Consider the following 227,840-nt stretch of genomic DNA (forward strand, 5'->3'; position numbering starts at 1 on the left):
ACAATGACGACCCCGTTCTTCATAACAGCCCGATTCCTCATCCAAATCTAGGACGTCTCGCCAGGTGGCGATTGTCCGGCGCCGCCGCAAGAGCGCCGATCCGGGTCGCACCCGGAACGGCCGCCTGTCAACTGCGTCATGCGCCGGCATTCCTCATACGTCGGTGTTAAAGTTGACAGTTCTGGTTTAGAATAATTCTAAACTGTTGTTTCAATTGAATTTTTTCTATGCCACCAGTTGACATCCGGCGTCTTCGCCGTTTTATGGAAGCTCGCGCGTCAGCGCATCCCTTTGATGTCTGGGCCTTGAACCCTTTCGATTGGAGGCATTTCGGTGTCTTTCTTCCGCGAACCGCGCGATGGCGCGACCCTTCTTTGCCCGCTGGCAACTGCCCGCCGCGGCGCCGGCATTTCATAGATTCCCGAGGAGAGACAATCATGAGAACGATGATCACGGCGCGGTATGGCGGCAGGCTTGCGGCGATCGGCGCCACCGCGATGCTGACGGCGGCCGTGTTCGTGCTGCCGGCCAAGGCGCAAACCGATGCCAAGGCGGTCATCAAGACCTATTCCGACATTGCGCTCGCCAAATACGAGGATTCGCTGATCACGGCCGAGGCGCTCGACAAGGCTGTCGATGCGCTGCTCGCCAAGCCATCTGCCGAAACGCTGAACGCCGCCCGCGAGGCCTGGAAGGCATCGCGCGTTCCCTATCAGCAGACCGAGGTCTATCGCTTCGGTAATGCCATCGTCGACGACTGGGAAGGCAAGGTGAACTCCTGGCCGCTCGACGAAGGCTTGATCGACTATGTCGCCAAGAGCTACGGCACCGAGTCGGACGCCAACGCGCTCTACACCGCCAATGTGATCGCCAACAAGTCGATCGAGATCAACGGCAAGAAGGTCGACGCCACCGACCTGACGCCGGAGTTCCTCTCCGGCACCCTGCAGGAGGCCGGCGGTATCGAGGCCAATGTGGCGACCGGCTATCACGCCATCGAATTCCTGCTTTGGGGTCAGGACCTGCACGGCACCGGTATGGGCGTCGGCGAACGGCCCTACACCGACTACGACCTCGCCAATTGCACCGGCGGCAATTGCGACCGTCGCGGACAGTATCTGAAATCGGCGAGCGACCTTCTGGTTTCCGATCTAAAGGATATGGTCGACGACTGGAAGGAAGGCGGCGCCGCCCGCAAGAACCTTGTCGATGGCGAGCTGAACGCCGCCATTTCGACCATCTTCACCGGTATGGGCTCGCTGTCCTATGGCGAGCTCGCCGGAGAGCGGATGAAGCTCGGCCTCTTGTTGCACGACCCGGAAGAGGAGCACGATTGCTTCTCCGACAATACCTACAACTCCCATCTTTACGATGCGATCGGCATCCGTGCCGCCTATCACGGCAGCTACAAGCGGCTCGACGGCACTGTCGTCGAGGGGCCGTCGGTGGCCGACATGGTCAAGGCGGCCGACCCGGCGGTTGACAAGGAATTGTCGGACAAACTGGACGTCACCGTCGCCAAGATGGAGGCCATCAAGGCGCGGGCGCTTGCCGGCGAGGCCTATGACCAGCAGATCGGAGAAGGCAACACGGAAGGCAATGCCACTGTGCAGGCGGCGATCGACGCGCTGGTCGATCAGACCAAGTCGATCGAACGCGCCGTCGGTACCCTGAAGCTCAATGCGATAGCCTTCGAGGGCTCGGACAGCCTCGATTCACCGGACAAGGTGTTCCAATAGACTATCGAAACCACCAGCCACGCGACGCAACGAAGCGCCGTTAGCCAGAGCGACAAATGCTGATCTGCCATTGCAACATCATCACCGAAAAGGAGATAGAGCAGACGATCGTCGGACTGCTGGATGAGGACCCCTGGCAGCTGATCGTGCCGGCGAAGGTCTATCACGCCATGCACAAGCGCGGTCGCTGTTGCGGCTGCTTCCCAAATGTGGTCGAAACGATCATTCGGGTCACCGAAAATTACCATGCCCGCTCGGCGGCGAGTGGCGTGGACATCGTTTCACACCTGGATCGCGTCAGAGGCCTACGCGTTCAATACGGGAGCAGAACCCATGAAAGGCGAACAGCAGATCATAGAGCGGCTTAACGAGGCTCTGTTTCTGGAACTTGGGGCGGTCAATCAATACTGGGTGCATTTCCGGCTGCTGGAAGACTGGGGATACGCCAAGCTAGCGAAGAAGGAACGCGCTGAATCGATCGAGGAAATGCACCATGCCGACCGGCTCGTGGCGCGCATCATCTTCCTCGAGGGCCATCCGAACCTGCAGTCCGTGGCGCCGCTGCGCATCGGGCAGAATGTCAAGGAAGTGCTCGAATCCGATCTTGCCGGCGAATATGACGCGCGCACCGCCTACAAGCGTTCGCGCGAGGTTTGTAACGAAGCAGGCGACTACGTGACGATGAAGCTGTTCGAGGAATTGCTGGCTGACGAGGAAGGTCACATCGACTTCCTCGAGACGCAACTCGACCTGCTCGCCTCGATCGGCGAAGAAAAGTACGGCCAACTCAACGCAGCGTCGGCCGACGAGGCGGAATAAGGACATGCCGGAATGCGGCGCCCCCTAGATTTCATGCGCCGCTTGCGGCCGGCCGAGCATTGTGGCCTGCCGCCTCAGAAGAAGCCGCGATACGCTATCCTTCGCGGCGCCTTTCTTGCCGTGGTGGCGACGCTCACAGCCTCGGCGCTGGCCGGGGCGCCGCAACCGGCGGGGCTTGCCACCAGCCGCACGGATCTGACGCCGAAGGATCTGGCGCGCGTCATCGCCATCACCAGGCCGACCAGCGATTTCTCCAAGCCCGAGCAATTCGAGCTGATGCAGGGCGGCGCCGGCACCTCGAAGAAGGACGTCAACAAGGACGCCTTCTCGCAATCCTCTGCCAACATCAGCTTCGAGGAAGAGGGCACCTTCAAGCTCGGCAACGCCATTTTCCGCAAGAACTGGGTGTCCTCGCCATCCTCGACACAAGCCTCGGATGGGCTCGGTCCGTTGTTCAACGAGCGCGCCTGCCAGAACTGTCATCTGAAGGACGGTCGCGGCCATCCGCCCGAAGGCGACAGCGGCACCACCTCGATGTTTCTGCGCCTGGCAAGGGAAGCCAGTACCGAGGAGGAGAAAGCCGCGCTCGCCGATCACAAGGTGCTCAACTTTCCCGACCCGGTCTATGGCACGCAGCTGCAGGAATTGGCCGTTCCCGGCCTGCAGGGCGAAGGCAGGATGCATGTCGACTATCAGGACGAGAAGGTGAAATTGGCGGACGGCAGCACGGTGTCGCTGCGCAAGCCGAGCTATTCGGTCGACGGTCTCGCCTACGGGGCGCTCGATCCACACACCACGCTGTCGCCGCGCATGACGCCGCCGATGATCGGCCTTGGCCTGGTCGAGCAGATCGCTCCTGCCGACATCCTTACGCGTGCCGATGCGGCCGACCGCGATGGTGACGGGATTTCCGGCAGGCCAAACATAATACGCGACGCCAGCAGCGGTGAACTGACGCTCGGCCGTTTCGGCTGGAAGGCGCAGGCGGCATCGATCCGCCAGCAATCGGCGGACGCTTTTGCCGGCGATATCGGCATTTCGACGCCTGAGGTGCCGAAGCACTGGGGCGATTGCAGCGCCGCGGAAAAGACCTGCCTTGCCCTACCTAACGGTGTACAGGAGCGCCTCGGTCCGGTCGAAGCGCCGCCGCCGGTCATGGACCTCGTGACCTTCTATTCGCAAAACCTTGCCGTGCCGGCCCGGCGCGATCTCGACAGACCGGACGTGCTCGCCGGCAAAAAACTGTTCTACGATATGGGCTGCGTCTCCTGCCATACGCCGAAATTCGTCACCCGTCGCGGCACCCCGAACAAGGCGCAGGCCTTCCAGCTGATCTGGCCTTATTCCGATTTCCTGCTGCATGACATGGGACCCAGCCTTGCCGACGGACAGGCGGTGGGCGAGGCCACGGGAAGCGAATGGCGCACGCCGCCACTGTGGGGCATCGGGCTCACCCAGACCGTCAGCGGCAACACCTTCTTCCTGCATGACGGGCGCGCACGAAGCCTGGCCGAGGCGATTCTGTGGCATGGCGGCGAGGGCCAGAAGGCGCGTGACCGCTTTGCCGCTGCCGATGCGGCCGACCGCGCCGCGCTGATCAAGTTTCTGGAGTCGCTCTGATGCGGAAGCGTCTTGCATTCGCTCTGATGCTGGTCCTCGCCGGTGCGCTGCCGGCATCCGCGGCGGTGAAGGCTTCGGATGTGATCCAGCGGGCGATCGACGGCTTCGTCCGCCCGGCCTATGCCAGACTGCATGACCATGCGGACAGCTTGGCCAAGACCATGCACGCGCTTTGCCAAGCGCCCTCGCGAGACAATCTCGATGCGGCACGCGCCGAATTCTCGGGTGTCGTGGATGCCTGGTCGGTGGTGGAAATCATCCGTTTCGGGCCGATCGCGGAAAACAACCGGCTTGAGCGCATGCTGTTTTGGCCGGACCGCAAGAGCATCGGCCTGAAGCAGGTGCAGGCAGCACTTGCCGGCAAGGATCCGACAGCCGCCGATCCGGCCCAGCTGGCTACAAAGAGCGTCGCCATGCAAGGGCTCGGCGCACTGGAATTCGTCCTCTACGGCGACGGAGCCGGTCAATTGGTCGGCAGGGACGACGCCTATCGCTGCGCCTACGGTGCGGCCATTGCCGGCAATGTCGAGACGATTGCCGGCGAGGTTGGCGATGCCTGGAACGAGCCCAACGGCTTTGCCGCGCTCTGGGCCAATCCGGGTCCGCAGAACGCGCTCTACCACGACGGAACTGAAGCGGTGACCGAACTGGTCGGCGTCTTCATCAACGAGCTGGAAATGGTCCGCGACGTACGCCTGAAAGGCTTCCTGGGCGCCAAGCCGGAGGCCGACAAACCGAAACAGGCGATCTATTGGCGCTCGCAAAACACCGCCCGCTCGCTGACCGGGAATCTGGCGGGCATGGACACGCTGTTCCAGGCCTCGCAGCTTGGCGACGCGCTGCCGCCCGATGCGCGCTGGATGGCAGAATCGGTCCACATCCAGCTCACCAACGGGATCGAGGCGGCCAAGGCGATCAGGGGACCGATCGACAAGGCACTTGCCGATCCGGCGCTGCGCCAGAAGCTCGACTATTTCTCGCTGGTGACATCCAGCCTGACGACCCTGATCGGCACCAGGCTGACCGCCGAATTCGGCCTGACCGCCGGGTTCTCGTCATTGGATGGCGACTGATCATGAGGACGCCGCTGATCGATCGGCGCGAATTCCTGAGGGCCGCAGGCGCTGGTTTCGCAGCGGCGATGGCGCCGTCGGCCTGGGCAAAGACACTCGACACCGACGCGGTCTTCGCCACCGCTTTCGTCAAGCGCGACGGCAGCAATGGCGCGGCCGTCCTGTCCGAGGCCGGCAAGTTGTTGCACACGATCGATCTGCCCGATCGGGGCCACGACGTTACCTTCGACCCGGTGTCGAAGCGTTCGGTGGTGTTTGCCAGGCAGCCGGGCACTTTTGCTGTCGTCTTCGACCACACCGGCCGCGATGAACCGCAGACCGTTGCCAGCGTTGCCGGCCGGCATTTCTTCGGCCACGGCGTGTTCTCGGCCGACGGTACGCTGCTCTACGCCACCGAGAACGATTTCGACAATGCCGCCGGCGTCGTCGGCGTCTATGACGCGCATGCGAAATTCAAGCGCATCGGCGAGTTTCCGACCTACGGCACAGGCCCGCACGAGCTTTTGCTGCTTTCCGACGGCAGGACGATCGCTGTGGCTAATGGCGGCATCGAGACGCATCCGGATTATGGCCGCGCCGAGATCAACATCGCAACGATGAAGCCTTCCTATGTTCTGGTCGACCGCCTTACCGGCGATCTCACCGAAAAGCACGAATTGCCGCCGGCGCTGCACCAATTGTCGATCCGCCATATGGATGCCGACCGGTCCGGCACCGTCTGGTTCGGCTGTCAATACAGGGGGCCGGGTACCGATCGTCCCCCGCTGGTTGGCCGCGCGCCGCGCGGCAAGGACTTGCAATTGCTCGATATGTCGCAGGATGTGCTCTCCGGCTTCAGGAACTATATCGGCTCGGTCGCCGCCAATCCTGCCGCCGGCACCATCGCCGTGTCTTCGCCTGAGGGGAATTCGCTTGCCGTGATCGATGCGGCCAGCAGCCGCGTCGTCGCTACCAAGGCTCTGGTCGAGGTCTGTGGCGTGGCGCCCGATGGGAAAGGCTTCATGGCGACGACGGGTGCCGGCGAAATCATCGAAGCCGGTGGCGCGACCCGTTCCGAGCCGGACTATGTCTGGGATAATCACGTGCTGCGTATCGAGCAGGTCGGCTAGTCCCGATACCTATTGTGGCGATTGCGTGCGTTGGAACTTACATTCTTGGACCCGCCCGAAGCCAAGTCGCCTGACGATTTATCCATTATGCCCTTGCGGGGATCAGCCCTGGCGGGCAGAGGGAAGCTGTTTTCGAAACTGTCTCAACCGGCCGCTTCATGAAATTGCTTGCCATCGACTGTGCCGCCAATCTCTGCGCCGCCTGCGTCTACGACGCGGCGGCCGGGAAAGAACTCGGCCGTTCGGTGCTCGATCTCGGTAAGGGTCATGCCGAGCATCTGATGGGTGTCATCGAAAAGGCGTTGGGGACCAGCAGAACCGACTATTCCGGCCTCGGCGCCATTGCCGTTTCGACGGGTCCGGGCTCCTTCACCGGTCTGCGCGTCGGCGTCTCGGCGGCGCGCGGCCTTGCGCTGGCGCTGAAAATACCGGCGATCGGCGTGACGACTCTTGAAGCATTGGCGGCGCAAGCAAGAGCGACGTTTCCCGGCCGCGCCGCGCTCGCCGCGCTCGATGCAGGGCGCGAGGAAATCCATGCGGCACTCTACGATGAAGCATCCGTTTTGATTTACGGTCCCTCGGTGACCACGCTCTCGCAAGCCGCCGCCATCGCGGTTGACAGCTCCGCGGTTCTGGCCGGTACGGCGGCAACGCAAATTGCCGCCTCGGCCGGGCGCGCCTTCGACGTCGGCGCGACAGCGGCCACCGCCGACATCGCCGTCTATGCCCGGCTGGCCGCCGCCCAACGTGCCGGTAAACATGGCGAGAGCGAAAAACCGAAACCGCTCTATCTGCGCGGCGCCGACGCAAAGCCGCAGGCCGGCTTTATTCTATCTAGGCAAGACCACGATCCCAAAAAGTGGAAACCGGTTTTGGGAAAAGATCATGGTCCAAACGGAAACAAGTCCTGATGCGCATTCCCTTCCTCCAGCCGCGCCGCAGGGACTATGCGCTCGAGCCGCTGACGGTTGCCGACAGCGCGGCCATGTCGGTGCTGCATCGCGAGGATTTCGCGCGGCCGTGGACCGACGACGAATTCGCCGCGCTGCTCGAGCAGGACACGGTGTTCGGCTATGCCGCGCGCGAGACCGGACAGGGTGCCAAGCCGCCGGTCGGCTTCGTGCTGGCGCGGCTGGCGGCCGGCGAGGGGGAGATCCTGACGGTCGCGGTGGCACGCTCGCATCGGCGCCGGGGGCTCGGCTGGCAATTGATGGATGCGGTGCTGCGTGAACTGCACGCACAGCGCGCCGAGGCGCTTTTCCTCGAGGTCGACGAGACCAATGTCGCCGCGACCGCGCTCTACCGGCGGTTCGGCTTCCGCGAGGTCGGCAAGCGCGCCAACTATTACAAGTCGCCGGAGCACGGCCCGACCGGCGCGCTTGTCATGCGCCGCGATCTTCGCTAGCCAAACGCCGGGGTGGTGCGGATGATAGGAAAAATCAGGATTTTCCTGGCCCTTGGGCTGGTTGTCGTCGGCTCATTGGTGCTTGTTCCTTTGCAGATACTGTCGATGAGGACCGGACTCTGGCGCGAAACCTTCATCCTGAAGATCTGGCACAGGATGATCGTCAGGGCGCTGGGGCTGCGCATCCATGTCAAGGGAGCGCTGTCCGGCCAGCGCCCATTGCTGGTTGCGTCCAACCACATCTCCTGGACCGACATCATGGTGCTGGGGTCGATGGTCGACGTGACGTTCATCGCCAGGGCCGATATGGCCGGCTGGCCGTTGATCGGCATGCTATCGAAGCTGCAACGCACGGTCTTCATCGAACGTGAGCGCAAGCGTTCGTCGGGCGACCAGGCGAGCGAGATCGCCGGCCGCATGGCCAAGGGCGACGCCATGGTGCTGTTCGCCGAAGGCTCGACCGGCGACGGCAACATGATCCTGCCGTTCAAGAGCACGCTGTTCGGCGCCGCCACAGTAGCAATTGCGGAAGGGGCGGCCGAACAGGTCTTCATTCAGCCGGTGGCGATCGTCTATACGCGCCTGCATGGCGTGCCGCTCGGCCGCCGGCATCGGCCGGTTGCCGCCTGGATCGGCGACGAGGAGCTGATGCCGCACCTCAAGGTGCTGATGGCCGAGGGCGCCCTCGACGTCGAGGTGCATTTTGGCGAGGCGATCGCCTTTTCCAAGGGCTCCAGCCGCAAGGAGACGGCAAAGCAGATGGAACGCCAGGTGCGCGAGATGGTACAAGCGGCGCTCGCCGAACCGCGTCCGAGCCGGTAGGCTGCGCAGGTTCCGGCCAGATTCGTCTGTTTTTTGTCGGGGAAAGGCGCTAGAAGCCGCGAAATGGAATTGAACACGATAGAACGCGACGACATCGGCGCTGCCGCCGAAAACCTGGTCGTTCCGGCTGCCGCGACCAGAAAGGTCTTCGTCAAGACCTATGGCTGCCAGATGAACGTTTACGATTCGCAGCGCATGACCGATGCGCTGGCGGCCGACGGCTATGCCGCGACAGACGCTATCGGCGAGGCCGATCTGGTGCTGCTCAACACCTGCCACATCCGCGAGAAAGCGGCGGAAAAAGTCTATTCCGAACTTGGGCGCATCCGTGAGTTGAAGGCGGAACGTGCGAAGACCGGGCGCGAAATGCTGGTCGGCGTCGCCGGCTGCGTGGCGCAGGCCGAGGGTGCCGAGATCATCCGCCGCTCGCCGGCCGTCGACCTGGTCATCGGCCCGCAGACCTACCACCGGCTGCCCGGTGTGCTGGCGAGGGCGCGGAGCGGCGAAAAGATCGTCGAGACCGACTATGCCGTCGAGGACAAGTTCGAGTATCTGCCGCAGCCGAAGCGCGCCGAACTGATCAGGCGCGGCGTGACGGCGTTCTTGACCGTTCAGGAAGGCTGCGACAAGTTCTGCACCTTCTGTGTCGTGCCCTATACGCGCGGCTCGGAAGTCTCGCGGCCGGTCGCACAGATCGTCGCCGAGGCCGAGCGCCTGGCGGATGCCGGCGTGCGTGAGCTGACGCTGCTCGGCCAGAACGTCAATGCCTGGCATGGAAGAGGCGAAAACGGCGAGGAATGGGGCCTTGGCCGGCTGCTGTTCAGGCTGGCCGAGATTCCGGGCCTGGCGCGGCTGCGCTACACAACCAGTCATCCGCGCGACATGGAGGATGAATTGATCGCCGCCCATCGTGATTTGCCGACGCTGATGCCCTATCTACATTTACCGGTGCAGTCCGGCTCCGACCGCATACTCAAGGCGATGAACCGCAGGCATATGGCCAAGGACTATCTGACGTTGATCGACCGCATCCGTGCCGCACGGAACGACATCGCACTGTCCGGCGATTTTATTGTCGGCTTTCCCGGTGAGACGGAAGCCGATTTCGAGGCGACGATGCAGTTGGTCGAAGACGTCAACTATGCCTCGGCCTTCTCGTTCAAATATTCTCCGCGCCCCGGCACGCCGGGCGCCGAGATGAGCGATCACGTGCCGGAGGCCGTCAAGGACGAGCGCCTGCAGCGGCTGCAGGCGCTGCTGCTGAAACAGCAGCAGGATTTCGGCACCAGCCTGATCGGCAGGACCATCGACACGCTGATCGAAAAGCCGGGCCGCCAGGCCGGCCAGAAGGTTGGCCGCTCGCCCTGGCTGCAGCCGGTTATTGTTGATGAAAAGGCCGGCGAAATCGGTGACATTATCCAGGTACGAATCACGAAGACGGGCTACAACAGCCTGTTCGCCGAATTGGCCTGAAGGCCTCGGCAGATGAGGAGAGACGGTTGAGCGCTGCTGAAGTCAAGAACCTGCCCCAGAATCTACCCTCGGGGGCCTCGGATATGGCGCACATCGTACTGACTTTCGACAATAACAAGCTTGCCAGCGCCCTTTACGGCCAGTTCGACGAGAATCTGGCCAGGCTCGAGCAGAAGCTCGGCGTCGACATCCGCTCGCGCGGCAACCAATTGACGATCAAGGGCTCTTCCTCGGCCGCCGAGCAGGCGCGCCGCGCCTTGGACAATCTTTATGGCATTCTGCAGAAAGGCACCGACATCGGCCAGTCCGATGTCGACGGCGCCGTGCGCATGGCGATCGCCAGCGACGACCAGCTGACGCTGCCGACGCTGGAGCGCAAGGGCAAGGTGTCCGCCGCCCAGATATCGACGCGCAAGAAGACGATCTATGCCCGCTCGCTGAACCAAGACGCCTACATGCGCGCGCTGGAGCGGTCGGAACTCGTCTTCGGCATCGGCCCGGCCGGCACCGGAAAGACCTATCTGGCGGTGGCGCATGCGGCAATGCTGCTCGAACGCGGCATGGTCGAACGCATCGTGCTGTCGCGCCCCGCGGTCGAGGCCGGCGAACGGCTTGGCTTTCTGCCGGGTGACATGAAGGAGAAGGTCGATCCCTATCTGCGGCCGCTCTATGACGCGCTCTACGACATGATGCCGGCCGACAAGGTCGAGCGGGCGATTGCTGCTGAGGTCATCGAGATCGCGCCGCTGGCGTTCATGCGCGGCCGTACGCTGGCGCACGCTGCCGTCATCCTCGACGAGGCGCAGAACACCACGCCGATGCAGATGAAGATGTTCCTGACCCGGCTCGGCGAGAACTCGCGCATGATCGTCACCGGCGATCCGACCCAGATCGATCTGCCGCCAAACACCAAATCCGGCCTGGTCGAGGCGCTGAGAATCCTCGACGGCGTCACCGGCATGGTGACCGTACGCTTCAATGAAGGCGACGTCGTCAGGCATCCGCTGGTCGCCGAGATCGTCAAGGCCTACGACCGTGACGGCAAGCTGGCCAGGGGCCTGGGTGTCGAAAGCTGATATGATTATGCGGCCGCATGGCTGAGGAGCAAAAGGCGGGGGGACCGCTTCCCGTCGAAATCGATATCGCGATCGAGGCGGGCGACTGGCCCGACGAGGCAGCGCTGATGCGGCTTGTCGACCGTGCCGTCTCGGCCGCCTTTGCCGAAACCGGTGCGGACGGCCGTTCCGAGCTCAGCATAATCTTTTCCGACGATGCCCATATCCGTACGCTCAATGCCGGCTGGCGCGGCAAGGACAAGCCGACCAACGTCCTGTCTTTTCCAGCTTTTCCGTTCGCCAGGGGCGGGGCTCTGCCGCCGATGCTCGGCGACATCGTGTTGGCCGCCGAGACGGTCGCGCGCGAGGCGGCACTGGAAGACAAGCCGGTCGAGGACCATATCTCTCATCTCGTTATCCATGGCCTGCTGCATTTGCTGGGCTACGATCACGAAACCGACGCCGAAGCGGAACTGATGGAAGCGACAGAGCGCGCAGCACTTGCGAGGCTTGCCATTCCCGATCCCTACACGTAATTACAAAAGACCAATTGACCGGACGATGATGAACGACAAACCAGAGACTGCCGCCCGCTCCGACGCCGGCAGTGTGATCAAGCCTTCCGAAACGACGGAAGAGGGGCCGAGTACCACGACCGGCAGCTTCGCCAGCGAGGCATCGCCTGCCGGTCCTTCCCTGTTCGATCGCGTGCTCGGGCTTTTCAGGCACCGCAACGGCACCAGCCTGCGCGAGGAGATTGCCGGTGCGCTTGCCGAAACGGCGAGCGATGCAGAATCCTTCTCGCCCGGCGAACGCGCCATGCTCAACAACATCCTGCGCCTGCGCGAAGTGCGGGTCGAGGACGTCATGGTGCCGCGCGCCGACATCGAGGCGGTCGAGATCACCACGAAGCTCGGCGACCTTCTGGGGTTGTTCGAGCAGTCCGGCCATTCCCGCATGCCGGTCTATTCGGAGACGCTCGACGACCCGCGCGGCATGGTCCATATCCGCGACGTGCTGGCGCACATCACCAAGGTCGCCCGCGTCAGAAAGGGCAGGACGACCAGGAAAACCCCGGTCGCGACTGTTCTCGATCTCGCCCAGGTCGATCTGGCGCGCACCATCGGCGATCTCAACCTGATCCGACCGGTGCTGTTCGTGCCGCCGTCGATGCTCGCCTCCGACCTGATGGGGCGGATGCAGACGACGCGGACCCAGATGGCTTTGGTCATCGACGAATATGGCGGTACTGACGGTCTCGTCTCGCTCGAGGACATCGTCGAGATGGTGGTCGGCGACATCGAGGACGAGCATGACGAAGACGAGCCGATGATCACCCAGGCCGGTGAAGGCGTCTTCATCGTCGACGGCAAGGCCGAGATCGACGATGTCGCCAAGATGATCGGCGAGGATTTCGCCGCCGGCGAGCACGGTGAATATGTCGACACGATCGGCGGCATGATCTTCAACACGCTTGGCCGGGTGCCGGCGCGCGGCGAAGTGGTGCAGGCCATACCCGGCTTCGAGTTCCATGTGCTCGACGCCGATCCGCGCCGCGTCAAGCGCGTGCGCATCGTCGAGACCCTGAAGGGCGAGCGCCGCCGCCGCGCCGTCCGCACCGAGCAGGCTTGAAGGACGCGGCTTGCCCGATGCCGGTTGAGGACCCGTTCAAGCACTCAACCTTGGGCTCGGGTGTCTTCTACCAGAATCCGCGGGCCGCATTGACATGGCTTGAAAAGGCTTTCGGCTTCGAGCCGAGCATGGTGGTCAGCGATGCTAATGGCAGGCTCGTCCATTCCGAGATGCGGTTCGGCGACGGCTATATCATCGTCGATTCCGAATGGGCCGACCCTATAGCCAGCCCGGCTTCAGTTGCAGGCAAGAACACGCAGTCGGTCTATGTACGTCTCAAGGACGGGATAGATGCCCACTGCGATCGTGCAAGGGCGGCGGGAGCCGAGATCGTCGAGGGGCCTGCCGACCAGCTCTACGGTGAACGGCAGTACAGGGCGCGCGATCCTGAAGGCCATATCTGGACCTTTTCCCAGACTGTCCGCTCCGTCCCACGCGAAGAGGCTGAGCGGCTGGGCGGACTGAAGATCGAAGGCTGGCATCGATAGCTATGAGCGGACTTGTTCGCTCTTATCCGGTTTGGAGCCAAGCCCGCGGCCTGATAAATCTTGCTTCCTGATTCGCACGACTCGGAAGCATAGATGGAGCGCCAGGCCGGCCGGATAATTCTGCTTTGGGGCTGGCGGCGCGCGCTGGTTGCGTTTCTTGCCGGGGCGCTGGCGGTTCTTGCCCAGGCGCCGTACGATTTCTTCGCCGTCTGTTTCGTTTCGTTTCCCCTGCTGGTGTGGCTACTCGACGGCGCGACCGGCGAAGCCTCGGACGGTTTTCTGCGGCGCTTGCTGCCGGCTTTCGCCATCGGCTGGTGGTTCGGTTTCGGCTACTTTCTTGCCGGTCTCTGGTGGGTCGGCTCGGCGCTGCTGGTCGAGGCCGACAGCTTTGCCTGGGCCTTGCCGTTCGCGGTGGTCGGCATCCCCCTCGCGCTCGCCTTCTTCTATGGCTTCGCCGCTGTGGTCGCCCGGCTGTTGTGGAGCAATGACATCGGCCGCATCGCGGCACTTGCCTTCGGCTTTGCCTTGGCGGAATGGCTGCGCGGCTTCCTGTTCACCGGCTTTCCGTGGAATGCCGTCGGCTATGCGGCGATGCCGGTACCTTTGCTGATGCAGAGCGTCTCGGTGACCGGCATGGTCGGCATGGACGCGCTTGCGGTCTTCGTCTTTGCGCTGCCGGCGCTGCTTGCGGCGCGCCGGCATCTCCGCCTCGGCGCGGCATTGCTTGTCGTTCTCGTCGCCGCCCATGCCGGCTTCGGCTATATCCGGCTCGCCGCCCCCGAAAAGCCGGCCGCCCGCAGCCTTGACGTCCGTATCGTGCAGCCTGCCGTCGACCTTACGGAAAAATGGGATACCTCGGTGCGTGACCGTATCTTCGCCACCATGATGGGGCTTTCGGCCAAGGCGCCGGAACCCGGCCATGACAGGCCGCAATTGATCCTGTGGCCGGAGACGTCCGTGCCGTTTCTGTTCACCGAACGTCCGGATGCCCTGCCTGCGATCGGAGAGATGCTTGGCGATGGCCAGATGCTGGTCGCCGGCGTCGTTCGCGAGGAAGGCGGCTCGGCGGCCGGCAGCCGTTACTACAACTCTGTGGTGGCGATCGACGAAAGGGGCGAAATCGTCGATGCCGTCGACAAGGTCCACCTGGTACCCTTCGGCGAATACCTGCCTTTCGCCGATCTGCTCGGCCGCTTCGGGCTTGAGCAGCTTGTTGCCGGTCCAATGACCTTCGCGGCGGGCAATGAGCGGCATCCGATCGCGCTGCCCGGCGGTATCCGGGCGCTGCCGTTTATTTGCTATGAGGTCATCTTTCCCGATCTGGTCGCAGTTGACGCAACGTCAGCCGAGCTTATTGTGAACGTCACCAATGACGCCTGGTTCGGCGACACGCCGGGGCCGTACCAGCACTTCAGGCAGGCGCAGATCCGGGCGGTGGAGAATGGGGTGCCCCTGTTGCGCGCGGCTAATAACGGCATTTCGGCCGTTGTCGACCCGCGCGGTCGCATCGTCGACGCGCTGGCAATCGATGCACGCGGCGCGATCGATGTGCGGGTGCCGATCTCCAACCAAGCCATCGTTTCCTCCGGCCAGCGACGCATTAACGGAATGCTGATCATGTTTTTGCTTGCCGTTGCGGCATGCATTTTGAACGTAAGGCAAAGGCTACGGGCGAATTGACAGCCGACACATTAGAAACTCATACTGTAAGCGCCTGAAAATTTTCGAAGTCGATAAGGTCGTTCTGTTGGGGCACGGGCCGCGGCGTCGTTTGGGCAGCAAAATAGAAAAAGCCGGAAAAATTCGGCGAGGAAAAAATGACAGAAGAAAACAAGAAAAAGCCGAATCCGATCGACATCCACGTCGGAAGCCGCATCCGGCTTCGCCGCAATATGCTGGGAATGAGCCAGGAAAAACTGGGTGAAAACCTCGGCATAACGTTCCAGCAGATCCAAAAGTACGAAAAGGGCACCAATCGCGTCGGCGCCAGCCGTTTGCAGGCAATCGCCTCCATACTCGGCGTCCCCGTCGCCTTCTTTTTCGAGGATGCGCCCGGTCAGGAGCCCGTGGGCAACCGTGGATTTGCCGAGGATGCTTCGATGACCTCCGCCGTCGAATTCTGCGGCAGCCCGGAAGGCCTCCAGCTGAATCGCGCCTTCGTCAAGATCGCCGACGTGAAAGTGCGCCGCAAGATCATCGAGCTGGTGAAGTCGCTTTCCACCGACGAAGTCGATTGACTGGCCCGTGAAGAGTTCAACAAGGAAGGGGTCGCCGTAGCTGGGCATGCAATTTCTCGCGGCTGCGCGCATTGAGGGATGTTCATTCCGCAGATGCGCTGAAGCGCAGGTCGATTTCGCTCGACACGCTTCCTCGAAGCCGTTTTCCTCAGTCTGTTGGTGCAAGGGCTGATCGCAGTGCGCCCTGCCGCCGTCTCGGGATGCAAAGATAATAACGTCAAAATTCATGCCAGAACGGCTGCATGGCTTGACGAGCGACGCCCGGCACCGTTAACAACTGGCGCGCCAAAATCGGCGGCCTGCCGATATTTTTTTCAAGAGGGGACACCCGTGACGCGGCACAATTACTTCTTCACCTCGGAATCCGTTGCCGAGGGCCATCCCGACAAGGTCTGCGACCGCATCTCCGACGAGATTGTCGATCTCGTCTATCGCGAAGCCAGAAAGACCGGCATGGACCCGTGGAAGGTCCGCGTTGCCTGCGAGACGCTTGCGACGACCAATCGCGTTGTCATCGCCGGCGAGGTGCGCGTCCCCGAGACGCTGCTCAAGAAGGACAAGGAGGGCAACGTCCTGAAGGATGCGGCCGGCCATCCGATTGTCAACCCGGCCAAGTTCAAGTCGGTCGCTCGCAAGGCGATCCGCGAAATCGGCTACGAGCAGGCCGGTTTCCACTGGAAGACAGCCAAGATCGAGGTCCTGCTGCACGGCCAGTCGCCGGATATCGGCCAAGGCGTCGATAACGCCTCCGACCGGCAAGGCGAGGAGGGAGCCGGCGACCAGGGCATCATGTTTGGCTATGCCTGCCGCGAAACCCCGGACCTGATGCCGGCGCCGATCTATTACAGCCACAAGATCCTCGAATTGCTGGCGGCTGCGCGCCATGAAGGCAGCGGTGATGCCGGCAGGCTCGGGCCGGATGCCAAGAGCCAGGTCACCGTCCGCTATGTCGACGGCAAAGCGGCGGAAGTGACGCAGATCGTGCTGTCGACCCAGCATCTCGATGAGACGTGGGATTCGAAGAAGGTGCGCAACGTCGTCGAGCCCTATATTCGCGAAGCACTGGGCGACCTGAAGATTGCCGACAATTGCAACTGGTATATCAATCCGACCGGCAAGTTCGTCATCGGCGGGCCTGATGGCGACGCCGGCCTGACCGGCCGCAAGATCATCGTCGACACTTATGGTGGGGCTGCGCCTCATGGCGGCGGCGCTTTTTCTGGCAAGGACACCACCAAGGTCGACCGCTCGGCGGCCTATGCGGCGCGTTATCTCGCCAAGAACGTGGTTGCCGCAAAGCTCGCCGATCGCTGCACCATCCAGCTTTCCTATGCGATCGGTGTCGCCCAGCCGCTGTCGATCTACGTCGACCTGCACGGCACCGGCAAGGTCGACGAGGCAAAACTCGAGCGTGCACTGCGCGCCGTGATGGACCTGTCGCCGTCCGGCATCCGCCGCCACCTCGATCTCAACAAGCCGATCTATGCCAAGACGTCGTCCTACGGCCATTTTGGCCGCAAGGCCGGCCGCGACGGATCCTTCTCCTGGGAGAAGACCGATCTCGCCAAGGCGCTCAAGGACGCTCTCGCCGAACCGGTCGCCGAAGCAGTCGCCGCCTAACCGCGGCGCCTATGGATCCGAAGGACCGGCCAAGCCGTGCGACCGAGGCCTTTTTCGGTCGCCGGCGCGGCAAGACCATTCGACCACAACAGGCAGCGGCGCTGGAGAGCGGCTTCGCCGCCTACAGGCTCGATCTGACGGTTGAACCGCCGGCCGACTTGCGCAGCCTTTTCGAAGCCGAAGTTTCGGCTGTCCAGCTCGAAATCGGTTTTGGCGGCGGCGAACATCTTCTGCACCGTGCTACGGCCAGCCAGGCGACCGGCTTTATCGGCGTCGAGCCTTTCGTCAACGGCATGGCCAAGATGATGATGGCGGTCCGGGAGCGGCCGCTTGCCAATCTGCGCGTCTATGACGACGACGCCACACGTCTGCTGGACTGGCTGCCGCAGGCTTCGCTTGACGGCATTGACCTTCTCTATCCGGATCCGTGGCCGAAGAAGAAGCACTGGAAGCGGCGCTTCGTCAGCCCGGTCAATCTCGACCGCTTCGCGCGCGTCCTGAAGCACGGCGGAAAGTTCCACTTTGCGTCCGATATCGATAGCTATGTGAACTGGACGCTCCTGCATTGTCGGGCGCACGACGCCTTCACGTGGCAGGCAAGCGAAGCAGCCGACTGGCACCGGCCCTATGATGGCTGGCCGGGGACGCGCTATGAGGCCAAGGCCATTCGCGAAGGCCGACGGCCCGCCTATCTCACCTTCGTGCGGAAATAAGCGGGAAAGTAGAGCTGAGCACAAGGCGAGCGGGCCGAAGGCTCTCGGCGCTCACTTGGCTCAGAAGCGACGGATCTTGTCGAAGGCTGCCGGCTCCATGCCGAGATTGCGCAGATCATGCGCACGCGGCTTGCGACCGCTTTCCACAGCCCGGGACGCGGCTACGGCGCTGCCGAACACGCTAAAGACATCGCCTATGGCTGAAAAAAATCCACGATTGTTCATGATGGTACCCTTTTGAGCGCCGTGAGCGCTCCAATTGTGCAATGCAACATAGATAGTCGTGCGTGGCCGGTGCTCAAAGGGGGATCACTGCACGGGCGCCATGCATTTGGCGCAGCGCTGCGGACTCGGAGCCTTGCCGTCATGCAGGACGGGCTTGAAACGAGGACCACGATCGTCTATATCAGCTTCAAATTCTTGGTCGCTGTGACGAAGAGTGGGTCCACCCGGTCCCGCTCTTTTTTATTACCTGCCGACCAACAGAAATCGAGTGACAGGACCGAATGACAGTGACGGCAAGCGAAGGCGACGACCGCATCATCCGCGAAAGCGGCATCGATGCGCGCATCGCGCTGATCGTTCAGCCGGTACTGCGCGCCATTGGTTTCCGCTTGGTACGTGTGCACCTGTCGGGCCAGAACGGGCTGACGCTGCAGATCATGGCCGAGCGCGAAGACGGCACCATGACGGTCGAGGATTGTGAAGAGGTCAGCCGGGCGGTGTCGCCGGCGCTCGATGTCGATGATCCGATCGAGAAGGCTTATCATCTCGAAGTGTCGTCGCCGGGCATCGACCGGCCGCTGGTCCGCAAATCGGACTTTGCAGCCTGGACCGGCCATCTGGTGAAGATGGAAACATCGGTTCTCGTCGCCGACCGTAAGCGCTTCAAGGGCAAGATCGCCGAAAGCGACGCGGACGGTGTGCTGATCGAGCGTGACAAGGCCGCTTACGGCGAGGAGCCGACGGTACGTGTTCCCTACGATGCGATTGCCGAAGCGCGGCTGATTCTGACCGACGACCTTATCCGCGATGCGCTCTCGAAGGACAATCGGGCGCGCAAGGAAGCCAGGAAACGCCGCGGCGAACCCGAAGACGCACCAGAGGGTGCGGAAGACGAAACCGAACAGGAAATGTGATTGGGCTGCCGGCCGTAAGGGTCGGCAACAAGCTCGGGAGAAAGAAGATGGTTGTAAGCGCCAACAGGCTTGAACTGCTGCAGATCGCCGATGCGGTCGCGCGTGAAAAGTCGATCGACAAGTCGATCGTCATCGCCGCCATGGCCGATGCGATCCAGAAGGCCGCGCGCTCGCGCTACGGCCAGGAAACCAATATCCGCGCCGACATCAATGCCAACACCGGCGAGATGAAGCTGCAGCGGCTGATGGAAGTGGTCGAGAAGGTCGATGACTACGCGACGCAGATTGCCATTTCCTCGGCGCGCGAGCGCAATCCGGACGCCCAGCTCGGCGATTTCATTGCCGAACAGCTACCGCCGATGGATTTTGGCCGCATCGCCGCCCAGTCCGCCAAGCAGGTCATCGTGCAGAAGGTGCGCGAGGCCGAGCGCGACCGGCAATATGATGAATACAAGGACCGTATCGGCGAGATCGTCAACGGTACCGTCAAGCGCGTCGAATACGGCAACGTCATCGTCGATCTCGGCCGCGGCGAAGCGATCATCCGCCGCGACGAGCTGATTCCGCGCGAAAACTACAAGTATGGCGATCGCGTCCGTGCCTATGTCTATGACGTACGCCGCGAACAGCGCGGCCCGCAGATATTCCTGTCGCGCACCCATCCGCAGTTCATGGCGAAGCTGTTCACCATGGAAGTGCCGGAAATCTACGACGGCATCATCGAGATCAAGTCGGTCGCCCGCGATCCGGGTTCGCGCGCCAAGATCGCTGTCATCTCGCGCGACAGCTCCATCGATCCGGTCGGTGCCTGCGTCGGTATGCGCGGCAGCCGCGTCCAGGCGGTCGTCGGTGAATTGCAGGGCGAGAAGATCGACATCATTCCGTGGTCGCCATCGGCGGCGTCCTTCATTGTCAATGCATTGCAGCCGGCGGAAGTCGCCAAGGTCGTGCTCGACGAGGATGCCGAGCGCATCGAGGTCGTCGTTCCCGACGATCAGCTGTCGCTGGCCATCGGCCGCCGCGGCCAGAACGTCCGTCTTGCCTCGCAGCTCACCGGCTGGGATATCGACATCCTGACCGAGCAGGAAGAGAGCGAACGCCGCCAGAAGGAATTCGTCGAACGGTCGTCGCTGTTCATGGAAGCCCTCGACGTCGACGAGATGGTCGGCCAGGTGCTCGCTTCCGAAGGCTTCACCAGCGTCGAGGAGGTCGCGTATGTCGACTCCGGCGAAATCGCGTCGATCGACGGCTTCGACGAGGACACGGCTTCGGAAATCCAGACCCGCGCCCGCGAATATCTGGAGAAGATCGAAGCCGAGCATGACGAGAAGCGCAAGGCGCTCGGCGTCAAGGACGAGCTGCGCGAGATTCCCGGCATCACCACCGCCATGATGGTGACGCTCGGCGAGGACGGCGTGAAGACGATCGAGGATTTCGCCGGCTACGCCGCCGACGACCTGACCGGTTGGAAGGAACGCAAGGACGGCGAGACGAAGGTATTCCCGGGTGTGCTCGCCAACCACGGCGTATCACGCGCCGATGCCGAGCAGATGGTCCTGGCCGCTCGCCTGAAGGCTGGCTGGATCACCGAAGACGAGCTTGCCGCCGAGGGCGTGCCGGCTGACGAAACCGTCGGTGCGTGAGGTGAAACCGCATCGCACCGAACCCGCCCTTGGACGAGATGAACGATCGCACCTGCATCGTCACCCGCAGGCAAGCCGAACCGGATGAACTGATCCGTTTCGTCGTCGGCCCGGATTCGGCCGTCGTTCCGGACATCAAGAGAAACCTGCCCGGCCGCGGTTGCTGGGTGACAGCCGACCGCCTACATATAGAAAAGGCAGCGGCCAAAAACCTGTTTGCCCGTGCTTTTAAGGCGCAGGTGAGCGTGCCGGCCGATCTTGGCGGCATGGTCGACGCGCTGCTTTCCAGGTCCGCTCTGGGCATGCTTGGCCTGGCCCGCAAGGCGGGCGCCATAGCGCTCGGAGCGACCAAGGTCGAGAGCGCCGTGCGCGGCGGACTTGCACTTTTCGTGCTCCACGCGACCGAGGCTTCCGACGATGGCGTCCGCAAGATAAGCCAGGCGCGACGGGCAACCGTCCACCTCGGCGGGCCTGCGATCCGCGCTTACAAACTTTTCTCCGAGGCCGAGTTGAGCTTGGCATTGGGGGGTACAAATGTGATACATGCTGCCGTTCTCGCGGGAGACGCGGGCAGGGCGGTGCAGAAGCGCATGGTTGCGCTCGACCGATATCGGGGCGGTTCCCCGGACGATCTGGCAATGCTTGCGGCCGTTGCTGACGAAGATGATGCCGCAGAGGATATGGAATGAGCGATACGAAATCGGGCGACGACAAGACGCTGAGTGTTACGCCGAAGAAGACCTTGACGCTGAAGCGCCCCGGTATGGAACAGGGCACGGTGCGCCAGAACTTCTCGCACGGCCGCACCAAGTCGGTGGTCGTCGAGACCAAGAAGCGCAAGTTCTCGCTGCCCGGCGACAAGCCGGAGCCGGCGGCAGCGCCTGTGTCCGTCTTCACGCCGAAGCCGGTCGCGGCAGCGCCTGCCGTGCAGGAAGCTCCCAAGGCGCCTCCCCCGCCGCCGCCGGTCGAACGCGGCGGCATGGTGCTGAACGAGTTGTCGCGCCAGGAAATGGAAGCACGCCGCCGGGCTCTCGAGGGCTCGAAGGTCCGCGATGTCGAGGATCGCCAGCGCGCCATCGAGGAAGCCAAGCGCCGCAGCGAGGACGAAGAGCGCCGCCGCCGCGAGCGCGAGGAATCGGCTCGCCGTCAGGCCGAGGAAGAGGCACGGCTGCAAGCCGAGGCCGAATCCCGCCGCCGTGCCGAGGAAGAGGCGCGCCGCCGTGCGCCGCTCGCCGCCGAACTGGCAACAGTCGATGACGAGGAAGAGGTCAAACCGAAGCGGACCGGTGCCGGCGCACCAGTGCGCCGTCTGGTCACGCCGGAAGTGGCGCGTCCGGCCAAACCGACCAAGGGCGAGGAGGACCGCCGCCGCGGCAAGCTGACGCTGAATTCGGCGCTTTCCGACGAGGATGCGCGCGCCCGCTCGCTCTCGTCGATGCGCCGCCGTCAGGAGAAATTCAAGCGCGCGTTGCATAACGAGCCACGCGAGAAAGTCATGCGTGAAGTGATCCTGCCCGAAACCATCACCATCCAGGAGCTGGCGCAGCGCATGTCCGAGCGCGCTGTCGACGTGGTCAAGTTCTTCATGAAGCAGGGCCAGATCCTGAAGCCTGGTGACGTCATCGACGCCGACACGGCCGAACTCGTCGCCACCGAATTTGGCCATACGGTCCGCCGCGTCGCCGAGTCCGACATCGAAGAGGGCTTGTTCAACATCGCCGATCGTCCCGAGGACCTGCAGCCGCGTCCGCCGGTGGTAACGATCATGGGTCATGTCGATCACGGCAAGACCTCGTTGCTCGATGCCATCCGCAATGCCAACGTCGTCTCCGGCGAGGCCGGCGGCATTACCCAGCATATCGGCGCCTATCAGGTCGAGAAGAACGGTCACAAGGTTACCTTCATCGACACGCCCGGCCACGCCGCCTTCACGGCGATGCGTGCCCGCGGTGCCCAGGCGACCGATATCGCCATCCTCGTGGTGGCAGCTGACGACAGCGTCATGCCGCAGACGATCGAATCGATCAATCACGCCAAGGCGGCCGGCGTTCCGATCATTGTGGCGATCAACAAGATCGACAAGCATGACGCCGACCCGCAGAAGGTGCGTTCGGAACTGCTGCGCCACGAGGTGTTCGTCGAATCCATGGGCGGTGAGGTGCTGGATGTCGAGGTGTCGGCGACCAAGGGCATCAATCTCGACAAGTTGCTCGAAGCGATCCTGCTGCAGGCCGAAATCCTCGACCTGAAGGCCAATCCGGACCGCACCGCCGAAGGCGTGGTCATCGAAGCCCAGCTCGACAAGGGCCGCGGCCCAGTCGCCACCGTGCTGGTGCAGACCGGCACGTTGATGCCGGGCGACATTCTCGTCGCCGGCAACGAATGGGGCCGGGTACGCGCGCTCGTCAATGATCGCGGCGAGCAGGTCAAGGAAGCGCCGCCGGCAATGCCGGTGGAGGTGCTCGGCCTGCAAGGCACGCCGCAGGCCGGCGACCGCTTCGCCGTGGTCAACAACGAGGCCCGCGCCCGCGAGATCACCGAATACCGCCAGCGTCTGGCACGCGAGAAGGCGGTTGCCAGGCATGCCGGCCAGCGCGGTTCGCTGGAGCAGATGATGTCGCAGTTGCAGACCAGCGGACTGAAAGAATTCCCGCTGGTTATCAAGGGCGACGTGCAGGGCTCGATCGAGGCGATCAACGCCGCGCTCGACAATCTCGGCACCGACGAGGTGCGCGCCCGCATCGTCCATGCGGGGGCTGGCGGCATTACTGAAAGCGACGTGTCGCTGGCGGAAACTTCGGGGGCTGCGATCATCGGCTTCAACGTTCGCGCCAATGCGCAGGCCCGCGCAGCCGCGGCTGCGGCAGGCATCGAGATCCGCTACTATTCGATCATCTACAATCTGGTCGATGATGTGAAAGCGGCTCTTTCCGGCCTGCTCTCGCCGGAGCGGCGCGAGACCTTCATCGGCAATGCCGAGATCCTCGAGATCTTCGACATCACCAAGGTCGGCAAGATCGCCGGCTGCCGTGTCACCGAAGGCAAGGTCGAGCGTGGTGCGGGCGTGCGCCTGATCCGCGACAACGTCGTCATCCACGAAGGCACGCTGAAGACCCTGAAGCGCTTCAAGGACGAGGTTTCGGAAGTTCCGGGCGGCCAGGAATGCGGCATGGCCTTCCAGAACTACGAGGACATGCGCGTCGGTGACGTCATCGAGTGCTTCCGCGTCGAGATGGTGACCAGGACGCTCTGAGCTCGAACGTTCGAGTTCGGGCATCCATCGAGACCGGGCGGTGGTCGAAAGACCGCCGCCCAAACCATATGAGACATGTGGTGCGGTCCTATCCCGCGCCCCACGATTTCAGGATAGAGAAAAATGCCCCGTTCAATCACATCAGGCCCATCCCAGCGCATGCTTCGCGTAGGCGAGCAGGTGCGCCATGCTCTGTCGGAAACCTTGCAGCGCGGCGAGATCCTCGATCCGCTGATCGAGAACACGGTGGTTTCGGTCTCGGAAGTGCGCATGTCGCCCGATCTCAAGATCGCCACCGCCTTCGTTTCGCCGCTCGGCGCCAAGGATGCCGGGGCGGTGATCGAGGCGCTCAACAAGCATGCGAAGTTCGTGCGCGGCCGCGTCTCCGGCGCGCTGCGCCAGATGAAGTACATGCCGGAATTCCGCTTCCGGCTCGACACCAGCTACGACAATTTCCAGAAGATAAACGAGTTGCTGCACTCGCCCGAAGTGGCGCGCGATCTCAGCGCCGACGACAAAGACAAAGACGACCGGAAGGACAGCGAATAGTGGCGCGTCGCGGCAAGAAGAAGGGCCGGCCGATCTCGGGCTGGCTGGTACTGGACAAGCCGGTCGGCATGGGCTCGACTGAAGCCGTCTCCAAGATCAAATGGCTGTTCCAGGCGGAAAAGGCCGGCCATGCCGGCACGCTCGACCCGCTGGCGTCCGGCATGCTGCCGATCGCGCTCGGCGAAGCGACCAAGACCGTGCCATACGTCCAGGACGGCGCCAAGGTCTACCGCTTCACGGTTGCCTGGGGCGAGGAGCGTTCGACCGACGACCTCGAAGGCCTGGCGACCAAAAGCTCGGACCGCCGTCCGGCGGAAGCCGACGTACGGGCGCTGCTTTCGAAATATACCGGCGTCATCATGCAGACGCCGCCGCAATTTTCGGCGATCAAGATCGCCGGCGAGCGCGCCTACGACCTTGCCCGCGATGGCGAGACGATCGACATTCCGGCACGCGAGGTCGAGATCGGCCGGCTCGATCTGGTCGAGCACATGGCCGATCGCACCATCTTCGAGGTCGAATGCGGCAAGGGCACCTATGTCCGCTCGCTGGCGCGCGACATGGGCCGCGACCTTGGCTGCTTCGGTCACATCGCCGAGCTGCGGCGGGTCGAGGTCGAGCCGTTCACGCAGGAAGATTTCGTTACCCTGGCCGAGCTGGAAGCCGCCCGCTTCGGCGAGCAGGGCGAGCCGCAAGAAGCAGACGCCCCGATCGACTTCGGTGCCATCGATGCACTTCTGGTCGACACCGCCGCCGCGCTCGAATGCCTGCCGCAGGTCGCGATCAGCGACGATGCGGCAACCAAAATCCGCCTCGGCAATCCGGTCATCATTCGCGGCCGTGACGCGCCGGTAGAAGCGGAGGAGGCCTGCGCCACCGCGCGCGGCAAGCTGGTCGCCATCGGCGCCATCGAGCAAGGCATGTTCAAGCCAAAGCGGGTCTTTATCGGGTAACAGCTGTCTCTCGGCGCATGATCTCCAACCGGATTCTATTTTGGGAAAGGATCATGCGCTAAATCAACAGGGCGACGGCGTCGTTTGCCGTCCGAAGGGATGCGCGGCACCGACGCTGCATTCGAGGGGGCACATGGCAAAGGCTGAGACGGGCAGGAAGCGGGCGGTGCTCAACACACGGCGGCCGCCCGTCGGGGCTTCGCCCGGCACGCTGATCGCCGACCCGGCGGCACGCCGTTCCGAGCTCAGGCTGACATTGATCTCGCCCGAAAAGTTCAAGACCATCGACAATGCCAGCATCGACGACGTCAACACCCATTGCCACAATTGGCCGGTTATCTGGCTCGATTGCACAGGCCTCGCCAACATCCAGCTGATCGAGGAGATCGGCCGGATCTTCAACCTGCATCCGTTGGCGCTGGAAGATGTCGTCAACACCGGCCAGCGGCCGAAGGTGGATTTCTTCGAGGACCATGCCTTTGTCGTCGTCAGGATGATCGACGATGTCACCGCGCATCGCTACGAACAGATCGCCGTCTTCTTCGGCAGGAACTTCGTCGTCACCTTCCAGGAACGCGAAGGCGACCCGTTCGATCCCGTGCGCAAGCGGATCGCAAGCTCGGTGCCCAACCGCTTGCGCTCGCGCGGCGCCGACTATCTCGCCTATGCTTTGATCGACGCCATCGTCGACAGCTATTTCCCGCCGATCGAGGCTGCCGGCGAATTGGTCGACAGCATTGAGGACCAGATGCTGAACCAGGCGCACAAGCATCAGATGCGGCAGCTTCACGAATTGCGGCGCGATGCCAATGTGCTGAAGGGCGTGCTTTGGCCGATGCGCGACGCGGTGGCGACCATGATCCGCAACGACGTCTCTTATGTGAAGGCCGAAACCAAGATATTTCTGAACGACACGCTCGATCATTCGCTGCGATTGATCGAACTGGTCGAAACCCAGCGCGACATGCTGACCGGCCTGATCGAGATGCACTTGTCGCTCAGCCAGGCGCGCACCAACGACGTCATCAGCTATCTGACGATCGTCTCGGTGATCTTCATGCCGCTTACCTTTCTCGTCGGCGTATGGGGCATGAATTTCGACCCCGACACCTCGCCCTGGAACATGCCGGAGCTGAAAGCCTATTACGGCTATCCCCTGTCGCTCGTCTTCATGGCGCTTGTTGCGGTCGGGCTCTTTGCGTACTTCAAATGGAAGAAATGGCTCTGACTAGGCGGAAGTGCCCGTTTATGCAGCAAAAAGCCGGCTTGTGAATTAGGCTGGCCTTTTTGTCGGAATTGCACTATATGCGCCGCAGCCTCGCGCTTTGACGCGTTGCTTGCACCGGCCCCTGCTGGACGACATCCCGGCTGAGGGCGTCCCGTTTCCTCAAACAGACAAGGAAAAACACGATGTCGATTACTGCCGAACGCAAGAAGGAATTGATGGGCGAATTCGCAACCGCCAAGGGCGATACCGGGTCTCCGGAAGTCCAGGTGGCCATCCTTTCGGAGCGCATCAAGAACCTGACCGATCATTTCAAGGACCACAAGAAGGATAACCATTCCCGCCGTGGTCTGCTCGCTCTCGTTTCCCAGCGCCGCAGCCTGCTTGATTATCTCAAGCGCAAGGACGACGCGCGCTATCAGACGCTGATCGAGAAGCTCGGTCTGCGCCGTTGACGAATTGACCGGCGGGTTCTTTCGAGAGCCCGCCGGTCGCGCATTGGAGCATCGGATCATCCAAGGCTCCAATGAAGAAAGCAGAGCGCCGCGCACCGGTTTGGACGCGCAAAGGACGCTCTGAAGTTTAGATTTGCGCAGGATACTTTCCGAAAACCTGGTTTTCGGGTTCACGCGCAAGGCCAGTCGGATCGATTGGCCAACCCGGTTTCGAAACAGCAGAGGGCCACTCGAAACCGCCCATGGACGGTCATGGGGCAGGATTGCAGGACGCTCGTGCGGCACCGCGCCGAATAGCCGAGCTTCCCGTTGTCTTGCCCGTGGCTGCCCGAGAAAGGAAGCCAAGGGAAAGGGCATCCGCGCACGCTGAAACGGCGCGGCCCTTTCCGCATACGAAGGACAAGACATGTTCAATTACCACAAAGTGGAAATCGAATGGGGCGGCCGTCCGCTCATTCTCGAAACCGGCAAGATCGCGCGTCAGGCTGATGGCGCGGTGCTGGCCACCTACGGCGAAACCAAGGTTCTCGCCACCGTCGTCTCGATGAAAGAGCCGAAACCCGGCCTCGATTTCTTCCCGCTGACGGTCAACTACCAGGAGAAGACTTACGCCGCCGGCAAGATCCCGGGTGGCTATTTCAAGCGTGAAGGCCGTCCGAGCGAGAAGGAAACGCTGGTTTCCCGCCTGATCGACCGCCCGATCCGCCCGCTCTTCGCCGAAGGCTACAAGAACGACACCCAGATCGTCGTCACCGTCGTCCAGCACGATCTCGAAAATGACCCGGACATCCTGTCGATCGTCGCCACCTCCGCCGCCCTGACCTTGTCCGGCGTGCCGTTCATGGGCCCGGTTGGCGGCGCCCGCGTCGGCTACATCAACGGCGAATATGTGCTCAACCCGCATGTCGACGAGATGCAGGAATCGAAGCTCGACCTGGTCGTCGCCGGCACCGCCGACGCCGTGCTGATGGTCGAGTCCGAAGCCAAGGAACTCGGCGAGGACCTTATGCTTGGCGCCGTCATGTTCGGCCACAGGGGCTTCCAGCCGGTGATCGACGCGATCATCAAGCTGGCTGAAGTCGCGGCCAAGGACCCGCGCGACTTCACCGCGCCGGACTATTCCGCACTTGAAGCCGAGATGCTCAAGATCGTCGAAGGCGAGCTTCGCGACGCCTACAAGATCACCGACAAGCAGAAGCGCTATGCCGCCGTCGACGCCGTCAAGGCGAAGGTCAAGGCCGCGTTCGCGCCGGCAGAAGGCGAAGAGGCCAAATACACGTCCGAACAGATCGGCACCGTGTTCAAGGAGCTCCAGGCCAAGGTCGTGCGCTGGAACATTCTCGACACCGGCTCGCGCATCGACGGCCGCGACCTGAAGACGGTCCGCAAGATCGTCTCGGAAGTCGGCGTCCTGCCGCGCACGCACGGCTCGGCGCTGTTCACTCGCGGCGAGACCCAGGCACTGGTTGTCGCCACGCTCGGCACCGGCGAGGACGAGCAGTATGTCGATTCGTTGACCGGCATGTACAAGGAGAAGTTCCTCCTGCACTACAACTTCCCTCCCTATTCGGTCGGTGAAACCGGCCGCATGGGTTCGCCGGGCCGCCGCGAAATCGGCCATGGCAAGCTCGCCTGGCGCGCCATCCGGCCGATGCTTCCGACCGCCGACCAGTTCCCCTATACGTTGCGCGTCGTTTCGGAGATCACCGAGTCCAACGGCTCGTCGTCAATGGCTACCGTCTGCGGCACCTCGCTGGCTCTGATGGATGCCGGCGTGCCGCTTGCCAAGCCGGTCGCCGGCATTGCGATGGGCCTGATCAAGGAAGGCGTGCGCTTCGCCGTGCTCTCCGACATCCTTGGCGACGAGGACCACCTCGGCGACATGGACTTCAAGGTTGCCGGCACCGCCTACGGCATCACCTCGCTGCAGATGGACATCAAGATCGAGGGCATCACCGAGGAGATCATGAAGATCGCCCTCGACCAGGCCAAGGATGGCCGTCAGCACATTCTCGGCGAAATGGCCCACGCGCTGTCCGGCGCACGTGCCGAGCTCGGCGAGTTCGCGCCGCGCATCGAGGTCATGCACATCCCGACCGACAAGATCCGCGACGTGATCGGCTCGGGCGGCAAGGTCATCCGCGAGATCGTCGAAAAGACCGGCGCCAAGATCAACATCGAGGACGACGGCACCGTCAAGATCGCCTCGGCCAATGCCAAGGAGATCGAGGCGGCGAAGAAGTGGATACACACCATCGTCGCCGAGCCGGAAGTCGGTGAAATCTACGAAGGCACGGTCGTCAAGACCGCCGACTTCGGCGCTTTCGTCAATTTCTTCGGTCCGCGTGACGGCCTCGTCCACATCTCGCAACTCGCCAATGACCGCGTTGCCAAGACCTCCGATGTGGTCAAGGAAGGCGACAAGGTCTGGGTCAAGCTGATGGGCTTCGACGAGCGCGGCAAGGTCCGCCTGTCGATGAAGGTCGTCGACCAGGCCACCGGCAAGGAAATCCTGCGCGACAAGAAGAGCGAAGGCGAAGAAAACGCCGCCTAAGCTGATCTAACTATGCAATCGAAGCGGGCGCGCCGGAAGGTCGCGCCCGTTTGCGTTTCAACAACAGCCTTGCAGTTCAAGAGTGGTGAATGTCCGCCGAGCCGCTGAAAACGCTTTTCCATCAGTTCGAGGCCGGTGCTGTTTCCCTGCCACGAAAGGATGAACGCATACTCTTTCTCGGTGCCGAGCCCGGCTTTCGCTTGCCGGAAGGGTTTGATGCCAAGCTTCATCTTGTCCAAGGCTTCAGGCCGCACTTTCGCGCCTTGCAGGCGTCCGGCTTCGCGGTCACGCCGCAGGTCGAAGGCGAGGCTTTCGACGCGGCATTTGTGCTCGCTGGCCGCCATCGCGGCCAAAACGAGTTGCGCGTTGCCGAAGCGGTCGAACGCGCAGCACCAGGCGGGTTGATCGTCGTCGCCGGCAGCAAGGACGATGGAATCGCCAGCCTGCGCAAGCATGTCGGCGCCCTTGTGCCGCTCGAAGGCCACCTGCCGAAGCATCACGGCATTGCCTTCTGGTTTCGCCGGCCGGCCGATACCGTTGCCGCGGCAACGCTTCGCGCCGCCAATCCGGACTTGGTGGTCGAGGACCGCTTCCGCACGGCCCCAGGCATGTTTTCCTTCGACAAGATCGATGCCGGATCGAAGCTGCTGGTCGAAAATCTGCCCAACGATCTGCGTGGCAGCGTTGCGGATTTCTGTGCCGGTTGGGGCTATGTCGCCGCCGAAGTCGCCGCCCGCTCACCCGGCATATCGGCGCTTGACCTTTACGAAGCGGATTTCGAGGCGCTGGAGGCGGCCAAGGCCAATGTCGGCAACACAGGCGTGGAGCCACGTTTCTTCTGGATAGATCTTTTGAGAGAACCGGTCGAGCGCCGCTACGACGTGGTCGTCATGAACCCGCCCTTTCACCGCAGCCGGGCGACTGAGCCGGAAATCGGTGCCGGCATGATCCGCGCGGCAGGCAAGGCGCTGAAGCCCGGCGGCCGGCTGTTCATGGTGGCAAACCGTCAGCTTCCCTACGAACCGGTGCTGGCGGCCGCCTTCTCCAGCCATGCGGAGCTCGCCCGCGACGGCATGTTCAAGGTCTTATCGGCGCGACGCTGAAATCCTGCGGGGCAAGCCGGCGATACGTCGCTCGCGCTATTCCCGCCCGCCGTCGGTCTGCTTCAATTCGTCAAGCGTCGGCATGGAAACGATGTGATAGCCGGAATCGACATAGTGGATTTCGCCGGTGACGCCGGAGGACAGGTCGGACAGCAAATAGAGCGCGGAGCCGCCGACTTCGTCGATCGTCACTGTACGGCGTAGCGGCGCGTTGCGCTGCTGGTAGGAGAACATGTGGCGTGCGTCGGAAATCCCGGCGCCCGCAAGCGTCCGTACCGGTCCCGCCGATATGCCGTTCACCCTGATGCCGCGCGGGCCGTAGTCGTTGGCGAGATAGCGGACGCTGGCCTCCAGCCCCGCCTTGGCGACACCCATAACGTTGTAGTTCGGCATGACACGGACCGAACCGGCATAGGTCAGCGTGATCATCGAACCGCTATCCTTCATCAATGTGGCGGCGTGACGGGCGATCTCGGTGAAGGAGTAGCAGGAGATCACCATGGTGCGGATGAAGTTGTCGCGGCTCGTGTCGGCGTAGAGGCCTTTCAGCTCGTTCTTGTCGGAAAAGCCGATGGCATGGACGACGAAATCCAGCCCGCCCCACGCCTTCCCCAAAGTCTCGAAAGTCGCGGCGACCGACACGCTGTCCTCGACGTCGCAAGGCACCACCAGGGATGCGCCCAATTTCTCGGCGAGCGGCTTGACCCGGCGCCCGAAGGCCTCGCCCTGATAGGTGAAGGCGAGGTCCGCGCCATGTTCGGACAGTTTGCGGGCGATACCCCAGGCGATCGAATGATCGTTGGCAACACCCATGACAAGCCCGCGCTTGCCCTTCATCAATCCGTCCATGGTCGGCAAATCCTTATGCGGAATAGCGCTGGAAAATCAGCGTTGCGTTGGTGCCACCGAAACCGAACGAATTGGACAAAACGGTGTCGATCCTTGCATCGTCGATGCGCTTGCGCACGATCGGCATGCCCTCGAATTCCGGATCGAGGTTCTCAATGTGGGCACTCTCGCCGATGAAGCCGCCTTGCATCATCAGGATCGAGTAGATCGATTCCTGCACGCCGGCGGCGCCCAGAGAATGGCCGGTTAGCGATTTGGTCGACGTGATGAAAGGCATCTTCTCGCCGAACACCTCGCGGATGGCGCCCATTTCCTTGGAGTCGCCGACAGGCGTCGAGGTGCCGTGCGTATTGATGTAGTCGACCGGCGAGGACACCGTTGCGAGCGCCTGCTTCATGCAGCGCGCCGCGCCTTCGCCCGACGGCGCCACCATGTCGTAGCCGTCCGATGTCGCGCCATAGCCGACGATCTCGGCATAGATCTTGGCGCCGCGTGCCTTGGCATGCTCGAGCTCTTCAAGAATCAGCACGCCGGCGCCGCCGGCAATGACGAAACCGTCGCGATCGACGTCGTAGGCGCGTGAGGCGACCGATGCCCTGTCGTTGAACTTGGACGACATGGCGCCCATGGCATCGAAGAGATCCGACATCGTCCAGTCGAGATCCTCATGGCCGCCGGCGAAGACGATGTCCTGCTTGCCCCACTGGATCAGCTCGTAGCCATTGCCGATGCAATGCGCAGACGTCGAGCAGGCTGATGAGATCGAATAGTTGACGCCGTGGATCTTGAACCAGGTGGCAAGCGTCGCCGACGCGGTCGACGACATCGCTTTTGGCACCGCGAACGGTCCGATCCGCTTGGGGCTGCCGTTTTTGATCGTGGTCTCGGCCGCCTCGACGATTGCACGGGTCGACGGTCCGCCGGAGCCCATCACGATGCCGGTGCGCTCGTTGGTGATGTCGGCCTCGTCGAGGCCGGCGTCTGCGATCGCCTGGTCCATTGCGACATGGTTCCAGGCAGCACCCTGCGACAGGAAGCGCATGGCGCGACGGTCGATCATGCCCGATGGGTCCAGCGTCGGCGCACCCCACACCCGGCAACGGAAGCCATGCTCGGCGAAAGAGTCGGAGAAGCTGATGCCGGACCTGGCATCGTGCAGCGAGGTCTGCACCTCGTTGGCATTGTTGCCTATCGACGACACGATGCCGAGACCTGTGACTACGACCCGTCTCATTCGCAACTCCTTCCAGCGCGGACCCCGAACCTGAAATCAATTTCCGGAATGGAACCATGCGCAAAATTAAAAGTGCTACAGCGTTCATCAGACGTCCAAGACGTCGTACTGTAGGGTCTTCGTTCAGACGGCGGCCGATTGCTTGGACAGACCGACCTTCAGATCCGTTGCCGCGTATATGGGCTCGCCATCTGCCTTCAGCCAGCCATCGGCGATGCCAAGCACAAGCCGACCGCGCATCACTCGCTTGAAGTCGACGCCATACTCCACCTTCTTGACCGAAGGCGTGACCATGCCTTTGAACCTCACCTCACCGGTCGACAGCGCCATCCCCTTGCCGGGTTCACCGAGCCATCCGAGATAGAACCCCGTCAACTGCCACATGGCGTCCAGGCCTAGGCATCCTGGCATGATCGGATTACCGATGAAATGGCAGGCGAAAAACCACAAATCCGGCTTGATATCGAATTCCGCGCGGATGAAACCCTTGTCGAATGCACCGCCGGTCTCGCTGATCTCGGTGATGCGGTCGAACATCAGCATCGGCGGATAGGGCAGCTGCGCATTTCCCGGTCCGAACAGCTCGCCGCGGGCGCAGGCAAGCAATTCCTCGTAACCGTAGCTGGATTTCGAACCCGCCATCAATCTCGTCCCCGTGATCGTCCCGGGCGATAGGCGCCCTTGTCGGTGGTTTCCTAACACAATCTGTTTCAGGCCGGAAACCGGCGCTTGCGCTTAACCTGCCCGTCTGCCCGGGTCAATGCGCGCTATTGATCGCATTCGGTCGACAGAATATATGTCAGGACACGTCCGGTTTCGGCAGATGCTCAATTTCTGCCATTTTGGACCTGTCTGAGGCGGAATTGTGAGCGCGACGGATACATGGATCTGGGTTGCCGGAAGGATAATGTCGCTGTGGACAAGCGGGTTCGCGAGGCCGGTCTGAGGCCGACACGCCAGCGCATCGCGCTGGCAGATCTGCTTTTCGCCAAGGGCGACCGCCATCTTTCGGCCGAGGAACTGCACGAGGAGGCGCTTGCCGCCGGCGTGCCGGTGTCTCTGGCCACCGTCTACAATGCTCTGCACCAGTTTACCCAGGCCGGTCTTCTCCGCATCCTTGCCGTCGAGGGATCGAAGACTTATTTCGACACCAACACCTCCGATCACCATCATTTCTATATCGAGGGCGAAAACAGGATCTTCGATATCGACAGCGGCCCGGTGACGGTTTCCAACCTGCCGGAACCGCCGGAGGGCATGGAGATCGCCAATGTCGATATCGTGGTGAGACTGCGTCCGAAACGCTGCGACTGACCGGCGCCTTATGAAATTCCTGGATTTGACGCTCCGGCTCGAATGGGTCGCCGTCGCGGTGGCGGCTCTTGTCTTCTATGCAATCGCCGGTGTTTCCTGGTGGCTGTTTGCCGTGCTCATTCTGGCGCCCGACCTGTCGATGCTGGGTTACATGGCCGGGCCGCGCGTCGGGGCTGTCGCCTACAACGCCTTGCACATACTGATCTTGCCCGTTCTGCTGGCGCTTGTCGGCAGCGTCTTTGACAACGCAATGGCGATAGCTGTCGCGCTGATCTGGATCGCCCACATCGCCATCGACCGCGCTCTGGGCTATGGTTTGAAGCTGTCAAGCAGTTTCCAGGATACCCATCTCGGCCGCATCGGCCGCTAAACCATCCCCGAACCGAAGATCAGCGAAACAAATGCCGGATCCGGTGCTTGCAGCGCTGGCCCGACCTCCGGTTCGGAAAAGTCAGTTCTTGACCTTTTCGCCGGGATAGGCACCCCAGACCAGCGACTGCGCGAGCCAGCCGGTATGGCCGTCGAAGGTCATTTCGCACCACTGGCCATCGCAGGACTTGATCGTGCCCATCACCCCCGGTTCGAGGATCGCGATGACGCCTGCATCTTTTGCCGGGTCGTCAAGGAGGTTGACGCGAGCGTCCTTGCCGCGCTGCCAGGGGGCGACGATCGCCGTGCGACGGCCCGAAAGCAGCGACTGATTGATCCAGCCTTCCGAGCCGTCGGCATCACGCACACGGCGCCACGTATCGAACTCCTGGATGATCTCCATCGGCAGGCCTGGCTTCATATACATCCAGTCGACGGAATAATTGACGCCCGGCCCAACGCGCGAGTTGACGCGGCCGGATTTCAGGCTGACGAAGCGCGGCAGCGGCAAGCCGCTTGGTCCGAGCGTGACGCTCTGGGCGGGTGCGGCGGCACTTTGCGCCATCACCAGTGGGCTATGGATGAGAGCGCCGAGGAATGCTGCACTGAGGGTCAGGCGGAGCGACGCGAAACCAGACACTTTCGTTCCTTTCGGCGCCCGCCCATCGGCCTTCGCGCCCATTTTTCTTTGTCTTCGGCGGAACCGCTTGTTACATGGATGACCGGTACCGCGATCGGCTCTCAGTTTCGCCGTTCTTGGTTAAAGAGGTCTCAACGAGATCGGGTTCGAGGAAACAATGGCAGGCAAAAAGAAGCCCCTCGTCGTCATCACGCGCAAGTTGCCCGACCTAGTCGAGACCCGCATGCGCGAGTTGTTCGACGCCCGCTTGAATGTGGAGGACAGGCCGATGACGCAGCCGGAACTGGTGGCGGCGGTCAAGGAGGCCGACGTGCTGGTGCCGACTGTGACCGACAATATCGACGCGGCGCTGATTGCCCAGGCCGGCGACAACCTCAAGCTGATCGCCAACTTCGGCAATGGCGTCGACAAGATCGACGTTGCGGCAGCGGCCAAGAAAGGCATCACCGTCACCAACACGCCGAACGTGCTGACCGAAGATACGGCCGACATGACCATGGCGCTGCTGCTGGCCGTACCGCGACGGCTGGCCGAAGGCGCCAACGTGCTGACCGGCGACAAGAAATGGGCGGGATGGTCGCCGACCTGGATGCTCGGCCGTCGCATCTGGGGCAAACGGCTCGGCATTGTCGGCATGGGTCGGATCGGCACTGCCGTCGCCAGGCGCGCCAAGGCGTTTGGCCTCTCGATCCACTACCACAACCGCCACCGCGTGCTGCCGGCAATCGAGGACGAGTTGGAAGCCACGTATTGGGAAAGCCTCGACCAGATGCTTGCCCGTATGGACATTATCTCGGTCAATTGCCCATCGACACCGGCAACTTTCCATCTGCTTTCGGCACGGCGGCTGGCGCTTCTGCAACCGTCCGCTTACATAGTCAACACCGCGCGCGGAGATATCATCGATGAGGAATCGCTGATCAAGCTCATCCATGACGGCAAGATCGCCGGCGCCGGCCTCGACGTCTACGAGCACGAGCCGGCGCTGAACAGCAAGCTGCTGAAGCTTGCCCACAAAGGCAAGGTCGTGCTGTTGCCGCATATGGGTTCGGCGACGCTCGAAGGCCGTATCGACATGGGCGAGAAGGTGATCATCAATATCCGCGCCTTCTTCGATGGTCATCGCCCGCCCGACCGCGTGCTGCCGTTGAGGGCGTGACCTGCCGTCACGCCGGCACGGTCTTGCCGCGGCAACCGCGCGTTCGTCGTTGGATAGCTTTGGCTTACGAAAACGCCTTGCGCATGGTGATTGAGGTCGGCCGGTCGTAGCCCTTGTGCGCTGTCCGTTCGGTTTCACGAAAACCGAGGCGGGCAAAGGCTGCGTGATTTCCGGTCAGCTCGATCCGGGTCTGGAGCTCGATGGCGGTCCTGTTGTGGCTGCGGGCAAGATCTTCGACGGCCTGCATCAGCTGTTTTCCAATGCCTTGTCCCTGAAGAACCGGCTCGACCGCGAGCTTTCCAACATAGAGCTCGTCTGCGCGCTTCAGGATGAAGACGCAACCGACGATCTCGTTTTCCTTCAGCGCCAGGAATGCTGTCTCCTCCAGCGCTCTAGCCCTGAGATTTTCAACGGTGAGCCGATGCGCCGAGGACGGCGGGTCAATAACCCCGTCCATAAAGGCGAAGGCCCGCATGACCAGCGCCAGCACCTCGTCCCAACAGTCGAAATCGGCGGCAAGCTGCACGATGGAAACGTCGGCAGGCAGGCTCACGGGCTGGTTCGCTTGTAGCGGATCGTGTCGAAGCGTGCCGCCAGCGCATCGTAGAGCAGCAGTCGTCCGACCAGCGGCTCGCCAATCCCGGTGATCAGCTTGATCGCTTCCATGGCTTGCAGCGTGCCGATGACCCCGGTCAGCGCGCCGACAATGCCGGCCACCGCGCAGGATGGCACCAGTCCCGGCGGCGGCGCCTCGGGAAAGAGATCGCGGTAGCTTGGGTTCAACTTGCCGTCCGGGCCGGTTTCGAATGGCTTCAGTACGGTGACCGAGCCGTCGAAGCGGCCAACGGCGGCATGCACGAGCGGCCGGCTTTCCGCGGCGCAGGCGTCGGCCACCGCGTAGCGTGTCTCGAAATTGTCGGAGCCGTCAACGACGATGTCATAACGGGCAATGAGGGTAGGGGCGTTGTCCAGGGTCAGCCTGAAATTGTGCTCTTCCACGACGACGTTTGGATTGATGCGGATGATCGCCGCTCTGGCGCTGTCGGTTTTCGCCACCCCGACATCGCCCGTGGCGTGGATCACTTGTCGTTGCAGGTTGGAAAGCGAAACGATGTCGTCGTCGACGATACCGAGAGTGCCAATCCCTGCGGCGGCGAGATATTCGAGCACCGGCGCTCCCAATCCGCCGGCGCCAATGACGAGCACCCGCGCCCGCTTCAGCCGCTGCTGGCCCGCGCCGCCGATCTCGGGCAGCACGATGTGGCGGGCGTAGCGTTCGAGCTCTTCATCGGTGAGGGCGGCTGTGATCATCGCCGGACCATATAACGGAGGAAAAAACTTGTCAGGCGTCAATGCATGCAGCTCAGAAATGCGCCATGGACGAAATTCAAATGGTCGGCCTGACCGTGCCGTGATCGACGGTCAGGAATTGCGCGCGTCCCTTGAGGCTGTCAAACAACGCGGCATCGGTCCCGGTCATGAAGGCCTGGCAGTTTAGTTCCTCCAGGATCGAGAACAAGGCCGCCCGTCGACCGCCGTCGAGATGGGCGGCGATCTCGTCGAGCAGCAGGATCGGTGTCATGCCCGACATCTCGCCGGTTAGCCGCGCATGCGACAAGACAATGCCGACCAGCAGCGCCTTCTGCTCGCCGGTCGAACAGAGCTCGGCCGGCATCGCCTTGGGCCGGTGGCGCACCACGAGGTCGGAACGGTGCGGGCCGTCGAGCGTGCGTCCGGCGGTGCGGTCGCGGTCGCGCCCCTGGGCAAGCGCACGACGGAACCGTTCCTCTACGTCGACGGCCGGCAAAATACCGAGTTCGCCTTCCAGTTCGCCAGAGATGCCGATGTCGGCTTGCGGAAACGGTCCGTCGCCGGGCAGCCGGTCGATCATGGCGGCGAGCAGGCGCACCAGTTCGGCACGCGCCGCGGCAATTGCCACGCCGGTCTCGGCCATTTGCATCTCGATCGCATCGAACCAGGCACCGTCGCGTGAACCGTCGGCGAGCAGTCTGTTGCGGCCGCGCATTGCCTTTTCGTAGTCAAGCGCGCGCTGGCCGTGGCCAGGATCGATCGCCAGCACCAGCCGGTCTAGGAAGCGCCGGCGGTCGGCAGCCGGCCCGGGGAACAGGCCGTCCATGGCCGGTGTCAGCCAGACCACGCGCAGCCATTCCAGCATGTCTTCGGCTGAGCGTGCCGTCGCGCCGTTGATCCGCACCCGCCGGCCGGCTTCGCCGTCGCTGCCCGATATTCCGGTACCGATCTCGACCTGGCCTTCCGGCCCGTCAAGCCGGGCATGCAGCGCAAAGCCACCGTCGCCGCCTTCGCGCGCCACCTCGGAATAGGGTGCGCGGCGCAGGCCGCGGCCCGGCGTGAGCAGCGAGATCGCTTCAAGCAGATTGGTCTTGCCGGCGCCATTGTCGCCGGAGAAAACCACAGCACCGGGATCAAGGTCGATTGCCAACGCCGCATAGTTGCGGAAATTCGTAAGTGTGAGCTTACTTATGTACGTCTGCTGCGGTTTTGCAGATCTGGTCACGACAGCAAGATGGCCCCGTTCGGGCCCTACACCCGCATCGGCATCAGCACGTAGAGCGCGGTCTCGTCGGCCATGTCGTGGATCAGCGTCGGGGAACCGGCATCCGCCAGCATGAACTTCGCCTCCGTGCCGGTCAGTTGCGCGGCAACGTCGAGCAGGTATTTGGCGTTGAAGCCGATTTCGATCGGATCGGACGAATAGTCGGCCGCCAGTTCCTCGGTGGCACTGCCCGAATCCGGGTTGTTGACCGCAAGCGTGACCTGCCCTTCGGCGATCGAAAGCTTCACCGCCCGGCCGCGTTCGGACGAAATGGTCGAAACGCGATCGACGGCAGCGGCGAAACTCTGGCGATCGATAATCAGCTTCTTGTCGTTGCCGGTCGGAATGACGCGCTGGTAGTCCGGGAAAGTGCCGTCGATCAGCTTGGAGGTCAAGATAACGCTGCCGATGGTGAAACGGATCTTGGTGTCGGACAACTCGGTGGTGACTGCAACATCGGGATCGTCGACCAGCTTTTGCAGCTCGCTGACCGTCTTTCGCGGGATTATGACGCCAGGCATGCCCTCAGAGCCTGCCGGCGCATCGATCTCGGCGCGCGCCAGCCGGTGGCCGTCGGTCGCGACAGAGCGCAGCTTCAGCTTGCCGCCGGCCTCGTGCGTGTGCAGATAAATGCCGTTCAGATAATAGCGCGTCTCCTCGGTCGAGATGGCGAACTGGGTCTTTTCAATGAGGCCCTTTAGTCCGACGGAATCGAGCCGGAAAATATGCGAGAACGACCCGGCTGAAAGCTCGGGAAAGTCGGACTGCGGCAGGCATTGCAGGCGGAAGCTCGAGCGCCCCGACGTCACCGTCATGGCGTTGCCGTCTTCGTCGGTCTTCAGCGCCACCTCCGCGCCGTCGGCAAGCTTGCGCACGATGTCGTAGAGCAGATGTGCCGGGACCGTCGTCGCCCCGCCACGTTCGACCTTTGCCGGCGTTGCTTCGGTCACCTCCAGGTCGAGGTCGGTCGCCTTCATTTCAAGGCTGGCCCCCTCGGCGCTGAGCAGCACGTTCGACAGGATCGGAATGGTATTGCGCCGCTCGACCACGCGGTGAACATGGTTGAGCGACTTCAGGAGATTTGACCGTTCCAGGATAACACGCATGACGAAACAGGCTCGCTTGAATGAATGAACGGGTCTCCGGCAAGCGGCGCCCCGCGAAAGGTCTGAACAGGCTCAGAATCTGCGTAAACTGACAGGAAAAACCCGGCAAACGCAAGCCCGCGCCACCGGTTCGGACCGGCTGCACGGGCTTTCTGGGGATAAAAAGGCCGGAGTCCGCGAGCCGGCGTTTTTCGGGCCGTCAGGCCTGGTCGTTGATCAGCCTTCTCAGCAATTCGAGTTCCTGCGCCAGTGTGTTGTCGGCACCGGAAAGATCCTCGATCTTGCGCACCGCATGCAGCACGGTCGTATGGTCACGACCGCCGAACCGCCGCCCGATCTCCGGCAGCGAGCGCGGCGTCATCACCTTCGACAGATACATGGCGACCTGCCGTGGCTTGACGATGGTGCGTGTGCGCCGGTTGGACAGAAGTTCGGTCTTCGACACGTTGTAGTGGCGCGCGACGATGCGCTGGATGTCCTCGATACGCACCCGCTTGGGTTCGCCCGAACGATAGATGTGGCCAAGGATCTCGTCGATGCGGTCGATGGTGATCTGCGGTTCGAAGGATTGACGAAACAAAAGCTGGTTGAAGGCACCTTCGAGCTCGCGTCCGCTGCCGGTCACCGTGCGGGCGACGTGGTTGAGGATCTCTTCGGAAATATCGAGCGACGCATCGTCGAGCTTGGCGGTGGCAAGCCTGAGCTTGAGCATACCGATACGCATGGCGAAATCCGGGGCTGACATTTCCAGCGCGACGCCGCCGTTGAGGCGCGAGCGGACGCGTGGCTCCAGCGACTCCAATTCCGACGGCGGCCGGTCGGCAGCGACCACCACTTGCTTGGCGCTGTCGAGCAGCATGTTGATCAAATGGCAGAATTCGTGCTGGATCGACTTGCCCTGCAGGAACTGCATGTCGTCGATGATGAGGAGGTCGATGTCGCGCAGCTGTTCTTTCAGCGTCAGTGCGTTGTTGTCGCGGATCGCGGTGGCGAACCGCCACATGAAATACTCAGCCGTCAGATAGACGACCCGCGATTTCGGATTCTGCTTCAGCGATTCTGCGGCGATCGCCTGCAACAGGTGCGTTTTGCCCAGCCCGACCGTCGCGTGAAGAAAGAGCGGATTGAAACGCACCGCGCTCGACTGCGATTCCGCGACCGCCTTGGCGGCGGCAAAAGCCACTCGGTTCGATGGTCCTTCGATGAAGGAGGTGAAAGTATAGCGTGGATCGAGTGGCGAACCGAGAACATTGTGCCGGAACTCGGTTTCTGCCGGCATCCCCGGGCGGGGTACCGGGACCCGTTCGACCCTGCTGGGGCTCGCCGTGCCCGCAGAGAGCGCGGTTTGCGTCTGCCTGGTCATCTTGCGCGCCGGGGCCACTTCTGGCTCGACGTTGTTGCGGCCCTGCCGTGTGGCGGTGCGAACCACTATCTCGATCTTGAGGATCTCCGGATCCTCGTGCTTCCACAACTCGGTGATGAGATCGAGATAGTGGCCGTTGATCCATGAACGCAGGAATGCGGTTGGCACTGAGATGCGGACAATGCCCTTAGAGGATTCAGCGACCTTCATGCGCCCGAACCAGCTCGAATAGACCTCGGTTCCCAGACGCGCCTTCAACTGGGCCTTGACCCGATCGAACTTCTGTTCAGCTTCATTGGAAGCCGCCATGTCGTTCCTTCCGATTAACGTTCCAGGAAATGGGAGGTCGCCTGTAAGCTCCCTTTCGATGCCGCCGCTCTGCATGATCGAGTTCCTTGTCTCTTGTACCTGTTTTCCGCCGGGGATGCGCCTCCTGCATCCATGTTTCCGGCGACCGTGTCTTCGCTGCGACACCATCGCCGCCGCCGGCTGATGAATCGCCTCGTTGTCGGTCCGGCGCCGAAGAGCCGATCCGCTTTGGTCATGTCAGGGCAACAAAATGCCGTCCGGCGAAAAACCGCCGGCGCACCGTCGACCTGCCATGTACAATTACGCCAGTCCCCTACCGTATCGAAAAGACAAACCAACCCCGTCCGCGGAGTTGAATCCGCGGTGTAAACTCTGCCAATTTGAGCTGGCCGGTTTCAGGCTGGTCAAGGGCCAAGGGCCCGTCCCTTCGATGGACAGACATTACCGAAATCGCTGTGGATAGGGCAAGGCCACCCCTAACGGATTTTTAAGGAATCTGACTAGAAAGGGACGTTTCGAACGCCATGCTGCAACAGTTGATTTTGACAAAGCCATTGTGATTCAAACCCTTTTCCGGCGAATGTGAAAAAGGCCACACAATGCGAAATTTTCTGAAATAATTCACTTGACAGCCAATTGCCGCCTATCGGCCACAGCCGATGTGAACAAGCTGTGGATCACCATCGGTAAGCCTCTGAAAAAAAACAGTAATCTGTGACGCTCGGAAATTTTCGTATTGGCGGTTTCGAAGGCTGCGAATATCAGCGGGCATGTATATGCCGGCAAAGCATTTCGAACTTTGAAATGCACCCGGAGCGCCATTTTGCGGGCTTTCTTTTAAGTACTTGCCGGCAAACGAAAAAAAACCCGGCGCGATTGGCCGGGTTTGAAGAAGCGCAGTTCAGGAAAAGGTATATTAGGCCGACAGCACCTTGACCCGTTGGGCCAACCGCGACACCTTGCGCGATGCCGTGTTCTTGTGCACCACGCCCTTGGTCGCGGCGCGCATCAATTCCGGCTCGGCCACCTTGAAGGCAGCCTGTGCGGCCGCCTTATCGCCAGCCGCGAGCGCCTCTTCGACCTGGCGGATGTAGGTCCGGACGCGGGAGCGGCGGTTCTTGTTGATCGCTGCGCGACGGGCGATCTTGCGCGTTGCCTTTTTGGCCGAGGAGGTATTGGCCATGGTGCCTCTCTTCTGATCTGGTGGGCGCTTGCGGGATACCGCAGGGCGCAAAAAACAAACGGGCAGCCACAGGGCCGCCTCGGTTGGTGCGGCTTATAGTTCAGCTTTTCCGGCGCGTCAACGCTGCAGCGCTTTCTTTTTGACCGGCGCCTTCGTCATCTCATCGGTTCGTGAAATTCGGCTTCCGCTTGCCGCTGAAGGCCGCCATGCCTTCCTTCTGGTCATCCAGCGCAAACAGCGAATGAAACAGCCGGCGCTCGAACCGCAGACCCTCGGTGAGCGTCGTCTCATAGGCGCGGTTGACGGCCTCCTTTGCCATCATCACCGACGGCAAGGAAAAACCAGCGATCTTGGACGCTGCCTTAAGCGCTTCCTCGATCAACTCGCCGGCTGGCACCACGCGCGAGACAAGGCCGGAACGCTCGGCCTCGGCTGCGTCCATCATTCGACCCGTCAGGCACATATCCATCGCCTTCGACTTGCCGACAAAGCGGGTCAGGCGCTGCGATCCGCCCATGCCGGGCATGACGCCCAGCGTGATCTCGGGTTGGCCAAATTTGGCGGTGTCGGCGGCGATGATGAAGTCGCACATCATCGCCAGTTCGCAGCCGCCCCCCAGCGCATAGCCCGCCACCGCCGCGATGATCGGCTTTCGTGCCCGCGTAAATTCTTCCCAACCGACGAAGAAATCCTGCAGATAGGCATCCACATAGGAGATGGACTGCATTTCCTTGATATCGGCACCTGCCGCGAAAGCCTTTTCCGAACCAGTGATGACCATGGCGCCGATGTCGGCATTGGCGCCCATGCTATTCACCGACGCGACCAGTTCCGCGAGCACTTGTGAATTCAGCGCGTTGAGCGCCTGCGGCCGGTTCAGCGTAATCAGCCCGACCTTGCCGCGGGTTTCGACGATGATGGTTTCATAGCCCATGCTTTGCTCCTCCTCGCTTCTGGTTCAAGCCTGACAGGCCCGGCAGTGGAAAGTCGAACGACCGCTTTGCACGATACGCTCGATGTGGCCGCCACAACCAGGCTTGGAGCAGGCTTCCCCATCGCGATCGTAAACCGCGAAGGAATGCTGGAAGTAGCCCAGCGATCCATCGGTCTGCATATAATCGCGCAACGACGAGCCGCCGGCGGCGATCGCATCGGCGACGACCGAGCGGATTGCTTCGGCCAGGCGTTCGCTCTGCTCTTTGGCTTTCTTGCCGGCTCTCGCGAGGGTGCCCGCTTCGCGCAGCGGCGACAGGCCGGCCCGCCAAAGCGCTTCCGAGACGTAGATATTGCCTAGCCCGGCAATCAGCCTCTGGTCCAGAAGTGCCGCTTTCAGCGGTGACTTGCGACCTTTCAGCAACGAAGCGAGCAGCGCGCCGTCCAGTGCGTTGCCTGTAGGCTCGACGCCTAATCCCGCCAGCATCGGATGCATGTCGGGCTCGCCTTCCGAAAACAGCATGAACCCGAAGCGGCGCGGGTCGTTGAAGATCACGCGAGAGCGGACGCCGGCAGGGGATGCGATGTCGAAGACGACGTGATCGTGAGCAGTGTTTTTCGAACGTTCGTGGTGGAACGCGCCGGGCGTTGCGCTCTCGTCGGCCGTTTCGATGCGAAACGAACCCGACATGCCGAGATGGCAGATCAGAACCGGGCCGTTGTCCATGTGCATTGTCAGATATTTGGCACGGCGGCCGAGCGCCGCAATCGTCTTGCCGGTCAGCCGCTCCGAAAATCTCTCGGGGAACGGAAACCGCAAATCCGGCCGGCGTGCCTCGACACCGACAATGCGGGCACCTTCAAGGGCCGGCTGCAGACCGCGCCTGACTGTCTCTACCTCCGGCAGCTCAGGCATGGCCACCTATCGTGGCATGGAAGGAGGTGCCGTGACGGCCGCGCGCCAGCCCGAGATGTTCGGCCACGGTTTCGCCGATGTCGGCAAATGTTGTCCTCAGTCCGATCTCTGCGCCTTTGAAACCCGGCCGTGTCCCGATAATCGGAATACGCTCGCGCGTGTGGTCGGTGCCGCGCCACGTCGGATCGTTGCCGTGATCGGCGGTCAAAATGAGCAGATCGCCTGGCCTCAGCCGTGCGAATGCCTCGGGCAGGCGCCGGTCGAAAGCTTCGAGTGCGGCGGCATACCCCGCAACGTCGCGCCGATGCCCGAACTCGGTGTCGAAGTCGACAAAGTTCGCGAAGACGAGGTCGCCGTCGCGGGCGTCTTCCATGGCACCAAGCGTTTTGTCGAACATCGCCATGTTGCCGGCAGCCTTGCGGACTTCCGAGATCCCCCGATGGGCGAAAATGTCGCCGATCTTGCCGATCGCGATAACCCGGCTGCCGCGCGCCGTCAGCCGGTCGAGCAGCGTCGGTTCCGGCGGCGGTACGGCATAGTCGCGACGATTATGCGTTCGCTCGAACGTGGCGGCGGTTTCACCGATAAACGGCCGCGCGATGACGCGGCCGATATTCAGCGGATCGACGAGCCTGCGCACCACTTTGCAGAACTCGTAAAGCCGTTCCAGGCCGAAATGAACCTCATGCGCGGCGATCTGCAGGACGGAGTCGATCGAGGTGTAGCAGATCGGCTTGCCGGTGCGGATATGGTCTTCGCCGAACCGTTCGATAATCTCGGTGCCCGGAGCATGGCAATTGCCGAGGATGCCAGGCACCTTCCCTTCACGCACCATTGCTTCGGTCAACTCGGCCGGAAAGGCGGGAATCTTGTCTGGGAAGTAACCCCAGTCGAAACGGACCGGCAGGCCGGCTATTTCCCAATGGCCCGATGGCGTGTCCTTGCCGCTCGAAACCTCTTGGGCCGCGCCGTGAAAGGCGGCGGCAAGCCGCGCACTGCCGGCATTCTCGAACCTGAAACCCGTCGCCGTTGCCGCGGCCTGGCCGAGGCCGAGCGCGAACATGTTTGGTACAAGAAGGGGTCCGGCACGCAGGCCTTCGCGATCGGCGCGGCCTTCTGCGCAGGCCCGCGCGATGTGTGCGAACGTATTGGAGCCGGTGTCGCCATAACGTTCGGCATCGGCCGCGCCGCCGATGCCGAAGGAGTCGAGGACAAAAAGGAAGGCGCGTGCCATCGAAAGGTTCATCATTGCCTGTGTGTTGGCTCAGACATAGGGTTCCGCGCCGCCATTGGCAATTCGGAAACCCAAACAGCACGGCTTGGCGTGCTGGTCCCGGAGAGACGAATCGCGGCATGGTCGATCTGCGGATGGAAATGCGCGGCGCGGAGCTCGCATGAGGCTTGCCCTGACAGCATTCGCCGCCGTACTGGCTTTGCTGCCGGATGGGTCTTGCACAAATCTGGCGCGAGCCGATTGGCGCGATGTTATCGGAACGTTCCGTATCGGTATCGTCGCCGAACCGTTGCCGGTCCGAGGGACTATGTGCTGGCTGCAGCCATCGTGCGTCTAGTCTCGGCCCGCGGTCGCAAGCAATAGCAACAGACCGGTTAGCGGGCTTCAGGCGTCAGCAATCGCTGCACGGAATGGTCGGGCTCCTGCGCGGCCGCAGATAATAAGTTTCCGCCATCGATATCGAATTGAAGACCGAGCTCAACCCGAACCGGCTTTGGCCGTCCGCCGACCAGGTGATGATTGGCTTGTAGGCGAGATCGCTTTCGACCCGAATGAGGAACGTGCCTTTGATCTTGAGCGCGCTCGGGACCGTTGTGGTGGAATCCTTGACAGCGTCGACGCTAGAGACGCCATCGACCAGTTTGCGCGACCACACGACCAGGACTTTCGGCGTCGTCTCGTTGGTCACCTGTATCGCCGTGATAATGATCTTCGGTTTCGAGCGGTTGTAGGGCTGGAGCGTGGAACTGCCGATCGCCATGATGGCATCGACATCGGCCGCCTTGACGGTCTGCTGCTGCGTGACGAGGTCCGCTACCATGCTGCCGATGCGGCTGACCTTCTTGCTGGTCTCGATGGCTTGCGAGGCCTCCATTGTCATAAAGTACATGATCAACAGGACAGGCACGATGAGGGCAAACTCGACAGCCGCAATACCGCGGCGGTCCGAGCAAAGCCGGACTGCTCTTGTACAAATCCCTGCGATGCCCAGCTGTGCCCCCGCACGAATCATGGCTTTGCCCCTTTTCAAGCGACTACGTGGTTCAGTTGTCGAACGGCTCGTTCTGCCAAGTGATCGAAGCAAAATGCAGCGTTTTGCCGTCCTTCAGGTTGGCCATCGATTTGGCCATGAAGTCGGTCATCACCGGCCATTTGTAAAAAACACGCAGCATGTTTCTCGACTCCGCCAGGCCAGGTGCGACGGTGAAGGTCTGTGTGCTCGTGCCCTTGGTCAGCACGACGTCGCCATCCTGGATCTTGAAACCGGCCAGCGCCGCATCGGCGAAGGTCGGATATTCGCGCAAGTCCACCAGCAATCCGGGACAGGTCTTGGCGACCATGATCTCCAATTTGGTGCAGATCATATCCCGCAGCTTGGTCCCGGACACATCGGCCGGTCTTAGTTGGCCGGTACGCAGTTGGCGCGCGATGTCGTCGGTTGCGTTTGCCATCACTTCCTGTGCGGCAAAAGAAATGCAGCTCTCCAGGATGGCGAAGACAAGAAGCGCGAAAGGAATTGCAAGCATGGCGAATTCGATCGCCGTGCTTCCGCGGCGGTCGCCCAAAAACCGTCTTGGAGAACCTGCTCGTCCTGCCTTGCTCATGTCCTCTGCCCGCCGATGCCGCTTCTGTATCGGTCCCACCCTTAGTCGGAACCGATTGAAGTCCGGTTGGAATGACCGTTAAATTCAACGGGAAGGCCTTAACCCGGCGATAACCGAAGCACGTTCTCGCCAAAGACGGAGACGTCGGCTACTAATGCGCGGCGCTCATTTCGGCTTCGGAGGCCTTCTCGGCATCGCTCTTATACGAGCTTTCGCAATATGGCGCGCAGGACATGGTCTGTACTTCGGAACGCCGATAGATGCGCACCGACGACGCTGCCTGGCGCACGACGGTTATTTGCTCATCGACGATCGGGTTGCCCTCCTGGTCGAGGACGACGAGATTGGTGACGCCAAATCCCTTGCCGGTCAGTACGATCGTCGATGCATCCTGCACGGAGGCGTCGGCGATCGCCGGATTGCCGACGACAATCGTATCGGCGGCGCGCGACAATTTGATGATCTTTGCCTGGTTCATCGTCACCTCGATGCCGGCGCCGGCCCTGGCTGGAAAGGCGAAAGCCGCTGCGGCAAAAAGCACGGCAACTGGAAATGATGATCTCGGCCCGGCCATTGAGGCGCCCCCTGGCAAACTGTTCAACGGAACATGAACGAGATTGGTGAACCAACCGTTAAGCGGCTGGAGTTCAGGACCAAGCCGGAACCGGCATTGGGCCTAGCCGGCACGGCTGGAACGTCTTTGCCGAATTGCGCCTCTTGCGCCTTTTGTCAGCCCGGGGGCCTAGCGGCGGGTATTTTAGTTCTGGGTTAACCACGCAATGTCGTCGAAGCGGGAAAGGAATCGGTAAGCCTGTTTATTAAGCCGATTGAAACAGCTTCTCCTTAGATTCGCAGTATCCGATCAGCCACCAAGAGAAGTTGACGGAAGTGCTGTAACAATTGGAGTAGGAGCTCGAATGTCTAACCTCATCGCACGTTTTGTGAAGGACGAATCCGGCGCGACCGCTATCGAATACGGTCTGATCGCCGCTCTTATCGCACTCGCCATCATGGTCGGCGCCGGCCAGCTCGGCAACTCGCTGAACGCCAAGTTCACCGCCATCTCCACTAAGGTGAACGGTAGCTGACCGTAACGGGTTCGGTTGTTCTGAAATAAGGGCCGCCGCACTGGCGGCCCTTATTTAGTCCTCGCATGATTTGAAATTTAGGCCTCATCAGTCGTTAATCGAATAGGATTAGGCTGGGGCTAGATGCAATTGGGTCATAGGCGCGCCGATGCTTGAAGCCGTGATCTTCGTCGTGTTTCCGTTCTGCATGCTTTTTGCCGCGATCTCCGACATGCTTTCGATGACGATCGCCAATCGCGTGCCGGTGTTGCTTGTGGTTGTCTTCGCCTTGGTTGCGCCTTTGACCGGCATGGACTGGGCCACCTATGGCTGGCATTTCGCCGCCGCCGGCCTGGTTCTCGCGGTGACGTTCGGCCTGTTCGCGCTGGGCGGCATGGGCGGCGGCGACGCCAAGCTTCTGGCTGCCACTGCCATGTGGATGGGACTGAACATCCATCTCATCGAATACCTCGTCGCCTCGACATTCATCGGCGGACTGCTGACGCTAGCCATCCTCGCCTATCGAAAATCGCCGCTTGCCGCCGTCACAAGCCACAATCCGTTCCTGCGCCATTTCGCCGATGAGGCGACCGGCGTTCCGTACGGCATCGCGCTTGGCATTGGCGGTCTGCTCACCTATTCCGACTCGCCATTGATGGCCTGGGCACTTACCAGGCTGGCGGGCTGAATTTCGCTTTACGCGGTTGGCGCCGAGCAGGCGAGTTGGCCACGTTTTCCTTCGGGCCGGGCTTGTCGGTCCAATTTATGTAAACGTTAAATTAATCACGATCGTAAGTATAACATTAACCTTGTTTTGACGATTGCCGCTGCAAAGTCCCGCTTGGCTACGTGGTTTGCCAAGGCGAGGTTCGGACAGATGCCAGCATCCCGATTGATTATTCTGAGCGTGGCGATAGCCGCGGCCGGTGGTGCAGGCTATGTCGCGAAGAACATGGTCGTGGCTCCGCCGCCTCCGGTTGTCGATTCCGGTCCTCAGGCGCCGGCGATCGCGCTGCAGGATGTGCTTGTTCTTTCCGGCGACGTTCCGATGGGCAGTCCGCTTGAAAACAACATTTCCTGGGAGTCATGGCCGTCCGCCGGCATCAACGCAAATTTCATCACCCGCGCCGCCGAGCCTGAAGCGCTGGACAAGCTGAAGGGCGCCGTCGCTCGCGTGGCGCTCTACGCCGGCGAGCCGCTGCGGCGCTCGAAGCTGATCGGTGAAGGGCAAAGCTTCATGTCGTCGATCCTGCCCTCCGGCATGCGGGCCGTTGCCACAAGCATCTCGGCCGACACCTCGGCCGGTGGCTTTATTCTTCCCAACGATTTCGTCGACGTCATCATGACCCGCAGAGCCGATCCCGCCAATGGCGGTGGTCCGGGCTTCACGACCGAAACTATCCTGAAGAACATTCGCGTCCTGGCGATCGACCAGACCATTCAGGAGGACGAGGAAGGTAAGAAGACCAGGGTTGGCCAGACCGCCACCCTGGAACTGACGCCGCAGCAGTCCGAGATCATCACCGTCGCACAGCAGATGGCGGATCGCCTGACATTGGCGCTGCGCTCGATCAAGGACAGTCAGGACAAGAATGTGGGCGAAGCCGATTACCTGGTTTCCGGCAATGGCCGGCGCGGAACCGTGCGGTTGATCAAGTCGGGCGAAGTTTCCGAAGTGGGGGCGAGGAAATGAGGCTAAAAACCAAATTGCCGGTCACGCTGGCTGCGGCGATCGGCCTGCTTTTCCTTGGAACGAATGCATATGGCGTTCTCTGTGCCAGCGCAGCAGGCGACAACGCCAGGGTGACGGCTTCGACCGCCACCCAGCGGGTCAAGCTCGGACTGAACAAGTCGGTGGTCATCGACCTCCCGAGCGATGCCTACGACATTCTCGTCGCCAACCCCGCTGTAGCCGACGCGGTGACCCGCACCGCCAGGCGCATCTATCTGTTTGGAAAGGCGGTCGGCGAGACCAATATCTTCGTCTTTGGCCCGAATGGCGAGCAGATCGTCAGCCTTGACCTAGCGGTCGAACGTGACGTCGCCGGGCTGGAGGATTATATCAAGCGCTTCATCCCGTCATCGGAGGTCAAGGTCGAGTTGCTGAACGACAACGTCGTTCTGACCGGAACCGTGGACACTCCTCTGGACGCCAAGCGCGCGGCCGATCTGGCAACCATTTTCGTGTCCGGCGGCGAGGCGACCACGGGTCAATATTCGCAGACCGCTGCCGGCGGTTCGGCTGAAGCCGGCGTCGCGATCGATAACCCAGATGCCGAGCGCCGCGTCAGCAAGATCGTCAACCTGCTGCAGATCATCGGCGACGACCAGGTGACGCTGAAGGTAACGGTCGCGGAAGTCAGCCGCTCGGTGATGAAGCAGCTCGGCGTCAACATGGTGGGCAACGGCAGCAGCAACGGCATCAGCTGGGGCGCGGTAAGCGACAATTTCACTGGTTTGGGCAAGTCGCTGTCGAACTCGGGCCTCTCTATCGGGAGCTCGACGCTGCAGGCCTACATCAATGCCATGGAACAGTCCGGTGTCATGAAAACCCTCGCCGAACCAACATTGACGGCCGTATCCGGCGAGAAGGCGACCTTCAAGGTTGGCGGCGAATACAACATGGTGACCAGCGTTTCCCAAGCCGTATCAAACGATAACCAGACCGGTCTGAAGACGTATTCGGTCGAGAAGATCGAATACGGCATTGGCCTGGAATTCCAGCCGGTGGTGCTGTCTCCCGGCCGTATCAGCCTGAAAGTCAGAACCTCGGTTTCCGAGCCGACAACGGAGGGGTCTGTGTCTTTGTCCGAAGGCGTAACAAGCCCGGGCATGAATGCCCTGTCGCTCCGCAAGCGCTTGGCCGACACAACAGTGGAACTGCCTTCGGGCGGCTCGATGATGATTGCCGGCCTTGTCCGCGATGATCTCAGGCAAGCCGTCAACGGCTTACCTGGTCTGACAAAGATTCCAGTGCTTGGCGCGCTGTTCCGCAGCAGGGATTTCGTTCGCAACGAGACCGAGCTCGTCATCATCATTACGCCCTATCTGGTGAAGCCGGTGGCGCGCAACGATCTTGCCAAGCCGGATGACAATTTCAACGCCGCCAGCGATGGCGCCGGCATCTTCCTTGGCCGCGTCAACCGTGTCTACGGCACCATGCAGACCGACAAGCCCAACGGCCGTTACCACGGCGTTGTCGGCTTTATCTACAAGTAAGCGGGGAAGCGGTCATGTCTAAGGCAGCATCGAAGGCACGGGCGATCACCGCGACGCGGTCGGTCCATTCGCGAATCTGGCGGCCGGCCGTTCCCATTATGGCGATCGCGGTGGCGGCATTGCTGGCCGGCTGCGCCAATCGCGACAGCGTCACGGTGGGTGCCATACCGGACGATTATCGCACCACCCATCCGATCGTCATAGCCGAGAAGATACAGAAGATCGACCTTCCGGTCGGCGCCGGCGACCGTGGCATGACCAGATCCCAGCGTGACACGCTCCTGGGCTTCCTGGACGGATACGACAGGAGCGCGGCTCCGGTGCTGACGATCGAGATTCCGAGCGGCTCAGCCAACGAAATCGCAGCGGCCGTGGCCGGCCGCGATTTCGCCAGGCTGGCCATAGCCAGCGGCATCAGCCGGAAGCGGATCGCCATGCGGTCCTATCAGTCTGTTTCGGCCGAAGCGTCCGCACCGATCCGTGTTGCCTACGTCTCGGTGAAGGCTCAGACGGATAAATGCGGGCGCTGGCCCGAAGACCTGCTGCAGACTTCGGAAAACAAGCACTATGCCGATTTCGGCTGTTCGTATCAGAACAACCTGGCTGCCCAGATGGCCAATCCGTCCGATTTGATCGGGCCACGCAAGCCGACCCCGATCGACGCGGAAAATCGCGGCGCGGTGATCGACGTCTATCGTGACAGAGGTATTTCGGACGAATTCCTCGGCAATTCGGAAGTCGAATATTAACGAGTGTTGAGGCTCAACAAACCCTAAGCCGCGCAAGTCACGGAAAGTGATGACAATGAGCAATCTTGCCTATGACACAGAGGTACCGGGCGGCGAAACCTCGGAGCAGGATATTGCCGCGATGCAGGCGTTGCGGCCGATCCCGCGCATTTCGATCCAGGCATTTTGCGAGACCGAAGGCGTAGCCAATCCGGTCGAGCGCGCCGGCGAGGATCGCCGCATGGCCAAGGCCCATCTGAAGGTGCATATGGGGGGCATCCCTACCGCTATCGAATTCTATCAGTCGGCGCCGACACCGAACCTGATCCTGCTTGAATCGCGCAGCGAGCCGAAGCTATTGCTTGAACAACTCGCCCAGCTCTCCGAGCATTGTGACCCGACCTCCAAGGTGGTGGTTGTCGGCCACTACAACGATGTCGGCCTGTACCGCGAACTCATTCGTTCGGGCATTTCCGAGTATGTCATCGCGCCCGTATCGATGGCCGACATCGTCAGCGTGGTGTCTTCGATCTTCGTTGATCCGGAAGCGGAGCCGATCGGCCGCTCGATTGCCTTCATCGGCGCCAAAGGCGGCGTCGGCTCCTCGACCATAGCCCATAATGTGGCCTGGGCCATGTCGTCCCTTTTCAAATCCGAAGTGGTTGTCGCCGATCTCGACCTCGCCTTCGGAACGGCCAATATCAATTTCGACCAGGATCCGGCGCAAGGCATTGCCGAGGCAGTCTTCTCGCCGGAACGCGTCGACGAGGTCTATCTCGACCGGCTGCTCGCCCAATGCGCCGAGCACCTGTCGCTGCTTGCGGCCCCTTCGACCCTGGAGCGGGTCTACGATTTCGATCCCGACGCCTTCACCCAGCTTATCGACATAGCCCAGCGTAGCGCGCCGCTCCTCGTGCTCGATGTTCCCCACGTGTGGGCCGGCTGGACCAAGAACACGCTGGTCAAGGCCGACGAGATCGTCATCACGGCGACGCCCGAACTGGCCAATCTGCGCAACACGAAGAACCTGGTCGACATGCTGAAGCGGCTTCGTCCGAACGATCCCGCGCCAAAGCTTGTGATCAACCAGGCCGGTGTGCCGAAACGTCCTGAGATTACGCCGTCCGACTTCTCCGAATCGCTCGGCCTTTCGCCGATGTCGGTCATCCCGTTCGAGCCGCTTTTGTTCGGAAATGCTGCCAACAACGGACGTATGCTCGGTGAGATGGATGCCAAGAATCCGGTTGTCGCCACGATCAACGAGATCGCCCATGTGCTGACAGGGCGCAGCGAAATCAAGGTGAAGAAAAAGGCTGGCCTCGGCAATCTGATCGGCAAGCTTTCGCGCAACAAGAAGTGATGCCTCAGCGGTGGAATTGGTAAGCGATCATGTTTGGTAAAAGAGGCAGCGACGACGGCAACCGGACCATTCCGGAATTCCGTCAGCCAGCACCCGCACCTGCTGCGCCGGCGGCCGCAAACCCTGTGGAAGCGGCTGTAACTGCCAGGTCGGCGGCGCTGCCGCCATCCGGCGCGCCTGCCGCGCCGGCGGTTCGCCGTGCGGTCGAGCCGCCGCCATTGGCCCCGGAGCCGAAAAGTATCCAGCGCCAAAAGAGCGAAACCTACTACGACACCAAAAGCCAGGTCTTCGCCGCACTCATCGATACGATAGATCTGTCGCAGCTCGCCAAACTCGATCCCGAAAGCGCGCGCGAGGAAATCCGCGACATTGTCAACGACATCATCGCGATCAAGAATTTCGCGATGTCCATCGCCGAGCAGGAAGAGCTTCTCGAGGATATCTGCAACGACGTTTTAGGCTACGGGCCGCTGGAGCCACTGCTTGCCCGCGACGATATTGCCGACATCATGGTCAATGGCTCCAAGAACGTCTACATCGAAGTCAACGGCAAGGTCGAGCAGACCGGCATCCGTTTCCGCGACAACCAGCAGCTCCTCAACATCTGCCAGCGTATCGTCAGCCAGGTTGGCCGCCGCGTCGATGAATCAAGCCCGATCTGCGATGCGCGTCTTCCTGATGGCTCCCGTGTCAACGTCATCGCACCGCCCCTGGCTATCGACGGCACCGCACTTACCATCCGCAAGTTCAAGAAGGACAAGCTAACGCTCGACCAGCTGGTCAAGTTCGGCTCGATTTCTCCGCAAGGGGCCGAGATTCTCAAGATCATCGGGCGTGTCCGCTGCAATATTGTCATCTCGGGCGGTACCGGCTCAGGCAAGACGACGCTGCTCAATTGCCTGACCAACTATATCGACCGCGAAGAACGCGTCATCACCTGCGAGGACTCAGCTGAGCTGCAATTGCAGCAGCCGCATGTGGTGCGTCTCGAAACCCGTCCGCCCAACCTCGAAGGCGAGGGCGAAGTGACCATGCGCGACCTGGTCAAGAACTGTCTGCGCATGCGCCCCGAACGTATTATCGTCGGCGAAGTGCGCGGACCCGAAGTGTTCGACCTGCTGCAGGCGATGAACACCGGCCATGACGGCTCGATGGGAACGATCCATTCGAACAGCCCGCGCGAATGCCTCAACCGTATAGAGTCGATGATCGCCATGGGCGGCTACACGCTGCCGCAAAAAACCGTGCGCGAAATCGTCGTCGGCTCCGTCGACGTAATCATACAGGCTGCACGCCTGCGCGACGGATCGCGGCGTATCACCCACATCACCGAGGTGATCGGCATGGAAGGCGACGTCATCATCACCCAGGACATCGTTCTCTATAACATCAAGGGCGAGGACGCGAACGGCAGGCTGCTGGGCGAGCACGTGTCGACTGGCATCGGCCGTCCGCATTTCTGGGAGCGCGCCCGCTACTACGGTGAGGAGCAGCGCCTCGCGGTTGCGCTCGAGGCGATGGAGAAACGCGCTGATTGATCCGTCTGGAAGCGTGGGGGCCAGGGTCGATGTTCGGAATTGACGGCACCGTATTGGCATTCGTCGTGCTCGCCGGCTTCAGCGCCGGCGCTGTGGCCTATGCTTTCCTGTTCAACCGGATCAGCACCGAGAAGCAGGTCGGCAAGCGGCTTGAATCGATCAAGACCGCCGAGACGGATCGTTCCGTCGTCAAGGCGTCGCGCGATCGCGTGGCGGAAGCGGCCAAGCGTCGCAAGTCCGTCCAGGATTCGCTGAAGGATCTCGATCAAAAGCAAAAGTCCAATCAGAGCCTGGTCAAGAAACCACCGCTGAAGATCCAAATCCGTCAGGCCGGCATGAAGATCTCGCTTGAGCGCTTCTATGTCTACTCGGCGGTCTGCGGCGTCGTCTTGACGGCTCTTGTCTATTTCATCGGCGCACCGTTGCTGGTTTTGCCGGCTGCGCTGCTGGTCGGCGTCTTGGGTCTGCCCCGCTGGTTCGTCTCGTTTCGCCGCGCGCACCGCGTCAAGGCGTTCCTCAACGAATTTCCGAACGCGCTCGATATCATTGTGCGTGCGGTAAAATCCGGCCTGCCGCTGAACGATGCCGTGCGCCTGATCGCCAACGAATCCCCCGAGCCGGTCAAGACCGAGTTCCGCCGCATCGTCGATTCGCAGCAAATGGGTTTGTCGATCCCCGACGCGGCCATGCGCATGCCAGAAACGATGCCGTGCACCGAGGCGAGCTTCTTCGGCATCGTCATCCAGATCCAGTCTCAGGCCGGCGGCAATCTTTCCGAAGCGCTGGGCAATCTTTCGCGCGTGCTTCGCGACCGCAAGAAAATGAAAGCCAAGGTCCAGGCATTGTCCATGGAAGCCAAGGCATCCGCCGTGATCATCGGCGCGTTGCCTTTCGTCGTCGCCTTTCTCGTCTATTTGACGAGCCCGAACTACATCATGCCCCTCTTCATCACCAGCACCGGCCATCTGATCCTCGGTTGTTCCGGCATCTGGATGTCGATGGGCGTCCTGGTAATGCGCAAGATGATGAATTTCGAAGTCTAGGACTCGCGTATGACCGATCACGTCATCAGAACTCTCACCGACCCGTCCCTGCTGATCGCACTGCTGGTCGGTATCGCGGTGTTTGCGACCGTCTTCACGCTGCTGCCCGCTTTTGGCGGGAACCAGCTCAAGGCGCGCATGAAATCCGTAGCGCTGGAGCGCGATGAGCTGCGCGCCAAGCAGCGCGCGCGGCTGGCAGTCGAAGCCGACCGCCGCCGCAAGGGCCTGCGCGAAGAACAGTCGGTCGGCATGCGCAATATTGTCGATCGCCTGGATCTCAGGCGTGCGCTGGCGGATGAAGGTACCTTGCAGAAATTGAAAGTGGCGGGTTTTCGCGGGCAAAATCCGCTGACGCGCTTCCTTTTCTTCCGTCTCGTCCTGCCCTTCATCGGCTTTGCATTGGCGGCGGTGTATCTGTTCGTGCTCGGCGGATTGCCCGAGCAGCCGCTTTTCGTGAAGCTGTTCGTGTGCATCGTGGTAGCCTATGCGGGATTCTACGCGCCCGTGCTCTACGTCAACAACCGCGCTACCAAGCGCAAGCAATCGATTCAGATGGCGTGGCCGGACGCGCTCGACCTGTTGCTGATATGCGTCGAGTCCGGCATGTCGGTGGAAGCGGCGCTTCGCAAGGTCGCCGATGAGATCGGCGCGCAATCGGTGGCATTGGCGGAAGAATTCATCCTGACAAACGCCGAGCTTTCCTATCTGCAGGAGCGCAAGCAGGCCTACGAGAACCTTGCAAGCCGAACTGGCCTGGAATCCGTCAGGTCGGTGTCCCAGGCGTTGGTTCAGGCCGAGCGCTACGGCACGCCCGTGGCGCATGCGTTGCGGGTGCTTGCCAGTGAGAGCCGCGACATGCGCATGAATGCCGCCGAGAAGAAGGCGGCCGCGCTGCCGCCGAAGCTCACCGTGCCGATGATCCTGTTCTTCCTGCCGGTGCTGTTCGCCATTATTCTGGGTCCCGCCGGCATCCAGGTGAGCCAGCGCGGCATCTTTGGCGACCAGCCGAAATCCAGCAGCGAGTAGCGCCAGCGGCGTTGCCAGAAACGCTGATACGATTCAGAGCCACGCTGCCGGTGCAGCGCGGCTCTTTGCGTTAGACATGTTGCGGAATTCGCGCGCCGGTTCGGCGCTCGAAGCGGTCAGTTGGTGGCGGGCTTTGCCTTGTCCTGGTCCTTGAGCTGGCTCCAGGCATTCTGCTGCGCCAGCATCTGGCGAAGGTAAGCGACGTTAGCCTGCGCCTGATCCTGCGACAGCTCTTGCGAGGCGATCTTCTCGGCCTCGTCGAAACGGCCTTGCAGACCGACGACCAGCGCAAGGTTCTGGCGGACGCGGCTATCTGCATTCGGCTGCTGGGCGGCTGAGCGCATATAGGTTTCGGCCGTGCGCAAATCACCTTCCAGCACGTACGACATGCCGAGATTGGAAAGGATCGACGGTTCGTTTGGCCTGAGATCCAACGCCTTGCGATAGCCTTGGCGCGCCTCGTCCTTTTGGCCGAGCTGGTCGAGAATGGCAGCTTCCGCCGACACCAGTTTCCAATCAGGATATTCAGGGGTCTGCGCGCGGCGCACGGCATCGAGAGCCGGTTCGAACTGTCCGTTGGCGGCAAGCGCCTTGCCATAGGCGGCGAGCACGTCGCGGTCCTTCGGCAGGGCGATCGCCAGCTTGCGCATCACCGCAAGCGATTGGTCTGCGTCGCCGTCCATCTGCAGCGCCGCGGCATAATTTGTCGCGATCCGCTTGTCGCTGGGGTTTTTCGAATAGGACTGGCCAAGCGCCATCGTAGCGTTGTGCAGTTCGCCCGCCGACATTGTTTCCAGCGGCTTGCCGCTTGGACGAGAAATCGAGCCAGTCGTCAATTTGCTGGTTCCGCAGCCAGCGACGCCTGCGGCAAGCGCCATCATCAACGCCGTGCTGATCAGCCTATTTGCGCTGGCGTTCATCCTGCGGTTGGTCGGCATCGGCACCAGGGCTCCGTTCATGCGCGTGACCATTTGCGAGGTCATCTTTCCTCCCGCAGAAATATTCTGTTAACCCTAACGGAGAGTTAAGAAACGTCGACTCGGAAGCCGGAGGCCAGCGAATGCCTGTCGAACTCGTCGAGAAAGAATTGAGCAATGCGCTGCCGGTCCATCTGGTGGCGAAGGATGCTCTGGCGGCGTCGGGCCTTGCGCCATCCTCGGTCGCCTGGGCCAAGGCCAACGGCTTTTCCGGCGAGGCCGGCAGGACGCTCATCGTGCCTGGCGACAACGGCGCGATTGCCGGAGCCCTGTTCGGCACCGGTGATGGCGAGGGCGCACTGGCCATCGGCGCACTAGCGAGAGCCTTGCCCGAAGGCGAGTGGCATTTTGCGTCCGCACCGGCCAAGCCGGAGCTTACGGCACTCGCCGTGGCGCTCGGCGGCTATGTCTTCACCCGCTACGGCAAGAAGCCAGGCAAGACGCTTCGCCTCGCGCTGCCGGCAGGCACCGACGCCGCCCGCATCCGCCGCCTCGCCGATGGCATTTTCCTGGCGCGCGATCTGGTTAACACGCCGACCAGCGATATGGGCCCCGGGCAGTTGGAGAAGGCCGCCCGGACCTTGGCCGCGACGCACAAGGCCGAAATATCGGTGACCAAAGGCGACGATCTTCTTACCGCCAACTTTCCGATGATCCACGCCGTCGGTCGGGCTTCTGCCGACGCGCCACGCCTGATCGACATGATTTGGGGGCCGAACAATGCCCCCAAGATAACGCTGGTCGGCAAGGGCGTCTGCTTCGATACAGGCGGTCTCGACATCAAGCCGTCCTCGGGCATGCTTTTGATGAAGAAGGACATGGGTGGCGCTGCCAACGTGCTGGGTCTCGCTTCCATGATCATGGCCACCGGGTTGAAGGTTCGGCTGCGCGTGCTCATCCCGGCTGTCGAGAATTCGATAGCCGGCAATGCCTTCCGGCCAGGCGACGTGCTGGTGAGCCGCAAGGGCATCACCGTCGAAATCGGCAACACCGACGCCGAAGGGCGGCTGGTGCTCGCCGATGCCCTGGCCTTGGCCGATGACGAAGAGCCGCAGATGCTGGTCGATATGGCGACGCTGACAGGCGCTGCCCGTGTTGCGCTCGGTCCCGACCTGCCGCCGTTCTACACCGGTGACGAGGCGCTTGCATCCGAGCTGGCGGACGCCTCCGTTGCGGTCGAGGATCCGCTATGGCGCATGCCGTTGTGGAAGCCCTATGACGCCAAGCTGGCGTCGAAGGTGGCCAACATCAACAACGTCACGTCGGACGGTTTCGCCGGCTCGATCACCGCGGCGCTTTTCCTGAAGCGCTTCGTCGAAAAGACCGCCGGCTGGGCGCATGTCGACATCTTCGCCTGGAACCCGTTCGACCGCCCGCACGGCCTTGCGGGTGGCGAAGCGCAAGGCATCCGGGCGCTGGAGCAGGTCATTTCGAACCGCTACGGCTGATTCTAGGACATAGCCGACGAAGGTATTGACTGAAACGGAACCGAAACAATTTTCCGACATGCTGGACGGATGTCGATTATCATGCGTCCAAGCCAAGCGTTGCGACTATGGCAACAGGTGGTGCTGTCGGAGGTGCGCGACGACGCGCCCGATCTCACCATGCGCCAGACGGCGATCCTGTTCACCATCTATCTCGATCCGCCGCCACACACGGTGCGGGGGTTAGCCGCCCGCCTCAACGTCACCAAGCCGGTGATCACCCGTGCGCTCGATACGATGGGGGCGCTGAAACTGGTGTCGCGCCATCGCGACGAGCTCGACAAGCGCAACGTGCTGGTCAGGCGTACAGTCGAAGGCGCGCTCTTTGTCGAGCGCTTTGGCGATGTTATCATTGCCAGAGCCCAAGAGTTGCCCATTTGAACGAGTTGCCGATTTGACCGCCAGCGATGCCCGCCTCCATGCCTTCCGCTCCGATCTCGCCGACGCCAGGCTGAAAGGCGAGGTTTCCGCCGACCGTTTCGTCGCCGGCCGGCCGGCTCGCATATCAGCCTCCGTGGCCGATGTCCGCAAGGCTCCGCGCCCGGATGCCGGCGTCGATACCCAGCTTCTGTTCGGCGAAGACGTCCTCGTCTTCGAGGACGTTGAGGGCTGGGCCTGGATACAGGCCGAGCGCGACGGCTATGTCGGCTATGTCGCCGACACTGTGCTGGGCGGTCGGGACCATGCGCCCACGCATGTTGTCTCGGTGCCGCGCACTTTCCTCTATCCGGGACCGGATTTGCGGTTCCCGATCAGCGGGCAACTCTCGATGGGATCGGCGGTAACAGTGAAAGGCGCGGCTGAAACACGCCGCACGTACTATGCTCTGCTGCCATCCGGCGAGGCGGTCATATCTGACCATCTCAGGCCTGTCGCCGAGGTTGCCCCCGACTACGTCGCGGTCGCCGAGGCGTTTCTCGGCACGCCCTATCTGTGGGGCGGCGTTTCCGGCTTCGGCATCGATTGTTCCGGTCTCGTGCAACTTGCAATGCACATGGCTGGCAGGCAAGTGCTGCGCGACACCGACATGCAGGCGGCGACCGTCGGCGAGCCGCTCGAACCCGGGCCGGATTTTGCCGGGTTGCGGCGCGGCGACCTGGTCTTCTGGAAAGGCCACGTCGCGATCATGACGGATCCGGAGACCATGATCCACGCCAACGGCCACACCATGCTGGTGTCGCGTGAAGGACTGGGGGAGGCGGTCGCCCGTATCGGCTATCTCTATGGCGGACCGACCGGGTTTCGCCGGCCGTAACGCGAATCGATCACCTTTTGTTCTGATTCTGCTTGGCGATTGCGCGTCGCCGCGCTACCTCTGGCGCGTGACAGAGCAGCCGCGCCTTGCCCAACAGAATGCCGCCGTCGTCCTGCCCCAGCCATTCGTCAAATGGTTTGCGGAAAAGGGCTGGTCGCCGCGCGCCCACCAGATCGATTTGCTGGCCAAAGCCCAGGGTGGGCAGTCGGTATTGCTGATCGCCCCGACCGGCGCCGGCAAGACGCTGGCCGGGTTCTTGCCATCGCTGACCGAACTGGCCGGCCGACCGAGGAGAAGGCCGGGGCAGGCGCATCGAGGCATCCACACACTCTACATCTCGCCGCTGAAGGCGCTGGCCGTCGACATCGAGCGCAATCTCGGCAAACCCGTCGAAGAAATCGGGCTGCCGGTCACCGTCGAGACGCGCACCGGCGACACGCCCGCACACAAGCGCCAGCGGCAGAAGCTGGCGCCGCCCGACATTCTCCTGACCACGCCCGAGCAATTGGCGCTGCTGATTGCCGCGCCCGATGCCAGGCGCTTCTTCGAGGACCTGCGCTATGTCGTGCTCGACGAATTGCATTCGCTGGTGACCTCGAAGCGCGGGCATCTCCTGTCGCTCGGGCTGGCCCGGCTGCGCTCGTTTATGCCCGCCCTGCAGACGATAGGCCTGTCGGCGACGGTCGCCGAGCCTGACGAATTGCGGCGCTGGCTGGTCAGCCAGAATCCACCGGGGCCGATGGCCGAACTGATCGTCGTCACTGGCGGCGCCAAGCCCGACATCTCCATTCTCGATTCGGAGGAGCGCGTGCCGTGGGCGGGACATTCGGCCCGCTACGCAACGCCGGAAATCTACAACGAGATCAAGCGCCACAAGACAACCCTGCTGTTCGTCAACACGCGCAGCCAGGCGGAGTTGCTGTTCCAGGAGTTGTGGCGGGTCAACGAGGAGACCTTGCCGATCGCGCTGCATCACGGCTCGCTCGACGTCGCGCAGCGCCGGCGTGTCGAAAAGGCAATGGGCGAGAACGCCCTGCGCGCCATCGTCGCCACGTCGACGCTCGACCTCGGCATCGACTGGGGCGATGTCGACCTGGTCGTCCATGTCGGCGCGCCGAAAGGTGCCAGCCGGCTGGCGCAGCGCATCGGCCGTGCCAACCACCGTATGGACGAGCCGTCCAAGGCGATCCTGATACCGGCCAACCGCTTCGAGGTGCTGGAATGCAGGGCGGCGCTCGACGCCAATTATCTCGGTGCCCAGGATACGCCGCCGCTGGTCGATGGCGGGCTCGACGTCCTGGCGCAGCACGTGCTGGGCTGTGCCTGCGGTGCGCCGTTCCATGCCGATGCGCTGTTCGAGGAGGTGCGGACGGCAGCACCCTATGCCGATCTCGATCGCCCGACATTCGATCGCGTCATCGATTTCGTCGCCACTGGCGGCTATGCGCTAAAGAACTACGAGCGCTATGCCCGCATCCGGTTGAACAAGGACGGACTGTGGCGGGTCTCAAATCCTCGCGTCGCCCAGCAATACCGGCTCAACGTCGGCACCATCATCGAAGTGCCGGCGCTCAACGTCCGCTACGTCCAGGCCGGCAGCAGAGGCGCGGCTTCGCGTGGCGGCCGGGTTCTGGGCAAGATCGAGGAGGCGTTCCTCGAAACGCTGACGCATGGCGACACCTTCATGTTCGCCGGCAAGGTGCTGCGCTTCGAAGGTATCCGCGAGAATGAGTGCTTTGTCTCGAATGCACCCGGCAGCGACGCCAAGGTGCCGTATTACGGTGGTGGCAAATTCCCGCTTTCGACGTACCTGGCCGAACAGGTCCGCGCCATGCTGGACGATCCGCAGCGCTGGAAGAAGCTGCCGGAGCAGGTCGCCGACTGGCTACGCTTCCAGGCCGACAAGTCGGTGCTGCCGAAACGCGACGATCTGCTGATCGAGACCTTTTCGCGCGGCAACCGCCACTATCTGGTGGCCTATCCGTTCGAGGGCAGGCTGGCGCACCAGACGCTCGGCATGCTGCTCACCCGCCGCCTCGACAGGGGGGGAGCCAAGCCGCTCGGCTTCGTCGCCACCGACTATGCGCTTGCCATATGGTCGCTGGCCGATATGGGCCATATGTTCAGGGCGAAGAAACCGTCGCTGGCTGCGCTATTCGATCAGGACATGCTGGGCGACGACCTCGAAGCCTGGCTCGCCGGCAGTTGGTTGTTGAAGCGCACCTTTCGCAATTGCGCGCTGATCTCGGGATTGATCGAGAAACGCCACCCGGGGCAGGAGAAGAGCGGCCGCCAGGTAACCGTGTCGACGGATCTCATCTACGACGTGCTGCGCAGCCACGAGCCCGACCATATCCTTTTGCAGGCGACGCGTGCCGATGCCGCGACCGGTCTCTTGGATGTCAGCAGACTTGCCGAGATGCTCTCGCGCGTCCAAGGTCGAATCATGCATAAGAACCTCGAGCAGATATCGCCGCTCGCCGTGCCGATCATGCTCGAGATCGGCAAAATGCCGGTGCACGGCGAGGCCGATGACACGCTGCTGATGGATGCAGCCACGCTGGTCGAGGAGGCCATGGGGACGAAATGACTGTCGCGCTGGCCATGGCTGCGCCTCTGGCGGATGCGGGCGCTGTCCGTATCGCCGGCGAACGCGCGATCTGCGACCGTCGCGGCGTGCTCTATTTTCCCGAATTCCGGCTTCTGACCGTATCCGACCTGCATCTGGAAAAAGGCTCATCACTGGCCAGGCGCGGCACGCTGGTCCCACCTTACGACACCGGTGCGACGTTGCTCCGGCTACAGGCGGTGATCGCCGATTATCAGCCTGCGATCGTTATCAGCCTGGGCGACAGTTTTCACGATGGCGGCGGCGCCGCACGTATGCACGCGAGCTTTCGCCAAAGGCTGGAAGGGCTGATGGTCGGGCGCGACTGGTTCTGGGTCGCCGGCAATCATGATCCAGAAGCGCCGGCCGACTTGCCAGGCGAGACCGTGCGCGAGCTGGCCATAGGCTCGCTACTCTTCCGGCACGAGCCTTCGGCGGTGAGAGTGGAAGGCGAGATATCAGGCCACCTGCATCCTTGCGCCCGCATCGTGCAGCAAGGCCGTTCGGTGCGGCGTCGTTGCTTTGCCGGCGATGGCGGCCGCATGATCATGCCGGCTTTCGGCGCCTATACCGGCTCGCTCAACGTGCTCGATCGCGCCTATGCCGGGCTGTTCCGCCGCGAAACGCTGATGGCCTATATGCTTGGCACAGAGCGCATTTTCGCGATTTCCCACGCGATGCTCAGGCCGGGCTGAACCTACCTGCCGTAGTACAAAGTGACCGTGTGCTTGGCCTCGGCGAAGAACAGCCAGCGCTCGACCAGCATTCCGGCGAGTTGGGCGATTGCGGCGAGTATCGACAGTGCTGCCGCATAGGGCCACGGCAAGGCGAACGCCGCGACCAGCAGCAACGCGGGCAAAGCAAAGGCCAGCACCTGCGTGATCTGGCGGAGTTTAGCGCTGTGCTTGCGCGCAATGCGAAAGCCCATCTCCTTGAGCAGATAGTTTTCCTCGGTATGCGGCCATTCCAGCGACCGCACCGTGCCGCCGGAAAGCCCGGTTGCGGTGTTGGCATTGGTCGGGATCTCCAGCCTGTCATTGTATCGCCAGGTCGCCAGCTTCAAACCCCAGCCGAGCGCGGTCAGCAACAGGGCAGCCGCCAGAAGCATATTCGAGCCTGCGGCAAATCCCTGCAGCAGGGCGTTGAGCAGTACGCTGCCGGTCATCGCCGAAAAGACCAGGTAGGCGGGCAGGGTGAAGCGGCTGTGCCACTGGGCAATCGGCTTCAACGACGCGTAGATCATGCCGGTGGTGCAGACGGTTGCGACCGCGCCGATGGCAGCGAGCAGCCCGGCGACAGCCGCCCAGCCGCTCGTACGGCCGAGGACCACCCAGCCAATACCGAACAACCCCGCCGGCACGAAGGTGGCGACCGAGGCAACACCTTCGCGCGACAGCCATGAGCTACGCCATTGCGAGAAGGCACGCCAGGCGCGTTCGGGCCGGCCGAGATGGCCGGCCGACGACAGCAGGCCTGTCGAGATCAGGCCAAGCGCCAGCCCCATGCCGGTGAGGCCAAGCCAGAAATCGGGCGGGATAAAGCCCTGTCCGGCGAGCACGCCAAGCAGCGCGAGCAGGCCGTAACCGGCGCCCGTGGCCGTGGTGAAAAAGACGACGGAGAAGGCTGGATGCATGAAGGCACGGGTCAGTTCGAAAGCATGCGGTCGACCCAGCCGAGGAAGCCGCCTTCAGCCTGCACCGCTTCAAGCGCTGGCGCCGGCACCGATGCGGCGCGGGTGGTGTGGGCACGTGGCGGCAGATATTTGTTGGTCGGCTTATAGCCCATTTCCGGCATCAGATCGACACCGCCGCGCTCGGCCACCAGTTGCGAGATAGCGGATGCCGGATCGCCCAGATCACCAAAATGCCGCGCGCTGGTCGGGCAAGCAGCGACGCAGGCGGGCACGCGATCTTCTTCCGCCAGATTGTCGTTGTAGATGCGGTCGACGCACAACGTGCATTTCTTCATCACGCCGACATTGGTGTCGAATTCGCGCGCTCCGTAGGGACAGGCCCAGCTGCACAGTTTGCAGCCGATGCATTTGTCCTCGTCGACCAGCACGATGCCATCCGACGCCCGCTTGTAGGAGGCGCCGGTCGGGCAGACCGTGACGCACGCCGGCGTCTCGCAGTGCAGGCAGGAGCGTGGGAAATTGACCGTGCGCCCACCCATCTCGGTCATGTGCTCATAACTGTGCACGCGGTTGAACCAGACGCCGTCGACATTGCCGCCATAGGGGTCGATGTCGGTCAGCGGCGCCATGTGGCCGCCGGTGTTCCATTCCTTGCAGGCGGTAACGCAGGCCTGGCAGCCGACGCAGGTGTCGAGATCGATGACAAGGCCGAGCTTCTTGTCGGTGTGGGTGGGAAGGCAAGTCATTTGGCAGCTTCTCTTTCCCGACGGAATTCGGCGCCGAAACTAAGCTTATCGGGCGGGGGTTCAAAATGCGGCGGCTGTCGGAACCGCTCGAACTGCGGTTCGGTGAAGCCTGCTTCCTCGTCTGCGCATTTGACGATGCGCACGCGCAGGTCGAACCATGCCGCCTGGCCGGTGACAGGATCGGAATTCGAATAATGTTTGCCATTCGCATCGGCAGAGGTCTGGTCGCCGATGATGTGGTTGAGTAGAAAGCCGCGATTGGATTCGGCCGCCTCATCCTTCAGCCCCCAGCTGCCGCGACGCTTGCCGATCGCATTCCAGGTCCACACCGTATTGGCGTTGACGCCGTCGACCAGCTTGATCTGTCCTTTGACCTTGCCGTTGATGCTCTCGATCCACACCCAGTCATCATCGACAAGCCCGAGGCTGGCGGCGGTCCGATTGTGCACGAACAGCCGGTTCTGGCTGGTGATCTGCCTTAGCCACGCATTCTGCCCGCCCCAGGAATGGTACATGTGCATCGGCCGCTGCGTCAGCGCGTGGAGCGGATAGGCTTGGCTATCGACGGCAGCCTCTTCGAAGGGCGCGTACCAGAACGGCAGCGGATCCATATAGGTCTCGATACGGCCGCGCTCCGCCTCCGGCGGCAGCACCCCGCCATGGCCGCGCGCCGCAAGGCGAAAGCGCTGCATCGGCTCCGAATAGAGTTGGAAGACGATCGGCTCGGCCTTCGGCATGAAGCCCATGCTCTCAGCGAATTCGAGATACGAGCGGTTGGCCATCTTGTAGTAGCGCTGATCGGCGGCGAAGTCCTGGTGCCAGAAGCCGCCATTGTCGATGTAGCGCTGCAACTGGTCGGGATTGACCTCGCCCTTGCCGACCGAGGCCCCGTCCTTGCCGCGCCAGCCGGCGAGCGGACCGACATCTGGCGTGCGCTCGTGATTGACGATGTAGTCGGCATAATCGCGGTATTTGGCGGAACCATCGTCATCGACGAAGCCGGGCAGGCTTAGCCGCGCGCCGAGTTCGATCAGCACCGTCTGGAACGGCCTGACGTCGCGATCCGGCTCGACAACGGGATGGCGGATAGCGTCGCCCGGCCCGTCGGCGTGGCTGATCGGGCGGTCGAGCAGACTGATACAGTCATGCCGCTCGAGATAGGTGGTGTCCGGCAACACCAGATCGGCAAAAGGCACGGTCTCGGAATAATAAGCGTCGGAATAGATGATGAACGGGATCTTGTACTCACCTGACTCATCGATATCGGTCAGCATTGCCATCGTATCGACGGTGTTCATCGACGAGTTCCAAGCCATGTTGGACATGTACATGAACAGAGTGTCGATCGTGTAGGGATCGCCGGCCCAGGCGTTGCGGATAACCGTGTGCATGAGCCCGTGTGCGGCCAGCGGCGCATCCCAGGAGTAGGCCTTGTCGATACGAATGGGCTTGCCGGCTTCATCGATCAGCAGGTCCCCCGGTCCGCTGACGAAGCCGAGCGGCATGCCCTCGAGCGGCGTCATCGGCTTCACATTCTTGCCGGCTGGCTTGGGACCCGGCGGCGCGGACCGCGGATAAGGCGGCTTGAAGCGGAAGCCGCCCGGCACGTCCACCGTGCCGAGAAGCACCTGAAGCAGATGAATGGCCCGGCAAGAGTGAAAACCGTTCGAATGGGCCGAGATGCCGCGCATCGCATGCATCGACACCGGCCGACCCTTGATGGTCTCGTGCCGGCGGCCAGCCCAGTCCGTCCAGGCCACCGGCAGTTCGATTTGCTGTTCGAAGGCGACATGGGCGAGTTCTGCGGCAATGCGTCGGATGGTGTCGGCGGAGATGCCGCACCGGTCAGCGACGGCGTCCGGTGAATAGCTCTCGTCCAGATAACGGTCGGCGACGAGTTGGAAGACCGGCACGCAGCGGCGGCCGTCGACGAGAAAGCTGCCGGTCAATGCGGGCTTCGCGTCGGCATCGCCGGCGTCGACAGGCGTCTTCGCCACCCTGTCCCAAGCCTGCGGATTGCCGTCGCCATTGCGCATGAACAGCCCGTCATCGACAGCTCCAGGCTCCTGAACGACCAGGATGTGGGCATTGGTGTAGCGCAAGAGGTACTCGAGATCGATGCGGCCAGCCTTCAGCAATTCATGGATGAGGGCGAATACGAACAGGCCGTCGGTGCCGGGCCGGATGCCGATCCAGTCGTCGGCAATTGCATTATAGCCGGTGCGGCAGGGATTGATTGAAACCACCTTGGCGCCGCGCGCTTTGAGCTTGCCGAGGCCGATCTTGATCGGATTGGAATCATGGTCTTCGGCAACCCCGAACAGCATGAAATACTTGGTGTTGTCCCAGTCGGGCTCGCCGAACTCCCAGAACGAACCGCCAATCGTGTAGAGGCCGCCGGCTGCCATGTTCACCGAGCAGAAACCGCCATGGGCCGCGAAGTTCGGCGTGCCGAACTGGCTCGCCCACCAGCCGGTCAGCGATTGCGACTGGTCGCGCCCGGTGAAGAAGGCAAGTTTCTTCGGATCGGTTCGGCGGATGTTCGAAAGCCGTTCTGTCGCGATCGACAAGGCTTCCTCCCACTCGATTTCGCGGAACTCACCCGAGCCGCGCGGGCCGGTGCGCAGTAGCGGCTTCTTCAGCCGGGCCGGGCTGTAATGCTGCATGATGCCGGCGCTGCCCTTGCCGCACAGCACACCGCGGTTGACCGGGTGATCCTTGTTGCCGTTGATGTAGCGGACCTTGCCGTCCTTGATATGGACGTCGATGCCGCAGCGGCAGGCGCACATATAGCAGGTGGTCTTGGCGATGCTGTCGGAGACATCAGGCGAAGTATCGACGCCGTCGCCTTCAGCGGGGGCGCGCGTATCGGCAAGCGGCCGTTGTGATGGTGCCGAATTGGCTCCGCGCAGCAGGTTGTTGGTCATGATCCGGTGATGCTCTTGCGCTCCGCGAACTTGGCTCTCGTCTTCGGGCCGGGGCCGCGCATGTAATGCTCTTCCGGCCGATAGCGTTCACCCAAGAGCCGCCGCCGCAGGCTGCGGGTCCAGTGCGCAAACACCGATTTGAACCGCCCCACCAATTCTACCCTCGACTGCTCTGGCGCGACTTTTTTCCAATTTCGGGCCAAAATTTAGAACAAAGCAACCGATCCGTCTAACAACTTGCTCTTGTAATTCCAATCGGATTTGCTTCTTAGTGTCGGAATGACCCTGGACCAGTTGCGGATCTTCGTCGCCGTCGCCGAACGGGCGCACATGACCAAAGCGGCCGAGTTGCTGGGCATCTCACAGTCGGCCGCATCCGCCGCGATCCGCTCGCTCGAACAGCAGCATGGCGTCCAGTTGTTCAACCGCGTCGGCCGCAGCATCGAGCTTGCCGAAACCGGACGCCGATTCTTGCCCGAGGCCAAGGCGGTCCTCGAGCGGGCTGCGGCCGCCCACAATGTGCTGGAGAATGTCTCGCAAACAATATCAGGCAGTCTCTCGATCGCTGCCAGCCAGACCATCGCCAGCTATTGGCTGCCGCGCCGGCTCGCCTCTTTCCACGAAGCCTATCCTGCCGTCAGGCTGAGCGTGAGCATTGGCAACACCAGGCAGGTCGAGACCTATGTACTTGATGGCGCAGCCGATTTTGGCCTGGTCGAGGGGCGCACCGAATCCGACATTTTGCGGCGTGCCAAGGTCGATATCGATCGCATGATGCTGGTCGTGGCGCGCTCGCACCCTGAGATCGCGGAAGTTTCGCCTGGACATCCCGACCTTGGTGGGCTTCGCTGGATCATTCGCGAAGGCGGGTCGGGCACGCGCGAGGCGCTGGAGGACCTTGCCCGACGCGACGGGATTTCGTTCGCGGACCTGCAGATATTCCTGGTATTGCCGAGCAATGAGGCTATTCGCCAGGCGGTCGAGGCCGGCGCCGGCGCCAGCATCATCTCGGAACTCGTCGTCGCGCGCGCGGTCGCCGAAGGCAGCCTGCGTTCTGTGCCGGTCGATCTGCCGAAGCGCGAATTTGCCATGATCACGCATCGCGACCGGCAGCCAAGCCTGGCCCAGATGGCGCTCAAGGCGCATCTTGGCGGCAAAGCTGACAGATCCGCGCCGCTTTAAGCCGATCAGCCGAACTTCCGCTGCGCATCGAGCGCCAGCCCAAGCCCGACCGAGCCGAACACATCGCCTTCGATTACCGACGCCTGCGGCACCAGCGCCAGGATCTGCTGCCTGGCCAGCGGGATCGCGGTCGATCCGCCGGTCAAGAACACCGCGGTGATATCCGAGGCCTTCACCTGTGCGTCGCGGATGGTCTGCTCGACCGTAGCCGCAACACGCTCAATGTCCCTGGCTATGGTGGCTTCGAGACCCTTGCGCGTGATTTCTGCCGTGAACCTCACCTCCGGCAGCGCGACCTCGACATCGGCCGACGATCGGTCCGTCAGCTCGATCTTGGCCTTTTCGACCAGCGCCGCCAGCGCGTGGCCGTAACGATGCTCGACAATGTGGATGAAGCGGTCGACCAGGTCTGCGCGCTCCGCCTCATAGCGGATCTGGCGCAGATGCGTCATCGCCCTTGCGGTATAGACCAGGTTGATGCGCTGCCACGTCGCCAGGTCGATGAAGTAGCTCGCCGGCAGATTACGCTTGCCATCCTTGGTCGGTGAGAGATGGCCGAGCTGCGGCATCACATGGGCGATGCTCAACAGCCGGTCGAAGTCGGTACCGCCGATGTGGATGCCGCGGCTGGCCAGGATGTCGTCCTTGCGGTCAAGCGAGCGGGCGCGCTCGGGCGAAACCCGCACGATTGAGAAGTCGGACGTGCCGCCGCCCATGTCGACGATCAGCGCCAGTTCCTCGCGCGTCACCTTTTGTTCGTAGTCGAGTGCCGCGGCAATCGGTTCGAACTGGAAGGCGATGTGCTTGAAGCCGTGGGCACGAGCGGCATTTTCGAGTTCGTGCTCGGCCTTGGCGTCGGCCTCGGCATCGTCGTCGACGAACTGCACGGGCCGTCCCAGCACGACGCTGTCGACCGCGTCATGGGCTTCTTCTTCCAGCTTCTTTTTCAGATGGCCGACGAACAGGCCGACAATCTCCATGAAGCCGATCGAGCGCGCCTTGATGCGCGTCTTTTCGTGGGCGAGCGAGCTGCCGAGCACACTCTTCAACGAGCGCATCAGGCGGCCTTCGATACTGTCCGTATAGTTGGCAAGGGCGCGTCGCCCGAAATAGGTGCGGTTGTCCTCGAAATTGAAGAATACCGCACTGGGCAGCGTGACCTGGCCGTCTTCCAACGCCACCAGCCGCGGCTGCCCGTTCCTGACCACGCTTACGGTGGAATTCGAAGTGCCGAAGTCGATCCCGGCGAATGCTGGTCGCATCGTGCGTTCCTGTATTTCTGATTTGGGGAGCAGCAGCTCGTGTCCGGCCGGGCCGGGGGTCGCGGTCTAACCCATACCCTCGGAAAGGGAAACCACTTTTACGAGAGTTCAGTCTTTCCTGAACACCAGTCTTCCGAGCCAGCCGGTCAGCATGGCCAGCGATACGGCAAAGACACCGTAGAGGAAGGAATAGTCGTGCGCGACGCGGAAGATCGACTGTTCGAAACCGGACTTGCGGATTTCGAGCTGGGCGGAGCTTTCCTTGATGAACAGGCCGCTCTTGAACAGGAAGGCGCGGGCCTTATGGGTGCCGACCGGAACGTTTGGGGCGAGCCTGACGGTGGCGCGGAACAGGTTCTGCGACAGGAACTGCACACCGCCGACATTCTCGCTGTAGAGGCCGGTCGCCGCCTTGCGTTCGCGCAGCGCGGCGGTGAACTCCTCGATTGTCGCCGGGCTGTCCTCCGCGTCGGCCGGCTGCAAATAGAGGTTGGAGGCGCCAAGCGACAGCTGCTTGTAGCTGTTCGGATCGGTGACGTCCTGCAGCGGCCGCGTCGTCGCCACCGAATAGGAGACAGGTACGTTTTTGAAGGTCTCCGACTCCAGATTGACCCAGACGCCGAGCACCCGGTCCTTGCGGCGCACGACGACCGGCCGAGCCGGGCCTTCCAGCACGACGATCACGTCGTAGCGCCCTTGCCGTGCGACAAGCGGATCGGCATTTTCCAGTGAGCCGAAAATGGTCAGGTCGGCGCCGGAAAAGCCGGCGGTAATCGAGACATTGTCGGTGGAAAGGCCGATCTGGATGTTTTCGGTTAGTGGCACCTGCGCCTTCGCCGGTGGCGCAGCAGCCAGCAGCGACAGCAAGGCGGCGGCCGCGAGCGTCCTTAGGCCGGCCATCAGCTCAGGCCCACGCCGGACAGAGAATAGAGATTGGGCGGCGTGACGAAAAGATCGATGGCAAGCCGGATGGCTACCGCCAGCACGAGCAGCGCCAGCAGCGCCCTGAGTTGCTCGCCCCGCAGCCTCTGACCAGCCTTGGCGCCATATTGCGCGCCGGCGACGCCGCCTGCCATCAACAGGAAGGCGAGCATGACGTCGACCGTCTGGTTGGTGGTGGCGTGGACCAGCGTGGTGTAAGCCGAGGTGAAGATGATCTGGAACAGCGAGGTGCCTATGACGACGTTGGTCGGCACTTTCAAAAGGTAGATCAGGGCCGGCACCATGATGAAGCCGCCGCCGACGCCCATGATCGAGGACAGGAAGCCAATCGCCGCGCCCAGCCCAAGCACCGGAATGACGCTGACGAAGAGCTTCGAGGCCCTGAACCGCATCTTCAGCGGCAGGCGGTGGATCCAATTATGCTGGCCGGATTTCTTCAACACCGGTGCGGCGCCGCTGCGAGTGGCGCGCAGCGCATTGACGCTCTCGACCAGCATCAGTCCGCCGACGGTGCCGAGCAGCACGACGTAGAGCAGCGAGATGAACAGGTCGAGCTGGCCGAGCCGGCGCAGGAGCGCAAAGACATAGATGCCACCGGTCGAGCCGACGATGCCGCCGGCTAAAAGCACGCCGCCGAGCTTGAAGTCGAGCGTGCCGCGCTTCATGTGCGACAGGGCGCCGGAGAAGGAGGAAGCGATGACCTGGTTGGCGCCGGTGGCGACCGCAATTGCCGGCGGTATGTTGTAGAAGATCAGCAGCGGCGTAATGAGAAAGCCGCCGCCCACGCCGAACATGCCCGACAGGAAACCCACCGCCGCACCCATGGCCAGCAGCACGAAGATGTTGACGGAAATTTCCGCGATCGGGAGATAGATGCCCACCCGTCAGTCTCGATCAGTTTGCCTCCTGGCGAATGCAACCGTTGCGGGCATTTTGCGTCAGAAGGCTATCTCGTTCTTGCGCCGGCCGGGCCGTGAAGTCAAACTTCGCCGCACCGCCGAAACAAAAAACAACTCAATCAGTTAACAGGCAAATCTGTGGCAAGGGCGTCGCGGAAACGACGCATCCGCCGTTATTTACGCGCAAGCAGCGCCTTGACCAGCTTTTCGTCGATCGCGCCGGTTGCCTTCATATCGTTGTCGGCCTGGAAGGCCATGATCGCGTTCTTGGTTTTCTGGCCCATCATGCCGTCGGGATTGCCGGCCTCGTAGCCGTTCTTGTTGAGAATGCGCTGGATGTTCTGGACCGCTTTCTTCATGTCGATGCCGGCGGTGGTCTGCGGTGTGCCGTCCTGCCACGATTCAGGAACGTCGGCCGAATTGGCGGCTGGATCGAGCGGCTTGGTCTTCCACAGTTCAGCCGCGGCCCGCGCACGCTCCAGCTGCTCGGGCCTCAGCGCCTTGGCGATCTCGTCGCGCTTGGCCGCCGCATCCTTGTCGCCGGTCTTGGCGACGAGTGCGAACCATTTGTAGCTCTCCTCGAGGTTCTGCTTCATGCCGACGCCCTTCGCCGCGAGGATGCCGAGATTGAACTGGCTATCCTTGACACCGAGATCCGCCGCCGCCTGGAACCAGCGCGCTGCCGATTCATTGTCGGTCACGCCATCCGCCGCCATCGCAAACAGCACGGCAAGATTGTGCATCGCGCTGGCATTGCCCTGCGCTGCGGCAAGCTGGTACCAGGTTTTCGCTTTCTTGATGTCGCGTGCGACGCCGATGCCCTTCTCGTAGAAATTGCCGATGCGGTATTCTGCCGGTGCGAAACCGAGTTCGGCAGCTTTCTCATACCATTTGGCCGCCGCCGCCATGTCTTCTTTGACGCCGCGAGACTCGGCGTAGCGCGAGCCGATCTCGAACAGCGCCTTGGCGTCGCCGCCGGCCGCTGCATCGCGCAGGGCGGCCGGACCGGCATCGGCCGGAACGTCGATCTTGGCAACGCCTGCCGCGGCAGCATCCGCCGGCGGCACCGTGCCGGTCGTGTCCTGCGTCGCAGCGGTGGCTATAGCAGGCGCGGCAGCCATTGGCTCGGCGTCGCTGGCCGTCGCCGCTGCCGGCGCGGGCACCGCGGCCGCGGTGTCTTGCGCCGCCAGGTCAGCGGGCGCCGCAGAAGCCGAGGGCGCCGTCGATGTCTCGGCTGCCGGTGTAGCGGGGCCGGTTTGCGCCGCCGTGTCGTCCTTGGTCATCGATGCGGATGGCTCTGCCTGCCTGACCGTGGGCGACGGCGCGCTCTCCTGTGTTGTCGTCTGCGCGTCCGCCTTCGGCTCGCTGGCAATGCTGGCCAAAGCGGTTTCCACCGGCTGTACGGCCACGGCCGGTGCCGCCTCATTGTTGGTGACTTCGACCGGGTCGGAGAAGAAGGCTTTGCCCAGTTGCAGGCCGGCAAGCGCCAGCATGATGGCGATTGCCCCCATCAGGATCGGCTTGCGTCGCGCCTTGAGCAGGTCGCCGATCCTGAGTGCCTTGACCGGGCCTTTCATCGTCGACTGGCGCTTGAGGGCGTCCGCCTCGGCGGCCGCCGCTTGCGCAGCCCGTCTGGCTGCCGCGATGAAGTCCGATTTCGCCGCCTCAGCGCCGCCTTCCCGGGTCGGCTGCCCGCGCTCGTCGCGCACGCGCTTCATGATGGCGCTGAGGTCGGGTGCGCCGGAGCCGGGTTCCAGTGGCCGGTTGGCGAGCTTGGGGTCGAGGGGCTCGTCGAGATCGACGCTCGGTATCTCGGCGCTCTGCGCCGAGCCTGCAAGCGGCGGCATCTCGGCGTCCTTCTTGCCCTTCAAGGCGCGCGCCAGCCCGCCTAACATCGATTTCCTGCCGCCGCCTTGCTCGGTTTTTTCACGCGTCGTGTCTGAACCGAGAGCCGCCAGGGCTGCTGCGGCGGCGGCCTCGGCTGGCGTACGCGGACCTGGCTCGTCGCGCACGAGCGCCGCGGCGCGGCCGTCGAGATCGGCCATGCTGCCCGTCAACGGCAGCGGCTGGTCGAGGTCCATCGACGGTGCGTCCTGCACCGAGATCTTGGATGGCCGGCCGAAACGCTTGCTCAACTCCGCGCTTGCCGGTTCGCCCGTCTCCAATGAACCAAGCCTGTCAACGATCTTGAGCAGCGTATCGTGGATAGCCTCGAACGTTCTCGAATTGCGCTCGTCCGAACGGCGCGTCAGTGCCTCGAGCGTCTTCAGGTCCTGGGCGAGGCCGGTAACGGCCGCCGTGTTGGCGCTTGATCCGGCCAGTGAGCGGACGGCGCTCTCAGCCGCCTCGCGCGCCGCGCCGAGGATGGAATCGCGGGTTCCGGCCAGCGACTTCTCGATTTCGTTGAGACGCGGGCTGATGTCGTCGAATTCCGGCAGCGGCGTGCCGGGCTTGGAAAGATGCGCCGTCAGGCCGGCGACCTGCGCTTCAAGGCTGCGGATCAACGCCGGGTCGATGCTGGCGACCTGCGCCGCGGACGAATCCAGCCGGCTTGAGATGTCTTCGAGCCGGCTCTCCAGGCCACGGATCGCCGCCTCGTTGGCGGGATCTGGAACGCGCGTCTCAATCCGCTTGGCCAGTGCGGTGAAGCGGGCGTCGATGGCATCCATAATGCCGGCGCTATCGACCTGCGGCATGCGCTGGTCCAGCCTGTCGGCGACCTCGTCCAACCGGCGCTCAAGGTCGCGAAACAGCATGTTGCCTTGTTCGATTGCGTCGCCCTGACGACGTTCCATCATGCTGGACAGCACGTCGAAGCGCTGCTCGAGCCCCTGGAAGATGTAGTCGGCGTCGGGCATGGCAGGTGCGTGGTCGATCTTGTCGGCAATAAGCGCGACTTGCCTGGCAAGGCGCTCCATCGCCTGTTCCGGCAGATTGGCTCGGCCGGCCAGTTCATCCACGCGGCTCGACAATGTGTTGAGACGGTCAATGACCTCCCGACCCGGACGATCCTGCGACACTTCTTCGATTTGCTGGGCCAGTGAATCGATCCGCTTCTCGATGCGTTCGAAGGGCTCGGGGTCGAACGAATTGGCTTGCGCGGCAACCGTCGAGGCGACGATCGCGCGGGAAATCTCGTCGAGCCGCTCGTCGATCTGACTGAATGTGTCGCCGCCGCGATTGTCCTGCTGGCGGGCGAAATGGTCGACCGCTCCGGCAAGCGTGCGGACCTTTTCCTCGAGCGAGCGCAGCGACAGCGATTCCGGCAGATTGCTGACGGCATTGCTGATCTGTTCGAGCCGCTCCGTCAGCGCCGACAGGCCGGGTGCATCGGAACGCTTGCGCTGATCGGCCTCGACGCGATCCTCGAAAGCGTTCCAGCGGCGGTCGAAATCGTCCCAGCGGCGTCCGACCGCCTGCACGCTCTCCTCGCGCGCCAGCGTATCGAGCGCGGCTTTGACCTGCTCAAGCTCGAGCCGCAGCATATTGACGCTTCTGTCGTCGCTTTTTTCGGCCAGTGTCTGGATGGCGCCGGAAAGCCGCTCGAATTCGACGCTGAGTTCGGCGCTGCCTTTGCCGCCGCCATTTGACTGGAAGGCTCGCCCAATATTCTTGCGCAGTACCTCGAACTCGCGTTGCAGGCCGGAGGTCATCTGCTGGCGCAAGTCTTCGCGCAGGCCGCGCAATTCCCCGGCGATCTTGCCGGCTAGGGCGACGCTGTCCTCCTGGCCGCGCACCCGGTCGATATCGCGGGCGATCGCCTGGTAATTCTGGTCGAAAGCCGCTGCTGGACCTTTCGGCCGCTGCGCGCGTGGATCCTCATACCGGCGCTGCTGGCCATAGGGTTGGGCGCTGGGATAGCGTGGTTCTGCCGCTGGTCGGCGCGGATCGGGGTGGCTTGCCGTCTCCTCGCGCGTCCGCTCCAGCCGCTGCTCCAGAGTTTCCAGGGAGCGGTTGAGCTCTTCAAGCGTCGTGTGCGGCCGGCGTTGCCTGCCGGCGTTGAGTGTATCGAGGTAGGACCGCTTGCTGTTCATCAATGCGCCCGTTTCAGAATTGCTGGCTTTCACCAGGTTCCCAAAGTCCTGCCGGGACGAAGGCGACTGCTTGGCTTGTTGCAGTGGAAGACGAGCTTCCCGGGTCTCATCCGCGCTCCGAAAAACCGTGAAAAATTCAGTACAGGATAGACACGGGTAACCGACATGCGCACATTTCGCCCCAACGTGGTAAACAACGCGTTAACCAAGCTTAAGAAGTTGCAACTTTGTCGGCTGGCCGCCGACGGCGCCGGGTGTCTTTTTTGGACGCGCAAAAGACGTTGTAGAATTTTGATCAGCCGCATGATCGCTCCCGAAATCGGCAACGACCTTTTAGGTTGTCCGCTGGTGCTGCGGCATAAAGTTGCAAGACCAGAACGCTCTTGCGTGGTGAGGCGGCTATCGATATAGAATTGACGTAAACGTAAATGAGCGGATTACGCCGTTTGCGATTTGTTTGTTGAAACCACGAGTGGAAGCACGCCCCCGCTTTCACTCAGGCGACGCAAGGTCCGCGACCGCGACGCCACCAGACGGGGAAAGCCAGTGACCATGAAACTTATTTCGCCCGGCCAAGCCGCGGCCAACACCAACGATATGTCGAGCGAAGCCGGTGACGAGCTTGTCCGCATCGGCGAAATGGCCAAGAAATACGGAGTGACGCTGCGTACGCTGCGTTTCTATGAGGACAAGGGTCTGCTCAACCCGCAGCGCGACGGCTCGACCCGTCTCTATACACGCCGCGACAGGGCCCGGCTGAAGCTGATCCTGCTTGGCCGCAAGGTCGGGTTCTCGCTGCGCGACGTCAAGCAGATGATGGACCTCTATGATCCGAACGGCTCCAACACCAAGCAATTGCGGCTGGCGCTCGACAAGTCGGAGAAGCAGCTTGCCCGTCTGCAGAAGCAGCGGGCGCTGATCGACGACGCCATCAGCGAACTGAGTGCTTCGATGTCGACCGTCCGGCAAATGCTGATCGAGCGCTCGACGCCGCAGGCCAGCGTAGCGAGCTAAACTAAGCTTTCGATTTGTGACGAATAAGAGCCGCGTGGCTTTCGGTGCGCGGTTCTTCGTCGTTTGCCGTGCTTTGTCGTTTGTCGTCCTGGCGCGCGGGGGAAAATTTGACGCACCGCCGAATTGACGTTTACGCAAACGTCAATATTTGTTATCTCGACCACAACGTTGGTCCGTCTGCCATCCTCATATGCTGGGGCTGATTTCGGGGCCAAGACCGCATGGTGGAGGAAACGCATGCCGATCTACAGAGCGCCGGTCCGGGACACGCTGTTCGTGCTGAACGAAGTGCTGGGATATCGGCGTTATTCCAATCTTCCCGGATTTTCCGACGCGACGCCGGATGTGCTCGAGGCCATCCTTGCCGAGGGCGCGAAGCTCGCCGAAAACGTGATGCAGCCGCTGAACCGCGTTGGCGACGTGGAAGGCTGCATGCGCCATGACGACGGTTCGGTAACGACGCCGAAAGGCTTCAAGGAAGCTTTCGACCAGTATCGCGAAGGCGGCTGGATGGGGCTCGCGGCACCTGTCGAGTTTGGCGGGCAAGGCTTGCCCTACGCGGTGCACACTGCGGTTGCCGAATACATGGTGTCGGCCAATATGTCGCTGATGATGTATGCCGGCCTGACGCAAGGCGCGATCGCTGCGATCATCACCCATGGCACCAAAGAGCAGAAGGCAACATGGTTGCCGAAGCTGGTCGAGGGCGCCTGGACCGGCACCATGAACCTGACCGAGCCACACTGCGGAACCGATCTTGGCTTGCTGCGCACCAAGGCCGTCCCAAATGGCGACGGCACCTACAGGATCTCCGGTCAGAAGATCTTCATCTCGGCCGGCGAGCATGACATGTCGGACAATATCGTCCACCTGGTGCTGGCCCGTATCGAGGGCGCGCCGGATGGCGTGAAGGGCATCTCGCTGTTCATCGTGCCGAAGCTCAAGCTCGATGCCTCAGGCAATCCGGGCGAGAAGAACACCGTCTCCTGTGGCTCGATCGAGGAGAAGATGGGTATCCATGGCAACTCGACCTGCGTCATGAATTACGACGACGCTGAAGGCACGCTGCTCGGCGAGGCCAATGGCGGGCTGAAAGCAATGTTCACCATGATGAATGAGGCGCGGCTTGGCGTCGCCCTGCAGGGACTTTCGCTATCTGAGGTTGCCTACCAGAATGCGGTTTCCTACGCCAAGGATCGTCTGCAGGGCCGCTCGCTGTCAGGGCCGAAGGCGCCGGACAGGAAGGCCGATCCGATCATCGTCCATCCGGACATCCGCCGCAGCCTGATGACCATGAAGGCTTTCAACGAGGCCGGCCGCGCGCTGGCGCTGTGGACGGCGATCAAGTCCGACATCGCTCACCGCTCCGGTGACGACAAAGATCGCCAGGTCGCAGACGACTACACCGGCCTGATGACGCCGGTGGTCAAAGGCGTGCTCACCGACAAGGGGTTCGATCATGCGGTAATGGCGCAGCAGGTCTTCGGCGGCCACGGCTATATAGAAGAGCACGGCATGAGCCAGTTCGTCCGCGATGCGCGCATCGCCATGATCTATGAGGGTGCCAACGGCATCCAGGCGCTCGACCTCGTCGGCCGCAAGCTGGCCTTGAATGGCGGCCGCGCGGTCCAGGCTTTCTTTAAGGAAGTCGGAGAGTTCTGCGAGGAAAACCGCACCGACGAGACGATGGCGCCCTTCACCAAGGCGCTGAAGAAGGGCCTCAACGATCTGCAGACGGCGACGATGTGGCTGGTGCAGAACGGCATGGCCAAGCCCGATAACGCCGGTGCCGCCTCGACCGATTACATGCATCTCTTCGGCCTGGTGGCGCTGGGCTATATGTGGGCGCAGATGGCCAGGGTGGCCGCAGCGAAATTGGCGAATGGCGCCGACGGCGCTTCGTCTTTCTACGACAACAAGCTGGTGACGGCGCGCTTCTTCATAGAGCGGATCATGCCGGAGACGTCGGCGCATCTTGCCCGCATCTCCAGCGGTGCCGACACATTGATGGCACTGCCGGCGGAAGCGTTCTAGCTTCGGCGTTCCCCTCCCCTCGAGGGGAGGGTGGCCCGAAGGGCCGGGAGGGGTCCTGCGTGCAGTGCGCCGACCTCCATTCTGGTGCATGCCTTGGAGGAAAATGATCGCAATGCCGTGGCATATGGCGCAGGTTGTAAAAGACAAGGTCGAGCACGTCATCGGCGACCCCACCCGGCCGCTTCGCGGCTACCCTCCCCTCGAGGGGGAGGAGAACGTTGGCGCGAGGGAGAAACCATGACCCACCCCGCCGAAATCCTCGGCCTTCCCAAGCCCGCCTGGGCGGCGGACGAGGTCGGCATGCTTTACGACATGGCGCACCGCTTCATGTCGGAAGAGATCGCGCCGCGTTACGACGAATTCGAGAAGAACGAAATGGTCGACCGCGAGAGCTGGCTGAAGGCGGGTGCTGCCGGCCTGCTCTGCGCCTCGATGCCGGAGGAATATGGCGGATCGGGCGGCACCTTCGCGCATGAGAGCGCCATCATCGAGGCGATCGGCCATGTCGGCGTCGACGGGTTCGGCATTGGCCTGCACAATTCGATCGTTGCCCCCTACATCCTCCACTACGGCTCGGAGGAGCAGAAGAAGAAGTGGCTGCCGAGGCTGGCGACCGGCGAGCTGATCGGCGCCATCGCCATGACCGAGCCCGGTGCGGGCTCCGACCTTCAGAGCGTCAAGACGCGCGCCGAAAAGGACGGCAACCAGTACAAGCTCAACGGCTCGAAGACCTTTATCACCAACGGCCAGCTCGCCAATTTCATCATCGTCGTTGCCAAGACCGATCCTGAGAAGGGCGCCAAGGGCATCTCGCTGATCGTCGTCGAGACTGACGAGGTGGAAGGTTTCGAGCGCGGCCGCAACCTCGACAAGATCGGCCTCAAGGCCAACGACACGTCGGAACTGTTCTTCAACGACGTGCGTGTGCCGACCTCGAACCTGCTCGGCAACGAGGAAGGCCAGGGCTTCGTCCAGTTGATGCAGCAATTACCGCAGGAGCGGCTGCAGATCGGCACCACTGCTATCGCCATGGTCGAGCGGGCGCTGGCGCTTACCATCGACTACGTCAAGGAGCGCAAGGCCTTCGGCAAGGCCATCATCGAATTCCAGAACACCCAGTTCAAACTTGCCGAATTGAAGACCGAGGCGACCATCGGCCGCGTCTTCTATAATGACTGCGTTGCCCGCCACATTAACGGCGGCCTCGACCCGGTGACCGCGTCTATGGCCAAATACTGGCTGTCGGACCTGCAAGGAAAAGTAGTCGACGAATGCCTTCAATTGCATGGCGGCTATGGCTACATGAATGAATATCCGATTGCGCGCATGTTCCGCGACGCCCGCGTCCAGCGCATCTACGGCGGCACCAACGAGATCATGAAATTGCTGATCGGGCGCTCGCTCTGAGCGAGTTTCAGCAAACCCAAGGAGCAGGAAAATGGCCGAAGCTTATGTCTATGATGCCGTGCGCACGCCGCGCGGCAGGGGCAAGAAGGATGGCTCGCTGCACGAAGTGCCGGCGGTGCGGCTCGGCGCCAAGGTGCTCGAGGCCATCCGCGATCGCAACGGGCTGGACACCGGCACCGTCGACGACATCATCTTCGGTTGTGTCGATCCGGTTGGCGAGGCGGGTGCGGTCATTCCACGTGCCGCCGCTTTCGAGGCCGGCTACGACACCAAGGCGCCTGGCATGCAGATATCGCGCTTCTGCGCCTCGGGCCTCGACGCCATCAATTTCGGCGCCGCCAAGATCGCGCAGGGCGCCGACGAGATCGTCATTGCCGGTGGCGTCGAATCGATGTCGCGCGTCGGCATGGGCGCCTCCGGCGGCGCCTGGTTCATGGACCCATCGGTCGGCCTGCCCGGCTGGTTCGTGCCGCAAGGAATCTCGGCCGACCTGATCGCCACCAAATACGGCTTTTCGCGCGACGACGTCGATGCCTACGCAGTCGAAAGCCAGAAGCGTGCCGCCAAGGCGTGGGGCGAGGGCCGCTTCAAGAATTCGGTGATCTCGGTCAAGGACCAGAACGGCCTGACCATTCTCGACCATGACGAACATATGCGGCCCTCGACCGACATGCAGTCGCTGGCCGCGCTCAACCCGTCCTTCGTCATGCCCGGCGAAATGGGCGGCTTCGACGCCGTCGCCGTGCAGAAGCATCCCGAGGTGGAACAGGTCAACCACGTCCACCATGCCGGCAATTCCTCCGGCATCGTCGATGGCGCGGCGGCCGTGCTGCTCGGCTCGAAAAAGGCGGGAAAGACGCTCGGCCTCAAGCCGCGCGCACGCATCCGTGCGTTCGCCAATATCGGCTCCGAACCGGTGCTGATGCTGACCGGCCCCGTCGACGTCACCGAGAAGCTGTTGAAGCGGGCGAAGATGAGGCTGTCGGACATCGACCTGTTCGAGCTCAACGAGGCCTTCGCTTCGGTGGTGCTGCGCTACATGCAGGCTTTCGACATTCCGCATGACCGGATCAACGTCAATGGTGGGGCCATCGCCATGGGCCATCCGCTCGGCGCCACCGGTGCGATGATCTTCGGTACGGTGCTGGACGAATTGGAACGCCGCGACCTCAACACCGCGCTGGTGACGCTTTGCATCGGCGCCGGCATGGGCACTGCAACGATCATCGAACGCGTCTGACGGAGAGAGATGATGAGCTACACCAATTTCACCCTCGACATCGACGCCGACGGCATTGCGCTGGTCACCTGGGACATGCCGGACCGTTCGATGAACGTCTTCACCGAGGAGGTGATGCTCGAACTGAATACCATCGTCGACAAAGTGGCGAGCGATGCAGCGATAAAGGGCGCGGTGATCACCTCCGGCAAGGATACGTTCTCGGGCGGCGCCGACATCACCATGCTGCAGAAGATGCTGGCGACCTTCGCCGCCGACAAGGCGAAGGACCCGGAGAAGGAGACCAAGGCGCTGTTCGACAATGCGGGCACCATGAACGGCCTGTTCCGTAAGCTGGAAACTTCGGGAAAGCCATGGGTTTCGGCGATCAACGGCACATGCATGGGTGGCGCGTTCGAATTGTCGCTCGCCTGCCATGGCCGTGTCGCGGCCGATTCAGACAAAGTGAGGATGGCGCTTCCCGAAGTGAAGATCGGCATTTTTCCGGGGGCCGGCGGCACCCAGCGCGTGCCACGGCTGACCGACCAGCAGCAGGCGCTGCAAATGCTGACGTCCGGCCAGACGCTGTCGCCTCAGAAGGCCAAGTCGATGGGCCTGATCCATGAGATTGCCGAGCCGGACAAGCTGGTCGAAACCGCCAAGGCGATGATCAGGAACGGCTTGAAACCGGTGGCGCCATGGGATGAAAAGGGCTTCAAGCTGCCCGGCGCCCCGATCTATTCGGTGGCCGGTGCCAATCTGTGGCCGCCGGCCATCGCCATTCTGCGCCGAGAAACCTATGGCAATTATCCCGCCGCTGCCGCCATCCTGAAATGCGTCTATGAGGGCCTGTTGGTGCCGTTCGACACCGCCTTGCGGATCGAGCAACGCTATTTCACCGAGATCATGCAGACCAGGGAAGCGGCAGCGATGATCCGTTCGCTGTTCGTGTCGCTGCAGGAACTGAACAAGGGCGCGCGCCGCCCGGCCGGTGTGCCGGAAACGAAGTTCAAGAAGATCGGCGTACTCGGCGCCGGCTTCATGGGCGCCGGTATAGCCTATGTGACGGCCAAGGCCGGCATTCCGGTGGTGCTGCTCGACCGCGACATGGAGTCCGCCGCCAAGGGCAAGGCGCATTCCGACAACCTGATCTCGGATCAGGTAAAGAAGGGCCGTGCCAAGCCGCAGGACAAGTATCAGTTGCTGTCGCTAATCACGCCGACGGCCGACTATGCGGATCTCGCCGGCTGCGATCTTGTGGTCGAGGCGGTATTCGAGGATTCGGCCGTAAAGAAGGGTGCCACCGAACAGGCCGAGGCTGTGCTCAAGCCGTCGGCGATCTTCGCCTCGAATACGTCGACCATACCGATTACATCGCTGGCCAGGAATTCGGCGCGGCCGAAGAATTTCATCGGCATCCATTTCTTCTCGCCGGTCGACAAGATGATGCTGATCGAGATCATCCTCGGCAAGAAGACCGGCGACAAGGCGTTGGCAACCGCGATCGACTTTGTCCGTGCCATCAAGAAAACGCCGATTGTCGTCAACGATACGCGCGGCTTCTATGTTAATCGCTGCGTGCTGCGCTACATGTCGGAGGCCTACAAGATGCTGATCGAAGGTGTTCCGGCGCCAATGATCGAGAACGCGGCCAAGGCCGCCGGCATGCCGGTCGGTCCTTTGGCGTTGACCGACGAGACGGCGATCGACCTTGCCCAGAAGATCATGAAGCAGACCATGCGCGACCTCGGCGACAAGGCGGTCGATCCGAAGCAGATGGCGCTGATCAACACGATGGTCGACACGCATAGTCGCTTGGGCCGCAAGAACGGCAAGGGCTTCTATGACTATCCGGCAAAACCGGCCAAGAAGAAGCTGTGGCCAGGCCTCAGGGATCTCTACCCGCAGCTGGCGCCGGAGCAGGTCGATTATGAGGAACTGAAGCAGCGGCTGTTGGTCACCATCGCGCTTGAGGCGGTACGGGTGATGGAAGAGGGCATCGTTACCGACCCACGCGAGGCCGATGTCGGCTCGATCCTGGCCTTCGGCTTCGCGCCCTATACAGGCGGTGCACTGTCCTACATCGACGGCATCGGCGCGAAGAAATTCGTCAAACTCGCCAAGCGCCTGCAGAAGAAATACGGCACCGAGTTCAAGGCGCCGAAGCTGCTGCTTGATATGGCCGAGAAGGGCGAGACCTTCTACGAGCGCTTCGATCCCTATACCAGAGACGAGGCCAAGGAGGCAGCCTGACCCCGTCTTCGGCGGTGGACAAGATGGCGGCCAAGGGATAGAACAGGGAAGGTATTTTTTCCTGTTTCGAAGGAAGAGCAAGGTGCTCTCGCACGACCGCGTTTGGGCCGCCATCGACGCTCTTGCCGAGCGTTATTCGCTTTCGGCCTCTGGACTGGCCAGGCGCGCTGGCCTCGACTCGACCGCCTTCAACAAATCGAAGCGGCTGTCCTCAGATGGACGGCCGCGCTGGCCGTCGACCGAATCGCTGGCCAAGATCATCGAGGCAACCGGCGCCTCGCTGGATGAATTTGCGGGGCTGGTCGAGGGTCGGAGTCATTCCGGCGCACTACCCGTGCAGAGATCGTCGGTGCCGCTGCTCGGCTTCGCCCAGGCGGGCGCCGGTGGCTTCTTCGACGACGCCGGGTTTCCAGCGGGGCAGGGATGGGACCTGATCGAGCTTCCGGCACGGGCAACCGAAACCTCCTATGCCTTGAAGGTCCAGGGCGATTCCATGCTGCCGCTCTATCGCAATGGCGATGTCCTGATCGTCGAGCCAGGGGCTACCATACGAAAGGGTGATCGCGTCGTCGTCAAGACCAATGCCGGCGAGGTGATGGCCAAGGTGCTCGACGGCCAGACACCGAGGTCAATCGCGCTGGTCTCCCTCAATCCCGATCACCCGGACCGCGACATCCCCATGCGCGATGTCGAATGGGTGGCGCGGATTGTCTGGGCAAGCCAGTAGGCGCGGGGCCGGTGCGTCTGCCTCACCTTGCCTTGGCTGTTCTGGCGATCCCGGCGATGGCCACGGCAATTGTCGCCGCCGGCCGCGCCGTCCAGAGCGAAAGCGGCGGCCCCTGGGAGCAAATCCAGGTCGGCGTTGAACCGCAGCCCGCCGCGCCGGCTACGTCGGCCATCCCGAAGCCAGTGCCGGCCAAGCAGGCGGCGCATTCGAGGGCAATCGATCCAGAAATCGTGGTGCCGCCGCAGCTCGGTTCCAACGAGCTTGAACGGATAGAGCCGCGCGCCCCGTTGAGCGATCTGGCATTGGCCGGACCGCCCAAGCCGCCAAAAACGAAAATGCCCGACGACTGGAAAGGCACGAAACTATTCCAGCCAGTCGCGTCGGCCGCCGGGGTCATCGAAGTAAAGGGCTATTCGATTGCGGTTTCCGGTATCGACATCGTCAAGCAGGAGGAGACTTGCACCGACGGCGGCGAGTCCTGGAATTGCGGCATTCGGGCGCGAACGGCCTTCCGCGCCTTTCTCCGCAGTCGTGCGGTGGTCTGTGCCGTGCCGCCCGAAGGCGGTCGTGATCTGATCGCCGCCGAGTGCCGGATCGGCAATCAGGATATCGGCCAATGGCTGGTCGAAAATGGCTGGGCGCGCGCCGCCAAGGGCGGCCCTTACGCAGAAGCCGGCGAGAAGGCGCGTGCAGCAAAAAAAGGCGTCTTCGGGCCGCCGCCTAGCGTTTCAGGCCTGCCGCCGCTCCCGGCTGCTGCGTCGCGATCCGCGCCTGTAGCGCCTAGCTCGATCCTGGAGGAGCAAGACGGCGTCCTCATGCCGCCAGCTGACCAGCCAGCGCCCGCTGAATGAGCTCGCGCGTTTCGGCGATGCCGTAGAGCGCGGCGAAGGAGCCGAAGCGCGGCCCGCGTTCCTGACCTATCAGCACCTGATAGATCATCTGGAAGAAGGCGACGGAGACACCGGGTCCGCCCTCCGGGCTCTGCTTGGAATGATCCTGGTAGCGCTCGATCTTGCGCGCAACATTGAGGGCAGCGTTCTGGATTGCCTCGCTGTCGGCATCAGCCGGCAGCGCGGCGAGCGCTTCCGAAAGCTTGGTCAGCGCCTCGCGCTCGACCGCGTCGGCAGCACGGTACACTTTCGCCGGCTTCACGAAATCGTCGAAATAGCGGATGGCATATTCGGCCAGCCGGTCGAGCTCGGGATGGGTTGTCGGCGTCACACCCGGCGCGTGGCGCGAAATGAAACCCCACAGCACGTCCCTGTTCTGCGCATTCGAGGCGCTGACCAGGTTGAGCAGCAGCGAGAACGGAACCGGCAGGTCGACTGCCGGGGGATTGCCGTCATGCATGTGCCAGACCGGATTGCCCAGCCGCTCCTTCCAGTCCTGCCTCTGATAGGCAGAGAGGAACGTGTAATATTCGTCTACCGCCCTCGGGATGACGTCGAAATAAAGCTTCTTCGCGGTTCGCGGGCGCTGGAACATATAAAGGCTAAGGCTCTCGGTCGGCGCGTAAGTCAGCCACTCGTCGATGGTCAGCCCATTGCCCTTCGACTTCGAGATCTTCTGGCCGTTCTCATCGAGGAACAGCTCATAATTGAAGCCCTCCGGTGCCGGAGCATCGAGCGCGCGGCAAATCTGCCCGGCGAGCTTGACGGAATCGATCAGATCCTTGCCGGACATCTCGTAATCGACGCCGAGTGCTGCCCAGCGCATCGCCCAATCTGGCTTCCATTGCAGCTTGGCATGACCGCCGGTCACCGGCGTCTCGAAGCGCTCGCCGGTGTCCGGGTCGCGCCACACGATGGTGCCGGCGTCGAGCTTGCGCTCGTCGATCGCGACTTGCATGACGATGCCGGTCTTGGGATGGATCGGCAGGAAGGGCGAATAGCTCAGCGCCCGCTCCTCGCGCAGCGACGGCAGCATAATTGCCATCACCTTATCGAAGCGCTCGAGCATCTTGAGCAGCGTCGCGTCGAAGCGGCCGGAAGTATAATAGTCGGTCGAGGAAGCGAATTCGTAATCGAAGCCGAAACGGTCGAGGAAAGCGCGCAGCCGTGCGTTATTGGCGGCGCCGAAGGACGGATACTCATTGGAGAACGGGTCCGGTATCCTGGTCAGCGGCTTGCCGAGATAGGCGCGCAGCATGTCCTTGTTAGGCACATTGTCCGGCACCTTGCGCAATCCGTCCATGTCGTCGGAGAAGCACAGCAGCCGCGTCTTGACCTTGTCTTCAGTCAGCACGCGGAAGGCGTGGCGCACCATAGATGTGCGCGCCACCTCGCCGAACGTGCCGATGTGCGGCAGGCCGGACGGGCCGTAGCCGGTCTCGAACAGCACCGTTTCCGGGTAGCCGCTGCTCGCGTAGCGGGCGACGATCTTTTTCGCTTCCTCGAATGGCCACGCCTTGCTTTCGGCGGCGGCGGCGAGGACTTCCGGGCTGAGATCGATCGGCTGTTGTTCGGCCATGATGCTATTCCTGCAACTTTGCCAGCATCCATGCCGGCAGCCGCATGCTCTAGACCATGATCCCGAAAAGTGGAACCCGGTTTTCGGGCAGCATCGTGATCAGGCAAGAAGATTAAGAGCCCCGTCCCGATAGTCAGGATGGATCAAGTTCCAAGGCGTGATCGGAGCGCCAACGATCGCGGCTGTTTTTCCTTGCGGCGCCGGTCCCTCGTTCCTAACTTCGGGACCATCTCAAGGAGTTGTAAATGCCATTGTCGCCACACGAAGCCATGATCTACCTTATGGTCATCACCTCGGCGTCAGACCGCGACATGACCGACGTCGAACTGGCGCGGATCGGCGACGTCGTTCGATCCTGGCCGGTGTTTGAGGATTTCAACCAGGAGCGGCTGGTCGAGGTCGCCCAGGCCTGCCAGAAAATGCTGCATGAAAAGGATGGGCTGGAGGGCGTCCTGGCGCGCGTCGCCGAGGCGCTGCCCGAACGCCTGCGTGACACCGCCTATGCCGCCGCCTTCGAGGTCGCAGCTGTCGATCTCGAAATGCGCCTGGAGGAGGTGCGCGTCCTGCAGCTCGTCCGCCGGGAACTCGACCTCGATGCGCTGACGGTCGCCGCCATTGCGCGAGCCGCCAAGGCCCGCCTTCGCACGCTGACCTGAGCCGGCGGCCAAGCTCAGAAAAAACTGACGGGAAAATAGCGCAGATAGAACTCGGCGAACGTGCCTTTCACCGAAATTTCCTGCAGCGCGTAGTCGAAAGCGGCGGCCAGTGCCGGATCGTCGGCCCTGGTGGCGATTGCCATGCCTGAGCCGAGATATTCGGGCGCCAGATAGGGGCCGCCGGCAAAGCGGCAGCAGCCCGCTGCATCCGAACCGCCGAGCCAGAAGGCGAAACGCATGCCGTCGCCGAAGGCGGCGTCGATCTTGCCGGCTTTCAGCTCGCCATAAAGCTCCTCCGGCTTTGCGAACGGGACGATTTGGACGTCGCCGAAATAATCGCGCAGCATCCGCTCGTGCGCGGAGCCGGCGATCACGCCGACACGCTTGTTGCGCAGCTTGTCGAACATTGGTTCGGTCAGCGCCTGTGTCTTCAGCATGATGAAGCGTGCCGGAAATTGCAGGTAGGAGCGTGAAAATGCGTATTTCGACCGCGACTCCGGCGTCGCGGCGATGCCGGCAATGATCGCTTCGCCCTCGCCTTTCCCGAGCGCACCTTCGAGCTCGGCCCAGGGCAGCGCCTGGATCTGGCATTTTTCGGCAATGCCGAGCTCGGCGCAGATGGCGCGCGCCAGGTCGACATGGAAGCCCGACAGCCGGCCTGCCCCATCGAGGAAATTGAACGGCGGGAAATCCGTGCTGGTCAGGAATCGCAGCCGCGGCAGCATCGAAAGGTCCGGCTTTGGCAGTCGCTCCTTGGCGTCCCAGAACACCGGCACCTGCGGCTCCGCGGCGAGCGCAGCAGCCGCAAGCGATTGCGCTCCGATCAATATCGAGATCAATGAAATGGATATGCGCCGAAACGCCACGCGACGACTCCGTCCGGTCTTGCCCCGGCTTTCGTACGAAATAACAGGTTTTTGTACGAAAAAAACACAGGTACGACGGTTTTTGGTTTCATCATTGCAATTTAGGGATATTGTTTAGTGAGTTTGCAAGTGACTGCGTGATGCCGGCTGAAGAGGAGCAGTAGGACGCACAGGGGAGGCAGCTTTGCAGTCCGGGGTTGATGGCGTGGTGCGGGTTGATCACTGCCATTGGCGTCAAGAGCGGAAGGCAACATGGGGTAGATGTTGCGATGGGTCATTTCGATCGTACGCTGGAGTTGATAGATCAGTTGCAGCACGCCGGCACAGCCGCCGCCGTCTGCGAAAAGCTGCTGGGGGTAACAAGCGGGTTCGGGCTGACGGCGCTGATGGCCGGGACGGTTCCGCAACCTGGCACTCCGAGAAACCAGCAAAAGGACCATGTGCTGCTCTGCGACTGGCCGGCTGAATGGCTTGAGCGCTACGTCGCGCGCAACTACGTCGATCACGACCCCGTCGTCAGCCACATGAAGCAGCTTCAAGCGCCATTCCAGTGGCGGGAAGCATCTCAGGGCATCCGCATCGGCAAGAGCGGCGGCGAGGTGATGGGCGATGCCGGCGAATTCAAGCTGCGCGACGGGTTGGCCTTCCCGCTAATCACGCTCGATGGCCAGATCGTCATGGTGTCGCTAGGCGGCGAGGCTGTCGAATTGTCGAGTGCCGAGTTCGGGTTGGTGTCGCTGGTCTCGACTTATGCGATTGGCCGCGCAATGCAGCTCCACACTATGGCGGGCAAAACCATCGATCATGTCGAATTAACGCCGCGTGAGCGCGAATGCCTGCAATGGGCTGCTGTTGGCAAGTCCGAATGGGAGATTTCACAAATTCTCGGCATTTCGGAACACACGTCAGAGAAACACCTTCTTAACGCCAAAAGCAAACTCGGTGCCGTCAACCGGGTCCAGGCCGTCGCGGAAGCGATAAGGCGCGGCTATATTAACTAGGTCGGCCGCGCCGGCCTAGAAATTCTTGCTTGCGTGATCGCGTAATTTTTTTGGGAAAGCACGGCCGTATCTTCCTATTGAAACTAGGAGACGGCAAATGCTTTTTTCCCTCACGACCCAGGAATTGATGGAACGGCCCGACCTCTGGGAGGCAGTTCATCGTTTGCGTTACAGAGTTTTCGTCGAAGAGATGGGATGGACCGATCTGCAGCGCCCTGATGGCCTCGAGATCGATCAATTCGACCACGACGAGGCAGTGCACCAGATCGTCATCCGCAATGGCGAGCTCGCCGGTTATCAGCGGATGCTGCCGACGACCCGGGCACATCTTCTAACCGATGTGCTGGCGGACCTTTATGAGGGAACCCCACCGTCGGGCCCGAATGTCTATGAACTGACCCGCTATGCGGTTGCGCCGGGATTCCGCGACGGTCGGCGCGGCGTGTCGACGGTCGGCACCGAGCTGATCGCCGGCTTCGTCGAGTGGGGCCTGAAGCGCAACGTCAACCAGGTGATCATCGAATTCGAGCCGATGTGGGTGCTTCGCGCGCTGCAGCTGCATTTCCTGGCAACGCCGCTCGGTTACCAGCGTACCTATGGCAACCAGCAGGTGGTTGCCACACTGCTCACCTTCAACGAGCACACGCTCGACGTGGTGCGTTCGCGCCGCAACCATTTTGCGCCGGTGCTGGCCAGAGGGTACCCGGACATGCTCGGACAGAGACGCGCCTCGTGAGATTGGAGAGAGGCCATGAACGTTCACTCAAAAGCAGAATTCCGCAATCACACGCTGATCGTCACGGTATCGTCGGGTGACGGCCGCCCGGTGCTGGACAGGCGGGCCTATGAAAGCCTGGCCAGGACATTCCATGAAGCCGCTGTCGACGACGACGTCCGCGTCGTGGTCCTGCGCGGCTTGGCCGGGTGCTTCTGCCTCGGAGCCGATTTCTCCGAATTTCTCGATGCCACCAAACATCGGCGACTGATCGCCGCCGTCACCGATATGTTCCGCACGCTGGCGACGTTCCCGAAACCGGTCCTTGCCTGTGTCGACGGCGACGCCGTCGGCGTCGGTTGCACCATCCTGTTCCACTGCGACATGGTGATCGCCTCGAGCAAGAGCACGTTTCGGGTGCCGTTCGTCGATTTCGGCCTGGTGCCGGACGCGGCGACCAGCATTCTGGCGCCGCAGAAGCTCGGCTATGCCGGGGCGTTCCGCTTCTTCTGCCTGGGCGACACGCTCGCCGCCGAAGATGCCAGGGCACTGGGCCTTGTCGGCGAGATCGTGACGGACGGCAGCGTCGAGGAAGCCACGTTGGCAAGAGCCAGGCAACTCGCCAAGAAGCCTGTCGCGGCGCTGCTACAGACGCGCGACCTGCTTAGGGGCGACACCGGCGCGCTCTGCGACCGCATCGACCAGGAGATCTCGCTTTTCCAGCAGGCGCTGCAGGACGACACCACGCTGAAGCGACTGCAGCGGATTGCCCGGCTGGCGGCATGAGAGCCGCGTATCGATGAGGTGAGCTTATTTTTCGAGGAAAGTCGGCCCTTCGCCGATGATCTTCTTGTCCTCCTTGCCGATGACGTCGAGGTCGCGGCCGTCATAGGGAAGCGAAAGGAGAATGCGCTGCATGACGGCCAGCCGCGCGCGCCGTTTGTCGTTCGCCCGCACAATGATCCAGGGCGCGAACTCCTTGTGCGTGCGCTCGACCATCAGGTCGCGCGCTTTGGTGTATTCGTCCCATTTGGTGATGCCGGCGATGTCGATTGGCGAAAACTTCCAGCTCTTCAGCGGGCTCCAGCGGCGGTCGTGGAATCGCTCGAGCTGCGTTTCCCGGCCGATGTTCAGCCAGAATTTGAAGAAATGTATGCCCTCGTTGCGGATCATCCGCTCGAAATGCGGAACCTCGTCCAGAAATTGCTCGTGCTGCTCGGGCGTGCAGAATCCCATCACCGGTTCAACGCCGGCGCGGTTATACCAGGAGCGGTCGAAGGTGACGAATTCGCCCGACGTCGGGAAGTGGTCGACGTAGCGCTGGAAGTACCATTGTCCAAGCTCGGTGGGCGTTGGCTTGGTCAGCGCCACGTTGCGCGCCGTGCGAGGGTTCAGATACTGGCGCAAAACGAAGATCGTGCCGCCCTTACCGGCAGCGTCGCGCCCCTCGAACAGCGACATTACCCGCTTGCCCGTCGACTGCAGCCACGCCTGCGCCTTGACCAGCTCGATCTGCAGCTTCTCTAGCCTCTCGTCATACTCCTCGCTCTTCATCTTCTTGTCGTAAGGGTAACCGCCGGCGGTGAGCTTGCGGTCCTCGACCCAGTCGGGAAGCGCGGGGGCCTCGATGTCGAACGCCCTCTCCTTGCCGTCGATCATGATCTTCAGCGGCCCCGATGAGGGTGCGGCGGGGCTTTCCTTAGCGTTTTTCATCGAGGCGAACCTTTCCAGCTTCCGGACTCGTGCTATTGGGAGCCTTACTGCATCGGCCCGAAAATCGGAATCGATTTTCGGAAAGAACGATGCAGCAGATAAAGTGGTAGAGCGTCCTTTGTGCGTCCAATTGGACGCACTGCGCTCTAGCGCCGGTCCAGCAAGAAGTTCTTGAAGTGGCCGCAGACGGAGCGCAAATGGCCGACATCGGCACAGAGCGGAGAGGCAGGGCGCAAGCCGTCGCCATGCGGCTGTGGAACAGCCGCTGGCTGCTGGCGGCCGGCCTCGTTGCGGTTCTGATGGTCTATGGTTTTGCCGGCATGTCTGGCTATGTGGTGCTGCTGGCTGGCGCCGTGCTGGTTGCCGCTGCGATGCTGCCGGCCGGCATCGCCCGCCAATCGACCGAAAATGCCGCGGCCATCGAGTCGAGCGTGCAACAACTTTCCGGCGAATATCTCGCGGCGGCGGTTGCCGATCCGCTGATCATTTTCGATCGCTCCGCCGCCATCGTCCACGCCAACGCCGCTGCCTTTGCCGCCTTCGGCGGGATTGCCCCCGGCATGTCGCTGTCGCTGAAATTCCGCGCGCCGGAAATGCAGGGCTTGCTGGATAGTATCTTGGCGGGCAACGTCGCTTCGGACAGCGTCGACTACATAGAAAAGCTGCCGGTCGAACGAGCCTATCGGGTGAGCGCGTCTTCAGTCGGCCATGCCACGGATCTCTACGTACTGGTGTTCAAGGACCAGAGTGAGGCGCGCCGGATCGACAGAATGCGTGCCGACTTCATTGCCAATGCCAGCCACGAGCTGCGCACGCCTCTCGCCTCGATCGCCGGCTTCATCGAGACGCTGCGCGGGCCGGCCCGCAACGACCCCGCGGCGCGCGAGCAGTTCCTGCAGATCATGCAGAACCAGACCAGCCGCATGGCGCGCCTCATCGACGACCTTCTGTCGCTGTCGCGCCTGGAGATGAAGCCCTATCTCAAGCCGGGAACCGAGGTCGACCTGCGCCAGGCCATCGACAGCGTCATCGATTCGCTTGGGCCGCTCGCAAAGGAAAACGGCGTCGTCATCGAGCGTGATTTCGCGGAAGGGCCGCTCGACGTGCCCGGCGATCGGGACGAGCTTTTCCAGGTCTTCGAAAACCTGCTGGAAAACGCCTGCAAATATGGTCAGTCGGGCGGACGCGTCGTGGTGTCGATCATACGCAGCGACAGCGATCCCGAACCGGGCATCGACGTCACCATCAGGGACTTCGGCCCCGGCATCCCCGAAGAGCACATCCCGCGCATCACCGAGCGCTTCTACCGCGTCGACGTCGAGAACAGCCGAACCCAGAAGGGCACCGGCCTTGGCCTGTCCATCGTCAAGCATATCCTGACCCGCCACAACGCCAGACTCTCCATCAGGTCGGAGGTCGGCAAGGGTGCGGCGTTCACGGTCCATTTGCCGGCTCGCTAACGTAGTACTATCTCTAGCACATAATGGGCCGTTTCTTTTTTCTGTCATCCGGCTAGCGTATCAGCGGGGATTCGAGGGAACGACTCAACCACGAGATCCCGGGAAGGCATTTCGTCCATGCAGTCCGTGCATATCGTCAGCGCCTATGACGAGGAGCTGAAATATCTGTCGAAGCGCATCGCGGCGATGGGCGGGCATGCCGAGCGCATGGTCGAGCAGGCGGTCGCGGCGCTGGTCAATGCGGATCCGGGGCTTGCCCAGAAAGTCATTCGGGACGACCTGGTTCTAGATGAGGGACAGCGCGAGATCGACGACAAGGCGATCATCATCATCGCTAAACGCCAGCCGATGGCGACGGATCTGCGCGAGATCGTCGGCGCGATCCGCATCTCGGCTGACCTCGAACGGATAGGCGACCTCGGCAAGAACGTCGCCAAGCGGGTGGTTGCCGTCGCAGACGGGCGCCAGCCGAACAGCCTGTTCCGCGGCCTCGAGGCTTTGGCCAATCTGGCACTGACCCAGCTCAAGGAAGTACTCGACGTCTATGCGTCGCGGTCGGTGGAGAAAATCGGTTTCGTGCGCGACCGCGACGACCAGATCGACGCCATGTACACCTCTCTGTTTCGCGAATTGCTGACCTACATGATGGAAGACCCACGCAACATCACGCCCTGCACACATCTCCTGTTTTGCGCCAAGAACATCGAGCGCATCGGCGACCACGCTACCAACATCGCCGAGACGATCTACTATATCGTCACCGGCGATCAGATGCCGGCCGATCGTCCGAAGGGCGACAAGACGGACAAGATTATTCTTCCCGCAACCCAACCAGCGAAGTGAGTTCTCTCAGCACTGATGCGAATTTCGGATTCGCCACCTGACAGAAAATTGCGCTAAGCTTTCGACGCGCCGACTTCTCAGTTCCGCGATGAAGGCCCCGCCTTCAGGAGGCTGCGATGGAATACGTCCGCGAGTTTGCTCCTGCGCCGCCGATGTCGGGTATAATCGCTTGCGGCGTCTATACGGCTGGGCGGCGCATCGCCGACATTCCGATCGAGGAAGCCGGCGAATGGGCCGGGAAGCCGGGTCACGTGGTCTGGATCGGACTGCTGGAGCCCGACCGCAATTTGCTGCTGCGCGTCCAGGCGCAATTCCATCTGCATGAGCTGGCGATCGAGGACGCCGAGCATCCGCACCAGCGACCGAAGATCGAGCAATATGGTGATGCCCTGTTCATAGTTGCCCGCACGGCGCAGCTGATCGAGAGCCGCGTCACCTTCGGCGAGACGCATCTGTTCGTCGGCGCGGGCTACATTGTCAGCGTCAGGCATGGCCCGTCGACCTCCTACGCCGCCGTTCGGCAGCATTGGGAAAGCTGCCCGCATTCCCTTGCCAAGGGCGAGGATTTCGTCCTCTACGCCATTCTCGATTTCATCGTCGACAACTATATGCCGGTGCTTGAGCAGATCGAAAACGAGGTCGAGGCGATCGAGGACAAGGTTCTGCTGAAACCGATGACCGGCTCCGATATCGAACGGCTTTATATGCTGCGCCGCGATCTCTTGCGCCTGCGTAATGCGGCCCTGCCGCTGGTGGAGGTCTGCCGGCGGCTCACCAGCGCCGATCTGCCGCAAATCCACACAGCCATGCACCCGCTGTTTCGCGACGTCACCGACCACATCCGCACTGTCCAGGAAAAGATCGACAGCCTGCGTGAGGTTCTCGCCTTCGCCTTCGAGGCGAGCCTTCTGGTCGGTCAAAGCCAGGAGACGGCGATCTCCAAGAAGCTTGCCTCATGGGCCGCAATCTTGGCCGTGCCGACGGCATTCGCCGGCATTTACGGCATGAATTTCAGCGACATGCCGGAACTGAGGATGGAATATGGTTACCCGGCCGTCCTGGCGGCAATTGCCCTGATCTGCACGTTTCTTTACTGGCGGTTTCGCAAGAATGGGTGGCTATGAAGTGGGTGAATGGTGAATAGGGCTAGACAAGAGCCTTGCTTTCTTACTCCAAGCTCAGCCCGCCACCATTCACCATTCACCATTCACCATTCACCATTCACCATTCACCATTCACCTGCTCCGCCGCCGCTCCGATGCCGGCTGGAACGCCACGCGGGCGTGGTACTTGCAGTAGGGGCCGGTTTCGGCTGCGTCGTTGCCGCAGAAATGGAAGTCTTCCGAAAGCGGATCGCCGTTCGGCCATTTGCAAGTGCGCTCGTTGAGTTCGACAAGTTGCAGATGCCGCGAGATCGGCACGACGACGTTCTCGACCGGGCGGATATAGTGGCGCGCCACCGGTTCGGCATCGAACTGCGCCTTGAGCGCGGTCGCACCGATCGACATCGAGGTGGTGGCATGGCGCGTGGCGCTTGCTGCCCGGGACACCGATTTCTGGATCGTCGATCCCTGCACCGTCTTCTTCTGGCGTGCCGGTGAGGCGGTCGTGCGTCCGCGACCGGACAGTTTCAGCCGGTGCACTTTGCCGATGACCGCATTGCGGCTGACCCCGCCAAGCTGTGCGGCGATCTGGCTGGCGCTGAGGCCCTCCGACCACAATTTTCTGAGAAGTTCGACTCGCTCGTCAGTCCAGTTCATGAGACCGCGCTCCTGCTGAAACGTGCGGCAATCGGAATCCATTCCCGACCCGGCTTCTGCCGGGCAGACACCACATATATCGGGTGATTAGGTCCGCCGCACGAAATCTAGTTATTTCTCTACTACAATTACCTTATGCGCTGACTCGGTGACAAGAGTCCCAAGGCCAACACGAATCGGTTTTTTCGGTTTTCCCCAACTTGCCCGGTCGCTTATGAGCCGGCGTTATGCTGGGGGGCTTGCCGCGCGACCTTGCGCGACCTTTTCGTTGACTTCACGGCCGAAAAACACGATAAGCCACAAGGGCCGCCGCTTTGGCGGCTTTTTGATTTTTCCGGTTCCGGAGACGCATATAATGAGCGGTTCGGCGCTTTTCGAGACCTTTGTTCGCGCACCCCTGGCTTTCGACCACGGTGAAGGCACCTGGCTGGTCACCGACAAGGGCGAGCGATATCTCGATTTCGCCGGCGGCATCGCCGTGAATTCGTTGGGCTACAGCCATCCGCATCTGGTCGCGGCCCTCACCGAGCAGGCCGCCAAGCTCTGGCACGTCTCCAATCTGTACGAGATTCCTGGACAGAGCCGGCTCGGCGAGCGGCTGGCCGACGCAAGCTTCGCCGACAAGGTGTTCTTCACCAATTCCGGCGCAGAGGCGCTCGAATGCGCCATCAAGACGGCGCGGCGCTACCACTTCGTCAAGGGCCATCCCGAGCGCTACCGCACAATCACCTTCGAAGGCGCCTTCCACGGCCGCACCCTGGCGACCATCGCCGCCGGCGGCCAGTACAAGTATCTGGAAGGTTTCGGCCCCAAGGTCGACGGCTTCGACCAGGTCGGCTTCGACGATGTGGATGCCGCCGAGAAGGCGATCACGCCTGAAACCGCGGCGATCCTGATCGAGCCGGTGCAAGGGGAGGGCGGCATCAGGCAAGTGCCGACGCAATCGCTGAAGCGGCTCAGGCAGCTCTGCGATCAGCACGGACTGCTCCTGATTTTCGACGAGGTCCAATGCGGCGTCGGCCGCACCGGAAAGCTGTTCGCGCATGAGTGGGCGGGTGTCACACCCGACCTCATGGCGGTGGCCAAAGGCATCGGCGGCGGCTTTCCGATGGGTGCCTGCCTCGCCACCGACGAGGCAGCGGTCGGCATGACCGCCGGCGTGCACGGCACCACCTTCGGCGGCAATCCGCTGGCAATGGCGGTCGGCAACGCCGTGCTCGACGTGGTGCTGGAAGACGGCTTTCTCGAAGACGTCCGGCGCAAGGCACTGCTGTTGAAGCAGGGGCTCGCTGGCGTCGCCGACGAATTTCCGGATGTTATCGAAAGCATCAGGGGCACCGGCCTGATGCTCGGGCTTAAATGCGCGATGCCCAACACCAAGGTCACGGTGGCACTGCGTGACCAGCATCTCTTGACGGTTCCGGCCGGCGACAACGTTATCCGCCTGCTACCGCCTCTCACCGTCACCGACGCCGAGATCCACGAAGCGCTCGAGCGCATTCGTGCCGGCGCCAAGAGCCTGGCAGATGCCATCGTCGCTGCCGCTGCGAAGTAATCCTGGAATTTCTGATGTCCCTTCGCCATTTCACCGATCTTTCCGCCGTTTCCGAAGGCGATCTGCGCTTCATGCTCGACGACGCAGCGGTGCGAAAGGCAAGGCTCAAGGCCGGCGAACGCAGCAAGCCGCTCGAAGGCAAGGTGCTGGCGATGATCTTCGACAAGCCGTCGACGCGCACGCGCGTGTCGTTCGACGTCGGTATGCGGCAGTTGGGTGGCGAGACGATCATGCTGACCGGCACCGAGATGCAGCTTGGCCGCTCGGAGACCATTGCCGACACGGCCAAGGTGCTGTCGCGCTATGTCGATGCCATCATGATCCGCACCACCTCGCATGACCGGCTGCTGGAACTGACGGAAAACGCTACGGTCCCCGTCATCAACGGGCTGACCGACGAGACCCATCCCTGCCAGCTGATGGCCGACATCATGACCTTCGAAGAGCACCGCGGTCCGGTGGCCGGTAAAACGATCGCCTGGACCGGCGACGGCAACAACGTGCTGCATTCGCTGCTGGAGGCATCCGCGCGGTTCCATTTCAAGCTGAACGTCGCCGTGCCCGAGGGCAGCGAACCGGCCCAGAAGCATGTCGACTGGTCGAAAGCCAATGGCGGCAAGCTGAAATTCAGCCGTTCGCCCGAGGAGGCCGTTCACGAGGCCGACTGCATCGTCACCGACTGCTGGGTGTCGATGGGCCAGGAGCACCGTGCCCGCGGCCACAATGTCTTCCTGCCCTATCAGGTCAATGCGGCACTGATGGCGAAAGCCAAGCCGGACGCGCTGTTCATGCACTGTCTACCGGCGCATCGCGGTGAGGAGGTTACCGACGAGGTCATCGACGGACCGCATTCGGTGGTGTTCGATGAGGCCGAGAACCGGCTCCATGCCCAGAAGGCGGTCTTGGCCTGGTGCCTGGGCGCTTGATACGAGCCGCGGTGATCCGGGCCGGCCTGATCTGCGCCGCCTTGATCTGGGCCGCCTTGATCCGGGAGTTGGTGGTGCCTATCTCAGGCGCATCACGCAAATCGAGCGCGTCTCGTCGCATGCGCCCCGGAGGGCGGCATCGCCGCGCCCCGGAGCTTTGTCATGTTGGAAACTCATCAATTGGCTGAACATAAACCCAAGCTCGGCGAATTCGGCTACGCCGGCGACGACCATGTCGTGCCGTTCGAGGTCGGCCCGCTCGACGTGCGCGGTCGCACCGTCCAGCTCGGGCCGATGCTCGATGCTATTCTCAGCCGCCACGACTATCCCGAGCCGGTCGCCCGGCTCCTGGCTGAAGCCTGTGTGTTGACGGTATTGCTCGGAACTTCGCTGAAGTTCGAGGGCAAGTTCATTCTGCAGACCCGCACCGACGGGCCGGTCGACATGCTGGTCGCGGATTTCTCCACGCCGCACGCGCTGCGCGCTTATGCCCGCTTCGATGCCGACCGGCTGCAGGCTTTGACTTCTGCCGGCGAGACGTCACCGCAGACGCTGCTCGGCAGCGGCGTCCTGGCGCTGACCATCGACCAGGGCGCTCACACACAACGCTACCAGGGCATCGTCCAGCTCGACGGCGTCACACTGGAAGATGCCGCACGCACTTATTTCCGCCAGTCGGAGCAGATTCCGACCGACCTCCGGCTTTCGGTTGCCAAGCTTCTGACGCCCGGCGTCGGCGGTGCCCGCGAGCAATGGCGGGCCGGTGGCCTGCTGGCACAATTCCTGCCGCAGTCGGCGGAGCGCATGCGCGTACCCGACCTTCCCGGTGGCGACGGCGATCCGCGTGAGGAAATCCACGACCCGACCGACAATTCCTGGCAGGAGCTGCTGGCGCTGGTTGGTACTATTGAACCGACCGAGCTGATCGATCCGACGATCGGCGCCGAACGGCTGCTTTACCGGCTTTTCCACGAGCATGGCGTCCGCGTGTTCGGCGGGGTGCCGGTCGCCGACCAGTGCTCATGCTCGAGGGAGAAGATCCACGGCATCCTCGAAGGCTTTTCCGCCGAGGAGATCAGGGACAGCACCGAGGATGGCAGCATTCACGTCGCCTGCGAATTCTGCTCGAAGCAATATGACTTCGACCCGGCGGAGTTTGCAGCGGCCGGATGACGGCCGTCAATTGACGGTGCGCCGCATTCCCGGCAAGTCGAGCGAGAAGGCGGGGATGGCGACGTCGAACGTCTCGCCCCGCTTGTTGCGCATGGTGTAGTGCCCGACCATGATGCCGGACGGCGTCGAGAGCGGGCATCCAGACGTATACTGATAGCTGTCGCCGGGGTTGAGTCCGGGTTGCTCGCCGACGACCCCGGGGCCGCGCACTTCCTCGACCTTGCCGGTGCCGTCGGTAATGTGCCAGTAGCGCGACAGAAGCTGCACGAACTCATCCGACTGATTGTCGATGGTCACCTGATATCCCCAGACATAGCGGTTTTGCGGCGGGTCGGAGTGATCCTCCAGATAGAACGGCCTGACCTGCACTTCGATGTTGCGGGTGACGGCGCTGTACATAAACTGCTCCAAAGCAATGTAGATGGAACTTCGACGCTCAGCGCAGTTTGATCAACGATGCGCGTCATCTCCTTGCCCGACTCGAGCGCAGGTGCCGAAAAACAATGTCATTTAAGTGACACATGACAATGATGGTGTGCAGGCTTGTGCCGGGCGACTCAGCGTTCTGTCGAATTGTTGAAAACGGCCGTCATGCGGCCGGCACTTCTGGAGTGACCAGATCTCGATGGAACCGACATTCGCAGCCGCCCTCCTTTCCATAGCCCTCCTTCTTTCAAATCTCGCCAGCATCCTGTTAGCTTCGCTGAAGCTGAAGCGACCAGGCAGGATCGCACCGCCCGCGGCCAACGCGCCGCCGGTATCGATCGTCATCCCGGCGCGCGGCGTCGAGCCGTTTGCCGAAGAGACGCTGGAGCGCGCCTTCTCACTCGACTGGCCGCGCTACGAACTCATCTTCTGCGTTGCCCATGCCGACGACCCGGTGGTCAAGCCGATCACCGCCGCAATGGCGCGCTTTCCAGCTATTCGCGCCCGTCTTCTAGTCGGTGACGACCGCATCAGCGGCAATCCAAAACTCAACAATTGCGTGAAGGGTTGGGAAGCGGCGCATTATAGCTGGGTCATCCTTGCCGATTCCAACGTGCTTATGCCGAGCGACTACGTCCAGCACCTGATGGCGGCGTGGCGGCACGACACCGGCCTCGTCTGCTCGACGCCGATCGGCTCGCGGCCGGACGGCTTCTGGGGGGAGGTCGAATGCGCCTTTCTCAACACGCTGCAGGCACGCTGGCAGTACGCCGGAGAGGCGCTCGGCCTCGGCTTCGCGCAGGGCAAGAGCATGTTGTGGAATAAGCCGATGCTCGACGCCAATGGCGGCATCTGCGCGCTTGCTGCCGAGATCGCCGAAGACGCCGCCGCGACCAAGCTGGTCAACGGGTTCGGACTGCGGGTCAATCTTGTCGCCTCGCCCTTCGAACAGCCGCTCGGCCGGCGCACGTTTGGCGAGATCTGGTCGCGGCAGGCGCGCTGGGCGCGGCTGCGCCGCGTCACCTTCGCGCTGTTCTTCGCCCCCGAGATCCTGATCGGCGCAGCGCCGCCGCTGGTGCTTGCGCTGATCGCGGCGGCTGACGCCGGCGTCAGCCTGCCGGCAACCGCCATCGCCGTGCTGGTCGCGGCCTACCTGCCGGAATGCGCCTTGGCCTCGGCCAAGGGATGGCACCTGTCGCTGCGCACCATCCTGGCGATGATGGCGCGAGACCTGATGCTTCCCGCCATTTGGGCGCGCGGATGGCTGAGCGGCGCCGTCGACTGGCGCGGCAATGTGATGACTATCCAGACCAAGGCCGTCGCGGAGCTGGAAGAGACCCCGTCCGGCGCCTGATCGGCGCGTCCCCGCTCGCCTCTGTTCGGCCAGCCCTTATCCGGCAACTCTCAGTGCCTGCTCGATGTCTTCGAGCAGGTCGTCGGCGTCCTCAAGGCCAACTGACAGCCTGAGCGTTCCCGGTCCGATGCCGAGCTCGGCGCGGGCCTCATCGGTCAAGTTCTTGTGCGTCGTCGTCGCCGGATGGGTGATCAGGCTCTTGGCGTCGCCGAGATTGTTGGAAATCAGCACGACGTCGAGTGCGTTCTGGAAGGCAAAGGCCGCCTGCTTGCCGCCCTTCACATCGAGGCAAATCAGCGTCGAGCCGCCCGACATCTGCTTCTGGACCACGGCCGCTTGCGGGTGGTCGGCGCGGCCGGGATAGATGACGCGGGCGATTTGCGGGCGCTCGGCCAGGAAATCCGCGATGCGGCCGGCACTTTCCGTCTGCTGGCGTACGCGTAGCGGCAGCGTCTCCAGGCCTTTCAGCAGCGTCCAGGCATTGAAGGGCGAGAGGCTTGGGCCGGTGTGGCGGAAATAGTCATGCAGGTTCTCGTCGATCCATTTCTTGTCCGACAGAACGATGCCGCCAAGACAGCGCCCCTGGCCGTCAATATGCTTCGTGGCCGAATAGACGACGATGTGGGCGCCGAGCTGCAGGGGTTTCTGCTGCAAGGGCGTAGCGAAGACATTGTCGACGATCAGCCTGGCGCCGATCGAATTGGCAAGTCCCGCGACGGCGGCAATGTCGACTACCTCCAGCGTTGGATTGGTAGGGCTTTCCAGGAAAAACAGTTTGGTGTTGGGCTTGACCGCCTTTTCCCAATTGGCGATGTCGGTGCCGTCGACCAGCGTTGCCTCAATGCCGTATTTCGGCGCCAGCGTCTCGACCACCCAGCGGCAGGAGCCGAACAGCGCGCGCGCCGCCACGATATGGTCGCCCGCCTTGGCGCTGCACAGCAGTGCTGCCGTCACCGCCGCCATGCCGGATGCCGTGGCGCGCGCGTCCTCGGCTCCTTCCAGCGCGCACATGCGTTTCTCAAACATGTCGACCGTCGGATTGGCATAGCGCGAATAGATGAAGCCCGGCTCCTCGCCCTTGAAGCGCGCCTCCGCCGCTTGCGCCGTCTCGTAGACATAGCCTTGGGTGAGATACATCGCCTCGGAGGTCTCGCCGAAGCCGGAACGCAGCGTTCCGGCATGCACGAGTGCGGTCTGAGGCTTCCAGTCGCGCTTCTTGGTCATCATTCTATCCAAACACCAAAATTGGTCCAAACAACAAAAAACCGGTCGCGAAAGTCGCAACCGGTCCATATGGCCTTGCGGCCCGACGGTCCTTTAGCGACTTGTTTAACGTGGCTGCAAGCCGACCGGCCAAATCACCACGGGATAACGAGCTTTAGACCCGCGCCACGCTTGCGTCAATTGCCGGCATGATTAAGAGGGTTGTACCAAGCAGGTGCCAAAGGCGTCCATGGTCGGACCTGCGACAGAACAAGACCTCGCCCGGCGTTCGAACGGAGCCAGACCCTTGCGGCAGACAGGCATTCTTCCCGATCAGGATATTTCCACGCTGTTCCAGACGGGCGCGCTGAAATCGCCGCGCACGCTCGATGCCGATCAGATCCAGCCGGCCAGCCTTGACCTCAGGCTCGGCGACAAGGCCTGGCGAGTGCGTGCTTCCTTCTTGCCCGGCCCGGACCACAGGGTTGTCGACAAGCTCGACCGGCTGAAGCTGCACGAGATCAACCTCGCCGAAGGTGCCGTGCTGGAAACCGGCTGCGTCTACATCGTGCCGCTGCTCGAGAGCCTGGCGCTGCCCGCGCATATTTCCGCCTCCGCCAACCCGAAAAGCTCGACCGGACGGCTCGATATCTTCACTCGGGTGATGACCGACCGCGGCCACGAGTTCGACAAGATCGCCGCAGGCTATGAAGGTCCGCTCTATCTGGAGGTCAGCCCGCGCACTTTCCCGATCGTCGTGCGGACCGGCTCGCGGCTGTCGCAGGTCAGGTTCCGCACCGGCAATGCGCTCTTGTCGGAAAACGAGCTGCACGAGTTGCACCACGCCGAAATGTTGGTCGCCACCGAACCACCCAACATCTCAGGCGGGGGCATCGCGCTGTCGATCGACCTCGACGGCGACAAGGATGGGCTTGTCGGCTATCGCGGCAAGCACCACACCGGCCTGGTCGACGTCGACAAGCGCGCCGCGCAGGATGTCGTCGATTTCTGGGAGCCGCTCTACAAGAGCGGTGCCGGCGAGCTGGTGCTCGATCCGGACGAATTCTATATTCTGGTGTCGCGCGAGGCGGTGCATGTGCCGCCGCTCTACGCGGCCGAAATGACGCCCTTCGATCCGCTGGTCGGCGAGTTCCGCGTCCATTATGCCGGTTTCTTCGACCCGGGTTTCGGCCATTCGGCGTCGGGCGGCACCGGCAGCCGGGCGGTGCTCGAGGTACGCAGCCACGAAGTGCCGTTCATCCTCGACCACGGCCAGATCGTCGGACGGCTGGTCTACGAGCACATGCTGAAACGGCCGCAGGCGCTCTACGGCACAGATCTAGGCTCGAACTATCAGGCGCAGGGCCTGAAACTGTCCAAGCATTTCCGCACCGCGCGCTGAGCTTTTTCGCAAGCCGTCAGCTGCGAAACAGATATTCTTTCGCGGCGCCAAGGCAGCCATGAAACTGACCGACAAAGAGCAGTTCTCGCACTGCCAATCGCCTCTTCCCCCAAAATCCTCTGGTTTGCTTCTCGTCGTCAAGTGAGGCGCTTGAGCTGGACTGCAAGGGGAACAACTGCTTGCCGAGACATCCCAGCACATGGGCTCTGGCGGAGTCGATACCGCAGGCTCTGCCATTGTCGTTCAGTCTGTCAGCGCGGAGTGCGGACGTCATGCGATCCGCGTTGCGCATCAGAAAGCTCACTTGCGATTTCGAATAACCGGTGGCCAGAAGCCGGTTAGTCGTCGACATCCGGGCCTCGCGATAGGATTTTGCGCTGCATTGTCCGGCGCTGTAAGCCGCTGGCGAGAAATAGGCGAGGAACAGCACTAAACTTACGAACACAGTGCCAATCCGCAGGCCGTTCATTTCTCGCCCCTGAATTATGTCACCAGTTTACAACGCCTTCACCGCCACCTTCACCGGCTGCTCGATTTCAAGCGGGTTGCGCAGCGGCAGGCCGAAATCCTGCGCCTCGATTTCGAATACGTCGCCGGCCTCGGTCCTGATGCCGTCGGCGAAGGACAGCGTCGCCGTGCCGAACATGTGCACATGCACGTCGCCCGGCTGGCGGAAGGCCGAGTATTTGAAGTGGTGATGCTCGAGATTGCCAATGGTGTGCGACATGTTCGCCTCGCCCGACAGGAACGGCTTTTCCCAAAGCAGCTTGCCGTCGCGCAGGATGCGTGAAGCGCCGCGGATGTCGGGCGGCAGGTCGCCGATCAGGATCTCCGGCCCGAACGAGGCGTTGCGCAGCTTGGAATGGGCGAGGAAGAGGTAGTTCACGCGCTCGGTGACGTGGTCGGAAAACTCGTTCGACAGGGTGAAGCCGACACGGAACGGGGCGCCGTCGTCACCGATCACATAGATGCCGGCAATTTCCGGCTCCTCGCCGGCATCCTGAGCGAAGGCCGGCGACATAAGCGCCGCACCGGGCGCCACCGCCATGGTGCCGTTGCCCTTGTAGAACCATTCCGGCTGCACGCCGATCTGGCCCTTCGCCGGCTTGCCGCCCTCAAGCCCCATGCGGAACATCTTCATGGAATCGGTCAGCTGTTCCTCGCCGTCCGTGCTGAGCTTCTTGTGCATGGAATCGCGGGTCGCGGCGGAGCCGAGATGCGTCAGCCCGGTGCCGGTGAGATGGAGATGCGCCGGATCGGGATGGTTGATCGGCGACAGCAGCCGTCCCTTCTTGTAGGCTGCGTCCAGATCGATGGTTTCGCCGAAGCCCTTGCGCTCGATCAGGGCGACAAGCCCGCTGCCGGTACGCGCGGCTTCCATCGCCAGCGAATAGACGCTGCGGGCGCCGTTGATGACGCGGGTCTTGCCGCCGTTGCGCGCAACGACGCGGATCGTCTCGGCGTCGTCGAGGATCTGTGAGATCAGCATGGTAACCCTCTCTGAATTGCGGGCTTGGCGTGCCTTTCTCGGCAAACCCTGCCCAGCGCGGTTCGGACCCTTGTCCGCGCCTCGGTTGAAATTCTTCGTCCGGATTGCGCTCGCGGATCAGGTCCCTCGGGGGACTTCTTTGCGCCGCCCGGCAGCGCCGCGATGTGACCCGTATGCCTCCTGGTTGCCTCTCAAGCCTTGTTCTTGTTGTAGACGTCGAAGACGACGGCGCCGAGCAGCACCAGGCCTTTGACCACCTGCTGCCAATCGACATTGACGCCCATGATCGACATGCCGTTGTTCATGACGCCCATGATGAAGCCGCCGACCACCGCGCCGATCACCTGGCCGACGCCGCCCATCGCCGAAGCGCCACCGATGAACACCGCGGCGATGACGTCGAGCTCGCTGCCGAGGCCGGCCGCCGGCACAGCCTGCCCCAGGCGCGCTGCGATAATCAGGCCGCCGAGTGCCGACAGCACGCCCATATTGATGAACACCATCAACGTCAGCCGTTCGGTCTTGATGCCCGATAGCTGGGCTGCCTTGACATTGCCGCCCATCGCATAGATGCGACGGCCGATCGTCATGCGTTTGGTAACGAAGACGAACAACGCGATCAGCACGCCCATCACCATGAGAACGATGGGGAGGCCCCTATAGGTGGCGAATTGGTAGACGAGAAACAGCGCCAGCGCGCTGATCACCAGGGTCTTGACGACGAACAGCGAGAAGGGCTCGGCTTCGTAGCCATGTTTCTCGCGGGTGCGCCGTGCCCTGAGCCCGAAATAGGCATAGGCGAGCACGGCGACGAGGCCGATCACGATCGTCGTCAGGTGCAGCGTCAGGCCGCTGCCGACAATGGTTTTGCCGGCGGCGTTCACGGTTGGCGGTATCAGCGTCAATGGGCCGATCAGGTCCGGAATGAAGCCGGAACTGAGCGCCTTGAAGCCGACGGGAAGCGGCCCTACGGAAGACCCGCCACCCAGCAGCGCCTGGCAGATGCCGCGGAAGATCAGCATGCCCGCCAGCGTGACGATAAAGCTCGGTATTCGGTGATAGGCAATCCAGTAGCCTTGTGCCGCGCCGATCGCACCACCGACGATCAGGCAGATGATCGACACCACCAGCGGATTGCTCAATGGGCCAAGCGGCCAGATGACCATCATCATCGCCGCCAGTGCGCCGATGAAGCCGGCGACGGAGCCGACGCTGAGATCGATGTGACCCGAAACGATCACCAGAAGCATGCCCAGCGCCATCACGATGATGAAGCTGTTCTGCTGCACGAGATTGCTGAGGTTCACCGGCTTGAACAGCGTTCCGGACGTGGTGAACTGGAAGAACACCATGATTGCGATCAACGCCAGCACCAACCCGTATTCGCGCAGGTTGGTGACCAGCGCCGAGACGGCAATGCGAGGTCCCTGTTGTAGATCCTGGGCAACGCCGGTCTGCGGCCCGGGAGCGCTTTCGGTGCTCATGATGCTTTTCCTTCTCCGCGGACGATGGCGCGCATTATCTTTTCCTGGCTGGCGTCGCTTGCCGCCATTTCGCCGACGATGCGTCCTTCGTTCATGACGTAGATGCGGTCGGTGATGCCGAGCAGTTCGGGCATTTCCGACGAGATGACGATGATTGCCTTACCCTCGGAGGCGAGACGCGCGATGATCGTATAGATTTCATACTTGGCGCCGACGTCGATACCGCGTGTCGGCTCGTCGAGGATCAGCACTTCCGGATTGGCGAACAGCCATTTCGACAGCACCACCTTCTGCTGATTGCCGCCAGAAAGGTTGCCGGTCATCTGGTAGACGCTCGAGGCGCGGATATTGGTCCTGCCGCGATAATCGTTGGCGACCGAAAGCTCGCGCAAATCGTCGATCACGCCGTGGCGCGACACGCCGGGCAGGTTGGCCAGCGTGATGTTGTGCTTGATGTGGTCGATCAAGTTGAGACCGTAGGTCTTGCGGTCCTCGGTAACGTAGGCGATGCCGTGTTCCACCGCCTTGCTCACCGAAGAGACGTCGATCGGCTTGCCGTTGAGGAACACCTCGCCGGTGATGCGACGGCCATAGGACCGGCCGAACAGGCTCATGGCAAACTCGGTCCGGCCGGCGCCCATGAGCCCGGCAATGCCGACCACTTCGCCCTTGCGGGCGTTGAGGTTGATACCCTTGATGACCTGCCGCTCGGCATGGATGGGGTGATAGACCGACCAGTTTTTCACTTCGAGAACGGTCTCGCCAATCTTCGGCTCGCGCGGCGGATAGCGGTCGTCGAGCGAACGGCCGACCATCGAGGTAATGATGCGGTCCTCCGAGATGTCCTTCTTGGCCAGCGTCTCGATGGTCCGCCCGTCACGGATGATGGTGACCTTGTCGGCGACCCGGTTCACCTCGTTGAGCTTGTGCGAGATCAGGATCGAAGTGATGCCTTGCCGCTTGAATTCGAGCAGCAGATCGAGCAGCGCCTGGCTGTCCTTTTCGGACAGGCTCGCGGTCGGCTCGTCGAGAATGAGCAACTTCACTTCCTTGCTGAGCGCCTTGGCGATCTCGACCAGCTGCTGCTTGCCGACGCCGATATTGGTGATCAGCGTGTTGGGGTCTTCCTTGAGGCCGACCTTCTTGAGCAGGGCGCTGGTGCGCGCCTCATTGGCATTCCAGTCGATGACGCCGTATCTGGCGTGCTCGTTGCCGAGAAAGATGTTTTCGGCGATCGACAGCATCGGCACCAGCGCAAGCTCCTGGTGGATGATGACGATGCCCTTGCGCTCGCTGTCATGGATGCCTTTGAAATGGCACTCATCGCCGCGATAGATGATCTGGCCGTCATAGGTGCCGGACGGATACACACCCGACAGCACCTTCATCAGCGTCGACTTGCCGGCGCCGTTCTCGCCGACCACGGCATGGATCTCGCCTTCCTCGACCATGAGCTTGACGTTCGACAGCGCCTTGACGCCGGGAAACGTCTTGGTGATGTCGCGCATCTCCAAAATCGTCGATGCCATTGAGAATACCACTCCTGCGAGGTCCGCAAACAATACCGGGCTGGCTCGCCAACGAAAAGGGGCCCTGCCTGCGCAGGACCCCAGGCTTTGTAACCGCGATTACTTCAGCTCTTCGGCCTTGATGTAGCCGGAGTCGACCACCAGGGCCTGATAGTTCGACTTGTCGACGTCGTGCGGTGTCAACAGGATCGAGGGAACGACCTTGACGTCGTTGTTGTAGGTCGTGGTGTCGAGGCCTTCCGGCTTGCCGCCCGAGAGCACCTTGTCGACGAGTTCGACCGTCGCCTTGGCGAGTTCGCGGGTGTCCTTGAACACGGTCGAATACTGTTCGCCGGCGATGATCGCCTTGACCGAAGCGGTCTCGGCGTCCTGTCCGGTGACGATCGGCCATGGCTGATCGGCGGTGCCGTAGCCTACGGCGCGCAGCGAAGCGATGATGCCGCGCGACAGGCCGTCATAGGGCGAGAGCACGCCATCGACGCGGCTGCCGTCCGAGTAGTTGGCGGAGAGCAGATTGTCCATGCGGGCCTGGGCGGTTGCCGCCAACCAGCGCAGCGTGCCGACCTTGTCCATGCCCATCTGGCCGGACTTCACGACGAGGGTCTTGTCGTCGATCAGCGGCTGAAGAACCGACATGGCGCCGTTATAGAAGAAGAACGCATTGTTGTCGTCCGGCGAACCGCCGAACAGCTCGATGTTGAACGGGCCCTTCTTCTCGGAATAACCGAGACCCTTGAGCAGCGATTTGGCCTGGATGACGCCGACGCCGAAATTGTCGAAGGTGGTGTAGTAGTCGACATTTGGCGTCTTCTTGATCAGGCGGTCGTAAGCGACGACGACAACGCCGGCGTCATTCGCCTTCTGCAGCGCATCGCCCATCGTGGTGCCGTCGATCGAAGCGATGATCAGCGCCTTCGGGCCCTTGGTGATCTCGTTTTCCAGCTGGCTGAGCTGGTTCGGAATGTCGTCCTGCGCGTACTGCAGGTCGACAGTGTAGCCCAGAGCCTCGAGCTGGGACTTGACGGCGTCGCCGTCGTTGATCCAGCGCTGCGAGGTCTTGGTGGGCATCAGCACGCCGATCAGGCCTTCGCCCGCCTGCGCCGGCAGCGTCATGGCCGCGATGCCTAGGGCCGCGACGGCGGCCAGTGTCTTGACAATCTTCACATTAACTCTCCCTGGTTGATGGACGCGTACCCTTGGGTTTCGTGGGCCGCGCAATCGTGCAGGAGCGCCAAACGCGCCGCTGCCGTCAATCGATCTCCGGTATCCTCCCAATCGGCCCCGAGACTCTGGTTTCATCGATACGAGTTTTCCCTCGTCACCGACCGTCAAGCCTCAGGACGCGCGAAGGGTGTGTCGCTTTGCCATAACTGTCAAATGCGATCTTTGATGGTTGCTATATCGAGACTGATATGGCTTAGGCTAGTGACGACGCTGCCGGATCCAGCCAGGGCGCCGGGCGTAAGAGTAGGGAAGAATCATGGCGGCGCTGCGAAATCCTGATGGAATATCAGCCAGTTACGATGAAATTCCGGGTGATGGCGGAACCTTGCTGCGCAGCGGCTTGAGCCTGCGTCACATGCGCATGATCGCAGCCCTCGACGAGCACGGCCGGGTGAGCGCCGCGGCCCAGGTCATGAACATCTCGCAGCCGGCGGCCTCGCGCATGATCGCCGAGATGGAGGCCGTGCTCGACGTCAAGCTCTGCGAAAGGCTGCCGCGCGGCATCACGCTGACACCCTATGGCAAGGCGTTGGCACGGCGCGCTCGATCGATCCTGCTCGAGATGCGCGAGGTCGACCGCGAGATTTTCGAGCTCAAGGCGGGCAAAGGCGGCTCGGTGTTCCTGGGCGCGGTGACAGCACCGGCGATCGAGCTGGCGGTGCCGGCGATCCGCGAAATCCGGCGCCTTTATCCGCGCATCGAAATCACCATGCAGGTCGAGACCTCGAACGTCCTGGCGCGCGAGCTGATCGCCTCGCGCCACGATTTCATCATCGCCCGCATCCCCGACGACCTCAATCCGCGGCTGTTCGAAGCGCGCGTCATCGGCGTCGAGAAAGCCTGCCTGATCGTGCGCCGCGGCCACCCGCTGACCAAGGGCAAGGCGGTGCGGCTGGAAGACACCGCCGCCTATGACTGGGTTTTCCAGTCGGGCGGCTCGCCGCTGCGCCAGGCGATGGAGAGTAACTTCCTGAACCGAAACATCGCGCTGCCGGACCGCATCCTCAACACCAGCTCGCTGCTATTGACTCTGGTCATGGTCGCGCAATCCGACGCCATCGCGCCGGTGTCGATCCAGGTCGCGAAGTTCATCCAGAACCCCGAAGGCCTGGCCGGCGCTATCGATGTCGTCCAGACTGAATTCGACATCGAGGTTAGGCCCTACAGCCTGATCACGGTGAAGAACCGCGCGCTGTCACCGGCAGCCAAGATGCTGCACGATTTTATTTTGCGAGAGGTGGGCTGAGGGTTGGAGCGGGTAGCGGGCGCATCCCGTGGCCGGCCAGACGACCGGACAGGCCCGCCAGCAGCGGCGCCGATGCACGTCGGCCACTACTGCCTGATGCTCAAAAAAGCCCGCCAGCAGAAGCCAGCGGGCAAAGGGTAGACTTTCCGGTTGGGGTCATTCGAGGCCCCGCCGACCCTCAATGTGAGATATTCCACAAACTGGCACATCGGCCAAACAGATGAAAGACGGCCAGCCGGGCTGTAAAACTGCCTATAAATCCGCTGGTTTTCAGCTTGGCCAGAACAAGTGCAATGCACCGGGGGCAAAAGCTGGAGCGGGTAGCGGGAATCGAACCCGCGCGTTCAGCTTGGGAAGCTGACAAGCTACCATTACATCATACCCGCGCTGGTTCCTCCGATATCATGGCCCGGCGCCGATGCGCAATCCGGTTTGAGGGCTCGGCTTGATGCAGGGCTATCAACTGCGTATTTCTAGGCATGTGCCCGAATCGCGGCACCCGACTGTGGAGACAGGCTTGTCCGCACTGAACCGCTTTCTCGGCGATACGCCGCTCCGGGTGATCCTGAAGCTGCTTGTGGTGTCGTTCCTCGTCGGGCTGGTCATGAATGCCTTCGGCTGGTCGCCGATGGATGTGCTTTATGGCATTCGCAAATTCTTCATCGACCTGTGGAATTTGGGCTTCCACGCCATCGACCGCTTTCTCGGCTACATCCTGCTCGGTGCCGCGATCGTCGTGCCGGCCTTCATCCTGCTCAGGATCGCTAACTACCGGAAGTGAATTTTCAGGCGTAGCCCGCCGCCACCTCGAACAGGATGGCGTGCCGTGCAGCAAGTGCTGCGACATCCGTCGAATAGCCTCCGCCGATAACGCCGCAAACCGGTATGCCAAGCGTGCGGAAATGGCGGATCACCATATCGTCGCGGGCGCGCAGCCCGTCATCCGTGAGCGACAACCTGCCGAGCCGGTCCTCGACATGGACATCGACGCCGGCATTGTAGAAGACGAGGTCCCAGCGCCTTCGCGCCGACAGCTCCGGCAGGATGGCGTCCAGCCGCTCCAGATAGGCTGCATCGCCGGCGCCGTCGGGCAGGGCGACATCGAGATCGGAGGCGATCTTGCGCGCGGGGTAGTTGCGGTCGCCATGCATGGAGAAGGTAAACACGCGCGGCTCGTCGTTCAGGATATCCGCCGTGCCGTCGCCCTGATGCACGTCGAGGTCGACGACCAGGATGTTTTGGACAGCAGCTTCGGCGAGCAGCACCAGCGCGGCAACGGCTACGTCGTTGAAGGTGCAGAAGCCGGCGCCTTGCGCGCGCCGTGCATGATGGCTGCCGCCGGCGGTGTTGCAGGCGATGCCGTTCAGCAACGCCAGCCGCGCTGCCAGCACCGTGCCGGCCGTTGCGAGCTGCGCCCTCAGCGAAACCCGCGGTCCCACGGGAAAGCCGATCTCGCGCTCGATCGCCACCGGCACTTCGCAGGCAAGCACCTGGTCGACATAGTCGACCGCGTGGGCAAGCTTCAGCCATGATGGCCGCGCCGCCTCCGGCATGTTGAGCGCTTCGGGCTGCGCCAGGCCGCGTGCCCGCAAGGCATCCATCAGCAGCGGATATTTGCTCATCGGGAAGCGGTGGTTGACGGCGAAGCCGGCGTCGTAGTCGGGATGATGAACGATCTGCAAGGGCATGGGACGGACGGTGCGCCAGAGGCGGGTTTCGGTTGACCATAGCGGGGTGGATGGTTGCGCGAGGTCCGCAAACTGGGGCACATCGGCTAGCCGATCAAGCCGCAACAGGAAGCAACACGCGTTTGGAGCAGGCTTTACCCACCGAAGTCCACGCCACCGAAGCCAGGGCCTTCGTCGTCACCAACCGCTCGGTGCTCGCCATCGCCGTGCCGATGACGCTTGCCTATCTGACGACGCCGTTGCTCGGAATTGTCGACACGGCTGTGGTTGGGCAGTTCGGCGACGCCGCCCTTCTCGGCGGCCTGGCGGCCGGCGCCCTGATCTTCGACGTCGTTTTCACCACCTTCAACTTCCTGCGCTCCGGCACCACCGGCCTCGTCGCCCAGGCCTTCGGGCGCGGCGATGCGCTGGAGGAGCAGGCGGTGTTCTGGCGCGCCGTGCTGATCGCGGTCGTCGCCGGCGTCGTGCTTGCCGCGCTTGCGCCGCTGGTCTCCACCGCCGGGCAATGGTTCATAGGCGCCGAACCGCGCGTCAGCGCGGCGATGGACGTCTATATCCGCATCAGGATGCTCGCAGCACCGTTCTCGCTGATCAATTACGCCATCCTCGGTTACGTGCTTGGGCGCGGCGAGGGCGGGCTCGGGCTGATGCTGCAGTTGATACTGAACGGCATCAACATCGCCCTCTGCTTCCTGCTTGGCCTGGAGCTCGGCTGGGGCGTTGCCGGCGTTGCCTGGGCAACGGTCACCGGCGAATTCGTCGCCATGCTGCTTGGTCTCGCCATTGTCGGCCGGCGCTTTTGGGCGGCGCCCAGGCTGCCGCGCCACCGCGTCCTCGATTTGCCGGCATTCCTGCGCATGATGTCGCTCAATCGCGATATCATGATCCGCTCCTTTTCGCTGCTCGCCGCCTTTGCGCTGTTCACGCGCCAAGGCGCGCAGTTCGGCACGCTGACGCTGGCCGCCAACGCCGTGCTGATGAACCTCTTCCTGGTTGCCGGCTATTTCCTCGATGGTTTCGCCACAGCCGCCGAGCAGCTCGCCGGCCGCGCCATCGGAGCGCGCGCCGCCACCGCCTTTAACCAGGCGGTGCGGCTAACGCTGCTTTGGGGGCTCGGGCTGGCGGGCGCGGCGACGCTCTTCTTCCTGCTGGAGGGCACCGATCTCGTCGCCCTGATCACAACCTCGACGGACGTCCGCGCCATTGCCGACATCTACCTGCCCTGGGCGGCGTTCACCGCGCTCAGCGGCGTGCTGGCTTTCCAGATGGACGGTGTCTTCATCGGCGCAACATGGTCGCGCGACATGCGCAACATGATGCTGTTGTCATTCCTGGCGTTCAGCGCCGCGCTGCTGATCCTGGCGCCGGCCTTCGGCAATCACGGCCTGTGGGCGTTGCATGTCTTCCTGCTGGTGCGCGGCTTCAGCCTGCTCGCCATGTTGCGGCTGCGGGTGCGCACCGCCTTTGGCTGATCGCTAAAGCGGTTTCACCGCCCATTGATCGAGGCGGCTGTCGCGAAGCTCGCGCAGCGACTTCAGCCGTTGACTGTCCATGAAACGGACCATGCCGGAAAGAATACGCCCCGGCAGCGCAGGCCCAGCATAGATCATGCCGGTATAGAGCTGGACGAGATCGGCGCCGGCGCGGATCTTTTCCAGCGCCGTCTCGGCGGAATCAACGCCGCCGACGCCGATGATCGCGCGGTCCGGGCCAAGCAGTTTTCGCATCCTTGCCAGCACGATAGTCGAGCGCTCGAACAAGGGTTTCCCCGAAAGCCCGCCGGTCTCGCCGGCAAGGCCGGCGCTGCTCAGGCCGGCTCGCGCGATCGTTGTGTTGGAGACGATGACGCCGTCCACTTGCTTGTCGCTGATCTCGGCGGCGATGTCCTCAAGCTCGACCTCGACCAGATCCGGCGCGATCTTGAGGAACACGGGCGGTTTTGCCGGTGCCGCCGCACGCGCGGCCATGACCCGCGACAGGAGCTCGCCAAGCTGTTCGCGCGCCTGCATGTTGCGCAGGCCCGGCGTGTTCGGCGAGGAGATATTGATTGTCAGATAGCCGGCGTATCGCGCGAACCGGATCACGCCGCGCTCATAATCACTGACGCGGTCGGCGCTGTCCTTGTTGGCGCCGATGTTGATGCCGACGATGCCGGGGCGGCCTTTTCGGGCGGCAAGACGCTTCTCTGCGGCGGCGTGGCCTTCATTGTTGAAGCCCAGCCGGTTGATCACTGCCCCGTCCGAAGGCAGCCGGAAGATGCGCGGCTTCGGATTGCCCGTCTGCGGCAGCGGCGTGATCGTGCCGACCTCGGCGAAGCCGAAGCCGAGGCCGAGCAGCGCGTCCGGCACTTCGGCATTCTTGTCGTAACCCGCGGCCATGCCGAGCGGGTTCGGGAAATCGAGCCCGCAACGGCTAACCTTTAACCTGTTGTCCTGCGGCGGACGACCGGCGACCGGCAGCCCGCATCTCAGCGCGGCAATCGACAGCCCATGCGCGGTTTCCGGATCGAGCGTGAACAGCAGTTTCTGGCCGATCCGGTCGAACGCGCTCATTCGGCCTCCAGCGCCGGGAATTCATGCCGGCCGTCAGCGCCGAGCGGCAATGCCTGCACCGAAACGACCGCATCGAGGCCGAGCCCGCCATAGAGATGCGGGAACAGGGCGCCGCCGCGCGAGACCTCATATTTCAGCGCATCGCCGAGGCGCGCGCTATCGACGGCGACCAGCAGCAACCGGCTTTGGCCGGCGAAATGTTTGGCCGCCGTTTCCCGAACCTGCCCGGCGGTGGAAAAATGGATGAAGCCGTCGGCGGCGTCGATAGGCGCGCCGGTGAAGCGGCCTTCTCTTTCAGCCTCGCGCCACAGCACCTCGGGAACTATCTTGTAGATGATCTCGGACATGGTTGCGCTATAGTCCGAACCGACCACGCGGGGAAGGGCAGGCCCGTGTTCTTCCCCATTTCAGGTTCGTCCCCATTTCAGGCGCAAACTGTGATAGATTGCGCTGACTGGCTCATGGAGGAAAACATGCGTCTGAAACACGTCTTGATCCCCGCAGCACTGGTGTCGCTTGTCGCGGCGTCGGCCTTTTCCGAGGAAGCCGATCGCTACCGGTTGGAGAAATCGGCCAATGGCTATGTCCGCATGGATACGCAAACCGGCGCCATGTCGCTCTGCGAGGAACGCTCCGGCCAGCTCGTCTGCAAGACGGCGGCCGACGAACGTGCCGCCCTACAAGATGAGGTCGACCGGCTGCAAAATTCGGTGAAGGCGCTCGACGAACGCGTCGCCAAGCTCGAAAATTCGCTTGCCGCGCGTTTCGAATCGACTTTGCCCAGCGAGGAGGATTTCAACAAGACGATGGGCTACATGGAGCGCTTCCTGCGCAGCTTCATGGATATCGTCAAGGACATGGACAAGGACGAAGACAGCGCCAAGCCCAATTCGCAAAAGACCTAGGCAATTCGCAAAAAGACCTGGGGCGGGAATAGCAAGCCGCCCACCCGAACAGCAGGCGTAGTGTTATGATCGTTCAGATCCTGCAAGGCGGAAAATCGCCAACGGGATTCGGGGAGGGATATCACCGTTGGGCTACACATTCGTCATTGCCGATGATCACCCGCTTTTTCGCGGTGCATTGAGGGAGGCACTCGCGGGCATCGGAGATGTTGCCGCCATTCACGAGGCTGGCGATTTCGAAAGCGCCAAGGCGCTGGTCCTGGCCAACGAGGATGTCGATCTGGTGCTGCTCGATCTCTCGATGCCGGGGGCAAGCGGTCTTTCCGGCCTGATTTCGTTGCGCGGCATCCATCCGGCGGTGCCGATGATGGTGGTCTCGGCGCATGACGATCCGGTGACGATCCGGCGCGCGCTCGATCTCGGCGCCTCCGGCTTCATCTCCAAATCGGCCAGCATGGAGGAGATCCGCAATGCGGTGCAGTCGGTGCTCGCAGGTGATATCGCGGCACCCGCCGGGGTCGATCTCGGCGTCGAGCGCGATCCCGAGATTTCCGACCTGATCAAGCGGCTGCAGGCGCTGACCCCACAGCAGACGCGCGTGCTCGGCATGCTGGCTGAGGGACTGCTCAACAAGCAGATCGCCTATGAGCTCGGGGTCTCCGAAGCGACGATCAAAGCGCATGTCTCGGCTATCCTGCAGAAGCTCGGCGTCGACAGCCGCACGCAGGCGGTGATCCTTTTGTCCAAAATCGGCAGCGACCCGCTGCAGACGGCCGGCTGATTCCTATTCGGCCGCCGGCGCCAGCGGCCTGACCCTGGCCATCATCGAGCGCAGCATCGCCGGTTTCAGTGGTTTGCTGATCACCGGCACGTCGAGCCTGCCGGCAGCGGCGCGAACCTCGCTGGAGCGGTCGGCGGTGACCAGCACGGCCGGCAGGTCCTCGCCATGGATCGCACGCAACTGGGCGATCAATTCGAGGCCGGTCTTGTCGTCGAGATGATAGTCGGCAAGCACGATGTCCGGCCGATGCATGCCGGATCTGTCGAGATCCTCCGCGCCGGAAAGCGTGTCGACGCTGCAGCCCCAGCCCTCGAGCAGCAGCCGCATGCCGTCGAGGATGCGGGCGTCGTTGTCGATGCAGAGCACATGGAGCCCGGCAAGCGAGGCCGCGGCACGGGCAGGCGGCTTCGCCTCGGCCTCGCGCCGCGGTGCCTGCACGGCCACCACCGGCAGCAACACGGAAAAGCGTGTGCCCTTGCCTGGGTTGGAGAAGATCCGGATTTCGAGGCGCAGGACGCGGGCGATGCGGTCGACAATGGAGAGCCCAAGGCCGAGGCCTTCCGCCTCGCGTGCGCCCTCGTCCAGCCGGGTGAATTCGCGAAACACGGTGTTCAGCTGGTCGCCGGCAATGCCGATGCCGGTGTCGATAACCTGGATCTCGGCCAGTTCGCCGCGCCGCCGCGCGCCGACCAGGATGCGGCCACGGCGCGTATACTTGATGGCGTTGGAAACCAGGTTCTGGATCAGCCGGCGCAGCAGATTGCGGTCCGTCATGACGCTGAGCGACGACGGCATGATCGAGAGTTCGAGCTTCTTTTCGGCGGCAAGCGGCCGGAAGTCGTTGCCGATCTGGCGCAGCAGCCCGTCGAGGCCGAAGCTCGTATCGTCCGGCTTCATCGCGCCGGCATCGAGGCGCGAAATGTCGAGCACCGCGCCGAGGATGGTCTCGACCGATTCCAGCGACGATTCGATGTTCATCGCCGCCTTGCCGGCAGGTCCCTTGCCGGTCTTCTCGATCAGCGACGAGCAATAGAGGCGGGCGGCGTTCAGCGGCTGCAGGATGTCGTGGCCGGCGGCAGCGAGGAAGCGGGTCTTGCCGAGATTGGCCTCCTCGGCCAGCATCTGCGCCTGCGCCAGCTCCTCATTGACGCGGGTGAGCTCGGCGGTGCGGCTCTTCACTCGCTGTTCCAGGGATTCGTTCGCGCGCTTCAGCGCCAGATCCTGCTCGACACGTCCGGAAATGTCGGCGTAGGTGGCGACGATGCCGCCGTCCGGCATCGGATTGGAGCGCAATTCCAGGATGCGCCCGCTTGTCTTCAGTTCCATCTGCCACGGGCTGACGAAGCTGGTCAGGCGGTTGAGCATGGTGACGCGTTGGTCGGCCGGTATGTCGCCGCGCTCGGCGAGATGGCGCAGGATACGATCGAGCGAGACGCCGACCTGGCCCATCTCGTCGGGCAGGTCGAACAGCGCCCGGTACTGGCGGTTCCAGCAAATCAACCGGAAATCCCGGTCGAAGACAGTGATGCCCTGTTCCATCTGGTCGAGTGCGATCTGCAGCAGATCGCGATTGTGCTGCAGCGCCTCGGTGGCGTCGTCGAGCAGGCGGAAGGCGTCCTTGGATTCGCGGTCGTTGCGGCGCAGCAGCAGCGACAGGATCAGCCGCGCCGAGGATGAGCCGACGGCACTGGCCAGAAGCTGCTCGGAGAAGCGGATGACATCCATGCTGGCCTGTTCGTTGCCGAGCAGTGAAGTGCCGCTGCTCTTTTCGAACGACTGAAAGGACCGCTCGGTCCGTTCGACACCGAGATAGCGCGCGATCGTGTCCTTGAGGTCGTTGACGGTAATGGTGGTGCGGAAGCGGCGCAGGCTGGGCAGAGGACCCGCTTCGCGCGGCACGAAGATCGACGCCTGGATGCGTTCCAGCGGCACAGAGGCGCGCGACAGCGAGCCGAACATAAAAAAGAGCGTGTTGATCGACAGGCTCCACAGCACGCCATGGTTCAGCGGCTCGGCGACGGTGCCGAAAAGAGCCTGCGGCCGCAATGCATCGAAGCCGAACAGGCCGTGGACGAGGATGCCGGTATCAGGCGCGACGAGCGAGGGAAGCAGCAGCGTATAGCTCCAGACGACGATGCCGGCGACCATGCCAAGTGCGGCACCCCTTCCGTTGGCGCCGCGCCAGACCAGGCCGCCGATCATTGCCGGCGCGAACTGCGCGATCGCGGCGAACGACATCAGGCCGATCGAGGACAGCCGCGCGCTGTTGGTGCTCTCGCGGTAGTAGAGAAAGGCGATGAACAGCATGATGAAGATCGCCGCCCGCCGTACATTGAGGATGAGCGTCGACCAGTCCTCGTTCTCGGATGTCGTGGTCCGCAGCAGCCGGCGCACGAACAGCGGAATGACCAGGTCGTTGGAGATCATGATCGACAGCGCGACGCTTTCGACGATCACCATTGCGGTCGCCGCCGACAGCCCGCCGATGAAGGCGGCCATGGCCAGCACGTCGTGGCCGCTGAACAGCGGCAGCGACAGCACGTAAAGGTCGCTGCTGGTCCTGGGGCCGACCAGTTCCAGGCCGGCCAATGCGATCGGCAGCACGAACAGGTTGATTGCCACCAGATAGAGCGGAAACACCCATGTCGCGGTGCGCAGCTCGGCCTCGCTGCGGTTTTCGACGATGGTGACGTAGAACTGGCGCGGCAGCATGAGGATGGCAAAGCCGCTCAGGCATGTCAGCACCAGCCAGGTAGCGAGCGAGGTGTTGTAGCCCATCGCCTGGCGCACCTGCGTGTTTTCGGCGAGCTGGTCGAACATATCGCCTGGCCCGCCGAAGATCAGGAACGTGACCATCAGGCCGATCGCCAGGAAGGCGGCGAGCTTGACCACGGTCTCGACCGCCACAGCCAGCACCAGCCCGTCCTGGTGCTCGGTGGCATCGGCATGGCGCGTGCCGAACAGCACCGCAAACAGCGCCAGCAGCATGGCAACGACCAGCGAGATGTCGCTGACGAACGGATCGAACGACGGCGGCGAGCCGGTATAGTGCTCGACCATCAGGCTGACCGAGCCGGAGATCGCCTTCAATTGCAGCGCGATGTAGGGCACGGCGCCGATGGTCGCGATCAGCGTAGCGATCGCCGCAACAGCGAAGCTCTTGCCGTAGCGGGCACCGAGAAAGTCGGCGATCGAGGTGATCTTCTCGGTCTTGGCCAGCCTGACGATGCGCTGCAGCAGCGGAAAGCCGAACACGAACACCAGAACAGGCCCGATATAGATGCCGAGGAACTCCAGGCCGCGCTCGGAGGACAGCCCGACCGAGCCGAAGAAAGTCCAGGAGGTGCAGTAGATGGCGAGGCTGAGCGCATAGATGAAGGGCCGGGCGCGGCCAGGCCCCGATGACGTCGAGCGCCGGTCGCCCAGGCTGGCGATAGCAAACAGCAACGTCACATAGGCGATCGCGATGATGACGATGAACCAGCCCTGCACGCCTCGAACTTCCTCCCTGCGCCGGTTTTTTCATCCGGCCTTCCAGACGCAATCACAGCTTGGCGATCAAGTCCATCGCGGCTTTCGGCGTATTATATCGGCTGCGTCGGGCAATCGTGACCGGCTGAAACCAGCTTTTGATCCTGTTGCAACCGCAGGTTTTTGCTATTCTGCCCGCCGGTCGATGCCGAAGGGTGGACGGCAGCACGGCCGGTCAGGACAAGGAGGCGTCGAATGCTGAAAGAATTTCAGGAATTCATTTCCAGGGGCAATGTGATGGACCTGGCCGTCGCCGTCATCATTGGCGCTGCCTTCGGCAAGATCGTCACCTCGCTGGTCGACGACATCATCATGCCGGTCATCGGGGCGATTTTGGGCGGATTGGACTTCAACAACTACTTTCTGCCCTTGTCCTCGGCCGTTAACGCCACATCGCTGGCTGAGGCAAAGAAACAGGGCGCGGTCTTCGCCTACGGCAGCTTCATCACCGTGGCACTGAATTTTCTCATTCTCGCCTTCATCATCTTCCTGATGGTCAAGGCGGTGAACAATCTGCGCAAACGGCTAGAGCGTGAGAAGCCAGCTGCGCCGGCCGCTCCGCCACCGGCCGACGTCGCCCTCCTCACCGAAATTCGCGATCTCCTCGCCAGGAAATAGTTCGAAGACAGATTCCCTGGACCAAAACCCCGGCCGCAAGCGACCGGGGTTTTCTGTTTTCGTCCGCCCTGAAACACGCTAGCAGTCGAGCAAACGAAAACGGACCCATCCATGACCCTGATCGATACTCTGCGCGCCGAAGCGCGGGCGGCGCCTGAAAGCGGCATTGTCGCCGTCATGAACCGCGGCCGCGGCCGCGCCGGCATGATCCCGCTCTGGGCCGGCGAGGGCGACCTGCCGACGCCTGCCTTCATCACCGATGCAGCCGCCAAGGCACTCGCCGGCGGCGAGACCTTCTACACCTGGCAGCGGGGCATTCCCGAACTCAGGCAGGCGCTCGCCCGCTACTACACCAGGCATTTCGGCAAGACTTTCGCCAACGAGGAATTCATCGTCACCGGCTCCGGCATGCACGCCATCCAGATGGCCATCGATGCGGTGGCCGGCAAGGGCGACGAACTCGTCTACCTATCGCCGGCATGGCCGAACTTCGCCGCCGCCGCCGGCGTCGCGGGCGCCGTGCCGGTCGCCGTCACGCTCGACCAGTCGGGCAATGGCTGGTCTTGCGATGTCGACAAGATCGCAGCGGCGATCACTCCGCGGACCAAGGCGCTGTTCGTCAACACGCCGTCCAACCCGACCGGCTGGACCGCCGACAAGGAGACGCTGCAGGCGATCCTCGACCTTGCCCGTGAAAGGGGCCTGTGGATCATCGCCGACGAGATCTATTCGCTGTTTCATTACGGCCATGGCCGCGCGCCGTCCTTCATCGACATCATGGCCGATGAGGATCGCATCCTGTTCGTCAATTCCTTTTCCAAGAACTGGGCGATGACCGGCTGGCGCATCGGCTGGATCAAGATCCATCCCGCCTTGCAGCAGGTGTTCGAGAACCTGGTCCAGTATTCGACTTCCGGCGTTGCGCAGTTCATGCAGCGCGGCGCCGTCGTCGCCCTCGACGAAGGCGACGCCTTCATCGTCGAGCAGGTGGAGCGGGCGAGGGCGGCGCGCGACCTGGTGTGCGGCATTCTCGCCGAAACCGGCAGGGCGCGGTTCACCGTGCCGCAGGGCGCATTCTATCTGTTCTTCGCGGTCGACGGCATCTCCGATTCCCGCGCTGCCGCCTTCGACATGGTCGACCGCGCCAATGTCGGCCTGGCTCCCGGCACCGCCTTCGGCCCCGGCGGCGAAGCCTTCCTCAGGCTGTGCTTCCACCGCCGCCTCGACCAGCTCGAGGAAGCGGCAAATAGGCTGGCGAAATGGATGAAGACTGTCTGAGCGACTTCGCTCTGACGACCAAATGGTTCTCGGCGTAGAGTTTTAAACGACCTTCAGCCGCCCGACTTCGGCACCAGCAGCGGAATGACGCGGTCGCTCTTGGCGACCGACGGTCGGCCCGCCGAACCGTAGGGAATCCCCAACGCATCCCATGTCTCGACCAGCGCGTCCTGCAGGGACGCAATCAACGCGTCCGAATGGAACGGTGTAGGCGTGATGCGCAGCCGCTCGGTGCCGCGCGGCACTGTCGGGTAGTTGATCGGCTGGATGTAGATGCCGTGCACACCGAGCAGGCGGTCGCTGGCCATCTTGCAGAGCTCGGGATCGCCGACCAGAAGGGGCACGATGTGGGTAGGCGACTCCATCACCGGCAGGCCGGCCGCGGCCAGCACTTGCTTGGTCCGTGTCGCCTGACGCAGCTGCGCGTCGCGCTCGGCCTGCGAGCGCTTGAGATGGCGGATCGAGGTGGTTGCCGCGGCAGCGATCGCCGGCGGCAACGCCGTGGTGAAGATGAAGCCCGGCGCATAGGAGCGCACCGCGTCGATCACCGCAGTGTTGCCGGCGATGTAGCCGCCAAGCGTGCCGAACGCCTTGGCCAGTGTGCCCTCGATGATGTCGATGCGGTCGGCCAGCCCTTCGCGCTCGGTGATGCCGCCGCCGCGCGGCCCGTACATGCCGACGGCGTGGACCTCGTCGATGTAGGTCATGGCGTTGTAGCGCTCGGCGAGGTCGACGATCTGCTTGATCGGCGCGATGTCGCCGTCCATCGAATAGACGCTCTCGAAGACAATCAGCTTGGCGCGCTCGCGGCCGGCCGTCTGCAGCAGGCTTTCGAGATGCGCGACGTCGTTATGGCGGAAGATCTTCTTCTCGGCGCCCGAGCGCCGCACGCCCTCGATCATCGAAGCGTGGTTGAGCTCGTCCGAGATGATCAGGCAATTGGGAAGCAGCTTTGCAATGGTCGAGATCGACGCCTCGTTGGAAACGAAGCCGGAGGTGAAAACCAGTGCGGCTTCCTTGTCGTGCAGGTCGGCCAGCTCCAGTTCGAGCTCGACCAGCGGGTTGCTGGTGCCGGAGATGTTGCGGGTGCCGCCGGCCCCCGACCCCATCTTGCCTGCCGCCTTCTGGAACGCGGCAATGACGTCGGGATGCTGGCCCATGCCGAGATAGTCGTTGGAGCACCAGACGGTGATTTCCTCGGCGCGGCCATTGGCGCGCCAGATGGCGCGCGGGAATTTCCCGACAATACGCTCAAGGTCGGCGAAGACGCGGTAGCGACGCTCCGCATGGAGCTGGTCGATCGCTTCCTCGAAAAACCGCTGATAGTTCATGTCGCCTTCCCAGTTTTGCGCGGGATCATAGTCATTGGCCCATTCATCGTCCACCTGGCCTTTTTGGTCAAAATGCCACGCCCCGAGCCTGTTCCTAACGACCACGGAACGTGGCCTATTCCCTTGATGTGGATCAATCTTGTTTCACGACAATGCCACACGCCGATGAGACCGGTTACCGCAGGTTCTAATGGCTTGGCGGCAGGTTTTCCAGTAAGGCGACGATTGAGACAGTTCCGACAAATCATGAATAGCGAGGATGCGGATGACGGTTTTGGTGACAGGCGGTGCCGGCTATATCGGTAGCCATATGGTCTGGGAATTGCTGGACACGGGCGACAACGTCGTCGTCCTCGACCGGCTTTCCACCGGCTTTGAATGGGCGGTCGCCCCGGAAGCAAAGCTCGTCGTCGGCGACGTCGCCGACAGGGAACTGGTCGCCTCGATCATTCGCGACAATAAGGTCGACGCGATCATCCATTTCGCCGGCTCGATCGTGGTCCCCGAATCGGTCGCCGACCCGCTTGCCTATTACGAGAACAACACCTGCAAGACGCGCACCTTGATCGAGACCGCGGTGCGCGAAGGCGTGCCCAATTTCATCTTTTCCTCGACCGCCGCCGTCTATGGCGGCGCCGGCCTGGAGCCGGTGCGCGAGGATGCCCGGCTTGCGCCGGAATCGCCCTATGGCCTGTCCAAGCTGATGAGCGAATGGATGCTGCGCGACGCGGCGATTGCCCATGGGTTGCGCTATACGGCGCTGCGCTATTTCAACGTCGCCGGCGCCGATCCGAAGGGCCGCACCGGCCAGTCGACGCCCGGTGCCACGCATCTGATCAAGGTCGCCTGCGAGACGGCGCTCGGCAAGCGCCCCTTCATGCAGGTGTTCGGCATCGACTATCCGACGCCGGACGGTACCTGCATGCGCGACTATATTCACGTCAGCGACCTGGCGGCGGCGCATCGGCTGGCGCTTCAGCGGCTGCGTGCCGGCGGATCGAGCCTGGTCGCCAATTGTGGTTACAGCCACGGCTATTCGGTGCTCGAGGTCATCGACAGCGTCCGCCGGGTCTTCGGCCATGATTTCGAGGTGCGGATGGGCGATCGCCGCGCCGGCGACGCCGCCGCGGTCGTCGCCAATTCGGAGCTGGCGCGCGGCGAGCTCGGCTGGACCCCGCAGCGCGACAACCTCGACCAGATCGTTGCCGATGCGCTTGCCTGGGAGCGCATCCTGACCAGCAAGAATTCGGCTCTGGGGTGAAGTGGGCTCTCCGCAAAGGTTGGTTCAGCGCGCTGGGGGCGGAATGAAAATCCTGGTGCTTGGGGCCGGCGCCGTCGGTACGGCGGCGGCCTATTATCTGGCCAGCGACGGCCATGAGGTGACGGTGATCGAGCGCCATCCGGCGGCAGCACGCGGCACCAGCCGGTCGAATGCCGGCCTGGTGTCGCCCGGAGACGCCACCGCCTGGGCCTCGCCAGCCGCGCTGAAGACGTTCCTGCGTGGCCTCTACAACCACGATCTCGGCATCAAGGTGCGCCTGCGCTTCGATCCGTATTTTTTCGCCTGGAGCCTGCGCTTCCTGCGCCAGTGCACGCATAAGCGCATGCGCGCCAACACCGACGTCAAGCTTCGTCTGGCGCTCTATTCGCGCGACTGCATCAACGCCGTCTCGGCCGAAACCGGCATCCACTATGACGAGCGCAAGAAAGGCATTCTGTATTTCTTCCGCTCGCAGCAGAGCTTTGATACCGGCACCGACAATTATCGCTATCTCGGCGAACACGGCCTGCCGATCGAGATCGTCGGCCGCGACCGGCTGGTCGAGCTCGAGCCCGGCCTTGCCGGCGCCAAGAACAAGATAGCCGGCGGCGTCTATTCGCCGATCGACCAGACCGGCGACTCCAGCCAATTCACGCAGAACCTCGCTGCCTATGCCGCCGAGAAACTCGGCGTCCAATTCCTCTACGGCACCACGGTCGAAGGCCTCGACATCGACGGCGACCGGGTGCGCGCCGTGATGACCTCGACCGGCCCGGTGGCCGGTGACGCGGTGGTCATTTCCATGGGGCCGGAGAGCGGTCTGCTCGGCCGCCGCTACGGCATCGACCTGCCCGTCTATCCCGTGAAGGGCTATACCGTGACTGTTCCGCTGGAAGATGAAAGCAAGGGGCCGATCATGGGTGGCGCCGACGAGGACCGGCTGATCGGCTATTCCAGGCTGGGAAATCGGCTGCGGATGTCCTCGACGGCGGAGTTCACCGGGTTCGACCGCACGTTCAAGCCACGCGATTTCAACTCGATCCTGAACACCGGCAAGGACCTGTTCCCCGGCGCTTTCGACGAGAGCAAGGCTGAGCTCTGGGCTGGACTTCGCCCGATGATGCCTAACTCCGTGCCGGTCATCGGACGGGCGCGGTACGACAATCTCTACCTCGACACCGGCCACGGCCATCTCGGCTGGACCATGGCCTGCGGTTCGGGAAAATTCCTTGCTGACGTGGTCGCCGGCCGCAAGCCGGAGATCGATCCGCAAGGATTGCTCTACAGGAACTAGGCATCTCCAGACATCAGGGCGCCATGAGCTCGGCGGTCAGGTTCGTTCGTCGACCGCCGAACGCCAGGAGCGCACGTAACTTGTCCAGAGTGGATCGGCCGACGGTTCGGTCCTTTCGCCTCTGCCTTGCGGTGTCCCCTGGTCCGACGCCAGCAAGGCGGCGCCGATGCTGGTGCCTGTCGCAGCCTCGGAGGCAATGACGGCGCGCGCCGCCGCCGCAGCCAGCATGCGGGTGAACAGCCGGTTGCGGGCGAAGGGTCCTTCGACGATGGTGGGACCGTCCGCGCCGATCAGGTCGAGGCAGGTCGCGGTCATCAGCGCCAGGTAGAACGAGATGGCGACAAAGCGCTGGCCGACGGTGATACCTTCGGCACTGAGCCATGCGGCGGCGTGGTGCGGAAACGGCCCCGAACCCTGTTGGGTCGAGGGCAATAGGGACGTCTTGCGCGCTAGCACCGTGGCAACATCGTCTTCCGTCCAGTTCTCCGATTGGCCCTCGGTCAGCACGGAAAACTCGCGGCCACCCATGAAGCGCGCCGACGGCACGGGATCGCCGAGCGCGTTGACATTGACCAGCGTATCGCGGGCCGGGTCGAGCGCGATCTTGTTGCCGCCAACCGCCATCGACACCACCCAGGTGCCGGTCGAGACCACGGAGAAAGGCGGTCGGTCGGACAGGAGATGCGGCAGCAGCGAGGCGTTGGAATCGTGCAGGCCGCAAAACACCGGCGTTTGCGGGTCGAGGCCGGTTTGCCGCCCAAGAGCGGGCAGGATCGGGCCCAAGCGGTCCTTGGCCTGCCGCACCGGCGCCATTAGCCGGCGCCATTCCAGCCGGTCGACCAGCGACGAAAAATCCGCTTTCCACGGGTTCCACAGATCGGTGTGGCAGCCGAGCGAAGTCGCCTCGCTGGCGGCGACGCCGGTCAGGCGCAAGGCCCAGTATTGCGGATACATCAGGATCGCGGCGGTTCTGGCGAAATCCGCCGGAAAGCGCTTCTGCTGCCAGAACAGCTGCGCGCCGAGATTGAGGCCGGCCGGCAGGCGCGGCGTGCCGGTCTCGGAGAACGCCGGACGGATCGTGTCATAGTCCCCGGCAAGGGCATCCGGCCCGTCGAATTCGTAGTCGAGCACCGGCAGCGCCAGTTCGCCTGATGCGTCGACCAGCACGCCCGTTGCGCCATGGGTGGTGATCGATATCGCACCGATGCGCTGCTCGCGATCGATCTCGGCCAGGCTGCCAAGGATAAACGCCCATAACCGCTCGACGTCATGGTGCGGGTATGGGCCTTGCCGAACCGGCTCGTTCACCATCCTGCGCAGCGCGACTTCGCTTGCTGCGGCAAGATCGACCAGCGCCACCTTGGCGTTGGTCTTGCCGATATCGATGACGGCGACGTGGCGGGTCATTCCATATGGAACATTGTTTCCAGCGGCACCGCCACCGGCTCGTTGTTCGGCTTGGTCTCCATGATGTCCGCCATCTCGGCCCACCAACGCTGCATCACCGGATGCTTCGGCAATTCGTCCATGCCATGGTCGTCACGGCGCCACAGCACGCCGAACAAGGTGTTGGTCTCTTCGTCGAGATGGATCGAGTAATCGGAGATACCGGCCTGCTTGAGCAGCGCGACCAGCGACGGCCAGATCTCGTCGTGGCGCCTCTTGTATTCGGCCTTCATGCCCGGATTGAGCTTCATCTTGAACGCGTATTTCTCCGGCATCAGGCAAAGCGCTCCCGCCGCACGCGCCGCCACAGGATCGGCAGCGCGATGACGATGATCAGCAGCAGGCCGATGAAGATCGACATAACGATCCCCGGCACGTTGAGCAGGCCGAGGCCGAAGGTCACCAGTCCCATGATGAAGGCGGCCAGCACCACACCCAGAATGCTGCCGGCGCCGCCCAGGATGCTGACGCCGCCGAGCACCACCATGGTGATGACTTCCAGCTCGTAGCCCTGTGCGATGGACGGCCGGGTCGAGCCGAGCCGCGATGTGATCAGCACCGAGGCGATGCCCGCCATCAGGCCGGTCAGGCAAAACAGGATGAATTTGATACGGCCGACGCGTACGCCGGAAAACTGCGCCGCGACCGGGTTGTTACCGATGGCAAAGACCCGGCGGCCGAAGCTCGTCCGGTGCAGAAGGAACCAGTAGACGACTGCCGCGATCAGGAAAAGCGTCAGTTCGAACGACACCACCCACCAGACATAGCCCTGGCCGAAGAAGGCGAAGCTCGCGGGATAGCCCTTGTAGGCCTGGTCGCCGAGGATGATGAAGGCAATGCCGCGAAACAGGCTCATCGTGCCGATGGTGACGACGATCGACGGCAAGCCGAGCCTGGTGACGAGCAGTCCGTTGAAGGCGCCGCAGCCGAGCCCGACGACGAGGCCGATTGCCACCAGTTCAGGCATGCCGGCGCCGGCCTGCACCGCCATACCCATCATTGTTGACGCCAGCGCGATGATGGCGGCCACCGACAGGTCGATTTCGCCGGAGATGATCAGCAGCGCCATGGCCAGCGCGATCAGCGCCTTTTCCGTGAAGTTGAAGGTCAGGTCCGACAACGACCACGCGTCGAGGAAGTAGGGCGAGGCAAAGCTGTTGACGGCAAAGATGGCAACCGCCACGACGACCAGCAGCGCCTCCCATGAGAAGATCGCCGACGTCAGCGGCTTGTCGAGCCGGTCGGGAATATGGCGTGGGGCAGGGGTGTCGGTCATGCCGCTTCCGCCTTCTTGAGGATGATGCGGCCTTGCCGGCGTTCGCCGCGCGCGTTGAGCACCACGGCCAGGATGATGGCGCTGCCTGAAATCGCCATCTGCCAGAAGGGTGAAATGTTGATCACCGGCAGCGCGTTGGAGATGATGCCGAGGAACAGCGCGCCGAGCACCGCGCCGCCGACCGAGCCGATGCCGCCGGCGATCGAAATGCCGCCGATGACGCAGGCGGCGATGATGTTGAGCTCATAGCCGTTGGCGACCTCGACCGAGGCGATGACGTAGCGCGAGATCCAGAGATAGCCACAGAGGCCGCCGATCATCCCCGAAATGCAGAAGACGATGAATTTCGTCCGGCCGACATCGATGCCGGCATAGACCGATGCGGTCGGGTTGACGCCGATGGCATAGATCGAGCGGCCGAGCGCGGTGCGCGTCATCACGAGGAAGAACAGCGCAATAACCAGCAGGGCGATCCACGACAGTACCGGAATGCCGAGGAAAGCCGCGCGCTGCAACCCGATGAAATCAGCGCTCATCTGGTCGGCGTTGACCCAGGCGCCGCCTGAAATGACGAACGTGGCGCCGCGGTAGATGGTGAGGGTGCCGAGCGTTACCACGATCGAGGGAATGTTCAGCCGCCATACCAGCAGGCCGTTGATGGCGCCGAGCACCAGGCCGACCAGCAGTGCGATGACGATCAGCAGCGGGATCGGGATCGCCGGATGCGCGGCGTTCAGCATTGCCACCACCATGCCGGTGAAGCAGAGATTTGAAGCCATCGACAGGTCGATCGAGCGGGTCAGGATGACGACCATCTGGCCGAGCGCCAGGATCATCAGGATCGACGTGTCGTTGAACACCTGGCGCAGGTTGGCCGGATCGGCAAAACCTGGAAACCGCGTGGAGATCAGCCCGATCAGCACGACGATTGCCGCCAGCAGCCAGACCTCGCGATATTTGAGAAGAGCCTTCATGCCGCGATCCCCGCTGCCGTCCTGACCAAGGTTTCGGCGTCGAGCCCTTTATTGTCGTAGACCTCGGCAATGCGGCCCTCGCGCATAACGACGACGCGGTCCGACATGCCGAGGATTTCCGGCAATTCGGACGACACCATGATCACCGACAGGCCTTGCGCGACGAGCTCGGCCATGAAGCCGTGCACGGCCGCCTTCGAGCCGATGTCGATGCCCTTGGTCGGCTCGTCCAGGATGATCACCTTGGGCGCGGTCGCCAGCCATTTGGCGATGACGATCTTCTGCTGGTTGCCGCCCGACAGCGTGCCGACGTCCTGGCTGAGCGAGGAGGCGCGCAGATCGAGCCGCTCGGTGTAGGAGCGGGCCAGCGCGAACTCTTCGGCCAGCCGCAATATGCCGGATTTGGATGTCTGTTTGAGCGATGGCAGCGAGACATTCTGGAAGATCGGCAGGCCGATCACCACGCCTTGCTTGCCGCGCTCCTCCGGCACATAGACGATGCCGGCGTCGATCGAATCCGCCGCCGATTTCGGCGCGATTGCCTTACCCTCCAGCGTGATCGTGCCGCCGCTGGTGCGGGTGATGCCTGATATCGCCTGCATCACCTCGCTGCGCCCGGCGCCGACAAGGCCGTAGAAGCCGAGGATTTCGCCCCTGTGCAGCTCGAAGCCTATGTCGTCGAACTCGGTCGGGTGCGACAGGCCGGAGACGGCCAGCACCGGCGCGCCGATCTCGGCCTTGCGCTGCGGAAAGATGTGATCGACCGAGCGGCCGACCATCATGCGCACGATCTGGCTCTGGCCGGCGTCCTTGATCAGGCCTTCGCCGACCATCTCGCCGTCGCGGAACACGGTATAGCGGTCGGCGATGCGGTAGATCTCATCGAATTTGTGGCTGATGAACAGGATCGCCTTGCCGTCGCTCTTGAGGAATTCGATCAGCAGGAAAAGCTCTTCGATCTCCTTCATCGAAAGCGCTGCCGTCGGCTCGTCCATGATGACGATCCGCGCGTCGATGGACATGGCGCGGGCAACCGCGACCAGGTGCTTGTTGGCAATGCCGAGATCCTTCAGCCTGGCGTCGGCGTCGATATGGCCGGCGCCCATCGTGTCGAGCACCTCGCGGGCATTCTTGCGCATGGTGCGCCAGTCGATGGTTTTGAAACGCGTGCGCGGCGCATGGCCGAGGAAGATGTTTTCGGCCACCGTCAGGTCGTCGAACAGCACGGTTTCCTGGTGGATGGCGGTGATGCCGTGCCCGAACGCGGCGTGGGCGCTGGGCAGTGTGACCGGCTGGCCGTCGATGCTGATCGTGCCAGCATCCGGCTGGTAGATGCCGGTCATGATCTTGACCAGCGTCGACTTGCCGGCACCGTTTTCGCCGATCAGCGCGGTTACCTGGCCGGGATAGAGCAACAGGCCGACATTGTGCAGCGCCCGCACGCCGGGAAAGCTTTTCGAGATGCCGGACAGCGTCAGGCGCGGTCCGGATGACAAAGGCGCTTCATTTGCCACTTCGTGCTGGGCTGTCGTGTCCATAATCGTATCAGGCCCTGTAGCAAGGTTCGTTTGAAAGCGCGGCGGAACCTGAGCCCCGCCGCACCGTTTCGAAGGTTCCAGGATCAATAGATCTTGGAGAACTTTTCGATGTTCGACTTGTCGAACTGGAATGGCGGAGCCATCGCAGCCGAGTTGGTGTCGTCGAGCGTGACCTTGCCGACGCGGCCGATCGACAGCGTAGCACCGGGCTTGGCCTCTTCCTTCTTCACCGCCAGGTCGTGGGCGAGGTAGACGGCGGAGTAGCCGAGATCGATCGGGTTCCACAGCGCAACCGCCTGGCTGGCGCCATTGTCGATGAACTTTTTGAACTCCGACGGCAGCGCCAGGCCGGTGACGTTGACCTTGCCGATCAGGCCCTCGTCGGTCACCACCTGCGCGGCGGCAACGACGCCGACCGTGGTCGGTGCGATGATCGCCTTGAGGTTCGGATAGGACTTCAGCAGGCCCTTGGCTTCGTCCGTGCTCTTGGCCGAGTCGTCGTCGCCATAGACGGTGGCGACGAGCTTGATCTTGGGGAACTTCTCCGGCAGCACCTTCTTGGCCGCGTCGATCCAGGCATTCTGGTTGGTCGCGGTCGAAGAAGCCGACAGGATGGCGACATCGCCGCCTTCCGGCAGGTAGTCGGCGGCCAGCTTGATGATGGTCTCACCGATCAGGTTGGTATCGGAGGGGTTGAGGTGAAGCTGGCGTCCTTCCGGCGCGACGCCTGAATCCCACGAGATGACGGTAATGCCGCGCTGCATCGCCTTCTTCAGCACTGGCACCAGCGCGTCGGCGTCGTTCGCCGAAATGGCGATGGCATTGACCTTCTGGGCGATCAGCGAATTGACCACTTCGATCTGCGCTTCGGCGGTCGCCTTGGTCGGGCCGGTGTAGATGATGTCGACATCGCCGAGCTCCTTGGCCGCCTCTTCGGCGCCCTTGTTGGCGGCGTCGAAGAAGCCGTTGCCGAGCGACTTCACCACCAGCGCGATCTTGACGTTTTCGGCGTAGGCGGCATTCACGAACATGGCGGCGGAGAACGCCGCCGTAACCATCAATTTCTTCAGAAAGCTCATCGAATATCCTCCCTTGAGCGTTGCATTCCATCGCCGCTGCGGGCGTGAGTGGTTCTCAGGCCTGCAGCGAAGATTCTTCCTTGTTGGTTGCCGTTGTGCGGGCGATGATCAGCGTCACGCCGGCGGTCTCCAGCATCTTGGCTTCGCGATCCTCGATGGCGTCGTCGGTGATCACCGTGGCGATGCGCGACAGGCCGCACAGGATCAGGCTCGAGCGTTTGCGGAACTTCGAGGAATCGACCAGCACCACCAATTCGTCTGCCTGGTCGATCAGTTTCTGCTCGGCCTGGATCAGCAGCGGGTCGCCTTCCATAAGACCGAGCGGCCCCAGCCCTTGCGCGCCCATGAACATGCGGCGCGCGTAGAAATTGCGCGTCACGTCATTGTCGAACGGCGACAGGATGATGTTCTGCTCGCGGTAGATGGTGCCGCCCGACAGCATCACCGTGTTCTTGGAGTGCCTGAGCAAGTGCTCCGCGATCGGGAAGGAATTGGTGAAGATCGGCATGCGGCGGCCGGTCAGGAAATGCACCATCTGGAAGGTGGTGGTGCCGCCATTGATGATGATCGGCTCGCCGTCCTTGCACAGATCCACGGCTTCCCGCGCGATTGCCCGCTTCTGCGAAGCGTTGATGGTCTCGTTGACGGAAAAGGGCCGGCCGGCAAGGCCGATGAACTGCGGCGGCGAAAGCGCCTCGGCGCCGCCGCGCACCCGGCGCAGCCGTTTTTGCACATGCAATGCCGCGATGTCGCGCCGGATCGTCGCCTCCGACGACTCCGTCAGGTCGACCATCTCCTGCACCGTCACCACAGGCTTTTCCTGGACGGCGGACAGAATGATCCTGTGGCGCTCTTTCTCGTGCATGGTTCCTCCCTGCCGGAGCATCTAGTCACCCAAAGCGCGCAGTGTCAATCATTTCCGATCAGATAATTTCATTGTGCAATGCAATATGACTGATATTGATCGTTTGTGATTGACAAGGCCGCCGCTTGCGTAGAAATTCGTACAAAAGGGACCCGCGCCGTTTGCGTGTCCCAAAGGGAGGATACCTATGCTCGACAAGCGCTCCGGCACGCGCCTCGCCAATCTTTGGGATGACGCAAAAGCGCAAGCAATGAGCGAGCCCGAACGTCTGGTCTATCGCTCGAATGTTCTTGGCTCCGACAAGCGCGTCACCAACTATGGCGGCGGCAACACCTCCTCCAAGATCTGGCAAAACGATCCGCTCACCGGCGAGAGCGTGGAAGTGCTGTGGGTCAAGGGCTCGGGCGGCGACAGCGCCTCGATCAAGCTCGACGGCTTCGCCACGCTCTACATGGACAAATTGCGCGCGCTGAAAGGTCTCTATCGCGGCCTCGAACATGAAGACGAGATGGTCGGCTATCTGCCCCATTGCACCTTCAACCTCAACCCGCGCGCGGCTTCCATCGACACGCCGCTGCATGCCTTCGTGCCGAAGCCCTATGTCGACCATATGCATCCCGATGCCATCATCGCCATTGCCGCCGCCAAGGATTCGCAGGCGCTGACCAAGGAAATCTTCGGCGACACGATCGGCTGGCTGCCATGGAAACGTCCGGGCTTCGAGCTCGGCCTATGGCTGGAGAAATTCTGCCGCGAAAACCCCGAAGCCAAGGGTGTCGTACTGGCCAGTCACGGCCTGTTCAGCTGGGGCGACACGCCGAAGGAATGCTACGAGACGACGATCTCGGTGATCAACCAGGCGATCGACTGGTTCGAGCGCAAGAGCCATGGCAAGCCGATTTTCGGCGGCGAAGTCGTCAAATCCCTCGATGCGCCTGCGCGTCGCGCCGTGGCCGCAAAACTGATGCCGAGGATCCGTGGCCTGATCTCGGAGAACAGCCACAAGCTCGGCCATTTCGACGATTCCCCTGCCGTGCTCGAATTCGTCAATTCCAGGGATTTGCGGCCGCTGGCGGCACTCGGCACGTCCTGCCCGGACCACTTCCTGCGCACCAAGATCCGGCCGCTGGTCATCGAGTTCGACCCCCAAAATCCCGACGTCGATGCCGTCATTGCCCGTCTTGCCGATGATGTGGCGGAGTATCGCGTCGGCTATCAGGCCTATTATGACCGCTGCAAGCACGCTGACTCGCCTCCGGTGCGCGACCCTAACGCGGTGGTCTATCTGATGCCGGGCGTCGGCATGTTCACCTTCGCCGGCGACAAGGCGACGGCGCGCATTTCGGGCGAATTCTACGTCAACGCCATCAACGTCATGCGCGGCGCCTCGACGGTCTCGACCTATGTCGGCCTGCCCGACCAGGAAGCCTTCGACATCGAATACTGGCTGCTCGAAGAGGCAAAGCTGCAGCGCCTGCCGAAACCAAAGGCTCTTGCCGGCCAGATTGCGCTGGTCACCGGCGGCGCCGGCGGCATCGGCCGGGCCACCGCCAACCGGCTGCTGCGCGAGGGCGCGTGCGTCGTGCTGGCCGATATCGACGAAGCAGCCCTTGCCAGCGCCAATGACGAGCTTGCCAAGGCCTATGGCAAGGATTTCGTGCGGCCCGTAGTCATCAACGTCACGTCCGAGGATCAGGTGATCTCCGGCTTTGCCGAAACGGCGGTCGAATTCGGCGGCATCGATATTCTGGTCTCCAATGCCGGCCTGGCCTCCTCGGCGCCGATCGAGGACACCACGCTGACGCTGTGGAACAAGAACATGGACATCCTGTCGACCGGCTATTTCCTGGTTTCGCGGGAGGCGTTCCGGCTGTTTCGGGCGCAGAAGATCGGCGGCAACGTCGTCTTCGTCGCCTCCAAGAATGGGCTTGCCGCATCGCCAAACGCCGCCGCCTATTGCACTGCCAAGGCCGCCGAAATCCATCTGGCACGCTGCCTGGCGCTGGAAGGCGCGGAAGCGCAGATCAGGGTCAATGTCGTCAACCCCGACGCTGTGCTGCGCGGCTCGAAGATCTGGACCGGCGAATGGAAGGAACAGCGCGCCGCCGCCTACAAGATGTCGACCGACGATCTCGAGGAGCACTACCGCTCGCGTTCGATGCTGAAGCGGTCGGTGTTCCCCGAAGACATCGCCGAGGCGATCTATTTCTTCGCCTCCGATATGTCGGCCAAATCGACCGGCAACATCATCAACGTCGACGCCGGCAACGCACAGAGCTTTACGCGATAAGCAGTCGTTTGAGGGTTGGCGCCGACGCCGGAGCTTTACCCTTCTCCCCGTCACCATACGGGGAGAAGGTGCCGGCAGGCGGATGAGGGGCAGCGCCAACCGAACGCATTTGGGAGGAAACTTTAGTGTCCGAAACCATCATCTCCGCCGATGTTGTCGAGAAAGACAATGCCGCGCGCAACGCCAATCTCAAGCGCGACTACGAGTCTCTCGGCGAGCGCCTCGACCGCCGCGGCATCGCCATCGACGCCATCCGCGACAAGGTCGAGAAATTCGCCGTCGCCATCCCGTCCTGGGGCGTCGGCACCGGCGGCACCCGCTTTGCCCGCTTTCCCGGCGCCGGAGAGCCGCGTGACATTTTCGACAAGATCGAGGACTGCGCCGTCATCCGGCAATTGACGCAGGCGACGCCGACCGTCTCGCTGCATATTCCCTGGGACAAGGCCGATCCGAACCGGCTGAAGCAGGCGGCATCCCGCTTCGGCCTCGGCTTCGACGCCATCAACTCCAACACCTTCTCCGACGCCAGGGACCAAAAACTTTCCTATAAATTCGGCTCGCTGTCGCATGCCGATGCAGCAACACGCCGGCAGGCGGTCGAGCACAATCTCGAATGCATCGAGATCGGCAGGACGCTGGGCTCCAAAGCGCTGACGGTATGGATCGGTGACGGCTCGAACTTTCCCGGCCAGGTCAATTTCGCCAAGGCATTCGAGCGCTATCTCGACGCGATGAAGGAGATCTATGCCGGACTGCCGGACGGCTGGAAACTGTTCACCGAGCACAAGATGTACGAGCCGGCCTTCTATTCGACCGTCGTGCAGGATTGGGGCACCAACTACATCATCGCCAAAGAGCTTGGCGACAAGGCGTTCTGTCTGGTCGACCTTGGCCATCACGCCCCCAACGTCAACATCGAGATGATCGTGTCGCGACTGATCCAGTTCAAGAAACTTGGCGGCTTCCATTTCAACGATTCGAAATACGGCGACGACGATCTCGACGCCGGCTCGATCGATCCCTACCGGCTGTTCCTCGTCTTCAATGAACTGGTCGATGCCGAGCTTTCAGGTGCAGAAGGGTTCGATCCGGCTCACATGCTCGACCAGAGCCACAACGTCACCGACCCGATCGAAAGCCTGATGCTGTCGGCAATTGAGGTGCAGCGCGCCTATGCTCAGGCGCTGCTGGTCGACCGCAAGGCGCTCGAAGGTTTCCAGGACGCCAATGACGCGCTGATGGCGACGCAGACGCTGAAGATAGCCTATCGCACCGACGTCGAGCCGATCCTTGCCATGGCGCGGCTGAAGACCGGCGGCGCCATCGATCCGGTCGCCGCCTACCGCGCCGCCGGCTACCGAGCGAAGGTCGCAGCCGAACGGCCGGCGGTGGCGAGCGTCGGCGGCGGGATTGTTTGATGTTGGGGGTGAAAATGAAAAACCCGCCACGAAGGGCGGGTCGTTGGAGCCAATTAGCACCACACTCAAATTAGTAGCATAGCTGCCGGCACAAAGCAAGAACAAAATTGCTGTAACGTGAAAATTCTGGGAGCCGCGATGAAGCGTGGCCTTGTTTCCAACGCTGCGGCGCTCAGAAGTAACGGCATGGATCCTAGGGTCTCCGCGACGTCGCTTCGCTCCTGCTCCGCCCTAGGATGACGAAGGCGTGAGGGCCTACAGCTAATCGCAGATGTTGGGGATTGGCGGCTGATGGCAATGGCAAACGTTGCAGGCTGGCGGCTGCTGGCAAATCGCAAACTTTCGGGATTAGCCGATCCCTCCCTCCCTTCGTCATCCTAGGGCGGAGCAGGAGCGAAGCGACGTAGCGGAGACCCTAGGATCCATGCCGTTGCAGTCGCCGAAGATTGCAACGGCGGTTGCGAGGCGAACCGGCACAGGCGTGCGAACCCTCCCGATTCTTTCGATCTTCGCAGTAGACTCAACCGCTCCAAGCGCGTTTCCTAGGCCTACCCCACGCCTCGGAGTACGGCCATGCACAACACCCGCCGAACCCTAATCGCCGTAAGCCTTTCCCTCACCCTGACCTTCGTACCCTTCCTCGCCTATGCCGCCTCGCCGCAGCCGGCGAAGGGCGAGCACGGCATGGTGGTGACCGCCCAGCACCTTGCGTCTGAGGTCGGCGTCGAGGTGCTGAAGCAGGGCGGCAACGCGGTCGATGCCGCCGTCGCCGTCGGCTATGCGCTGGCCGTGGTCTATCCGACCGCCGGCAATATCGGCGGTGGCGGCTTCATGACCATCCGCTTCAAGGACGGCCGCTCGACCTTCCTCGATTTTCGCGAGCGCGCGCCGCTGGCCGCGACCAAAACCATGTATCTCGACAAGGACGGCAAGCCGGTAAAAGGCGCCAGTCTCGACGGCTATCTGGCGGTCGGCGTGCCGGGCTCGGTCGCTGGTTTCGAAATGGCGCGGGAGAAATACGGCACGCTGTCGCGGCAGGACTTGCTGGCGCCGGCCATCCGCTTTGCCAAAGAAGGCTTCGTGCTGGAGCAGGGCGATGCGGCCTCGCTCCAGGGCGGCGCGGAGCGGTTGGCCAGGGACCCAGCGGCGGCGGCCATTTTCCTCAAGCCGGACGGCAAGCCTTATGCTGTCGGCGAGCGCCTTGTTCAGCCCGATCTCGCGGCTTCGCTTGCCGCCATTTCCGAACGCGGGGCGGATGCCTTCTACAAAGGCGCGACCGCCGACGCCATCGTCAAGGCGAGTGGCGAGAAGGGCGGCATTCTGGCCAGGGCTGATTTCGAAAACTATGCGGTGCGCGAGCTCAAGCCGGCGACCTGCAATTACCGCGGCTACGAGATCATTTCCTCGCCGCCGCCGAGCTCCGGCGGCGTCATCATCTGCGAGATCCTCAACGTGCTTGAGTTCTATCCGTTGTCCTATCTCGGCGCCGGTTCGGCCGAGACGGTTCACGTCATGGTCGAGGCGATGCGCCACGCCTATGTCGACCGCAATTCGGCGCTCGGCGATCCCGGCTTCATCGACAATCCGGTCGCAAAACTGCTCGACAAGAATTACGCCAGGGAAATTCGCGAAAAGATCGATCCGTTCCGGGCCGGCGTCTCGCAGGAATTGATGCCGAAGGGCTTTGGCGAGAGCAACGAGACGACGCATTTTTCGATCATCGACAATGACGGCAATGCCGTCGCGGTAACCTACACGCTGAACGGCTCTTTCGGCGCCGGCGTTGTCGCCGCCGGCACCGGCATCCTGCTCAACAACGAGATGGACGATTTCACCCAGAAACCCGGCGTGCCCAATCTCTATGGCCTCGTCCAGGGCGAGGCGAATGCGATTGCGCCGAAAAAGACGCCGCTGTCGTCGATGAGCCCCACCATCCTCGCCAAAGACGGCAAGCCGTTCATGGTCATCGGCAGCCCCGGCGGTTCACGCATCATCACCATCACGCTGGAGGCGATCGTCAACGTCGTCGATCACGGCATGAACATCCAGGAGGCCATCGACGCACCGCGCATCCATCACCAGTGGCTGCCTGACACGGTCTATATCGAACCCTTCGGCCTGTCGCCCGATACCGAAAAGCTGCTTACCGGCATGGGCTACCGCCTCGATCTTGCCGACACGACCTGGGGCCAGGCGGCCGGCATCCTGGTCGGCGGCAAGAGCCTGGCGGAAATCGAGAAGGGTGGCGGCGCCCGCTACAATGGCGCCATCGACAGCCGCGCCGCAGCCGGCAAGGCTATCGGGTATTAAACCCCAAAAAGTGGGAACCGGTTTTCGGATAAGATCATGGTCAACAAGAAGATTGCGCCTTGCTTCAGGTGACCAGCGCGATCGTCGACGCTATCAGCATCAGCGCCGCGATGCCGACGAACAGGGCGTAGATGCGCGGCCGGTCGAGCAGAAGTGCATTGCCGGATATCCATGCCGCGGTGGCGCCACCAAGCGCGAAAAAGAAGGTGCTGCGGCGCCCGAAGCTCAAGCCGGCAGCCATCAGGCCACCGATGATCAGGGCGCCGAACACGATGATCACGGCGACTGCGTATTTTTCGAAATCGTTGCTGCCGGCGCTCGGGCCGATTGCGTTCAACCTCGACAGATCGTCCGGATCGAACGGGCTGGTCGACCCATATTCGTCTTGACCGACAGGCTCATGCATTATTCGTTCTCCGCAAACCGACAGCAAATCATCAAGCCTCGCCGAGCGCAACCGCTCGCCGAATGTGATCGGCACGGTGTTCAACACTTTCTGGCGGCGGCTTGCCAGAGATTTTTGAATTCGCGCTTGGATCGCCGCCCCGCTGCGCGGCCTGGTCAAGCGCTTTGCCCGAGCTGAATCTTCATGCCGCCCTGGCCAAAGACCGCGTCGCCTGAACGGAAGCCCCAAGCACCGCCTGTGCGGTGTCGGCCTGCCTTTCATCGACATGCGCCAGCACCAGGATCACACCTTGTGCGGCATCCGGCTGGCCTAGCTGCTTGCCGGTACCGGACAATGTGTCGAAAAGTCTGCCGGCAACGCAGCCCAAGGCTGCACCGACGAAGGCCGATGCCAGCCATCCCGCGCCGAGGGGATCGATGCCGGGGATATCAAAGGCGCCGAGGCCGGCCAACAAACCCGCCGCCGCGCCAAGGGCGGCACCGGTGCCTGGACCGCGCAAGACGGCGCCGATTTCGTCATCGTAGGGTCCGATGACACTGATTTCGTGGCGGGCGATCCCTGCCGCCTGAAGTGCTTCGACGGCTCGCGCCGCCTGGTCATGGGAATCAAAAAGTCTGCTGATTGTTCGCATTGAAACTGCCTGTGAGGCCCCCCGGCCCTCGACGGTACGGCGGGTTCCTGCTGAGCGACGACGCCGAGGAACCGCCTAACGCATACGTCGCCCGCCGCTCATTTCCGGGGGGCGGGCGACTACTGCCCGAGCTTTCACGTCACTCGATGATCTTGACGATCTTGCGCGTGCCTGGGTCGACCACGACGGTGCGGTTGTCGACGATGACATAGCGGTATTTGACGCTGGGGACTTCATGAAGCTCGACGGTATCGGGAAGCGTTGAGCCGATATTGAGCTCCACCCCAGGGATTTTCACCGAGGCCAGCGGCTGCTTCTTCACATACTCCTTGATGACCGTTTCCTGCTGCGGTTCGATGACAACGTCTTGCGCCGCAGCGGCGCCGATGCCTGCCAGCAGCAGAAATCCCGCCACCGCGGTGGAAAGATGCATTCTCATGGTCGTCTCCTTTGCGAACTCGGTCCGCTCTTCGCGCCAAGGCTCATTCGAACGGAAGGCAGCTGAAAACGTTCCGTCGACGGGCTTCGGTCCCGCCCGGCAGGGACCAACCGACGTGTTGCCGCAGGACCTAAGTCTGATCCTTGCGCGCAAAGGGCGGGTTTGCCGCGTGACCCGGAACCGCCGCGGCACCTAGCCGTTGCTGGCTGCACGTGCCGGGAGGATTCTTTGGAAAATATCGATGGCGGCTCGCACCGATCCTGGCTGTTTCCATTTCGATCGAATACAGCATCTGCGCAGCCTTGTCCCTTCCTGCGCCGATAGGGTTCGCGCGTCACTTTGGTGGCGGGCGAACCCTCGATTGCAGCGTGCGTCAGTCCAAAGTTGGCCCTGAGGCGAGGAGAACAGAAATGGCCGACGACAAGACCAAGCGAGACTTCAGCGACCGCAATCGCGTTTCGGCGGATGAATATTATGAGGTCGAACATTTCGCGCGGGAAAATGGTGTTTCGCCCAGCCAGGTGAGCAAGTTGATCAAAAGGACCGGCGGCGACCGGATGATCCTCTCGCAGGCGGTGAAGGCATTGCGCGAGCGCAAGTGAGCTGGCGGCGAAGCCAACGGTGGAGAGGCGCTGATCGCGATCGGCCGAGATCCGGCCAGCAATCGACAACGTGCTCGGATGCCGCCGCTTCGGCCAAGCGCAATGCCCCGCTACTTCTTCGATTCCGATGAAGACGGAATCGTCTATTCCGACGATCAGGGAACGTTATATGACGATCTCCCGCTGCTCAGGAAAGAAGCCCTTCGCACATTGGCCGAGATGGCCAGGGATGGCCTTCCTCATCGCAGGATTGCAGTCAAGGTCCGGGACGACCGTGGCGGTCTGGTCCTTGAAGTGGCTTTGACCTTTGCCGTTGAAACGCGGCACTTCGACGAGCGGATTTTCCAGATCGACTTGCGCACGAACTGACGGCTCGATCATCATCGCGCCGACCATCATCAGATTTCTGGTGCAGCGGCATCTTCCCCTGGCGCGGAACATTAGAAGTCTCTAATTGTTATCTTAAGCAGCGGGAACCTCCCAGGATTCTGCTGCAGATCGGGTGCAACCCGGTCGGCCCGCGCCCTCCGCCAGAGGCGCGGGCTTCGTTTGTTTAGCCGATGCGCAACGCCATGCGGCGGCAGCATATTGGAGACCTGCGGGAGCACTAGTAACATCAGTCGCTACCGCGGCGCCCTGGCGCCCAGGCAACGGAGCCCGTCGTCCGACAGGGCGGCGGGCTTTTTTGACGCGGGTCGGTCATCACGCAATCGATGGAATTCTGGCCGGCGCTGATTCGTGTGGCATGGGGTAAGGTGCCCTGACGCAGCGCCGGCCACGCGGAAATCAGGTCCGCCGCAGCCAGATAGTAGCCGCGTTGGCGCAGCAGGTAATTGCGTGATCGCGGAAGCCGCACCATTGCAGAGCCCTCCCCAGCAGTTCGGCCTGCCCAGCGGCTGACCCGAGGCATTCATTCATTCTGACGATGCACCGGACGCCCCGACGGCGGAAATTGGACGCCGCGCTCGCTCGCGACTATGGCGGCCGGCGGTATTCCCTGCAGATTTCGGACGAAAGGCCATTCTACCCTTGTTGCGCCTGGATTCTTATCAGATCGTGGCAAGGATTGCCTTTCCGGCCGCGTTTGCCGGCGTTCTGCTGTTCGCCCTTCTGCCGGAGCGGCTCTTGCAGGGTCTTGGCCTGGCTTTCACGTTTGATCACGACAAGCTCAATCACGCCGCCGCCTTCGTCGTCCTGGCGGCTCTCGGAAGTCTCGGCTGGCCGGAACGCAAGGCGAAGCTGATCGTACTCCTCGTTCTCACGGGTGCGGCGATCGAGGGGCTTCAGGCCGTGCAACTGATAGGGCGCGACCCGGATTTATTCGACTGGGTGGCCGACTGCGCGGGAATCGCGTGCGGACTGATGGTTGCAGGCTGGACAAAGCGGCTCGCCGGCGGATTGCCATAGCTCGAAAGCGCATAACGGAATCGGCGCGCCCATGCCCCAATAAGGGGAAAATGGCCGGCGCCACTTGGGGGGCGCGTTGGGGTAAGTTGCCTGATGGGGCGCCGGCCAGGCGGAAAAATTACGTCCGCCGCAAAGTAACATAGCAGGAACGGCAATGCGCGGCAGTAGCGTGATCGCGGAAGGTCCGCGCTCGCGCCTCCGGTGCGGTGACCCGTTTTGGGTCAACAATTCTGGCACCTGAATTGCACTGTAGGCAATGCCGGGGAATCCCGGCAATCGTCCCCGAATATGGGGCCTCGCCGCTTCGCAAATGGAGCGGCGGGCCTTTTTGCCGGATGTTGAAAAGTAGGCCGATCAGCGGCTTAGCCGATCACAGTGTGCTTAGCCCGATTTCCCCTACCAAGTGCTTATTCTCACAAGAGAAATTCCAAAGCGCCCAAGCATCGGTGCTTGACACAGGTTTCGAGAACTGGATAAGTGGATACACAGATACGCTCTGATCGGACCCAAGACATGGCAGCTGACGCAATCGAGCCGTTGGGCATCACGACCGCCGAGGAGGAAGCTTATCGCCACATTCAGCGGGCCCTGAGGATGGGGCGTTATCGGGCCGGGGACCGGCTGATCCCGGAAGAGATCGCGACGGAAATCGGCATGAGCCGCATGCCGGTTCGCGAAGCATTCCGCCAACTGGCCGCGGAAGGTCTTGTGCTCATTCGCCCGAACCGTGGCTGCATCGTCGCCGGGCTTACCCTCGATGAGATCTACGAAACATTTGAAATACGCTCGGTGCTCGAAGGGCTGGCGGTGAGGCTTGCCATGCCGCACATCGATGTCGAAGTGCTTGAAGAACTGGAACGCCAGCTCGACCGGATGGAGCGCGCCAGCCAGACCGGCAGCAGCGACTGGGTCGTGCGCCATCAGGCCTTCCATTTGCAGATTTGCCAATTGAGCAACAGACCCAAGCTGGTCCGGCAGATTGTCAGCCTGCACGTCGTGATCGAGCCCTACCTGCGCATCTGGTTCGACTATGTCGACAAACCCGCCAGCGCGCGTGCCGAGCACGAGATCCTGATCGACGTGCTGCGGTCAGGTGATGCCGGCAAGGCTGAGATCGTCATGCGGGATCATATCGTCGAGACAGCGCCGCTTCTGGCCAACTTCGCAAGTCCCGGCCGCCGCTAGGGAATACCATCTAACTCGTTGAAGCCGGAAGATAATCCGGCACGACGAAAGGGAACTGCCATACCGGCAAAAAGAGGAGAATGATATGAAAATTAGCCGCATCGCAGCCATTGCGTCGGTCCTGTTCGGCCTGGTCCAGGCCGCCGTTGCACAAGAAACACCAAAGGCAATTACCATTGCCACCGAAGGAGCCTACGCGCCCTGGAATTTCACAACAGCCGACGGCAAGCTGGACGGCTTCGAAGTCGATCTCGCCAATGATCTGTGCGGGCGAATGAAGATCGAGTGCAAGATCGTCGCACAGGACTGGGACGGCATGATCCCCGCGCTGACCGTCGGCAAGTTCGACGTGATCATGGCGAGCATGTTCATCACTGAAAAACGTCTGAAGATCATTGACTTTACCCAGCCATATGCGGTGGATCCCTCAGGTTTCGCGGTCGCCAAGGATAGCGAACTGGGCAAGCTCGGCATCTCCAACGAGCGGTTGAAGCTGGAGAATGAACCCTCTGCGCAGGCGGCAATCGACAAGCTCAAGCCATTGCTGAAGGGAAAGATCATTGGAGTTCAGGCTGCAACGGCGAACCTGGAATTTGTGAAAAAATACTTCTCGGACGTCGCCGAGATTCGCGAATACAAGACCACCGAGCAACACGATCTCGATCTCGCCGCGGGTCGTATCGACGCGCTCTTCGCGCAACAGACAGCGCTGGCCGCCACGCTGAGCAAGCCGGAGTTCAGCGACTATACGCTTGCAGGACCAGGATTTGTCGGGGGTCTCTTCGGTCTTGGCTCCGGGGCCGGTATCCGCAAAGAGGACACCAAGCTGAAAGACATGCTCAACGGCGCCATCGACGCCGCGACCGCCGACGGCACGATCAAAACCCTGTCGCTTAAATGGCTCAAGAGCGACGTCACTCCAGTCAAGTAAGCGCTTGCCGGCGAACGGCCATTCCTGACCACGTTCCGGAGCTGAGCCGTTCGTCCTGCCGGGGGTATCAATGCCGGGGGTATCAATGGTTGACGCATTCCGGCTGCTTGGTTTCCAGCACGGAGGTTGGGGGGCTGCTCTTCTCATGGCGGCCTCGGTCACAGTGCTCCTGTCTGTGCTGGGCTTTGCGCTTGGCGCTGTATTTGGCGGGCTGGCAGCGGCCGGGCGTCTCCGCAACTCCAAGGTATTGAGGTTCTTGGCCCTTGGCTACTGCACGGTTTTCAGGGGCGTGCCCGACCTTCTGACCATTTATCTGCTTTACTATGGAGGAAGCGTCGCCCTGACCTCGCTTGGTCATAGCCTGGGCGGGTCCGGATTCGTCGGCGTTCCGGCCTTTGCCACTGGAACCTTGGCTATCGCGATCATCTCGGGCGCCTATCAAGCCGAGGTCTATCGAGGGGCTTACCTCGCCATCGACCAGGGACAGCACGATGCCGCTTGCGCGCTTGGTCTCAACCGGCTGCAGCGGCTGCGACAGGTTATTTTTCCCCAGCTCCTGAGATACGCGCTGCCAGGTCTCGGCAATGTGTGGCAGTTGGTTCTGAAGGACTCGTCGCTGATATCGGTAATCGGCCTCGTTGAACTGATGCGCCAGGCGCAGATCGCTGCAGGTTCGACCCGTGAACCGTTCATCTTCTACATTGCTGCAGCCTTGCTCTATCTGGCTATCGCTTCCGTCACGGGCCACGCCTTTTACCGTCTGGAACGGAAGGCGCCGTGGCGCGTCCGGTCGGCATGATAGATTTCAGTTTTTTCCTCGAAATCCTGCCGAAGCTACTCGCCGGCCTGCCGCTCACGATGGAACTGGCCCTGACTTCCATCGTTGCCGGCTTCGTTCTTGCCGTCACATTGGCGCTTGCCCAGCAATCGGAATCGCCCTTCGTCGTCTTGCCGATCCGTGGCTTCGTTGCCGTGTTCAGGGGCACGCCTCTGCTGGTGCAGATTTTTCTGACCTATTATGGCCTTGGTCAGTTCCGGCACCAACTGTCGGCAATTGGATTATGGGCCGTTTTCCGCGAACCCTACTGGTGCGCAATCATCGCGCTGACACTCAACACCACCGCCTATGGCAGCGAAATCCTCCGCGGCGCGATTCAATCGGTGCCACGCGGCCTTGTCGAGGCGGCCCGGTCTGTCGGCCTGTCCACCTATTTGACCTATCGGCACGTTATCCTGCCGCTGGCCTTTCGCCAGGCGCTGCCGAGTTACGGCAATGAAATCATCCTGATGATCAAGGGCACGTCTCTGGCTTCCATCGTGACCTTGATGGAGGTGACTGGAATTGCCCAGGGATTGATCTCCCAGACCTACCGCGCCTTTGAAGTCTTCATCTGCGCGGGCGCCATTTATCTCACTTTGAACTTCGCGATCATCCGGGCCTTGGCGGCACTCGAATACTGGATGTCGCGGCATCTGCGGCACCGCCCCTCGACGATGAGCGACGCCGCCTCTTGAGCACGATCAGAAGGGCATAGTATGCGAAATTTTGAGAAACCAACGCGCTCGGTCGTCGTTTCACGCGAGGCCATGGCCGCCACCTCTCATCCGTCGGCGACCCTGACGGCGGTGGAGATCATGGCGGCCGGCGGCAACGCCATGGATGCCGCCATCGCAGCCTGCGCGGTGCAATGTGTCGTCGAGCCAGCCTCGACCGGCATTGGAGGCGACTGCTTCGCTCTTCTGTCGCGAAACGGATCCGGCGAGGTCATCGCCTACAACGGATCGGGCAGGACACCCGCCGCCCTCACAATTGACTGGTTCCTCGAACGTGGCATGGCGGAGGTGGCCCGCAATTCTCCTGGCTCCGTCACCATCCCGGGAGCCATCGATGCCTGGACCAGATTGCACGCTGATCATGGGCATATGCCTTTCGATCAAATCCTGGCCCCCGCTATACGTTTCGCCGAGGAAGGCTACGCCATTTCACCGCGGGTCCATCGTGACTGGGCGTTGGAAGAAGAACTTCTGGCCTCCGATGTAGCCGCGAAACGGATTTTCCTGCCAAACGGCCGCGCGCCAGGCGTTGGCGAAGTGCATCGCCAGCCTGAGTTGGCTGCAACGCTGCGGCTGATCGCCAAGAAGGGACGAGAGGCCTTCTACACTGGCCCTGTGGCCGACGACATGGTCGCCTATCTTCGTGGGCTCGGCGGATTGCACACACTCGAAGATTTCGCCTCGGCAACAGGCGAATACGTGACCCCGATCAGCACGGCGTTTCGAGGCTGCGATGTGTTCGAATGTCCGCCGAATGGCCAAGGTGTGATCGCCTTGCTGATTCTAAATATCCTCTCGCGCTTCGAAGCGCACGGCGACCCGCAATCCGCGGACCGGCTTCACCTGGAAATCGAAGCGACACGCCTCGCTTACGCCGCGCGTGACCTGCTCGTCGCCGATCCCGATGCGTCCGAGGTCCCGGTGGCCGACATGTTGTCGAATGCCTGGGCCGATCGTCTGGCCGGCATGATTGACCTAAAGCGCGCCCGCGCGGACCTGCCGGCGTTCGATATGCCGCTGCACAGCGACACGGTCTATATTTCGGTTGTCGATAAGGATCGCAATGCGGCCAGTTTCATCAACTCGGTCTTCGACAGCTTTGGCTCGGGCCTGGTCTCGCCACGCTCCGGTGTCGTCTTGCACAATCGCGGGCAAAGCTTTTCGCTTGACCCCAAGCACCCCAATGCAGTGGCGCCGAACAAGCGACCTTTGCATACCATCATACCCGGGATGCTTGCGAGAGGCGGCCGGGCAGAAATGCCTTTCGGTGTTATGGGTGGCTACTACCAGGCAATGGGCCACGCGCACCTGCTGACGAAGGTGCTCGACTTCGGGATGGATCTGCAGGAGGCGATTGATCTGCCGCGGGTCGCCCCCGTCAGCGGCACCATGAACGTCCAGGCCGAACACGGGCTCGCTGGCGAAACCGTAGCTGAACTTAGCCGACGCGGTTTCGAAATCATTCCCGCCACGGACCCGATCGGCGGTGCGCAGGCCATTCGCATCGATTGGGCAAACGGGACCCTGCTGGGCGGTTCTGAACCGCGCAAGGACGGCTGCGCCCTCGGTCTGTAGACCGGTTATGGCCAGAGCGGGATCCAAGATGTCGAAGATGCTCTTCATCGACATTTGGCCGGCGAGCAGGAGCCGCTGGCGCCATGGTCCAGATAATTCTTGCACGCCATCGACAATCCGATCGGCGCGAGGTTGTCACCCATGTCTTAGGTACAAACTGTTACCCATGTCTCCGGGCCGTACAGGGAAAAATGGTGCCCAAAGGCGGATTCGAACCACCGACATGCGAATTTTCAGTCCGCTGTCGGTGATTGATATTGTTCAGATTTTAGGCCGAATGTCGCGTTTGTGTCACGTCAAGCCAAAAGCGCCCGCTCGGCCTGAACTCGTTGCCCTGTTCAGCGCCCAAACACGCGTGCCGTGGTGCCGACAGTCATTCAGATGGATGATGGTATGGTTCGGCACTCCTAGTAAGCTCCGATCACCAGGCAATTTAGAGACTTTCTGAGGTCCATGTTCCTATGGGCGCAAGCGGCGCGACGACGGAGGTGTTGGCGCAGGCGGCGGGGTCGGCGTCGTCGAGGCTCGCACGCCTGGAAGCCACGACGACCGACGTCGACCAACGGGCAACCGTGGGGCGCTCGATCGATCAGGAGATGGCACGGGCGACGAGCCAGTTCGACAGCGACAGGCGTGTCAACCAGCCGCAAGCGCAGGCGATCGAGAAGCAATTGCAAGTTCTCAAGTCAACCGGCAACGCTGTCGCGGCTCAACAGGCGGGACTGCACGCCATGGAAAGGCAGTTCCCGCCGCATCGCATCTCCTCCAAAGCTTTTTGCGGCGTCAGCAGGATGCCAGCGAGCGGGGTCAACTCGGCCAGGCGGATGCCAGAGTGTTTACGCTCGCCACACGGCCGCAGCGGGCGAGCTCGCTTCATCCGATCTTTCTGTTTCCTGTTCGGGAGGTCCCTACATGATCATCGAGTTGTTCGGTCCGCCTGGTGCAGGCAAGACGACCCTTCTCCGCGCCCTTTGCCGTGAGCTGGCGACACGCGACATCCGTGTGAAGACGGTCAATGGCTATCGCCGGATTGATTTTGTGTCTTTCGGCAGCGAAGTCGATTCGGTCGAGGATGAAGGCCCGGAGACACGCCATGGCATCCAGCGTCTGGTGCACAAGCTCGCCACCGCGAGTCCGGTCTTGTTCTCGACCCCGCCGAGCGAGGGGGCCGCTGCGCGGCTTTTGGCATCGATCCCTCCAAAAAGTCGAATATGGGCGTTACGTCTGAAGATCGACGTCGTTTTGCTCTTCGAAGCCTGGAATACGGCGCAGGCCTCAGAAGGGTACTTCATTTTCGAAGAGGGCATCGTTCAGGCGTTGTGTGCGCTCGTCCTGTTGGCACGAAATCCAAGTATCGACATGGTTCGTAATTGCCTGACGTTCCTGCCGCGACCGGATCTCCTCATTCAAGTCGACGCGCCCGGGGAAACGCTGCGCCACCGCCTCATTGAGCGGTATGCGCGGCAGCCGTACCTCGAGCGCCTTCTCGAAGTCGGAGTGGTCAGGGGCCTGAAGCAAGCGGATATCGCGAGGGAGATCGGCCAATGCCTGCAAGACAAATGGCCGCTGATGCGTGTCGACGGCCTCGACCCACGCAATTTCGAACAGGTCGTCGCGCGCATCGTGGGGCACGGATTGCCCGCGACGGCATGCGTCGGGCCAGACTAGAGGCGCGAGTTGCATGGTGCTCACGGTGAGATCGTTCGTTGGCATTCGCAGATTTCTACGGGCGCAGCGGCGACCGTTAGGCAGCGTCGATGAGAACCGTGCACCCGCTCGTCGGGATTACCGAGCAAGCCACCAGACGGATGGGTACGGTGCCCATTACTCCGACACGTTCCGGTCCGGCTACTATGCAGCTCTGTGGTCGGGTATCGAAAAGCCTTTGGTCGAACGTATTCTCCTGCCTGTCGGCGGGCCGAACCGGAAATGCCTGGACTTCGCATGCGGCACAGGCCGCATAGCAAATATCGCAGCTCAATTTTTTGGTGAAGTCGTCGGCGTTGACATCTCCCAATCTATGCTGGCTAGCGCACGGGTTCCGAAGAACGTGAAATTGGTCCGCGCTGATATTACGTTCTCTCCGCTTGCCGAAAGGTTCGACGTTGTCACGGCATTCAGATTCTTCCTCAATGCTGAAGATGAGCTCAGGAAGGATGCACTGTCGGCCATCAGCGCGCATTTGAACGAAGGTGGATTGCTAATCTCGAATATCCACATGAATGCGACCTCGCCAATAGGGCTGGTCTGCCGCATTCTGAACCATTATGCAGGAGGGACAGTCCGCCACACTTTGAGCATTAAAGGATACGAGCAGACGCTCATTGCAAACGGCTTTATTGTCGAGCGGATAGTTGGGTACGGTTTTTTGCCGCGACCCGGGAAATTGCTGCCAAGACTCTGCGAAATATTGATCGTGCCGTTTGAAAGGATCTGCGCAAGTGCCAGGATTCCGGCGGAGCTTGCGCAGAATTTCCTGGTGGTTGCCAGAAAGCGGTAAAGCCGGCGGGCACATGAAATTTGAAACCGAGCATTTGCCATGAGGCTGGTCTTTGTTGAAGCTATTGGCAGGAAAGTATCGAGTGTCGTTTTTGGCTGCGCTTCGCTTGGCTCAATCAGACAAAGCGCTGCTCGCCTCTGCGCATCAGTGCGTTTGGCGACGGCGCTCGCCGGTGACCAACGATGCACTTGCCCTTTTGAGGCAGGACGATCGCAAGCATCCAGACGTCGCGAGGTACTTTCGTAGGTTGGGGGATTCCGACAACGTAACGCGGGTTCGCGCCGTAATTTCCAGACGTCTTGAGGTTCAAGTATCTCCCTGCCGATTGCGGGACGCGAATTCCTCGTAATGCCTGCGTATGAACTCCGGTTTGGCCCGATGCCGCACCTGCCGGCCTGTAAGCCTCTCGTAAACAGTGCCCACGCATCTCGAACCATAAAGACCGCATGAGAGAACGTCTGAAAGCGGCTTGCTCGGGCCTTAGCTCAGCGCTGGCGAACCGCCTCTCGAAGCCATCGGCAATATCCTGCTGATCCGCGTCAAGCGCCTCTTCCTCAGCGGATTTCGGCATGGATTGCGTGTATGCAGCGATGAGGATCTGCCTTTTGCGGTCGGCGACACCTATCGCATCCCGGAATTGAGAGACGTCTTCGTCGCTGACCTCTATCGTTCGCCCTGTTGAGGCGGCCTGACCGAATCCTCTGGTATGGCCTTTGCCCCGCGTACAAAAGTCATACCAGATCTCATTCGCTTCGCTTCTTACAGTCCGTGCTCGCTCATCGAGCAGCCGATTGATCGGACAGCAACATCGGCGCGACATGAAATGCCGTAAGTCGCCAAGTTGGCGACACCGCAAGCCATTGATTCTATATGAGGAAGTAGTGGTGCCCAGAGGCGGATTCGAACCACCGACACGCGGATTTTCAGTCCGCTGCTCTACCAACTGAGCTATCTGGGCCTGCTCCGGTGGGCGGCAATCTGCACACCGGGTTCATGAAAGCGCCGTCGGCACCCCTTGAAAGCGCGTGGGTTATAGCACGGGAATTCGGCCTGTCCAGCGCTTAGAGCATGATCCCGAAAAGTGGAATCCGGTTTTCGGAAAAGATTATGCTCAGACAAAAAGCATGATCCCGAAAAGTGGAATCCGGTTTTCGGAAAAGATCATGCTCAAACAAAACGCCAGAACCTGTTCCGTCCGACAGTGCCCTGATGGAACAAGTTCTGGACATTGATTTCAGGCGGGAAACGACAGGCAGTCCGCAAGGCCGATCATCGGTCACGATCGCGGCTGCGAAACCGTCCCAAACCTGTGGAAAACCGCAGGTGGACGGCGCTATTTCTGGTCGTCGTTCTCGTCCTCGTCGTCGCGGCCCGGGATGACGTAGACCCCCTTCAGCCAGCGGTTGAGGTCGATGTCCTTGCAGCGCGTCGAGCAGAACGGGTAGGTTTCGCGCGCCGATGGCTTGCCGCATTCGGGGCAGGGCCGCTTGGGCCGCAATGGCGTGACCTTGTCGTCCGGGCTCATATCCGCGCACCCGACAGCCAGTTGGCGTGCACCTTAAACCCTTCGCCGCTCAAAAGCGCTACCGTCTCGTAGAGCGGCAGGCCGACGACGTTGGTGTAGGAGCCGACAAGCTTGACGACGAAGGCGCCGGCGAGCCCCTGGACGCCATAGCCGCCGGCCTTGCCGCGCCATTCTCCGGATGCGATGTAGGCCTCGATCTCCTCGCGCGGCAGCCGCTTGAAACGCACCCTGGTCTCGACCAGCCGCAAGCGCTGCTTGCCGCCCGGCGTGATCAGGCAGATGCCGGAATAGACCCGGTGCGAACGGCCGGACAAAAGCCCGAGGCAGTTGGCGGCGTCGTCGAGCGTCTCGGCCTTGGGCAGGATGCGCCGCCCGACGGCAACCACCGTGTCGGCGGCCAGCACGAAGCTCGGCAGGTAGTCGGCTTCGCTCTTCAGCGAAGCCAGCGCCTTCTCGGCCTTTTGTGTTGCCAGGCGCTTGGCCAGCGAGCGCGGGTGTTCGGCGCGCAGCGGCGTCTCGTCGACATCGGCCGGCAGCACACGGTCCGGCTCGATGCCGGCCTGCTGCAGCAGCTCGATCCGGCGCGGCGAACCCGAGGCAAGCACGAGCTTCTGCAAAATGCCCATCGCGATCCCGGCCGGGTTCTTGAACTTACTTGAAGCGGTAGGTGATGCGGCCCTTGGTCAGGTCGTAGGGCGTCATCTCGACCAGGACCTTGTCGCCGGTCAAAACGCGGATGCGGTTCTTGCGCATGCGGCCGGCCGTATGGGCGATGATTTCATGTTCGTTTTCGAGCTTGACCCTGAACATCGCGTTGGGCAGCAGTTCCGTCACGACACCCGGAAACTCGAGGACTTCTTCCTTCGGCATTCGATACCTTTGCTTGGATGGGTACTTCCAGCGCCCCGGCCGGAAAGTTGCGCGGAACCTATATGATAAACGTCCGCTTGTGAACATGCTTAATCCGCGGCGTTTTCAGCCCCGGTGCCGAGAAAACGGCGGCCGATCCGCGCCTTCAGCCGCTCGCGCACGTCGCGGTAGGCGGCCATGATCTGCTCGCGCGTGCCGCTGACGCCGGTCGGGTCGGGCATAGGCCAATACTCGACCTCGACGGCCAGCGAGCGGGTGAGCTCGAGCGCGGTGTGGTGAGCTTCCGGCGCCAGCGTCACGATCAGGTCGAAATAATCGTCCTCGAGGTCGTCCATCGTTCTCGGGTGCCGTTCGCCCAGCGACAGCCCTTCTTCGGCCAGCACGGCATCGACGAATGGATCGCGTTCGCCGCCGCGCACCCCGGCCGAGGCGACGAAGGTTGTGGGCGGAAGCACCTTGCGCGCCAGCAATTCGGCCATCGGCGAGCGCACGGCGTTCATACCGCAGACAAACAGGATCGAGCGGGGCAGGATCGGGCGGGGCAGCGGGGCGGCCAGTTCAGCCTCGCCAGTGCAGCACGCAAACCAGCGTGAACAGCCGGCGCGCCGTGTCGAAGTCAATCTCGATCTTGCCGGCAAGCCGGTCCATCAGCGTCTGCGAGCCTTCATTGTGCAGGCCGCGCCGGCCCATGTCGATCGCCTCGATGTGGCTGGGTGTCGCGGTGCGGATGGCATCGTAATAGCTTTCGCAGATCATGTAGTAATCCTTGACGATGCGCCGAAGCGGCGTCAGCGACAGGATGTGGGTGACCACGGCTGCGCCGTCCTCGCGCGCCACCGCAAACACCAGCCGGGATTCGGCCAGCGACAGTTTCAGCCGGTACGGGCCGGCGCCGTCGTCATTGACCGGCTGGAAGCGGTTCTCCTCGATCAGGTCGAAGATCGCCACCGCCCGCTCATGCTCGACATCGGGCGTCGAGCGGCCGATCGTCTCGTCGAGCTCGACATCGATCAGCCTGGCGCGGGTTTGGTCGTAGTCGGACATTTCTACATGTTCAGCCGGATGGCGACGGAGCGTCCATGCGCATCGAGGCCTTCCGCCTTGGCAAGCGTGATCGCCGCCGGCGCCAGCGCCCGCAACTGCTCCGGCCCGAGCTTCAGGATCGAAGTGCGCTTGACGAAATCGAGCACCGAAAGCCCGGACGAAAAGCGCGCCGAGCGCGCCGTCGGCAGCACGTGGTTGGCGCCGGCGACATAGTCGCCGATGGCTTCCGGCGTATGACGGCCGAGAAACACCGCACCGGCATTGCGCATCCGCGCCAGGAAGGCCTCTGGGTCGTCGATGGCAAGCTCGACATGTTCGGCCGCGATGCGGTCGACCAGCGGCAGTGCTGCCTCGATCGTCGGCACCAGGATCACGGCGCCGAAATCGCGCCAGCTCGCCGCCGCCGTTTCTCCGCGCGGCAGGTTCTGCAACTGGCGTTCGACCGCCTGTTCGACCGCTGCGCCAAAGGCACGGTCGTCGGTGATCAGGATCGACTGCGCCGACACATCGTGTTCGGCCTGGGCGAGCAGGTCGGCGGCGATCCAGTCCGGATCGTTGCTGCCGTCGGCGACAACCAGCACTTCCGACGGCCCGGCGATCATGTCGATGCCGACCGTGCCGAACACCTGGCGCTTGGCCGCCGCGACATAGGCATTGCCGGGGCCGACGATCTTGGCGACGGGCTTTATTGTCTCGGTGCCATAGGCAAGGGCCGCGATCGCCTGGGCGCCACCAACACGGTAGATTTCGGAGACACCGGCAAGGTCGGCTGCCACCAGCACCAGCGGCGGCACCTCGCCGCCGGAGGCCGGCACCACCATGGCGATGCGCTCGACGCCGGCGACCTTGGCCGGCACCGCGTTCATCAGCACCGAACTAGGATAGCTCGCCGTGCCGCCCGGCACGTAGAGCCCGACGGCCTCGATCGCCGTCCAGCGCGAGCCGAGCTCGACGCCGGCGGCATCGGTGTAGCGGTCGTCCTGCGGCAGCTGCCGCTGGTGATGGGAGCGGATGCGCTCGCGCGCGAATTTCAGCGCCTCGACCGTCTGCGGATCGGCGGCCTCGTAAGCCTTGGCAATGTCGTCCCTGGAGACGGCGATGCCGACCCTGGCCAGGTCACCGCCGCCGAATTTCTGCGTGTACCCGACCAGCGCCGCGTCGCCCTCCGCACGCACCTTGGCGATGATCTCGCGCACCACGGCGTCGACGTCGGCCGAGACTTCCCGCTTGGTCAGCAGGAACGCGGCAAAGCGCTGCTCGAAATCGGCGTCGGACTGGCGAAGCGTGATGGCCATCACATCAGACCCTGTGGACCGGGCGCGACGTCGCTTCCCAGGCGCCGCCGACATCGGCAAGCCGCGCCTCGACGCATTCGACATCGAGCATGATCGCGCCGCCGCCCGAAAAGATCAGCTCGACGATGCCGGCCGGCTTGTCGAGCGCGAGAAAGCTGATCGCCAGCAGCGACAGCACTTCGTCGGGCTTGTCGCGGGCAATGCCGCTGGTCTTGGCGCCGAGCACCCGGTCGAAATGCAGCACGGCCTGCCGCCGCTCATTGTGCCGGCGCAAGAAGCCGGATTTCGCCTCCCACACGAAGCGGTTCATGGTCAGCACGAAGCGCTTTACAGAAGGCAGGTATTCGAGATCGCTGACCTTCATGACGGCATCCTGGACATGCGCCGAGATGATGCTCAGATCCTGATCGTCGAGCGCGACAAGCTTGAGGCCATTCATGCGGAATTCGCACCTGCGAGTTGATTATTCGACCTTCTGTTAGGCGGTCTTTCCGGCTCGTGCAACCGCGCCGGAGGTCTTGGCCAGGCAATCGCTCCGGTCGGCGCCGCCCCTCATCCTCCTGCCGGGACCTTCTCCCGTATAGGGACGGGTGTAGGGGCTGGCCGCAACCTCGGCACCCTCTCCACAACGCCGGAGATTGGCGAAATCCTTCGCGAGGCGGTCCTACTTCCCGTCCCTATACGGCGAGAAGATGCCGGCAGGCAGGCGAGGGGCAGCGCCGACCTGAGCCTGCTATCGTTACCCCGAAATGCGCTCGATTTCCGCGCCGCAACCAGACAGCTTTTCCTCCAGCCGCTCGAAGCCGCGGTCGAGATGATAGACGCGGTTGACCGTGGTTTCGCCTTCGGCAGCAAGGCCGGCAATGACCAGCGACACCGAGGCCCGAAGATCGGTCGCCATGACTGGCGCGCCCTTCAGCTTCGCTACGCCGTCGACAATCGCCGTCTGGCCGGACAGCGTGATGTGGGCGCCGAGCCGGGCGAGTTCCTGGACGTGCATGAAGCGGTTTTCGAAGATCGTCTCGGTGATGCGCGACTTGCCCTTGGCCATCGTCATCAGGCCCATGAACTGCGCCTGCAGATCGGTCGGGAAAGCCGGGAAGGGCGCCGTCGTCACGTCGACCGGCGAAATGCCGGCGCCGTTGCGCCTGACGCGGATGCCCGAATTGGTCTGCGTGATCTCGGCGCCGGTCTGTGAAATGATGTCGAGCGCCGTCTGCAACAGGTCGGGCCGCGCGCCTTCCAGCACGACGTCGCCGCCGGTCATCGCCACCGCCATCGCATAGGTGCCGGTCTCGATGCGGTCGGGGATCACCCTGACGCGGGCACCCGACAGCGCCTCGACGCCGTCGATGGTGATGGTCGCCGTGCCGGCGCCCGAGATCTTCGCGCCCATGGCGTTGAGGCATTCGGCGAGGTTGACGATCTCCGGCTCGCGGGCGGCGTTTTCGAGCACCGTCTCGCCCTTGGCCAGCGAGGCCGCCATCATCAGCACATGGGTGGCGCCGACCGAAACTTTCGGGAACACATAACGGTTGCCGACAAGCCGGCCGTTCCTGGTCTTGGCGATGACGTAGCCGGTGTCGACATCGATATCGGCGCCCAGCGCCTGCAGGCCTTCGAGGAACAGGTCGACAGGCCGTGTGCCGATGGCGCAGCCGCCGGGCAGCGACACCTTGGCTTCGCCCATGCGGGCCAGCAGCGGGCCGATCACCCAGAACGAGGCCCGCATCTTCGACACCAGCTCGTAAGGCGCCGTCGTGTCGACGATGTTGCGGGCGGAGAAAGTGATGGTGCGCGAATAGCCTTCCTGCTGCTTTTCGCGGCGGCCATTGACCGAATAGTCGACGCCGTGATTGCCGAGGATGCGGATCAGCTGCTCGACATCGGCCAGATGCGGCACGTTTTCCAGCGTCAGCGTGTCATCGGTCAAAAGCGCGGCGATCATCAGCGGCAGCGCAGCGTTTTTCGCGCCCGAGATCGGAATGCTTCCGGCAAGCTTGTTGCCGCCGACAATTCTGATGCGATCCATGAAGAGCGTCCCCTCGGCGCCAAGGCCGGTTTAAATCGGTTGAGTCTGTTGCGGCCATCTAGACCATTGGCCGGCTTGGTTCAAGAAACAGGCTACTCCCCACTTTGGCCCACGCCGACTTGGCCAAAGTACCGGCGACCAACATAGCCGATTCGCGTTAATCTTTTTTCATCGCCGCCTGCAGCCCCTCCGGCCGCTCGTCGGCCTCGCCAGCGCGCCGCTTGTCGGCGTCGCCGGTCCTTCGTGAGCGCGATTGCGCCTTGCGCTTCTGCAGGTTGGCGCGCAACTGCTCGGCCAGCCGGTCCTTGCGGCCCGTTCCGGCCTTTTTCGGTGGGTCATCCTTTTTTGGTGAAAGCGTCTTGTCGTTCATCGTCCCGTCTCCGGCCGGCGACCCGCCAGCGTGCTATCAAGGGATAGCCAACATTGTGGCACGGCCATGTCCGGAACAATCGCCGGTGCGGCCTTTCAACCCGTCTTTGTCTTGGCCTTGCGCTTGCCGGTTCGATATGGCAGAAGCCCCGCCATCGGCGGCTGCGGTAGCTCAGTGGTAGAGCACTCCCTTGGTAAGGGAGAGGTCGAGAGTTCAATCCTCTCTCGCAGCACCAGATTGTTTTCGCTGGCGCATCTTCCAAGGCCTCTTTGACCTGCTCGATGATGATTGTGCGCGGTTGGCGAGGTTGCCGAAAAATATGGCGCCCCGCGATCTGCCGAGTGCCACGCGCACAAGCTCGTCGAAACAGTGGTCTTGCACGCGCACCTCCCGGCGCTCGCACGCGCCATGATGCGCGCGGGGAAAGCGTTCTAGTCTGCCCTGCTGCAGGCTGCTTAACAAAGCTTGCAGCCGGGAACAATCGCTCAATGACTCGCGTTTCTTGCGAAGACCCGCTTCTTTTGCACGGGCAGCGGGCCTCGAAGGCTCGCAAATGTCGCGCCGGCGTTTCAATCGCACTCGCCTCAGCCCTCACGATTTGGCTATTTGTGAACGCGTGTTTGATCAGGTTTGCGCAGATGAGCACATTGACCCTCTAAGCCTGGATGCCGAAGCCTTAGCGGTGATGATTGTCGCAATCTTCCGAAACGTGACTACCAATGAGCGCGAACTGCTGGAGGAAGTTAGGTCTCTTCGTCGCTCAAAAGGCGCAGAGAAGGCGCACTAGCTAGGCGGCGTTCCGAGGCGAATTGTTCTAGTCCCGCATTGGCACAATCGGATTGGCATCTGAATTGCCCATTGATGATCGCCAGAGTGTAGCCACCGAGCTTGCGAAGGGGATAGAAATGGGTTTGGCCGAAGACTTATCTGATGTCGCGCTCACATTCGAATGTCCGGATTGCTCACACCCGGCGGTAAGAAAGGGCTCCGCACTAAGAACAATCGCGCACTTCAGATGCGACGGGTGCAACGGCAAGGTGCGGATGACCTATCCGCAGAAGCTCGCGATCTTCGAAAAGCACAAGCTATTGGCCGCAAGCAGCCGGCAAAGCCGCGGGAAGCGATTGTACGCCCCCTACCGGGGCTGATTGCCGCCGACAACACGACACAGAAGGAAAGTGCCCAAGGTCAGGGGCACAGATGCGGCCGAAGTGGCTTCGCGTGCAGCGACGCCTGCTAAGCCTTCCTCATCCGCGCGGCCTTCGCCCCTTTTGACGCATGTTGACCATGACAATGCGCCCCAATCGGAATAATTCGGGCGAACGGCTCGTTAGTTCGTTAGACGGTGCTAAAATACGGCAAAGTGTCCGAATGTCATTTCATGAAGCCCGCCAGACAGGCTGCCGCTCGCTCTGGCCTAACCGCGAAGGGAACCAGGAATGAAAACGGCTGTTTCGACCTCTTTGACAAGACGAAGTGTTGTCGCCGCGCTGGCGCTGACCGCGGCATCGACGGCGGTATTGCCTGCCGACAACGCGCTCGCCCAGGCCAAGAAAACCACAGCTGAGAAAAGTCTGTATGAGCGGCTGGGCGGCGTGTTTGCCATCGCAGCGGTGATCGATCACTTCAGCGACGCCGTCGTGAAGAACCCGATCGTCGGCAAGAAATCCAAGAATCCGCAGCTGCGCAAATGGCACACCAAGAACCTGGAAAGGTTGCCCGGCCTCAAGTTCATGCGCACGCTGTGGGTCTGCGACGTTTCTGGCGGGCCCTTCAAGTTCGTCGCCACCAAGCCCGGCACGACGCCGCTCGGCCTCGAGGAGGCGCATCGCGACCTGCGGATTGCCCCCGCGGAATTCGATGAGGTCGCAGCCGAACTCGGGCGGACCTTGGATCATTTCAAGATTCCGAAGCCTGAGAAAACCGAAGTCCTGGAAGCTTTCGCCGCCCACAAGAACGAGGTCACCGCTGGCTACGTCAAGCCGGGCTGAAGCGTCTATATCGTATGGGCATTCGTTCTGAACATGGCGCGCGTCGCCGTGACTATGCGGCGCGGCCGCAGCTCAGCGCGCAATTATCCGATGGTTCCTACTCCAAACCTGCCCGAGCTGTTTCCACACTGAGCGACCCCTCCGGCAGCGGCCGCAGGAGTTCAGCCTCGGACCTCGTGAGATGGATCCAGGCCGCCCAGTCCGATGGCCGCAGCACAACCACTTGCCGATTGTGATATGGCGCGACGTCCGGCCCCGGATCGGTCGTCAGCATCGTGAACGTCGGCGGCTTGTTGCCGACACCCTCGCGCCACAGCCCGGCAATCGCCATGAACGAATGGCCATTCAGCGAGAACCTGTGCTTGGTCTTTGGATATTTCGTTCCCGTGAATTCGAAGAATGCCGACGCCGGAACGAGACAGCGCTTGCTGTTGCCGAACTGCCGGCCCTCCGAGCGAAAGTTGAATACAGGTCCGCCTTTTGGCCCGGCCGGGGGAAAGCCGAATGTCATCGACGCCAGTTCGATTGCGTCGCCGGCGGCGCGCATTACAGGCGCGGGGTCGTTGATGTGGATGTCATCCGCCTGCGGCAGATCCAGTTCGGTTTGATGGCTGGGGATTTTGAGCGCCAGCGATTCCATCATCCGGCAGTATTCGGCCCAGGCGATGTGCTGCTCGTAGTCATTGCACATGGAAAGGCTCCGTACGCTCGACCGAGATCAGTTCAACATAGCGTTTATCGGTGGGCGCCGATTGCTGGCGGGTTTGATATAAGCCTATTTGGGCCGGCGTGCGGCAGCGATGGCCTGCAACAGATTGATGCTGTTCACGTCGGGTTCGCTGGATGCGGCAACGGCAAGTGCGGCGGCTTCGGCTATTTTCGCGACGTCGTCGCTGCTGATCGTTCCACGCTTTTCCAGCAGATTTACGAGTTCGACAACGAGAAGAAAGGCGTTCACACCATATCGTTCGGCTTTGAGCTCGAACTCGCCTCGAGCCAATCTCTCCGCGTCTCCTTCAGCCCGTTTGTCCACGTTGGCGTCCTCTCCTATGGCTACAAGCTATTAACGCTTAGCACGAATGGTTTAATCCTTCGAACTGGCCACAACCTTCGCCAATTGCCGGGCATAGTGTCGCCGGTGGCAAGGGCATGGGTTCAGCCAAGGATGAGACCAACCAACAGAACGGTAAGAATAAAGGACAACACGACGGCAAGTAGCCCGCATGCTTCCAAAGTGTTGGTTTGCCAAGCTTTCGTCGGGCGCCTCCGGTTTGAATTCCTGTTTCGCGAAACAAACTTCATCGGGCACCAGATCGGACGCGGAGCCGGCTTGAATTTGGCAAAGCGCTCCTCTTCATCGGCCCGGAAGGCATCTCCGCGAAACTCCGGAGCACCGTATGCGCGGCGCCGGCCTGCCTTTCATCGACGCGGGCCATCACCAGTACGACACCTTCTGCGATCTTCGGCTTGCGCGGCTTCTGGGCGAAATTGGCGAAAGTTCCGAGAAGCACGCCGGCAAAGCCGCCCCAAGCCGCACCGACCAGGGCCATGCCGGTCATCCCCGCAGGATCAACGTCTTGAGCTCCAAAAGCGCTGAAGCCGGCCAACAGACCAGCCGTGGCGCCAAGTGCGGCACCAGCAACCGCACCCCGCCAGAGAGCGCTCATCTCATCGTCGTAATATCCAGCAACGCTGATCGGTTCATCATTGTCGTTGTAAGATCCGACCACGCTGATTTGCCGGCGACGAATCCCGGCAGCCTGAAGCCTCGCAACGGCACGTGCTGCCTGGGCATGGGAATTGAACAGCCTGCTGATCGTTTGCATTTACGCCCAGGCCCGCCGCCCGTTCGGAGCGTCGGGCCTCTCCTCCCTGGCTTGAACTCTTCCGCCCGGACGCATCTTCGTCGCGCCAAAGCTCACCACAACGTGAGCCAGCCGGCTACGTTCCCAGCCGGGGCTTCGGTCCAATCCTGGAGTATCTTGCTTGGGACCTAAGTCTGACCTGCTTGAATGCAACGGGCAGTGAGGCCACGCCGAGAGGGAGCCGTTGCTGAATCGAAGAGGTCGAGGAGAGGGCTAAGGCCTATCGCAGACCCAAAAAGCTCAAAATGGCTATTACGATCACGATCGCGCCGACCAGCCAGATAATGTTGTTCATGATTGCACTCCTTCGCCTCCGGGTGGGGTGCACGCCGAGGCGAAGCCCGCCACGCAAGTAGAACATCAGATATGGCTAAAGGTTCCTCGCTCGCCTCGCTGTCGAAAGAGCCCACCGCACCAGTCGGCACGGCGGGCGACGCAGAGTTTCACCCCGGTGGTGGGCAGCAAACGGCATTGCATCCAAAGGCTCAGCTGATGCTTCTGGACCAGTTATCAACCTGGCGCTCCGCCTCTTCCTTGGCGATGCCATATCGCTCCTGGATGCGTCCCAAAAGCTGGTCTCGGTTGCCCTCGATGCGATCAAGATCATCGTCGGTGAGGTCACCCCACTGCTCTTTCGCCTTGCCTTTGAACTGCGTCCATTTTCCCTTGATTTGATCCCAGTTCATATGTTCCTCCTTGCTTCCTAGGCCCGCACTAAAGCGGAGCGCGGACCGATCAGCATTGCATGTCGGTGACGAATGAAGATTAGCGGCCGCTAAAAGTTCCGGTGCCGGCGCAAAAAGCCCGCCGTGCCCGTGCCTGACTGTGAGCTGATGTTGATGATGTCCGGAGCTTGATGCTCTTTCGCGGCACTATCTTATGCCGTTGAAGTCGCCGAGCTTCTTGCTGGTTGGCCTTGGCTGGCAAGCCTCGAAAGGCTACCCGGCAGCATTGTTCTGTCCTTGCCGATCATCAGCACGCCGCTGTCGGGCGCCAACAGTGCCGAGAACGGCAGCATCGCCGCGCCGATCGGCGAAGCCTCGGGGCCGAATTGTCCCGACACGATTTCCGGCGCCACGATGCCGATGGCGCTGATCCTGTTGAACTGGGTCTGCACCTTTGCCAACAGCTCGAGATGAATCGGCCGCGGCAGGATGCTGTCGAGAACGATCGCCTCGATGTCGATGACGGAGGTGATGGCGATGATCGCCTCGACCAGCGCATTGGCGCAATCGTCGATCCATTCGGACAGCGGCTCGCGCGCCCCCGGCGGCAAGGGATCGAGTTCGCGCACACGGTTGATCTCGATGCCGCGCGATTTGAGATGATTGACCAGCACATAGATCGAAGCGCGATGCAGCAGGCTCTGGTAGCGCGCCGGCTTGGCCGCCACCGAATCGAGGCTTGAAGGCGAGACCGGCAAAGGACCGAGCGCGGCGCTGTTGCCGTGCGGCCCGGTATGGACCTTGCCGCCTTGCACCAGTCCGCCGCCGACAAAGGTGTCGATCGAGATATGCATGAAGTCGCGGAACCGCGCGCCGGTCCCCTGGATGAGTTCGGCGAGTGCGGCCGATGATGCGTCGTTTTCCACGAAGACCGGGGTCTTCGGCTTTGTGGCGAAGAACGTCGTCAGATCGATTGCTTCCCAGCGGCTGCCGAGATCGTCGGGAAAGCCGAGCTCTTCGCTCCAGCCGCCGAGGAAATATGGCGAGGCGATGCCGACGCCGACGATGCTGGCATCGCCAAGCCCCTCGACCAGCTTGTCGAAATTGGCCAGCGACATGTTGCCGGCCTTGAGCACCATGTCGGGATCCGGAAAGCGATATTCGTGCGACTCGCGCGAGCGGACCTCGCCGGCAAAGTCGACGAGCACGGCTTCCAGCGCGCGCCGGCCGATCTTGATGCCGACGCTGTAGATACGCTCAGGTGCAAGTCGGTAGAGAGTGGATGGCGATCCGCGTTGCCCGAACCTTTTCCCCACTTGCTTTACGAATCCGGACGATTCCAGCCCGTCGACAATGGTGGCGACCGCGGCCGGCGTCAGATTTGCGGCGCGCGCCAGATCGGACTTGGATGCCTCCTTCAGGCGGCGAATGGCATCAAGCACGAAGCGCTCGTTATAATGCCGAACCTTGACCGAATTGCTGCCTTTTCCGGACAAAACCGGCGCCTCCCCATTCATTCCCGCAGAGCCACTCCAGCCGCTTGCAGCTTTGAGGCTGCCGCGGGGTCGAGCACTCCAATCGCACCCGTGCGCGACGCGACAGTGCCCTTCGCGGCCATGGAAGTCAATTTTCCAGTTGCGGCATTCGGCCATTTAATATAGCAAATTGAAAAAACAGGACCAGGGAGGAAAGGTGCTGCACTTGGGCGCATTAGGCGAAGCCGACGCCATGGTGAAGAGCGACGCGGCTGTCCCCGTTGCCCTGGTTCAGGCGACAAAAGCCTTCGGCGGCACGATTGCCCTCAAGGACGCGTCCTTCGAATTGCGCTCAGGCGAGGTGCTGGCTCTGCTTGGCGAAAACGGCGCCGGCAAGAGCACCTGCGTAAAGCTGCTGGCCGGCGTGTATCTCCCGACCGGCGGCCATGTCGAAGTCGATGGCAAGCCTGTGGTCTTCCATTCGCCGCACGACGCCCAGGCTGCCGGCATCTCGGTCATGCACCAGCACCCCGGTCTTTTCCCTGATCTTTCGGTGGCGGAGAACATCTATCTCGGCCATATGCCGCGCGACCGCTTCGGCGGCATCGACAACGCCGCCATGCTTGCCGGCGCGCGCAGGGTGCTGGCGACAGCCGGCCTCGACGTGCCGGCCGAAACCCGGCTCGGAACGTTGCGCACCTCCGAACAGCAACTGGTCGAGATCGCCCGCGCCCTGTCGCTCGACGCGCGGGTGCTGATCATGGACGAGCCGACGGCCGCCCTGTCGCAGCGCGAGGTCGAGCGGCTGTTCACCGTCGTCGCCGACCTGCGGCTGCACGGCGTGGCGATGATGTTCGTCGGCCACCGCATGGACGAGATCTTCCGCATCGCCGACCGCATCGCCGTGCTGCGCGACGGGCGTCTCATTGGCGTCAAGCCGAGGGCCGAGCTTGGCCGCGCCGCCGCCATCGGCATGATGGTCGGCCGCGAGGTCACCGACCTCTATCCGCAACGAAGCCACGCGACCGGTGCACTGGTGCTGGAGGCGAGGGGGCTTTCGCACGCCGGTGGCTTTTCCAATATCGACCTCAAGCTCCATGCCGGCGAGGTGCTCGGGCTCGGCGGCCTGGTCGGCAGCGGGCGGACCGAGATCGCGCGCGTGCTGTTCGGAATCGACCAGCCCGATGCCGGCGAAATCCTGATCGACGGCGAAGCTGTGCGCTTCGCGTCGGCACGCGACGCCATGGGTGCGCGTATCGCCTATGTCTCTGAAGACCGCATGGGCCAGAGCCTGGTGATGGATTTTTCCATCCTCGACAACGCGGTGCTGCCAGTCCTCGACAAGGCAGCCCGCTCCGGCTTCTACGGCACGAACCGCGCGATCAATCTGGTTTCGGACTGGCTGAAGCGCATGAAGCTTCGCTTTTCCGGCTACGCGCAGCCGGTAAAGGAACTGTCCGGCGGCAACCAGCAGAAGGTGGTGTTGGCCAAATGGCTGCGCACCGAACCGCGCGTCCTCATCCTCGACGAGCCGACGCAAGGCATCGATGTCGGCACCAAGGCGGAAGTGCATGCGATGATCGCCGACCTTGCCGCGCAAGGCATGGCCATTATCTTGATCTCCTCCGAAATGCCCGAGCTCATCGGCATGTGCGACCGCGTCATCGTCCTGCGCGAAGGCCATCGGACGGCCGAATTCAGCAGGGGCGAAGCCACTCAGGAAAAGGTGCTGGAAGCAGCGACCAAGGCCGGCGAAAGCGCCGATGCGGCGGCACAGGCCGCCGGCGAGGAGAAGAGAAAAGGACCGCTCGACATACTGAAGCGGCGGGAGTTCGGTCTGCTCGCCGCGATGCTGGCGGTCGCCATCCCGGTCACCATCATCAACCCGCGCATGGTGAGCGCTGCAAACCTGACCGCCGTGTCGATGGATGCCGCCTTGCTCGTCGTTGCAGCACTCGCGCAGATGCTGGTGCTGATCACCCGCAACATCGACCTTTCGATCGCTGCGGTGATCGGCCTGTCGGCTTACATGGCGGCCAGCATGGTCCAGGCCTATCCAGGGCTCGACATCGGCATTGGCCTGATAACCGCATGCGCCGTCGGTGGCGTCGCCGGCCTGATCAACGGCCTCGTCGTCACCAGGGGAAAGATCCCGGCGATCGTCGTCACGCTGGCCTCGATGTCGATCTTCCGCGGCTTCAACTCGATCTGGGCAGCCGGTGACCAGATCAGCGCCGACGAAGTCACGCAAGCCTGGCTCGACATGACCGGCCTGAAGATCGCCGGCGTGCCGCTGATCGTCGTCATCGCGATCGTCATCCTGTGCCTGGGTTATGTGCTGCTCTATCGCACGGCCATCGGGCGCGAACTGTTCGCCGCCGGCTCCAATCCCGACGGCGCGCGTCTGATCGGCATCCCCGTCGACCGGCGCATTCTGCTGGCCTTTGGCATGGCCGGCCTGCTCGGCGGCCTGTGCGGTGCGCTGTGGGCATCGCGCTATGCGACCATCGATGCCCGCGTCGCGCTCGGCTTCGAACTCACCGTGATCGCGTCGGCGGTGGTCGGCGGCGTCGCCATCCGCGGTGGTTCGGGCACGCTGCTCGGTATCATCCTCGGCGCGCTCACGCTGCTCGTCATCAAGAACGGGCTGACGCTGGTGCGCGTCGACCCGCTGTGGCTGCAGGGCGTCTACGGCCTGGTTATCCTGGTGGCCATCGGCATCGACACCTTCATCGTGCGGCGTGCCGAGCAGGCAAGACAGGCGAGGGCGCGGTGAAAAAGTTCCTCCGTTCGATCGACTTCTGGGATCTGCTGCTGGCGACCTCTTGCGTGGCCATCTTCCTCTATGCCGCGATCTTCGTGCCGAATTTCGTTTCCGGCTTCAATCTCTCGCAACTGGCCGCCAGCGCCTCGGAAAAGGCATTGCTGATCCTGCCGATGACGCTGCTCATCATCACCCGCGAGATCGACCTGTCGATCGCCTCGGTGCTGGCGCTGACCTCCGTCGTCTTTGGCTTGCTGGTCCAGGCCGGTGTGCCGACGCTTGCCGCAATCCCGCTGACGCTCGTCATCGGCGGCCTGCTCGGCGCCTTCAACGGCTATCTGGTCTCGGGCCTTGGACTGCAGTCGTTGGTTGTGACGCTCGGCACCATGGCGCTCTACCGAGGCATTGGCTACATCCTGCTCGGCACCGGCTCGGTCAACATCCTGCCGCCCGCGCTCGTCGATTTCGGCATCAACAACCTGCCTGGCACCGAGATACCGTGGACCATCGTGCCCTTCCTGGTGCTGGCGCCGGTGTTTGCGGTCGTGCTGCAGAAGACGCCGACCGGCAAGCGCATCTACGCGCTCGGCGGCAGCCCCGAAGTGGCGCGCTATTCCGGCATAAACACGCGCCGGATGGTGCTGAACCTGTTCGTCGTCTCGGGCGTCGTCGCGGCGATAGCCGGCATCGTTTATACCGCGCGCCTTTCCAACGCCCGCGCCAACAATGCGCTCGGCATGGAGCTCGACGTCATCACCATCGTGCTGCTCGGCGGCGTCAGCGTCTTTGGCGGCAAGGGCCGCCTGACCGGCGTCATGCTGGCACTGGTCCTGATCGCCATCATCCGCAACGTGCTGGCGCTGAACCAGATCGGTGGCGACGCGCAGGGCATGATCATCGGCCTGCTTCTGATCGGCTCGCTGCTGGTCGGCAATTACTGGCGCTCCACACAGGAGATGCTCAGCAGATCCCGCGCAATGCGCGAGACAAAGGGGTGATCTCGGGCCCCTTCCTTCAAGCCCGAATTTTGACGGAGGAGTCACAATGAAAGCGTTTAGATTAGCCCTGCTCGCATCCGCGGTTCTGCTTGCGCCAAGCTCGCTGGCCTTCAGCCAGGAGTGCGCCAAGGAACCCGTAACGGTCGGTTTCCTGCCCAAGCTCGACACGGATCCCTACTTCAAAGTGGCCTTCGGAGGCGCACAAGAGGCAGCCAAGGAAATTGGCGGCACCGCTACGCAGGTCGCCCCATCGCAGGCGACCGCCGAGGCGCAGATCGAATTCATCAACAGCCTCGTGTCGCAGAAGGTCGGAGTCATCGCAATTGCCGGCAACGACGCCAATGCCGTCGCGCCTGCGCTGAAGCGCGCCGTTCAGCAGGGGGTCAGGGTGATTTCGTATGACTCCGATGTGGCCGCCGATGCGCGTGCGGTGTTCGTCAATCAGGTGAAGGGCGACAGCCTCGCCGAGATGATGCTCGAAAGTGCATTCGCCCTCAGCGGCGGTGAAGGCGAATTCGCGATCCTGTCGTCGACGCCGACGGCGACCAACCAGAATGCCTGGATCGACTTCATGAAGGCGAAGATGGCGGCCGAGCCGAAGTTCTCCAAAATGAAGCTGGTGCAGGTGGCCTATGGCGAAGAAAGCGAACAGATCAACCAGCAGCAGGCATTGGCGCTGGTGCAGGCGTTTCCCGATCTCAAGGTGATCATCGTCCCGGCAGGCATCGGCCTTCCGGCGGCCGCGCGTGCACTCGAGGAAGCGGGCATGATCGGCAAGGTCAAGCTGACCGGGCTCGCGCCGGCCACTCTGATCTCGAAATACATCAAGGACGAAGCGGCTCAGGATATCTGGTGGAACGTCACCGATCTTGGCTATCTTACTTATCAGACGGCCCAGGCGTTTGCGCAATGCAAGATCACCGGCAAGGAGGGTGAGAAGTTCACGGCAGGCAGGCTCGGCGAATACACGATTGGCGCCGGCGGCGAACTGATCCTTGGTCCGGCCAAGATCGTGACTCCCGAAAATCTGGCCGAGTTCAAATTCTGATCCTATAGAGCTTGAGTTCTAGGGGGCGCCGGTCCATCCGGCGCCCTTCCTAAAAACCTCTCGAATGAAAACAGTGCGGGGCGGCAATGAAGATATTGCTTGCAGGCGAAACCTTTGCAGCGACGACCTCGGTTGCCATCGGCAGCGACGTGCTTACAAGTGCGGCCTCGACAAATGGTGCGACGGCCTTCAATGCCGCGCTGGCCACTGAAGGCATCGCGGTCACGCAGATCGGCGGCGAGCGTTGCAGCGCGGCGTTTCCCTATGACCTCGATGGGCTCGCCCAATATCAGGCGGTGGTGATCTCCGACGTCGGCGCCCTGACATTGCTGGTGACGCCGGATGCCCGCGCCGGGCGTGTCGGCGTCAACCGCCTCGATGTGCTCAAGGCCTATGTCGAAGGTGGCGGCGGGCTGATGCTGGCCGGCGGTTACATGGGCTTTCAGGGCATGTTCGGGACGGCGCGTTTCCACGACACCCCGGTCGAGGACGTTCTGCCGGTCCGTTGCCTACCCTACTGCGACGGCATGGAGGTGCCGCAAGGCGTGCAGGCCTCCATCCTGCAGTCGTCACATCCGATTTTTTCCGGGGTGGAGGGGCCTTTGCCGCCGATTCTCGGCATGAACAAGCTGGAATTCAGGCGCGACGGTTCGTCCCGGCTTCTGGCGACCTGCCACCATCGCGGCACCGACTGGCCGCTCCTTGCCGTCGGTAGCCATGGCCGCGGCCGCACGATTGCCTGGGCAACCGATATCGGCCCGCATTGGCTCTCGCAGGATTTCCTCGGATGGCCGTTCTACGGAAGACTGATGGCGAACATGGTCGGTTGGCTCGCCGGCGATGGATGAGAAAGCTGGTTTGACCAGTGCGGCTGCCCAATCCTCCAACGAAAGACCAGGCTATCAAGCATGCGTTGAATCAGGACGGCAGTGGCTGATAAACCGAAACCCCGATGTATCGATCGTATGAGCCACGATCTTTCTCAGGAAGCTTGTCTCGGGTTACACGTAATGTGAATCCCCCCTGCAAGTGCCCCGCGTCGAGAACCATCCAATCGAAAATATCATCGCCTTCAAACGAAAGTCGCTGTCCGACTTGATGCCATTTCTGAAGCTCGGGTGGCACCTCGAAAAACGCACCTGAAAATAGCCGCTCCTCAGCATGATAATGCACAGCGGCAAGCCAAAGGAAAACAAAGTGGTCCTCCCGAAGACGTACGGACTCGTCGGGATCGCGAAACCGAAGCTTCGCGGAACAGAAGGCATCTGCATTTCCCTCGATATGTTCGACAAATGTCGGCACACTCGCAAGCGCGCGATCGTAAGCTGCTAGGAAGGCGGGGTCTGTCTGCGAGATAGCCGCGAAGAGTGGCTCATTCCGCGGTTCGTCGAATTCACCGTTCGATTGAGATTTTTCGCTCATAAAAGACCTCTTGGACTAACCTTGCGAAGTCCGCGCGCTTCTTCCTGGTGTGGGGAGACGGCGCTCGCGAAGCGGTGTCGCACTACCAGCCAAAGAGCCCTATCACGCTACCGACCAACCGCCATCCACCAATATATTCGCGCCAGTGATCAGTGACGCCGCCGGCGAGGCGAGGAACACCACGGTGCCCGCGACGTCGATCGGGTCGCCGATGCGGCCGAGCGGAATGTGGCCAGCACATGCAGGCGAGTGCGCAGGCGCGGCCGCGCGAGGCCCCGGTGACCAGTACTACCTTGCCGGCGAGATCGAATTTCGGCGTGATCTCATTTGTCATGCGATTCCACCTTGTTCTTCAAATCGGACCGGCTGCCGTGTCGGACCGAATAGGCTCGCGTGAATTCGGCGCCCAGCAGAAATATCTCGGCCGAATAATAGACCCATAACAGCACGACGAGCAGGGCGCCGGCCGCGCCGTATGACGATGAGATGGCGCTGGTTCCGATATACCAGCCAATCAGCGACTTGCCGATGGTGAACAGAAACCCGGTGACCACGGCGCCGATGCCGACATCGCGCCATTGCAGGCTGCGGTCCGGCAGCACCTTGTAGATTGCGGCAAACAGCAGCGTGATCAGGGCAAACGAGACGATCCCGTTGATGGCACTCAGGATGATGGTGCCGAACGGCAGGTAGGCGTTGATGACTTCTCCGAGCCCCGAAATTGCAGCGCTTACGACCAGCGACACCAGAAGCAGAAAACCGAGGGCGGCGACCAGGCCCAGGCTTGCAATGCGTGCCCGAACCATTCGTGAAATCGTTGCCCCGCTCGGTTTGACTTTCCAGATTTCGTTCAACCCCAGCTGCATCTCGCCGAACACGCCGGATGCGGCGACGAACAGCGTGACCAGCCCCAGAATGCTGGCGAGGGTTCCGGCTTCCTTCTGCGAGGCGTTTTCGATCGTAGCTCGCAGCAGCTCGGCACTTTGCGGCCCCATCAGGCCAGCGATCTGTGCCGAAAGGGCGAGTTGCGCCGCCTCGTGCCCGAAGGCCATGCCGGCAATAGCGACAACGATGAGCAGGATCGGCGCAAGCGAGGTCGTGGCATAAAACGCTATCGCCGCCCCATGGCTCAGCGCATTGTCGTCGATGAAGCCGATGACGCTCTGCTTGAGGAGTCTCCAGCCCTCTGCTGCCAAATTCCACATGTAGGCCTCGCATGCCTGTCAACAAACAAGTAGCGGCGGCGCAGCGCTGGGCGAGGGGTGGGCGGCTCGGCCGGAACAAAGCCGGCAACGGCGCGCTGTACAAGGCGATCGCCTATAAAGGCGGCGTGCAGCGAACATCCTGCGAAAGGTGCCGCTCGACTGGCCGGGGACGTGCTCACGATGCAATCAGGGGAACTGTGACAGTTGTCTGATAATTTATCGGATATCGGTTGAAATACGGGAACTCGATCACGAACGCATATTGGGCGGTCAGATGTGCCATGCGAAAGCCGCCGCTGGGGGCGTCGATTGCTATTGTTACATCGACGTCTTTCAATCCCAAATCCAGTAATTTTTCCGTGGCAATGGCTTGGATCTGGGCCTGCGTCAGCGAGTTCTTCATTTGCAGCGCACGTGACGACGTTTCCAGCGTGTACCGAACACTCGACATAGCATTCAGAGCCCAGCCGAATGCAAAGATGCCGATCAAAAGCATTATCAGAAAAGGCGCGATCAGCGCGAACTCTAATGCAGCTCCGCCTGATGCATCCCCCGTGAAAGCTCTCGACTTAGCGGACACGAATCACCTGTTGATGACTGAGTTCGCGCGAGAGGGAAAACGCACCAAAACTGAAGGGCGGTGACCAGGTGGCTGTCGCCTGTATTACGAGGAAGACCGAGGGGGCTTTCAAAGTGTCGCACAGGACCGATGGATCGGCCACGATGTTCCCGCACATGTATTTCCGGCTCACTGCCACCTGCGCGCCATCAGGATGGTTTTCCCAGCTCGAAAGAGCGACAGCTTGGATGGTCGTATCCTCGACTGCTCCTTGCATCACGAGGTTCGCCGCGGTTTTGACGCCTGCACGCATCGACAATGCGCTCGAGACAAAAGACCAGCCGTCGATGATGCCAAGAAGTACCAGGCAAAGGGCGGGCAGAACCAGCGCAAACTCTACCGCGGCAACACCCGAATCACTCCGGAACATCCGGACTTGTAGCCGATCCACGAAAACTACTCGACAAGCTGAACGGTTTGCGTGGCCGGAATGTCTCGCATTCCAAGGCTCGTGCAATCCTGAATGATGTTTGCGTTGCCGGACCATTGCACGGTACTTGCGACGACCTGCGTGCAACCACCTTTGCCCGAGAAATTGCCGAGATAATTGACGCCCTGTGTTGGAAAATACAGAGCGCCGGTCAATAGCGAATCCGCCGTGCCATTAAACGTGTTGGATCCCGCCAGGTTGGCTCTGTCGCCATAGAACAGCACACCTGAATAGGTGCCCGACGTCGGTGCGCTGAGCTTGACGGTCGCCGTGCCGTTCATGCTAACGCCGGAGGTATCGGCCAGATAAATGACGACACCCTCGCCGGAAATATTTGCATTCGAGCTCGCTTTGAAATCGCCTCCCTCAATGACGTATATCCCGGGCGAGAGGGTTACATTGCCGCTCAAGCTGAGCCCCTTGCAGTATGTTCCAGGTTGCAAGGTTGACTGATTGCCGTTTTGACAAGGGTTCGTGGCCGGCGGCGCCGGCAGGTCGGCAAAAGGATCAGCAGCGGGCAGCGCCTGAGTTATCAGGCTGGCGCAAACGGTCTTCACGACGTTGCTCAACGAAACACCGCCTGCCGATATCAGGCAATCGACATCAAGGCTTGCCGATCCCTGAAGTTTGATGGCGTCCGGAGCTATCGAATTCGACATGACGGAGCAGCCTGTCAGTTTTGTGGTCGAACTGCCGGAAAAGAGCGCCGCTTTCGAAGCGGAAGGATCGACCGTCAAAATGCAGGCTTTTGAAGCATCCGTAATAAGAGCCACCGCCCTTGCTTGTGCGCCAACTGCGTTTTGCGTGAATATCGACGTAAAGAACCGATCGAGGTTCTGATGAACGACTACCTCAACCGCCTTTTTTCCGACATTTGGACCGGCTGACGGAGGCGAGAAGACCTCTATTGTACCTGCTGACGGTCCCCAGCCGTTCGTGGTCGCTGACGCTGTCGCTGCGGAGACAATCTTTGGCGTGTCGGATCCCGAAACCTTTTCCAAAGCGCCAGCATAGGCGGCCGCATCCGCCACCGCTTGTAGCTTCAGGCTGCTGTAATACCAATAGGAAGTCTCGATACCGAGGCCCGCACCGCCGACGACAATCGGCAAAGACAGAGCAAAAATAGTAGCAACGTTGCCGCTCTCGCCGATCGGTCGCATAGCGCGGAAAAAACACCTAAAAATGCGGGCACGCCAGTCCATTTCCCTATTAAAGCAGGATTGCATAAAAGAATGACTAAGAATTTCCGTACATTTCTTGGCTGCGATCCATCCGGGCTTAACGGCCCGTTCCGCCGCTTCAACGCGGGCCTTTGGCGCCACAGGACCCTCGTTAGTCCTTCGGCCGGGTGCATGTCTTCATAGGAACAATTCTGGTTTCCGGGGTCATGCGCAAGAAAAGACCGCCGCGGCCGGTTTCGATTGGCAATGGGTTGCCGTTCCCTGCTATTCCCGCTTCAAATCAAAAAGCAGTGGACGTTTCCAGTATGACCAATGTCGCCTTGACCGGGCTTGCCCGCGATCTTGCCAAGCGTGCCGCGGAAGGCCGCCCGGTGCGCATCGGCGTCATTGGTTCTGGCGAGATGGGCACCGACCTGGTGACGCAAGGCATGCTGATGCCGGGCATTTCGGTTTGCGCGATCTCGACGCGCCGCCCGCATACGGCGCGTGAGGCCATCCGCATTGCTTATGGCGACCAGGCGATGGCAGCCGAAGCGGACAGCGCTTCGAAGGTCAGCCAGGCGATCGAAAGCGGCAAGATCGCCATCACCTCGAACGAGATGCTGGTCACCAATCCGCTCATCGATGTCGTCATCGATGCCACCGGCAAGCCCGGGGTCGCCGCCGATTTCGACCTGATGGCGATGCAGCACGGCAAGCACCTGGTGATGATGAATGTCGAGGCCGACGTTACCATCGGCTGCTATCTAAAGCAGCAGGCCGACCGGCTCGGCGTCGTCTATTCGGTCGGCGCTGGCGACGAGCCGTCGAGCTGCATGGAGCTGATCGAGTTCGCTTCGGCGCTCGGCTACACCATCGTCTCCGCCGGCAAGGGCAAGAACAACCCTCTCAACCACGACGCCGTTCCCGACGACTACCGCGAGGAGGCGCTGCGCCGCAACATGAATCCGCGCATGCTGGTCGAGTTCGTCGACGGCTCGAAAACCATGGTCGAGATGTGCGCCATTGCCAACGCCACCGGGCTGGTGCCCGACGTTCCCGGCATGCACGGGCCCAAGGCCGATCGCGACGAGCTGGTCAAGGTGCTGATCCCGCGCGAGCAGGGCGGCATTCTGTCGAAGAAGGGCGTCGTCGACTACACCGTCGGCAAGGGCGTGGCGCCCGGGGTCTTCGTCATCGTCGAGGCGACGCATCCGCGCATCATCGAGCGCATGGACGATCTGCATATCGGCCACGGTCCCTATTACAGCTTCTTCAGACCCTACCATCTGACCTCGCTGGAAGTGCCGCTGACGGCCGCTCGCATCGCGCTTTACGGCAAGCCCGACATGGTGCCGCTGCCGCGGCCGGTGGCCGAGGTCTGCGCCGTGGCCAAGCGCGATCTGGCGGCAGGCGAGGTTTTCGATGCGATCGGCGAGACCTGCTACCGCTCCTGGACCATGACCGTCGAACAGGCCCGCGCCCATCGCGCCGTGCCGGTCGGTCTGCTCGAAGGCGGCAAGGTGCTGAAACCGGTGAGGAAAGGCGAATTGCTCACCGCCGACAATGCCGCGCCCGACCCGACGACCGGGCTGTTCGCCTTGCGCCGGCTGCAGGACGAGATGCTGTATGGGAATCTTGGTGATGGCTGAGGTCCGTGAATCCGAGTTGAAGCGGGAAAATGGACGCCCTTCTCTGGCAGAGCGGCTCGCGGCCATTGCCGATGATCTCAAAGCCAAAGCCGGCAAAGACGGGCGGCCCGTGAACAAGGACGAGATCGACGACTTGTGGGGACATCGCTGATATCTGTCGACATTCTAGGCTATCGCGATTTTGATGTCGGCAGGACAGTGGAGGGCGCGAAGGAACGCCGCGTAACGGCTTTTCTACCGGTTGCTATTGCCGAAAGGAACGGTCGACCATCACCGCCGACCGGCTCCCCCAGAAGCCCTACTTCCCCAGCTCTATCGACCGCAGCCGCGCCGCTTCCACCGCCTCGGTGAGCAGGCGCGTCAGCCGGTCCTCGCCCATCAGTACTGCAAGGGCCGCAGCCGTGGTGCCGTTGGGGCTGGTCACCTGCTGTCTGAGCACGCCCGGCTCCTCGCCGCTTTCGGCGGCCAGCGAGGCGGCGCCGTAGACCGTCTGCATTGCCAAGAGCTTGGCAGTCCTGGTCGGCAGGCCGGCCTTCTCGGCTGCCACCGTCAGCGCTTCGATGAAATGGAAGATATAAGCCGGCCCCGACCCGGAGACTGCCGTCACCGCGTCCATCAGGCCCTCGTCATCGATATCGGCCACTTGCCCGCCCGCCGAAAGCAGGTCGGCCACAAAACGCTTGGTGTCCTCGGAAACCAGCCTGTTGGAAAACACCACCATCATGCCCTTGCCGATTGCCGCCGGCGTGTTGGGCATGCAGCGCACGATCGGCGCGCGGTCGCCGAGAATGCCTTCGAACGTGGCGACCGGCGTCCCGGCGGCGATGCTGAGGAAAGTGGTTCGGCCATCGTTGAAGCGGATGTAGCCAGCCGTGACGTCGCGGATCACCTGTGGCTTGACCGCAAGGACGACGAGGGCCGGCACGGCGTTGGCCGGTATGGCGCCAGCATCCGCGCCGGCAGCGCAGCCCAGTGCTTCGGCACGCTTGCGCAACTCGGCATTGGGCTCGACCACGAACACCACCGCCGGAGCCAGCTTGCCGGCTTTCAGCCAGCCCGAGAGCATGGCGTAGCCCATATTGCCGCAACCGGCGAGAACAAGCCTGACCGTCATCGAAAGCCTCCCATATTGAGATGGCTTCCCCATAGACGTTCGCGGCAGGGCGGGGAAGCCCTGTTGGGACCGTGATCAGGCGGAAACCCCGACCTTGCGGTTGGGATGCGTATGTAGTCGCGCAGCCGCGCGGCGACCAAATTAACCTTTTATTTCCTATGCCTGTTTAGCATCGCTTAACCAGTGGCGGTCGCTACGTCCCAGCCCGAGGGGAAGGCTCCAGAAACCATGGCTTATAGGAAAAATCGTGAACACTGGAGGAACGAGCAGTCCTTGCTGTCGCTCGTCGAGGCGGTGCGCGGCGAGGACGAAGCATCGCTGGTTTCGCTAGAGGACCGCGCAGGCCCGTCATGGCGCGAGGATGCCGCCACACGCCATCGTCTTGCCCGCTCGCGCCGCGAAGCGTGTGCCAGTCCGATCCTGTTGGCAGCCGCCGGCATAAGCCAGCCCGATCCTGATGAGCCAAAGGCCGGCACCATACTGATGGAAGAGGCTGCAGCTGCCGATGGGTTTTTCGACCCCGCTGGCTCCCTTGGCGGCCCCGATGCCGGTTCCGCCGATCACGCAGCATACCGGGCAGCGCCGCCTCCCGCTCAGCCGGTCGAGGTCGCGCGTACCAAACGTCCTGGTCCGATCGGTGCCGTGTTGTCGGCGCTGAGCCGGCTCATGCCTGGCAGAGCGCCGGAGGAGATGGCGTCCGGTGAGACTTCCGCCGCGACAAATTCCACCGCAGCGATGCCACCTGCGTTCCACCCGCAGCCGCTCTATGCCGGTCGGGCACCTTATCCGCAGCAACCCACGCCGCCGCATTCGGCCCATACTCAGGCCTGGTCGAGGAAGGCAAATCAGGCCTCGGAAGCCGCCGATCAGCAAAGCCAGATCGAGGAAATCCGCGCCAGCCTGCGCGAATTCCGCGAGGTCGTTCGCGAGCTCACCGAAAACCGCGCGCGCCGCCGCTATTTCTGAGCGTCGAATAAAACATGCCGGTTTCGAGTTAACGGCATGGGACGGCGCATTGACGGGATTGCCCGGCTCGATTTTCGTGAAAATGCCGCGCTGCATGTCCGCCCGCAGCGCATGGTTCTGGGCAACGGCCTGCATAAAAGATATCTGGAGCGCGCCGCATGGATGTTTTAACGCGGCAGGCTTACGCGATAGGCGTCGAGGGTGGTTCATGGCTGAGTTGATTGACGGAAAAAGCGTCGCCGAAGACGTGGTGCGGCGGGTCAAGGCCCTGACCGCCGAACTGGCGGAAAAGGGCGGACGGCAGCCCGGTCTCGCCGTGGTCATCGTCGGCGAGGATCCGGCGAGCCAGGTCTATGTCGCCTCCAAATCCCGCACCGCCAAGGAATGCGGCTTCCATTCGGTTCAGCACACGCTGCCGGCCGAAACCTCCGAGCCGGACCTGTTGAAGATCATCGGCCAGCTCAACGCCGATCCGGCCATCAACGGCATCCTCGTGCAGCTTCCGCTTCCCGGCCATATCGATTCCGGCAAGATCATCCAGACCATCGCGCCGGAGAAGGATGTCGACGGCTTCCACTTCATCAATGTCGGCAAGCTCGGCACCGGCGAACTCGAGACCGCCTTCGTGCCTTGCACGCCGGCCGGCTCGATGCTGCTGATCGAACGCGTGCGCGGCAAGGACCTGTCCGGTCTCAATGCGGTCGTCGTCGGGCGTTCGAACATCGTCGGCAAGCCGATGGCCAATCTTCTGCTTGCCGCCAACTGCACCGTCACCATCGCACACAGCCGGACCAGGGACCTGCCGGCGCTTGCCCGCACCGCCGATATTCTGGTCGCCGCCGTCGGCCGGTCTGAAATGGTCCGCGGCGACTGGGTCAAGCCTGGCGCCACTGTCATCGATGTCGGCATCAACCGCGTCGCCGCACCTGAAAAGGGCGAAGGCAAGACGCGCCTCGTCGGCGACGTCGCCTTTGCCGAAGCAGCGAAGGCGGCCGGCGCCATCACGCCGGTGCCTGGCGGCGTCGGACCGATGACCATTGCCATGCTGATGGCCAACACGCTAGCTTCCGCCTATCTCGCAGCCGGATTGAAACGGCCTTCCTTCTGACCAGAAAGCAGCGTCCTTGCCGAACCTCACTGTTCCCTTAGAACGGCCGGTCACCAATGATCCCGTTCAGGGCGGGCGGCAGTTCGGGTTTCTGTTGGTCGACAAGTTCTCCATGTTCTCGCTGGCCGCGGCAATCGACACGTTCCGGTCGGCGAACCGGCTGCTCGGCCGCGATTTCTATGGCTGGACTACGGTGTCGGCCGACGGCGACGCCGTCATGGCGTCCAACGGCCTGCCGCTCAAGATCGACTACGCGGTTGCCGATCTGCCGCCGGTCGATATCCTGTTCGTCTCGGTCGGGCTGACGACGGAATTTCCCGGCAAGAGCAAGGTGCTGGCAGCGCTGCGCAGTTGGGGCCGGCGCGGCAATGCGCTCGGCGCGCTTTCGGTCGGCTCCTATTTGCTTGCCGAAGCAGGCCAGCTCGATGGCTATCGCTGCACCATCCATTGGGAAAACCGCGCCGGCTTCCTCGAACGCTTTCCGGACATCAACTGCACCGGCAACGTCTTCGAGATCGACCGCAAGCGCTACACCTGCGCCGGCGGCACCACATCGATCGACCTGATGCTGGAGATCGTGCGCGGTGATTTCGGCTCGAGCCTCGCCAATGGCGTCGCCAACCAGTTCCAGCATGAGCGCATCCGCTCGGCCGGGGACCGCCAGCGCGTCGGCCCGGAACGCGACCTGACCGGCAAGTCGGAGAAGCTGCGCCGCATCGTCGAGCTGATGGCCGACCATCTCGACGAGCCGCTGTCGGCGGTGCAACTCGCCAAGTCGGCGGGCCTGTCGGTGCGCCAGGTCGAGCGCCTGTTCCTGCGCCATCTCAGTGTGACGCCCGGGCGCTATTATATGCGGCTCAGGCTCGAGCGGGCGCGCGAATTGCTGCGCCAGACAAACATGCCGATCCTCGACGTGGCAATCGCCACCGGCTTCACCTCGCATTCCTATTTTGCCCAGAGCTACCGGCTGCAATTCGGCCGGCCGCCTTCCGAGGAACGCCGCACGGCCTATTGAGGGTTTGGCAGAGAGGCGACGCAGCTTCGTACTCCGTCCGGGCTTGTGTCGCGACCCGGCGTCAAATAGCTTTCCGGCGCCGAGCGGCGGCGACTGACGGGGGAGATTTTTGATGGCGGGATTTGTGCAGAGCGTCGCTGCGGCCGCCCTGTTGCTGTGGACGACGGGGTTCGGCTTCGCCGCCGATCGCGTCATCGTCATTCTCGATGCCTCCGGCTCGATGTGGGCGCAGATCGACGGCAAGCCCAAGCTCGAAATCGCCCGTCAATCGCTGCGGAACGTGCTGCAATCGGTCCCGGCCGAGGAGGAAATAGGCTTCATGGCCTATGGCCATCGCGAGAAGGCCAGTTGCGACGACATCGAACTCATCGTGCCACCGCAGGAAGGCTCGGCAAGTGCGATCTCAGCCGCGGCCGACAGCTTGAAATTTCAGGGCAAGACGCCGCTGACCGCTGCGGTCAAGCAAGCGGCGGAAGCATTGAAATACACCGAGGACAAGGCGACGGTCGTTCTCATCACCGATGGCATCGAGACATGTAGCGGCGATCCCTGTGCGCTCGGCAAGGAACTGGAGGCTGCTGGCGTCGACTTCACCGTCAATGTCGTCGGCTTCGGCCTGACGGCGGCCGAGGGCAAGCAGGTCGGTTGCCTCGCCGACAATACCGGCGGCAAATATATCGAAGCGTCGGATGAAAAGGCATTGCAGGACGCCCTCGTCGAGACCGTTGCGCCTCCGCCACCCGCCCCTGAACCGACTCCCGCCCCGCAGCCTGCTCCCCAGCCGGCGCCCGCCCAGCCGGCGGAGTCCAATTTCGTGCCCACCGTCGTGCTTGCCGAGGGTGGCGATCCCGTCACCGACGGCAATGCCTGGGAGATCTACAAGGCGAATTCCGACGGCACGCGCGGCGATCCCGTCACCACCGAATATGGCACCTACAAGGGCAATCTGGAGCCGGGCGACTATATCGTCGTCGCGCGTGCCGGCGAGGCCAGGGCCGAACAGAAGATCAAGATAGAGCCTGGCCAGGTCGCCAAACCGCACTTCAACCTGAATGCCGGCACGCTGGTCATCCACCCGCGGCCAAGCGAAGGAGCGGACGTTGATGACGGCGCGGCTGTCGTAATCGGCTATCCCGGCGTCGACACCCCGCCGACCTATTACGGTGACACGAAAGTCGTGCTGCCGGCCGGTGACCAGAAGGTGACGGTCACGATCGGCCAGGGCATGGTTATCGAGACGATCCCGCTTGCCGCCGGCAGGGTCATCGACAAGGACATCATCGTCGGCGTCGGGCGTATCGTCGCCAACGCCTATTATGCTGCCGGCGGCGACAAGGCCGAGGGTTCGGGCGTCGGCTTCAAAGTGCTCCAGGCGAAAAAGAACGTCGACGGAACCAGGCAGGAGGTGACTTATGCCTACGGTCCGGACAGCAAGTTCGATCTGCCGCCCGACGATTATGTAATGGTCGCGACGGTCGACCTTGCGGTGGCCGAGCAGCCGTTCAGCGTCAAGGTTGGCGACCATCAGGATCTGAAGATCGCGATGAACGCCGGCATGCTGACGATAACCGCGCCAGGGGCCTCGAAGATCGAGATATTCGAGGCCAGGAAGGCCATCGACGGAACCCGCAAGTCGGTCGGCTACGCCTACGACCAGAAGTATCAAGCCACCCTGTCGGCCGGCGACTACGCGGTGGTTTCGGAGAAATCGGACAACAGCTCGAGGGAAGGCACGGTAACGATCAGGGCCGGCGCGCGAGCCGACCTGACGGTTCAGTAGATCTAATGCATGTCGCGCAAAAGTGTGCAGCGGTTTTGCGATAACGACATGCATAAAAACAAGATCCTAAAAGCGCGTCGCGTGAGGCCGATCGAACGCCACGCGCTTTTGGAGAGCGGCCACCAGCCGCTCTTCCATGGTCGAAAAGTCACGCCGTACCGAAGGCGCTGGCGCCATGGTCGGCGCGTCCCACCAACTGCCGGAACCCGGCGAAAAGCTCGCGGCCGAAGCCGAATTCATTGCCTATGAGGTCGCTGTCCGCGGGGCGGCGCAGTGCGAAATCGCCGGCTGGCACCAGTACCTCCAGCGTCCCGGCCTCGGCGTCGAGCCTGATGATATCGCCGTCATGGATCCTGGCGATAGGCCCGTCCTCCGCTGCTTCCGGCGTCACGTGGATCGCCGCTGGCACCTTGCCTGAAGCGCCCGACATGCGGCCGTCGGTGACCAACGCCACATGCTGGCCGCGGTCCTGCAGGATGCCGAGCACGGTGGTCAGCCTGTGCAATTCCGGCATGCCGTTGGCCTTCGGTCCCTGGAACCGAATGACGGCGATGAAGTCGCCGGTCAGCGACCCCGCCTTGAACGCCTCGTTCAGGCCTTGCTGGCTGTCGAACACCTTGGCCGGCGCCTCGATGACGCGCCGCTCCGGCTTGACCGCCGATGTCTTGATGACGGCGTGGCCGAGATTGCCCGAAAGCACTTTCAGACCGCCGCTCGGCTGGAACGCCTTCTTGAACGGCGCCAGCACCTTCTCGTCCCCGCTCTCGCGCGGCGAAGCCTCGCGCACGACGCCGCCGTCGGCGCCGAGCCTGGCCTCGACCGCGTAGGGGCGCAGCCCTTCGCCCCACACCGTCTGCACATCCTCGTGCAGGATGCCTGCGTCGAGCAGTTCGCGGATCAGGAAGCCGAGCCCGCCGGCGGCGTGGAAGTGGTTCACATCGGCAAGGCCGTTCGGATAGACCCGCGCCAGCAGCGGCACGGCTTCCGAGATGTCGGAAATATCCTGCCAGGTAATGGCGATGCCGGCCGCCGCTGCCATGGCGATCAGGTGGATGGTGTGGTTGGTCGAACCGCCGGTGGCGTGCAGGCCGACGATGCCGTTGACGATCGAGCGCTCGTCGATCATCCGCCCGACCGGCGTGTAGGCGTTGCCGAGCGCGGTGATCGCCAGCGCCCGCTTCGTCGCTTCCCTGGTCAGCGCGTCGCGCAACGGCGTGCCGGGATTGACGAAGGAAGCGCCAGGCGTGTGCAGGCCCATGATCTCCATCAGCATCTGGTTGGAATTGGCGGTACCGTAGAAAGTGCAGGTTCCCGGCCCGTGATAGGATTTTGATTCCGCTTCGAGCAGTTCGGCCCGTCCCGCCTTGCCCTCGGCATAGAGCTGGCGGATCTTGGCTTTTTCGTCGTTCGGAATGCCGGTCGTCATCGGCCCGGCCGGGATGAAGACCGCCGGCAGATGGCCGAAGGTCAGCGCCGCGATCACCAGCCCCGGCACGATCTTGTCGCAGACGCCGAGATAGACGGCGGCATCGAACATATTGTGCGACAGGCCGATTGCCGCGGCCATGGCGATCACGTCGCGCGAGAACAGCGACAGCTCCATTCCGGGCTGGCCCTGGGTGACGCCGTCGCACATCGCCGGCACGCCGCCGGCCACCTGGGCGATGCCGCCGGCCTCGCGCGCCGCATCCTTGATCAGCGCCGGAAACGTCTCGAAAGGCTGATGCGCCGACAGCATGTCGTTATAGGAGGTGATGATACCGAGGTTCGGCACCCGGTCGCCGCCAAGCGCCACCTTTTCGGAAGGGCTGCAGACGGCAAAGCCGTGGGCCAGGTTGCCGCAGGACAGCACGGCCCGGTTGGCGGTGCGGTTCGAGGCTTCGGCGATGCGGCCGAGATAGGCCTCGCGACTGGGCTTGGAGCGCTCACGGATGCGCTGGGTGATGGCTTCGATATCGCGTCTTGCGGTCATGGCGGTCGGTCCTTTCAGGCGAGGTCCCGCAACACCTTCCGGCTATTGCCGGGACCTGCAGCCAAGTTGAGATCAGGGTGCCCAGAAAACCTCTACGGGCTTTTGAGTGGCATCGAGCACGGCGCGAATGGGCTTTCGTGTTCCAGTTCCAAGCGCGGCCTCGAATGCGCTGCGTTTTTCCGCGCCCTCGATATGCAGCGCGATGAAGGTGGCATTGATGATCCGCCCCAGTGACAGCGTCAGCCGTGGCTCGCCGGCGCTTGCCGCGTGAACCGGAAGCACGATCCTTTGCGACGACGGATCGAGCAATCTTGCCAGGTTGTCGGCATCCGGAAAGAACGAGGCGGTGTGGCCATCAGTTCCCATGCCGAGCACAACGACGTCGAGTGGCCAGGGCAGCACTTGCAGCGCCTCACTGTCGGAGACCGCTGCACCCTCGATACTTGCCGCGGCGTGGTAGAGCGGCACGAAATTCGCGGCGGCGGCCGCGTTCTGTAGCAGGTTGGCGGCAACCAGGCCGGCATTGGAGCGCGGCGATGAGGGCGGCACGAAGCGCTCGTCGACCAATGTTATCGTCACCTTTTCCCAGGCGATCGGAACGGTCGAAAGCGCCGCGAAGAATTTCGCCGGCGTCGTGCCGCCCGAGACCGCAAGCAGCGCCGTGCCGCGCTCGGCGATCGCCTTTGACAGACGGCCGGCGACGTGGCCGGCAAGCGCTGTCGCCAACTCCTGGCGTCCGGCAAATTCGTGCCAGTTGTAGGCGCCGCCTAATTGCTCTCGTGCCATGTCCGCCCGTCGCGTTCGATCAGCGCAATCGAGGCCGAGGGGCCCCATGTGCCGGCGGTGTAGCCTTGCGCCTCTTGCCTGCCGCTTTCCCAGGCGTCCTGGATCGGGTCGATCCATTTCCACGCCGCCTCGACCTCGTCGCGGCGCATGAACAGCGTCTGGTTGCCACGGATGACGTCCATGATCAGCCGCTCATAGGCATCGGGGGCGCGGCCGTCGAAGGATTGCGCAAAACTCATGTCGAGCGGAATCTGGCGCAGCCGCATGCCGCCCGGCCCCGGGTCCTTGATCATGATGAACTGCTTGACGCCCTCGTCGGGCTGCAGCCTGATGACCAGCTGGTTGGCGGAGATCGGCCCGGCGCTCTCGCCGAAGATCGAATGCGGGATCGGCTTGAATTCGATGACGATCTCCGAAACGCGCGTCGCCAGCCGCTTGCCGGTCCGGAGATAGAACGGCACGCCCGCCCAGCGCCAGTTGCCGATCTCGGCTTTGAGCGCAACGAAAGTCTCGGTGTTGCTGTTCTTGCCGAGCTCCTCGACATAGCCTTTCACCGGCCCGCCGGCCGAGGCGCCGGCACGGTATTGTCCGCGCACCGTGTGCTTCGGCGCTTCGTTGCCGTTGATGCGCTTCAGCGCCCGCAGCACCTTCAGCTTTTCGTCACGGACGGCGTCGGCGTCCATCGACGACGGCGCCTCCATGGCGACGAGGCAGAGCAGTTGCAGCATGTGGTTCTGCACCATGTCGCGCAATGCGCCGGCCTTGTCGTAATAAGTGACGCGGTCTTCCAGGCCGACTGTCTCGGCCACGGTGATCTGCACATGATCGACATTGGCGGAATTCCAAAGCGGCTCGTAGAGCGCGTTGGCAAAGCGCAGCGCCATCAAATTCTGCACCGTCTCCTTGCCGAGATAGTGATCGATGCGGAAAATCTGGCTTTCATGGAAGTCGTCGCCGACCAGGTCGTTGAGCGCGCGCGCCGAAGCTAGATCGCGGCCGATCGGCTTTTCCAGCACGATGCGCGAATTCGGCGTGATCAGCCCGTGCTCCTTCAGCTTGTGCGAGATGTCGCCGAACAGTGCCGGCGCCACCGCCAGATAGAAAGCGCGGATGTGTTCGCTGTCGCCGATCGCCTGCTTCAGCCTGTCGAAGCCGGCACCTGTGGTTGCATCTGCCGGGACATAGGAAAGCCGTGCGAGGAACGTCTTCAGTTCCGTGGCGTCGATATCTTCCGGCTTCACGTGGTCGGCAATCGCCTGCCTGGCGAAAGACTGGAACTCCTCGTCTGTCATCTTCGAACGCGATGTGCCGATGATGCGCGTCGGCTCGGAAAACTGGTGGTCGCGCTGGCGGTAGTATAGCGACGGCAGAAGCTTGCGTTCCGACAGATCGCCGGTGCCGCCGAAAATGATGAAGTCGAAAGGGTCGACGGGGATGATCTGGCTGGTCATGGTCTGTCCGCTCTGACGCCGGTCGCGATAACGCGGCTGATATAATCTAATCGATTTAAACTTGCCAGTGCCATTGCGTCACATCCGCGTGTGCTCTTGACACCGGCGCTGGCCGGCGGCTTGTCGGCAAGCGATGCTTCCGGGAGCGTTCGCAGGTGCAGCATAGAGCGGGATCAAGGCGAAAGCCAAAGGAGAAATCGGCAATGGACACACATCTTTCGATGGCCATGGCCAAACGCGTTTTCGATCGTCTTCAACGATGAGTGAGAAAAGCATGCGCCTCAAAAACAAGGTCGCCATCATCACCGGCGCTGCCTCGGGTTTTGGCGAGGGCATGGCCAGGCGCTTTGCCGAGGAGGGCGCGCGCGTAGTCGTCGCCGATCTGAACGCCAAGGGCGCAGAGCGCGTTGCCGGCGAGATCGGCGAAAAGGCGATCTGGACCCAGACCGACGTCTCGCTGCGGTCCGAATTCGACGACATGGTCCATGCTGCAATGAGCGCCTTCGGCCGCATCGACATCATGGTCAACAACGCCGGTTATACCCATCGCAACGGTGACATGCTGGAAGTCGACGAGGCGACCTTCGACCTGATCACGTCAGTCAACATGAAGGCGATCTACCACGCAGCGCTTGCCGTGGTACCGGTGATGGAGCGGCAAGGCGGTGGCGTCATCCTGACGACGGCCTCCACGGCCGGTATCAGACCGCGGCCCGGCCTCACCTGGTACAATGCATCGAAGGGCTGGGCGATCACCGCGACCAAATCGATGGCGGTGGAACTCGCGCCGAAGAACATCCGCGTCAACTGCCTCTGCCCAGTTGCCGGCGAGACCGGCATGCTCGCGAAATTCATGGGCGCCGACACACCCGAGATCCGCGAGAAGTTCCGCGCGTCGATCCCGCTCGGCCGGCTTTCGACGCCGCTCGACATAGCCAATGCCGCGCTTTGGCTCGCTTCGGACGAGGCGGCTTTCATCACCGGCGTGGCGCTGGAAGTCGACGGCGGGCGTTGTATTTGAACGGTCCGGTTATCCGGCGGAGGACCGGCTGATGGCGAGCGACCCGCAATCGCTCTGCCGGCCCTACGCCCCGGTTTTGACGTAGCTCTTGTAGATCCAGCCGCGCTTGCCGTTGTACACGATCTGGCACCATTGCTTGCAGCTCATCACTTGCACCGATGTCTTGGCCGGCACGGTGAGAATGGCGGCCGCATTCTTTTTTGGGCCGGTGCGCATGGTGACGGATCTCAGGATGCGTCCGGTACCGGCAGTATTGGCTCTTCCGGATTTTGCCTTGGTGCTGTTGTCGTCTTCGCTCGCGGTCTGCGTCGGCAGTTGCGGCTTGGGCGTGGGGATGGCGGCGGTCTGCGCGCCATCGGGCCCGCTGTTTTTCGTTGAGCTGCCGGGAGCCGCGACCTTGGCAAACAATGCCGCAGCGTCGGGTTTTGCTGCCGGGTCGGCGAATGCCACCGAAGCAGACGATTTATCGGTCGCCTGCTCGGTCTGGCTTGCCAGCTGGTCGGATGCTGCCGTGGCGGCGGCCGATGCCGTCTTTGGCCCCGTCCAGCGCGGATCGTTGGGAGCCAGCGCTGGTATCTCGGCTTCCGCTGCGGCCACCGCTGGGGAAACCGCATCTGCCTTGCCCGTCGTCCGCGGCGCCGCAGCAAGCTTGGCAGGCATGATCTTCGTCGTCTTGACCGGGATGGTCGGAACGATCTGCTCAGGACTTGCGGCCGCTTGTCGCTCATTTGCCGGCAATGCCAGCCACAGTGCCACCGCGGCAACGCCGAGCAGTGCGGCCGTGCCAAGCGCGGCTATCACCAGATGCGCGTTCGACCGAACCCCGTGCCAGAACGTCGGCCGCATATCGTAACCGAATTGCATCGCAAGGCGCCGTCGTTCCGGCGCGCCGAAACTGAAGGGCTCTCTCACACTTGCCACCTCCATTTGCGGGCCGATGTTCTTACGACCCATGCCGGAGAGCCGGCATTTCGATCGGCATCGGTCCCAAACCAAAAGCGGGCAGGCCCGCAAAAATTCCCCGTTCAGCTGCCCACGAGCATCATCTTTCGCCCGCGATTGTGGCATCACTGCGCCCTTGGCCGGAATTCTGCGCCCTGGTTAAGGATTCTGCAACGTCTGGTTAAATCCTGTCCCGCAACGCGTACCAGTTGAGCGCAAGAAAGAGCAGTGGCGCGCGCAAACGCCGGCCGCCGGGGAAGGGTGGAATTTTCAGGTCCTCGATCAGCTTCAGCCGGTCGCGGTTGCCGGCGACCGTCTCGGCATAAAGCTTGCCGAAAAAGTTCGACAGCATGACGCCGTGGCCGGAATAACCGCCGATCGAGGTCACATTGGGCATCACTTCGCGCACGAACGGCTTTCTCGGCACGGTGATGCCGACATAGCCGCCCCAGCCATGCGTGATCTCGACGTCCTTCAGTGCCGGATAGATTTCGGCGATCTGCCGGCGGATGTGGATGTGGATGTCCTTGGGATCGTTGACCGCATAGATCTCGCGCCCGCCAAACAGCAGCCGCCCGTCCTTCGATTTGCGGAAATAGCGCACGACGAAGCGCGAATCGTCGACCGCCTCGCCACCCGGCAACACTTTGGAATCGGCTCCCAGCGGCACCGTTGCGCCGATGAAGGAGCCGATCGGCATGATATGCGCGGCACTCACCGGTTCGAGCGTGCCGCCATAGGCATTGACCCCGATCAGGCATTTAGCGGCGGCGATCGTGCCCTTCGGCGTCACAACCCTCACCTTGCCGCCGCTGGAGGTGATGCCGGTCGACGGCGTCTGCTCGAATAGCTTTGCGCCGGCCTCTGCCGCCACCTTTGCGGTGCCGATGACCAGTTTCAGCGGATGGATGTGGCCGGTGCCGGTGTCGCGGGTGCCGCCGAAATAATGCGTCGAGCCGAGCCGCTCGGCTGTCTCCGCGGCATCCATGAATGAGATGTGCGGATAGCCGAATCGGCACGCCATGATCTCGGCATGCGCCTTGTAGTCGTCGACATAGCGCTTCTTGTGCGCCACCGACATCTGGCCGGGCATATAGTCGATCTCGATCTGGTGCATCGCGGCAAAGTCGAGCAGATGCGCCTTGGCCTCTTCGGCCAGGTCGAACAGCGCCTTGGCGCGGGAAAAGCCGTATTCCGCTTCCAGTTCCTCTGCCCAGGCCCGTTGTCCGGTGCCGAGCTGGCCACCATTGCGGCCTGATGCGCCGTCACCGAAACGATGCGTTTCGATAAGCACGACATCCGCGCCTGTCTTGGCGAGATGAGCCGCCGCCGACAGACCGGTAAAGCCGCCGCCGACAATCACCACATCGCATGTCCGGTCGCCGTCGAGCGCCGGATACTCGGGCCTTGGCCCGGCCGTGTCTTCGTACCAGGAGCGGCCGGGGGAGATTGGGGATTGGTAAGTCATGATGCTCGGCTAGGGCAGTAGGGCAGTAGGGCAGTAGGGCAGTAGGGCAGTAGGGCAGTAGGGCAGTAGGGCAGTAGGTGTCTATTCAGCCGACAGCTTGCGGATCAGAAGCCGCAAGAGCTTTCCTACGCTCTCGCTGTGGGGCATCAATGACTCGACCGCCTCGCGAGAGGTAATTCCAACCCTTTGCGCGATTAAAAGGTGTGTCTCCAGTTCCTTGAGTGATCCCTGGGCGATCCTGAGAAACTGCTGGTAGGAAGCTCGGCTTTCTCGGCCGTAACCCTCGGCGATGTTGGCGGGCACCGACGTTGCTGCCCGACGCACCTGACTCGTCAGCCCGTAGATCTCGTCTTTCGGCCAAGTCCTTGTTACTTGGTAGATTGCAACTGTTAGGTCCATGGCTTGCTGCCCAACGATCAGATCCCTGTACGATGCGATCTTGTCCGTCATCCTTGCCCTACTGCCCTACTGCCATATTGCCCTACTCCCCTACTGCCATATTGCCCTACTCCCCTACTCCCCTACTCCCCTACTCCCCTACTCCCCTACTCCCCTACTACACATTCAGCAGCAAATACTCCCTCTCCCACGGGCTGATCACTTCCATGAAGGTCTCGAATTCCGCTCGCTTGATCGCCGCATAGGTGGCGGCAAATGACTTGCCGAGCAGCGCGCCGAGTTCTTCGTCAGCCTCGAACAGGTCGACGGCTTCGAGCAGGCTGCGCGGCAGGTCGATCTGGTCCTCGTTGGCGGTCGTCAGAACCGGCGGCTCGGCCTTGATCTTGTTGGTCATGCCGATCAGCCCGCAGGCAAGCGATGCCGCCAGCGCCAGATAGGGGTTGGCGTCGGAGGAGGGGATGCGGTTCTCGACGCGCCGCGCCGCCGGGTCGGAGCGGGGCACGCGGAAGGCCGTGGTGCGGTTGTCGTAGCCCCATTTGTTGTTGACCGGCGCCGAGGCCGACTGCGTCAGCCGCCGGTAGGAATTGACGTAGGGCGCAAACATCACCAGCGCGTTCGGCACATGTTTCTGCATGCCGCCGATGAAATGGAAGAAGGCCTCGGTCTCCGAGCCGTCCTCCGCCGAAAAAACGTTCTTGCCGGTCTTCTTGTCGATGATCGACTGATGGATATGCATGGCCGAACCGGGCTGCCCTTGGATCGGCTTGGCCATAAACGTGGCGTAGATCTCGTGCTTGAGCGCCGCCTCGCGGATGGTTCGCTTGAACATGAACACCTGGTCGGCGAGCTCGATCGGATCGCCGTGACGCAGATTGATTTCGAGCTGGCCGGCGCCCTCCTCGTGGATCAGCGTGTCGATCTCCAGGCCCTGGCTTTCGGAGAAATGGTAGATGTCGTCGATCAATTCGTCGAATTCGTTAACCCCGGCGATCGAATAGCCGGCGCCGCCGCCGATCGGCCGTCCCGATCGACCTACTGGCGGGGTCAGCGGATAGTCCGGATCGGGGTTCTTGCGCACCAGGTAGAACTCGATCTCGGGTGCCACGACTGGCCTCAGCCCACGCTTGTCATAGGCGGCAAGCACGCGCTTCAGCACGTTGCGCGGCGTGAACTCGACCGAGCGGCCGTCCTGGTGGACGAGGTCGCAGATAACCGCCGCGGTAGGGTCCTCCTCCCACGGCACCACCGTCAGCGTCGAGAGGTCAGGCATCAGCTTGAGGTCGCCGTCGTCCTCCGGATAGTGGAAGCCGTTGCCGTCCTCCGGATAGCCGCCGGAAATCGTTGTCATGAACACCGCCGAAGGCAGCGCCAGCGAGGTGTTGGAGGTGAACTTCTTCGATGGCATCATCTTGCCGCGCGCAACCCCGGCCTGGTCGGGTGTGATGCATTCGATATCTTCGATGCCGCGCCATTCCAGCCAGGCGCTGACTTCCTTCCAGTTCTTGACGCCACGTTGGTTTTTCACGAAGGCAGGCGTGCGGACGCGTCCTCCGCGGCTCGACGGACGGACTTCCTTTTTTGCAGGCGGCATCAATCACCAGATTTGTTGCAGATTGTGGAGTATAGCCGTTGCCGACGACGAAAGGGAAGGGGAGCCGGCTGGCGTGCGCCTCGATAACCGGGGGAACACAACGACTTCCGGATAAAAGCCTCCTGGTCTAGGGTCGGCCTCCCGCAACGCTGAAATTAATGGTCCCCATGCAACACAGCCGCAAACTGACGACGATCGGCTTCGACGCCGACGACACGCTGTGGCAGAACGAACAGTTCTTCCGCATGACCGAGCAGCGCCTCGCCGCGCTGCTCGCCGACCACGCCGAGGAGGACCGGATTTCAGCAAGATTGCTGGAGGCCGAGAAGCGCAACCTCGCGGTCTACGGCTTCGGCATCAAGGGGTTCACGCTGTCGATGATCGAGACGGCGATCGAGGTCACCGAAGGCCAGGTGCCTGCCTCAACCATTGCTGAAATTCTCGCCGCGGGCCGCGAGATGCTCAGCCATCCGATCGAGCCGCTTCCGCATGCGCGCGAGACCGTGGAAAAGCTGGCCGGCGCTTACCGCCTGGTGCTGATCACCAAGGGCGACCTGTTCGACCAGGAACGCAAGCTCGCGCAATCCGGCCTGGGCGAGCTGTTTGATGCCGTCGAGATCGTCAGCGACAAGAGCGCGGCCACCTATACCCGCATCTTCAGCCGCCACGGCGACGGCCCGGAAAAGGGTATGATGGTCGGCAACTCGCTCAAATCGGACGTCGTACCGGCCATCGAAGCCGGCAGTTGGGGCATCCACGTGCCGCACGAGCTCACCTGGGTGCTGGAACATGTCGAGCCGCCGGTCTCAGCACCACGCTTTCGCCAGATAGCCAATCTCGGTGAACTGCCGGGCTTGATCGAGCGTATCGGCGAGATTGATTGATCAGGTCTGCAGCCGAGGCATCGCGGTAGGCGTCAGTTGCGGCCGACCCCGACCAGCCGGTCGATCACCGGCTGCAGCCGTTCGGTGGTGATCGGCTTGACGACCACTGCATCGATGACGCTGGACAGGCCCAGGCTCTCCGGCGTGCCGGTCTTGACTGAGAGCAGGATCACCGACGGAAGCGATCTGCCTGACGCCCTTCGCAGTGCATCGATACCCGACAGCAAGGCGTCGCAGTCCCCATTCTCCGCACCGCCGTCGAGAACGACAGTGCCGGGAATCAGCGCGTGCAAGGCCTTTGCCGCGGTTTCGGGAGCTTCCGAGATCGGTTTGAGGCCGGACCGCTCCACGATTTTTGAAACCACGACGCGGTTGATCGGTGATTTTCCGACCACCAGCACCCGCGAAAAATCCGGGAGCATCCGCGTCTCCATGTCCCGGCTAACAAAAGGCAGCTGTTTTGCAGTCTCGATATCGCGATTCGCTGGGCACATGGCGGGGCAGGCCGTTGTTCAATGTTTCAATGCAGGGTTGAAACTCGAGAGGTAATTGGCGTGAGATCACTGCTCATGTCAAGCTCAAATGGCGTATCAGGAGAATATCGCAAGAAACATTAAAATTAAAATTAAGTGCTTTTCTTTGCGGCCGCCCGAAGAAGAAGTTGCCACCACAATCGGGCAGGCTCAGCTAAGTTTGGCTTTGCAGCGCGAACGCACCAACTCGCAGCCGTAGCCGGGTTGACGTAAGGTTGGACGAAGGCGAGTCAGGCCTGTCGCGAGCTTGTCGTATCGCCTCGCCGAACTACCCTTCCTCGTTGGCTAAGCACGTCTCTTTGACCGACGGGAGATGACGATGGAACTCGTGACTCACAAGAAATTCAAAAATGGCCGGTTGATGCCATGGGGAAAGGGTACGATCGTTACCGGCGCAAAGGGGTTTATCTACCTTTCCGGAAACACCGCGACGGCCGAGGACTACGATCCGATCGGCAAAAGCGGCGGCGCCGCCATTGGCGATGCAGCGGCACAGTGGCGCGCAATTCTCACCAATATCAAATCAGATCTGGAGGAGCTTGGCAGTGCGCTCGAGCATCTCATCCGGCTGACCTTCTTTGTTAAGGGGCCATTTCCAGATGGCGGCGTGCTGAGCTCGCCCAATTTTCGCTTGGACGTCTTGGACGAATTCTTTGCCGTGCACTGCCCGAAGCACTGCAGCTACAACAACCCGCCGCCCTCGGAAGTTATTGGCGTTGCAGCGCTTGCGCAGCCTGATCTTGTCATTGAAATCGTTGCATTAGCGGCTCTGCCGGATTAGGCAAAGCCGCGGCGTGCAAGGTGCGATAGCATGCGCTCAAAAGAGGCGCGGTGCTATCGAGTTTGTCTGTCGTGGCTCCGCTGTGTGACGATGACCGGGATCAGCAGATCGCCCCAGTTGCCGTCGCCGCCATGGTGCCGTGCCGAGCGCACCAGTTCGACCGAGACGCCTGCCTCGACCGCCTTCATCACCGACTGATTGAGCCTGTGCAGATCGTTCGCCAGCATGCGGATGGTCGCCTGCTGGTCGACATTCATGCTGGTGGCCTGCTCTTCGGCCCGTTCCTTGACGCGGCTTATCGAAGCCATTGGTCTTCTCCCTGTGTTGCCATGCCTGTTGTGTTGCCATGCCCGTTTGGGCGTTCACTCTGTTTGTCTGCTATTCCGCCGCCGGCCTGAATTGGGCGCGCTCGGTCGATCCCTGCATGGCCGTGGTCGAAGACTGGCCACCGGTGATCGCCATCGAGACGGCATCGAAATAGCCGGTGCCGACCTCGCGCTGGTGCTTGGTGGCGGTATAGCCATTGGCTTCCGCGGCGAATTCCGCCTGCTGCAGTTCCGAATAGGCGGCCATCTGCCGCTCCTTGTAGCCGCGGGCGAGCTCGAACATGCCGAAATTGAGCTGGTGGAAACCGGCCAGCGTAATGAACTGGAACTTGTAACCGATGGCGCCGAGTTCCTTCTGGAACTTCGCGATCATTGCGTCGTCGAGATTCTTCTTCCAGTTGAAAGACGGCGAGCAATTATAGGCAAGCAGCTTGCCTGGATGATGCTTGCGCACGCCTTCGGCAAACGTCCTGGCCTGCGCCAGATCGGGCTTGGAAGTCTCGCACCAGATCAGGTCCGCATAGGGCGCATAGGCGACGGCGCGGGCGATGCAGGGCTCGATGCCGTTGCTGACACGATAGAAGCCCTCCGCGGTGCGGCCGGCGCCATAATCGACGAAGGGCTGGTCGCGCTCATCGATGTCGGAGGTCAAGAGCTGTGCCGCTTCCGCGTCGGTGCGTGCCACGACCAGCGTCGGCGTACCCATGACGTCGGCGGCAAGCCGCGCCGCGTTGAGGTTGCGGATATGTGCGGCGGTCGGGATCAGCACTTTGCCGCCAAGATGGCCGCATTTCTTCTCCGAAGCCAGCTGGTCCTCGTAATGGATGCCGGCCGCACCCGCCTCGATGAACGCCTTCATGATCTCGAAGGCGTTGAGCGGCCCGCCGAAACCGGCTTCCGCGTCGGCGACGATCGGCGCGAACCAGGTGTCGACCGACAGCCCGTTGCCTTCCGAAGTCTCGATCTGGTCGGCGCGCTGTAAGGTGCGGTTTATGCGCTTGACCAGTTCGGGCGCGGCATTTGCGGGATAAAGCGACTGGTCCGGGTACATGGCGGAAGCGGTGTTGGCATCGGCGGCGACCTGCCATCCTGACAGATAGATCGCTTTCAGCCCGGCCCGCACCTGCTGCATCGCCTGGTTGCCCGACATGGCACCCAGCGCGTTGACGAAATCCTCTTCATGGATGAGCTGCCACAGCCGGTTTGCCCCCATTTCGGCGAGGCTCTGCCGGATCTGCACCGAGCCGCGCAGCCGCTTCACGTCGTCCGGTGAATAGGGCCTTTCGATGCCATCAAAGCGGCCTTGCGGCGCCGACGGGACGAGGTTGTAAAAGTCGGTCATTGATCACTCCAGGCGGTTTTGATGCCGGTTTAGGAAGGCGTCGCAGAGGGAAAATATGTGCGCCATATGTGTGACACCATTTACACGTCGGCACGACGCAAGCGAGGTAAACCTCCGGATCAGTCATAAAATAAGGGAAAACCTGTGTTGTGTTTGACTGATGAGAGCTGTAAATCTGTCATGGTTGTAAAGACAGCCATGCCATCGGCGGATGTAAAATTCTGTCAAGGAAACTCGATTGGCCGACCACAAAATCTTTGCCGGGCCGCGCATTCGTCGCATCCGCAACGCCAAGGGGCTGACCCAGACGGCGATGGCCGAAGGGCTCGGCATCTCGCCGTCCTATCTCAATCTTATCGAGCGCAACCAGCGGCCGCTGACGGTGCAACTGATCCTGAGGCTGGCATCCGTCTACAAGGTTGACCCGCACGAACTGCAGGGCGAGGCGCGGGGATCGGTCGCCGATTTGAAGGAAGTGTTTTCAGATCCGTTGCTGGCCGGCGAACTGCCGGGCGACCAGGAACTCATCGAGCTTGCCGAGGCGGCGCCCAACGCTTCCGCCGCTGTGATAAAACTGTTTCGCGCCTATCGCGAGCAGGCCGAGCGATTATCGGATCTCAACGAGCTGCTCGCGCGTGAGGGCAAGGCCACCGCACTCTCCGGTGCCCGGCTGCCGATCGACGAGGTGCATGAGATTTTCGAACGCCGGCCGAATCATTTTGCCGCGCTCGAAGAGGAAGCCGAGGCATTCACGTCGGTGCTCGATCCTGGCGACGATCTGTTCAGTGCGTTGAAGGCTTGGCTGCGGCGTGAATTCGGCATCGTCGTTAAGGTACTGCCGGTCGCTACCATGCCCAACTGGCGGCGTCGCTATGACCGTCACTCGCAACGCCTGTTCCTGTCCGAGCGCCTGTCGCCATTCGATCAGCTGCGCGAGGTGGCTATGGAGGCCTGCCTGATCCGCATGAGCGTCGCTGTCGCCGCCGAGATCCAGGCGCTGAAGCTGACCACGGACGAAGCCCGCCGGCTGGCGCGTTTCGAGCTCGGCCGCTATGCCGCGCACGCTCTGATGATGCCCTATCAGCCTTTTCACGCCGCTGCGGTCCGCACCCGCTACGATATAGACATGTTGCGGTCGCGCTTCGGCGTTTCCTTCGAGCAGGCGGCGAACCGGCTGACCACGCTGCAGCGGCCGGGTGCGTCGGGTGTGCCGTTCTTCATGCTCGAGGTCGACAGTGCCGGCAATCGGTTCCGCAAGGCGGGCAGCCACGGCTTTCCGCAAAGCCGCTTCGGCGGCGGCTGTCCGAAGCTGCCGGTCCATGCCGCCTTCGCCCAGCCCGGCCAGATCCTGGTCGAGGCAGTGGAAATGCCCGACGGTGCGGCGTTCCTCTGCATGGCCCGCACGCTCGAAGGGCCGCAGGGCTCGTTTGCCGAGCGCCCGCGGCGCACGGCGCTGTTGCTCGGCTGCGACATCGGTTTTCGCGACGAGGTCGTCTATGGAGCGGCATTGCCGGGGCCGGCCGCCATCGGCAAGACCGGACAGAGCGCCGCTGCGCTGGCGACGCCGGTCGGCCCTGCCTGCCGGCTGTGCGAACGCATCGGCTGCCTCGCCCGCGCCGAGCCACCCGTTACACGTCCGCTCGGCCTCGACGAGATGGTCACGGGACTGTCGGCGTTCGATTTCCAGTGATTCGGCTCCAGCAATATTGCGGCTGAATCTTCGACCAAAGGACCTCATCTGTTCCTGCGGCGGCAACCAGTAAGCTGGTTCGCGGTTGCCGGCCAAAATATTGGTTCAGCCAAAATATTGATTCAGCCGAATATTGATTCAGCATTGACGGTACGGTATCAAAAAAAAGAACTGCGCAACGGTCGGGGGATCAATGATGGGCAGGACAGTTTTTTGGCTTGGCTTGGCGCTCGCGTTTTCGGCCGATCCCGCATTGGCTGAAAAGTCCTCGGATTTCTTCAATTCCTATCAACACTACAATGATGCCGGCAAGGCGTTCCTGGACAAGATCGATCCGAAGACCGGCGCGATAAATCTTGCCGAAGGCATCCATCTCGACCTCAAGGACAAGTTCTATTTTCTGGACAAGAAGGACACGCTCTCCGTCCTCACCGAAGCCTGGGGCAATCCGCCCGACTCTGGTTCCGATGCCCTCGGCATGATCTTTCCAGTCTCCCATGATCCCATTGCCGACAACAATTGGGGGATAGAGCTGCGCTGGGAAAAGATCGGTTACGTCGACGACAGCGACGCCGCGTCCATCGATTACAATGAACTGCTGCGCAACATGCAGTCAGACACTCTGTCCGGCAACGATCAGAGGGTAAAGGATGGCTATGCGCCCATTACGCTGATCGGCTGGGCGTCGCCGCCGGTTTATGACGCGGCCCACAAGCGCCTGCACTGGGCCAAGGAGCTGCAATTTGGCAACGATGCCGCCCATACGCTCAACTACGACGTCCGTTTCCTTGGCAGGGAGGGCGTCTTCGTGATGAGCTATATCGCGACGGTGGAACAATTGCCGGAGATAAGGCAAAGCCTGGATGAAGTGCTTGGCCTCGCGGACTTCAATACCGGCAAGACATACGCCGATTTCGTGCCGGGCGTCGATACGGTTGCGGCGATTGGCGTCGGTGGTCTGATTGCCGGCAAGCTGGCGGCGAAAGCAGGTTTTCTGGTCGTGGCGCTGATCGCGCTGAAAAAGTTTGGCCTGCTCCTGCTGATTCCGCTGGCCGGTCTCTGGCGTTTTATCCGCGGCAACAAGAGCACCTCGTAACGCATCATCGACAGGTCGCCTCGGAGCATCGCCGGGCGAGGGGCGAGGCGCCCTCATCAGTGCGCCAAACGGAACATCGAACTGGATCACGCCCGGCCTTCTGCTTTGCGTTACGCGAATTAGGCACGTCTCTGTCGTCCATTGCACATCGTGCTGCTCCGAATTCGCCGACAGTCGTACCCATGACCGATACCGCATCATCTCCGGTTGCCGCTTCGCCGATCGTGTCGCCGCAAGGGGAACGCGTCGGCTTCCTGCTGGTATTCCTGTCGGCGTTGATGTGGAGCTTCGGCGGCAGCATTGCGCGCTTCATCGACAACGCCGACAGCTGGACGGTGGTGTTCTGGCGCTCGGTCTGGGCCGCCGCCTTCCTGCTCTGCTTCATGGTCTGGCGCGACGGCTGGCGTGGCACGCTGAAGCTGTTTCGCGGCATGGGCCTGGCCGGCCTTGCGGTGGCGTTCTGCTTCGCCACGGCGTCGACCTCTTTCGTCGTGGCGCTTGCCTATACCACGGTCGCCAACATCCTGTTGATGCAGGCCGGCGTGCCGCTTCTGGCAGCGCTGTTTGCGTGGGCGCTGTTTCGCGAACGGGTGGCGGTGGCGACCTGGGTGGCGATCGCCGCCGTCATTGCCGGCGTCGCCATCATGGTGTCGGAATCGCTCGATGGCGCGGTGTCGCCGATCGGCGACGGGCTGGCGCTGCTCATCGCTGTCATGTTCTCGATCGCCACCGTCATCACGCGCCGCTTTGCCCATGTGCGCATGACGCCGGCGACCTGCCTCGGCACGATGCTGGCGGCCGCCTTTGCGGCATCGCAGGCGTCGGCGCTGGGCGTCTCCAGTCACGATATGGGCTTCCTCTTTGCCTTTGGCGTGATCAATCTGGGACTCGGTCTCGCCTTCTTCGCCACCGGAGCCCGGCTTGTTCCGGCCGCCGTCGCGGCGCTGCTCGGCACGTTCGAACCGATCCTTGGCCCGATCTGGGTCTGGCTCATCCATTCCGAGGTGCCGTCGGCGCGCACCATCGTCGGCGGTGCGGTCGTGGTCACCGCGCTGCTCGTCCATATCGGGCTCGAGTTCAAGCGTCAGACGCGGCCCGCGCGAGCGGGCGTCACCGGTGTGCCGTCACCTAATTGATGCAGTGCGCGCGTCAAAGCGAGATGAACCATTGACAACGTCGCAGCCGCGCGGGCAGGCTGCGATCACGGCAACAACAAGACAGGCGTATCTTGCCAAGTCTCCATGCCGGCCGCATCGAGGCCGGACAATATCGTCGTCTCCCTGCCCGCGCCGTAGCGAAAGCTTCCGACGGCGTCGGAACACCACCAACGCCACGCCAGGTCTTCGCTGTCGGCTCGCCGCCGAACGATAATGGCGCCGGCAATTCGCGCTTGTCGCCTGCCTGCAAGCCCAATACCCTGAAGCAAATGCCCAGCCGCGCGGACGCCGCGACGAGCTGGCGACGGAACACTCATCAAAGGAGAATAGCATGACCCGCAAAGCGCTCTGGCTTTCGGCGACTTCGGCGTTTCTGGCAGTTTTCACCTTGGGCGCGCATGCCGAGGATCGCGTCGTCAACGTCTTCAACTGGTCGGACTATATCGACAGTTCGATCATCGACGACTTCACCAAGGAAACCGGCATCAAGGTCGTCTACGACACTTTCGATTCCAACGAGATCCTGGAAACGAAACTGCTCGCCGGCGGCAGCGGCTACGATGTCGTCGTGCCCAGCGGCAATTTCCTTGCACGCCAGATCCAGGCGGGTGTGTTCCAGAAGCTCGACAGGTCGAAACTGCCGAACATTTCAAATATGTGGGACACGGTCATGGAACGGACCGCCAAATATGATCCCGGCAACGAATATTCGATCAACTACATGTGGGGTACTGTTGGCATCGGCTACAACATCAAGAAGGTGCAGGCAGCGCTCGGCACCGACAAGATCGACAGCTGGGACATGTTCTTCAATCCCGAAAGCCTGGCCAAATTGAAGGACTGCGGCGTCTATGTGCTGGATTCGCCGGCCGACATCATACCGGCGGCACTGAAATATCTGGGCCTCGATCCGAACAGCACGTCGCCCGATGAGATTGCCAAGGCCGAAGAAACCTTGCTGAAGGTCCGGCCCTATATCCGCAAGTTCCACTCTTCCGAATACATCAACGCCCTTGCCAATGGCGACATCTGCCTGGCGGTCGGCTGGTCGGGTGACGTCTTCCAGGCCCGCAACCGCGCCGACGAAGCCAAGCAGGGCGTCGAGATCGGCTACTCCGTGCCGAAGGAAGGTGCCCAGATGTGGTTCGACCAGATGGCGATCCCGGCCGATGCGCCGCATGTCGCCGAAGCCCATGAGTTCCTGAACTACATGATGAAGCCCGAAGTGATCGCCAAATCGTCGAACTATGTGCTCTATGCCAACGGCAACAAGGCTTCGCAGCAGTTCATCGACAAGGCGATCCTGGAAGATCCGGCGATCTATCCGGATGCAGCCACCTTGCAGAAGCTCTACACCGTATCGCCTTACGATCCCAAGACCCAGCGCATCATCACTCGCACCTGGACCAAGATCGTCACCGGCCAATAGCAATCTGACCAGGCCCCGGCAGCCGTTGCCGGGGCCGCTTTCTCATGGGGCAAGCAGCAGGACGGAGTGGGACATGAAATCGCTTGGCAGCATCCGCAGGGATTTTGCGCCATGGAACGATCCGAACGCCAAGCCATACATCCAGTTCGACAACGTCACCAAGAAATTCGGTGAGTTCACAGCGGTCAACAACCTGTCGCTGACCATTTTCGAACGCGAATTCTTTGCCTTGCTGGGGGCCTCAGGCTGCGGGAAATCGACACTGCTTAGGATGCTTGCCGGCTTCGAGGAGCCGACCGCCGGCCGCATCCTGCTCGATGGCCAGGATCTGCGCGGCATTCCGCCCTACCGGCGGCCGGTCAACATGATGTTCCAGTCCTACGCCTTGTTTCCGCACATGACGGTCGAGAACAACATCGCCTTCGGCCTCAAGCAGGAAGGCATGGCCAAGGCCGACATCGACAAGCGCGTCGCCGAGATGCTGAAGCTGGTCAAGCTCGAGCAGTTCGCCAAGCGCAAGCCGCACCAATTGTCGGGCGGCCAGCGCCAGCGCGTCGCGCTCGCGCGCTCGGTGGCCAAGCGGCCGAAAGTCCTGCTGCTCGACGAGCCGCTTGGTGCGCTGGACAAGAAGCTGCGCGAGGAAACCCAGTTCGAGCTGATGGACCTGCAGCAGAACCTCGGCCTCACCTTCGTCGTCGTCACCCATGATCAGGAAGAGGCGATGACGATGGCTGACCGCATCGCCATCATCGACAAGGGCGAGGTGATGCAGGTGGCGACGCCGGCCGAGGTCTACGAGGCGCCGGGTTCCCGCTTCGTCGCCGGCTTCGTCGGCAATGTGAATATGTTCGACGGCAAGATCGCGGCTGGCGAGGCCGGCAGCGCGAGCATCGATGCCGGCAACGGCATCACCATCCGGACCGAAAATGCCGGCAGTGCCGCCGCCGGAACATCCGTCACCTTCGCCATCAGGCCGGAGAAGATCAAGGTGTCCTCCACGAAACCGGCCGGTGCCGTCAACGCCATCGAGGGCGAGGTCTACGACATAGCCTATCTCGGCGACATGACCGTCTATCACGTCAGGCTGGACGACGGTCAGGTGGTGCGGGCGAGCACCATGAACGCGGCACGCCTCACCGAGGACCCATTGACCTGGAACGACCGCGCCTGGGTTTCTTTCCGCCCCGACGCCGGCGTCGTCCTGGCACGGTAGGGACTGATCATGTCCGCTGTCACCGCCGCAACAAGCTCTCCGGCAAGCGCTGCCGGCAAATCCGCCTTGGTCAGGCTGGGAGCGGCCTTCGTTAGCCGGCTCGTCATCATCGTCCCCTACCTCTGGCTGCTGTTCTTCTTTCTCGTCCCTTTCATCATCGTCTTCAAGATTTCGCTGTCGCAGACTGCGATCGCCATGCCGCCCTACACGCCGGTGCTCGATTTCCGCAGCGGCATTTCCGGGTTTATCTCGGAATTCGGCGCGCTCAATTTCGACAACTATACCTGGCTGACGCAGGATGCGCTTTACTTCAATGCCTATGTGACGAGCGTCATCGTCGCCGCCATCTCGACGGTCCTGACATTGCTGGTCGGCTATCCCATTGCCTATGGCATGGCACGCGCTCCGGCGACGATTCGCCCGACCTTGCTGATGCTGGTGATCCTGCCGTTCTGGACCTCGTTCCTGATCCGTGTCTACGCCTGGATTGGCATCCTCAAGCCCGAGGGCCTGCTCAACCAGCTGCTGCTCGCCACCGGCATCATCAGCCAGCCGCTGATCATCCTCAACACCTATACGGCGATCTTCATCGGCATCGTTTACTCCTATCTGCCGTTCATGGTGCTGCCGCTCTATTCGTCCTTGGAGAAAATGGACCATTCTCTGATCGAGGCGGCCAAGGATCTCGGCTGCCCGCCGACCAGCGCCTTCTGGAAGATCACCTTTCCGCTGTCGCTGCCCGGCGTCATCGCCGGCTGCCTCCTGGTGTTCATTCCTGCCGTCGGCGAGTTCGTCATCCCCGACCTGCTCGGCGGCTCGCAGACGCTGATGATCGGCAGGACGCTGTGGAACGAGTTCTTCGCCAACCGCGACTGGCCAGTGTCGTCCGCGGTTGCCGTCATCTTGCTGCTGCTGCTGATCGTGCCGATCATGCTCTTCCAGCGAGCCCAGGCGCGCGCCCAGGAGCAGGACCAATGAATGCGACCTGGAGCCGCTTCAACATCACTTCGATCGTGCTCGGCTTTGCCTTTCTTTACCTGCCGATCGTCCTGCTCGTTGTGTTCTCTTTCAACGAGTCGAAGCTGGTCACCGTCTGGGGCGGCTTTTCGACGAAATGGTATGTGTCGCTGTTCCACAATCGGGGTCTGATGGACGCCACCTGGGTGACGGCCCGCGTCGGCGTCATCTCGGCCACGGTGGCGACCGTGCTCGGCACGCTGGCGGCGCTCACCTTGACACGCTACACGCGCTTTCGCGGCCGGCTGCTGTTTTCGGGCATGGTGTTTGCGCCGCTGGTCATGCCGGAAGTCATCACCGGCCTGTCGCTATTGCTGCTCTTCGTCGCCGTCGGCCTCGACCGCGGCTTTCTGACGGTGACGCTTGCCCACACCACGCTTACCATGTGCTTCGTGGCGGTGGTGGTTCAGTCGCGCCTGATCACTTTCGATCGTTCGCTGGAAGAGGCCGCGATGGATCTCGGTGCGCCACCGGTGAAGACCTTCTTCCAGATCACGCTGCCGGTTATCATGCCGGCTATCGTCTCCGGCTGGATGCTGGCCTTCACGCTGTCGCTCGATGATTTGGTTATTGCCAGCTTCACCTCGGGACCCGGCGCCACGACGCTGCCGATGAAGATCTACAGCCAGGTCCGCCTTGGCGTGACGCCGGAAATCAACGCAGCCTGCACCATCTTGATCGCGGTCGTCGCAGTTGGCGTGATCATCGCTTCGCTCGCCAACAAACGCCGCGAGGTGCAGCGCCAGCGCGACGAGCAGGCCGCGCAGCGAGGTTGAAGGCTCGCTACTCTCCCGAAACGCCGCGGCTTATCGGCGAGATGAACGGCGTGCTCCACGTGCCGCCGACGAAGAACGACGACTGCTTGGGCGGCTGGCCATTCGTCTGCGTGGCAGCCTGGCTCGGCTGGACGATGCCGCCGGACAGCGCCAGCCCGCGTCCGGCATAGGATGCGATGCCGGAAAGCCAGATCTTGTATTGCGCGGAATTCACCTCGGCCTTGTCGATACGCGCCACGCCGTTCGAAATGCTCGCCTTGAGCTCGGCCCCGTCGATCGGCAGCGTTCCGTCCGAGACGTCGTCCAGCGCGAAGAATCCGCCCTGTTCGGTGTGCTTGAGGAACGCCGGCAGGTTAAGCCGGCTCAGCGCACCCGCGCCGAACGTCGCGGACAGCGAGCCATTGGCGTTTTCGAAAATCGAGTCCCAGGTTCTGCCAGGCCCCTTGAGGATGACCGAAACGGTTCCAGTGCCGATCGGCACCAGCCGCGTCATCCCGGCCGCGGTGCCGAAAGCGCCGCCGTCGATATCGGAAGCAAGCAGCCGGATCTCGACTTCCGTGCCGGCGGGCTTGCGGTCGAAACGGACGCTGCTCTGGACGTTGCCGCCAAAGGCGGATGCATCCGAGATGTCGAAGGCGGCAAGGCCGTTCTTGACCTGGGCAGTGGCAGCGACGTCGGCAAGCTGGATGGCGCCGGCGGTGGCATGCGCCGCCGACAGCCTGAGATCGAGATTGATCCGGTCGGCGAAGCTTGTGTCGATTTCGCCCGGGCCGGTGCCGCCGGCGGATGGTACCGGCGTAAAGGCGGAGAGAAATGATCTGAGGTCGAGCGTATCGAAGGCAAGTGTGCCGGAGATCACCGGCAGTGCCTCACCATAGGTGAAGTCCAGCGCACCCATTCCCGGGTTGTTGTCGAGGGTCAGGGCCGTGTTTTCAAATTTGACGCGCCCGGCCGTCGCCGTGATCTTGCTTGAAACCGAGATCGAGCCGATTGCGGCACCGGGCGCGATGCCGGCCTGCGACCATTCGAGCACGCGTCGGAGCGAAGGTGCGGCGAATTTTGCCTGGCCGTCGAAATAGCCGTTCTCCGACATGCTGGCGCGGCCGTCGAACGAAAAACTGGCCGGTGCCGCCTTGAAGGAAAATGTAGCCGGTGCTGTGCCGCCACCAAACAGCACGAGCGGGTTCGGCGATGCGGCGTCGATGGCAACACTTTCGCCGCGCCATATCCCGGTCGCCGACAGCGTCGCATTGCTGTTCATCGCGGCCCAGTTCGCCTGGCCGCTCAGGCTGCTCAATATCTCCTGGTCCTTGCCGCCGATGGCAGCCACTACGCGGCCGTCCCTGAACTCGACTGTGCCGAACGGATCTGTCGGCAGCTTGCCGAGATCCGGCTTGGCGGGATTTGTGTTGATCACCGCGCGGGCAGCATCGATCGAACGCGTAATGCGCCCGCCGCTGGGAATCGCAGGCAGGAAAAACCCGCTCGCGGTACGCTGAACCCGGATCGTCGGTCGTACCAGCCGCGCCGTCGAAAACATCACATCGCCACGCAGCGCCGCCATCGCTGAGAGGTCGACCTCGACCCGTTCGGCCTCGACCACGGGCGGCGCATCCGTCTCTGTCCATTGCGACAGCGTCACGTCGCTCAGGATCGCCCGGAAATTCGGCCAGACCTCGATACGCGGCGCGCCGTCGATGGTGACCCGGAAACCGCTCCACGCGCTCATTTCCCACGCGATACGGTCGCGTACGATGCGGGTCGAGGCGATCAACGGCAAGGCTGCGACAACCAGCGCGATGACGATGACGGCTGCGCCGATCGCCCATATTCCGCGTCGGATCAAAGGTGATGGCATATCGCCCCGTATGCTTCCATTCCGACAAAATCGCCCGACGGGTGTAACCGACGGCTGACGCATTTCAAGTCTTTATGGCCCGGCGATGGCATTTGCGCACACCCTGACCGGCGCGGTCCAACAAAATCTTGCTCTGCTGCATCGCGATATGCATAAGCGATGCCAATGCATGTCGCCCAAAGTGCGCAGCGGTTTTGGGATAAACGACATGCATAAAGACAAAAGTTTAAAGCGCGTCGCGTGAATCTCTTCAAACGTGACGTGCTTTAAGGAGGAACAATGATGGCTGACGACGCACCGCTCTGGATCCCGACGCAAGAGCAGATCGACGCAGCGCCGATGACCGCCTTCATGAACACCGCGGCGAACATGGCCGGCAAGGTTTTCTCCTCCTATGCCGACCTGCATCGCTGGTCGATCGATGATCGCGAGACCTTCTGGAGCCTGGTCTGGGACTTTTGTGGCATCGTCGGCGACAAGGGCGAACGCGTGCTGGTCGATGGCAACAAGATGCCCGGCGCGACCTTCTTTCCTGAGGCAAAGCTGAATTTCGCCGAGAATCTCCTCAAGAAAACCGGGCTTGGCGACGCAATCGTCTTTCGCGGCGAGGACAAGGTCGAGCGGCGGCTGTCCTGGAACGAGCTGCATGCGCTGACCTCGCGGCTGCAGCGGCTTTTCCTGTCGCTCAAGGTGAAGAAGGGCGACCGCATCGCCGCGATGATGCCCAACATGCCGGAGACCGTTGCTGCGATGCTGGCGGCCGCCTCGATCGGCGCGGTCTGGTCGTCCTGCTCCCCAGATTTCGGCGAGCAGGGGGTTCTCGACCGGTTCGGCCAGATCGAGCCTGTCGTGTTCATCGCGCCGGACGGCTACTGGTACAATGGCAAGGCGATCGAAGTCGCCGACAAGATCGCGGCCGTGGCGGGCAAGCTCGCCACCGTCCGCAAAGTCCTCATTGTCGACTATCTCGGCACCTCGCTCGACGTCGCCGCGACCATCGGCAAGGCGGCTGCGCTGGAAGAGGCGCTGTCACCCTTTGCCGCAAGGCCTGTCGCCTACGAAAGGCTGCCGTTTTCGCATCCGCTGTACATCCTGTTTTCATCGGGCACGACCGGCATTCCCAAATGCATTGTCCATTCGGCCGGCGGAACGCTGATCCAGCACGTCAAGGAAGAACGGCTGCATGCCGGCCTGCTCGACGGCGACCGCTTCTTCTACTTCACCACCTGCGGCTGGATGATGTGGAACTGGCTGGTGTCGGGCTTGGCATCGGGCACCACCTTGCTGCTCTACGACGGCTCGCCGTTCTACCCGGACGGCAATGCGCTGTTCGACTTCGCCGATGCCGAAAAGATGACCTATTTCGGCACCTCGGCCAAATTCATCGATTCCGTGCGCAAGGCCGGCCTGAAGCCGATCCGCACGCATGATCTTTCCAGCGTGCGCACCATCTCATCGACCGGCTCGCCGCTATCGCCGGAAGATTTCCGCTTCGTCTATGAAGGCATCAAGAAGGACGTGCATCTGGCTTCGATTTCCGGCGGCACCGATATCGTCTCCTGCTTCGTGCTCGGCGTGCCGATCGAACCGGTATGGACCGGCGAGATCCAAGGGCCCGGGCTCGGCCTTGCCGTCGATGTCTGGGACGATGACGGCCGCCCGCTCCGCCAGGAGAAGGGCGAGCTCGTCTGCACCAAGACGTTTCCGGCGATGCCGATCGGCTTCTGGAACGACCCTGACGGCAGGAAATACAAGGCCGCCTATTTCGAACGTTTCGACGATGTCTGGTGCCACGGCGATTTCGCCGAATGGACCGTCCATGGTGGCCTGATCATCCATGGCCGTTCCGACGCCACGCTCAATCCGGGCGGTGTCAGGATCGGCACGGCGGAGATCTACAATCAGGTCGAGCAGATGCCGGAAATCCTCGAAGCGCTGTGCATCGGCCAGGATTTCGACAATGACGTGCGTGTCGTGCTGTTCGTGCGGCTGGCGGCCGGCGTTGAGCTCGATGCCGAGCTGGAAAAGCGCATCCGCGCGAAAATCCGCACCGGGGCGAGCCCGCGCCACGTGCCGGCCAAGATCGTCGCCGTCAGCGATATTCCGCGAACCAAATCGGGCAAGATCACCGAGCTCGCGGTACGCGACATGGTGCACGGCCGCGCCATCAAGAACAAGGAAGCGCTCGCCAATCCCGAAGCGCTCGAGCTGTTCCGCAACCTGCCGCAGCTTGCCGACTGACCCTGGGATCCAAGGTGGGAGCCGTTTTGAGGTCAGGTATAGTTAACAAATTATCTCTTCGGAATTTACCTAGATTTCATGAGTGGTACACATTGGTAAATTTTCCGGCGTGCCGGTAAGGATTTGTTAAGGCCCGGCATCAATAGTCGTGCGTAACTTGAGGGAGAAATCCCGTTCCTCTTAGCCCCGAGAGGATCTGATTCGCTCAAGCCCCGTTGTGACAGCAATTCCAATTTCTCAAGGCGTCCTGTTGGACGCCTTTTTTCTTTGCGCAACCATAGCTAACCGGCGAGCACGCGGGTCGAGGGAAAGGCGACTTCGACCAGGGTTCCCTCGCCGGGCGTCGAGTTGATGGTGAACCGGGCCCGGTTCGCTTCGACCATCGCCTTGGTCAGCGGCAGCCCAAGACCCGTGCCGTCGCCACGGCCGCGCTTCAGCGCATTGATCTGCTTGAACGGCTTCAGCGCCTGCTCGATCTCGGACTGGCTCATGCCGATGCCGGTATCGCGCACGCGCATGACGACATCGCCGGAGATCTCGTAAGCCGTCGACACGATCACCTGGCCGCCAGCCTGCGTGTAGCGGACGGCGTTCGACAGGATGTTGAGCGCGATCTGCCGCACGCTGCGCAGATCGGCCACCACTTCCGGCAGCCGCGAGGCGAAGCTGGAGCGGATGATGACGCGTTCCCGGTTGGCTTGCGGCTGCATCATCGCCACGGTTTCGGCCAGCGTGTCGTTAAGCGACACCGCCTCATAGGCCATCTCCTGCTGGCCGGCCTCGATTTTCGAAATGTCGAGCAGGTCGTTGACCAGATCGAGCACGTGGTTGCCCGAACGGTTGATGTCGCGCAGATAGTCGCGATAGCGGTCATTGGCCACCGGCCCGAATTTCTCGTCGACCATCAGCTCGGAAAAGCCGATTATGGCGTTGAGCGGCGTGCGGATCTCGTGGCTGATGCGGGCCAGAAAATCGGTCTTCTGCGACGAGGCGCGTTCGGCGACCGCGCGCGCCTGGGTCAAGTCCTCTTCGGCCCGCTTCCACTGGGTGATATCGCGCACCACCGCACAGAAGCCGCTGTCGTTGGGCAGCCTGCCGATGGTCATGAACAGCGGAATGAAACGCCCCTGCGCCTCGCGCCCGATCACCTCGCGGCCATCGTTCATCACGCTTGCAACGCCGGGCTCCGACAACCCCTCGAGATAGTCACGCGCCGCGCGCTGGCTTTCGATCGCAAACAGCGAGACGAACGGTTTGCCGGTCACCTCGTCGCTGTCGAAGCCGAACAGCGCTTCCGCCGGACGGCTAATTGAACGGATCGTTCCGTTACGGCCGATCAGCACGACGCCGTCGGTGGCGGTGTCGATGATGGTGCGCATTTCGGCAATGCGTGCCTTGAGCTCGGAAACATCCGGCTGCGTTTGGTCTTCGGCGGCGCCATGTGGAATGGCTGCTGCCTCGTCGTCGCCGGAACGACGTACGACCAGCATCAGCGCCTTGCCGTTTCCCCAGGGCACGGAGCGTAAAATCGCATCGATCGGAAACTCCTGACCTTCGCGCGTTTTCAGCCGCAGAGCGCGGTCGCCGCCGTCCGAACTGCCGTCGTCGGCATAAGGGTCGGGAAACAGCGCGCCGAGCCCGCCGGCCTCGTCCAGGGCATTGAGCGTCGCATAGCCGGTCAAGCCGAGGAATTCGTCATTCGCGTAATGCAGCTGGTCGCCGGAATGGATAAGCACCGGCACTGGCAGCTTGCCGAGGATCGAGGTATCCGGCCCCTTGTTGTCCTCTCCGGCAAACGCCGACGGCACGAAGCCGTCGAGTTTGAGCGGTGGTGCCTGCAGCCGCGCGATGGGCGGCACCTGGCCGGCAACGTCGGCTGCGGCTGCGCTGTCCTCGGACCAATCCTCGCTGTCCTCGGCGTCACGGAAATCTTCGGCCGTCATGCTGTCGTCGTCGCCATCCCGCGGCGCTTCGGCGATGATCGTTCGACGGTTCGTGCTGGGCTCAATGCCTTCCTGCGCTTCGTCGCTGGGTTCGCGGTCGGCATAGTCGAGCAGCGATCCGGAAACAGGGCGTGTGACGGGTTCGCCGGCTTGCGCCTCTGCTTCCGCCTCATCGGGCTGCTCGCCGTCGAGCCGGGCAAGATCCTTCTGGTCTTCGGTATCGGCCTCGGGCGGTTCGGCGGCAGCCGCCCCGCTTTCCGGACCTCGCGCCGGCATCTCACCCTTGTCCGCCAGCCCGGCTTCTTTCAGCTTTGGCTCGTCGGCCTTGCCGGCTGCCTCGACTTTCTCAACCGGCTTCTGCTTTCCGGCGCCGGGCTGTTCTTCGGCCGGGGTGCTGTCCTTCTTGAGACGCTCGCCAATCTCGCGAAACGCGCTGCGTTCCAGCGTCGACAGGCCCTTGTCGTTGGCCGGCTGCCGGTGCTCGGCCAGCCGGATCACCTTGTCGGCAAAGCGCCGCTCGGGTTTTGGCACGATGGTCAATGCCGGCACTTCGCCCCTGAACGGATCGGCGGATTTAGGTGTCTCGGGGAGAGGTTCGACGGCTTTCGGCCCGATGGTCGCGGCAGGTTTCTCCTCGGCGACAAGGGCCATGCCGACGGCATCCGGATCGACCACCGCATCGCCACTCCTGGCCACGCCGAAACCGCGAAAACCTTCGAAAACGCGGCTGCGGCTGTAAACCGGGAGCGCCGCCAGATCGACGGGTATCTTCAGATCGGTGCCGGCGACCGGCCACAGCACGGAGCGGCCGGACCAGGTGTCGCGCCGTTCGAGCAGGCCGGCAATCTCGCCAGAAGCATCGAGGCCATAGGCGGCCGAAACATCCTCGAAACGGCGGCCGATCACGTCGGCGGCAGGCTTGCCGACGAGCTCGGCAAATTCCGGCGACAGGGCGCTGAAATGGCCCTCCGCGTCGGTACGCCAGACGAAACGCATGGGCGCGGCGGTGCGATCGATCGCCGAAGCGCGGTGTTCGGCCGGCGAGGCGGCTTTGGTGGCTTTTGCGGCGCTTTCCGGCGAAGTATCCGGGCTGGCTGGGGTCTCGACTTCGCCGGACACAGCTGCCCCGGGCGAGATCTGCGTGTCGTCGCCGGCATTGAAGTACCAATGGTCATGCTGCGTCGGCGTTTCGCTAGCCGTGCGGTGATCGCCGGCCGCGTCGGCAGGTTCGTGCTCCGCCGATGCCGAGGTTCCTTCCATCGCTGCAAGGTCGATCTCCGCCGCGCCGGTGCTGGTGATTGGCTGCTCGTTGTCCTGGTTCGTTGGCTGGGGAAGATCGCCACCGCTCGGTGCCGCTGCCCCCTCGGTTTCCCCGCCGGCGCGCTCGCCATCGGGGGCCTCGCCGTCAAGCCGGTCCTCGTCGATCACCACCAGCAGGTGCCGCTCTTCCGTCAGCCGGGCAAGGCCCGCGGGATAGGAGCTGGACCCACCCGGAACCAGGCGCTTGACGATGCGGTCGCTCTCGTTCGCCACGTCGGCGACAAGTGCGGCCAGCGTCTCAGGCCGGATGCCGAGCGCCGAAAAGCCGTCCGATGCGGCGTCGATATTGCCCTTGGCATCGACAAAGGCGATGTAGTGGCCGTCTTCCGTAAAGCCACCGATGGCGCGGTCGGCGATCTCGGCCGCGCTGCGCGAGCCGGTCTGCGCCGCCGGCAGCGCCAGCATGATTGCTTCCTCGCCATCGGGCATGGTCACTGCGCTGGCCAGGAAGCCGACCGCGCGGCTGGTCAGGCCAGTCGCCAGCCGGACCGTGATGGCACGGTCGCGGCCGATCTGCGGAAAACCGCTGGTTGCCATGATCTGGCGCCTGGCGATCAGCGGCAAACCTGCCGAGGCGCCGATGATCGCGCCGATGTCGGGATAGCCGAATACCGCTGCGCCGGGGCCGTTGGCCCAGATCACCTGCTCGAGATCTGCCGACAGAATAGCGATCGCGTCGCCTGCGGCGAAGCGCAAGCGGACGGCGTCGAGCACGGCGACATCGAGGAAGGAGTAGTTTTCAGCCGGCATGCGCTTGGCGACCCTCACAGAGCGGGCAATTTGCGGTTAACGCTTTGTTAATAAAAGCCGACGGCGCGAAGGTCCACAAGTCATAGCGTGCAACCAGCGGAATCTCTAGGCGCGTGGTTAACGCCGCGAACCAAATATTTTATGGTGCGATGCAACAAACATGTTGCAATGCACAAAATTTGCCTTTATATTGCCATGATAGATGAACGAGACGGCATTTTGTCAAAGCCGCTGCCGCTGAAAAGGATGGAAAATGTCCAGGACCAAGACTGCTGAAACGATTGAAAACGTTGAATTCCCGAGCTTCGACGCTTCCAAGGCCACCGACCAGATCCGCGCCTTCGCCGAAAAGGGCGTCGAGCAGTCGAAAGAGGCCTATGCAAAGCTGAAGACCGGCGCCGAGGAGACCCAGAAGGCGCTGGAGTCGACCTATGAGACCGCCAAGACCGTTTCCAGCGACCTGTCGCTCAAGACCATCGCCGCCTTGCGTGCCAATGCCGAAGCCGGCTTCTCGCATTTCGAAGCCCTGATCGGCGCCAAGTCGCTGTCGGAAGTCGTCGAGCTGCAGACAGCATTCGTGCGCAAACAGGTCGAATTGACCGTCGAGCAGGCCAAGGACTTCCAGGCGGTTGCTGTCAAGGCGGCCGAGGACGTATCCAAGCCGATCAAGACCGCCTTCGAAAAGGCCGTGAAAGAAATCAAGATCGCCTAATATTTGCGCACAGTTTGACGATGCATCAAAAGGTCGCATTTCGTCAGACAAATAGATGTGCGATATAATTGTTTCAAACGAATACCCGGCGGGTGGAACCTCCTCCCTCTGCTCACCGGGGTGACCAGCCAGCACCTCCTCCCGCTGGCTCGTAACAGGAAAGGCCGGCACCTCCTCCCGCCGGCCTTTTCTTTGTCCGGCGAAAAATGACGCGATGCCGGAGCGATCTTTTGCTTTGCCAAAAGCCTTGAATTAAACTCCGATAGCCCGTATGGACGCATCGCCGAACGACAGAGCGGGTCCCAGAGAATGAACGTTCCGTCTGGATCTCGCTCGGGCAAGCGTGCCGTTGTAGCTCAGATGGTTAGAGCGCCGGATTGTGGATCCGGAGGTCGCTGGTTCGATCCCAGCCAACGGTACCATTCAGCTTTCAGCCAGGTTTCTGACCAATAGCGCCGAGCGTTCACTACGATCCCGTAGCGCTCACCCACGGTCCCGCGCCTGACGCGCGCCGCGCAGGTGATCCACGAGGGCTCTCAGCTTCGGCGCGATATTCCGTCGGCTTGGGAAATAGAGATAGAAACCCGCAAACGGCGGAAAATAGCCGTCCAGGATTGGCACGAGCTCGCCGCGGTCGAGCCAGGGGCGGAATGTATCGGCCATGCCGAACGTGATTCCGGCGCCTGCAACGGCCAGCCGGATCATCAGCCACATGTCGTTGGTAGTGATCTCGGGCGCAACCGCCACGTCGAACTCGCGCCCGTCCTCGCCGAACTCCCACCGATAGGGCGAAACTCCCGGCGCCGGCCGCCAGCCGATACAGCGATGTGCCACAAGCTCGCGCGGATGGGCGGGTGCTCCGAACTTTTCGAGATAGCGCGGGGCGCAGACGGCCATCTGCCGCTGATCGCCCGATACCGGCACGGCAATCATGTCCTGCTCGATCACTTCGCCGAGCCTCACTCCCGCATCATAGCCTTCGGCAACGATGTCGAATTCCTCGTCGGTGACCACAATATCCAGATGCACCTCGGGAAACCTTTCTGCAAAGGACGCCAGCAACGGTCCTGACAGAAAGGCCTCTGCGATAGACGAAACCGCGATCCGCAGGCGGCCGCGCGGGCGGTCCAGCAACTCCGTGGTGGCTTCGATTGCCGCGTTCACGTCGGCGATCGCCGGTGCGACGCTCGCCAGCAGGCGCTCGCCCGCTTCGGTCAGGTTGACGCTGCGTGTCGTGCGCTGCAGCAATGCGATGCCAAGGCGCTGTTCAAGCCTGAGGATGCTCTGGCTGACCGCCGAGCGCGTCACGCCCAGCCGGCCTGCCGCAGCACGAAAATTGCGTTCCTCGGCCACCGCGACGAAGACGGCAATTGCATTGAGATCGATATCCATTGGTTAGTCAAACTTACCATCGAGGTTAACGGCGGGCGGGTTATCGCGACAATGCCACGGCTCTATCTCTGTCGCAACGGCAAGAAGGCTTGATCCTCCCGATCCAAGCCGAAGCCGACCGACAAGGAGATATCCCATGACATCACTCCCTTCCTCCTGGGACCTGGATGGAAAAGTCGCCCTCGTGACCGGCGCGGCACGCGGCATCGGCCGCTGCGCGGCGGAACTGCTGCGGGCGCGGGGCGCCCGGATCGTGGCAAGCGATCTCAGCGACAGCGTACGCGAATTGGAAGCCGAGGATGTGGCAACGCTGGTCGGCGATGTCGCCGACGAGGACCTGGCCAGACGCTCGGTCGAACTCGCCGCGAAGCGCTTCGGACGACTTGACATCGTCGTGAACAATGCCGGTCGCACGCTCAACAAACGACTGACTGAGACCTCGGTCGACGACTATGACCGCATTCTGCAGATCAACGCGCGCGGCAGCTTCGTCACTGCCCGTGCCGCAGTGGAATTGATGGCTGCCGGCGGTAGCGGCGCGATCGTCAATGTCTCGTCGATCTCGGCCGTCGCGGCCTTCGAGACGCAGGCGGCCTATGCCTCCTCCAAGGCGGCTGTCGCACAGCTGACCAAGGTGATCGCGATCGAATACGGGCGCATGGGCATTCGCTGCAACGCCGTTGCCCCTGGCGTGATCGAAACCGACATCATGGAAGGTGTGGTGGAGAATGGCCGGGAGATGCTGCGCAGCTTCGGCGGCGCGCATCCAATCGGCCGGATCGGCCAGCCGCAAGAAGTTGCCGAGGCCATCGCCTTTCTTGCCTCGCCGGCATCCAGCTTCATCACCGGGGCCTTGCTTCTGGTCGATGGCGGCTACACCGCCCAGTGACCCCAAATAAGGCTGACGCACCGCACGCCATCCCTTCACATCGTGAAAATAATCACAGAACCAAAAGGATCATCTCGATGACCATGAACAGAGTTGTTCTGATCACCGGTGCCTCCAGCGGCATCGGTGCTGGCATTGCCCGCGAGCTTGGCGTGGCAGGTGCGAAGCTGATGCTCGGCGCACGCCGCACCGACCGCCTTGAAGCGCTTGCGGCCGAAATCGAGGCAGCTGGTGGAACGGTTCGCGTGCGAGCGCTCGACGTCACCAGGAGGGCGGATGTCGCAGCATTCGCCGATGCCGCCCGGGCCGAATGGGGCCAGGTCGATGTCATCGTCAACAATGCGGGCCATGAAGGTCGACGAGTGGGAGCTGATGGTGGACGTCAACATCAAGGGTGTTCTGTACGGCGTCGCGGCGGTTCTGCCCGAGATGACGGCACGCGGCTCCGGTCACATCATCAATATCGGTTCCATTGGCGCACTGGCCGTCTCGCCCACGGCTGCCGTCTATTGCGCAACGAAATACGCTGTCCGCGCGATTTCCGATGGGCTCCGCCAGGAGAGTGACGATATCCGCGTAACCTGCATTCATCCTGGCGTGGTGGAAAGCGAGCTGGCGAACACGATCTCCGACGAAGCCGCTGCCGCCGCCATGAAAACCTGGCGTGCTATTGCCCTGCAACCCGATGCCATCGCCAGGGCAGTGCGCTACGCAATCGAACAGCCCGACGATGTCGACGTCAACGAGATCGTCGTGCGTCCGACGAAGGCGGCGCATTGATGCGATCCACTTTGGCCGCAGTGCTTACGGATATTGCCGTTGCTGTAGCTCCAACCGGCCTGACCCTTCCTGCAACTCCAATCCTTGCGGAGGAACCAATGACGCACCAAGATCATCCCTATGTCGGAATGTGGGTCACCGAGGATCGCCATATCAGGCACGAACTCCTGCCGAACGGCCGTTATGACGAAGCGCGCGGTGACCGCGAGAGCGCCTATCGGGGACGCTATGAAGTGCAGGGCAGCCACATAGAATACTGGGACGATACGGGCTTCACCGCGGATGGTGAGTTCGTCGAAGGCGTCCTCTATCATGCCGGCATGATCCTTTACCGCCAGCGGTAGAGAGCCAACCTGGACAAGCACTTCAGGGTTCCACAAGACGCTATTGCACGCCTTGCATGAGGCGCTCGGCAGTTTGCACCGCAAGCCTCGCCACACCACATATGTCCCAGCAAGCGCGGCGGAAAGAAGCAGGATCGCCGGCAGAGTCGACATTGCAAATGGTTGTCACTATATAGCGGCGGCTTTGACGGCTCGCCTCTTACATGGTGCCGGCGAGAGCGCGGTAAATGTGCTAGTCATTGCGACATCTATTGTGATCTAAAACGGCTTGAAAACCGAAAAAAAGCAAATAGAAACAATAGCGCGGGTCGAACGAGTTTCGTCGAGAGAATCAGTCCTCAAGAACTAGAACGTGCTCCTTGAACCCTCCATTCCCTTCAGCTCTGTGGACCTCGGACAAGTTCGGCTTGCCGGGCGAAGCCGACTCGGCTCGAATGGCAGCACGCATCTTTTCGAAGATGCCGACGTTTATGAATACCAACCGGCATAGCCGCTAGGGAAACAGCAGTATGAGTGAACACGCGATCGAGTTCTTGCGCGGGTGGATTGGCGAAAAAGTCCACTGCCAGCCCTCGCCAGCCAGAATCGAGAAGCAGGCCGAGACCCTCGCCAGGGAATGTGCGGCCAAGGCTGCCGAAGCCGGCATACCCCTGGAGGATATCCAGGAAGAGGTCGGCGACATTCAGGAGCTCATTGCTTCAAGGCTCGAAGAGGCGGCCGAGGCCGATCAGGACGAGCGGAATTCCAACAAGCCTGCCGGCTGACGGACCGCCTCCGGCAAAACTTGCCGGGCAACATTGCCTGTCTGATGCAGTTGCGCGGTCTTATCGCCGCGCAGCTTTGCCAAATCTCTCCTTAAGCCATGTTTTCGGCAACGCCGGCACGAAATTGCCGTCGCGCCCGGTCATGTCGTCATTGGCGACCAGTGCGTTGAGGATGGCTTCCTCCACGCTCTGAATGACGGCGTCGAAGAACGGGTTGATGTCGGCATCCGGTATATAGCCGGCGCTGACCAGCTTGCCGGCCGCGCCGCGCGCCGCGTCGGGATTGGCCGTGCTGAAGGCCAGAAAGATATCGCCGGACGAATTGTATCCATAGCCGCCGATCAGCGCCACGCCGAGCGGCACGCGTTTCGCCAGTCTTTTCAACTGATGCGGCATGAATGGCGCATCGGTGGCGACGATCGCGATGATCGAGCTCTTTTCCGCTCGCGGCGTGTTGTCCCGGATCGCCGGTTCGGCGAGTTCCGCTCCGGCTCTGATGCCACGGATCACGAGGTTTCGCCGTGCACCGAAATTCGACTGAACGAAGCAGCCGATCGTGAAACGCTCTCCATTCCAGTCGACGCTGCGCGAGGATGTGCCGGACCCTGCCTTGAAGCCGAAGGTGATCATGCCTGTGCCGCCGCCGACGCTGCCCTCTTCGATCGGCCCGCTTTCAGCCGTTTCGAGCGCGGAAAACACGTGCTCGAAGCTCACATGGTGGCCGTTGATATCGTTCAGGAAGCCGTCGTAAGTCTCGCCCGCCACCGGCAGCGCCCAGGCGCTGTCGAGCGATTGCGGCAGCACCGTCTGCATCCAGCGCAACGTTGCGTCGCGGCTGACGCCGCAGGAATGCGTGTTGGTGATGGTGATGGGAAGATTGAACGCTCCGAGCTCCTCTATCAGATGTGAGCCGGTCAGTTCGCCATTGCCATTGGCGCTGAACACGCCGGCAAACGCAGGGACGGCCAACTCGTCTCTGGGCCATGGCAGGATCGCGGTCACGCCGGTGCGTACCGGACCCTTGCCGACGACGAGCGGCCCGTCCCCTGAGATCAGCGTGGTATAGCCGACCGTCACGCCGGGCACATCGGTGATGGCATTGAAGCGGCCTGGCGTGCCATCGAATGGGATCGCGAAGGCGCGGGCGCGCAGTTTGCCCGAGGGCGTCGCGAGATGCGGGTCGGTCATTTTTTCCTCAGAAAAGCGAACCTTGGCCGCCCGGCGCCTTGAGCTTGGCCGCGGGCTTGGCAACCGTCTTCGGCCGCGCCGTGCCACTGATGGCGACTGCATCGGCGGTGCCGTCGGCGAACTCCAGCGAAAGCGCCATTCCCGACGCCACTTCCGCCGCATGCTTGACCACCGCGCCGTCCGCATCCTTGACCAGCGCGAAGCCTCGCGCCAGCACGGCCTTGTGCGAGAGCGTCGCCAGCAGCCGGTCTGCCTGCGTCAGTTTTCCACGCAGACGGTCCAGCCGCCGCGAAATTGCCTGGTCCTGCCGCCGCGTCAGTGCCAGCAGTGCATCGCCTTGCAGTTTCTGCCGTCTTGCGATCGGCGCCGGTGACAGTCTGGTCGCCGTGCGTGAAAACCGCGCTCGACGCTCGCGCACGATGGCGAAGAACGCCGCTTGCGCACGGGCGAGGTCGCGACGGGTCAGCGTGCGGGCTTCGTTCATGCGCCGCGACAAAGTCGCCGGCGTCAGCCGCTGCCCCAGAAGCCTGGCTCGCTTGCGCTCGACGCTGACCGACAGCGCCCGGCCGAGCCGGCTCGTCGCCTCGTCGAAGCGCCGCCGCGGCAGCGCCAGCAACTGGTCGGGCGAGGGCAGCGCCCGGGCGGCCGCGCGTGCCGCCTGCCGCTTGCGTTCGAAATTGCGGGACAGTGCGGTCTTCAACCGCGCGCCAAGGCCGGCAAGCGTCGCTTCGAGGTCGACCTTGACCGGCACGGCGATCTCGGCGGCGCCTGTCGGCGTCGGCGCCCGCACATCCGCCGCCAGATCGATCAATGTCCAGTCGGTCTCGTGGCCGACCGCAGAAATCACCGGAATGCCCGAAGCGGCGACGGCCCGGGCAAGCGCTTCGTCGTTGAACCCCCACAGGTCCTCCAGGCTGCCGCCGCCGCGCGCCACGATCAACAGATCGGGCCGCGCGATGGCGCCGTCCCATGGCAGTGCGTTGAAGCCGTTGACGGCAGCCGTCACTTCCGCACCCGCCGTCTCGCCCTGCACCCGCACCGGCCAGACGAGCACGTGCAGTGGAAACCGATCCTTGATGCGGTGGATGATGTCGCGGATGACGGCGCCTGTCGGCGAGGTGACGACGCCGATGACGCAGGGCATGAACGGCAGACGCCGCTTGCGCGACGCGTCGAACAGGCCTTCGGCCTGCAGCCGGCGCTTGCGCTCGTCCAGCAGCGCCATCAGCGCACCGGCACCGGCCGGCTCGAGATTGTCGATAACGATCTGGTAGTTCGACTTTCCGGGATAGGTGGTGAGCCGGCCGGTGGCGATCACCTCCATGCCTTCCTCTGGACGGAATTTCAGCCGGCTCATCGTGGTCTTCCACACCACGGCGTCGAGCCGCGCGCGATCGTCCTTCAGGCAGAAATAGGCATGGCCGGAGGAATGCGGTCCGCGATAGCCGGAAATCTCGCCGCGCACCCGTACATTGCCGAAGACGTCCTCGACCGTACGCTTCAGCGCGCCGGAAATTTCGCTCACCGTATATTCGGTGGCGTTGGTGCGTGATTCGGATGCTGCGTCGCTCATCGGCCGATTGGGGGACGATTGCTGGCCGGCGTCAAGGCGGCCGTGTTCGATGTCCGCCCCAATCGCGCGATCACCAGCCCGGCAGAATCTGGTTCGGCTTGGTCCGCTTCATCTTGGCGAAGGCGAGGGCGGCGAAATCGAACGTGCCGGTCTCCTCGCCGAGTGGCACGGAAATATTGTCGAGGCTCTCCGAAATGTGGCGCGCAAGCGCGTCGACGATCTCCGGCCGCGAGGTCTGACCGCGCATGATGCCGATGCGGCAATCGGGCAGGGCGCCGAAACCGTCGGCCTCGCCCAGCACCCGCATGCCGGGCCGCAGGGCGCATTCCGGCAGCACCGAGATCGCCAGACCGGAAAGCACCGCGGCTGCGATGACGGTGGCAGAGAAGCTGGTGAACAGGATGCGATAGTCGCGGCTCTGCTGATCGAGCACGTCGGCGGCGGCCCGCCGCCAGATGCAGTTCGGCCGGCCGAAGGCCATCGGCAGGATCGGCTGCTCATGCGTCGCATGGTTGGCCGAGGTAACCCACAGCAGCGGTTCGCGCCGCACCACTTCCGACTGGCCACGCGCGTCGTTGTGCGTCACCAGCGCCAGGTCGAGATTGCCGCGCTTGATGTGTTCGACCAGTCCCGGCGTCGGTTCGCAGATAACGGTCAGTTCGACATGCGGGTTGGAACGGGCAAACCGCGCCATGATCTCTGGCAGGAAGCGATCGGCATAATCGTCCGGCGTGCCGATGCGGATGGTGCCTTCGAGCCGGCGGTCGTCGAAGGCGGCCAGTGTTTCCTTGTTGAGATAGAGCAGCCGCCTTGCGTAGGAGAGCAGTCTGTCGCCTTCCTCGGTCAGCCTGTTGGTGCGGCCGTCTTTTTCGAACAGCGGCTTGCCGATCCGTTCCTCCAGCCGCCGCATCTGCATCGACACCGCAGACTGGGTCCGATGCACCGCTTCCGCCGCGCGGGTAAAGCTGCCGGTGTCGACAATCGAGATGAAGGTCTGCAACTGATCGAGATCGAGCGGCGCTTTCATTGGCCTAATCCATCATTGATGCTGATGCTAAAGATTAGAAACATTCGTTGGATTAATCAATCGGGCCATGGCAAATTCCGATTGTCCACATGAAGGCATGTGAATCGAAGCCGGAACGGCCGCTGTCGCCAGCGCCCGATCGACCGGTTTCGCCCGTTCGAATGTGAAGGAGACCGACATGGCTACGTTTGATTTCGCTACCGAGACCTCGCGCATCACCTCGCGTCCGGCCGTTGCGACGCGCGTGGCCAATGCCGCTGCCAATGTTTACCGCGCCTGGAGAAACCGCCGCGCCTTTTATCGCCTCGGCGAGATGTCGGATGCCGAACTCGCCGACATCGGCCTGACCCGCGCCGACCTGCACGTCGCTGTCGGTGTACCCTTTGGCCGCGATCCGACAGAAAGGCTTCGCGTCATCGCGGTCGAGCGCGCCGAAACGATCGAGGATATTGCCTGCAAGGTCGTGTGATCGCGTGGTTTCGCCGTTCGGGCGCGTTGAACCTTTTTGAGGCACGACGCCACTAAGTTACGCAGGCTCCCCACTCCCTGCCGGATCCCCCCGGCCAGCCTGCGCGCTGCCCGGTCCTCCCAGGACCGGGCTTTCTTTTTTGGGCGGCACTGATGATTGGTTGCCGGTGTCTGGTCTAGCGCCGGCCCATGCCCTGCTTGAACTGGTCGAAGATCGACTCCATGCCTTTCTGGTAGTCGTCGCGCTGCTGGGCGCCTGTCTCGAACATCTTGCCGAACAGGTCGTCAAACGGATTTCTCGGCCTGCCGCTCGGATTGGCCTGCGGCTGCGGCGCCTGGGGTTGCTGCGGCGCCTGACGCGGCTGAGACTGCGGTGCGCCACCGCCGAACATGTCCTGCAGTACTTTGCCGAGCGGATTGTCACCATAAGGGTTCTGTGTTTGCTGGGGTTGGTTCTGCGGCTGCTGCGGCTGTGGTGCACCGCCGCCGAACATATCCTGCAGCACCTTGCCCAGCGGGTTGTCGCCGTAAGGGCTCTGCGTCTGTTGCGGCTGCTGCCCGCCGAACATATCCTGCAGCACCTTGCCGAGCGGGTTATCCGTGGGGCCTGCAGGCTGAGGGGCCGGCGCCTGGCCGCCGCCGCCCGCCTGCCGCATCATCTGCTCGATGAGCTCGCCAAGCGGATTGCCGCCACCGCCTGCCGCATGTATCTGCCCGCCTAACTGGTTGGTGGTCTGCTTGAACAGCCCGCCCATCATCATCGAGGCGATTGCCGGCAGCATCTGCTGCAACACCTGCTGGCTGACGCCGCTCGCCTGCGCGGCCTGGTTGGCGACGGCCCGCGACAGGTCCTTCGAGCCGAACAAATGGCCGAGAATGCCGTTGCCTTCATCGAGGCCCTGCGGCGAGAAGGCCCGGCTTGCATCCTCGAAATATTTGGCGTGCTGGCCGCTTGCCATCGCCGTCATGAAGGAGCCGAGCCCATAAGGGTCCGCCGTGTTGCGCTTCAGCCCCTGCGAAAAGGCCGGCAGCAGCGCCGCGACCGCCGCCTGCGTCTGCTGCTGCGAAAGCCCGAACTGCTGGGCCAGCGCCTGCATGCCGTTGCCGTTCTGGGCCTGTGCCAGAATATCGAACAATGAAGGCATTGTTTTCTCCTCCGGGAAATCCTCGTTGGAGAAGCCTAGTTCGTTTCCATCACTGATTGAAGCGAATTTGCCGGACCATCGGCCAAGCGGATAGCGAAGCGTTAATACGCGTATTCCATGAACACCGGCTCGATCGAGCCGCCCCAGCGTGTGTGGTAGGCCGAGAGCATCTCTTCGGCGCTGGTGGTGCCACGCGCGACGACCTCGTCCAGCGTGTTGAGGAACGACGTCTCGTCGTAGCCGTCGCGGTTCTTGCGGTCGCGGTTCTTCAGTCCCATGCGCGAGATGACGAGCACGTCGCGGGCGATCTCGCGCAATGTCGTGTTGCGGAAGGGCGCCGAAATGCCCTGTTCCGGCACTGCGTTGCGCATTGCCAGCACTTCGTCGTAGCTCCAGCTCGAGGTCAGCGCCTCGGCCGCGTCGAGCGCAGCCGCATCATAGAGCAGCCCGACCCAGAAGGCCGGCAGCGCGCAGATGCGCCGCCACGGCCCGCCATCGGCGCCGCGCATTTCGAGAAAGCGCTTCAGCCGCACGTCCGGGAACAGCGTCGACAGATGGTTCGCCCAGTCGCCCATCGTCGGCAGCCCGTCCGGCAGTTCGTTGCGGGCAGCACCCGCCATGAACTGGCGGAAGGTGATGTGCGTCATGTCATGGTACTGGCCGTCGCGGATGACGAAATACATCGGCACGTCGAGCGCCCATTCGACATAATCGGCAAAGCCGAAATCGGGCGAGAAGCAGAATTCGAGCAGGCCGGAGCGCTGATTGTCGGTGTCGCGCCAGATCTCGCCGCGCCAGCTCTGCAAGCCGTTCGGCCGGCTTTCGGTGAAGGGCGAGTTGGCAAACAGCGCCGTCGACAGCGGCTGCAGCTTCAGCGACACCTGCATCTTGCGGCGCATGTCGGCTTCGCTCTCGAAGTCGAGGTTCACCTGGATCGTGCAGGTCCGGTACATCATGTCGAGGCCCTTGGTGCCGACTTTGGGCATGTAGCGGGTCATGATCTCGTAGCGCGATTTCGGCATTTTCGGCGTCTCGGCCAGCGACCATTTCGGGCTGCCGCCAAGGCCGAGAAAACGAATGCCCATCGGTTCGGCGATCTCGCGCACCTGCGCCAGATGCGCATTGCCTTCGCGGCAGGTCTGGTGGATCGTCTCCAGCGGCGCGCCGGACAGCTCGAACTGGCCGCCGGGCTCCAGCGAGATCGCGCCCTGGCCGGTCGGCTCGACCAGGCCGATGATGCGGCCGGCATCCATGATCGGGTCCCAGCCGAGTTTGTCCTGCATGCCTTCGAGGATGGCGCGGATGCCGCGCTCGCCGCCATAGGGCACCGGCGCATTGCCGTCGACATAGAACGGGAATTTCTCGTGCTCGGTGCCGATGCGCCATTTGTCGCGCGGCTTGTTGCCTTCGGCCAGGTGCTCCACGAGTTCGTCGACGCCTTCGATCGGCCGGAAATCGGTAGTATCGCGCGCCATAATAGCCCTCCGCACATGGCCCCGAAAACCGGCTTCGATTTTCGGAAAGGATCATGTGCCCAATCAATATGCTACAGCGTCCTTTGCGCGCCCGAAAGGACGCGCGGCCACTGCCGGCGCTAGATGGACGAAATGTCAGTAGCCGATCAAGCGAAAAATCCTGAGCCAGCGGGTGACTGGAATTGATCACCAATCCCCGATTGTCGCCTGGATCAGCGCCAGTGCTGCTACGGCCGCCGTGTCCGCCCGCAGGATGCGCGGCCCAAGCGGAATGGCGGTAACGAAAGGCAGCGCTCTCAGCATCCTGCGCTCCTCGTCGGAAAAGCCGCCCTCCGGCCCGACAAGCAGCCCGAGCTTGTTCTCCCGCACCGCCTGCAATGCCGGCAGGGGACTGTTGGTCGATGCATCCTCGTCGCAGAAGATCAGCCGCCGCTCACGGTCCCAGCCCGCCAGCAGGCGCTCGAATTTTTCCGCTTCGCGCAGCTCCGGCACCGCCAATATGCCGCATTGTTCGGCCGCCTCGACGACATTGGCGCGCAGGCGCTCGATGCCGGGTTTTGTCACTTGCGTATGCTGGGTGATGACCGGCTGCAGGATGCCGGCGCCCATCTCCACCGCCTTTTGCACGAGGTAGTCGAGCCGCCCCTGCTTCAGCGGCGCGAAGCAATAGACGAGATCGGGCAGCGGCGGCTGCGGCCGCTGCAATGCCAGCAACTTCAGCCGCAACGCCTTCTTCGACTTCGCCGCGATCGCCGCCGACCATTCGCCGTCGCGGCCGTTGAAGACCAGAATTTCGGCGCCTTCGCCGAGCCGCAGCACGTGCGAGAGATAATGGCTCTGCTGCGGGCCGACGTCGAACTCGATGTCCGGTCCAAGCCCGTCCGGCACGAACAGCCGCTGCATCTTGTAATTGGCGCGCATCGCCGAGGAATGCGGCAACGTCACCCTCGGCGTCAAGCCTCGGCGGAAGGATGCCAGACAGGCTCGTAGCCTTTCTGCAGCACCGAAACAGTTGTCGCCGGCGTGAGCATGCCGATTGGACGGTCGGTAAAACCGCCGAACCCCACCGGTTCGCCATAACCGCCGAAACTCCAGGGCAGCGCCGCGCCATCAAACAGGGCGTACGCCCTGTTTCCTGACGAGATCACCGTGCCGTCCGGCAAGTCCGCAAGCGCTTCCGGTTTCAGTCTCGTCGCTCGTCCGCCCGGGGCCAGGCGCTCCTTGTGCAGGCGCTTGTCGAGCTGCGGCGCGCGTGGCTCGGCAATGCCGAAGGCGTCGCCGAAACGCCGGACAAAATCCCTGGCCCGCTCGCGCCGGCAGAAGAAGCAGGGACGGTGGCCGGCGGCAAGTGCCGTCACCTCGTCGAGGAAAAACAGCTCGGTCCAGCCGGCCTTGCCGCCAGCCCGGTTGCGCCCCATCGGCTCGCGCCGCACGTTGCCGAATTCGCAGACGCAGACAATCCAGGCTTGCAGCGCCCAGCGCTTCTTCAACAGCGTTCTCGTCTCGGGGTCGTGAATGATGCCGCGATTGCCCATGAACAGGCCGCGCTCCGGCACGGCATGGATGGCGCCGAACGGGTCGACCCGGTTTTGCAGTGGCATAGGCGTTCCCTGTTGGCTGCAATGCTGGTGCCATGATATCGCTCGTTGCATCAATTTCATGTCAGCAGGTTTCGATGCGGGTCTTGGTTGTCCAGAACTTCGACAATGAGGGCCTTGGCCAGATCGGCGCGGCCCTTGTCGAGGCGGGCGCCGATATCGACCTGCGCCGTCCCTACCGCGGCGACGCGCTGCCGCAAGATAGCGGCGGGCATGACGCCATGGTGGTGCTCGGCGGCGCCCAGAATGCGCTGGACGACGAGCTCTGTCCTTATTTTCCGGGTCTGCTCGATCTGACACGCGACTTTGCCGAGAGGGATCGCGCGGTGCTTGGTATCTGCCTCGGCAGCCAGTTGGTCGCGCGCGCCTTTGGCGGCGAGAACCAGATCGGCGGCGCGTCGGAGTTCGGCTGGTACGAGGTCGCGCTCACCGCGGCGGCGCAGGCCGATCCGGTGCTCGCCGCCTTGCCTGAAAAATTCCCGATCTTCGAATGGCACGACGACACCTTTGTCTTGCCCGAGACTGCCGTGCGGCTGGCCGGCAATGCCGTCGCCGAGAACCAGGCGTTCCGCATCGGCCGCGCCGTCTACGGCTTCCAGTTCCATTTCGAGGCCGACAGTCCGATGGTGCGCGACTGGAGCACCTCCTTCGCACCGCTGATCGCCGAGCGGCATCCTGAATGGGCGGGCCGGCTCGACGATGAAATGGCCCGCAACGGACCGCAAGCCGATGCCGCCGGCCTGGCCATCGCCCGCGCCTGGGTGGCGACGATCTGACGGCTCATATAGTCAACGTATTTGGCGACGTTGCATATTTGGCACGCGGCGGCAAATCCGCCGGGGATAACGCGTTTCATCCTTGGCCTGTGTCTGTGCGCCAGCCTAAAAGGCGCCCGCTCTGCATCTTGCGTGCAACCGCGATGAACCTTTCCTGTGACCCGCGCGACACACCGCCGATACAGAACATGCCTAGAAGCGCGAAACCGTCAGACATTTGCGACGTATTTCGCGTTTCAACGCATTGGTAACCCGCTCGTGCATAGATGCAGAAAGCTCAACAAGAGATGACGTCCGTGAAAGCAGCCTTTTTGTCCTTTGCCATGTTGTCGGCCATCGTCTTGTGCGGCCTCGGCATTTATTCCGCCGACGCAGCCAACAACCACAATGCCGTTGACGGCTACGGCGTCACCGCCGCGCTTCGCTAGCCTCTCTGCTCGTAATCCCACGCCTTTCCTACGCCCGCTTATCCGTCACTGTCAGGATATGCTTGTCAGCGCCGTCCACCACGAGCGCGGTGAGGTTTCCCGACTGCCAGGCGAGGGTGTCGACATTGACGCGGTTGCCGGTGATCTCGGGCTTGGGCACCGGCGTATGACCGTGCACCACGATCTTCGGATGAAGACCGGTGTGGTCGTGGAAGACCTCGCGGATCCAGATCAGGTCCTGCCGGGTCTGGCTTTCCAGCGCAATGCCGGGCCGGATGCCGGCATGGCAGAAGAAGAAGTCGCCGAACGTCACTGAAAAGGCCAGCGAGCGCAGGAACTCGACATGGTTCTGCGGCACCGCCTCGACCAGTGCGGCGTGCCCTTGCCGTAATGCCGCATCGGCGCGGCCAAACCAGGCGCTGCTCCCACCGAGTGAGACACCATACGATAGCGCCGTCTGGATGCCGCCATAGCGCATGAACAGCCCGTCCGGATCGGGGACATCGAGAAAATCGAGAAAGCCGAGATCATGATTTCCGGCCAGCATCAGGTGACGCGGATCGCGTCTTTGCGCGTCGATCAGGAAATCGATGACGCCCCTGGAGTCCGGGCCGCGATCGACATAGTCGCCGAGATGGATCACGCGCCAATCGGCCGACGGCCTTTGAC

211 protein-coding genes, 4 tRNA genes, 3 pseudogenes and 1 riboswitch (2 of these 219 cut by a window edge) are annotated in these 227,840 nt (G+C 62.4%); of the genes and pseudogenes, 121 read left to right on the forward strand and 97 right to left on the reverse strand.

Annotation, left to right across the window (positions count from 1 at the left end):
* A protein-coding gene (locus tag NKI54_RS06990) for an NAD(P)/FAD-dependent oxidoreductase (protein ID WP_352635784.1) crosses the window boundary here: on the reverse strand, positions 1-23 show its start. The gene continues 1,231 nt to the left of window position 1, outside the view; only the first 23 of its 1,254 coding nucleotides appear in the window; its start codon is at positions 21-23; its stop codon lies off the left edge, out of view.
* A 423-nt stretch (positions 24-446) separates the two neighbouring features.
* On the opposite strand from NKI54_RS06990, the gene NKI54_RS06995 reads away from it, so the two are divergent.
* The 18 genes from NKI54_RS06995 to trmB all read left to right on the forward strand — a co-directional run bounded on the left by NKI54_RS06995 (position 447) and on the right by trmB (position 17,805).
* Positions 447-1,739, forward strand: coding sequence for an imelysin family protein (locus tag NKI54_RS06995; RefSeq protein WP_502897061.1), 1,293 nt, complete (start codon positions 447-449; stop codon positions 1,737-1,739).
* A gap of 56 nt (positions 1,740-1,795) precedes the next feature.
* Complete coding sequence (locus NKI54_RS07000; RefSeq protein WP_023676882.1) at positions 1,796-2,107, forward strand: (2Fe-2S)-binding protein; 312 nt, start codon at positions 1,796-1,798, stop codon at positions 2,105-2,107.
* Complete coding sequence (gene bfr / locus NKI54_RS07005) at positions 2,073-2,558, forward strand: bacterioferritin (RefSeq protein ID WP_023676883.1); 486 nt, start codon at positions 2,073-2,075, stop codon at positions 2,556-2,558. Before NKI54_RS07000 ends, bfr begins: the two co-directional genes overlap by 35 nt.
* 12 nt (positions 2,559-2,570) lie before the next feature.
* The gene (locus NKI54_RS07010) at positions 2,571-4,178 is read left to right on the forward strand and encodes a di-heme oxidoreductase family protein (protein ID WP_352691018.1); all 1,608 of its coding nucleotides are present in this window, start codon (positions 2,571-2,573) and stop codon (positions 4,176-4,178) included.
* Positions 4,178-5,251, forward strand: a complete 1,074-nt coding sequence (locus tag NKI54_RS07015) for an imelysin family protein (RefSeq protein WP_352635780.1) — start codon at positions 4,178-4,180, stop codon at positions 5,249-5,251. Before NKI54_RS07010 ends, NKI54_RS07015 begins: the two co-directional genes overlap by 1 nt.
* Positions 5,252-5,253: 2 nt before the next feature.
* Positions 5,254-6,360 (forward strand): DUF1513 domain-containing protein, encoded by a 1,107-nt coding sequence (locus NKI54_RS07020; RefSeq protein ID WP_352691020.1) that lies wholly within the window; start codon positions 5,254-5,256, stop codon positions 6,358-6,360.
* Positions 6,361-6,518: 158 nt separating this feature from the next.
* Positions 6,519-7,271, forward strand: a complete 753-nt coding sequence (gene tsaB / locus NKI54_RS07025) for a tRNA (adenosine(37)-N6)-threonylcarbamoyltransferase complex dimerization subunit type 1 TsaB (protein WP_352691022.1) — start codon at positions 6,519-6,521, stop codon at positions 7,269-7,271.
* The gene (rimI, locus tag NKI54_RS07030) at positions 7,271-7,765 is read left to right on the forward strand and encodes a ribosomal protein S18-alanine N-acetyltransferase (protein WP_352691024.1); all 495 of its coding nucleotides are present in this window, start codon (positions 7,271-7,273) and stop codon (positions 7,763-7,765) included. Before tsaB ends, rimI begins: the two co-directional genes overlap by 1 nt.
* A gap of 21 nt (positions 7,766-7,786) precedes the next feature.
* Entirely contained in the window at positions 7,787-8,587 is an 801-nt protein-coding gene (gene olsA, locus NKI54_RS07035; protein ID WP_352691026.1) for a lyso-ornithine lipid O-acyltransferase, read from the forward strand.
* Positions 8,588-8,650: 63 nt separating this feature from the next.
* Positions 8,651-10,060, forward strand: a complete 1,410-nt coding sequence (miaB, locus tag NKI54_RS07040) for a tRNA (N6-isopentenyl adenosine(37)-C2)-methylthiotransferase MiaB (protein WP_352691028.1) — start codon at positions 8,651-8,653, stop codon at positions 10,058-10,060.
* 83 nt (positions 10,061-10,143) lie between these two features.
* Entirely contained in the window at positions 10,144-11,136 is a 993-nt protein-coding gene (locus tag NKI54_RS07045) for a PhoH family protein (RefSeq protein ID WP_473556448.1), read from the forward strand.
* Between the two features lie 17 nt (positions 11,137-11,153).
* Positions 11,154-11,651: an rRNA maturation RNase YbeY gene (gene ybeY, locus NKI54_RS07050; protein WP_352691030.1), complete on the forward strand. Its 498-nt coding sequence runs from the start codon at positions 11,154-11,156 to the stop codon at positions 11,649-11,651.
* Between the two features lie 28 nt (positions 11,652-11,679).
* Positions 11,680-12,747 carry a hemolysin family protein gene (locus NKI54_RS07055; protein WP_352691032.1) on the forward strand — a complete coding sequence of 356 codons (1,068 nt, stop codon included), beginning with the start codon at positions 11,680-11,682 and terminating at the stop codon, positions 12,745-12,747.
* Positions 12,748-12,764: 17 nt separating this feature from the next.
* Positions 12,765-13,235 carry a VOC family protein gene (locus NKI54_RS07060; protein ID WP_352691034.1) on the forward strand — a complete coding sequence of 157 codons (471 nt, stop codon included), beginning with the start codon at positions 12,765-12,767 and terminating at the stop codon, positions 13,233-13,235.
* Between the two features lie 93 nt (positions 13,236-13,328).
* Positions 13,329-14,915 carry an apolipoprotein N-acyltransferase gene (gene lnt / locus NKI54_RS07065; RefSeq protein ID WP_352576933.1) on the forward strand — a complete coding sequence of 529 codons (1,587 nt, stop codon included), beginning with the start codon at positions 13,329-13,331 and terminating at the stop codon, positions 14,913-14,915.
* Between the two features lie 137 nt (positions 14,916-15,052).
* Positions 15,053-15,472: a helix-turn-helix domain-containing protein gene (locus NKI54_RS07070; RefSeq protein ID WP_023676895.1), complete on the forward strand. Its 420-nt coding sequence runs from the start codon at positions 15,053-15,055 to the stop codon at positions 15,470-15,472.
* A gap of 330 nt (positions 15,473-15,802) precedes the next feature.
* On the forward strand, positions 15,803-17,092 hold the full coding sequence (gene metK / locus NKI54_RS07075) for a methionine adenosyltransferase (protein WP_023676896.1): 1,290 nt from the start codon (positions 15,803-15,805) through the stop codon (positions 17,090-17,092).
* An 11-nt stretch (positions 17,093-17,103) separates the two neighbouring features.
* A complete protein-coding gene (gene trmB, locus NKI54_RS07080; RefSeq protein WP_352614602.1) occupies positions 17,104-17,805 on the forward strand; it encodes a tRNA (guanine(46)-N(7))-methyltransferase TrmB in 702 nt (233 codons plus the stop codon).
* A gap of 60 nt (positions 17,806-17,865) precedes the next feature.
* On the opposite strand, the gene NKI54_RS07085 is transcribed toward trmB, so the two are convergent.
* Entirely contained in the window at positions 17,866-18,030 is a 165-nt protein-coding gene (locus NKI54_RS07085; RefSeq protein ID WP_352448601.1) for a hypothetical protein, read from the reverse strand.
* A 281-nt stretch (positions 18,031-18,311) separates the two neighbouring features.
* Here NKI54_RS07085 and rimP point away from each other — a divergent pair, with 281 nt between their 5' ends.
* From rimP to NKI54_RS07135, 10 genes are all read left to right on the forward strand, one after another.
* Positions 18,312-18,944, forward strand: coding sequence for a ribosome maturation factor RimP (gene rimP / locus NKI54_RS07090; protein WP_023676900.1), 633 nt, complete (start codon positions 18,312-18,314; stop codon positions 18,942-18,944).
* 47 nt (positions 18,945-18,991) lie between these two features.
* Positions 18,992-20,587, forward strand: coding sequence for a transcription termination factor NusA (nusA, locus tag NKI54_RS07095; protein ID WP_023676901.1), 1,596 nt, complete (start codon positions 18,992-18,994; stop codon positions 20,585-20,587).
* Between the two features lie 38 nt (positions 20,588-20,625).
* Entirely contained in the window at positions 20,626-21,276 is a 651-nt protein-coding gene (locus NKI54_RS07100; RefSeq protein ID WP_352455116.1) for an RNA-binding protein, read from the forward strand.
* Positions 21,273-23,840 (forward strand): translation initiation factor IF-2, encoded by a 2,568-nt coding sequence (gene infB / locus NKI54_RS07105; protein WP_352589066.1) that lies wholly within the window; start codon positions 21,273-21,275, stop codon positions 23,838-23,840. The genes NKI54_RS07100 and infB overlap by 4 nt, the downstream gene beginning before the upstream one ends.
* A gap of 123 nt (positions 23,841-23,963) precedes the next feature.
* The gene (gene rbfA, locus NKI54_RS07110) at positions 23,964-24,389 is read left to right on the forward strand and encodes a 30S ribosome-binding factor RbfA (RefSeq protein WP_023676904.1); all 426 of its coding nucleotides are present in this window, start codon (positions 23,964-23,966) and stop codon (positions 24,387-24,389) included.
* Complete coding sequence (gene truB / locus NKI54_RS07115) at positions 24,389-25,342, forward strand: tRNA pseudouridine(55) synthase TruB (RefSeq protein WP_352635763.1); 954 nt, start codon at positions 24,389-24,391, stop codon at positions 25,340-25,342. Before rbfA ends, truB begins: the two co-directional genes overlap by 1 nt.
* A 133-nt stretch (positions 25,343-25,475) precedes the next feature.
* Positions 25,476-26,570 carry a magnesium/cobalt transporter CorA gene (corA, locus tag NKI54_RS07120; protein WP_352455119.1) on the forward strand — a complete coding sequence of 365 codons (1,095 nt, stop codon included), beginning with the start codon at positions 25,476-25,478 and terminating at the stop codon, positions 26,568-26,570.
* A 140-nt stretch (positions 26,571-26,710) separates the two neighbouring features.
* On the forward strand, positions 26,711-27,022 hold the full coding sequence (rpsO, locus tag NKI54_RS07125) for a 30S ribosomal protein S15 (RefSeq protein ID WP_280940423.1): 312 nt from the start codon (positions 26,711-26,713) through the stop codon (positions 27,020-27,022).
* Between the two features lie 406 nt (positions 27,023-27,428).
* On the forward strand, positions 27,429-29,576 hold the full coding sequence (gene pnp, locus NKI54_RS07130) for a polyribonucleotide nucleotidyltransferase (protein ID WP_352691035.1): 2,148 nt from the start codon (positions 27,429-27,431) through the stop codon (positions 29,574-29,576).
* Between the two features lie 89 nt (positions 29,577-29,665).
* Entirely contained in the window at positions 29,666-30,679 is a 1,014-nt protein-coding gene (locus NKI54_RS07135; RefSeq protein ID WP_352635757.1) for a class I SAM-dependent methyltransferase, read from the forward strand.
* 36 nt (positions 30,680-30,715) lie between these two features.
* Here NKI54_RS07135 and fabI read toward each other — a convergent pair whose 3' ends face one another.
* From fabI to fabA, 3 genes are all read right to left on the reverse strand, one after another.
* Complete coding sequence (gene fabI / locus NKI54_RS07140; RefSeq protein ID WP_352635755.1) at positions 30,716-31,528, reverse strand: enoyl-ACP reductase FabI; 813 nt, start codon at positions 31,526-31,528, stop codon at positions 30,716-30,718.
* A gap of 13 nt (positions 31,529-31,541) precedes the next feature.
* A complete protein-coding gene (gene fabB / locus NKI54_RS07145) occupies positions 31,542-32,762 on the reverse strand; it encodes a beta-ketoacyl-ACP synthase I (protein ID WP_023676911.1) in 1,221 nt (406 codons plus the stop codon).
* A gap of 123 nt (positions 32,763-32,885) precedes the next feature.
* Positions 32,886-33,404 carry a 3-hydroxyacyl-[acyl-carrier-protein] dehydratase FabA gene (gene fabA / locus NKI54_RS07150; RefSeq protein WP_023676912.1) on the reverse strand — a complete coding sequence of 173 codons (519 nt, stop codon included), beginning with the start codon at positions 33,402-33,404 and terminating at the stop codon, positions 32,886-32,888.
* Between the two features lie 240 nt (positions 33,405-33,644).
* Between fabA and irrA the strand changes: the two genes are divergently transcribed.
* Positions 33,645-34,076 (forward strand): iron response transcriptional regulator IrrA, encoded by a 432-nt coding sequence (gene irrA / locus NKI54_RS07155; protein ID WP_023676913.1) that lies wholly within the window; start codon positions 33,645-33,647, stop codon positions 34,074-34,076.
* 10 nt (positions 34,077-34,086) lie between these two features.
* Positions 34,087-34,446, forward strand: coding sequence for a DUF4260 domain-containing protein (locus tag NKI54_RS07160; protein WP_023676914.1), 360 nt, complete (start codon positions 34,087-34,089; stop codon positions 34,444-34,446).
* A gap of 81 nt (positions 34,447-34,527) precedes the next feature.
* On the opposite strand, the gene NKI54_RS07165 is transcribed toward NKI54_RS07160, so the two are convergent.
* A complete protein-coding gene (locus NKI54_RS07165; protein ID WP_023676915.1) occupies positions 34,528-35,085 on the reverse strand; it encodes an SH3 domain-containing protein in 558 nt (185 codons plus the stop codon).
* 157 nt (positions 35,086-35,242) lie between these two features.
* Between NKI54_RS07165 and NKI54_RS07170 the strand changes: the two genes are divergently transcribed.
* Entirely contained in the window at positions 35,243-36,244 is a 1,002-nt protein-coding gene (locus NKI54_RS07170) for a 2-hydroxyacid dehydrogenase (RefSeq protein WP_352589090.1), read from the forward strand.
* 64 nt (positions 36,245-36,308) lie between these two features.
* Here NKI54_RS07170 and NKI54_RS07175 read toward each other — a convergent pair whose 3' ends face one another.
* The 9 genes from NKI54_RS07175 to NKI54_RS07215 all read right to left on the reverse strand — a co-directional run bounded on the left by NKI54_RS07175 (position 36,309) and on the right by NKI54_RS07215 (position 45,863).
* The gene (locus tag NKI54_RS07175) at positions 36,309-36,797 is read right to left on the reverse strand and encodes a GNAT family N-acetyltransferase (protein WP_352589093.1); all 489 of its coding nucleotides are present in this window, start codon (positions 36,795-36,797) and stop codon (positions 36,309-36,311) included.
* Entirely contained in the window at positions 36,794-37,555 is a 762-nt protein-coding gene (locus NKI54_RS07180; RefSeq protein ID WP_352635752.1) for a molybdopterin-synthase adenylyltransferase MoeB, read from the reverse strand. Before NKI54_RS07180 ends, NKI54_RS07175 begins: the two co-directional genes overlap by 4 nt.
* Before the next feature lie 76 nt (positions 37,556-37,631).
* Positions 37,632-38,780, reverse strand: a complete 1,149-nt coding sequence (recF, locus tag NKI54_RS07185; RefSeq protein ID WP_352576939.1) for a DNA replication/repair protein RecF — start codon at positions 38,778-38,780, stop codon at positions 37,632-37,634.
* A 26-nt stretch (positions 38,781-38,806) separates the two neighbouring features.
* Complete coding sequence (gene dnaN, locus NKI54_RS07190) at positions 38,807-39,925, reverse strand: DNA polymerase III subunit beta (RefSeq protein ID WP_023676920.1); 1,119 nt, start codon at positions 39,923-39,925, stop codon at positions 38,807-38,809.
* Between the two features lie 199 nt (positions 39,926-40,124).
* The gene (gene dnaA, locus NKI54_RS07195) at positions 40,125-41,597 is read right to left on the reverse strand and encodes a chromosomal replication initiator protein DnaA (RefSeq protein WP_352570349.1); all 1,473 of its coding nucleotides are present in this window, start codon (positions 41,595-41,597) and stop codon (positions 40,125-40,127) included.
* A 916-nt stretch (positions 41,598-42,513) separates the two neighbouring features.
* Positions 42,514-42,780, reverse strand: coding sequence for a 30S ribosomal protein S20 (gene rpsT, locus NKI54_RS07200; protein WP_023676922.1), 267 nt, complete (start codon positions 42,778-42,780; stop codon positions 42,514-42,516).
* A gap of 160 nt (positions 42,781-42,940) precedes the next feature.
* Positions 42,941-43,714 (reverse strand): enoyl-CoA hydratase, encoded by a 774-nt coding sequence (locus NKI54_RS07205; protein ID WP_352448613.1) that lies wholly within the window; start codon positions 43,712-43,714, stop codon positions 42,941-42,943.
* 24 nt (positions 43,715-43,738) lie between these two features.
* Complete coding sequence (mutM, locus tag NKI54_RS07210; RefSeq protein WP_352576941.1) at positions 43,739-44,629, reverse strand: bifunctional DNA-formamidopyrimidine glycosylase/DNA-(apurinic or apyrimidinic site) lyase; 891 nt, start codon at positions 44,627-44,629, stop codon at positions 43,739-43,741.
* Positions 44,622-45,863, reverse strand: coding sequence for a phosphopentomutase (locus NKI54_RS07215; protein ID WP_352691038.1), 1,242 nt, complete (start codon positions 45,861-45,863; stop codon positions 44,622-44,624). The genes mutM and NKI54_RS07215 overlap by 8 nt, the downstream gene beginning before the upstream one ends.
* Positions 45,864-46,023: 160 nt before the next feature.
* Here NKI54_RS07215 and NKI54_RS36475 point away from each other — a divergent pair.
* Positions 46,024-46,152: pseudogene (locus NKI54_RS36475) on the forward strand (phosphate/phosphite/phosphonate ABC transporter substrate-binding protein); the annotation flags it as partial.
* A gap of 102 nt (positions 46,153-46,254) precedes the next feature.
* Here the strand turns inward: NKI54_RS36475 and NKI54_RS07220 are convergent.
* The 3 genes from NKI54_RS07220 to NKI54_RS07230 all read right to left on the reverse strand — a co-directional run bounded on the left by NKI54_RS07220 (position 46,255) and on the right by NKI54_RS07230 (position 48,041).
* Positions 46,255-46,875 carry a TadE/TadG family type IV pilus assembly protein gene (locus NKI54_RS07220; protein WP_023676926.1) on the reverse strand — a complete coding sequence of 207 codons (621 nt, stop codon included), beginning with the start codon at positions 46,873-46,875 and terminating at the stop codon, positions 46,255-46,257.
* A gap of 31 nt (positions 46,876-46,906) precedes the next feature.
* Complete coding sequence (locus NKI54_RS07225; protein WP_023676927.1) at positions 46,907-47,467, reverse strand: TadE/TadG family type IV pilus assembly protein; 561 nt, start codon at positions 47,465-47,467, stop codon at positions 46,907-46,909.
* Between the two features lie 151 nt (positions 47,468-47,618).
* Positions 47,619-48,041, reverse strand: a complete 423-nt coding sequence (locus NKI54_RS07230) for a pilus assembly protein N-terminal domain-containing protein (RefSeq protein WP_023676928.1) — start codon at positions 48,039-48,041, stop codon at positions 47,619-47,621.
* A gap of 343 nt (positions 48,042-48,384) precedes the next feature.
* Here NKI54_RS07230 and NKI54_RS07235 point away from each other — a divergent pair, with 343 nt between their 5' ends.
* The 9 genes from NKI54_RS07235 (at position 48,385) to NKI54_RS07275 (ending at position 57,448) form a co-directional block, all read left to right on the forward strand.
* Positions 48,385-48,555: a Flp family type IVb pilin gene (locus tag NKI54_RS07235; RefSeq protein ID WP_023676929.1), complete on the forward strand. Its 171-nt coding sequence runs from the start codon at positions 48,385-48,387 to the stop codon at positions 48,553-48,555.
* A gap of 148 nt (positions 48,556-48,703) precedes the next feature.
* Positions 48,704-49,222, forward strand: coding sequence for an A24 family peptidase (locus tag NKI54_RS07240; protein WP_023676930.1), 519 nt, complete (start codon positions 48,704-48,706; stop codon positions 49,220-49,222).
* A 189-nt stretch (positions 49,223-49,411) separates the two neighbouring features.
* Entirely contained in the window at positions 49,412-50,227 is an 816-nt protein-coding gene (cpaB, locus tag NKI54_RS07245) for a Flp pilus assembly protein CpaB (protein WP_023676931.1), read from the forward strand.
* Positions 50,224-51,753: a type II and III secretion system protein family protein gene (locus tag NKI54_RS07250; RefSeq protein ID WP_023676932.1), complete on the forward strand. Its 1,530-nt coding sequence runs from the start codon at positions 50,224-50,226 to the stop codon at positions 51,751-51,753. The genes cpaB and NKI54_RS07250 overlap by 4 nt, the downstream gene beginning before the upstream one ends.
* Positions 51,754-51,767: 14 nt before the next feature.
* Entirely contained in the window at positions 51,768-52,502 is a 735-nt protein-coding gene (locus tag NKI54_RS07255; protein ID WP_023676933.1) for a CpaD family pilus assembly protein, read from the forward strand.
* Positions 52,503-52,557: 55 nt separating this feature from the next.
* Positions 52,558-53,841: a CpaE/TadZ family protein gene (locus NKI54_RS07260; protein WP_352455131.1), complete on the forward strand. Its 1,284-nt coding sequence runs from the start codon at positions 52,558-52,560 to the stop codon at positions 53,839-53,841.
* Positions 53,842-53,870: 29 nt separating this feature from the next.
* Complete coding sequence (locus tag NKI54_RS07265) at positions 53,871-55,379, forward strand: TadA family conjugal transfer-associated ATPase (RefSeq protein WP_352455132.1); 1,509 nt, start codon at positions 53,871-53,873, stop codon at positions 55,377-55,379.
* A gap of 29 nt (positions 55,380-55,408) precedes the next feature.
* Complete coding sequence (locus tag NKI54_RS07270; RefSeq protein WP_023676935.1) at positions 55,409-56,422, forward strand: type II secretion system F family protein; 1,014 nt, start codon at positions 55,409-55,411, stop codon at positions 56,420-56,422.
* A 9-nt stretch (positions 56,423-56,431) separates the two neighbouring features.
* On the forward strand, positions 56,432-57,448 hold the full coding sequence (locus NKI54_RS07275) for a type II secretion system F family protein (RefSeq protein WP_352635744.1): 1,017 nt from the start codon (positions 56,432-56,434) through the stop codon (positions 57,446-57,448).
* A 116-nt stretch (positions 57,449-57,564) separates the two neighbouring features.
* Here NKI54_RS07275 and NKI54_RS07280 read toward each other — a convergent pair whose 3' ends face one another.
* Positions 57,565-58,386 (reverse strand): tetratricopeptide repeat protein, encoded by an 822-nt coding sequence (locus NKI54_RS07280; RefSeq protein ID WP_023676937.1) that lies wholly within the window; start codon positions 58,384-58,386, stop codon positions 57,565-57,567.
* Positions 58,387-58,508: 122 nt separating this feature from the next.
* On the opposite strand from NKI54_RS07280, the gene NKI54_RS07285 reads away from it, so the two are divergent.
* The 5 genes from NKI54_RS07285 to pdeM all read left to right on the forward strand — a co-directional run bounded on the left by NKI54_RS07285 (position 58,509) and on the right by pdeM (position 64,470).
* Positions 58,509-59,873, forward strand: a complete 1,365-nt coding sequence (locus NKI54_RS07285; protein WP_352455133.1) for a leucyl aminopeptidase family protein — start codon at positions 58,509-58,511, stop codon at positions 59,871-59,873.
* A 69-nt stretch (positions 59,874-59,942) separates the two neighbouring features.
* Positions 59,943-60,293 (forward strand): MarR family winged helix-turn-helix transcriptional regulator, encoded by a 351-nt coding sequence (locus NKI54_RS07290; protein WP_023676939.1) that lies wholly within the window; start codon positions 59,943-59,945, stop codon positions 60,291-60,293.
* Positions 60,256-61,167 carry a C40 family peptidase gene (locus NKI54_RS07295; protein WP_502896642.1) on the forward strand — a complete coding sequence of 304 codons (912 nt, stop codon included), beginning with the start codon at positions 60,256-60,258 and terminating at the stop codon, positions 61,165-61,167. The genes NKI54_RS07290 and NKI54_RS07295 overlap by 38 nt, the downstream gene beginning before the upstream one ends.
* Positions 61,168-61,234: 67 nt before the next feature.
* The gene (locus tag NKI54_RS07300; protein WP_352635742.1) at positions 61,235-63,757 is read left to right on the forward strand and encodes a ligase-associated DNA damage response DEXH box helicase; all 2,523 of its coding nucleotides are present in this window, start codon (positions 61,235-61,237) and stop codon (positions 63,755-63,757) included.
* Positions 63,754-64,470 (forward strand): ligase-associated DNA damage response endonuclease PdeM, encoded by a 717-nt coding sequence (gene pdeM, locus NKI54_RS07305; protein ID WP_023676942.1) that lies wholly within the window; start codon positions 63,754-63,756, stop codon positions 64,468-64,470. Before NKI54_RS07300 ends, pdeM begins: the two co-directional genes overlap by 4 nt.
* Before the next feature lie 2 nt (positions 64,471-64,472).
* Here the strand turns inward: pdeM and NKI54_RS07310 are convergent, their stop codons facing one another.
* The 3 genes from NKI54_RS07310 to NKI54_RS07320 are packed head-to-tail and all read right to left on the reverse strand — an operon-like array spanning position 64,473 to position 69,081.
* Positions 64,473-65,408: a dimethyl sulfoxide reductase anchor subunit family protein gene (locus NKI54_RS07310; protein WP_023676943.1), complete on the reverse strand. Its 936-nt coding sequence runs from the start codon at positions 65,406-65,408 to the stop codon at positions 64,473-64,475.
* Between the two features lie 11 nt (positions 65,409-65,419).
* The gene (locus NKI54_RS07315) at positions 65,420-66,154 is read right to left on the reverse strand and encodes a 4Fe-4S dicluster domain-containing protein (RefSeq protein ID WP_023676944.1); all 735 of its coding nucleotides are present in this window, start codon (positions 66,152-66,154) and stop codon (positions 65,420-65,422) included.
* Positions 66,151-69,081: a molybdopterin oxidoreductase family protein gene (locus NKI54_RS07320; RefSeq protein WP_352635739.1), complete on the reverse strand. Its 2,931-nt coding sequence runs from the start codon at positions 69,079-69,081 to the stop codon at positions 66,151-66,153. Before NKI54_RS07320 ends, NKI54_RS07315 begins: the two co-directional genes overlap by 4 nt.
* Positions 69,082-69,360: 279 nt before the next feature.
* On the opposite strand from NKI54_RS07320, the gene NKI54_RS07325 reads away from it, so the two are divergent.
* Positions 69,361-70,263, forward strand: a complete 903-nt coding sequence (locus NKI54_RS07325) for a LysR substrate-binding domain-containing protein (protein WP_352576957.1) — start codon at positions 69,361-69,363, stop codon at positions 70,261-70,263.
* Positions 70,264-70,268: 5 nt separating this feature from the next.
* Here NKI54_RS07325 and NKI54_RS07330 read toward each other — a convergent pair whose 3' ends face one another.
* From NKI54_RS07330 to NKI54_RS07345, 4 genes are all read right to left on the reverse strand, one after another.
* Complete coding sequence (locus tag NKI54_RS07330) at positions 70,269-71,525, reverse strand: Hsp70 family protein (protein ID WP_352576959.1); 1,257 nt, start codon at positions 71,523-71,525, stop codon at positions 70,269-70,271.
* A gap of 108 nt (positions 71,526-71,633) precedes the next feature.
* Positions 71,634-72,425, reverse strand: a complete 792-nt coding sequence (locus NKI54_RS07335; protein WP_352576961.1) for a TIGR02186 family protein — start codon at positions 72,423-72,425, stop codon at positions 71,634-71,636.
* On the reverse strand, positions 72,425-73,348 hold the full coding sequence (locus NKI54_RS07340) for a sulfite exporter TauE/SafE family protein (RefSeq protein ID WP_023676949.1): 924 nt from the start codon (positions 73,346-73,348) through the stop codon (positions 72,425-72,427). The genes NKI54_RS07335 and NKI54_RS07340 overlap by 1 nt, the downstream gene beginning before the upstream one ends.
* 191 nt (positions 73,349-73,539) lie before the next feature.
* Positions 73,540-77,400, reverse strand: a complete 3,861-nt coding sequence (locus NKI54_RS07345) for a peptidoglycan-binding protein (protein WP_352635735.1) — start codon at positions 77,398-77,400, stop codon at positions 73,540-73,542.
* A gap of 552 nt (positions 77,401-77,952) precedes the next feature.
* Here NKI54_RS07345 and NKI54_RS07350 point away from each other — a divergent pair.
* From NKI54_RS07350 to NKI54_RS07380, 7 genes are all read left to right on the forward strand, one after another.
* Complete coding sequence (locus tag NKI54_RS07350; RefSeq protein ID WP_352691286.1) at positions 77,953-78,414, forward strand: MerR family transcriptional regulator; 462 nt, start codon at positions 77,953-77,955, stop codon at positions 78,412-78,414.
* 237 nt (positions 78,415-78,651) lie between these two features.
* Positions 78,652-80,448, forward strand: coding sequence for an acyl-CoA dehydrogenase (locus tag NKI54_RS07355; protein ID WP_352570359.1), 1,797 nt, complete (start codon positions 78,652-78,654; stop codon positions 80,446-80,448).
* Positions 80,449-80,685: 237 nt separating this feature from the next.
* On the forward strand, positions 80,686-81,855 hold the full coding sequence (locus NKI54_RS07360) for an acyl-CoA dehydrogenase family protein (RefSeq protein WP_352570360.1): 1,170 nt from the start codon (positions 80,686-80,688) through the stop codon (positions 81,853-81,855).
* Positions 81,856-81,886: 31 nt separating this feature from the next.
* Entirely contained in the window at positions 81,887-83,095 is a 1,209-nt protein-coding gene (locus NKI54_RS07365) for an acetyl-CoA C-acetyltransferase (RefSeq protein WP_352570361.1), read from the forward strand.
* Between the two features lie 12 nt (positions 83,096-83,107).
* Positions 83,108-85,327 (forward strand): 3-hydroxyacyl-CoA dehydrogenase NAD-binding domain-containing protein, encoded by a 2,220-nt coding sequence (locus NKI54_RS07370; protein ID WP_352570362.1) that lies wholly within the window; start codon positions 83,108-83,110, stop codon positions 85,325-85,327.
* 82 nt (positions 85,328-85,409) lie between these two features.
* Positions 85,410-86,054, forward strand: a complete 645-nt coding sequence (locus NKI54_RS07375; RefSeq protein WP_352570363.1) for a S24 family peptidase — start codon at positions 85,410-85,412, stop codon at positions 86,052-86,054.
* 11 nt (positions 86,055-86,065) lie between these two features.
* Complete coding sequence (locus NKI54_RS07380; protein ID WP_352570364.1) at positions 86,066-86,905, forward strand: thermonuclease family protein; 840 nt, start codon at positions 86,066-86,068, stop codon at positions 86,903-86,905.
* Here the strand turns inward: NKI54_RS07380 and NKI54_RS07385 are convergent.
* Positions 86,868-88,523 (reverse strand): lysine--tRNA ligase, encoded by a 1,656-nt coding sequence (locus tag NKI54_RS07385; protein ID WP_352570365.1) that lies wholly within the window; start codon positions 88,521-88,523, stop codon positions 86,868-86,870. The two genes, NKI54_RS07380 and NKI54_RS07385, sit on opposite strands and share 38 nt — an antisense overlap.
* 245 nt (positions 88,524-88,768) lie before the next feature.
* Here NKI54_RS07385 and NKI54_RS07390 point away from each other — a divergent pair, with 245 nt between their 5' ends.
* Positions 88,769-89,179, forward strand: a complete 411-nt coding sequence (locus tag NKI54_RS07390; RefSeq protein WP_023677339.1) for a tellurite resistance TerB family protein — start codon at positions 88,769-88,771, stop codon at positions 89,177-89,179.
* A 14-nt stretch (positions 89,180-89,193) separates the two neighbouring features.
* Here the strand turns inward: NKI54_RS07390 and NKI54_RS07395 are convergent, their stop codons facing one another.
* Positions 89,194-90,045, reverse strand: coding sequence for an ABC transporter substrate-binding protein (locus NKI54_RS07395; RefSeq protein ID WP_352691046.1), 852 nt, complete (start codon positions 90,043-90,045; stop codon positions 89,194-89,196).
* Between the two features lie 269 nt (positions 90,046-90,314).
* Between NKI54_RS07395 and NKI54_RS07400 the strand changes: the two genes are divergently transcribed.
* The 3 genes from NKI54_RS07400 to NKI54_RS07410 all read left to right on the forward strand — a co-directional run bounded on the left by NKI54_RS07400 (position 90,315) and on the right by NKI54_RS07410 (position 92,547).
* Positions 90,315-91,046, forward strand: coding sequence for a helix-turn-helix transcriptional regulator (locus NKI54_RS07400; protein WP_023677341.1), 732 nt, complete (start codon positions 90,315-90,317; stop codon positions 91,044-91,046).
* Positions 91,047-91,143: 97 nt separating this feature from the next.
* Entirely contained in the window at positions 91,144-91,782 is a 639-nt protein-coding gene (locus NKI54_RS07405) for an acyl-homoserine-lactone synthase (RefSeq protein ID WP_023677342.1), read from the forward strand.
* Between the two features lie 15 nt (positions 91,783-91,797).
* The gene (locus tag NKI54_RS07410) at positions 91,798-92,547 is read left to right on the forward strand and encodes an enoyl-CoA hydratase-related protein (protein WP_023677343.1); all 750 of its coding nucleotides are present in this window, start codon (positions 91,798-91,800) and stop codon (positions 92,545-92,547) included.
* A gap of 24 nt (positions 92,548-92,571) precedes the next feature.
* Here NKI54_RS07410 and ppk2 read toward each other — a convergent pair whose 3' ends face one another.
* The gene (gene ppk2, locus NKI54_RS07415; RefSeq protein ID WP_023677344.1) at positions 92,572-93,474 is read right to left on the reverse strand and encodes a polyphosphate kinase 2; all 903 of its coding nucleotides are present in this window, start codon (positions 93,472-93,474) and stop codon (positions 92,572-92,574) included.
* Positions 93,475-93,671: 197 nt separating this feature from the next.
* On the opposite strand from ppk2, the gene NKI54_RS07420 reads away from it, so the two are divergent.
* From NKI54_RS07420 to NKI54_RS07430, 3 genes are all read left to right on the forward strand, one after another.
* A complete protein-coding gene (locus tag NKI54_RS07420) occupies positions 93,672-94,934 on the forward strand; it encodes a sensor histidine kinase (RefSeq protein ID WP_352589135.1) in 1,263 nt (420 codons plus the stop codon).
* A 117-nt stretch (positions 94,935-95,051) separates the two neighbouring features.
* The gene (phoU, locus tag NKI54_RS07425; protein WP_352589138.1) at positions 95,052-95,777 is read left to right on the forward strand and encodes a phosphate signaling complex protein PhoU; all 726 of its coding nucleotides are present in this window, start codon (positions 95,052-95,054) and stop codon (positions 95,775-95,777) included.
* 116 nt (positions 95,778-95,893) lie between these two features.
* Entirely contained in the window at positions 95,894-96,901 is a 1,008-nt protein-coding gene (locus NKI54_RS07430; RefSeq protein ID WP_352621868.1) for a magnesium and cobalt transport protein CorA, read from the forward strand.
* A gap of 111 nt (positions 96,902-97,012) precedes the next feature.
* Here the strand turns inward: NKI54_RS07430 and NKI54_RS07435 are convergent, their stop codons facing one another.
* Complete coding sequence (locus NKI54_RS07435; protein WP_023677348.1) at positions 97,013-97,537, reverse strand: GcrA family cell cycle regulator; 525 nt, start codon at positions 97,535-97,537, stop codon at positions 97,013-97,015.
* 355 nt (positions 97,538-97,892) lie between these two features.
* Between NKI54_RS07435 and NKI54_RS07440 the strand changes: the two genes are divergently transcribed.
* The 3 genes from NKI54_RS07440 to NKI54_RS07450 all read left to right on the forward strand — a co-directional run bounded on the left by NKI54_RS07440 (position 97,893) and on the right by NKI54_RS07450 (position 101,191).
* A complete protein-coding gene (locus tag NKI54_RS07440) occupies positions 97,893-99,092 on the forward strand; it encodes an aspartate aminotransferase family protein (protein WP_023677349.1) in 1,200 nt (399 codons plus the stop codon).
* Positions 99,093-99,106: 14 nt separating this feature from the next.
* The gene (gene argF / locus NKI54_RS07445) at positions 99,107-100,018 is read left to right on the forward strand and encodes an ornithine carbamoyltransferase (protein ID WP_031211966.1); all 912 of its coding nucleotides are present in this window, start codon (positions 99,107-99,109) and stop codon (positions 100,016-100,018) included.
* A gap of 162 nt (positions 100,019-100,180) precedes the next feature.
* Entirely contained in the window at positions 100,181-101,191 is a 1,011-nt protein-coding gene (locus tag NKI54_RS07450) for an Hsp33 family molecular chaperone (protein ID WP_023677351.1), read from the forward strand.
* Positions 101,192-101,197: 6 nt separating this feature from the next.
* Here the strand turns inward: NKI54_RS07450 and apaG are convergent, their stop codons facing one another.
* On the reverse strand, positions 101,198-101,590 hold the full coding sequence (gene apaG / locus NKI54_RS07455; protein WP_023677352.1) for a Co2+/Mg2+ efflux facilitator ApaG/CorD: 393 nt from the start codon (positions 101,588-101,590) through the stop codon (positions 101,198-101,200).
* 226 nt (positions 101,591-101,816) lie between these two features.
* Between apaG and NKI54_RS07460 the strand changes: the two genes are divergently transcribed.
* Complete coding sequence (locus tag NKI54_RS07460) at positions 101,817-102,971, forward strand: glycosyltransferase (protein WP_352621865.1); 1,155 nt, start codon at positions 101,817-101,819, stop codon at positions 102,969-102,971.
* A gap of 36 nt (positions 102,972-103,007) precedes the next feature.
* Here the strand turns inward: NKI54_RS07460 and NKI54_RS07465 are convergent, their stop codons facing one another.
* The gene (locus NKI54_RS07465; RefSeq protein ID WP_352635722.1) at positions 103,008-104,198 is read right to left on the reverse strand and encodes an O-succinylhomoserine sulfhydrylase; all 1,191 of its coding nucleotides are present in this window, start codon (positions 104,196-104,198) and stop codon (positions 103,008-103,010) included.
* Positions 104,199-104,268: 70 nt separating this feature from the next.
* A riboswitch (SAM riboswitch) is annotated at positions 104,269-104,346 on the reverse strand.
* Positions 104,347-104,424: 78 nt separating this feature from the next.
* Here NKI54_RS07465 and NKI54_RS07470 point away from each other — a divergent pair.
* Positions 104,425-105,576, forward strand: coding sequence for a 2'-deoxycytidine 5'-triphosphate deaminase (locus NKI54_RS07470; protein ID WP_502898204.1), 1,152 nt, complete (start codon positions 104,425-104,427; stop codon positions 105,574-105,576).
* Between the two features lie 16 nt (positions 105,577-105,592).
* Here NKI54_RS07470 and NKI54_RS07475 read toward each other — a convergent pair whose 3' ends face one another.
* The 5 genes from NKI54_RS07475 to chvE all read right to left on the reverse strand — a co-directional run bounded on the left by NKI54_RS07475 (position 105,593) and on the right by chvE (position 111,242).
* A complete protein-coding gene (locus NKI54_RS07475) occupies positions 105,593-106,045 on the reverse strand; it encodes a hypothetical protein (protein ID WP_352635718.1) in 453 nt (150 codons plus the stop codon).
* 27 nt (positions 106,046-106,072) lie between these two features.
* Positions 106,073-107,065 (reverse strand): AraD1 family protein, encoded by a 993-nt coding sequence (araD1, locus tag NKI54_RS07480; protein WP_352589151.1) that lies wholly within the window; start codon positions 107,063-107,065, stop codon positions 106,073-106,075.
* 191 nt (positions 107,066-107,256) lie between these two features.
* On the reverse strand, positions 107,257-108,549 hold the full coding sequence (gene mmsB / locus NKI54_RS07485; RefSeq protein WP_023677358.1) for a multiple monosaccharide ABC transporter permease: 1,293 nt from the start codon (positions 108,547-108,549) through the stop codon (positions 107,257-107,259).
* The gene (mmsA, locus tag NKI54_RS07490) at positions 108,546-110,078 is read right to left on the reverse strand and encodes a multiple monosaccharide ABC transporter ATP-binding protein (RefSeq protein WP_023677359.1); all 1,533 of its coding nucleotides are present in this window, start codon (positions 110,076-110,078) and stop codon (positions 108,546-108,548) included. Before mmsA ends, mmsB begins: the two co-directional genes overlap by 4 nt.
* 99 nt (positions 110,079-110,177) lie before the next feature.
* Positions 110,178-111,242, reverse strand: coding sequence for a multiple monosaccharide ABC transporter substrate-binding protein (gene chvE, locus NKI54_RS07495; RefSeq protein WP_352635715.1), 1,065 nt, complete (start codon positions 111,240-111,242; stop codon positions 110,178-110,180).
* Positions 111,243-111,558: 316 nt separating this feature from the next.
* Between chvE and NKI54_RS07500 the strand changes: the two genes are divergently transcribed.
* Complete coding sequence (locus NKI54_RS07500) at positions 111,559-112,548, forward strand: LysR family transcriptional regulator (RefSeq protein WP_352448650.1); 990 nt, start codon at positions 111,559-111,561, stop codon at positions 112,546-112,548.
* A gap of 312 nt (positions 112,549-112,860) precedes the next feature.
* On the opposite strand, the gene NKI54_RS07505 is transcribed toward NKI54_RS07500, so the two are convergent.
* A tRNA-Gly gene (locus NKI54_RS07505) sits at positions 112,861-112,934 on the reverse strand.
* Between the two features lie 131 nt (positions 112,935-113,065).
* Between NKI54_RS07505 and NKI54_RS07510 the strand changes: the two genes are divergently transcribed.
* Entirely contained in the window at positions 113,066-113,329 is a 264-nt protein-coding gene (locus NKI54_RS07510) for a DUF6460 domain-containing protein (RefSeq protein WP_023677362.1), read from the forward strand.
* 4 nt (positions 113,330-113,333) lie between these two features.
* Here NKI54_RS07510 and NKI54_RS07515 read toward each other — a convergent pair whose 3' ends face one another.
* A complete protein-coding gene (locus tag NKI54_RS07515) occupies positions 113,334-114,236 on the reverse strand; it encodes a histone deacetylase family protein (protein ID WP_352635713.1) in 903 nt (300 codons plus the stop codon).
* A 50-nt stretch (positions 114,237-114,286) separates the two neighbouring features.
* On the opposite strand from NKI54_RS07515, the gene NKI54_RS07520 reads away from it, so the two are divergent.
* The gene (locus NKI54_RS07520; protein ID WP_352635857.1) at positions 114,287-115,708 is read left to right on the forward strand and encodes an MATE family efflux transporter; all 1,422 of its coding nucleotides are present in this window, start codon (positions 114,287-114,289) and stop codon (positions 115,706-115,708) included.
* Positions 115,709-115,711: 3 nt separating this feature from the next.
* Here NKI54_RS07520 and NKI54_RS07525 read toward each other — a convergent pair whose 3' ends face one another.
* Both NKI54_RS07525 and NKI54_RS07530 read right to left on the reverse strand, forming a co-directional pair.
* Entirely contained in the window at positions 115,712-116,788 is a 1,077-nt protein-coding gene (locus NKI54_RS07525; RefSeq protein ID WP_352635711.1) for a quinone-dependent dihydroorotate dehydrogenase, read from the reverse strand.
* Complete coding sequence (locus tag NKI54_RS07530; protein WP_352635709.1) at positions 116,785-117,135, reverse strand: DUF952 domain-containing protein; 351 nt, start codon at positions 117,133-117,135, stop codon at positions 116,785-116,787. Before NKI54_RS07530 ends, NKI54_RS07525 begins: the two co-directional genes overlap by 4 nt.
* Before the next feature lie 126 nt (positions 117,136-117,261).
* Here NKI54_RS07530 and NKI54_RS07535 point away from each other — a divergent pair, with 126 nt between their 5' ends.
* Both NKI54_RS07535 and NKI54_RS07540 read left to right on the forward strand, forming a co-directional pair.
* On the forward strand, positions 117,262-117,693 hold the full coding sequence (locus NKI54_RS07535) for a hypothetical protein (RefSeq protein WP_352448652.1): 432 nt from the start codon (positions 117,262-117,264) through the stop codon (positions 117,691-117,693).
* Between the two features lie 118 nt (positions 117,694-117,811).
* Positions 117,812-118,474: a response regulator gene (locus NKI54_RS07540; RefSeq protein ID WP_473556440.1), complete on the forward strand. Its 663-nt coding sequence runs from the start codon at positions 117,812-117,814 to the stop codon at positions 118,472-118,474.
* Between the two features lie 3 nt (positions 118,475-118,477).
* Here NKI54_RS07540 and NKI54_RS07545 read toward each other — a convergent pair whose 3' ends face one another.
* Positions 118,478-121,966, reverse strand: coding sequence for a PAS domain-containing hybrid sensor histidine kinase/response regulator (locus tag NKI54_RS07545; protein ID WP_352635707.1), 3,489 nt, complete (start codon positions 121,964-121,966; stop codon positions 118,478-118,480).
* Positions 121,967-122,200: 234 nt separating this feature from the next.
* Between NKI54_RS07545 and mscL the strand changes: the two genes are divergently transcribed.
* Together mscL and NKI54_RS07555 are read left to right on the forward strand one after the other, a co-directional pair.
* Positions 122,201-122,623, forward strand: a complete 423-nt coding sequence (gene mscL / locus NKI54_RS07550; RefSeq protein WP_352635705.1) for a large conductance mechanosensitive channel protein MscL — start codon at positions 122,201-122,203, stop codon at positions 122,621-122,623.
* Between the two features lie 111 nt (positions 122,624-122,734).
* Positions 122,735-123,901 carry a pyridoxal phosphate-dependent aminotransferase gene (locus NKI54_RS07555; RefSeq protein ID WP_352691054.1) on the forward strand — a complete coding sequence of 389 codons (1,167 nt, stop codon included), beginning with the start codon at positions 122,735-122,737 and terminating at the stop codon, positions 123,899-123,901.
* A 53-nt stretch (positions 123,902-123,954) separates the two neighbouring features.
* On the opposite strand, the gene hemA is transcribed toward NKI54_RS07555, so the two are convergent.
* Entirely contained in the window at positions 123,955-125,232 is a 1,278-nt protein-coding gene (hemA, locus tag NKI54_RS07560; RefSeq protein WP_352448656.1) for a 5-aminolevulinate synthase, read from the reverse strand.
* Between the two features lie 265 nt (positions 125,233-125,497).
* Here hemA and galE point away from each other — a divergent pair, with 265 nt between their 5' ends.
* On the forward strand, positions 125,498-126,493 hold the full coding sequence (gene galE / locus NKI54_RS07565) for a UDP-glucose 4-epimerase GalE (RefSeq protein ID WP_352635701.1): 996 nt from the start codon (positions 125,498-125,500) through the stop codon (positions 126,491-126,493).
* Between the two features lie 43 nt (positions 126,494-126,536).
* On the forward strand, positions 126,537-127,787 hold the full coding sequence (locus tag NKI54_RS07570; protein ID WP_352635699.1) for a D-amino acid dehydrogenase: 1,251 nt from the start codon (positions 126,537-126,539) through the stop codon (positions 127,785-127,787).
* 36 nt (positions 127,788-127,823) lie between these two features.
* Here the strand turns inward: NKI54_RS07570 and NKI54_RS07575 are convergent, their stop codons facing one another.
* The 7 genes from NKI54_RS07575 to NKI54_RS07605 form a co-directional block, all read right to left on the reverse strand.
* Positions 127,824-129,194 (reverse strand): FGGY-family carbohydrate kinase, encoded by a 1,371-nt coding sequence (locus tag NKI54_RS07575; RefSeq protein ID WP_352635697.1) that lies wholly within the window; start codon positions 129,192-129,194, stop codon positions 127,824-127,826.
* Positions 129,191-129,508, reverse strand: coding sequence for an L-rhamnose mutarotase (gene rhaM / locus NKI54_RS07580; RefSeq protein WP_352635695.1), 318 nt, complete (start codon positions 129,506-129,508; stop codon positions 129,191-129,193). The genes NKI54_RS07575 and rhaM overlap by 4 nt, the downstream gene beginning before the upstream one ends.
* Positions 129,508-130,509 (reverse strand): ABC transporter permease, encoded by a 1,002-nt coding sequence (locus NKI54_RS07585; protein ID WP_352448661.1) that lies wholly within the window; start codon positions 130,507-130,509, stop codon positions 129,508-129,510. The genes rhaM and NKI54_RS07585 overlap by 1 nt, the downstream gene beginning before the upstream one ends.
* Complete coding sequence (locus NKI54_RS07590) at positions 130,506-131,483, reverse strand: ABC transporter permease (protein ID WP_352635693.1); 978 nt, start codon at positions 131,481-131,483, stop codon at positions 130,506-130,508. Before NKI54_RS07590 ends, NKI54_RS07585 begins: the two co-directional genes overlap by 4 nt.
* The gene (locus tag NKI54_RS07595; protein WP_352635691.1) at positions 131,480-133,021 is read right to left on the reverse strand and encodes a sugar ABC transporter ATP-binding protein; all 1,542 of its coding nucleotides are present in this window, start codon (positions 133,019-133,021) and stop codon (positions 131,480-131,482) included. Before NKI54_RS07595 ends, NKI54_RS07590 begins: the two co-directional genes overlap by 4 nt.
* An 83-nt stretch (positions 133,022-133,104) precedes the next feature.
* On the reverse strand, positions 133,105-134,100 hold the full coding sequence (gene rhaS / locus NKI54_RS07600; RefSeq protein WP_352448664.1) for a rhamnose ABC transporter substrate-binding protein: 996 nt from the start codon (positions 134,098-134,100) through the stop codon (positions 133,105-133,107).
* Positions 134,101-134,155: 55 nt separating this feature from the next.
* On the reverse strand, positions 134,156-134,965 hold the full coding sequence (locus NKI54_RS07605; protein WP_023677380.1) for a DeoR/GlpR family DNA-binding transcription regulator: 810 nt from the start codon (positions 134,963-134,965) through the stop codon (positions 134,156-134,158).
* Positions 134,966-135,152: 187 nt separating this feature from the next.
* Here NKI54_RS07605 and NKI54_RS07610 point away from each other — a divergent pair, with 187 nt between their 5' ends.
* The 3 genes from NKI54_RS07610 to ggt (NKI54_RS07620) all read left to right on the forward strand — a co-directional run bounded on the left by NKI54_RS07610 (position 135,153) and on the right by ggt (NKI54_RS07620) (position 140,983).
* The gene (locus NKI54_RS07610) at positions 135,153-137,255 is read left to right on the forward strand and encodes a bifunctional rhamnulose-1-phosphate aldolase/short-chain dehydrogenase (RefSeq protein WP_023677381.1); all 2,103 of its coding nucleotides are present in this window, start codon (positions 135,153-135,155) and stop codon (positions 137,253-137,255) included.
* A 125-nt stretch (positions 137,256-137,380) separates the two neighbouring features.
* On the forward strand, positions 137,381-138,673 hold the full coding sequence (gene rhaI, locus NKI54_RS07615) for an L-rhamnose catabolism isomerase (RefSeq protein WP_023677382.1): 1,293 nt from the start codon (positions 137,381-137,383) through the stop codon (positions 138,671-138,673).
* A 573-nt stretch (positions 138,674-139,246) separates the two neighbouring features.
* Complete coding sequence (gene ggt, locus NKI54_RS07620) at positions 139,247-140,983, forward strand: gamma-glutamyltransferase (protein WP_023677383.1); 1,737 nt, start codon at positions 139,247-139,249, stop codon at positions 140,981-140,983.
* A gap of 64 nt (positions 140,984-141,047) precedes the next feature.
* Here the strand turns inward: ggt (NKI54_RS07620) and NKI54_RS07625 are convergent, their stop codons facing one another.
* The 3 genes from NKI54_RS07625 to NKI54_RS07635 all read right to left on the reverse strand — a co-directional run bounded on the left by NKI54_RS07625 (position 141,048) and on the right by NKI54_RS07635 (position 142,459).
* On the reverse strand, positions 141,048-141,389 hold the full coding sequence (locus NKI54_RS07625) for a hypothetical protein (RefSeq protein WP_292663955.1): 342 nt from the start codon (positions 141,387-141,389) through the stop codon (positions 141,048-141,050).
* A 181-nt stretch (positions 141,390-141,570) separates the two neighbouring features.
* The gene (locus tag NKI54_RS07630; protein WP_352572214.1) at positions 141,571-142,020 is read right to left on the reverse strand and encodes a hypothetical protein; all 450 of its coding nucleotides are present in this window, start codon (positions 142,018-142,020) and stop codon (positions 141,571-141,573) included.
* 139 nt (positions 142,021-142,159) lie between these two features.
* Entirely contained in the window at positions 142,160-142,459 is a 300-nt protein-coding gene (locus NKI54_RS07635) for a DUF1236 domain-containing protein (protein WP_352457747.1), read from the reverse strand.
* Between the two features lie 410 nt (positions 142,460-142,869).
* On the opposite strand from NKI54_RS07635, the gene NKI54_RS07640 reads away from it, so the two are divergent.
* Complete coding sequence (locus NKI54_RS07640; protein ID WP_023677389.1) at positions 142,870-143,061, forward strand: DUF3606 domain-containing protein; 192 nt, start codon at positions 142,870-142,872, stop codon at positions 143,059-143,061.
* Positions 143,062-143,163: 102 nt separating this feature from the next.
* On the forward strand, positions 143,164-143,430 hold the full coding sequence (locus NKI54_RS07645) for a DUF6894 family protein (protein WP_156937357.1): 267 nt from the start codon (positions 143,164-143,166) through the stop codon (positions 143,428-143,430).
* A gap of 247 nt (positions 143,431-143,677) precedes the next feature.
* Here the strand turns inward: NKI54_RS07645 and NKI54_RS07650 are convergent, their stop codons facing one another.
* Positions 143,678-143,920 (reverse strand): hypothetical protein, encoded by a 243-nt coding sequence (locus tag NKI54_RS07650; protein WP_023677391.1) that lies wholly within the window; start codon positions 143,918-143,920, stop codon positions 143,678-143,680.
* A gap of 170 nt (positions 143,921-144,090) precedes the next feature.
* On the opposite strand from NKI54_RS07650, the gene NKI54_RS07655 reads away from it, so the two are divergent.
* The 8 genes from NKI54_RS07655 (at position 144,091) to NKI54_RS07690 (ending at position 152,213) form a co-directional block, all read left to right on the forward strand.
* The gene (locus NKI54_RS07655; RefSeq protein WP_352571657.1) at positions 144,091-144,468 is read left to right on the forward strand and encodes a VanZ family protein; all 378 of its coding nucleotides are present in this window, start codon (positions 144,091-144,093) and stop codon (positions 144,466-144,468) included.
* Between the two features lie 537 nt (positions 144,469-145,005).
* Positions 145,006-145,653: a GntR family transcriptional regulator gene (locus NKI54_RS07660; RefSeq protein WP_352691058.1), complete on the forward strand. Its 648-nt coding sequence runs from the start codon at positions 145,006-145,008 to the stop codon at positions 145,651-145,653.
* Between the two features lie 85 nt (positions 145,654-145,738).
* Positions 145,739-146,584 carry a transporter substrate-binding domain-containing protein gene (locus tag NKI54_RS07665; protein WP_352691060.1) on the forward strand — a complete coding sequence of 282 codons (846 nt, stop codon included), beginning with the start codon at positions 145,739-145,741 and terminating at the stop codon, positions 146,582-146,584.
* An 85-nt stretch (positions 146,585-146,669) separates the two neighbouring features.
* Positions 146,670-147,383 carry an ABC transporter permease gene (locus NKI54_RS07670; RefSeq protein ID WP_023677395.1) on the forward strand — a complete coding sequence of 238 codons (714 nt, stop codon included), beginning with the start codon at positions 146,670-146,672 and terminating at the stop codon, positions 147,381-147,383.
* Positions 147,380-148,099, forward strand: a complete 720-nt coding sequence (locus NKI54_RS07675; RefSeq protein ID WP_352457755.1) for an ABC transporter permease — start codon at positions 147,380-147,382, stop codon at positions 148,097-148,099. Before NKI54_RS07670 ends, NKI54_RS07675 begins: the two co-directional genes overlap by 4 nt.
* A 21-nt stretch (positions 148,100-148,120) precedes the next feature.
* Positions 148,121-149,713: a gamma-glutamyltransferase gene (gene ggt, locus NKI54_RS07680; protein ID WP_352691062.1), complete on the forward strand. Its 1,593-nt coding sequence runs from the start codon at positions 148,121-148,123 to the stop codon at positions 149,711-149,713.
* A 912-nt stretch (positions 149,714-150,625) separates the two neighbouring features.
* Positions 150,626-151,381, forward strand: coding sequence for an AAA family ATPase (locus NKI54_RS07685; RefSeq protein WP_352691064.1), 756 nt, complete (start codon positions 150,626-150,628; stop codon positions 151,379-151,381).
* A 13-nt stretch (positions 151,382-151,394) separates the two neighbouring features.
* Complete coding sequence (locus NKI54_RS07690) at positions 151,395-152,213, forward strand: class I SAM-dependent DNA methyltransferase (RefSeq protein WP_352634719.1); 819 nt, start codon at positions 151,395-151,397, stop codon at positions 152,211-152,213.
* A gap of 882 nt (positions 152,214-153,095) precedes the next feature.
* Here NKI54_RS07690 and NKI54_RS07695 read toward each other — a convergent pair.
* The 10 genes from NKI54_RS07695 to NKI54_RS07740 form a co-directional block, all read right to left on the reverse strand.
* Positions 153,096-153,171 (reverse strand) — tRNA-Phe (locus NKI54_RS07695).
* A gap of 375 nt (positions 153,172-153,546) precedes the next feature.
* On the reverse strand, positions 153,547-153,738 hold the full coding sequence (gene yacG / locus NKI54_RS07700; RefSeq protein ID WP_023677402.1) for a DNA gyrase inhibitor YacG: 192 nt from the start codon (positions 153,736-153,738) through the stop codon (positions 153,547-153,549).
* Entirely contained in the window at positions 153,735-154,364 is a 630-nt protein-coding gene (locus NKI54_RS07705; RefSeq protein ID WP_352691066.1) for a Maf-like protein, read from the reverse strand. Before NKI54_RS07705 ends, yacG begins: the two co-directional genes overlap by 4 nt.
* A gap of 25 nt (positions 154,365-154,389) precedes the next feature.
* Entirely contained in the window at positions 154,390-154,608 is a 219-nt protein-coding gene (infA, locus tag NKI54_RS07710) for a translation initiation factor IF-1 (RefSeq protein ID WP_006200926.1), read from the reverse strand.
* 89 nt (positions 154,609-154,697) lie between these two features.
* Entirely contained in the window at positions 154,698-155,165 is a 468-nt protein-coding gene (locus tag NKI54_RS07715) for an arsenate-mycothiol transferase ArsC (protein WP_352571660.1), read from the reverse strand.
* A 1-nt stretch (position 155,166) separates the two neighbouring features.
* Complete coding sequence (locus NKI54_RS07720; protein ID WP_292663977.1) at positions 155,167-155,652, reverse strand: UPF0262 family protein; 486 nt, start codon at positions 155,650-155,652, stop codon at positions 155,167-155,169.
* Positions 155,653-155,654: 2 nt separating this feature from the next.
* Entirely contained in the window at positions 155,655-156,947 is a 1,293-nt protein-coding gene (gene hisD / locus NKI54_RS07725) for a histidinol dehydrogenase (RefSeq protein ID WP_352691068.1), read from the reverse strand.
* A 4-nt stretch (positions 156,948-156,951) separates the two neighbouring features.
* The gene (locus tag NKI54_RS07730) at positions 156,952-157,386 is read right to left on the reverse strand and encodes a DUF2948 family protein (RefSeq protein ID WP_352691070.1); all 435 of its coding nucleotides are present in this window, start codon (positions 157,384-157,386) and stop codon (positions 156,952-156,954) included.
* Between the two features lie 300 nt (positions 157,387-157,686).
* The gene (gene murA / locus NKI54_RS07735; protein WP_023677408.1) at positions 157,687-158,979 is read right to left on the reverse strand and encodes a UDP-N-acetylglucosamine 1-carboxyvinyltransferase; all 1,293 of its coding nucleotides are present in this window, start codon (positions 158,977-158,979) and stop codon (positions 157,687-157,689) included.
* A 157-nt stretch (positions 158,980-159,136) separates the two neighbouring features.
* Positions 159,137-159,349 carry a hypothetical protein gene (locus NKI54_RS07740; protein WP_352571653.1) on the reverse strand — a complete coding sequence of 71 codons (213 nt, stop codon included), beginning with the start codon at positions 159,347-159,349 and terminating at the stop codon, positions 159,137-159,139.
* A gap of 160 nt (positions 159,350-159,509) precedes the next feature.
* Between NKI54_RS07740 and NKI54_RS07745 the strand changes: the two genes are divergently transcribed.
* Positions 159,510-159,584 (forward strand) — tRNA-Thr (locus NKI54_RS07745).
* 1,204 nt (positions 159,585-160,788) lie between these two features.
* Positions 160,789-161,340 carry a globin domain-containing protein gene (locus NKI54_RS07750; RefSeq protein ID WP_352589226.1) on the forward strand — a complete coding sequence of 184 codons (552 nt, stop codon included), beginning with the start codon at positions 160,789-160,791 and terminating at the stop codon, positions 161,338-161,340.
* Positions 161,341-161,437: 97 nt separating this feature from the next.
* On the opposite strand, the gene NKI54_RS07755 is transcribed toward NKI54_RS07750, so the two are convergent.
* From NKI54_RS07755 to NKI54_RS07775, 5 genes are all read right to left on the reverse strand, one after another.
* Positions 161,438-162,031 carry an SOS response-associated peptidase gene (locus NKI54_RS07755; protein WP_352589229.1) on the reverse strand — a complete coding sequence of 198 codons (594 nt, stop codon included), beginning with the start codon at positions 162,029-162,031 and terminating at the stop codon, positions 161,438-161,440.
* An 84-nt stretch (positions 162,032-162,115) separates the two neighbouring features.
* A complete protein-coding gene (locus NKI54_RS07760) occupies positions 162,116-162,373 on the reverse strand; it encodes a hypothetical protein (protein ID WP_352571650.1) in 258 nt (85 codons plus the stop codon).
* A 265-nt stretch (positions 162,374-162,638) separates the two neighbouring features.
* On the reverse strand, positions 162,639-163,070 hold the full coding sequence (locus NKI54_RS07765) for a hypothetical protein (protein WP_352691073.1): 432 nt from the start codon (positions 163,068-163,070) through the stop codon (positions 162,639-162,641).
* A gap of 620 nt (positions 163,071-163,690) precedes the next feature.
* Positions 163,691-163,891: a CsbD family protein gene (locus NKI54_RS07770; protein ID WP_023719429.1), complete on the reverse strand. Its 201-nt coding sequence runs from the start codon at positions 163,889-163,891 to the stop codon at positions 163,691-163,693.
* A 191-nt stretch (positions 163,892-164,082) separates the two neighbouring features.
* Positions 164,083-165,366, reverse strand: a complete 1,284-nt coding sequence (locus tag NKI54_RS07775) for an ROK family transcriptional regulator (protein ID WP_352577521.1) — start codon at positions 165,364-165,366, stop codon at positions 164,083-164,085.
* A 196-nt stretch (positions 165,367-165,562) separates the two neighbouring features.
* Here NKI54_RS07775 and NKI54_RS07780 point away from each other — a divergent pair, with 196 nt between their 5' ends.
* From NKI54_RS07780 to NKI54_RS07795, 4 genes are all read left to right on the forward strand, one after another.
* Positions 165,563-168,121 (forward strand): ATP-binding cassette domain-containing protein, encoded by a 2,559-nt coding sequence (locus NKI54_RS07780; RefSeq protein ID WP_352691075.1) that lies wholly within the window; start codon positions 165,563-165,565, stop codon positions 168,119-168,121.
* The gene (locus NKI54_RS07785; RefSeq protein ID WP_023677419.1) at positions 168,118-169,107 is read left to right on the forward strand and encodes an ABC transporter permease; all 990 of its coding nucleotides are present in this window, start codon (positions 168,118-168,120) and stop codon (positions 169,105-169,107) included. Before NKI54_RS07780 ends, NKI54_RS07785 begins: the two co-directional genes overlap by 4 nt.
* Before the next feature lie 46 nt (positions 169,108-169,153).
* Positions 169,154-170,155 (forward strand): rhamnose ABC transporter substrate-binding protein, encoded by a 1,002-nt coding sequence (locus NKI54_RS07790; protein WP_023677420.1) that lies wholly within the window; start codon positions 169,154-169,156, stop codon positions 170,153-170,155.
* An 86-nt stretch (positions 170,156-170,241) separates the two neighbouring features.
* A complete protein-coding gene (locus NKI54_RS07795) occupies positions 170,242-171,003 on the forward strand; it encodes a glutamine amidotransferase (RefSeq protein WP_023677421.1) in 762 nt (253 codons plus the stop codon).
* Between the two features lie 70 nt (positions 171,004-171,073).
* On the opposite strand, the gene NKI54_RS07800 is transcribed toward NKI54_RS07795, so the two are convergent.
* The 6 genes and pseudogenes from NKI54_RS07800 to NKI54_RS07825 form a co-directional block, all read right to left on the reverse strand.
* Positions 171,074-171,577, reverse strand: a complete 504-nt coding sequence (locus NKI54_RS07800; RefSeq protein WP_352577524.1) for a DUF2314 domain-containing protein — start codon at positions 171,575-171,577, stop codon at positions 171,074-171,076.
* A gap of 102 nt (positions 171,578-171,679) precedes the next feature.
* A pseudogene (locus NKI54_RS07805) lies at positions 171,680-171,820 on the reverse strand (SDR family oxidoreductase); the annotation flags it as partial.
* Between the two features lie 80 nt (positions 171,821-171,900).
* On the reverse strand, positions 171,901-172,782 hold the full coding sequence (locus NKI54_RS07810) for a YihY/virulence factor BrkB family protein (protein WP_352577525.1): 882 nt from the start codon (positions 172,780-172,782) through the stop codon (positions 171,901-171,903).
* 175 nt (positions 172,783-172,957) lie between these two features.
* Positions 172,958-173,362 carry a TadE/TadG family type IV pilus assembly protein gene (locus NKI54_RS07815; protein ID WP_023677423.1) on the reverse strand — a complete coding sequence of 135 codons (405 nt, stop codon included), beginning with the start codon at positions 173,360-173,362 and terminating at the stop codon, positions 172,958-172,960.
* The gene (locus NKI54_RS07820; protein ID WP_023677424.1) at positions 173,352-173,771 is read right to left on the reverse strand and encodes a TadE/TadG family type IV pilus assembly protein; all 420 of its coding nucleotides are present in this window, start codon (positions 173,769-173,771) and stop codon (positions 173,352-173,354) included. The genes NKI54_RS07815 and NKI54_RS07820 overlap by 11 nt, the downstream gene beginning before the upstream one ends.
* A 26-nt stretch (positions 173,772-173,797) precedes the next feature.
* The gene (locus tag NKI54_RS07825) at positions 173,798-175,153 is read right to left on the reverse strand and encodes a pilus assembly protein TadG-related protein (RefSeq protein WP_348625932.1); all 1,356 of its coding nucleotides are present in this window, start codon (positions 175,151-175,153) and stop codon (positions 173,798-173,800) included.
* A gap of 164 nt (positions 175,154-175,317) precedes the next feature.
* On the opposite strand from NKI54_RS07825, the gene NKI54_RS07830 reads away from it, so the two are divergent.
* Positions 175,318-176,643: an NAD(P)H-dependent oxidoreductase gene (locus NKI54_RS07830; RefSeq protein ID WP_352634686.1), complete on the forward strand. Its 1,326-nt coding sequence runs from the start codon at positions 175,318-175,320 to the stop codon at positions 176,641-176,643.
* On the forward strand, positions 176,636-176,794 hold the full coding sequence (locus NKI54_RS07835) for a hypothetical protein (RefSeq protein ID WP_352589246.1): 159 nt from the start codon (positions 176,636-176,638) through the stop codon (positions 176,792-176,794). The genes NKI54_RS07830 and NKI54_RS07835 overlap by 8 nt, the downstream gene beginning before the upstream one ends.
* A 147-nt stretch (positions 176,795-176,941) precedes the next feature.
* Here the strand turns inward: NKI54_RS07835 and proC are convergent, their stop codons facing one another.
* On the reverse strand, positions 176,942-177,757 hold the full coding sequence (gene proC / locus NKI54_RS07840) for a pyrroline-5-carboxylate reductase (RefSeq protein WP_023677429.1): 816 nt from the start codon (positions 177,755-177,757) through the stop codon (positions 176,942-176,944).
* Between the two features lie 228 nt (positions 177,758-177,985).
* Between proC and NKI54_RS07845 the strand changes: the two genes are divergently transcribed.
* From NKI54_RS07845 to NKI54_RS07865, 5 genes are all read left to right on the forward strand, one after another.
* Positions 177,986-178,723 (forward strand): hypothetical protein, encoded by a 738-nt coding sequence (locus tag NKI54_RS07845; RefSeq protein ID WP_352624347.1) that lies wholly within the window; start codon positions 177,986-177,988, stop codon positions 178,721-178,723.
* A gap of 36 nt (positions 178,724-178,759) precedes the next feature.
* Positions 178,760-178,894 carry a hypothetical protein gene (locus NKI54_RS07850; RefSeq protein ID WP_023677431.1) on the forward strand — a complete coding sequence of 45 codons (135 nt, stop codon included), beginning with the start codon at positions 178,760-178,762 and terminating at the stop codon, positions 178,892-178,894.
* A gap of 37 nt (positions 178,895-178,931) precedes the next feature.
* Positions 178,932-179,831 (forward strand): bifunctional methylenetetrahydrofolate dehydrogenase/methenyltetrahydrofolate cyclohydrolase FolD, encoded by a 900-nt coding sequence (gene folD / locus NKI54_RS07855; RefSeq protein ID WP_023677432.1) that lies wholly within the window; start codon positions 178,932-178,934, stop codon positions 179,829-179,831.
* A gap of 16 nt (positions 179,832-179,847) precedes the next feature.
* Positions 179,848-180,846 (forward strand): GlxA family transcriptional regulator, encoded by a 999-nt coding sequence (locus tag NKI54_RS07860; protein WP_023677433.1) that lies wholly within the window; start codon positions 179,848-179,850, stop codon positions 180,844-180,846.
* Positions 180,847-180,958: 112 nt separating this feature from the next.
* Positions 180,959-182,626, forward strand: a complete 1,668-nt coding sequence (locus NKI54_RS07865; RefSeq protein ID WP_352634680.1) for a vWA domain-containing protein — start codon at positions 180,959-180,961, stop codon at positions 182,624-182,626.
* Positions 182,627-182,774: 148 nt separating this feature from the next.
* Here the strand turns inward: NKI54_RS07865 and edd are convergent, their stop codons facing one another.
* The 3 genes from edd to zwf form a co-directional block, all read right to left on the reverse strand.
* The gene (gene edd / locus NKI54_RS07870; RefSeq protein ID WP_352634678.1) at positions 182,775-184,598 is read right to left on the reverse strand and encodes a phosphogluconate dehydratase; all 1,824 of its coding nucleotides are present in this window, start codon (positions 184,596-184,598) and stop codon (positions 182,775-182,777) included.
* A 72-nt stretch (positions 184,599-184,670) separates the two neighbouring features.
* Positions 184,671-185,384: a 6-phosphogluconolactonase gene (pgl, locus tag NKI54_RS07875; RefSeq protein ID WP_352634676.1), complete on the reverse strand. Its 714-nt coding sequence runs from the start codon at positions 185,382-185,384 to the stop codon at positions 184,671-184,673.
* A complete protein-coding gene (gene zwf / locus NKI54_RS07880) occupies positions 185,366-186,835 on the reverse strand; it encodes a glucose-6-phosphate dehydrogenase (RefSeq protein ID WP_352634674.1) in 1,470 nt (489 codons plus the stop codon). The genes pgl and zwf overlap by 19 nt, the downstream gene beginning before the upstream one ends.
* 274 nt (positions 186,836-187,109) lie before the next feature.
* Between zwf and NKI54_RS07885 the strand changes: the two genes are divergently transcribed.
* A complete protein-coding gene (locus NKI54_RS07885) occupies positions 187,110-187,856 on the forward strand; it encodes an SDR family oxidoreductase (protein WP_023677438.1) in 747 nt (248 codons plus the stop codon).
* A gap of 63 nt (positions 187,857-187,919) precedes the next feature.
* Here NKI54_RS07885 and NKI54_RS07890 read toward each other — a convergent pair whose 3' ends face one another.
* The 4 genes from NKI54_RS07890 to NKI54_RS07905 form a co-directional block, all read right to left on the reverse strand.
* Positions 187,920-188,720 (reverse strand): SH3 domain-containing protein, encoded by an 801-nt coding sequence (locus tag NKI54_RS07890; RefSeq protein ID WP_352589266.1) that lies wholly within the window; start codon positions 188,718-188,720, stop codon positions 187,920-187,922.
* Between the two features lie 259 nt (positions 188,721-188,979).
* Positions 188,980-190,266, reverse strand: coding sequence for an NAD(P)/FAD-dependent oxidoreductase (locus NKI54_RS07895; protein WP_352634672.1), 1,287 nt, complete (start codon positions 190,264-190,266; stop codon positions 188,980-188,982).
* An 81-nt stretch (positions 190,267-190,347) separates the two neighbouring features.
* The gene (locus NKI54_RS07900; protein ID WP_352691080.1) at positions 190,348-190,716 is read right to left on the reverse strand and encodes a four helix bundle protein; all 369 of its coding nucleotides are present in this window, start codon (positions 190,714-190,716) and stop codon (positions 190,348-190,350) included.
* Between the two features lie 106 nt (positions 190,717-190,822).
* The gene (locus NKI54_RS07905) at positions 190,823-192,256 is read right to left on the reverse strand and encodes a glutamine synthetase family protein (RefSeq protein WP_352634670.1); all 1,434 of its coding nucleotides are present in this window, start codon (positions 192,254-192,256) and stop codon (positions 190,823-190,825) included.
* Between the two features lie 167 nt (positions 192,257-192,423).
* Between NKI54_RS07905 and NKI54_RS07910 the strand changes: the two genes are divergently transcribed.
* A complete protein-coding gene (locus tag NKI54_RS07910) occupies positions 192,424-193,140 on the forward strand; it encodes an HAD family hydrolase (RefSeq protein ID WP_352634668.1) in 717 nt (238 codons plus the stop codon).
* Positions 193,141-193,172: 32 nt separating this feature from the next.
* Here NKI54_RS07910 and NKI54_RS07915 read toward each other — a convergent pair whose 3' ends face one another.
* Positions 193,173-193,562 carry an ANTAR domain-containing protein gene (locus NKI54_RS07915; RefSeq protein ID WP_352634666.1) on the reverse strand — a complete coding sequence of 130 codons (390 nt, stop codon included), beginning with the start codon at positions 193,560-193,562 and terminating at the stop codon, positions 193,173-193,175.
* 430 nt (positions 193,563-193,992) lie between these two features.
* Between NKI54_RS07915 and NKI54_RS07920 the strand changes: the two genes are divergently transcribed.
* The gene (locus tag NKI54_RS07920; RefSeq protein ID WP_023677445.1) at positions 193,993-194,454 is read left to right on the forward strand and encodes a RidA family protein; all 462 of its coding nucleotides are present in this window, start codon (positions 193,993-193,995) and stop codon (positions 194,452-194,454) included.
* Between the two features lie 53 nt (positions 194,455-194,507).
* Here NKI54_RS07920 and NKI54_RS07925 read toward each other — a convergent pair whose 3' ends face one another.
* Together NKI54_RS07925 and aceA are read right to left on the reverse strand one after the other, a co-directional pair.
* Entirely contained in the window at positions 194,508-194,762 is a 255-nt protein-coding gene (locus tag NKI54_RS07925) for an SMc00767 family acetate metabolism repressor (protein ID WP_023677446.1), read from the reverse strand.
* Positions 194,763-194,832: 70 nt separating this feature from the next.
* A complete protein-coding gene (aceA, locus tag NKI54_RS07930) occupies positions 194,833-196,122 on the reverse strand; it encodes an isocitrate lyase (RefSeq protein ID WP_352634664.1) in 1,290 nt (429 codons plus the stop codon).
* A gap of 238 nt (positions 196,123-196,360) precedes the next feature.
* Here aceA and NKI54_RS07935 point away from each other — a divergent pair, with 238 nt between their 5' ends.
* The 7 genes from NKI54_RS07935 (at position 196,361) to NKI54_RS07965 (ending at position 204,500) form a co-directional block, all read left to right on the forward strand.
* On the forward strand, positions 196,361-197,812 hold the full coding sequence (locus NKI54_RS07935) for a helix-turn-helix domain-containing protein (RefSeq protein WP_352634662.1): 1,452 nt from the start codon (positions 196,361-196,363) through the stop codon (positions 197,810-197,812).
* A 196-nt stretch (positions 197,813-198,008) separates the two neighbouring features.
* Positions 198,009-198,908, forward strand: coding sequence for a DUF2167 domain-containing protein (locus tag NKI54_RS07940; RefSeq protein ID WP_352571625.1), 900 nt, complete (start codon positions 198,009-198,011; stop codon positions 198,906-198,908).
* 182 nt (positions 198,909-199,090) lie between these two features.
* The gene (locus tag NKI54_RS07945; protein WP_352634660.1) at positions 199,091-200,044 is read left to right on the forward strand and encodes a DMT family transporter; all 954 of its coding nucleotides are present in this window, start codon (positions 199,091-199,093) and stop codon (positions 200,042-200,044) included.
* A gap of 352 nt (positions 200,045-200,396) precedes the next feature.
* Positions 200,397-201,494, forward strand: a complete 1,098-nt coding sequence (locus tag NKI54_RS07950; RefSeq protein ID WP_352634658.1) for a polyamine ABC transporter substrate-binding protein — start codon at positions 200,397-200,399, stop codon at positions 201,492-201,494.
* Between the two features lie 73 nt (positions 201,495-201,567).
* Positions 201,568-202,707, forward strand: coding sequence for an ABC transporter ATP-binding protein (locus NKI54_RS07955; protein ID WP_352634656.1), 1,140 nt, complete (start codon positions 201,568-201,570; stop codon positions 202,705-202,707).
* A 9-nt stretch (positions 202,708-202,716) separates the two neighbouring features.
* Complete coding sequence (locus tag NKI54_RS07960) at positions 202,717-203,685, forward strand: ABC transporter permease subunit (protein WP_352577543.1); 969 nt, start codon at positions 202,717-202,719, stop codon at positions 203,683-203,685.
* Entirely contained in the window at positions 203,682-204,500 is an 819-nt protein-coding gene (locus tag NKI54_RS07965) for an ABC transporter permease (RefSeq protein ID WP_352577544.1), read from the forward strand. The genes NKI54_RS07960 and NKI54_RS07965 overlap by 4 nt, the downstream gene beginning before the upstream one ends.
* Positions 204,501-204,507: 7 nt before the next feature.
* On the opposite strand, the gene NKI54_RS07970 is transcribed toward NKI54_RS07965, so the two are convergent.
* A complete protein-coding gene (locus tag NKI54_RS07970) occupies positions 204,508-206,358 on the reverse strand; it encodes an AsmA family protein (protein WP_352457085.1) in 1,851 nt (616 codons plus the stop codon).
* A 282-nt stretch (positions 206,359-206,640) separates the two neighbouring features.
* Here NKI54_RS07970 and NKI54_RS07975 point away from each other — a divergent pair, with 282 nt between their 5' ends.
* Complete coding sequence (locus NKI54_RS07975) at positions 206,641-208,599, forward strand: acetoacetate--CoA ligase (protein WP_352634654.1); 1,959 nt, start codon at positions 206,641-206,643, stop codon at positions 208,597-208,599.
* 281 nt (positions 208,600-208,880) lie between these two features.
* Here the strand turns inward: NKI54_RS07975 and NKI54_RS07980 are convergent, their stop codons facing one another.
* Positions 208,881-212,612, reverse strand: coding sequence for a PAS domain S-box protein (locus NKI54_RS07980; RefSeq protein ID WP_352691084.1), 3,732 nt, complete (start codon positions 212,610-212,612; stop codon positions 208,881-208,883).
* A gap of 253 nt (positions 212,613-212,865) precedes the next feature.
* Here NKI54_RS07980 and NKI54_RS07985 point away from each other — a divergent pair, with 253 nt between their 5' ends.
* Positions 212,866-213,324: a phasin gene (locus NKI54_RS07985; RefSeq protein ID WP_023677458.1), complete on the forward strand. Its 459-nt coding sequence runs from the start codon at positions 212,866-212,868 to the stop codon at positions 213,322-213,324.
* Positions 213,325-213,669: 345 nt separating this feature from the next.
* Positions 213,670-213,746: transfer RNA gene (locus NKI54_RS07990), tRNA-His, on the forward strand.
* A 61-nt stretch (positions 213,747-213,807) separates the two neighbouring features.
* Here the strand turns inward: NKI54_RS07990 and NKI54_RS07995 are convergent.
* Positions 213,808-214,716 (reverse strand): LysR family transcriptional regulator, encoded by a 909-nt coding sequence (locus NKI54_RS07995; protein WP_352634650.1) that lies wholly within the window; start codon positions 214,714-214,716, stop codon positions 213,808-213,810.
* Positions 214,717-214,852: 136 nt separating this feature from the next.
* Between NKI54_RS07995 and NKI54_RS08000 the strand changes: the two genes are divergently transcribed.
* The 4 genes and pseudogenes from NKI54_RS08000 to NKI54_RS08015 all read left to right on the forward strand — a co-directional run bounded on the left by NKI54_RS08000 (position 214,853) and on the right by NKI54_RS08015 (position 217,493).
* Entirely contained in the window at positions 214,853-215,605 is a 753-nt protein-coding gene (locus NKI54_RS08000) for an SDR family NAD(P)-dependent oxidoreductase (protein WP_352634648.1), read from the forward strand.
* A gap of 77 nt (positions 215,606-215,682) precedes the next feature.
* Positions 215,683-216,385, forward strand: a pseudogene (locus tag NKI54_RS08005) (SDR family oxidoreductase).
* On the forward strand, positions 216,385-216,729 hold the full coding sequence (locus tag NKI54_RS08010) for an Atu4866 domain-containing protein (protein ID WP_352634646.1): 345 nt from the start codon (positions 216,385-216,387) through the stop codon (positions 216,727-216,729). The pseudogene NKI54_RS08005 and the gene NKI54_RS08010 overlap by 1 nt, the downstream one beginning before the upstream one ends.
* Before the next feature lie 509 nt (positions 216,730-217,238).
* Positions 217,239-217,493, forward strand: coding sequence for a DUF768 domain-containing protein (locus NKI54_RS08015; protein WP_023677464.1), 255 nt, complete (start codon positions 217,239-217,241; stop codon positions 217,491-217,493).
* Positions 217,494-217,553: 60 nt separating this feature from the next.
* On the opposite strand, the gene NKI54_RS08020 is transcribed toward NKI54_RS08015, so the two are convergent.
* The 3 genes from NKI54_RS08020 to NKI54_RS08030 form a co-directional block, all read right to left on the reverse strand.
* Positions 217,554-218,681, reverse strand: a complete 1,128-nt coding sequence (locus NKI54_RS08020) for a DmpA family aminopeptidase (RefSeq protein ID WP_352634644.1) — start codon at positions 218,679-218,681, stop codon at positions 217,554-217,556.
* A gap of 7 nt (positions 218,682-218,688) precedes the next feature.
* Positions 218,689-220,254, reverse strand: a complete 1,566-nt coding sequence (gene xseA / locus NKI54_RS08025) for an exodeoxyribonuclease VII large subunit (RefSeq protein ID WP_352634642.1) — start codon at positions 220,252-220,254, stop codon at positions 218,689-218,691.
* Between the two features lie 70 nt (positions 220,255-220,324).
* Positions 220,325-221,281 (reverse strand): LysR substrate-binding domain-containing protein, encoded by a 957-nt coding sequence (locus NKI54_RS08030; RefSeq protein ID WP_023680469.1) that lies wholly within the window; start codon positions 221,279-221,281, stop codon positions 220,325-220,327.
* Between the two features lie 178 nt (positions 221,282-221,459).
* Between NKI54_RS08030 and NKI54_RS08035 the strand changes: the two genes are divergently transcribed.
* The gene (locus tag NKI54_RS08035; protein WP_031213160.1) at positions 221,460-221,750 is read left to right on the forward strand and encodes a DUF1127 domain-containing protein; all 291 of its coding nucleotides are present in this window, start codon (positions 221,460-221,462) and stop codon (positions 221,748-221,750) included.
* Between the two features lie 175 nt (positions 221,751-221,925).
* Here NKI54_RS08035 and NKI54_RS08040 read toward each other — a convergent pair whose 3' ends face one another.
* From NKI54_RS08040 to NKI54_RS08055, 4 genes are all read right to left on the reverse strand, one after another.
* Positions 221,926-222,894, reverse strand: coding sequence for a DUF937 domain-containing protein (locus tag NKI54_RS08040; protein WP_352691086.1), 969 nt, complete (start codon positions 222,892-222,894; stop codon positions 221,926-221,928).
* A gap of 101 nt (positions 222,895-222,995) precedes the next feature.
* Entirely contained in the window at positions 222,996-224,369 is a 1,374-nt protein-coding gene (locus NKI54_RS08045) for a glutamate--cysteine ligase (RefSeq protein ID WP_352634637.1), read from the reverse strand.
* A 186-nt stretch (positions 224,370-224,555) separates the two neighbouring features.
* Positions 224,556-225,290, reverse strand: a complete 735-nt coding sequence (locus NKI54_RS08050) for a 16S rRNA (uracil(1498)-N(3))-methyltransferase (protein ID WP_352634749.1) — start codon at positions 225,288-225,290, stop codon at positions 224,556-224,558.
* A gap of 32 nt (positions 225,291-225,322) precedes the next feature.
* Positions 225,323-225,970, reverse strand: coding sequence for a hypothetical protein (locus NKI54_RS08055; protein ID WP_352634635.1), 648 nt, complete (start codon positions 225,968-225,970; stop codon positions 225,323-225,325).
* A 74-nt stretch (positions 225,971-226,044) separates the two neighbouring features.
* Between NKI54_RS08055 and NKI54_RS08060 the strand changes: the two genes are divergently transcribed.
* Both NKI54_RS08060 and NKI54_RS08065 read left to right on the forward strand, forming a co-directional pair.
* Complete coding sequence (locus NKI54_RS08060; protein WP_352634633.1) at positions 226,045-226,743, forward strand: type 1 glutamine amidotransferase; 699 nt, start codon at positions 226,045-226,047, stop codon at positions 226,741-226,743.
* A gap of 296 nt (positions 226,744-227,039) precedes the next feature.
* The gene (locus tag NKI54_RS08065; protein ID WP_280952144.1) at positions 227,040-227,171 is read left to right on the forward strand and encodes a hypothetical protein; all 132 of its coding nucleotides are present in this window, start codon (positions 227,040-227,042) and stop codon (positions 227,169-227,171) included.
* 28 nt (positions 227,172-227,199) lie between these two features.
* Here the strand turns inward: NKI54_RS08065 and NKI54_RS08070 are convergent, their stop codons facing one another.
* On the reverse strand, positions 227,200-227,840 hold the 3' portion of the coding sequence (locus NKI54_RS08070; RefSeq protein WP_352634747.1) for a metallophosphoesterase. The gene runs 130 nt beyond the window's last position; the window shows 641 of its 771 coding nt (coding positions 131-771); its start codon lies beyond the right edge, outside the window; it ends in the stop codon at positions 227,200-227,202.

Source organism: Mesorhizobium sp. M0663 (genome assembly GCF_040320585.1).
Classification (GTDB): Bacteria; Pseudomonadota; Alphaproteobacteria; order Rhizobiales; family Rhizobiaceae; genus Mesorhizobium.

Excerpts from the sequence above, each read along its gene's own strand:
- NKI54_RS06995 (WP_502897061.1), top strand. The coding sequence starts at position 447 with ATGATCACGGCGCGGTATGGCGGCAGGCTTGCGGCGATCGGCGCCACC.
- NKI54_RS07000 (WP_023676882.1), top strand. The coding sequence starts at position 1,796 with ATGCTGATCTGCCATTGCAACATCATCACCGAAAAGGAGATAGAGCAG.
- bfr (WP_023676883.1), top strand. The coding sequence starts at position 2,073 with ATGAAAGGCGAACAGCAGATCATAGAGCGGCTTAACGAGGCTCTGTTT.
- NKI54_RS07010 (WP_352691018.1), top strand. The coding sequence starts at position 2,571 with ATGCGGCGCCCCCTAGATTTCATGCGCCGCTTGCGGCCGGCCGAGCAT.
- NKI54_RS07015 (WP_352635780.1), top strand. The coding sequence starts at position 4,178 with ATGCGGAAGCGTCTTGCATTCGCTCTGATGCTGGTCCTCGCCGGTGCG.
- NKI54_RS07020 (WP_352691020.1), top strand. The coding sequence starts at position 5,254 with ATGAGGACGCCGCTGATCGATCGGCGCGAATTCCTGAGGGCCGCAGGC.
- tsaB (WP_352691022.1), top strand. The coding sequence starts at position 6,519 with ATGAAATTGCTTGCCATCGACTGTGCCGCCAATCTCTGCGCCGCCTGC.
- rimI (WP_352691024.1), top strand. The coding sequence starts at position 7,271 with ATGCGCATTCCCTTCCTCCAGCCGCGCCGCAGGGACTATGCGCTCGAG.
- olsA (WP_352691026.1), top strand. The coding sequence starts at position 7,787 with ATGATAGGAAAAATCAGGATTTTCCTGGCCCTTGGGCTGGTTGTCGTC.
- miaB (WP_352691028.1), top strand. The coding sequence starts at position 8,651 with ATGGAATTGAACACGATAGAACGCGACGACATCGGCGCTGCCGCCGAA.
- NKI54_RS07045 (WP_473556448.1), top strand. The coding sequence starts at position 10,144 with ATGGCGCACATCGTACTGACTTTCGACAATAACAAGCTTGCCAGCGCC.
- ybeY (WP_352691030.1), top strand. The coding sequence starts at position 11,154 with ATGGCTGAGGAGCAAAAGGCGGGGGGACCGCTTCCCGTCGAAATCGAT.
- NKI54_RS07055 (WP_352691032.1), top strand. The coding sequence starts at position 11,680 with ATGAACGACAAACCAGAGACTGCCGCCCGCTCCGACGCCGGCAGTGTG.
- NKI54_RS07060 (WP_352691034.1), top strand. The coding sequence starts at position 12,765 with ATGCCGGTTGAGGACCCGTTCAAGCACTCAACCTTGGGCTCGGGTGTC.
- lnt (WP_352576933.1), top strand. The coding sequence starts at position 13,329 with ATGGAGCGCCAGGCCGGCCGGATAATTCTGCTTTGGGGCTGGCGGCGC.
- NKI54_RS07070 (WP_023676895.1), top strand. The coding sequence starts at position 15,053 with ATGACAGAAGAAAACAAGAAAAAGCCGAATCCGATCGACATCCACGTC.
- trmB (WP_352614602.1), top strand. The coding sequence starts at position 17,104 with ATGGATCCGAAGGACCGGCCAAGCCGTGCGACCGAGGCCTTTTTCGGT.
- NKI54_RS07085 (WP_352448601.1), bottom strand. The coding sequence starts at position 18,030 with ATGAACAATCGTGGATTTTTTTCAGCCATAGGCGATGTCTTTAGCGTG.
- rimP (WP_023676900.1), top strand. The coding sequence starts at position 18,312 with ATGACAGTGACGGCAAGCGAAGGCGACGACCGCATCATCCGCGAAAGC.
- nusA (WP_023676901.1), top strand. The coding sequence starts at position 18,992 with ATGGTTGTAAGCGCCAACAGGCTTGAACTGCTGCAGATCGCCGATGCG.
- NKI54_RS07100 (WP_352455116.1), top strand. The coding sequence starts at position 20,626 with ATGAACGATCGCACCTGCATCGTCACCCGCAGGCAAGCCGAACCGGAT.
- infB (WP_352589066.1), top strand. The coding sequence starts at position 21,273 with ATGAGCGATACGAAATCGGGCGACGACAAGACGCTGAGTGTTACGCCG.
- rbfA (WP_023676904.1), top strand. The coding sequence starts at position 23,964 with ATGCCCCGTTCAATCACATCAGGCCCATCCCAGCGCATGCTTCGCGTA.
- corA (WP_352455119.1), top strand. The coding sequence starts at position 25,476 with ATGGCAAAGGCTGAGACGGGCAGGAAGCGGGCGGTGCTCAACACACGG.
- pnp (WP_352691035.1), top strand. The coding sequence starts at position 27,429 with ATGTTCAATTACCACAAAGTGGAAATCGAATGGGGCGGCCGTCCGCTC.
- NKI54_RS07135 (WP_352635757.1), top strand. The coding sequence starts at position 29,666 with ATGTCCGCCGAGCCGCTGAAAACGCTTTTCCATCAGTTCGAGGCCGGT.
- fabI (WP_352635755.1), bottom strand. The coding sequence starts at position 31,528 with ATGGACGGATTGATGAAGGGCAAGCGCGGGCTTGTCATGGGTGTTGCC.
- fabB (WP_023676911.1), bottom strand. The coding sequence starts at position 32,762 with ATGAGACGGGTCGTAGTCACAGGTCTCGGCATCGTGTCGTCGATAGGC.
- fabA (WP_023676912.1), bottom strand. The coding sequence starts at position 33,404 with ATGGCGGGTTCGAAATCCAGCTACGGTTACGAGGAATTGCTTGCCTGC.
- irrA (WP_023676913.1), top strand. The coding sequence starts at position 33,645 with ATGGATCTGGGTTGCCGGAAGGATAATGTCGCTGTGGACAAGCGGGTT.
- NKI54_RS07160 (WP_023676914.1), top strand. The coding sequence starts at position 34,087 with ATGAAATTCCTGGATTTGACGCTCCGGCTCGAATGGGTCGCCGTCGCG.
- NKI54_RS07170 (WP_352589090.1), top strand. The coding sequence starts at position 35,243 with ATGGCAGGCAAAAAGAAGCCCCTCGTCGTCATCACGCGCAAGTTGCCC.
- NKI54_RS07180 (WP_352635752.1), bottom strand. The coding sequence starts at position 37,555 with ATGATCACAGCCGCCCTCACCGATGAAGAGCTCGAACGCTACGCCCGC.
- dnaN (WP_023676920.1), bottom strand. The coding sequence starts at position 39,925 with ATGCGTGTTATCCTGGAACGGTCAAATCTCCTGAAGTCGCTCAACCAT.
- dnaA (WP_352570349.1), bottom strand. The coding sequence starts at position 41,597 with ATGGCGGCTTCCAATGAAGCTGAACAGAAGTTCGATCGGGTCAAGGCC.
- rpsT (WP_023676922.1), bottom strand. The coding sequence starts at position 42,780 with ATGGCCAATACCTCCTCGGCCAAAAAGGCAACGCGCAAGATCGCCCGT.
- NKI54_RS07205 (WP_352448613.1), bottom strand. The coding sequence starts at position 43,714 with ATGGGCTATGAAACCATCATCGTCGAAACCCGCGGCAAGGTCGGGCTG.
- mutM (WP_352576941.1), bottom strand. The coding sequence starts at position 44,629 with ATGCCTGAGCTGCCGGAGGTAGAGACAGTCAGGCGCGGTCTGCAGCCG.
- NKI54_RS07215 (WP_352691038.1), bottom strand. The coding sequence starts at position 45,863 with ATGGCACGCGCCTTCCTTTTTGTCCTCGACTCCTTCGGCATCGGCGGC.
- NKI54_RS07220 (WP_023676926.1), bottom strand. The coding sequence starts at position 46,875 with ATGATTCGTGCGGGGGCACAGCTGGGCATCGCAGGGATTTGTACAAGA.
- NKI54_RS07225 (WP_023676927.1), bottom strand. The coding sequence starts at position 47,467 with ATGAGCAAGGCAGGACGAGCAGGTTCTCCAAGACGGTTTTTGGGCGAC.
- NKI54_RS07230 (WP_023676928.1), bottom strand. The coding sequence starts at position 48,041 with ATGGCCGGGCCGAGATCATCATTTCCAGTTGCCGTGCTTTTTGCCGCA.
- NKI54_RS07235 (WP_023676929.1), top strand. The coding sequence starts at position 48,385 with ATGTCTAACCTCATCGCACGTTTTGTGAAGGACGAATCCGGCGCGACC.
- NKI54_RS07240 (WP_023676930.1), top strand. The coding sequence starts at position 48,704 with ATGCTTGAAGCCGTGATCTTCGTCGTGTTTCCGTTCTGCATGCTTTTT.
- cpaB (WP_023676931.1), top strand. The coding sequence starts at position 49,412 with ATGCCAGCATCCCGATTGATTATTCTGAGCGTGGCGATAGCCGCGGCC.
- NKI54_RS07250 (WP_023676932.1), top strand. The coding sequence starts at position 50,224 with ATGAGGCTAAAAACCAAATTGCCGGTCACGCTGGCTGCGGCGATCGGC.
- NKI54_RS07255 (WP_023676933.1), top strand. The coding sequence starts at position 51,768 with ATGTCTAAGGCAGCATCGAAGGCACGGGCGATCACCGCGACGCGGTCG.
- NKI54_RS07260 (WP_352455131.1), top strand. The coding sequence starts at position 52,558 with ATGAGCAATCTTGCCTATGACACAGAGGTACCGGGCGGCGAAACCTCG.
- NKI54_RS07265 (WP_352455132.1), top strand. The coding sequence starts at position 53,871 with ATGTTTGGTAAAAGAGGCAGCGACGACGGCAACCGGACCATTCCGGAA.
- NKI54_RS07270 (WP_023676935.1), top strand. The coding sequence starts at position 55,409 with ATGTTCGGAATTGACGGCACCGTATTGGCATTCGTCGTGCTCGCCGGC.
- NKI54_RS07275 (WP_352635744.1), top strand. The coding sequence starts at position 56,432 with ATGACCGATCACGTCATCAGAACTCTCACCGACCCGTCCCTGCTGATC.
- NKI54_RS07280 (WP_023676937.1), bottom strand. The coding sequence starts at position 58,386 with ATGCCGACCAACCGCAGGATGAACGCCAGCGCAAATAGGCTGATCAGC.
- NKI54_RS07285 (WP_352455133.1), top strand. The coding sequence starts at position 58,509 with ATGCCTGTCGAACTCGTCGAGAAAGAATTGAGCAATGCGCTGCCGGTC.
- NKI54_RS07290 (WP_023676939.1), top strand. The coding sequence starts at position 59,943 with ATGTCGATTATCATGCGTCCAAGCCAAGCGTTGCGACTATGGCAACAG.
- NKI54_RS07295 (WP_502896642.1), top strand. The coding sequence starts at position 60,256 with ATGTTATCATTGCCAGAGCCCAAGAGTTGCCCATTTGAACGAGTTGCC.
- pdeM (WP_023676942.1), top strand. The coding sequence starts at position 63,754 with ATGACTGTCGCGCTGGCCATGGCTGCGCCTCTGGCGGATGCGGGCGCT.
- NKI54_RS07310 (WP_023676943.1), bottom strand. The coding sequence starts at position 65,408 with ATGCATCCAGCCTTCTCCGTCGTCTTTTTCACCACGGCCACGGGCGCC.
- NKI54_RS07315 (WP_023676944.1), bottom strand. The coding sequence starts at position 66,154 with ATGACTTGCCTTCCCACCCACACCGACAAGAAGCTCGGCCTTGTCATC.
- NKI54_RS07320 (WP_352635739.1), bottom strand. The coding sequence starts at position 69,081 with ATGACCAACAACCTGCTGCGCGGAGCCAATTCGGCACCATCACAACGG.
- NKI54_RS07325 (WP_352576957.1), top strand. The coding sequence starts at position 69,361 with ATGACCCTGGACCAGTTGCGGATCTTCGTCGCCGTCGCCGAACGGGCG.
- NKI54_RS07330 (WP_352576959.1), bottom strand. The coding sequence starts at position 71,525 with ATGCGACCAGCATTCGCCGGGATCGACTTCGGCACTTCGAATTCCACC.
- NKI54_RS07335 (WP_352576961.1), bottom strand. The coding sequence starts at position 72,425 with ATGGCCGGCCTAAGGACGCTCGCGGCCGCCGCCTTGCTGTCGCTGCTG.
- NKI54_RS07345 (WP_352635735.1), bottom strand. The coding sequence starts at position 77,400 with ATGAACAGCAAGCGGTCCTACCTCGATACACTCAACGCCGGCAGGCAA.
- NKI54_RS07350 (WP_352691286.1), top strand. The coding sequence starts at position 77,953 with ATGAAACTTATTTCGCCCGGCCAAGCCGCGGCCAACACCAACGATATG.
- NKI54_RS07355 (WP_352570359.1), top strand. The coding sequence starts at position 78,652 with ATGCCGATCTACAGAGCGCCGGTCCGGGACACGCTGTTCGTGCTGAAC.
- NKI54_RS07360 (WP_352570360.1), top strand. The coding sequence starts at position 80,686 with ATGACCCACCCCGCCGAAATCCTCGGCCTTCCCAAGCCCGCCTGGGCG.
- NKI54_RS07365 (WP_352570361.1), top strand. The coding sequence starts at position 81,887 with ATGGCCGAAGCTTATGTCTATGATGCCGTGCGCACGCCGCGCGGCAGG.
- NKI54_RS07370 (WP_352570362.1), top strand. The coding sequence starts at position 83,108 with ATGAGCTACACCAATTTCACCCTCGACATCGACGCCGACGGCATTGCG.
- NKI54_RS07385 (WP_352570365.1), bottom strand. The coding sequence starts at position 88,523 with ATGGCCGAACAACAGCCGATCGATCTCAGCCCGGAAGTCCTCGCCGCC.
- NKI54_RS07390 (WP_023677339.1), top strand. The coding sequence starts at position 88,769 with ATGCCATTGTCGCCACACGAAGCCATGATCTACCTTATGGTCATCACC.
- NKI54_RS07400 (WP_023677341.1), top strand. The coding sequence starts at position 90,315 with ATGGGTCATTTCGATCGTACGCTGGAGTTGATAGATCAGTTGCAGCAC.
- NKI54_RS07405 (WP_023677342.1), top strand. The coding sequence starts at position 91,144 with ATGCTTTTTTCCCTCACGACCCAGGAATTGATGGAACGGCCCGACCTC.
- NKI54_RS07410 (WP_023677343.1), top strand. The coding sequence starts at position 91,798 with ATGAACGTTCACTCAAAAGCAGAATTCCGCAATCACACGCTGATCGTC.
- ppk2 (WP_023677344.1), bottom strand. The coding sequence starts at position 93,474 with ATGAAAAACGCTAAGGAAAGCCCCGCCGCACCCTCATCGGGGCCGCTG.
- NKI54_RS07420 (WP_352589135.1), top strand. The coding sequence starts at position 93,672 with ATGGCCGACATCGGCACAGAGCGGAGAGGCAGGGCGCAAGCCGTCGCC.
- phoU (WP_352589138.1), top strand. The coding sequence starts at position 95,052 with ATGCAGTCCGTGCATATCGTCAGCGCCTATGACGAGGAGCTGAAATAT.
- NKI54_RS07430 (WP_352621868.1), top strand. The coding sequence starts at position 95,894 with ATGGAATACGTCCGCGAGTTTGCTCCTGCGCCGCCGATGTCGGGTATA.
- NKI54_RS07435 (WP_023677348.1), bottom strand. The coding sequence starts at position 97,537 with ATGAACTGGACTGACGAGCGAGTCGAACTTCTCAGAAAATTGTGGTCG.
- NKI54_RS07440 (WP_023677349.1), top strand. The coding sequence starts at position 97,893 with ATGAGCGGTTCGGCGCTTTTCGAGACCTTTGTTCGCGCACCCCTGGCT.
- argF (WP_031211966.1), top strand. The coding sequence starts at position 99,107 with ATGTCCCTTCGCCATTTCACCGATCTTTCCGCCGTTTCCGAAGGCGAT.
- NKI54_RS07450 (WP_023677351.1), top strand. The coding sequence starts at position 100,181 with ATGTTGGAAACTCATCAATTGGCTGAACATAAACCCAAGCTCGGCGAA.
- apaG (WP_023677352.1), bottom strand. The coding sequence starts at position 101,590 with ATGTACAGCGCCGTCACCCGCAACATCGAAGTGCAGGTCAGGCCGTTC.
- NKI54_RS07460 (WP_352621865.1), top strand. The coding sequence starts at position 101,817 with ATGGAACCGACATTCGCAGCCGCCCTCCTTTCCATAGCCCTCCTTCTT.
- NKI54_RS07465 (WP_352635722.1), bottom strand. The coding sequence starts at position 104,198 with ATGATGACCAAGAAGCGCGACTGGAAGCCTCAGACCGCACTCGTGCAT.
- NKI54_RS07470 (WP_502898204.1), top strand. The coding sequence starts at position 104,425 with ATGGTCGGACCTGCGACAGAACAAGACCTCGCCCGGCGTTCGAACGGA.
- NKI54_RS07475 (WP_352635718.1), bottom strand. The coding sequence starts at position 106,045 with ATGAACGGCCTGCGGATTGGCACTGTGTTCGTAAGTTTAGTGCTGTTC.
- araD1 (WP_352589151.1), bottom strand. The coding sequence starts at position 107,065 with ATGCTGATCTCACAGATCCTCGACGACGCCGAGACGATCCGCGTCGTT.
- mmsB (WP_023677358.1), bottom strand. The coding sequence starts at position 108,549 with ATGAGCACCGAAAGCGCTCCCGGGCCGCAGACCGGCGTTGCCCAGGAT.
- mmsA (WP_023677359.1), bottom strand. The coding sequence starts at position 110,078 with ATGGCATCGACGATTTTGGAGATGCGCGACATCACCAAGACGTTTCCC.
- NKI54_RS07500 (WP_352448650.1), top strand. The coding sequence starts at position 111,559 with ATGGCGGCGCTGCGAAATCCTGATGGAATATCAGCCAGTTACGATGAA.
- NKI54_RS07515 (WP_352635713.1), bottom strand. The coding sequence starts at position 114,236 with ATGCCCTTGCAGATCGTTCATCATCCCGACTACGACGCCGGCTTCGCC.
- NKI54_RS07520 (WP_352635857.1), top strand. The coding sequence starts at position 114,287 with ATGGTTGCGCGAGGTCCGCAAACTGGGGCACATCGGCTAGCCGATCAA.
- NKI54_RS07525 (WP_352635711.1), bottom strand. The coding sequence starts at position 116,788 with ATGAGCGCGTTCGACCGGATCGGCCAGAAACTGCTGTTCACGCTCGAT.
- NKI54_RS07530 (WP_352635709.1), bottom strand. The coding sequence starts at position 117,135 with ATGTCCGAGATCATCTACAAGATAGTTCCCGAGGTGCTGTGGCGCGAG.
- NKI54_RS07535 (WP_352448652.1), top strand. The coding sequence starts at position 117,262 with ATGCGTCTGAAACACGTCTTGATCCCCGCAGCACTGGTGTCGCTTGTC.
- mscL (WP_352635705.1), top strand. The coding sequence starts at position 122,201 with ATGCTGAAAGAATTTCAGGAATTCATTTCCAGGGGCAATGTGATGGAC.
- NKI54_RS07555 (WP_352691054.1), top strand. The coding sequence starts at position 122,735 with ATGACCCTGATCGATACTCTGCGCGCCGAAGCGCGGGCGGCGCCTGAA.
- hemA (WP_352448656.1), bottom strand. The coding sequence starts at position 125,232 with ATGAACTATCAGCGGTTTTTCGAGGAAGCGATCGACCAGCTCCATGCG.
- galE (WP_352635701.1), top strand. The coding sequence starts at position 125,498 with ATGACGGTTTTGGTGACAGGCGGTGCCGGCTATATCGGTAGCCATATG.
- NKI54_RS07570 (WP_352635699.1), top strand. The coding sequence starts at position 126,537 with ATGAAAATCCTGGTGCTTGGGGCCGGCGCCGTCGGTACGGCGGCGGCC.
- NKI54_RS07575 (WP_352635697.1), bottom strand. The coding sequence starts at position 129,194 with ATGACCCGCCACGTCGCCGTCATCGATATCGGCAAGACCAACGCCAAG.
- rhaM (WP_352635695.1), bottom strand. The coding sequence starts at position 129,508 with ATGCCGGAGAAATACGCGTTCAAGATGAAGCTCAATCCGGGCATGAAG.
- NKI54_RS07585 (WP_352448661.1), bottom strand. The coding sequence starts at position 130,509 with ATGACCGACACCCCTGCCCCACGCCATATTCCCGACCGGCTCGACAAG.
- NKI54_RS07590 (WP_352635693.1), bottom strand. The coding sequence starts at position 131,483 with ATGAAGGCTCTTCTCAAATATCGCGAGGTCTGGCTGCTGGCGGCAATC.
- NKI54_RS07595 (WP_352635691.1), bottom strand. The coding sequence starts at position 133,021 with ATGGACACGACAGCCCAGCACGAAGTGGCAAATGAAGCGCCTTTGTCA.
- rhaS (WP_352448664.1), bottom strand. The coding sequence starts at position 134,100 with ATGAGCTTTCTGAAGAAATTGATGGTTACGGCGGCGTTCTCCGCCGCC.
- NKI54_RS07605 (WP_023677380.1), bottom strand. The coding sequence starts at position 134,965 with ATGCACGAGAAAGAGCGCCACAGGATCATTCTGTCCGCCGTCCAGGAA.
- NKI54_RS07610 (WP_023677381.1), top strand. The coding sequence starts at position 135,153 with ATGCTCGACAAGCGCTCCGGCACGCGCCTCGCCAATCTTTGGGATGAC.
- ggt (WP_023677383.1), top strand. The coding sequence starts at position 139,247 with ATGCACAACACCCGCCGAACCCTAATCGCCGTAAGCCTTTCCCTCACC.
- NKI54_RS07625 (WP_292663955.1), bottom strand. The coding sequence starts at position 141,389 with ATGCATGAGCCTGTCGGTCAAGACGAATATGGGTCGACCAGCCCGTTC.
- NKI54_RS07630 (WP_352572214.1), bottom strand. The coding sequence starts at position 142,020 with ATGCGAACAATCAGCAGACTTTTTGATTCCCATGACCAGGCGGCGCGA.
- NKI54_RS07635 (WP_352457747.1), bottom strand. The coding sequence starts at position 142,459 with ATGAGAATGCATCTTTCCACCGCGGTGGCGGGATTTCTGCTGCTGGCA.
- NKI54_RS07640 (WP_023677389.1), top strand. The coding sequence starts at position 142,870 with ATGGCCGACGACAAGACCAAGCGAGACTTCAGCGACCGCAATCGCGTT.
- NKI54_RS07645 (WP_156937357.1), top strand. The coding sequence starts at position 143,164 with ATGCCCCGCTACTTCTTCGATTCCGATGAAGACGGAATCGTCTATTCC.
- NKI54_RS07650 (WP_023677391.1), bottom strand. The coding sequence starts at position 143,920 with ATGGTGCGGCTTCCGCGATCACGCAATTACCTGCTGCGCCAACGCGGC.
- NKI54_RS07665 (WP_352691060.1), top strand. The coding sequence starts at position 145,739 with ATGAAAATTAGCCGCATCGCAGCCATTGCGTCGGTCCTGTTCGGCCTG.
- NKI54_RS07670 (WP_023677395.1), top strand. The coding sequence starts at position 146,670 with ATGGTTGACGCATTCCGGCTGCTTGGTTTCCAGCACGGAGGTTGGGGG.
- NKI54_RS07675 (WP_352457755.1), top strand. The coding sequence starts at position 147,380 with ATGATAGATTTCAGTTTTTTCCTCGAAATCCTGCCGAAGCTACTCGCC.
- ggt (WP_352691062.1), top strand. The coding sequence starts at position 148,121 with ATGCGAAATTTTGAGAAACCAACGCGCTCGGTCGTCGTTTCACGCGAG.
- NKI54_RS07685 (WP_352691064.1), top strand. The coding sequence starts at position 150,626 with ATGATCATCGAGTTGTTCGGTCCGCCTGGTGCAGGCAAGACGACCCTT.
- NKI54_RS07690 (WP_352634719.1), top strand. The coding sequence starts at position 151,395 with ATGGTGCTCACGGTGAGATCGTTCGTTGGCATTCGCAGATTTCTACGG.
- yacG (WP_023677402.1), bottom strand. The coding sequence starts at position 153,738 with ATGAGCCCGGACGACAAGGTCACGCCATTGCGGCCCAAGCGGCCCTGC.
- NKI54_RS07705 (WP_352691066.1), bottom strand. The coding sequence starts at position 154,364 with ATGGGCATTTTGCAGAAGCTCGTGCTTGCCTCGGGTTCGCCGCGCCGG.
- infA (WP_006200926.1), bottom strand. The coding sequence starts at position 154,608 with ATGCCGAAGGAAGAAGTCCTCGAGTTTCCGGGTGTCGTGACGGAACTG.
- NKI54_RS07720 (WP_292663977.1), bottom strand. The coding sequence starts at position 155,652 with ATGTCCGACTACGACCAAACCCGCGCCAGGCTGATCGATGTCGAGCTC.
- hisD (WP_352691068.1), bottom strand. The coding sequence starts at position 156,947 with ATGGCCATCACGCTTCGCCAGTCCGACGCCGATTTCGAGCAGCGCTTT.
- NKI54_RS07730 (WP_352691070.1), bottom strand. The coding sequence starts at position 157,386 with ATGAATGGCCTCAAGCTTGTCGCGCTCGACGATCAGGATCTGAGCATC.
- murA (WP_023677408.1), bottom strand. The coding sequence starts at position 158,979 with ATGGATCGCATCAGAATTGTCGGCGGCAACAAGCTTGCCGGAAGCATT.
- NKI54_RS07740 (WP_352571653.1), bottom strand. The coding sequence starts at position 159,349 with ATGAACGACAAGACGCTTTCACCAAAAAAGGATGACCCACCGAAAAAG.
- NKI54_RS07750 (WP_352589226.1), top strand. The coding sequence starts at position 160,789 with ATGAAAACGGCTGTTTCGACCTCTTTGACAAGACGAAGTGTTGTCGCC.
- NKI54_RS07755 (WP_352589229.1), bottom strand. The coding sequence starts at position 162,031 with ATGTGCAATGACTACGAGCAGCACATCGCCTGGGCCGAATACTGCCGG.
- NKI54_RS07770 (WP_023719429.1), bottom strand. The coding sequence starts at position 163,891 with ATGAACTGGGATCAAATCAAGGGAAAATGGACGCAGTTCAAAGGCAAG.
- NKI54_RS07790 (WP_023677420.1), top strand. The coding sequence starts at position 169,154 with ATGAAAGCGTTTAGATTAGCCCTGCTCGCATCCGCGGTTCTGCTTGCG.
- NKI54_RS07795 (WP_023677421.1), top strand. The coding sequence starts at position 170,242 with ATGAAGATATTGCTTGCAGGCGAAACCTTTGCAGCGACGACCTCGGTT.
- NKI54_RS07800 (WP_352577524.1), bottom strand. The coding sequence starts at position 171,577 with ATGAGCGAAAAATCTCAATCGAACGGTGAATTCGACGAACCGCGGAAT.
- NKI54_RS07810 (WP_352577525.1), bottom strand. The coding sequence starts at position 172,782 with ATGTGGAATTTGGCAGCAGAGGGCTGGAGACTCCTCAAGCAGAGCGTC.
- NKI54_RS07820 (WP_023677424.1), bottom strand. The coding sequence starts at position 173,771 with ATGTTCCGGAGTGATTCGGGTGTTGCCGCGGTAGAGTTTGCGCTGGTT.
- NKI54_RS07830 (WP_352634686.1), top strand. The coding sequence starts at position 175,318 with ATGACCAATGTCGCCTTGACCGGGCTTGCCCGCGATCTTGCCAAGCGT.
- NKI54_RS07835 (WP_352589246.1), top strand. The coding sequence starts at position 176,636 with ATGGCTGAGGTCCGTGAATCCGAGTTGAAGCGGGAAAATGGACGCCCT.
- proC (WP_023677429.1), bottom strand. The coding sequence starts at position 177,757 with ATGACGGTCAGGCTTGTTCTCGCCGGTTGCGGCAATATGGGCTACGCC.
- NKI54_RS07845 (WP_352624347.1), top strand. The coding sequence starts at position 177,986 with ATGGCTTATAGGAAAAATCGTGAACACTGGAGGAACGAGCAGTCCTTG.
- NKI54_RS07850 (WP_023677431.1), top strand. The coding sequence starts at position 178,760 with ATGGGACGGCGCATTGACGGGATTGCCCGGCTCGATTTTCGTGAAAAT.
- folD (WP_023677432.1), top strand. The coding sequence starts at position 178,932 with ATGGCTGAGTTGATTGACGGAAAAAGCGTCGCCGAAGACGTGGTGCGG.
- NKI54_RS07865 (WP_352634680.1), top strand. The coding sequence starts at position 180,959 with ATGGCGGGATTTGTGCAGAGCGTCGCTGCGGCCGCCCTGTTGCTGTGG.
- edd (WP_352634678.1), bottom strand. The coding sequence starts at position 184,598 with ATGACCGCAAGACGCGATATCGAAGCCATCACCCAGCGCATCCGTGAG.
- pgl (WP_352634676.1), bottom strand. The coding sequence starts at position 185,384 with ATGGCACGAGAGCAATTAGGCGGCGCCTACAACTGGCACGAATTTGCC.
- zwf (WP_352634674.1), bottom strand. The coding sequence starts at position 186,835 with ATGACCAGCCAGATCATCCCCGTCGACCCTTTCGACTTCATCATTTTC.
- NKI54_RS07885 (WP_023677438.1), top strand. The coding sequence starts at position 187,110 with ATGCGCCTCAAAAACAAGGTCGCCATCATCACCGGCGCTGCCTCGGGT.
- NKI54_RS07890 (WP_352589266.1), bottom strand. The coding sequence starts at position 188,720 with ATGCAATTCGGTTACGATATGCGGCCGACGTTCTGGCACGGGGTTCGG.
- NKI54_RS07895 (WP_352634672.1), bottom strand. The coding sequence starts at position 190,266 with ATGACTTACCAATCCCCAATCTCCCCCGGCCGCTCCTGGTACGAAGAC.
- NKI54_RS07900 (WP_352691080.1), bottom strand. The coding sequence starts at position 190,716 with ATGACGGACAAGATCGCATCGTACAGGGATCTGATCGTTGGGCAGCAA.
- NKI54_RS07905 (WP_352634670.1), bottom strand. The coding sequence starts at position 192,256 with ATGCCGCCTGCAAAAAAGGAAGTCCGTCCGTCGAGCCGCGGAGGACGC.
- NKI54_RS07910 (WP_352634668.1), top strand. The coding sequence starts at position 192,424 with ATGCAACACAGCCGCAAACTGACGACGATCGGCTTCGACGCCGACGAC.
- NKI54_RS07915 (WP_352634666.1), bottom strand. The coding sequence starts at position 193,562 with ATGCTCCCGGATTTTTCGCGGGTGCTGGTGGTCGGAAAATCACCGATC.
- NKI54_RS07920 (WP_023677445.1), top strand. The coding sequence starts at position 193,993 with ATGGAACTCGTGACTCACAAGAAATTCAAAAATGGCCGGTTGATGCCA.
- NKI54_RS07925 (WP_023677446.1), bottom strand. The coding sequence starts at position 194,762 with ATGGCTTCGATAAGCCGCGTCAAGGAACGGGCCGAAGAGCAGGCCACC.
- aceA (WP_352634664.1), bottom strand. The coding sequence starts at position 196,122 with ATGACCGACTTTTACAACCTCGTCCCGTCGGCGCCGCAAGGCCGCTTT.
- NKI54_RS07940 (WP_352571625.1), top strand. The coding sequence starts at position 198,009 with ATGGGCAGGACAGTTTTTTGGCTTGGCTTGGCGCTCGCGTTTTCGGCC.
- NKI54_RS07945 (WP_352634660.1), top strand. The coding sequence starts at position 199,091 with ATGACCGATACCGCATCATCTCCGGTTGCCGCTTCGCCGATCGTGTCG.
- NKI54_RS07950 (WP_352634658.1), top strand. The coding sequence starts at position 200,397 with ATGACCCGCAAAGCGCTCTGGCTTTCGGCGACTTCGGCGTTTCTGGCA.
- NKI54_RS07955 (WP_352634656.1), top strand. The coding sequence starts at position 201,568 with ATGAAATCGCTTGGCAGCATCCGCAGGGATTTTGCGCCATGGAACGAT.
- NKI54_RS07960 (WP_352577543.1), top strand. The coding sequence starts at position 202,717 with ATGTCCGCTGTCACCGCCGCAACAAGCTCTCCGGCAAGCGCTGCCGGC.
- NKI54_RS07965 (WP_352577544.1), top strand. The coding sequence starts at position 203,682 with ATGAATGCGACCTGGAGCCGCTTCAACATCACTTCGATCGTGCTCGGC.
- NKI54_RS07970 (WP_352457085.1), bottom strand. The coding sequence starts at position 206,358 with ATGCCATCACCTTTGATCCGACGCGGAATATGGGCGATCGGCGCAGCC.
- NKI54_RS07975 (WP_352634654.1), top strand. The coding sequence starts at position 206,641 with ATGGCTGACGACGCACCGCTCTGGATCCCGACGCAAGAGCAGATCGAC.
- NKI54_RS07980 (WP_352691084.1), bottom strand. The coding sequence starts at position 212,612 with ATGCCGGCTGAAAACTACTCCTTCCTCGATGTCGCCGTGCTCGACGCC.
- NKI54_RS07985 (WP_023677458.1), top strand. The coding sequence starts at position 212,866 with ATGTCCAGGACCAAGACTGCTGAAACGATTGAAAACGTTGAATTCCCG.
- NKI54_RS07995 (WP_352634650.1), bottom strand. The coding sequence starts at position 214,716 with ATGGATATCGATCTCAATGCAATTGCCGTCTTCGTCGCGGTGGCCGAG.
- NKI54_RS08000 (WP_352634648.1), top strand. The coding sequence starts at position 214,853 with ATGACATCACTCCCTTCCTCCTGGGACCTGGATGGAAAAGTCGCCCTC.
- NKI54_RS08010 (WP_352634646.1), top strand. The coding sequence starts at position 216,385 with ATGCGATCCACTTTGGCCGCAGTGCTTACGGATATTGCCGTTGCTGTA.
- NKI54_RS08015 (WP_023677464.1), top strand. The coding sequence starts at position 217,239 with ATGAGTGAACACGCGATCGAGTTCTTGCGCGGGTGGATTGGCGAAAAA.
- NKI54_RS08020 (WP_352634644.1), bottom strand. The coding sequence starts at position 218,681 with ATGACCGACCCGCATCTCGCGACGCCCTCGGGCAAACTGCGCGCCCGC.
- xseA (WP_352634642.1), bottom strand. The coding sequence starts at position 220,254 with ATGAGCGACGCAGCATCCGAATCACGCACCAACGCCACCGAATATACG.
- NKI54_RS08030 (WP_023680469.1), bottom strand. The coding sequence starts at position 221,281 with ATGAAAGCGCCGCTCGATCTCGATCAGTTGCAGACCTTCATCTCGATT.
- NKI54_RS08035 (WP_031213160.1), top strand. The coding sequence starts at position 221,460 with ATGGCTACGTTTGATTTCGCTACCGAGACCTCGCGCATCACCTCGCGT.
- NKI54_RS08040 (WP_352691086.1), bottom strand. The coding sequence starts at position 222,894 with ATGCCTTCATTGTTCGATATTCTGGCACAGGCCCAGAACGGCAACGGC.
- NKI54_RS08045 (WP_352634637.1), bottom strand. The coding sequence starts at position 224,369 with ATGGCGCGCGATACTACCGATTTCCGGCCGATCGAAGGCGTCGACGAA.
- NKI54_RS08050 (WP_352634749.1), bottom strand. The coding sequence starts at position 225,290 with ATGCGCGCCAATTACAAGATGCAGCGGCTGTTCGTGCCGGACGGGCTT.
- NKI54_RS08055 (WP_352634635.1), bottom strand. The coding sequence starts at position 225,970 with ATGCCACTGCAAAACCGGGTCGACCCGTTCGGCGCCATCCATGCCGTG.
- NKI54_RS08060 (WP_352634633.1), top strand. The coding sequence starts at position 226,045 with ATGCGGGTCTTGGTTGTCCAGAACTTCGACAATGAGGGCCTTGGCCAG.